The sequence below is a fragment of the Kiloniella antarctica genome (assembly GCF_042682825.1).
Lineage (GTDB): Bacteria > Pseudomonadota > Alphaproteobacteria > Kiloniellales > Kiloniellaceae > Kiloniella > Kiloniella antarctica.
Genome location: NZ_JBHUII010000001.1, coordinates 557,320 through 788,005, shown reverse-complemented (window position 1 = coordinate 788,005; position 230,686 = coordinate 557,320). Strand labels below are relative to the sequence as shown.

Annotated in this window: 213 protein-coding genes, 3 tRNA genes, 1 pseudogene and 3 riboswitches (2 of these 220 running past the window's edge); of the genes and pseudogenes, 110 read left to right on the top strand and 107 right to left on the bottom strand. The window is 45.4% G+C overall.

All coding sequences use genetic code 11. The features are described 5' to 3' along the window. From ACFSKO_RS03760 to ptsP, 6 genes are all read left to right on the top strand, one after another. A protein-coding gene (locus ACFSKO_RS03760) for a stimulus-sensing domain-containing protein (protein WP_380248558.1) crosses the window boundary here: on the top strand, positions 1-895 show its 3' portion. It extends 758 nt beyond the left edge of the window; 895 of the gene's 1,653 nt are visible here — the last part of the coding sequence; its start codon lies off the left edge, out of view; its stop codon occupies positions 893-895. After that, a complete protein-coding gene (locus tag ACFSKO_RS03755) occupies positions 896-1,348 on the top strand; it encodes an HPr kinase/phosphorylase (protein WP_380248556.1) in 453 nt (150 codons plus the stop codon). A 45-nt stretch (positions 1,349-1,393) separates the two neighbouring features. Beyond that, complete coding sequence (rapZ, locus tag ACFSKO_RS03750) at positions 1,394-2,293, top strand: RNase adapter RapZ (protein WP_380248554.1); 900 nt, start codon at positions 1,394-1,396, stop codon at positions 2,291-2,293. A 154-nt stretch (positions 2,294-2,447) separates the two neighbouring features. Continuing rightward, the gene (locus ACFSKO_RS03745) at positions 2,448-2,840 is read left to right on the top strand and encodes a PTS sugar transporter subunit IIA (protein WP_380248552.1); all 393 of its coding nucleotides are present in this window, start codon (positions 2,448-2,450) and stop codon (positions 2,838-2,840) included. A 63-nt stretch (positions 2,841-2,903) separates the two neighbouring features. Next, positions 2,904-3,170, top strand: coding sequence for an HPr family phosphocarrier protein (locus ACFSKO_RS03740; RefSeq protein ID WP_380248550.1), 267 nt, complete (start codon positions 2,904-2,906; stop codon positions 3,168-3,170). Between the two features lie 76 nt (positions 3,171-3,246). Beyond that, positions 3,247-5,013, top strand: coding sequence for a phosphoenolpyruvate--protein phosphotransferase (gene ptsP / locus ACFSKO_RS03735; protein ID WP_380248548.1), 1,767 nt, complete (start codon positions 3,247-3,249; stop codon positions 5,011-5,013). Between the two features lie 83 nt (positions 5,014-5,096). Here ptsP and ACFSKO_RS03730 read toward each other — a convergent pair whose 3' ends face one another. Then, entirely contained in the window at positions 5,097-5,777 is a 681-nt protein-coding gene (locus ACFSKO_RS03730) for an ureidoglycolate lyase (RefSeq protein ID WP_380248545.1), read from the bottom strand. 142 nt (positions 5,778-5,919) lie between these two features. Here ACFSKO_RS03730 and ACFSKO_RS03725 point away from each other — a divergent pair, with 142 nt between their 5' ends. The 8 genes from ACFSKO_RS03725 (at position 5,920) to trxA (ending at position 19,230) form a co-directional block, all read left to right on the top strand. Then, positions 5,920-6,777, top strand: a complete 858-nt coding sequence (locus ACFSKO_RS03725; RefSeq protein ID WP_380248543.1) for a LysR substrate-binding domain-containing protein — start codon at positions 5,920-5,922, stop codon at positions 6,775-6,777. 152 nt (positions 6,778-6,929) lie between these two features. Beyond that, positions 6,930-8,225, top strand: coding sequence for an adenosylhomocysteinase (gene ahcY, locus ACFSKO_RS03720; protein WP_380248541.1), 1,296 nt, complete (start codon positions 6,930-6,932; stop codon positions 8,223-8,225). A 198-nt stretch (positions 8,226-8,423) separates the two neighbouring features. Beyond that, the gene (locus ACFSKO_RS03715) at positions 8,424-11,012 is read left to right on the top strand and encodes a sensor histidine kinase (protein ID WP_380248539.1); all 2,589 of its coding nucleotides are present in this window, start codon (positions 8,424-8,426) and stop codon (positions 11,010-11,012) included. Between the two features lie 24 nt (positions 11,013-11,036). After that, positions 11,037-11,543, top strand: coding sequence for a tRNA (adenosine(37)-N6)-threonylcarbamoyltransferase complex ATPase subunit type 1 TsaE (gene tsaE, locus ACFSKO_RS03710; RefSeq protein ID WP_380248537.1), 507 nt, complete (start codon positions 11,037-11,039; stop codon positions 11,541-11,543). A gap of 24 nt (positions 11,544-11,567) precedes the next feature. Next, on the top strand, positions 11,568-12,296 hold the full coding sequence (locus ACFSKO_RS03705) for a nucleotidyltransferase family protein (protein ID WP_380248535.1): 729 nt from the start codon (positions 11,568-11,570) through the stop codon (positions 12,294-12,296). A gap of 15 nt (positions 12,297-12,311) precedes the next feature. Continuing rightward, positions 12,312-15,329: a double-strand break repair protein AddB gene (gene addB, locus ACFSKO_RS03700; RefSeq protein WP_380248533.1), complete on the top strand. Its 3,018-nt coding sequence runs from the start codon at positions 12,312-12,314 to the stop codon at positions 15,327-15,329. Beyond that, positions 15,326-18,805: a double-strand break repair helicase AddA gene (gene addA, locus ACFSKO_RS03695; RefSeq protein ID WP_380248530.1), complete on the top strand. Its 3,480-nt coding sequence runs from the start codon at positions 15,326-15,328 to the stop codon at positions 18,803-18,805. The genes addB and addA overlap by 4 nt, the downstream gene beginning before the upstream one ends. A gap of 101 nt (positions 18,806-18,906) precedes the next feature. Beyond that, positions 18,907-19,230: a thioredoxin TrxA gene (gene trxA / locus ACFSKO_RS03690; protein WP_380248528.1), complete on the top strand. Its 324-nt coding sequence runs from the start codon at positions 18,907-18,909 to the stop codon at positions 19,228-19,230. A 145-nt stretch (positions 19,231-19,375) separates the two neighbouring features. Here trxA and ACFSKO_RS03685 read toward each other — a convergent pair whose 3' ends face one another. The 16 genes from ACFSKO_RS03685 to aroA all read right to left on the bottom strand — a co-directional run bounded on the left by ACFSKO_RS03685 (position 19,376) and on the right by aroA (position 34,603). Then, positions 19,376-19,627, bottom strand: coding sequence for a 2-hydroxymuconate tautomerase (locus ACFSKO_RS03685; protein ID WP_380248526.1), 252 nt, complete (start codon positions 19,625-19,627; stop codon positions 19,376-19,378). A gap of 176 nt (positions 19,628-19,803) precedes the next feature. Further along, positions 19,804-21,093 carry a bifunctional folylpolyglutamate synthase/dihydrofolate synthase gene (locus tag ACFSKO_RS03680; RefSeq protein WP_380248524.1) on the bottom strand — a complete coding sequence of 430 codons (1,290 nt, stop codon included), beginning with the start codon at positions 21,091-21,093 and terminating at the stop codon, positions 19,804-19,806. A 53-nt stretch (positions 21,094-21,146) separates the two neighbouring features. After that, positions 21,147-22,082, bottom strand: a complete 936-nt coding sequence (gene accD, locus ACFSKO_RS03675; protein WP_380248522.1) for an acetyl-CoA carboxylase, carboxyltransferase subunit beta — start codon at positions 22,080-22,082, stop codon at positions 21,147-21,149. 26 nt (positions 22,083-22,108) lie between these two features. After that, positions 22,109-22,939 carry a tryptophan synthase subunit alpha gene (trpA, locus tag ACFSKO_RS03670; RefSeq protein ID WP_380248520.1) on the bottom strand — a complete coding sequence of 277 codons (831 nt, stop codon included), beginning with the start codon at positions 22,937-22,939 and terminating at the stop codon, positions 22,109-22,111. Positions 22,940-22,953: 14 nt separating this feature from the next. Then, a complete protein-coding gene (gene trpB / locus ACFSKO_RS03665; protein ID WP_380248518.1) occupies positions 22,954-24,165 on the bottom strand; it encodes a tryptophan synthase subunit beta in 1,212 nt (403 codons plus the stop codon). A gap of 100 nt (positions 24,166-24,265) precedes the next feature. Next, on the bottom strand, positions 24,266-25,171 hold the full coding sequence (locus ACFSKO_RS03660; protein ID WP_380248516.1) for a phosphatase PAP2 family protein: 906 nt from the start codon (positions 25,169-25,171) through the stop codon (positions 24,266-24,268). After that, positions 25,171-25,818, bottom strand: coding sequence for a phosphoribosylanthranilate isomerase (locus ACFSKO_RS03655; protein ID WP_380248514.1), 648 nt, complete (start codon positions 25,816-25,818; stop codon positions 25,171-25,173). Before ACFSKO_RS03655 ends, ACFSKO_RS03660 begins: the two co-directional genes overlap by 1 nt. Positions 25,819-25,894: 76 nt before the next feature. Next, a complete protein-coding gene (locus tag ACFSKO_RS03650) occupies positions 25,895-26,800 on the bottom strand; it encodes a hypothetical protein (protein ID WP_380248512.1) in 906 nt (301 codons plus the stop codon). Between the two features lie 151 nt (positions 26,801-26,951). After that, positions 26,952-27,842 carry a hypothetical protein gene (locus tag ACFSKO_RS03645; protein ID WP_380248510.1) on the bottom strand — a complete coding sequence of 297 codons (891 nt, stop codon included), beginning with the start codon at positions 27,840-27,842 and terminating at the stop codon, positions 26,952-26,954. Between the two features lie 25 nt (positions 27,843-27,867). Then, positions 27,868-28,578: an orotidine-5'-phosphate decarboxylase gene (gene pyrF / locus ACFSKO_RS03640; protein ID WP_380248508.1), complete on the bottom strand. Its 711-nt coding sequence runs from the start codon at positions 28,576-28,578 to the stop codon at positions 27,868-27,870. Positions 28,579-28,716: 138 nt separating this feature from the next. Further along, positions 28,717-29,676, bottom strand: coding sequence for a bifunctional Delta(1)-pyrroline-2-carboxylate/Delta(1)-piperideine-2-carboxylate reductase (lhpI, locus tag ACFSKO_RS03635; protein ID WP_380248506.1), 960 nt, complete (start codon positions 29,674-29,676; stop codon positions 28,717-28,719). Between the two features lie 139 nt (positions 29,677-29,815). Beyond that, positions 29,816-30,142, bottom strand: coding sequence for a LapA family protein (locus ACFSKO_RS03630; protein ID WP_380248504.1), 327 nt, complete (start codon positions 30,140-30,142; stop codon positions 29,816-29,818). Between the two features lie 19 nt (positions 30,143-30,161). Further along, positions 30,162-30,455, bottom strand: a complete 294-nt coding sequence (ihfB, locus tag ACFSKO_RS03625; protein ID WP_380248502.1) for an integration host factor subunit beta — start codon at positions 30,453-30,455, stop codon at positions 30,162-30,164. 259 nt (positions 30,456-30,714) lie between these two features. Continuing rightward, positions 30,715-32,406 (bottom strand): 30S ribosomal protein S1, encoded by a 1,692-nt coding sequence (rpsA, locus tag ACFSKO_RS03620; RefSeq protein WP_380248500.1) that lies wholly within the window; start codon positions 32,404-32,406, stop codon positions 30,715-30,717. Positions 32,407-32,548: 142 nt separating this feature from the next. After that, on the bottom strand, positions 32,549-33,190 hold the full coding sequence (cmk, locus tag ACFSKO_RS03615) for a (d)CMP kinase (protein ID WP_380248498.1): 642 nt from the start codon (positions 33,188-33,190) through the stop codon (positions 32,549-32,551). Positions 33,191-33,277: 87 nt separating this feature from the next. Next, positions 33,278-34,603 carry a 3-phosphoshikimate 1-carboxyvinyltransferase gene (gene aroA, locus ACFSKO_RS03610; protein WP_380248496.1) on the bottom strand — a complete coding sequence of 442 codons (1,326 nt, stop codon included), beginning with the start codon at positions 34,601-34,603 and terminating at the stop codon, positions 33,278-33,280. A gap of 347 nt (positions 34,604-34,950) precedes the next feature. Here aroA and ACFSKO_RS03605 point away from each other — a divergent pair, with 347 nt between their 5' ends. Together ACFSKO_RS03605 and ACFSKO_RS03600 are read left to right on the top strand one after the other, a co-directional pair. Continuing rightward, entirely contained in the window at positions 34,951-35,271 is a 321-nt protein-coding gene (locus tag ACFSKO_RS03605) for an FYDLN acid domain-containing protein (RefSeq protein WP_380248494.1), read from the top strand. 114 nt (positions 35,272-35,385) lie between these two features. Then, positions 35,386-35,461 (top strand) — tRNA-Ala (locus tag ACFSKO_RS03600). Between the two features lie 64 nt (positions 35,462-35,525). Here ACFSKO_RS03600 and ACFSKO_RS03595 read toward each other — a convergent pair. The 6 genes and pseudogenes from ACFSKO_RS03595 to ACFSKO_RS03570 all read right to left on the bottom strand — a co-directional run bounded on the left by ACFSKO_RS03595 (position 35,526) and on the right by ACFSKO_RS03570 (position 40,105). Then, on the bottom strand, positions 35,526-36,542 hold the full coding sequence (locus ACFSKO_RS03595) for a site-specific integrase (protein ID WP_380248492.1): 1,017 nt from the start codon (positions 36,540-36,542) through the stop codon (positions 35,526-35,528). Between the two features lie 17 nt (positions 36,543-36,559). Further along, positions 36,560-36,754, bottom strand: a pseudogene (locus tag ACFSKO_RS03590) (helix-turn-helix domain-containing protein); the annotation flags it as partial. Positions 36,755-36,832: 78 nt separating this feature from the next. Continuing rightward, positions 36,833-37,468, bottom strand: coding sequence for a helix-turn-helix domain-containing protein (locus ACFSKO_RS03585; protein WP_380248490.1), 636 nt, complete (start codon positions 37,466-37,468; stop codon positions 36,833-36,835). 135 nt (positions 37,469-37,603) lie between these two features. Then, positions 37,604-37,924: a hypothetical protein gene (locus tag ACFSKO_RS03580; RefSeq protein ID WP_380248488.1), complete on the bottom strand. Its 321-nt coding sequence runs from the start codon at positions 37,922-37,924 to the stop codon at positions 37,604-37,606. Positions 37,925-37,996: 72 nt separating this feature from the next. Continuing rightward, entirely contained in the window at positions 37,997-38,812 is an 816-nt protein-coding gene (locus ACFSKO_RS03575; RefSeq protein ID WP_380248486.1) for a helix-turn-helix domain-containing protein, read from the bottom strand. 51 nt (positions 38,813-38,863) lie between these two features. After that, positions 38,864-40,105, bottom strand: coding sequence for a protein rep (locus tag ACFSKO_RS03570; RefSeq protein WP_380248485.1), 1,242 nt, complete (start codon positions 40,103-40,105; stop codon positions 38,864-38,866). A gap of 38 nt (positions 40,106-40,143) precedes the next feature. On the opposite strand from ACFSKO_RS03570, the gene ACFSKO_RS03565 reads away from it, so the two are divergent. Then, positions 40,144-40,512: a hypothetical protein gene (locus ACFSKO_RS03565; protein ID WP_380248483.1), complete on the top strand. Its 369-nt coding sequence runs from the start codon at positions 40,144-40,146 to the stop codon at positions 40,510-40,512. Positions 40,513-40,697: 185 nt separating this feature from the next. On the opposite strand, the gene ACFSKO_RS03560 is transcribed toward ACFSKO_RS03565, so the two are convergent. Next, the gene (locus ACFSKO_RS03560) at positions 40,698-41,222 is read right to left on the bottom strand and encodes a hypothetical protein (protein WP_380248481.1); all 525 of its coding nucleotides are present in this window, start codon (positions 41,220-41,222) and stop codon (positions 40,698-40,700) included. Between the two features lie 360 nt (positions 41,223-41,582). On the opposite strand from ACFSKO_RS03560, the gene ACFSKO_RS03555 reads away from it, so the two are divergent. Further along, entirely contained in the window at positions 41,583-41,915 is a 333-nt protein-coding gene (locus ACFSKO_RS03555; protein ID WP_380248479.1) for a YnfA family protein, read from the top strand. A gap of 40 nt (positions 41,916-41,955) precedes the next feature. On the opposite strand, the gene ACFSKO_RS03550 is transcribed toward ACFSKO_RS03555, so the two are convergent. Next, positions 41,956-42,921, bottom strand: coding sequence for a LysR family transcriptional regulator (locus ACFSKO_RS03550; RefSeq protein WP_380248477.1), 966 nt, complete (start codon positions 42,919-42,921; stop codon positions 41,956-41,958). Positions 42,922-43,074: 153 nt separating this feature from the next. Between ACFSKO_RS03550 and ACFSKO_RS03545 the strand changes: the two genes are divergently transcribed. Continuing rightward, complete coding sequence (locus ACFSKO_RS03545; protein ID WP_380248475.1) at positions 43,075-44,067, top strand: MBL fold metallo-hydrolase; 993 nt, start codon at positions 43,075-43,077, stop codon at positions 44,065-44,067. Positions 44,068-44,153: 86 nt separating this feature from the next. Here ACFSKO_RS03545 and hutG read toward each other — a convergent pair whose 3' ends face one another. Continuing rightward, entirely contained in the window at positions 44,154-45,005 is an 852-nt protein-coding gene (gene hutG / locus ACFSKO_RS03540; protein ID WP_380248473.1) for an N-formylglutamate deformylase, read from the bottom strand. A gap of 95 nt (positions 45,006-45,100) precedes the next feature. Between hutG and ACFSKO_RS03535 the strand changes: the two genes are divergently transcribed. From ACFSKO_RS03535 to ACFSKO_RS03525, 3 genes are all read left to right on the top strand, one after another. Next, entirely contained in the window at positions 45,101-46,465 is a 1,365-nt protein-coding gene (locus ACFSKO_RS03535) for a formimidoylglutamate deiminase (protein WP_380248470.1), read from the top strand. Beyond that, a complete protein-coding gene (locus tag ACFSKO_RS03530; RefSeq protein ID WP_380248468.1) occupies positions 46,462-47,163 on the top strand; it encodes a GntR family transcriptional regulator in 702 nt (233 codons plus the stop codon). The genes ACFSKO_RS03535 and ACFSKO_RS03530 overlap by 4 nt, the downstream gene beginning before the upstream one ends. Before the next feature lie 94 nt (positions 47,164-47,257). Further along, positions 47,258-47,560 (top strand): hypothetical protein, encoded by a 303-nt coding sequence (locus tag ACFSKO_RS03525; RefSeq protein ID WP_380248466.1) that lies wholly within the window; start codon positions 47,258-47,260, stop codon positions 47,558-47,560. Between the two features lie 243 nt (positions 47,561-47,803). On the opposite strand, the gene ACFSKO_RS03520 is transcribed toward ACFSKO_RS03525, so the two are convergent. Continuing rightward, complete coding sequence (locus ACFSKO_RS03520) at positions 47,804-49,030, bottom strand: aminotransferase class V-fold PLP-dependent enzyme (RefSeq protein ID WP_380248464.1); 1,227 nt, start codon at positions 49,028-49,030, stop codon at positions 47,804-47,806. 288 nt (positions 49,031-49,318) lie between these two features. On the opposite strand from ACFSKO_RS03520, the gene ACFSKO_RS03515 reads away from it, so the two are divergent. Beyond that, positions 49,319-50,962 carry a sensor histidine kinase gene (locus ACFSKO_RS03515; RefSeq protein WP_380248462.1) on the top strand — a complete coding sequence of 548 codons (1,644 nt, stop codon included), beginning with the start codon at positions 49,319-49,321 and terminating at the stop codon, positions 50,960-50,962. 58 nt (positions 50,963-51,020) lie between these two features. On the opposite strand, the gene ACFSKO_RS03510 is transcribed toward ACFSKO_RS03515, so the two are convergent. Next, entirely contained in the window at positions 51,021-51,980 is a 960-nt protein-coding gene (locus ACFSKO_RS03510) for a carbon-nitrogen hydrolase family protein (protein WP_380248460.1), read from the bottom strand. A gap of 163 nt (positions 51,981-52,143) precedes the next feature. Further along, entirely contained in the window at positions 52,144-53,190 is a 1,047-nt protein-coding gene (locus ACFSKO_RS03505) for a putative transporter (protein WP_380248458.1), read from the bottom strand. A gap of 147 nt (positions 53,191-53,337) precedes the next feature. Here ACFSKO_RS03505 and ACFSKO_RS03500 point away from each other — a divergent pair, with 147 nt between their 5' ends. Further along, the gene (locus ACFSKO_RS03500; protein ID WP_380248456.1) at positions 53,338-54,138 is read left to right on the top strand and encodes a GNAT family N-acetyltransferase; all 801 of its coding nucleotides are present in this window, start codon (positions 53,338-53,340) and stop codon (positions 54,136-54,138) included. A gap of 64 nt (positions 54,139-54,202) precedes the next feature. Here ACFSKO_RS03500 and ACFSKO_RS03495 read toward each other — a convergent pair whose 3' ends face one another. From ACFSKO_RS03495 to ACFSKO_RS03435, 13 genes are all read right to left on the bottom strand, one after another. Further along, the gene (locus ACFSKO_RS03495; RefSeq protein WP_380249428.1) at positions 54,203-55,090 is read right to left on the bottom strand and encodes an NAD(P)-dependent oxidoreductase; all 888 of its coding nucleotides are present in this window, start codon (positions 55,088-55,090) and stop codon (positions 54,203-54,205) included. A gap of 199 nt (positions 55,091-55,289) precedes the next feature. Then, positions 55,290-57,680, bottom strand: coding sequence for an ATP-binding protein (locus ACFSKO_RS03490; RefSeq protein ID WP_380248454.1), 2,391 nt, complete (start codon positions 57,678-57,680; stop codon positions 55,290-55,292). A gap of 101 nt (positions 57,681-57,781) precedes the next feature. Further along, complete coding sequence (locus ACFSKO_RS03485; protein WP_380248452.1) at positions 57,782-58,267, bottom strand: iron-sulfur cluster assembly scaffold protein; 486 nt, start codon at positions 58,265-58,267, stop codon at positions 57,782-57,784. Continuing rightward, a complete protein-coding gene (locus ACFSKO_RS03480; RefSeq protein ID WP_380248450.1) occupies positions 58,260-59,876 on the bottom strand; it encodes an NTP transferase domain-containing protein in 1,617 nt (538 codons plus the stop codon). Before ACFSKO_RS03480 ends, ACFSKO_RS03485 begins: the two co-directional genes overlap by 8 nt. Next, on the bottom strand, positions 59,873-60,550 hold the full coding sequence (locus ACFSKO_RS03475; protein WP_380248448.1) for an XdhC family protein: 678 nt from the start codon (positions 60,548-60,550) through the stop codon (positions 59,873-59,875). The genes ACFSKO_RS03480 and ACFSKO_RS03475 overlap by 4 nt, the downstream gene beginning before the upstream one ends. After that, the gene (locus ACFSKO_RS03470; protein WP_380248446.1) at positions 60,547-60,894 is read right to left on the bottom strand and encodes an XdhC family protein; all 348 of its coding nucleotides are present in this window, start codon (positions 60,892-60,894) and stop codon (positions 60,547-60,549) included. The genes ACFSKO_RS03475 and ACFSKO_RS03470 overlap by 4 nt, the downstream gene beginning before the upstream one ends. Before the next feature lie 74 nt (positions 60,895-60,968). After that, on the bottom strand, positions 60,969-62,201 hold the full coding sequence (locus tag ACFSKO_RS03465; protein ID WP_380248444.1) for a vWA domain-containing protein: 1,233 nt from the start codon (positions 62,199-62,201) through the stop codon (positions 60,969-60,971). 4 nt (positions 62,202-62,205) lie between these two features. Further along, positions 62,206-63,135 (bottom strand): AAA family ATPase, encoded by a 930-nt coding sequence (locus tag ACFSKO_RS03460; protein WP_380248442.1) that lies wholly within the window; start codon positions 63,133-63,135, stop codon positions 62,206-62,208. A 74-nt stretch (positions 63,136-63,209) separates the two neighbouring features. Beyond that, positions 63,210-63,989, bottom strand: coding sequence for an FAD binding domain-containing protein (locus ACFSKO_RS03455; protein WP_380248440.1), 780 nt, complete (start codon positions 63,987-63,989; stop codon positions 63,210-63,212). Positions 63,990-64,003: 14 nt separating this feature from the next. Further along, positions 64,004-66,355, bottom strand: coding sequence for a xanthine dehydrogenase family protein molybdopterin-binding subunit (locus ACFSKO_RS03450; protein WP_380248438.1), 2,352 nt, complete (start codon positions 66,353-66,355; stop codon positions 64,004-64,006). A gap of 2 nt (positions 66,356-66,357) precedes the next feature. Further along, entirely contained in the window at positions 66,358-66,825 is a 468-nt protein-coding gene (locus tag ACFSKO_RS03445) for a (2Fe-2S)-binding protein (RefSeq protein WP_380248436.1), read from the bottom strand. A 243-nt stretch (positions 66,826-67,068) separates the two neighbouring features. Continuing rightward, entirely contained in the window at positions 67,069-67,662 is a 594-nt protein-coding gene (locus ACFSKO_RS03440; RefSeq protein WP_380248434.1) for an SRPBCC family protein, read from the bottom strand. Positions 67,663-68,446: 784 nt separating this feature from the next. Next, complete coding sequence (locus ACFSKO_RS03435; protein WP_380248432.1) at positions 68,447-68,638, bottom strand: hypothetical protein; 192 nt, start codon at positions 68,636-68,638, stop codon at positions 68,447-68,449. Between the two features lie 106 nt (positions 68,639-68,744). Here ACFSKO_RS03435 and ACFSKO_RS03430 point away from each other — a divergent pair, with 106 nt between their 5' ends. After that, positions 68,745-69,671, top strand: a complete 927-nt coding sequence (locus ACFSKO_RS03430) for a LysR family transcriptional regulator (protein ID WP_380248430.1) — start codon at positions 68,745-68,747, stop codon at positions 69,669-69,671. A 15-nt stretch (positions 69,672-69,686) separates the two neighbouring features. Here the strand turns inward: ACFSKO_RS03430 and ACFSKO_RS03425 are convergent, their stop codons facing one another. Next, positions 69,687-70,838, bottom strand: a complete 1,152-nt coding sequence (locus ACFSKO_RS03425) for a PQQ-dependent sugar dehydrogenase (protein WP_380248428.1) — start codon at positions 70,836-70,838, stop codon at positions 69,687-69,689. A 252-nt stretch (positions 70,839-71,090) separates the two neighbouring features. Here ACFSKO_RS03425 and ACFSKO_RS03420 point away from each other — a divergent pair, with 252 nt between their 5' ends. The 3 genes from ACFSKO_RS03420 (at position 71,091) to ACFSKO_RS03410 (ending at position 73,512) form a co-directional block, all read left to right on the top strand. Beyond that, entirely contained in the window at positions 71,091-72,389 is a 1,299-nt protein-coding gene (locus tag ACFSKO_RS03420) for an aspartate aminotransferase family protein (protein ID WP_380248426.1), read from the top strand. Positions 72,390-72,712: 323 nt separating this feature from the next. Further along, a complete protein-coding gene (locus ACFSKO_RS03415; RefSeq protein WP_380248424.1) occupies positions 72,713-72,931 on the top strand; it encodes a hypothetical protein in 219 nt (72 codons plus the stop codon). Positions 72,932-73,218: 287 nt separating this feature from the next. Beyond that, positions 73,219-73,512 carry a hypothetical protein gene (locus ACFSKO_RS03410; protein WP_380248422.1) on the top strand — a complete coding sequence of 98 codons (294 nt, stop codon included), beginning with the start codon at positions 73,219-73,221 and terminating at the stop codon, positions 73,510-73,512. 3 nt (positions 73,513-73,515) lie between these two features. Here ACFSKO_RS03410 and ACFSKO_RS03405 read toward each other — a convergent pair whose 3' ends face one another. The 3 genes from ACFSKO_RS03405 to ACFSKO_RS03395 all read right to left on the bottom strand — a co-directional run bounded on the left by ACFSKO_RS03405 (position 73,516) and on the right by ACFSKO_RS03395 (position 76,844). Continuing rightward, entirely contained in the window at positions 73,516-74,703 is a 1,188-nt protein-coding gene (locus tag ACFSKO_RS03405) for an NnrS family protein (protein ID WP_380248420.1), read from the bottom strand. 161 nt (positions 74,704-74,864) lie between these two features. After that, a complete protein-coding gene (hemN, locus tag ACFSKO_RS03400) occupies positions 74,865-76,214 on the bottom strand; it encodes an oxygen-independent coproporphyrinogen III oxidase (RefSeq protein WP_380248418.1) in 1,350 nt (449 codons plus the stop codon). A 96-nt stretch (positions 76,215-76,310) separates the two neighbouring features. Beyond that, complete coding sequence (locus ACFSKO_RS03395; protein ID WP_380248416.1) at positions 76,311-76,844, bottom strand: c-type cytochrome; 534 nt, start codon at positions 76,842-76,844, stop codon at positions 76,311-76,313. 295 nt (positions 76,845-77,139) lie between these two features. Here ACFSKO_RS03395 and acnA point away from each other — a divergent pair, with 295 nt between their 5' ends. The 4 genes from acnA to ACFSKO_RS03375 all read left to right on the top strand — a co-directional run bounded on the left by acnA (position 77,140) and on the right by ACFSKO_RS03375 (position 82,665). After that, positions 77,140-79,818 (top strand): aconitate hydratase AcnA, encoded by a 2,679-nt coding sequence (gene acnA, locus ACFSKO_RS03390; protein WP_380248414.1) that lies wholly within the window; start codon positions 77,140-77,142, stop codon positions 79,816-79,818. 188 nt (positions 79,819-80,006) lie between these two features. Continuing rightward, a complete protein-coding gene (locus ACFSKO_RS03385; protein WP_380248412.1) occupies positions 80,007-81,260 on the top strand; it encodes an RNA polymerase sigma factor in 1,254 nt (417 codons plus the stop codon). A gap of 107 nt (positions 81,261-81,367) precedes the next feature. After that, complete coding sequence (locus ACFSKO_RS03380; RefSeq protein WP_380248410.1) at positions 81,368-81,724, top strand: YciI family protein; 357 nt, start codon at positions 81,368-81,370, stop codon at positions 81,722-81,724. A 92-nt stretch (positions 81,725-81,816) separates the two neighbouring features. Continuing rightward, positions 81,817-82,665: a DUF1223 domain-containing protein gene (locus ACFSKO_RS03375; protein WP_380248408.1), complete on the top strand. Its 849-nt coding sequence runs from the start codon at positions 81,817-81,819 to the stop codon at positions 82,663-82,665. Positions 82,666-83,199: 534 nt separating this feature from the next. Here ACFSKO_RS03375 and ACFSKO_RS03370 read toward each other — a convergent pair. From ACFSKO_RS03370 to htpG, 3 genes are all read right to left on the bottom strand, one after another. Further along, positions 83,200-84,267, bottom strand: a complete 1,068-nt coding sequence (locus ACFSKO_RS03370) for a GSCFA domain-containing protein (RefSeq protein WP_380248406.1) — start codon at positions 84,265-84,267, stop codon at positions 83,200-83,202. Further along, positions 84,254-84,967 (bottom strand): hypothetical protein, encoded by a 714-nt coding sequence (locus tag ACFSKO_RS03365; protein WP_380248404.1) that lies wholly within the window; start codon positions 84,965-84,967, stop codon positions 84,254-84,256. Before ACFSKO_RS03365 ends, ACFSKO_RS03370 begins: the two co-directional genes overlap by 14 nt. Before the next feature lie 294 nt (positions 84,968-85,261). Then, entirely contained in the window at positions 85,262-87,163 is a 1,902-nt protein-coding gene (gene htpG, locus ACFSKO_RS03360) for a molecular chaperone HtpG (protein WP_380248402.1), read from the bottom strand. Positions 87,164-87,396: 233 nt separating this feature from the next. On the opposite strand from htpG, the gene ACFSKO_RS03355 reads away from it, so the two are divergent. Further along, entirely contained in the window at positions 87,397-88,044 is a 648-nt protein-coding gene (locus tag ACFSKO_RS03355; RefSeq protein WP_380248400.1) for a hypothetical protein, read from the top strand. Between the two features lie 13 nt (positions 88,045-88,057). Here the strand turns inward: ACFSKO_RS03355 and ACFSKO_RS03350 are convergent, their stop codons facing one another. Then, positions 88,058-88,876 (bottom strand): copper resistance D family protein, encoded by an 819-nt coding sequence (locus ACFSKO_RS03350; RefSeq protein WP_380248398.1) that lies wholly within the window; start codon positions 88,874-88,876, stop codon positions 88,058-88,060. Between the two features lie 90 nt (positions 88,877-88,966). Then, positions 88,967-89,323 (bottom strand): copper resistance CopC family protein, encoded by a 357-nt coding sequence (locus ACFSKO_RS03345; RefSeq protein WP_380248396.1) that lies wholly within the window; start codon positions 89,321-89,323, stop codon positions 88,967-88,969. 284 nt (positions 89,324-89,607) lie between these two features. Here ACFSKO_RS03345 and ACFSKO_RS03340 point away from each other — a divergent pair, with 284 nt between their 5' ends. The 6 genes from ACFSKO_RS03340 (at position 89,608) to ACFSKO_RS03315 (ending at position 97,756) form a co-directional block, all read left to right on the top strand. Continuing rightward, positions 89,608-91,368, top strand: a complete 1,761-nt coding sequence (locus ACFSKO_RS03340) for a putative bifunctional diguanylate cyclase/phosphodiesterase (RefSeq protein WP_380248395.1) — start codon at positions 89,608-89,610, stop codon at positions 91,366-91,368. Positions 91,369-91,430: 62 nt separating this feature from the next. Further along, positions 91,431-93,200, top strand: coding sequence for a CHASE domain-containing sensor histidine kinase (locus ACFSKO_RS03335; RefSeq protein ID WP_380248394.1), 1,770 nt, complete (start codon positions 91,431-91,433; stop codon positions 93,198-93,200). A 64-nt stretch (positions 93,201-93,264) separates the two neighbouring features. After that, positions 93,265-93,708 carry a response regulator gene (locus tag ACFSKO_RS03330; RefSeq protein WP_380248392.1) on the top strand — a complete coding sequence of 148 codons (444 nt, stop codon included), beginning with the start codon at positions 93,265-93,267 and terminating at the stop codon, positions 93,706-93,708. A 173-nt stretch (positions 93,709-93,881) separates the two neighbouring features. Beyond that, positions 93,882-96,677: a helicase-related protein gene (locus ACFSKO_RS03325; RefSeq protein WP_380248390.1), complete on the top strand. Its 2,796-nt coding sequence runs from the start codon at positions 93,882-93,884 to the stop codon at positions 96,675-96,677. A 12-nt stretch (positions 96,678-96,689) separates the two neighbouring features. Further along, on the top strand, positions 96,690-97,082 hold the full coding sequence (locus ACFSKO_RS03320) for an RNA-binding S4 domain-containing protein (RefSeq protein ID WP_380248388.1): 393 nt from the start codon (positions 96,690-96,692) through the stop codon (positions 97,080-97,082). A 14-nt stretch (positions 97,083-97,096) separates the two neighbouring features. Further along, complete coding sequence (locus ACFSKO_RS03315; RefSeq protein WP_380248386.1) at positions 97,097-97,756, top strand: hypothetical protein; 660 nt, start codon at positions 97,097-97,099, stop codon at positions 97,754-97,756. On the opposite strand, the gene ACFSKO_RS03310 is transcribed toward ACFSKO_RS03315, so the two are convergent. Continuing rightward, a complete protein-coding gene (locus ACFSKO_RS03310; RefSeq protein ID WP_380248384.1) occupies positions 97,742-98,440 on the bottom strand; it encodes a DUF938 domain-containing protein in 699 nt (232 codons plus the stop codon). The genes ACFSKO_RS03315 and ACFSKO_RS03310 overlap by 15 nt on opposite strands. Positions 98,441-98,553: 113 nt before the next feature. On the opposite strand from ACFSKO_RS03310, the gene ACFSKO_RS03305 reads away from it, so the two are divergent. From ACFSKO_RS03305 to ACFSKO_RS03285, 5 genes are all read left to right on the top strand, one after another. Further along, entirely contained in the window at positions 98,554-99,018 is a 465-nt protein-coding gene (locus ACFSKO_RS03305) for a tellurite resistance TerB family protein (RefSeq protein WP_380248382.1), read from the top strand. A gap of 82 nt (positions 99,019-99,100) precedes the next feature. Further along, positions 99,101-99,442 carry a ferredoxin FdxA gene (fdxA, locus tag ACFSKO_RS03300; protein ID WP_380248380.1) on the top strand — a complete coding sequence of 114 codons (342 nt, stop codon included), beginning with the start codon at positions 99,101-99,103 and terminating at the stop codon, positions 99,440-99,442. Between the two features lie 451 nt (positions 99,443-99,893). Next, entirely contained in the window at positions 99,894-100,391 is a 498-nt protein-coding gene (locus ACFSKO_RS03295) for a CarD family transcriptional regulator (protein ID WP_380248378.1), read from the top strand. Positions 100,392-100,670: 279 nt separating this feature from the next. Beyond that, positions 100,671-101,471 (top strand): hypothetical protein, encoded by an 801-nt coding sequence (locus ACFSKO_RS03290; protein ID WP_380248376.1) that lies wholly within the window; start codon positions 100,671-100,673, stop codon positions 101,469-101,471. Further along, a complete protein-coding gene (locus ACFSKO_RS03285) occupies positions 101,471-102,160 on the top strand; it encodes a helix-turn-helix transcriptional regulator (protein ID WP_380248374.1) in 690 nt (229 codons plus the stop codon). Before ACFSKO_RS03290 ends, ACFSKO_RS03285 begins: the two co-directional genes overlap by 1 nt. Positions 102,161-102,472: 312 nt before the next feature. Here the strand turns inward: ACFSKO_RS03285 and ACFSKO_RS03280 are convergent, their stop codons facing one another. The 4 genes from ACFSKO_RS03280 to ACFSKO_RS03265 all read right to left on the bottom strand — a co-directional run bounded on the left by ACFSKO_RS03280 (position 102,473) and on the right by ACFSKO_RS03265 (position 107,338). Then, positions 102,473-104,362, bottom strand: a complete 1,890-nt coding sequence (locus tag ACFSKO_RS03280; RefSeq protein WP_380248372.1) for an adenylate/guanylate cyclase domain-containing protein — start codon at positions 104,360-104,362, stop codon at positions 102,473-102,475. A gap of 72 nt (positions 104,363-104,434) precedes the next feature. Beyond that, positions 104,435-105,919 carry a M48 family metalloprotease gene (locus ACFSKO_RS03275; protein ID WP_380248370.1) on the bottom strand — a complete coding sequence of 495 codons (1,485 nt, stop codon included), beginning with the start codon at positions 105,917-105,919 and terminating at the stop codon, positions 104,435-104,437. A 138-nt stretch (positions 105,920-106,057) separates the two neighbouring features. Further along, positions 106,058-106,468: a rhodanese-like domain-containing protein gene (locus ACFSKO_RS03270; RefSeq protein WP_380248368.1), complete on the bottom strand. Its 411-nt coding sequence runs from the start codon at positions 106,466-106,468 to the stop codon at positions 106,058-106,060. 27 nt (positions 106,469-106,495) lie between these two features. Beyond that, the gene (locus ACFSKO_RS03265; RefSeq protein ID WP_380248366.1) at positions 106,496-107,338 is read right to left on the bottom strand and encodes a thermonuclease family protein; all 843 of its coding nucleotides are present in this window, start codon (positions 107,336-107,338) and stop codon (positions 106,496-106,498) included. A 64-nt stretch (positions 107,339-107,402) separates the two neighbouring features. On the opposite strand from ACFSKO_RS03265, the gene pip reads away from it, so the two are divergent. The 3 genes from pip to ACFSKO_RS03250 all read left to right on the top strand — a co-directional run bounded on the left by pip (position 107,403) and on the right by ACFSKO_RS03250 (position 111,187). After that, the gene (pip, locus tag ACFSKO_RS03260; protein WP_380248364.1) at positions 107,403-108,359 is read left to right on the top strand and encodes a prolyl aminopeptidase; all 957 of its coding nucleotides are present in this window, start codon (positions 107,403-107,405) and stop codon (positions 108,357-108,359) included. Positions 108,360-108,750: 391 nt separating this feature from the next. Continuing rightward, complete coding sequence (locus ACFSKO_RS03255) at positions 108,751-110,814, top strand: CAP domain-containing protein (RefSeq protein ID WP_380248362.1); 2,064 nt, start codon at positions 108,751-108,753, stop codon at positions 110,812-110,814. 296 nt (positions 110,815-111,110) lie between these two features. After that, a tRNA-Arg gene (locus ACFSKO_RS03250) sits at positions 111,111-111,187 on the top strand. Between the two features lie 473 nt (positions 111,188-111,660). Here the strand turns inward: ACFSKO_RS03250 and ACFSKO_RS03245 are convergent. The 6 genes from ACFSKO_RS03245 to ACFSKO_RS03220 form a co-directional block, all read right to left on the bottom strand. Continuing rightward, positions 111,661-112,788, bottom strand: a complete 1,128-nt coding sequence (locus ACFSKO_RS03245) for a hypothetical protein (RefSeq protein WP_380248360.1) — start codon at positions 112,786-112,788, stop codon at positions 111,661-111,663. After that, a complete protein-coding gene (locus tag ACFSKO_RS03240) occupies positions 112,785-114,626 on the bottom strand; it encodes a DNA cytosine methyltransferase (RefSeq protein ID WP_380248358.1) in 1,842 nt (613 codons plus the stop codon). Before ACFSKO_RS03240 ends, ACFSKO_RS03245 begins: the two co-directional genes overlap by 4 nt. Positions 114,627-115,132: 506 nt before the next feature. After that, positions 115,133-115,459 carry an SH3 domain-containing protein gene (locus tag ACFSKO_RS03235; protein WP_380248356.1) on the bottom strand — a complete coding sequence of 109 codons (327 nt, stop codon included), beginning with the start codon at positions 115,457-115,459 and terminating at the stop codon, positions 115,133-115,135. A gap of 84 nt (positions 115,460-115,543) precedes the next feature. Then, positions 115,544-116,221, bottom strand: coding sequence for a membrane protein YczE (yczE, locus tag ACFSKO_RS03230; RefSeq protein ID WP_380248354.1), 678 nt, complete (start codon positions 116,219-116,221; stop codon positions 115,544-115,546). Between the two features lie 56 nt (positions 116,222-116,277). Further along, positions 116,278-117,216 (bottom strand): radical SAM protein, encoded by a 939-nt coding sequence (locus ACFSKO_RS03225; protein WP_380248352.1) that lies wholly within the window; start codon positions 117,214-117,216, stop codon positions 116,278-116,280. 186 nt (positions 117,217-117,402) lie between these two features. Continuing rightward, the gene (locus ACFSKO_RS03220; RefSeq protein ID WP_380248350.1) at positions 117,403-117,879 is read right to left on the bottom strand and encodes a PAS domain-containing protein; all 477 of its coding nucleotides are present in this window, start codon (positions 117,877-117,879) and stop codon (positions 117,403-117,405) included. A gap of 239 nt (positions 117,880-118,118) precedes the next feature. Between ACFSKO_RS03220 and ACFSKO_RS03215 the strand changes: the two genes are divergently transcribed. Together ACFSKO_RS03215 and ACFSKO_RS03210 are read left to right on the top strand one after the other, a co-directional pair. After that, positions 118,119-118,757 (top strand): glutathione S-transferase family protein, encoded by a 639-nt coding sequence (locus ACFSKO_RS03215; RefSeq protein WP_380248348.1) that lies wholly within the window; start codon positions 118,119-118,121, stop codon positions 118,755-118,757. A 160-nt stretch (positions 118,758-118,917) separates the two neighbouring features. Continuing rightward, complete coding sequence (locus tag ACFSKO_RS03210) at positions 118,918-119,766, top strand: mechanosensitive ion channel family protein (protein WP_380248346.1); 849 nt, start codon at positions 118,918-118,920, stop codon at positions 119,764-119,766. 69 nt (positions 119,767-119,835) lie between these two features. On the opposite strand, the gene ACFSKO_RS03205 is transcribed toward ACFSKO_RS03210, so the two are convergent. Then, positions 119,836-120,687 (bottom strand): ion transporter, encoded by an 852-nt coding sequence (locus tag ACFSKO_RS03205; RefSeq protein WP_380248344.1) that lies wholly within the window; start codon positions 120,685-120,687, stop codon positions 119,836-119,838. Positions 120,688-121,102: 415 nt separating this feature from the next. On the opposite strand from ACFSKO_RS03205, the gene ACFSKO_RS03200 reads away from it, so the two are divergent. Beyond that, entirely contained in the window at positions 121,103-122,161 is a 1,059-nt protein-coding gene (locus ACFSKO_RS03200) for a diguanylate cyclase domain-containing protein (RefSeq protein WP_380248342.1), read from the top strand. 134 nt (positions 122,162-122,295) lie between these two features. On the opposite strand, the gene ACFSKO_RS03195 is transcribed toward ACFSKO_RS03200, so the two are convergent. Together ACFSKO_RS03195 and ACFSKO_RS03190 are read right to left on the bottom strand one after the other, a co-directional pair. After that, a complete protein-coding gene (locus ACFSKO_RS03195; RefSeq protein WP_380248339.1) occupies positions 122,296-124,239 on the bottom strand; it encodes a methyl-accepting chemotaxis protein in 1,944 nt (647 codons plus the stop codon). Between the two features lie 161 nt (positions 124,240-124,400). After that, entirely contained in the window at positions 124,401-124,868 is a 468-nt protein-coding gene (locus tag ACFSKO_RS03190; RefSeq protein ID WP_380248337.1) for a PAS domain-containing protein, read from the bottom strand. A gap of 269 nt (positions 124,869-125,137) precedes the next feature. Here ACFSKO_RS03190 and ACFSKO_RS03185 point away from each other — a divergent pair, with 269 nt between their 5' ends. After that, entirely contained in the window at positions 125,138-126,130 is a 993-nt protein-coding gene (locus tag ACFSKO_RS03185; RefSeq protein ID WP_380248335.1) for an MDR family oxidoreductase, read from the top strand. Further along, complete coding sequence (locus tag ACFSKO_RS03180; protein WP_380248333.1) at positions 126,117-127,013, top strand: GNAT family N-acetyltransferase; 897 nt, start codon at positions 126,117-126,119, stop codon at positions 127,011-127,013. Before ACFSKO_RS03185 ends, ACFSKO_RS03180 begins: the two co-directional genes overlap by 14 nt. Before the next feature lie 138 nt (positions 127,014-127,151). Here the strand turns inward: ACFSKO_RS03180 and ACFSKO_RS03175 are convergent, their stop codons facing one another. After that, complete coding sequence (locus tag ACFSKO_RS03175; RefSeq protein ID WP_380248331.1) at positions 127,152-127,376, bottom strand: ATP-binding protein; 225 nt, start codon at positions 127,374-127,376, stop codon at positions 127,152-127,154. 7 nt (positions 127,377-127,383) lie between these two features. Beyond that, positions 127,384-127,617, bottom strand: coding sequence for a hypothetical protein (locus ACFSKO_RS03170; RefSeq protein ID WP_380248329.1), 234 nt, complete (start codon positions 127,615-127,617; stop codon positions 127,384-127,386). 800 nt (positions 127,618-128,417) lie between these two features. On the opposite strand from ACFSKO_RS03170, the gene ACFSKO_RS03165 reads away from it, so the two are divergent. The 5 genes from ACFSKO_RS03165 (at position 128,418) to ACFSKO_RS03145 (ending at position 132,797) form a co-directional block, all read left to right on the top strand. Continuing rightward, complete coding sequence (locus ACFSKO_RS03165) at positions 128,418-129,350, top strand: carbohydrate kinase family protein (protein ID WP_380248327.1); 933 nt, start codon at positions 128,418-128,420, stop codon at positions 129,348-129,350. Between the two features lie 34 nt (positions 129,351-129,384). Continuing rightward, positions 129,385-130,317 (top strand): pseudouridine-5'-phosphate glycosidase, encoded by a 933-nt coding sequence (locus tag ACFSKO_RS03160; RefSeq protein WP_380248325.1) that lies wholly within the window; start codon positions 129,385-129,387, stop codon positions 130,315-130,317. 134 nt (positions 130,318-130,451) lie between these two features. Beyond that, on the top strand, positions 130,452-131,069 hold the full coding sequence (locus ACFSKO_RS03155) for a TetR/AcrR family transcriptional regulator (RefSeq protein WP_380248323.1): 618 nt from the start codon (positions 130,452-130,454) through the stop codon (positions 131,067-131,069). A 9-nt stretch (positions 131,070-131,078) separates the two neighbouring features. After that, on the top strand, positions 131,079-132,008 hold the full coding sequence (locus ACFSKO_RS03150) for an esterase/lipase family protein (RefSeq protein WP_380249426.1): 930 nt from the start codon (positions 131,079-131,081) through the stop codon (positions 132,006-132,008). 9 nt (positions 132,009-132,017) lie between these two features. Further along, positions 132,018-132,797, top strand: a complete 780-nt coding sequence (locus ACFSKO_RS03145) for a hypothetical protein (protein WP_380248321.1) — start codon at positions 132,018-132,020, stop codon at positions 132,795-132,797. 56 nt (positions 132,798-132,853) lie between these two features. Here the strand turns inward: ACFSKO_RS03145 and ACFSKO_RS03140 are convergent, their stop codons facing one another. Continuing rightward, entirely contained in the window at positions 132,854-134,305 is a 1,452-nt protein-coding gene (locus tag ACFSKO_RS03140) for an NAD-dependent succinate-semialdehyde dehydrogenase (RefSeq protein ID WP_380248319.1), read from the bottom strand. A 318-nt stretch (positions 134,306-134,623) separates the two neighbouring features. Between ACFSKO_RS03140 and queC the strand changes: the two genes are divergently transcribed. From queC to queF, 4 genes are all read left to right on the top strand, one after another. After that, on the top strand, positions 134,624-135,379 hold the full coding sequence (gene queC, locus ACFSKO_RS03135; RefSeq protein ID WP_380248317.1) for a 7-cyano-7-deazaguanine synthase QueC: 756 nt from the start codon (positions 134,624-134,626) through the stop codon (positions 135,377-135,379). 1 nt (position 135,380) lies between these two features. Next, complete coding sequence (queD, locus tag ACFSKO_RS03130; RefSeq protein WP_380248315.1) at positions 135,381-135,737, top strand: 6-carboxytetrahydropterin synthase QueD; 357 nt, start codon at positions 135,381-135,383, stop codon at positions 135,735-135,737. Beyond that, entirely contained in the window at positions 135,734-136,522 is a 789-nt protein-coding gene (queE, locus tag ACFSKO_RS03125) for a 7-carboxy-7-deazaguanine synthase QueE (RefSeq protein ID WP_380248313.1), read from the top strand. Before queD ends, queE begins: the two co-directional genes overlap by 4 nt. An 89-nt stretch (positions 136,523-136,611) precedes the next feature. After that, positions 136,612-137,079 carry a preQ(1) synthase gene (gene queF / locus ACFSKO_RS03120; protein WP_380248311.1) on the top strand — a complete coding sequence of 156 codons (468 nt, stop codon included), beginning with the start codon at positions 136,612-136,614 and terminating at the stop codon, positions 137,077-137,079. 51 nt (positions 137,080-137,130) lie between these two features. Here queF and ACFSKO_RS03115 read toward each other — a convergent pair whose 3' ends face one another. The 4 genes from ACFSKO_RS03115 to ACFSKO_RS03100 all read right to left on the bottom strand — a co-directional run bounded on the left by ACFSKO_RS03115 (position 137,131) and on the right by ACFSKO_RS03100 (position 141,356). Next, positions 137,131-137,661 carry a PAS domain-containing protein gene (locus ACFSKO_RS03115; RefSeq protein WP_380248309.1) on the bottom strand — a complete coding sequence of 177 codons (531 nt, stop codon included), beginning with the start codon at positions 137,659-137,661 and terminating at the stop codon, positions 137,131-137,133. Between the two features lie 184 nt (positions 137,662-137,845). Continuing rightward, positions 137,846-138,697, bottom strand: a complete 852-nt coding sequence (locus tag ACFSKO_RS03110) for a fumarylacetoacetate hydrolase family protein (protein ID WP_380248307.1) — start codon at positions 138,695-138,697, stop codon at positions 137,846-137,848. Positions 138,698-138,917: 220 nt separating this feature from the next. Further along, positions 138,918-140,006, bottom strand: a complete 1,089-nt coding sequence (locus ACFSKO_RS03105) for an FAD-binding oxidoreductase (RefSeq protein WP_380248305.1) — start codon at positions 140,004-140,006, stop codon at positions 138,918-138,920. 99 nt (positions 140,007-140,105) lie between these two features. After that, positions 140,106-141,356: an aromatic ring-hydroxylating oxygenase subunit alpha gene (locus tag ACFSKO_RS03100; protein ID WP_380248303.1), complete on the bottom strand. Its 1,251-nt coding sequence runs from the start codon at positions 141,354-141,356 to the stop codon at positions 140,106-140,108. 142 nt (positions 141,357-141,498) lie between these two features. Next, positions 141,499-141,731, bottom strand: a riboswitch (cobalamin riboswitch). A gap of 161 nt (positions 141,732-141,892) precedes the next feature. On the opposite strand from ACFSKO_RS03100, the gene ACFSKO_RS03095 reads away from it, so the two are divergent. After that, the gene (locus ACFSKO_RS03095; protein ID WP_380248301.1) at positions 141,893-142,549 is read left to right on the top strand and encodes an O-methyltransferase; all 657 of its coding nucleotides are present in this window, start codon (positions 141,893-141,895) and stop codon (positions 142,547-142,549) included. A 9-nt stretch (positions 142,550-142,558) separates the two neighbouring features. Here the strand turns inward: ACFSKO_RS03095 and ACFSKO_RS03090 are convergent, their stop codons facing one another. From ACFSKO_RS03090 to ACFSKO_RS03080, 3 genes are all read right to left on the bottom strand, one after another. Next, on the bottom strand, positions 142,559-143,515 hold the full coding sequence (locus tag ACFSKO_RS03090; RefSeq protein ID WP_380248299.1) for an alpha/beta hydrolase: 957 nt from the start codon (positions 143,513-143,515) through the stop codon (positions 142,559-142,561). A gap of 12 nt (positions 143,516-143,527) precedes the next feature. Next, on the bottom strand, positions 143,528-143,692 hold the full coding sequence (locus ACFSKO_RS03085) for a DUF3012 domain-containing protein (protein WP_380248297.1): 165 nt from the start codon (positions 143,690-143,692) through the stop codon (positions 143,528-143,530). Positions 143,693-143,855: 163 nt separating this feature from the next. Then, entirely contained in the window at positions 143,856-144,812 is a 957-nt protein-coding gene (locus tag ACFSKO_RS03080; protein WP_380248295.1) for a PDR/VanB family oxidoreductase, read from the bottom strand. A 227-nt stretch (positions 144,813-145,039) separates the two neighbouring features. Here ACFSKO_RS03080 and ACFSKO_RS03075 point away from each other — a divergent pair, with 227 nt between their 5' ends. The 3 genes from ACFSKO_RS03075 (at position 145,040) to ACFSKO_RS03065 (ending at position 148,820) form a co-directional block, all read left to right on the top strand. Next, on the top strand, positions 145,040-148,081 hold the full coding sequence (locus tag ACFSKO_RS03075; protein ID WP_380248293.1) for an intermembrane phospholipid transport protein YdbH family protein: 3,042 nt from the start codon (positions 145,040-145,042) through the stop codon (positions 148,079-148,081). A gap of 165 nt (positions 148,082-148,246) precedes the next feature. Beyond that, the gene (locus ACFSKO_RS03070; RefSeq protein ID WP_380248291.1) at positions 148,247-148,459 is read left to right on the top strand and encodes a YnbE family lipoprotein; all 213 of its coding nucleotides are present in this window, start codon (positions 148,247-148,249) and stop codon (positions 148,457-148,459) included. A gap of 25 nt (positions 148,460-148,484) precedes the next feature. Beyond that, positions 148,485-148,820: a YdbL family probable chaperone protein gene (locus ACFSKO_RS03065; RefSeq protein WP_380248289.1), complete on the top strand. Its 336-nt coding sequence runs from the start codon at positions 148,485-148,487 to the stop codon at positions 148,818-148,820. A gap of 146 nt (positions 148,821-148,966) precedes the next feature. Here ACFSKO_RS03065 and glpK read toward each other — a convergent pair whose 3' ends face one another. Next, positions 148,967-150,454 carry a glycerol kinase GlpK gene (gene glpK / locus ACFSKO_RS03060; RefSeq protein WP_380248287.1) on the bottom strand — a complete coding sequence of 496 codons (1,488 nt, stop codon included), beginning with the start codon at positions 150,452-150,454 and terminating at the stop codon, positions 148,967-148,969. Between the two features lie 161 nt (positions 150,455-150,615). On the opposite strand from glpK, the gene ACFSKO_RS03055 reads away from it, so the two are divergent. The 3 genes from ACFSKO_RS03055 (at position 150,616) to pyk (ending at position 154,427) form a co-directional block, all read left to right on the top strand. Next, positions 150,616-151,380, top strand: coding sequence for a DeoR/GlpR family DNA-binding transcription regulator (locus tag ACFSKO_RS03055; protein WP_380248285.1), 765 nt, complete (start codon positions 150,616-150,618; stop codon positions 151,378-151,380). A gap of 333 nt (positions 151,381-151,713) precedes the next feature. Next, the gene (gene gap / locus ACFSKO_RS03050; protein ID WP_380248283.1) at positions 151,714-152,721 is read left to right on the top strand and encodes a type I glyceraldehyde-3-phosphate dehydrogenase; all 1,008 of its coding nucleotides are present in this window, start codon (positions 151,714-151,716) and stop codon (positions 152,719-152,721) included. A 263-nt stretch (positions 152,722-152,984) separates the two neighbouring features. Continuing rightward, entirely contained in the window at positions 152,985-154,427 is a 1,443-nt protein-coding gene (gene pyk, locus ACFSKO_RS03045) for a pyruvate kinase (protein WP_380248281.1), read from the top strand. 63 nt (positions 154,428-154,490) lie between these two features. Here pyk and ACFSKO_RS03040 read toward each other — a convergent pair whose 3' ends face one another. Continuing rightward, positions 154,491-155,351, bottom strand: coding sequence for an MBL fold metallo-hydrolase (locus tag ACFSKO_RS03040; protein ID WP_380248279.1), 861 nt, complete (start codon positions 155,349-155,351; stop codon positions 154,491-154,493). Between the two features lie 79 nt (positions 155,352-155,430). Here ACFSKO_RS03040 and ACFSKO_RS03035 point away from each other — a divergent pair, with 79 nt between their 5' ends. The 5 genes from ACFSKO_RS03035 to ACFSKO_RS03015 all read left to right on the top strand — a co-directional run bounded on the left by ACFSKO_RS03035 (position 155,431) and on the right by ACFSKO_RS03015 (position 158,939). After that, a complete protein-coding gene (locus ACFSKO_RS03035) occupies positions 155,431-155,730 on the top strand; it encodes an ArsR/SmtB family transcription factor (protein ID WP_380248277.1) in 300 nt (99 codons plus the stop codon). Positions 155,731-155,765: 35 nt separating this feature from the next. After that, the gene (locus ACFSKO_RS03030) at positions 155,766-156,296 is read left to right on the top strand and encodes a rhodanese-like domain-containing protein (protein ID WP_380248274.1); all 531 of its coding nucleotides are present in this window, start codon (positions 155,766-155,768) and stop codon (positions 156,294-156,296) included. Positions 156,297-156,462: 166 nt separating this feature from the next. After that, positions 156,463-157,692: a sensor histidine kinase gene (locus ACFSKO_RS03025; RefSeq protein ID WP_380248272.1), complete on the top strand. Its 1,230-nt coding sequence runs from the start codon at positions 156,463-156,465 to the stop codon at positions 157,690-157,692. A gap of 472 nt (positions 157,693-158,164) precedes the next feature. After that, on the top strand, positions 158,165-158,611 hold the full coding sequence (locus tag ACFSKO_RS03020) for an Hsp20 family protein (RefSeq protein ID WP_380248270.1): 447 nt from the start codon (positions 158,165-158,167) through the stop codon (positions 158,609-158,611). A gap of 109 nt (positions 158,612-158,720) precedes the next feature. After that, the gene (locus ACFSKO_RS03015) at positions 158,721-158,939 is read left to right on the top strand and encodes a DUF1150 family protein (protein WP_380248268.1); all 219 of its coding nucleotides are present in this window, start codon (positions 158,721-158,723) and stop codon (positions 158,937-158,939) included. Between the two features lie 82 nt (positions 158,940-159,021). Here ACFSKO_RS03015 and ptsN read toward each other — a convergent pair whose 3' ends face one another. The 8 genes from ptsN to ACFSKO_RS02975 all read right to left on the bottom strand — a co-directional run bounded on the left by ptsN (position 159,022) and on the right by ACFSKO_RS02975 (position 166,079). After that, on the bottom strand, positions 159,022-159,486 hold the full coding sequence (gene ptsN / locus ACFSKO_RS03010; protein WP_380248266.1) for a PTS IIA-like nitrogen regulatory protein PtsN: 465 nt from the start codon (positions 159,484-159,486) through the stop codon (positions 159,022-159,024). A 27-nt stretch (positions 159,487-159,513) separates the two neighbouring features. Next, entirely contained in the window at positions 159,514-160,086 is a 573-nt protein-coding gene (gene hpf, locus ACFSKO_RS03005) for a ribosome hibernation-promoting factor, HPF/YfiA family (RefSeq protein ID WP_380248264.1), read from the bottom strand. Positions 160,087-160,291: 205 nt separating this feature from the next. Next, on the bottom strand, positions 160,292-161,821 hold the full coding sequence (rpoN, locus tag ACFSKO_RS03000) for an RNA polymerase factor sigma-54 (protein ID WP_380248261.1): 1,530 nt from the start codon (positions 161,819-161,821) through the stop codon (positions 160,292-160,294). 11 nt (positions 161,822-161,832) lie between these two features. After that, positions 161,833-162,621: an LPS export ABC transporter ATP-binding protein gene (lptB, locus tag ACFSKO_RS02995; protein WP_380248259.1), complete on the bottom strand. Its 789-nt coding sequence runs from the start codon at positions 162,619-162,621 to the stop codon at positions 161,833-161,835. 75 nt (positions 162,622-162,696) lie between these two features. Beyond that, positions 162,697-163,536 carry an LptA/OstA family protein gene (locus tag ACFSKO_RS02990; RefSeq protein ID WP_380248257.1) on the bottom strand — a complete coding sequence of 280 codons (840 nt, stop codon included), beginning with the start codon at positions 163,534-163,536 and terminating at the stop codon, positions 162,697-162,699. Then, positions 163,533-164,237, bottom strand: coding sequence for an LPS export ABC transporter periplasmic protein LptC (lptC, locus tag ACFSKO_RS02985; protein ID WP_380248255.1), 705 nt, complete (start codon positions 164,235-164,237; stop codon positions 163,533-163,535). The genes ACFSKO_RS02990 and lptC overlap by 4 nt, the downstream gene beginning before the upstream one ends. A gap of 25 nt (positions 164,238-164,262) precedes the next feature. After that, a complete protein-coding gene (locus tag ACFSKO_RS02980) occupies positions 164,263-165,267 on the bottom strand; it encodes a KpsF/GutQ family sugar-phosphate isomerase (protein WP_380248253.1) in 1,005 nt (334 codons plus the stop codon). 188 nt (positions 165,268-165,455) lie between these two features. Next, complete coding sequence (locus tag ACFSKO_RS02975) at positions 165,456-166,079, bottom strand: ribonuclease D (RefSeq protein ID WP_380248251.1); 624 nt, start codon at positions 166,077-166,079, stop codon at positions 165,456-165,458. A 217-nt stretch (positions 166,080-166,296) separates the two neighbouring features. Between ACFSKO_RS02975 and ACFSKO_RS02970 the strand changes: the two genes are divergently transcribed. From ACFSKO_RS02970 to gltB, 3 genes are all read left to right on the top strand, one after another. Further along, the gene (locus ACFSKO_RS02970; protein ID WP_380248249.1) at positions 166,297-167,238 is read left to right on the top strand and encodes a complex I NDUFA9 subunit family protein; all 942 of its coding nucleotides are present in this window, start codon (positions 166,297-166,299) and stop codon (positions 167,236-167,238) included. A gap of 240 nt (positions 167,239-167,478) precedes the next feature. Then, positions 167,479-168,906 (top strand): NAD(P)-dependent oxidoreductase, encoded by a 1,428-nt coding sequence (locus ACFSKO_RS02965; protein ID WP_380248247.1) that lies wholly within the window; start codon positions 167,479-167,481, stop codon positions 168,904-168,906. 11 nt (positions 168,907-168,917) lie between these two features. Beyond that, a complete protein-coding gene (gene gltB, locus ACFSKO_RS02960) occupies positions 168,918-173,447 on the top strand; it encodes a glutamate synthase large subunit (protein ID WP_380248245.1) in 4,530 nt (1,509 codons plus the stop codon). A 47-nt stretch (positions 173,448-173,494) separates the two neighbouring features. On the opposite strand, the gene ACFSKO_RS02955 is transcribed toward gltB, so the two are convergent. Beyond that, complete coding sequence (locus tag ACFSKO_RS02955; RefSeq protein WP_380248243.1) at positions 173,495-173,788, bottom strand: hypothetical protein; 294 nt, start codon at positions 173,786-173,788, stop codon at positions 173,495-173,497. A 90-nt stretch (positions 173,789-173,878) separates the two neighbouring features. Further along, the gene (locus ACFSKO_RS02950) at positions 173,879-174,532 is read right to left on the bottom strand and encodes an ArsR/SmtB family transcription factor (RefSeq protein WP_380248241.1); all 654 of its coding nucleotides are present in this window, start codon (positions 174,530-174,532) and stop codon (positions 173,879-173,881) included. A gap of 241 nt (positions 174,533-174,773) precedes the next feature. Here ACFSKO_RS02950 and ACFSKO_RS02945 point away from each other — a divergent pair, with 241 nt between their 5' ends. Next, on the top strand, positions 174,774-175,445 hold the full coding sequence (locus tag ACFSKO_RS02945) for a glutathione S-transferase family protein (protein ID WP_380248239.1): 672 nt from the start codon (positions 174,774-174,776) through the stop codon (positions 175,443-175,445). Positions 175,446-175,489: 44 nt separating this feature from the next. Here ACFSKO_RS02945 and ACFSKO_RS02940 read toward each other — a convergent pair whose 3' ends face one another. Next, positions 175,490-176,269, bottom strand: coding sequence for a tetratricopeptide repeat protein (locus ACFSKO_RS02940; RefSeq protein WP_380248237.1), 780 nt, complete (start codon positions 176,267-176,269; stop codon positions 175,490-175,492). A 102-nt stretch (positions 176,270-176,371) separates the two neighbouring features. Between ACFSKO_RS02940 and ACFSKO_RS02935 the strand changes: the two genes are divergently transcribed. After that, on the top strand, positions 176,372-177,259 hold the full coding sequence (locus ACFSKO_RS02935) for an SDR family oxidoreductase (RefSeq protein ID WP_380248235.1): 888 nt from the start codon (positions 176,372-176,374) through the stop codon (positions 177,257-177,259). Between the two features lie 78 nt (positions 177,260-177,337). On the opposite strand, the gene ACFSKO_RS02930 is transcribed toward ACFSKO_RS02935, so the two are convergent. The 5 genes from ACFSKO_RS02930 to ACFSKO_RS02910 form a co-directional block, all read right to left on the bottom strand. After that, positions 177,338-177,709, bottom strand: a complete 372-nt coding sequence (locus ACFSKO_RS02930; RefSeq protein ID WP_380248233.1) for a cupin domain-containing protein — start codon at positions 177,707-177,709, stop codon at positions 177,338-177,340. A 33-nt stretch (positions 177,710-177,742) separates the two neighbouring features. Continuing rightward, a complete protein-coding gene (locus ACFSKO_RS02925) occupies positions 177,743-178,060 on the bottom strand; it encodes an AzlD domain-containing protein (RefSeq protein ID WP_380248231.1) in 318 nt (105 codons plus the stop codon). Next, positions 178,057-178,857 carry an AzlC family ABC transporter permease gene (locus ACFSKO_RS02920; RefSeq protein ID WP_380248229.1) on the bottom strand — a complete coding sequence of 267 codons (801 nt, stop codon included), beginning with the start codon at positions 178,855-178,857 and terminating at the stop codon, positions 178,057-178,059. The genes ACFSKO_RS02925 and ACFSKO_RS02920 overlap by 4 nt, the downstream gene beginning before the upstream one ends. Before the next feature lie 8 nt (positions 178,858-178,865). Continuing rightward, positions 178,866-179,828, bottom strand: a complete 963-nt coding sequence (locus tag ACFSKO_RS02915) for a bifunctional helix-turn-helix transcriptional regulator/GNAT family N-acetyltransferase (RefSeq protein WP_380248227.1) — start codon at positions 179,826-179,828, stop codon at positions 178,866-178,868. Between the two features lie 134 nt (positions 179,829-179,962). Then, complete coding sequence (locus ACFSKO_RS02910; protein ID WP_380248225.1) at positions 179,963-180,742, bottom strand: alpha/beta fold hydrolase; 780 nt, start codon at positions 180,740-180,742, stop codon at positions 179,963-179,965. 31 nt (positions 180,743-180,773) lie between these two features. Here ACFSKO_RS02910 and ACFSKO_RS02905 point away from each other — a divergent pair, with 31 nt between their 5' ends. Then, complete coding sequence (locus tag ACFSKO_RS02905) at positions 180,774-181,997, top strand: glycosyltransferase family 4 protein (protein WP_380248223.1); 1,224 nt, start codon at positions 180,774-180,776, stop codon at positions 181,995-181,997. A 77-nt stretch (positions 181,998-182,074) separates the two neighbouring features. Here ACFSKO_RS02905 and ACFSKO_RS02900 read toward each other — a convergent pair whose 3' ends face one another. After that, positions 182,075-183,127 carry a D-cysteine desulfhydrase family protein gene (locus ACFSKO_RS02900; RefSeq protein WP_380248221.1) on the bottom strand — a complete coding sequence of 351 codons (1,053 nt, stop codon included), beginning with the start codon at positions 183,125-183,127 and terminating at the stop codon, positions 182,075-182,077. A 130-nt stretch (positions 183,128-183,257) separates the two neighbouring features. Between ACFSKO_RS02900 and ACFSKO_RS02895 the strand changes: the two genes are divergently transcribed. The 4 genes from ACFSKO_RS02895 to ACFSKO_RS02880 all read left to right on the top strand — a co-directional run bounded on the left by ACFSKO_RS02895 (position 183,258) and on the right by ACFSKO_RS02880 (position 188,274). After that, positions 183,258-184,160, top strand: a complete 903-nt coding sequence (locus tag ACFSKO_RS02895) for a LysR family transcriptional regulator (RefSeq protein WP_380248219.1) — start codon at positions 183,258-183,260, stop codon at positions 184,158-184,160. Between the two features lie 175 nt (positions 184,161-184,335). Beyond that, the gene (gene thrS, locus ACFSKO_RS02890; RefSeq protein ID WP_380248217.1) at positions 184,336-186,255 is read left to right on the top strand and encodes a threonine--tRNA ligase; all 1,920 of its coding nucleotides are present in this window, start codon (positions 184,336-184,338) and stop codon (positions 186,253-186,255) included. A gap of 189 nt (positions 186,256-186,444) precedes the next feature. Then, positions 186,445-186,966, top strand: a complete 522-nt coding sequence (gene infC, locus ACFSKO_RS02885; RefSeq protein WP_380248215.1) for a translation initiation factor IF-3 — start codon at positions 186,445-186,447, stop codon at positions 186,964-186,966. Positions 186,967-187,056: 90 nt separating this feature from the next. Continuing rightward, the gene (locus ACFSKO_RS02880; protein WP_380248213.1) at positions 187,057-188,274 is read left to right on the top strand and encodes an NAD(P)/FAD-dependent oxidoreductase; all 1,218 of its coding nucleotides are present in this window, start codon (positions 187,057-187,059) and stop codon (positions 188,272-188,274) included. Between the two features lie 62 nt (positions 188,275-188,336). Here ACFSKO_RS02880 and ACFSKO_RS02875 read toward each other — a convergent pair whose 3' ends face one another. Both ACFSKO_RS02875 and ACFSKO_RS02870 read right to left on the bottom strand, forming a co-directional pair. Then, positions 188,337-191,465 carry an efflux RND transporter permease subunit gene (locus ACFSKO_RS02875; protein WP_380248211.1) on the bottom strand — a complete coding sequence of 1,043 codons (3,129 nt, stop codon included), beginning with the start codon at positions 191,463-191,465 and terminating at the stop codon, positions 188,337-188,339. Between the two features lie 2 nt (positions 191,466-191,467). After that, positions 191,468-192,577: an efflux RND transporter periplasmic adaptor subunit gene (locus tag ACFSKO_RS02870; RefSeq protein WP_380248209.1), complete on the bottom strand. Its 1,110-nt coding sequence runs from the start codon at positions 192,575-192,577 to the stop codon at positions 191,468-191,470. A 398-nt stretch (positions 192,578-192,975) separates the two neighbouring features. On the opposite strand from ACFSKO_RS02870, the gene rpmI reads away from it, so the two are divergent. The 7 genes from rpmI to ACFSKO_RS02835 all read left to right on the top strand — a co-directional run bounded on the left by rpmI (position 192,976) and on the right by ACFSKO_RS02835 (position 199,410). After that, on the top strand, positions 192,976-193,176 hold the full coding sequence (gene rpmI / locus ACFSKO_RS02865) for a 50S ribosomal protein L35 (RefSeq protein ID WP_380248207.1): 201 nt from the start codon (positions 192,976-192,978) through the stop codon (positions 193,174-193,176). 18 nt (positions 193,177-193,194) lie between these two features. Continuing rightward, positions 193,195-193,551, top strand: coding sequence for a 50S ribosomal protein L20 (gene rplT, locus ACFSKO_RS02860; protein ID WP_380248205.1), 357 nt, complete (start codon positions 193,195-193,197; stop codon positions 193,549-193,551). A gap of 155 nt (positions 193,552-193,706) precedes the next feature. Beyond that, positions 193,707-194,138 carry a hypothetical protein gene (locus ACFSKO_RS02855; protein WP_380248203.1) on the top strand — a complete coding sequence of 144 codons (432 nt, stop codon included), beginning with the start codon at positions 193,707-193,709 and terminating at the stop codon, positions 194,136-194,138. A gap of 42 nt (positions 194,139-194,180) precedes the next feature. Further along, positions 194,181-195,251 (top strand): phenylalanine--tRNA ligase subunit alpha, encoded by a 1,071-nt coding sequence (pheS, locus tag ACFSKO_RS02850; protein WP_380248201.1) that lies wholly within the window; start codon positions 194,181-194,183, stop codon positions 195,249-195,251. Between the two features lie 14 nt (positions 195,252-195,265). After that, complete coding sequence (gene pheT, locus ACFSKO_RS02845) at positions 195,266-197,674, top strand: phenylalanine--tRNA ligase subunit beta (RefSeq protein ID WP_380248199.1); 2,409 nt, start codon at positions 195,266-195,268, stop codon at positions 197,672-197,674. 169 nt (positions 197,675-197,843) lie between these two features. Continuing rightward, complete coding sequence (locus ACFSKO_RS02840) at positions 197,844-198,488, top strand: hypothetical protein (protein WP_380248197.1); 645 nt, start codon at positions 197,844-197,846, stop codon at positions 198,486-198,488. A 193-nt stretch (positions 198,489-198,681) separates the two neighbouring features. Then, positions 198,682-199,410: a hypothetical protein gene (locus ACFSKO_RS02835; protein ID WP_380248196.1), complete on the top strand. Its 729-nt coding sequence runs from the start codon at positions 198,682-198,684 to the stop codon at positions 199,408-199,410. 51 nt (positions 199,411-199,461) lie between these two features. On the opposite strand, the gene ACFSKO_RS02830 is transcribed toward ACFSKO_RS02835, so the two are convergent. Further along, the gene (locus tag ACFSKO_RS02830) at positions 199,462-199,980 is read right to left on the bottom strand and encodes a nucleotidyltransferase family protein (RefSeq protein ID WP_380248195.1); all 519 of its coding nucleotides are present in this window, start codon (positions 199,978-199,980) and stop codon (positions 199,462-199,464) included. A 184-nt stretch (positions 199,981-200,164) separates the two neighbouring features. Next, positions 200,165-201,751, bottom strand: a complete 1,587-nt coding sequence (locus tag ACFSKO_RS02825; RefSeq protein WP_380248193.1) for an ATP-binding protein — start codon at positions 201,749-201,751, stop codon at positions 200,165-200,167. Positions 201,752-202,027: 276 nt separating this feature from the next. On the opposite strand from ACFSKO_RS02825, the gene lepA reads away from it, so the two are divergent. Beyond that, positions 202,028-203,830: a translation elongation factor 4 gene (gene lepA, locus ACFSKO_RS02820; RefSeq protein WP_380248191.1), complete on the top strand. Its 1,803-nt coding sequence runs from the start codon at positions 202,028-202,030 to the stop codon at positions 203,828-203,830. A 141-nt stretch (positions 203,831-203,971) separates the two neighbouring features. Here lepA and ACFSKO_RS02815 read toward each other — a convergent pair whose 3' ends face one another. Continuing rightward, positions 203,972-204,280, bottom strand: coding sequence for a hypothetical protein (locus ACFSKO_RS02815; RefSeq protein ID WP_380248189.1), 309 nt, complete (start codon positions 204,278-204,280; stop codon positions 203,972-203,974). 212 nt (positions 204,281-204,492) lie between these two features. On the opposite strand from ACFSKO_RS02815, the gene ACFSKO_RS02810 reads away from it, so the two are divergent. Further along, a tRNA-Ser gene (locus ACFSKO_RS02810) sits at positions 204,493-204,582 on the top strand. 212 nt (positions 204,583-204,794) lie between these two features. Here ACFSKO_RS02810 and ACFSKO_RS02805 read toward each other — a convergent pair. Further along, positions 204,795-205,280, bottom strand: a complete 486-nt coding sequence (locus ACFSKO_RS02805) for a YajQ family cyclic di-GMP-binding protein (protein ID WP_380248187.1) — start codon at positions 205,278-205,280, stop codon at positions 204,795-204,797. 238 nt (positions 205,281-205,518) lie between these two features. Continuing rightward, positions 205,519-205,998 (bottom strand): YHS domain-containing (seleno)protein, encoded by a 480-nt coding sequence (locus ACFSKO_RS02800; RefSeq protein ID WP_380248185.1) that lies wholly within the window; start codon positions 205,996-205,998, stop codon positions 205,519-205,521. 90 nt (positions 205,999-206,088) lie between these two features. Here ACFSKO_RS02800 and ACFSKO_RS02795 point away from each other — a divergent pair, with 90 nt between their 5' ends. Both ACFSKO_RS02795 and ACFSKO_RS02790 read left to right on the top strand, forming a co-directional pair. Further along, positions 206,089-207,273, top strand: coding sequence for a DmpA family aminopeptidase (locus ACFSKO_RS02795; protein ID WP_380248183.1), 1,185 nt, complete (start codon positions 206,089-206,091; stop codon positions 207,271-207,273). A gap of 150 nt (positions 207,274-207,423) precedes the next feature. Further along, positions 207,424-209,220, top strand: coding sequence for a methyl-accepting chemotaxis protein (locus tag ACFSKO_RS02790; protein ID WP_380248181.1), 1,797 nt, complete (start codon positions 207,424-207,426; stop codon positions 209,218-209,220). Between the two features lie 46 nt (positions 209,221-209,266). Here the strand turns inward: ACFSKO_RS02790 and ACFSKO_RS02785 are convergent, their stop codons facing one another. Continuing rightward, a complete protein-coding gene (locus tag ACFSKO_RS02785) occupies positions 209,267-209,713 on the bottom strand; it encodes a methylglyoxal synthase (protein WP_380248179.1) in 447 nt (148 codons plus the stop codon). 36 nt (positions 209,714-209,749) lie between these two features. Then, positions 209,750-210,673, bottom strand: coding sequence for a LysR substrate-binding domain-containing protein (locus ACFSKO_RS02780; protein ID WP_380248177.1), 924 nt, complete (start codon positions 210,671-210,673; stop codon positions 209,750-209,752). Positions 210,674-210,771: 98 nt separating this feature from the next. On the opposite strand from ACFSKO_RS02780, the gene ACFSKO_RS02775 reads away from it, so the two are divergent. From ACFSKO_RS02775 to ACFSKO_RS02765, 3 genes are all read left to right on the top strand, one after another. Beyond that, positions 210,772-212,409 (top strand): trimethylamine methyltransferase family protein, encoded by a 1,638-nt coding sequence (locus tag ACFSKO_RS02775; RefSeq protein WP_380248175.1) that lies wholly within the window; start codon positions 210,772-210,774, stop codon positions 212,407-212,409. 26 nt (positions 212,410-212,435) lie between these two features. Beyond that, entirely contained in the window at positions 212,436-213,620 is a 1,185-nt protein-coding gene (locus ACFSKO_RS02770; RefSeq protein WP_380248173.1) for a mandelate racemase/muconate lactonizing enzyme family protein, read from the top strand. Between the two features lie 108 nt (positions 213,621-213,728). Then, positions 213,729-215,768 carry an oxidoreductase gene (locus ACFSKO_RS02765; RefSeq protein ID WP_380248171.1) on the top strand — a complete coding sequence of 680 codons (2,040 nt, stop codon included), beginning with the start codon at positions 213,729-213,731 and terminating at the stop codon, positions 215,766-215,768. A 46-nt stretch (positions 215,769-215,814) separates the two neighbouring features. On the opposite strand, the gene ACFSKO_RS02760 is transcribed toward ACFSKO_RS02765, so the two are convergent. Both ACFSKO_RS02760 and ACFSKO_RS02755 read right to left on the bottom strand, forming a co-directional pair. Beyond that, a complete protein-coding gene (locus ACFSKO_RS02760; protein ID WP_380248169.1) occupies positions 215,815-216,531 on the bottom strand; it encodes a GntR family transcriptional regulator in 717 nt (238 codons plus the stop codon). 75 nt (positions 216,532-216,606) lie between these two features. Next, positions 216,607-217,515 (bottom strand): DMT family transporter, encoded by a 909-nt coding sequence (locus ACFSKO_RS02755; RefSeq protein WP_380248167.1) that lies wholly within the window; start codon positions 217,513-217,515, stop codon positions 216,607-216,609. A gap of 116 nt (positions 217,516-217,631) precedes the next feature. On the opposite strand from ACFSKO_RS02755, the gene ACFSKO_RS02750 reads away from it, so the two are divergent. The 4 genes from ACFSKO_RS02750 (at position 217,632) to ACFSKO_RS02735 (ending at position 220,909) form a co-directional block, all read left to right on the top strand. Further along, the gene (locus tag ACFSKO_RS02750) at positions 217,632-218,531 is read left to right on the top strand and encodes a LysR family transcriptional regulator (RefSeq protein WP_380248165.1); all 900 of its coding nucleotides are present in this window, start codon (positions 217,632-217,634) and stop codon (positions 218,529-218,531) included. Between the two features lie 92 nt (positions 218,532-218,623). After that, on the top strand, positions 218,624-219,193 hold the full coding sequence (locus ACFSKO_RS02745) for an arsenate reductase/protein-tyrosine-phosphatase family protein (RefSeq protein ID WP_380248163.1): 570 nt from the start codon (positions 218,624-218,626) through the stop codon (positions 219,191-219,193). A gap of 189 nt (positions 219,194-219,382) precedes the next feature. Continuing rightward, positions 219,383-220,192, top strand: coding sequence for a MipA/OmpV family protein (locus tag ACFSKO_RS02740; protein ID WP_380248161.1), 810 nt, complete (start codon positions 219,383-219,385; stop codon positions 220,190-220,192). Positions 220,193-220,387: 195 nt separating this feature from the next. After that, on the top strand, positions 220,388-220,909 hold the full coding sequence (locus tag ACFSKO_RS02735) for a CBS domain-containing protein (RefSeq protein WP_380248159.1): 522 nt from the start codon (positions 220,388-220,390) through the stop codon (positions 220,907-220,909). A gap of 85 nt (positions 220,910-220,994) precedes the next feature. Here ACFSKO_RS02735 and ACFSKO_RS02730 read toward each other — a convergent pair whose 3' ends face one another. Further along, on the bottom strand, positions 220,995-221,798 hold the full coding sequence (locus ACFSKO_RS02730) for a DUF4198 domain-containing protein (RefSeq protein ID WP_380248157.1): 804 nt from the start codon (positions 221,796-221,798) through the stop codon (positions 220,995-220,997). Between the two features lie 126 nt (positions 221,799-221,924). Further along, a riboswitch (cobalamin riboswitch) is annotated at positions 221,925-222,096 on the bottom strand. Positions 222,097-222,289: 193 nt separating this feature from the next. Continuing rightward, a riboswitch (cobalamin riboswitch) is annotated at positions 222,290-222,510 on the top strand. Positions 222,511-222,709: 199 nt separating this feature from the next. On the opposite strand from ACFSKO_RS02730, the gene ACFSKO_RS02725 reads away from it, so the two are divergent. The 9 genes from ACFSKO_RS02725 (at position 222,710) to ACFSKO_RS02685 (ending at position 230,498) form a co-directional block, all read left to right on the top strand. Continuing rightward, on the top strand, positions 222,710-223,498 hold the full coding sequence (locus ACFSKO_RS02725; RefSeq protein WP_380248155.1) for a DUF4198 domain-containing protein: 789 nt from the start codon (positions 222,710-222,712) through the stop codon (positions 223,496-223,498). Between the two features lie 14 nt (positions 223,499-223,512). Next, positions 223,513-224,310: a cobalt transporter CbiM gene (gene cbiM / locus ACFSKO_RS02720; protein WP_380248153.1), complete on the top strand. Its 798-nt coding sequence runs from the start codon at positions 223,513-223,515 to the stop codon at positions 224,308-224,310. Then, a complete protein-coding gene (locus tag ACFSKO_RS02715) occupies positions 224,297-224,953 on the top strand; it encodes a cobalt ABC transporter permease (RefSeq protein WP_380248151.1) in 657 nt (218 codons plus the stop codon). Before cbiM ends, ACFSKO_RS02715 begins: the two co-directional genes overlap by 14 nt. A gap of 1 nt (position 224,954) precedes the next feature. Then, positions 224,955-225,740 (top strand): cobalt ECF transporter T component CbiQ, encoded by a 786-nt coding sequence (gene cbiQ / locus ACFSKO_RS02710; protein WP_380248149.1) that lies wholly within the window; start codon positions 224,955-224,957, stop codon positions 225,738-225,740. Further along, positions 225,740-226,411, top strand: coding sequence for an energy-coupling factor ABC transporter ATP-binding protein (locus ACFSKO_RS02705; protein ID WP_380248147.1), 672 nt, complete (start codon positions 225,740-225,742; stop codon positions 226,409-226,411). Before cbiQ ends, ACFSKO_RS02705 begins: the two co-directional genes overlap by 1 nt. 339 nt (positions 226,412-226,750) lie before the next feature. Then, positions 226,751-227,866, top strand: a complete 1,116-nt coding sequence (locus tag ACFSKO_RS02700) for a TAXI family TRAP transporter solute-binding subunit (protein WP_380248145.1) — start codon at positions 226,751-226,753, stop codon at positions 227,864-227,866. 274 nt (positions 227,867-228,140) lie between these two features. Continuing rightward, complete coding sequence (locus ACFSKO_RS02695; protein ID WP_380248143.1) at positions 228,141-229,517, top strand: leucyl aminopeptidase family protein; 1,377 nt, start codon at positions 228,141-228,143, stop codon at positions 229,515-229,517. 121 nt (positions 229,518-229,638) lie between these two features. After that, complete coding sequence (locus ACFSKO_RS02690; RefSeq protein WP_380248141.1) at positions 229,639-230,085, top strand: universal stress protein; 447 nt, start codon at positions 229,639-229,641, stop codon at positions 230,083-230,085. A 74-nt stretch (positions 230,086-230,159) separates the two neighbouring features. Continuing rightward, the gene (locus tag ACFSKO_RS02685; protein ID WP_380248139.1) at positions 230,160-230,498 is read left to right on the top strand and encodes a MarR family winged helix-turn-helix transcriptional regulator; all 339 of its coding nucleotides are present in this window, start codon (positions 230,160-230,162) and stop codon (positions 230,496-230,498) included. 91 nt (positions 230,499-230,589) lie between these two features. On the opposite strand, the gene ACFSKO_RS02680 is transcribed toward ACFSKO_RS02685, so the two are convergent. After that, positions 230,590-230,686, bottom strand: partial view of a 2-hydroxyacid dehydrogenase gene (locus ACFSKO_RS02680; RefSeq protein ID WP_380248137.1) — the final stretch only. Its footprint extends 833 nt past the window's final position; the window shows 97 of its 930 coding nt (coding positions 834-930); its start codon lies beyond the right edge, outside the window; its stop codon occupies positions 230,590-230,592.

Sequence of the window (230,686 nt, the reverse complement as noted above, 5' to 3'; positions counted from 1 at the left end):
TCTTGGGGTTACTGTTTTACTATCCCTGTATCTTGCCGGGATTATTGGGCGTCCGCTTCGTCGTCTCGCCAATGCAGCAGATTATGTGCGTTATGGTAAGGGCCGACAGTACGAAATTCCTGATTTTACTCATCGTCGAGATGAAATTGGAGATTTATCAGGGGCCCTGCGCGCTATGACTGAAGCACTTTGGTCACGGATGGATGCGATTGAGGGTTTTGCTGCTGATGTGGCGCATGAAATCAAAAACCCTCTAACATCTTTGCGTTCAGCAGTTGAAACTGTCGCAAGAATCAGTGATCCAGACCAACAAAAACAGCTGATGTCTATTATCCTTGATGATGTTCAGCGGCTGGACCGTTTGATCAGTGATATATCAGATGCCTCTCGTTTGGACGCCGAACTTTCGCGCGCGGCGATGGAAGAAGTTGATGTTGGAAAACTATTGGAGACCTTGGTTGAAATTCAACGTGTGAGCGAAGGTGGACCGACCTTTGAAGTGCTGATTGATAAAACAGAAGCATATATTGTCCAGGGATTGGAGGGACGGTTAGGTCAAGTCTTTCGTAATCTCATGACAAATGCCAAAACGTTTAGTCCTGAAGGCGGGAAGATAAGTCTTGCTGCGATCAAAGAGAAGGAAGCGATCGTCATTACAATTGAGGATGAAGGTCCGGGCATAATTCCTGGTAAACTTGAGGCCATATTTGATCGCTTTTATACGGAGCGTCCGCAAGACGAAAAATTTGGAACCCATTCAGGATTGGGATTGAGTATTTCCAAGCAAATTATTGAAGCTCATAATGGGACGATCACTGCAGAAAACAGAGAAAATTCTAATGGTCAAATAGCTGGGGCGCGGTTTGTGATCTCCCTCCCTACTGGACAAAGCTAAATGACAAACAGTACGTTAATGCATTGCACCAGCATTGCTTTTCAAAAAGATGGTTGGCTAACGGTTGCTTTGTTGCGTGGTAGCTCTGGAAGCGGGAAGTCTGATTTAGCCCTGCGTGCAATTGACATGGGGTGCGCGGAACTGGTTTCTGATGATCAAACTCTTTTAACCCGACATGATCAGGAAATCCTGGCATCCCCCCCGCCAACGATTGCCGGAACACTGGAAGTTCGTGGCCTGGGGCTGGTTACTTTTCCGTGTTGTTCTGATGTGCCTGTTGGACTGATTGTTGATCTTGTGCCTCGCGATCAAATAGATAGACTTCCGATTCCTGAGTTTGAGGAAATACTTGGCCTTTCCGTTCCAAAATTAAAGTTGCATAGTTTTGATCATTCGACGTTAGCAAAGCTGTTACTTGCCATAACCCGTCCAGAAAGCGATATAGTTAGGTAACTATTTGTTCTTTTGTAATGTTATCGGGAACCAGGGCAATTATTCATGCAGAAAATTAAAGACGGTAAAGCCTCTGATCCACTGAGGGTCATTCTGGTTACTGGGATGTCCGGTGCAGGGCGTTCTACGGCGATGAAGGTACTTGAAGACCATGGATTTGAAGCCATTGATAACTTACCATTGGATTTGCTGGATATTGTAATTGGGGAAAAGCCACGTCGTCGTCCTTTGGCAATTGGCATTGATATCCGTTCACGAAATTTTTCGGCGCCGCCCCTCATTGAACATATTGCCATTTTGAATAAAAGGCCTGAGCTTGATGTCGCACTTATATTCCTTGATTGCTCTGTCGATGCACTTGAGCGAAGATTTAAAGAAACCCGCCGCCGTCATCCTTTGGCAGAGGATAGGCCCTTAAAAGACGGTATTCTTGCTGAACGAAGGTTGGTAGCTCCGCTTCAAGCGAGAGCGAACTTTGTTATTGATAGTTCTGATACAACTTCTGCAGATTTTCGACACAATCTAACCAGCTTACTTGGATTGGAAGAGAGCGGTATCATGACGCTTCAGGTGATGTCGTTCTCTTATCGTTTTGGTGTGCCGAGAGAGGCAGACTTGATGTTTGATGTGCGGTTCCTCAGAAACCCACATTACGATCCAGATCTGCGGAGCCTTACGGGACGCGATAAGGCCGTTGCGGATTACGTCGCCGAAGATCCGGGTTACGATGATTTTGTGAATAATCTTCAAAATCTGTTACTCCCTTTATTACCGAGATATCAGCAGGAGGGGAAGAATTACCTTACGATCGCTATCGGTTGTACAGGTGGGCGCCACCGTTCTGTTGCCTTGACAGAGTGGTTGGGCAAAAAACTTGAGAGCATTTGGCCGCAGATTATCATTGCACACAGAGACGTGGACAAAGAACCTGATCGTTATAAATAATCTGTTATCTCAGTTAGTTATCAGGTTCCTAAGTGTCGGCTTTGTAAAAGACTCTACAAAAAATGTGATGACAGTCGGCTTCACCTTGTAAGTAGCAGGGGAATGCTGGTAGTTTTCCCGTAACAAAAGGAAAGCGCCGGCGGAAAGGTAAGGCATGATAGGGATGGTTCTGGTTACCCATGGTAACCTGGCGATCGAATTCGTTTCGGCATTGGAACATGTCGTTGGCGAACAAAGCCACATTGCAACGGTTTGTATCGGTCCTGAGGATGATATGGAACAACGCCGTAAGGAAATCATAGCTTCTGTAAAGAAGGTTGATGATGGCAAAGGCGTTGTTATTTTGACGGATATGTTTGGGGGCACACCATCTAACTTGGCGATCTCTATTATGGATCAGGCTAATGTTGAGGTGGTGGCGGGTGTTAATCTTCCATTGCTGATTAAATTGGCTGGTTTGCGCGGATGCAATCCAATGAAAAAAGCCGTTTTAGAAGCGCAGGAAGCTGGACGTAAATACATACATGTCGCTTCAGAGTTACTGTGATTTCAGCCGGTAATTTTTTATTGAAAGGCTTTAGGCCACAGGAGAAATGCGGGGAATATAAAGTTGCTCACGAAGACAGTAACGATATTAAACCAAAGAGGATTACACGCTCGGGCCTCTGCTAAATTTGTTAAGCTAGCAGAAGTATTTGAGGCTGACATTACAGTTCGTAAGGACGATACGGTCGTTTCGGGTTGCTCGATTATGGGACTAATGATGTTGGCAGCGACAACGGGGAGCAAAGTTGAGCTTACGACATCAGGCCCCGCTGCAGACGATGCTATGGCTGCACTGGAAGAACTTGTCGCGAACAAGTTTGATGAAGACTAAAGGCGCTTTGTTCATCGAACGCAGGGCAATGTCTTAGCTGAGAGTATCACAACGTTAAACGAGAGTAGGAAACGCCGTGACAAAAGAGTTAGGCGAAAGGGTTTTTGAGGGTCTGGCTGTCTCGCCAGGGGTTGTAATTGGCCCTGCTTATTTGAGCGAGTCCAGTGATATTCAAATCCTCGAATACCGGGTGCCGACCTCTAAAGTTTCAAGCGAATTATCGCGTTTAACTGATGCTGTTGATAAGGCTCAAAAACAAGTCTTAAAGCTACACAGTCAATCACAGGATTTTCATGGCGCGGCTGGTGAAGAGCTTGGTTATCTGCTTGATGCGCATATGCAGATGCTTAAAAGTTCCAGCCTGATTGGTGGCATCGAAGCCCGGATCAAAACGGGTCAAAAGAATGCTGAAGCTGCTGTGATGGCAGAGGTTGGCCAGATTGCACGTAAGTTCTCTGCGATGGAGGACCCCTATCTTCGGACAAAATCACAAGAAGTTCGCGAGGTTGGCCACCGGATCGTACGTAATCTAACCAAAACAGTTACGGATTCTTATTCTGGGTTGGCACAAAACTCCGTGATCCTCTCTGATGAGATTACACCAGCTGATACAGCTATGATGGACCCTGCTCAAATTGGTGGTTTTGCTACCGTTCTTGGCGGGCCGGAAGGACATACTGCGATTATGGCAAGGTCTTTGGGCCTGCCAGCGGTGTTGGGGGTTCCAGGCCTTCTTTCGGGGGTGGAAACCGGCGAAATCATTATCGTCGATGGGACCAATGGTCGGGTTATTATTAACCCGAGTGAAGCCCGGCTCAAAGATTATAGACTCCGCCAAAAAGATATCGAACGTGAGGTCCACGCCCTTACTCGATTGCGAAATGTGGTTGCCATCACCAAAGATGATCAACGCGTTAGCTTGCAAGCAAATGTAGAGTTGCCACGTGAAACAGGCTTGGCCGTTGCTAATGGTGCTGAGGGAGTGGGGTTGCTTCGAACCGAGTTTCTGTTCATGAACAGGGAGCAACTACCGACTGAGCAAGAGCAATATGAGGCTTTGGCCGAAATTATTGATGGCATGTCTGGTCGCCCGGTCACAGTTCGGACACTTGATGCGGGAGGAGAGAAGCTGGTTTCTGCTTTGGGGACTTTACCTACTGATTGCCCCAATCCTGCTTTGGGATTACGGGCGATCAGGCTGTCTCTTAAACATCGGGATATTTTGGAAACCCAGTTGAGAGCCATCCTTAGGGCAAGTGCTCATGGTCCCCTTCGTATTCTTTTACCCATGGTGACAACGCCAGGGGAAGTTAGAGAAGTGCGTAAGGTCTTAACGGAAGTGGCAAAGGGCTTGAAAGAACAGGATGTTCGTATTGCCGATCCATTACCGCCTTTAGGCATCATGATCGAAGTGCCTGGTGCTGCATTAGCAGCAGATGGTTTGGCCAAGGTTGCAGATTTTTTTGCTATTGGGACCAACGATTTGACGATGTACACTTTGGCGATTGATCGTGCAGAAGAGCAGGTTGCTTATCTTTATAATCCACTTCATCCGGCGGTTTTAAAACTGATTTCTATGACTGTAGAAGCGGCGAGAAGGGCTCATATACCTGTGTCTGTCTGTGGAGAGGTCGCGGGGGATGTTAATTACCTGCCATTGCTTCTCGGGCTGGGAGTGCGAGATCTGTCGATGAGTTCAAACGCATTGCCGCGTGTTAAAAACCGTATTTTAAAGCTGAATATGGAGGAAGTAACGCGACGCGCCGAAGCTATTATGACGCAAAATGACCCGAGCAGAATTGCGACGATGCTTGAAGATTATAATGAACGCTATACCAATTAATCTCAAACCGTAGTCTTGAGTATAAACTCACAATCTCTCTCGATTATTTTACTGGTTTTTTAACCTGTTCGGTCGATTTGTTTTCACAAAGATGTCGGATCGAGAGGAATTTTGATAAAGATACCGAATTCTTTGGTGAAATCACAGCTGACCCGAGCATGTACTGCGCCTTGCTTGTCGTAGAATCGAGATTTTTCGGAAAGAGGTGTAATGGCTTCGTGCCAGATGTGGGAATCGATGCAAACCCCGAAGCTGCCATCACAATAAAAGGCGGTCCAGTCTTCTGGCTTCATATCATCCCCAGTCTTTGCAAGGGCGACAACAAAGGGCTTGTTGTCCAAAGGATAAAAGAGCTGTGCGCCATCCGGGTGGTAGTTTGCATGCCAGATATGTAAGTGAGTGCGATCTGGGTTCGGGGTGTCTTTCGAAGCTTGACCGGGTAGTTCAGACCAGCCGAGAATATAGCGATCGTTTACAGCCATGTTTTCGCCAAACAAAATATCCCCTTCCCACCAAAACTCGAAGATTCCTTCCAGATGTCCACCCTCATCCCCTGTACCTATGTCTATTGGGCGCCACCCCTGTGCGGGCCATTGGGTAATTTCCACAGGGTGGTTCATATAGTCAGTAACCACTGAGCCAAAACCTTCAAGGCTCTTTGTCGTTGCTCTTACCAAAGGAATTTCAAACACGGGAAGGTGAGCTGGAACAGAGGGCTTCATATAGTTAAAGCTTCTTTTCTCGATTGATTTGGAGCTCGTCATAGAATGTTCCTAAGAATAGTAAAGAGAATTGAAGCTTGCAAAATTGGGTATTCAAAAACAAATTAAATTCACTAAGGAATAAATTAAATAATATTTAAGGGTATGTGATGCCGGGGCTAAATATCTATGGGCTGGTAAATCTATGAGACATAGTCAACTTCGGGCTTTTGATGCTGTTGCAAGGGAGGGTAGTTTTTCAAGAGCTGCCTTATTGCTTAATCTGACGCCCCCTGCGGTTACAATTCAGGTGCGCAGTCTTGAAGATGCCTACGGGCTTACCCTGTTTATTCGGAGTGGTGGTAAGGCAACCTTAACTGAAGACGGGCAAGGTCTATACGATAAAACTAGGCGATTTTTTATCGAAGAAGAAGAGATCCGTGATCATTTATCTTCATCCTCAGCCTTGGATATTGGGCATTTGAAAATTTCTGCTGATGGACCGCATGTTGCTTTAAACATTATTTCGATGTTTAGAGAGAAGTATCCTGGAATTAAACTGTCAGTCAGTTTAGGAAATGCCGAATCTGTGCGTCAGGATATTTTGGCTCAACGTGCAGATGTGGCCATAACCGCTAATTGCCGTACGGATGATCGACTTGTCATTGATGAGCTTTCTGTACAGTCCATGATAGCCCTCGTTCATAGAGAACATTCACTGGCGGATCGCTCAGAAATCAGTTTGGTGGAACTTGTTGATGAGCAATTGATTTTGAGAGAACGAGGATCGAATACTCGTCGTGTTCTGGATAAAGAAATGAAAAGCCTTAACCTTAGGTATGGCAATGTTCTTGAACTGGGCAGCCGAGAAGCTGTGCGGGAAGCCGTTGCTGTTGGTCTGGGGATAGGGTTTTTATTTGAACATGAAATTCTGGGAGATGATCGGACCTGTGCGGCCTTTATCCAAGAGCTAAGAAATAGTAATCGAGATATGATTGTATGTCTTAAGAGCCAGTTAAAAAGACGTGTGGTGAAAGCTTTTGTTGAGATTGCCCGTAATTAATTCCATGACCAATTTGTGAATAGTTCAGTAATTACCAGAATAAATAACGTGAAAAATTGTTGCCATTTAGCCAGAAGACTGATATCTATCGGGCAAAATAAACACATAAAGATTTCTTTATGTCACTGATAATAAGCTAGAAAGTCACGCACATGACAGAATTTACAGATTATAAAGTTGCGGATATGTCGCTCGCAGAGTGGGGCCGTAAGGAAATTGTTATCGCTGAAACTGAGATGCCAGGCCTAATGGCATTGCGTGAAGAGTTCGGCGAAAGCAAACCCCTTGCTGGTGCCCGGATTGTTGGTTGTCTTCACATGACAATTCAGACAGCTGTTTTGATCGAAACCCTTACCGCACTGGGTGCATCGATCCGTTGGTCATCGTGCAACATTTTCTCTACACAGGATCAGGCCGCTGCAGCTATGGCCGCTGCGGGTATCCCTATTTTTGCCTGGAAAGGCGAAACGGAAGAAGAATTCATCTGGTGTATTGAGCAGACTGTTCAAGGACCTGACGGTTGGAAGCCAAACTTGATTCTTGATGATGGTGGCGACCTTACTGTTCTCATTCATGAAAACCACCCTGAACTGCTTGAAGACATTCGCGGTCTATCAGAGGAAACAACTACGGGTGTTCATCGTCTTTACGAGATGGCGAAAAAGGGAACTCTTAAAGTTCCTGCAATCAACGTGAATGATTCTGTGACGAAATCCAAATTCGATAACCTTTACGGTTGTCGAGAATCTTTGGTGGATGGCATCAAACGTGCTACCGACGTAATGGTTGCTGGTAAAGTTGCTGTTATTGGTGGCTTTGGTGATGTTGGTAAAGGCTCTGCTGCTTCTTTGCGTTCACAGGGCGCCCGTGTTCTTGTTACTGAAATCGATCCTATCTGTGCACTGCAGGCTGCAATGGAAGGTTACGAAGTAACCACTATGGAAGATGCAGCTCCATTGGGTGATATTTTTGTAACCACAACAGGTAACAAAGACATCATTACCATCGATCACATGCGTGATATGAAAGATCGTGCGATCGTTTGTAACATCGGTCACTTTGATTCTGAAATTCAGATTGCTGCATTGCGCAACTATCCTTGGCACAATGTTAAGGATCAGGTTGATGAAGTTGAATTCCCTGATGGTAAACGTTTGATCATTCTGGCTGAAGGTCGTTTGGTGAACCTTGGTTGTGCTACAGGTCACCCGAGCTTTGTGATGTCTGCTTCTTTCACTAATCAGGTGTTGGCTCAGATCGAACTTTGGGAGAATTCAGCAAACTACAAAAACGAAGTTTATGTCCTGCCAAAGTATCTTGATGAAAAAGTTGCGATGCTTCATCTTGAAAAGCTTGGCGTCAAATTGACTAAGCTAACGAAAGAACAGGCCGAATATATCGATGTCCCTGTTGAAGGTCCTTTCAAACAAAATCATTATCGTTACTAGAATTTTTCTAGGATTTTGTTCTGGGGGCTGATCTCTCAGTAAGTTATTATTACGGGGCGCAGATAATATCTGCGCCCCGTAATTTGTTACAACGCCTTGTTCCATCAAGACAAAATCATTACACTTGATTGTGATTTTCTACTCACATCCAAAATGGTCTATTTGGGATGTTATTCTGTACTTCTTGAGGGGAACGCAGTGTCGTCATTTTCGGCCTATATGCCGGGTCTGTTTCTTGCTCTGATTATCCTCATTGGTTCGGGGGTACTCGTTTTTGCTTATCGTTTGCGTTGGCGGATGGTGCAAAAAAAGCTGAACGACTTACAGGCTAAGTCATCCTTAGATCGTGCCGCGATTCTTGCTGCACCTCTGGGGTGTGTGACTTTTTCTCATCGAGATAAAAAAACGAGATCTAGCGTAGGTTTGGTTCGTGAATTCGGCCTAGATAAGGGCGAAATTGATTTCAATGCCATTTCGATTATCTTTCAGCGTGGAGGCACGAAGCCGAACATATTGATAGAGGCCGTGGAAACACTCAGAGAGTTGGGGAAATCCTTTACGGTTACCCTGACAGCTAAAGGTAGAACGTACCGTATTACAGGTGAACGCATTGTATTATCATCTGAGCTGCCTCCTGTTGCTGATGTTGTTTGGTTTCACGACGTCAGCGATATGGAAAAGCAAACAAGGAATGCTCTTGATGGATCTCGACATATAACTTGGCTACTTGACAACCTTCCGGTTCCAGTATGGATGCGAGACGAAAGATTAGCATTAACTTACTGCAATAAGGCCTATGCCAGTGCTGTCGAATCAAGTCAGGCGGAGGTCATTGAGCAAAGCATGGAGCTTATGGATCGTTCGAAAGTGATTCAGGCTCATAATCTGGCCAACAAGGCGCTTGAAACTGATGGTCTTGTTTGTGAAAAGCATCACGCGATCATAGCAGGAGAAAGACGCCTCCTTGAATTTTGTGAAAAGGCATTAGACGATAAAAATCTTTTGGGTTTTGCTGTTGATCAAACCCGTCTTGAAGATGCGGAACGTGAATTAAATAGCCATATTGAGGCGCATGCACAGGTTCTCGAGAATTTGGGGATTGCAATCTCCATTTTTGGTCCGGACGAGCGTTTGTCATTTTTCAATTCTTCATACGCAACCTTGTTTAAACTCAATGAAGATTTTCTGCGCTCTGAGCCGCACCTAAGTGAAATTCTTGACACGATGCGTGAAAACAGACGGCTACCCGAATATGCAAACTTCCCGGAGTTTAAGCAGCAACGCCTCAGGGAATATCGCTCAATTATTGAGCCTGTTGAAGAGCTACTACATCTGACCGACGGCACGACTTTACGCTCGGTTGCAACTGCGCACCCCTTTGGTGGTGTTATTGAGACTATAGAAGACGTTACTGATAGTCTTGCTCTCGAACGTTCCTATAACACTCTCACCGCAGTTCAAAGAGAGACCCTTAACAAACTATATGAGGCCGTCGTCGTTTATGGAGCGGATGGACGCTTGAAGCTGTTTAACCCAAATTTTGCTGAAATTTGGAAATTACCAGAAGAGTTTTTAAATACCGAACCGCATGTTCGTGATGTGGTTTCTCGTAGTCGAGATCTGTTTGATGTTGATGATGAAGAGTGGGAGCAACGTCGAGAGGTTATGGTTGCCAGGGTTTGCGAACCTGAAGGTCGCGCAGGCCGTATTGTCCGAGCTGATGGGGTGGTCCTCGATTGGGCACAGGTTATGTTACCTGATGGTGCCTCTCTTTTGACTTTCCTCGATGTTACAGATTCCTTCACTGTTGAACGTGCGTTGTTAGAAAAAAATGAAGCGTTGGAAACCGCAGATCGACTTAAAACAGCCTTTATTGCAAACGTGTCGTATGAGTTGAGAACACCATTGAACGCGATTGTAGGGTTTGCAGAAATACTGGAAAACCAGTTCTTTGGGGAACTTAACGAGCGCCAGATGGAATACAGTCAGGCGATTGTTGAATCATCCCATCGTCTGATGACCTTAATTAACGACATCCTCGACCTTGCAACTATTGAAGCCGGCTATCTCCACTTAGATCTGGGAGAAGTCAACGTTGATCAGATGTTACAACACCTTCATACGATTGGTCATGAAAGAGCGCGCCATCGGAATATCGAGGTGGATATACTCTGCGATGATGATATTGGCTTGGTTCTTGTTGATGAGCGTCGTTTAACACAGGCGCTTTATAATCTATTATTAAATGCTATGAAATTTTCCCCCGAAGGTGGAACCGTCACGGTTGAAGCCAGTAAGGATCACGAATTACGTATTTCAGTTTCTGATAATGGAGTTGGCATCAGTCAGGAAGATCAAGACCGGGTCTTTCTTAAGTTTGAGCGCGGTGAGGGGCATGCCAAACAAGCTGGTGCCGGTTTGGGATTGTCTTTGGTTAAAAGCCTGGTTGAGTTGCATGGTGGCTGGGTTGAAATTGAATCCGCTGTGAGTGATGGAACAAAGGTGACCTGTCATATCCCACTTTTGGATCAAGATGGCTTAAGCCAAGACAATGCCGTTCAAAATATATCTGATGGTGCAGATGAAATAAGCTTGCCAGACGAAACAAATGATATTCGAAGTGTTGTGACAGAGGTCATCAATCAGATTACAGAACAAAAATCGGATATGGATCAAGAGGAGGAAATCGTCTCCACAGACGGCACAGACGGCGTAGAAGGTTCAGGGAAGACAGAAGATATTTCCGAAGATGTACAGGGTACGCAATCTGATCGTGATAAAATTTAGGAAATAAAATTGTGAGGCCAGCCCGTGACAGATGAGAGATTTATCAGTGAGGTTTTAATTGCGGATGAAAAGGCGACAATTATGTTTGCTAACGCGTTTGCTCCTTATCTGAAAACTGGGGATGTTCTGGCCTTAGATGGGGATCTTGGGGCCGGTAAAACGGCTTTTTCTCGGGCCTTGATAAATGCGTTACCTTTTGACGCGAACCAACTTGAAAAAGAAGAAGTCCCCAGCCCGACTTTTACACTTGTGCAAATGTATGACCGTGCCGAGCTGCAAGTGTGGCATTTTGATTTGTATCGACTTGAAGATCCTGAAGAAGCTTATGAGCTTGGTATAGAGGATGCTTTTCTTGAAGGAGTGTCTTTGATTGAGTGGCCAGACAAGCTGGGATTTCTTATGCCTTCTGACCGTTTATTGGTGAGTTTACGATACGGGAGCACGGACACGGCGCGAGTAATTACATTTTTTGGTAATGAAAAATGGCAAGAACGCTTGTCTCCGCTCTTTGCTCAAGTCTCCACCTCTTAGATGGATATTTAAAAAGAAAAATTTATGAAAATTACGACGGCGATGGTCCTTGCGGCAGGTTTTGGCAAGCGGATGCGGCCCCTTACAGAGAAAATACCAAAACCATTGGTGCCAGTATGCGGTAAACCGATGTTGGCTTCTATTCTCGATAAGTTAAAAGAATCTGGTTTTGATAAAATCGTGGTTAATGCCTTTTATTTAAAAGACCATATTCGCGGATTTCTAGAGAACAGAGCAGACCCTTCACTTATTTATTCGGAAGAGAGTTGTGTTTTGGAAACCGGAGGCGGTGTCTTACTTGCGTTACCTAAACTTGGCGATAAACCCTTTGCTGTTGTGAACGGTGATGTGTGCTGGATTGATGGGGCAGAACCAGCTTTACAGCGGCTCACCGAACTCTGGGATGGTGAGAAGATGGATGGCCTGCTCTTGCTTCACCCCACTTCTCAAGCTATTGGCTATGAGGGTTCGGGAGACTTTACGATGAATTCGGAAGGTTGTTTAGCGCGCCGCGGAGAAAGTGATCACGCGCCTTATGTATATGCAGGAATTCAAATATTACACCCAAAACTGTTTAAGGATGCCCCGGATGGTGCTTTCTCTTTGAATCATGTCTTTGACAAGGCCTTGGTCGATGATCGGCTATGTGGTCTGGTTCATGATGGCGACTGGTTTCATGTCGGTACCCCAAAGGGTTTGAAAGAAGTTGAGGAGATTTTGCAAAGCAGGAACTCTGTTCCCCACAGCCACTGATTTCAGGGTTATTTAATGGCGAGACATATTTACACTGTTCCCTCGAATGCGTCTTTTGCAGATGCTTTAGCTCAGGGAATCCTCGATCAGTGGGGAGCAAATCCTTTAGAACTTTCGCGGGTAATGGTTTTGTTACCAACCCGCCGGGCTTGTCGATCATTACAACATGCCTTTTTACGGGCTTCAGAGGGCAAGGCCCTCATGTTGCCGAGATTGCTTCCACTTGGAGACCTCGATCCCGATGAGCTGTTGATCTCAGCGTCAGATGTGTCTGTTGGGCAGGGAATGGAACTTGATCTGCCACCCGTTTTGTCGTCGCTGAGGCGTCAACTATTGCTCAGTCAATTGGTTTTGAAATGGTCGGCAACTCAAGCCAAGCTTCATGGCAGTGAAATTATTCCTGAGGATCAGGCTGTACGTTTGGCTGGTGAACTTGGTCGTTTTCTGGATCAAGTGCAGACCGAAGGACTCAATTTTTCTGAACTCAGCACATTGGTGCCTGAGGATTATGCTGAGCATTGGCAAATTACTTTAGAATTTTTGGAAATTCTCACTAAAATTTGGCCGGTGGTAGAAGAAGCAACAGGTGGTATTGGTCCCGCAGAGCGCCGGCGTCGCTTGCTTGAGGGGCAGGCTGAGTTTTGGCGGAATTGCCCCCCTGAACATCCGGTTATTGTTGCTGGTTCTACGGGTTCCATCCCGGCGGCGGCTGAACTCATCGGTGTGATTTCGAATTTATCCTTGGGGCAGGTGGTTTTGCCTGGTGTGGATTTTCAAGCAGTTGATGAAGTTTGGAATGATTTTTTAAAGGACAGTTCGCATCCCCAACATGGCTTGGCGACTTTGTTATCGCGGTTGAATATTGGTCGGGACGAGATACAGATATGGCCTTGCACGCAGGAAGGTCGAGCACCGGATGAGCGCGTAGAGTTGATCCAAACTGCTATGCGTCCTGCGCAATCGACCACGGAATGGCAAGGGTATATTGCTAGAACTGGTCCTGACACTTTTAAAAAAGCCCTGAGTGGCGTCACGCGGATTGATTGTCCAGGACCTGGCGAAGAGGCGTTATCGATTGCGCTGATATTGAGGTCAGTTTTAGAAAATCCGGCTAAAACAGCTGCTCTGATTACGCCGGACAGGGATTTGGCGCGTAGGGTCACTGCAGAGATGGAACGATGGAGCGTAAAAATTGATGATTCAGCTGGCTCTCCTCTCCCAGAGGCTGCACCTGCTGTTTTTCTGCGTCTAACTGCCGAGATGATGGTATCTGGCTTGGCGCCGATCTCTTTGTTGTCAGCTCTAAAGCACCCTTTATGTGCTGGGGGAATGGCTCCGGGTGTTTTTAACCGCATCCTCCGGCGTTTGGAAATCACTATTTTACGCGGGGTAAGGCCTGCGCCAGGGTTTTCTGGATTACTTGCAGCACTAGATCTAGAGAAAGATAAAGATAAAGAACTTTGTCTCTTTGTTGAAAAGATTGCGGAGTCAGCCGAAAATTTCACTCGCGCAATAGATGAAGGAACAAAGTCATTTAAGGAGCTGTTGGAAGGGCATGTCGGTTTTGCTGAAACTCTTGCTGCAACGGATGAATTGGATGGATCGGAAAGGTTGTGGGCAGGGGATGATGGTTCTGCGACGGCCGAGTTCGTTGCCGATTTGCGTGAAGCTGTGGCCGATGCCCCCGAAGTTTCCGGGCGGCGTTATCCGGAATTAATCGCGGCTTTAATGGTTGGGCGCGCGGTTCGGGCGCCGTTTGGCGCACATCCTCGATTGAGTATTCTGGGCGCAATCGAGGCCCGGTTACAACATTCGGACGTGGTTATTCTGGGTGGACTTAACGAAGGTAGTTGGCCGGCAGAAGCAAAATCTGGTCCCTGGATGAGTCGTCCGATGCGTAAGGATTTTGGCTTGCCACAACCTGAGTTGCAGGTCGGTTTGTCTGCGCAGGACTTTGTTCAGGCTTTTTGTGCGCCGGAAGTTTACCTCACACGCTCTGAAAAGGTCGAGGGTGCACCGACGGTTCCTTCACGTTGGCTATTGCGCATAGAAGCATTACTTGAAGGTCGAGGACTAAAAGGTCTTATTCAAAATGATGCGGAGAAGTGGTTGTCGTGGGCCGAGGAAAAAGATCTTCCTGCGCAACGCATTTCTGTTAAACCTCCGGCGCCGACACCGCCCGTATCTGCGCGCCCACGCAATTTATCCGTAACGCGCATTGAAACCTGGATGCGTGATCCTTACGCATTATATGCACAAAAAATTCTAAATTTGAGAAAGCTGGACCCTTTGGATGCGGATCCTTCGGGCGCGGATAAGGGGAGTTTGATCCATGAAGCTCTTGAGATTTTTTTAAAACGCTACCCCGATTTTGTGCCAGAAGATGGCGAAAAGCAGTTGATCGCGATTGGAGAAGAGGTTTTTTCTGCGGTTCGGGATCGTCCCGGAATTTGGGCCTTTTGGTGGCCCCGGTTTCAACGCATCGCAAAGTGGTTTGTCGAGGAAGAGCGCACACGCCGAAAACGTGTTTCAAAATCACATGTTGAGGTGGTAGGAGAAATTGTTCTTAAAGGGCCGGCGGGTGACTTTACGCTGACGGCAAAAGCGGATCGGATCGACGAATTGGCGGCGGGAGGGCTGGCCATTTTAGACTATAAAACAGGAACTGTGCCGAGCGCAAAAAATGTCCTTCAGGGGATATCTCCTCAATTACCTCTTGAGGCTGTGATTGCTGTTGAAGGCGGGTTTGGTATTTTGCCTGACGAGGTCAAAGAGCTACTTTATTGGCGTCTGACTGGGGGAGAACCTGCGGGGGAAGAGAAAAATGCCCTTGGTCAACGCGGAGCAAAAGAAGGTGTAAGTGAAGTGTCTAAAGTTGCTCTGGAGGGAGTGCTGGATTTGATCACTGAGTTTGACTATCAGGAGACCCCATATTCACCTCGACCGCGTCCCAAACAGGCTTTGGTTTATAATGACTTTGAACACCTTGCACGTGTCAAGGAATGGGCAAGTAGTGGTGAGGGCGAAGCATGAGCACCACTATTGAAGATATCCTGAATAAAGCAACCAGAGAACAACGTCAGGCCGCGGATCCGAATACATCGGTATGGGTTGGTGCTTCGGCTGGAGCAGGTAAAACCAAAGTGCTTACAGACAGGATACTTAATCTCCTGTTGAGCGGCTCTGAGCCGGGAAAAATTTTGGCTTTGACCTTTACCAAAGCCGCAGCGGCAGAGATGGCTAATCGTCTTTCAGCTAAGTTGGCGCGGTGGTCTACGATCCCAGAAACTGAACTAAGTGAAGAATTGCAATACCTGCTTGGGCGCTGGCCCGAAGCGAATGAAGTCATTACTGCACGGCGGTTATTTGCTCGGGTTCTTGATACGCCCGGTGGCATGAAAATCCAGACCATCCACGCCTTTTGCCAGTCTTTACTGGGGCGCTTTCCTCTTGAAGCGGGTGTGGCCCCGAACTTTCAAATTTTGGATGATCGTTCTGCGGATGAACTGCTTTATCGTTCTCGCGAAGATGTTCTTGCTGCGCGTGGAGGATTAAGCGAATTTGAAGTGTCCAAAGCCTTAGATAATCTAACGGCCTACACTCAAGAGCAAACCTTTGCACCCTTGGTTCAAGAGATCATCAGAGAAAGAGGACGTATTGCTCTGTTGCTAAAAGAGTACGGTGACCTTGATGGTTTGAAAGCGGCAATTTATCATGTTCTTGACGCTCCGCTGGGGGCAAACCCCGGCTCTCTTCTTGAAGCAGCCTGTGAAGATAATGTCGTAGATATTTTAAATTTGAGGCATGCCGCCGATGCCTTGTTACAAGGGGCAAAATCCGATCAGGAACGAGGCAAAGTTCTAAAAAATTGGATTGAAGCCGATCCCAAGATTCGAGGCGAACTCTACACAACGTATCGAGGCGTTTTCTTTACTCAATCCGGTGATATTCGCAGTCGTCTGGCAACAAAGGGGGCTCTCTCCGTTTTACCTCAGTTACCTGATATTTTGGTTGGTGAAGCAGAGCGCCTTATCCGATTGAATGAAAAGCTCAATGCCATTGGAGTCGCAAAGTCGACTTCGGCTCTGCTGACACTGGGGGTCTCGATACTGGCCCGTTACCAAAGATACAAAGAAGCTCGTGCTTTTCTCGACTATGATGATCTTATTCTTAAAGCCCGTGATCTTCTCCGTGGTGAAAAAGCTGTCGCGTGGGTTCTTTTCAAACTTGATGGGGGTTTGAATCATGTCCTCATTGATGAAGCACAGGATACTAATCCAGAACAGTGGGAGGTGGTTGCTTCTCTGTGTAATGAATTCTTTGATGGCGAAGGGGCCAGAGAATATGTGCGAACGATCTTTGCGGTCGGAGATGTTAAACAGTCAATCTATTCCTTTCAACGTGCGGACCCGGCCAAATTTGAAGAAATGCGACGTCATTTCGAGGAGCGAGTCACTACGGCCAAACAAGCATGGCAGCGCATAAGTCTGGATGTTTCGTTTCGCTCTACGCCGTCGGTTCTCTCTGTCGTTGATCAAGTCTTTGCCTCTGCGGTTGCCGCAGATGGGGTCTCCTTTGAGGAGGGGCCTCTACAGCACCAACCTGTAAGACTTGGTCAAGCCGGTCGGGTAGAGCTTTGGCCTTTGATGGCCAGCGAAGGCCAGGCGGATGATACGCCTTGGACTTTACCACTGGCGCAAGAAGCTGAAATGGAATCGCGGTCTCGTCTGGCGACGGTCCTTGCGCGACGCATTTACTATTGGACCTTGTCTCCTGAAGGTGAGCAGGATCCTGTTTGTCAGCTAACCGCCAAGGGGCGACGGATTGATGCCGGTGATGTTCTTGTTTTGGTCCGTCGACGAAATGCCTTTGTTGAAGAATTGGTTCGGGAGCTAAAAACACTTGGGGTACCTGTTTCCGGTGTTGACCGTATGGTCCTTACTGATCAAATGGCGGTCATGGATCTTATTGCCTTAGGACGCTTTTTGTTGTTGCCTGATGATGATTTGACCTTAGCAACCATCCTTAAAGGCCCGCTGATCGGACTAGATGAAGATCAGTTGTTTGAACTGGCCTATAAACGCAAAGGAAGCCTTTGGTCGGTGCTGCGTGATAAGGCGCGTCATAATGAGGCTTTTGCCCTGGCAGCGGGATATCTCAATGGATTGCTGGCAAGGGCCGACTATACACCGCCTTTTGAACTTTTGTCCCATATTTTAGGTCCACTTGAAGGGCGTAAAAAACTCTTGGCGCGTTTAGGACCGGATGCGCGTGACCCAATCGAAGAGTTCCTTTCCCTTTCTCTGGTTTATGAGCGTGAAGAAACACCATCATTGGAAGGCTTTCTGCACTGGCTGGAAGCGGGAGATCAAGAGATCAAGCGTGACCTTGAACAAGGGGGCGGTGCGGTCAGGATCATGACAGTACATGGTTCCAAAGGTCTTCAGGCTCCTGTTGTTCTGCTCCCGGATACCACCCAGATACCTCAGGCTGACCGAGGCGTGGTTTGGCTAAAAGAGAACAACAGTATTCCGGTGTGGTCACCGCGAACGGCAATGAATACAGAGGTTATCTCGTCAGCGCGGGATCAATTGCGCAAAGATGCTCTCCGGGAGTATCGGCGACTTCTTTATGTGGCCATGACCCGCGCGGAAGATCGTTTGGTCATTTGCGGGTGGATGGGACAGAGAGAACCTTCTGAGGATAGCTGGTATGCTTTAGCAAGAGCTGCCTTGTCAGGATCGGCCAAAGAAATGGACTTTGCCTTTCCCGAAGATCCTGCTGGCCTTTGGAGTGCTGCAGGCTGGGTGCAAGAGAACCCGCAGACTGCTGAGATCAAGAGTTCTACTGAAGAGGTTGTGGAAACGGTTCTGGTTGAAAGTTTACCTGCGTGGGCAAGCTGCGATCCTGATAGTGAACCCGTTCCACCTAAACCTTTGGCTCCTTCACGCGCAAAAGACGACGAGCCCCCAGTTCGCTCTCCTCTTGGGAACGATGACAGCTCTCGTTATCGCAGGGGGCGTCTAATTCATAGATTACTTCAGAGCCTTCCTGATCAACCTGAGAGTAAGTGGTTTGATGTGGGGCGACGCTTTCTAACTTCTCCACTACACGAACTTAACTCTGAACAGGTGGAAGGATTACTTCAAGAAACACTCTCAGTTCTGAAACATCCAGATTACCGTGATTTATTTGGTGAAAGTAGCCAGGCTGAAGTGCCGATTGTTGGTCTTGTTAGAAGAGATGGTGGCGTTGAAGTTATTTCAGGGCAAGTTGATCGTTTGGTTATTTCTGATAAAAAAGTAAAAATAATTGATTACAAAACCAACCGACCACCGCCTCAATTTGTTAATAAAGTACATCGTGCTTATCTGAGGCAAATGGCGGCTTATCGGGTCGTTTTACGTCAAATTTACCCTGAGCATGAGATCGAGGCTCACTTACTTTGGACTGATGATGCACGTTTAATGTATCTGCCTGATGATATTCTTTCGCAATATGAACCTTGACGTTGGGGGACCTCAATCCCTACATTCATGCTGACGCTGTAATGTATATTTAGAAATCTTTTTAAAACATTGCACAAAAACAAAATGGCAAGAGGTACGATATGTCAACGATCGCAATCAGCGACGCTTCTTTTGAAGCAGATGTTCTTAAGGCAGAGACTCCTGTCCTCGTCGATTTCTGGGCTGAATGGTGTGGTCCTTGTAAAATGATTGCGCCTGCTCTTGATGAGCTCGCTGTTGAAATGGGCGGTTCACTTACTATTGCAAAACTGAACATTGACGAAAATTCAATGACACCACAGCAGTATGGCGTGCGGGGTATTCCGACGTTACTGCTTTTTAAAGGTGGTGAAGTTGTTGCAACTAAAGTTGGTGCAATCGCTAAGGGCCAATTGAAAGAGTGGATTAACACTGCACTTGCCTAGGTTAATTTTGCTTATGAAAAAGCCTCGCTGGTCAGCGGGGCTTTTTTATGTGTGTTCCTTTTATTCAAATCATGAGAGTGCGAAAAGTCACATTGGATAATGTGATTTAGTAAATTATTTTATGGTCACGAGCTGTATTCAAAAATTAGTGGTGTACCTTATCGGTACATAAGATGCCACCAGCACCCCAATTTTCCTTATTTACATCGTCAATGACGACATAGACAGCTTCCCTATTACAACCTGTGATTCTAGCCGTTTCCTCGGTCAATTTTTTGACGAGAGCACGTTTTTGCTCGAGGGAACGACCTTGGAACATCTCCACACGGATGATCGGCATGATCTGGTCCTCTTTCTGAGTGAGATAAGGATACCCGAAAGTTATCGAAAAATCCACTTTTTCCAACGTTTCGTCCAACAACTTGAAAAAAAACGGGTGCTTTGCAAATGTTAGGAATTATAACCTGAATCAAGTTTATATGAGGCGCTATAAATAGGGATATAAGCTTCTAGGTAAATTCCGTTAAAACGTCACATAATAGAAATATTTTAAAGGAGCAGGTTTCGGGTGTCTTAGAAGCTTTGAGAGAGAATATGTCCTGCTAAATAAAGTGACCCGCAGATCAAAATTCGACCTGGTTTTTCCTGTGTAATGATCTCAGCAACGGCTTGTTCTGCAGATGGACAGGCTTTGGCGTCAAACCCTGCTTCATTAGCGTGACCTGCGGCATCTTCTGCGCTTAGTGAAGCAGGCTCATACGGAATTTCGATCGCCCGCAAACTTGTTCCCAAAGAGGCTAAGGGGCGAAGATACTCTGAAGCTGCTTTGGTGTTGAGCATGCCATAGATAATGTGAACGGGTTTTTCTTGCCAAGTCTCCAAAATTTTAGCAAGGGCGAGACCCGCTGATTCGTTATGCCCGCCATCAAGCCAAAGCTCCCAAGGGTTGTTGTTGGGGAGTAAGTCAGGAAGCAAGCCAGAATGGAGCTGTTGCATGCGCCCCGGCCACGATGCATGGGTTAAGCCCAGTTTAACTTTATCTTCCTCAAGAGAGAACTGATTTGTGAGAAGGTCTGTTGCGGCGACTGCAAGAGCAGCATTTTCTACCTGATGGGCACCGAGCAGGTTAGGACGTGGATACCGTGTACTAGCGTTCCGCCCCGTAAAGAGAAAGCTGTTCTCCTCGATCATAATTGACCAGTCACGGCCTTCAATGTAAAGCTCTGAGCCAATTTCTTTTGCCCGGGCTTCAATAACGTCGAGTACTTCAGGTAACTGCTTACCAACAACACAGGCAACCCCTGGCTTGAGGATGCCCGCCTTCTCGCCAGCAATTTCTTCAATAGTATCGCCCAGAAACTGTGTGTGATCGATAGAAATGGGCGTAATTGCGGTCAAAGCAGGTTGGGCAACCATATTCGTGGCATCCAAACGTCCTCCAAGTCCGGTCTCAAGCAGGAGAGCGTCTGCAGGAGTACGGCTATAGGCAATAAAAGCGGCGACCGTCGTTACTTCGAAAAATGTTATAGATTCAGGTCCGTTGACCCTTTCGCATTCTTCGAGCAAGGAAACCAGATCATTTTCACTGATGAGTTCCCCGGCGAGGCGGATGCGCTCGTGGAATTTCACCAGATGAGGAGAGGTATAGAGATGAACCTTTTTATCGTGCGCTTCCAAAATGGCCCGAACATAGGCCAAAAAGGAGCCCTTGCCATTGGTTCCGGCAACATGGATCACCGGGGGCAATTTCTCTTCTGGATGGTTAAACAACGATAAAAGCCGTTCAACACGCCCGAGAGAAAGATCAATAATCTTTGGATGTAAAAGACTAAGGCGTTCAAGCACGACATCACTACGACGCATGGACATTTCTTACTACCCGGTTTCTTTAAGCGACAACGACAAACAGCGAAGCGTTAGGATTCAATAGGCGCACCTGATGTTTCAATCGTTACTTTTTCAGTTTTCTCTGTGGTTTCTGGCAGCGGTAATACCTCTGCAGCAGGACCTCTTTGAGTAAGAAGTTTAAATATACGTATCAGTGTTTCACGCATATCATGACGATGAACAACCATGTCCACCATGCCGTGTTCCAAGAGATACTCTGCGGTTTGGAAACCTTCAGGTAGTTTCTCGCGAATGGTTTCTTCAATCACACGCTTGCCTGCAAACCCAATATTGGCTTCGGGTTCCGCAATTGCGATATCCCCGAGCATAGCAAAGGACGCTGAAACACCCCCTGTTGTCGGGTCGGTCAGGAGAACTACGTAAGGAAGGCCAGCATCTTTGACCATATCAACTGCGATGATGGAGCGTGGCATCTGCATTAGAGACAAGATGCCTTCTTGCATACGTGCACCACCAGAGGCGGGAATTACAAGCAGAGGAGCTTTCTGGAGAACAGCTAGACGTGCGGCTGTAAGTAGCCCTTCACCAACAGCCGTACCCATAGAACCACCCATGTAGGAGAAGTTAAAGGCAGCAACAACCGTTTGCATGCCGCCCATGGTGCCGCGAGCGACGAGGATTGCTTCCTTGTCTTCGTTCTTGGCATTGGCGTCTTTGATGCGATCGGTATAGCGCTTTAAGTCTTTAAATTTGAGGGGATCAGCAATGGTTTTTGGGAGCTCTACTAAGGTGAACTCACCATCGTCAAACAAGGTCTCTAGGCGTTTACGTGCCGAAATTCTCATGTGATGGCCGCTATAAGGGCAAACCCATAGATTTTTCTCTAGCTCTTTTTTGAAAATCATTTGCCCTGTCGCGGGTGATTTTACCCAGAGATCGTCCGGCGTATCTTTCTGCACAAGAGCGCGGATTTTCGGGCGAACGTAGTTGGAGATCCAGTTCATTCTAATCTGCCTTATTGGTCAAATATCTACGTGCGGGCGCCACGTACACCTTCTGAAAGTGTACGTACGTATTCCAACACAGCTTGGCTGAGGCCCGGTTTTGGTCGGTTGTTCTCATCCAGATTTTCTTTTAGTTTATCAATAATTGCGGAACCGACAACAGCGGCATCTGCAACTTGGGCAACACTTGCTGCTTGATCTGGTGTCCGGATGCCAAATCCAACTGCAACAGGCAGATCGGTATCGGTTTTTATACGGGCAACAGATTCTCGAATATTGTCTTGAGATGCAGCGGCTGTTCCGGTGATTCCAAGAATGGACACGTAATATACAAATCCGCTGGTGTTGTTAAGTACTTTCGGTAATCTTTCACCAACTGTAGTTGGTGTGGTCAAGCGAATGAAATGTAGGCCTTGCTCTAACGCAGGGATACAGAACTCGTCGTCATGCTCTGGGGGAAGATCAACGATGATAAAGCCGTCAACACCAACTTCTTTTGCATCGATAAGGAAAGTCTCAACGCCATAAATATAGATGGGGTTGTAATAGCCCATAAGGATAATGGGCGTGTTTTGATTGTCTTCTCTAAAAGCTTTGACGAGTTCTAATGTCTTTTTTAACGTCATACCCTGACGCAACGCACGAAGACTTGAGGCTTGGATCGCCGGACCATCAGCCATGGGATCTGAAAAGGGCATCCCAAGTTCAATAACATCGGCGCCTGCTGCGGGCAGACCTTTAACGATTTCAAGACTTGTTTCAAAGTCGGGGTCACCTGCGGTTAAAAAGGTGACGAGACCGCCGCGACCTTGTTCTTGCAGGTCGGAAAAACGTTTTTCTAGTCTAGTTTGGCTCATATCCTGTTTCCCACTCAAATCGTCACGCCGAGAGCGTCGGCAACAGTAAAGATATCTTTATCACCACGACCACAAAGGTTCATAAGAAGGATTTTGTCTTTACCCATCCTTGGTGCGATTTTTGTAACGTGAGCCAGGGCATGAGCAGGCTCTAGAGCGGGAATGATACCCTCTATTTTTGAAAGCAATTGAAATGCTTCTAACGCTTCTACATCTGTGGCTGAGGCGTAATTTACACGACCAACGTCATGGAGCCAAGAATGTTCTGGCCCAATACCAGGATAGTCCAGCCCCGCAGATATGGAGTGTGCATCTGTAATTTGGCCGTCGTCATCTTGGAGTAGGAATGTACGGTTTCCATGAAGAACGCCAGGCTTTCCACCCGTTAAGGATGCCGCGTGTTTATCGGTAGATACACCATGGCCGGCAGCTTCTACACCGGTAATGGCAACATCTTTGTCATCCAAGAAAGGATAGAACAGTCCGATGGCGTTAGATCCGCCGCCAATACAGGCCACAAGTTGATCAGGAAGGCGTCCTTCTGCTTCGAGCATTTGTTCTTTTGCTTCGCGACCAATAATCGACTGAAAGTCGCGAACCATCATCGGGTAGGGGTGAGGTCCAGCAGCTGTTCCAATGATGTAGAAGGTTTCTTCGACGTTTGCGACCCAATCACGCAGGGCATCGTTCATGGCGTCTTTAAGAGTGCCTGTACCACTTTCAACCGCAATGACTTCCGCGCCGAGGAGTTTCATGCGAAAAACATTTGGTGCTTGGCGTGCGATATCGGTTGCCCCCATGTAGACAACGCAGGGTAGATCGAAAAGAGCACAGAAAGTTGCAGTTGCAACGCCGTGTTGGCCGGCACCTGTTTCAGCGATGATTCTCTTTTTCCCCATGCGCTTGGCTAATAGAATTTGGCCGAGAACATTGTTGGCTTTGTGAGATCCTGTGTGGTTGAGTTCATCACGTTTGAAATAGATTTTTGCACCACCGCATCGTTCAGTCAGACGTTCAGCAAAATAAAGCGGGCTTGGACGACCAACGTAATGTTTGGCGTAATAGTCATAATCTTTCTGAAAAGAGGGATCAGCTTTTGCTGCGTTGTAAGCCTTTTCAACCTCCAGAATAAGAGGCATAAGCGTTTCGGCGACAAAGCGTCCGCCAAAAATACCAAAATGCCCGCGTTCATCCGGACCGTTCATATAGGAATTGGGTGTTTTCATATCTACTCTACAACCTTATGCGAACACTGTGATCTGCCTTGGCGATCTATCTCGGGCGGACTTTGCCTGAAAACCTTTGTTCCTGCAAGGGATCGACAGCTTAGATCTTGAATATTTTGAAAAGCAACGGCGCACCATAGCTACACCACAGGCCAGCAACCACACCGACGATAAAGGTAAGAATAAGAACAAGGTCGAGCCCTTTTCCCGGGGCAATATCCAACAGTAAGAGGATAGGCGGAAGACCGATAAGTGGACGGAGAGCCAGTTTGAGTTTATTTACCGTTTTTGGGGGATGCTTTCCATCTAAAAGCGCAAGCCCTAGAAGCCAGCCGAACAAGAGAGCGGGTACGAGGATAATGTTATCAGCTTTAACAGGTTTAATAGGATGACCTGCATTGCGCAGCCATTCGTCGAGTACAGGTTGTCCGGCTGCAATCTGGACAGCAATAAGGCCGATAAGCATTAAAAAAAGCGAAAAGAAAAATGATCCTAAAATACGGAATTTTGTCGTACTGTTTTGCCACCACTTCATGGCAGGTTTTTCCAAGGATATGATGGCGATGAGCAAAATAATGCCTATCATCCATCCCGTGTATACCTGAGCGGAAGTGTGAACGTTCCCAACAATCCGGGTCCACCCCGTTATAACCACGATGAGGGCTGCCAGTCCATAAGCCCAATACCGTCGAGAGGACTTAGCAAGCAGGCCATAAAAAATTGGCGGCGTCTGGGCGTGGCCAGATGGCATACCATAAGAAGTACTTTTTTCAATGGCGACAAGTCCTGGTTCCACCCAATAGGGGCGAGGCTGAAAAATTGCCATTTTCAAAGTTTGTTGTACGGAACTAGACAGGCACAAAGCGAACCAAAGGCGTGTTCCCAAGCGCGGACAAATCACCCAGTAGATGCAGACGGTCGAGACCAGAAAGAGCTGAATTTCCCCTAAGTGAGAAAGGGCAGCGATTACTGTGGGGGAAAGCAGTTCTGTCAAAAAATCCGACATCACACTCTTTTCGCAAGCGCGGTGAAGCGTTCAATTTTTTCAGATGACTTTACACCGGGACTTTCTTCCACGCCCGAGGAAACATCCACGGCCTGTGCGCCGGATATCTTTAACGCTTCTTTGATATTGTCACAGTGAAGCCCACCAGCGAGCATCCACGGCCGTCTCCAGCTTCTCCCCGACAGAAGCCTCCAGTCAAAGGAGATCGCATTGCCGCCGGGCAGAGCATTTTTTAACCCTTTGGGTGGTTTGGCATCAAAAAGAAAACGATCAGCAACTTCTTCGAAAGGCGTAATGTTTTCGAAATCTTTTTTATCAGAGACTTTGAACACTTTCATGACTTCAAGACCAAAGGTGCGCTTGATTTCCGCTACGCGCTCAAGAGACTCCTCGCCATGAAGCTGCAAAATATCAAGCGGAATCTGGGTCAAAATTTGCCTGATCTCATCATCACTGACATCCACGAGCAAACCGACCTTTTTGATACCGGGTTTTACCTGTCGTGTAAGAGCGCTTGCCTGATCAAGGCTGACATGACGGGGACTCTTGGGGAAAAAGACAAACCCCAGGTAATCAGCGCCAGCTTGTTGTGCTGAATGGAGCGCTTCATTGCTGTTGATGCCGCATATTTTGACTTCTGTTTGCAAGGTGGTGCCTTTTAGTTTTCTTATTGGGGCGTAGAGAAAATCATGTTCAATATATTATGATTTTTTTACGATCGCACTATGCAAATGTTTCCGCAATATTTTCATGTTTTTGCCATCCAGAGTTTGTCTGAAAGCAATATAAATACATATTCATGTAAGGTGTATAAAACAAGAAACTGATGTATAGCGTTACCAAATTAAATACAAAATACATCCAGATGAAGTTGGGGTTTTGAAGAAAGCCACTAAGATCGCCTGCTGACAGTGCGCTGAGGATCGATATGTCAAATATGCCAGCAATTGCTGCAAAGGCCGCAGCCAGAATTAAAGCTGCAACAAAGTAGATGATGCTTAAAACAAAAAATGAGAGAAACAAAGGTAAACTCCGTGAACGCGTGTGTTTCCAGCTATCTTTTAAGCTGTAAGGCTCATCTAGTGTAGCCGCTGGCACGACATATGACAATCTGAGTATTAGGGTGAGCCAAGCAATGATTAAAGCGATGACGAATGGGGCGATAATGAAACCGCTATTGATTGTCATTGCAAGGAAGAAAAATATTAGTACGGCTAGTATCAGCACAATATAACTTACAACAAAGATGGCGAAGCCTTTTGCAAAGGCGATCAGTTGTCTTTTTGAAGGAAAAAGTAAAATTGTTGCCTTTAGATTGAACTCATCCTTGCTGATAAAACGTACCCATGAGGTGAAATATTGTATCATGATAAAAAAGGAAACGATCATAAGTAATATCTGTACAAGCCACAGATAAAGAGCATCCCCTATATCTTGAGACACTTCTTCAACAGGAGTGATGAAAACATCAAAAGTTGTGGTTCCTAAAATTGCCAGTGTTAGGGCGGGGAAAAAGGCGAGCTTTAGGGCTACAGGTAAGTTTCGGAATAATGGCAGAAAAGCCTGGCTTAAAGCTTCTGATATCGAAAGCTTCTCAACGGCTTGATGTGTATCTGATTGTATCGCCAATTTTTTCCCCCTGATATAAACACTGCAAATTGCGAGCTTGCGGCGTGATTGAAATCACTTTTTCAAGTGAAGAGGGTTTTTGCAACAAAATTATTTTACGTTATAGGCCGTACATAGCCCATATTTATGGTCTTAGCATTCGAGAGAAACATTACTCAGTAATATTATCATCGTGATTATCGCCTTCTTTTTCAATATCTTCGGGCACCCAGCCTGTACAAGCCTGAAAGGCAAAGGATAACAGGGTTATGATCGCGGCAATGGGGAAGTATGAAAGTGCCAGGAGGATAATTTGCGCAAAAGTGTATCCAACAGCGTTGATTTGTAGGTAGTTTATATAAGGTTGGAGTAAATCCATTATTGTGAGCTGTTCTGTAATTTCAGGCAGCTGTGGTTTTCCACTCATCAAGCCATCAAAAATCAGAGGGGAAATGAGTAAATACAGCAAGATGAATGGTAATGTCATCAAGAGGTAGGCGCTAATCAAGCGTACACCCTGGTTTTTGGTTTGTTGCCAGCTATTGTCTAGGGAGTAACTTTCTTCTACGGCTGTTGCAGGCAGCACAAACGATAACCTTGCTACGACATAACCCGCTCCCAGTAAGAGGGCCAAAATCAAAAATGGCGCCACAAGGGGCAGGATGGCGCTGAGAAAGCCGACAGGTATGCTGCCAAAAATTAAGATCCCATAGAAGATAATCAGCAGCAGAAAAGTTCGAAACAAGAACAGCCAGTGACGGCTTTGCCATGCCGGGACCGAAGGCGTGCTGATTTCCTCTGTTTGAAGAAGGGTTCTTCGGTGCCAAGCAACAGCAAAGAGCGTATGTGGTACATATGTCAGTAAGTAAAGTATAAGGTATAGTCCCGGGCTTGTAAGGGCCTGAACTGAAAGCACAGTTAGCAATGTAGAAAGCAGAAGCGGGAACATTGCTATGCGTGTCAGGGCGCTGAAATTGTTACTTGTGTAGCGCAAGGCTGCGAGGGTAACTTCCCTGATCGGCAAATTTCTGACGGCGTGTTCCGGAGGTCTGTGAGATACCATAACCTTACTTCTTTCTAGCGCGAACTTATGCTTCGAGTTCTTCAACAATGCGACGTGCGGCTGCGACGGGGTCCTCTGCGCCGGTAATCGGGCGGCCAATGACGAGGTAATCAGCACCTGCGGCGACGGCATCTTTGGGTGTCATGATACGTTTTTGATCGCCAACGGCGGCCCAGGTTGGACGGATACCTGGCACGACCAATTTAAAATCTGGGCCACAGGTTTCGCGCAAGAGAGTAATTTCACGAGAAGAGCAGACAACCCCGTCGATACCACTTTCCTGCGCAAGGAGTGCAAGGCGTTTGACCTGATCCGCTGCCGGACCTTTTTGACCGACATCTGAAAGATCAGTGTCATCCAGACTGGTCAGCACCGTAACGGCAAGTACGAGGGGGCGCGGAATACCAAGGTCTTCAGATGTTTCTCGTGCGGCTTCAACGGCTGCTTGCATCATGGCTTTGCCGCCTGAGGCGTGAACATTGACCATAAAGGGGCGCATGTGTAGTGAGGAACGGATAGCACCTGCAACAGTATTCGGAATATCGTGGAACTTGAGGTCGACAAACAGAGGTTCTCCGCCGACAGCACCTCTGACAGCATTAGGTCCTTGAGCTGTAAAAAGCTCCTTACCAATTTTGATGCCACCGACTTCACCAGAAAGTAGGCGCGCTAACTTTGTTGCCCGGTTAATATCTGGGGTATCAATTGCAACATAAATGCGTTCTTTGGGGGTCATAATGCCGATCTCCGGTCAGAGTTGTATCGGAGCTCATTCCTAACAGAGGTGATCGCATTGGTCACCCCTGTTTTTTTCGTTTACGACTAAACCAGTAATCTAATTTTCTTTTTACTAAATAGATCAGGATTTTACTGGTTATTCGTGAGGCTTTTTATTGTTGGTTCGCTGATCGACCAATTGGGCTGCCGCGAGATCTTCAAGCGCATGACCGACTGACTTAAATAGAGTGATTTCCAGTTCATTGGACCGCCCAGGATGTTGTCCTCTGGCGAGATCAAAGAGATCAGCTTTGATCTCGTTTATATCCAACACACCCGTAGAAATCGGGATGACTATGTCACCACCTTCTTTTGTTGCTCCGGCGCGTGTGTCGACAAAAATACTGGAGCTACGAATGGCATCGTCATCGGCTTCACGCATATCCGGGCGATAAGCTCCGACAAGATCTAGGTGCTGTCCTGATTGTAGCCACGTTCCTTTAATCAAAGGCTGTTGACTTAGAGTAGCGCAGGAAATGATATCCGCAGATTTTACCGCGGCTTCCAAGTTTTCTGTGGCCTGTGCAGGAACGCCCGAAGCTGTGATTTCAAGAGCCAAGGCCACGGCCTTGTCGTAATCTCTGCCCCAGATTGTTACTTGTTTTATTGGGCGGATGGCTGCATGTGCGTGAATGAGGCTCGGGGCCAGTACGCCAGTGCCAACCATGGTGAGTTTTTCACTATTGGATCGGGCAAGATAAGATGCGGCAAGGGCTGAGGCGGCGGCTGTTCTTCGTGCAGTTAAAGTTTTGGCCTCTATAAGCGCTTTGGGAGTACCGGTTTCACCGTCAAATAAAATATAAATGCCTTGGATGGCAGGAAGGTTTTTTTCACCATTTTCTGGGCTGACGGTTACAAGTTTCACACCGACAGCTTTTCCTGATTCCCATGCAGGCATTAAAAGAAGAGTGGATTCTCTTCTTCCGCCAGGCTGCTCCATGTCATGGTGGTGTCGCATTGGAACTGTGATGTTTCCGCGGAAGGCTTCTTTCAAAGCTTCAATGAGCGAGGGATAGTCCAGTGTTTGAGCTACTTGGTCTGCGGTGATATTTTGCACGAGTTGATCCTGTATCAATAAGCTTTATTGAATATTGTATACAATGCTATGCTCGGCAGAGCCAGCTAATATGACTTAAGTGCCAATTGGAGAGATTCTGTTTAGTGATATGTCGTATGATTTGGGTAGTTTAAGCGGGTTAGTTGGTGGTGACTTCTCGTGATTTGTTCTTTAATTGTTCTTTTTTGAGTTCGTCACGTTCAAAGCTGAGGTCTCTCTGTAAGTCCAATATCTTCCACTCTGCAGTTTTCGCACGTTTACGCGTGGCAGTACTGGATAGCCACGCAATAATGATGCCTGAAAAAATACCGACGCCAATGGAAAATAGGATGATTAAGTATAGAGGGTAGTCGAACTGAAGCCCGAAAGGCCATACTTCCAGTGTGACGTCCTGACGGTTGTTGACCGCCAAGACCAGTATAGCCAGCGTTATAGGTGCTGTAAGTACCCAGCTAAAACTTTTCACTTATTTTAACCAACTTTTGTTATTCAGAATCTACGCCATTATTGAGGCGTTCGCGGAGTTGTTTTCCAGTTTTGAAAAACGGAATGTGTTTCGAATCAACTTCTACTGATTCGCCTGTGCGTGGATTTCTGCCAACACGAGCGTCGCGATGCTTGACTGAAAAAGCTCCAAAGCCGCGGAGTTCAACCCGGTTGCCATCTGCTAACGCATTGGAAATTTCATCAAAGATCGTGGTAACGATTCTTTCTACATCCCGGTGATAGAGGTGGGGGTTTTGCTCTGCAATATGCTGAATGAGCTCTGACTTGGTCATGCCTTACGTCTCCCTGTAGCTGTTTCCGAGATTGTGAATACCCGTTCAATTAACTCGGTGTCCCCGGCTTATATTTGAAACTATATAGGTTTTGATGCCGTAATTTAAGTCCTGTTCTTCTAAAGGGTGCCAGAGCCCGAAAAATCCGTCAAGTCTAAGTCATTAAGAATAAAGCATTTCCATGAGAAAAGTTGAATATAAAACAAAAAAGGCCCGGTGAATGAACACCGAGCCTTCTTTTTGAACCGAAAATTTCGATTTATTTTTTGTCAGCAGAAGCCTTGGAAAGAGCTTCGCCGAGAATATCGCCGAGGCTAGCGCCGGAGTCTGTTGAACCGAATTCAGCCATTGCCTGTTTCTCTTCAGCAGCTTCATGCTGTTTAACAGACAATGTGATACGACGGGATTTGGCATCAATATTCGTGATACGGGCATCGATTTTTTCGCCAACAGCGAAACGATCTGTACGTTGCTCGCTACGCTCACGTGAAAGCTCAGTTTTACGGATTGTGCCACTGGCACCATCAGCGATTTGAACTTCGAGCGTGTTATCCGTAACAGATGTAATTGTACAAGTAACAACAACACCTTTTTTCAAGCCTTCAACAGAACCAGCGAATGGATCTGCGCTAAGCTGTTTGATACCAAGGCTAATACGTTCTTTGTCAACGTCAACGTCGAGAACTTTAACCTTAACCATGTCACCTTTAGTGTATTCTTTAACAGCTTCGTCACCGGAAAGTTCCCAGTTCAGATCTGAAAGGTGAACCATGCCGTCGATTTCGCCTGGGAGACCAACAAACAGACCAAATTCGGTGATGTTTTTGATTTCGCCATCAAGCTCAGTTTCAGCAGGGTGGTTTGCTTGGAATGACTCCCAAGGATTAGAAGAACATTGTTTCAGGCCGAGGCTGATACGACGTTTGGATTCGTCAACGTCAAGAACCATAACCGCAACTTCCTGACTGGTAGAAACAATTTTACCAGGGTGGATGTTTTTCTTAGTCCAAGACATTTCCGAAACGTGAACCAGACCTTCAATACCAGCTTCGAGCTCAACAAAGGCACCGTAATCAGTGATATTGGTAACGCGGCCTTCAAGCTTCGCACCAACTGGGTATTTAGCAGCAACGCCATCCCAAGGATCGGTTTCAAGCTGTTTCATGCCGAGGCTGATACGCTGAGTTTCTGCGTTGAAGCGGATAACCTGAACGTCGACCTGTTGGCCAATAGTCAGTTTTTCGCTTGGGTGGTTAATACGTTTCCATGAGATGTCGGTAACGTGCAACAGGCCGTCTACGCCGCCGAGATCAACGAAGGCACCGTAATCAGTGATGTTTTTAACAACACCCTGAAGAACTTGACCTTCAGTAAGGTTCTGGATCAACTCTGAACGCTGTTCTGCACGTGTCTCTTCGAGAACGGCACGACGTGAAACAACGATGTTGCCACGTGCGCGATCCATTTTCAGGATCTGGAACGGTTGAGGGTTGCCCATCAATGGAGAAACGTCACGTACAGGGCGGATGTCAACTTGGCTGCCCGGCAAGAATGCTACGGCGCCAGAAAGATCGACAGTGAAGCCACCTTTAACGCGACCAAAGATAACGCCGTTAACGCGCTCGTTGTCGCCAAAGGATTTTTCAAGCTGTGTCCAGGCTTCTTCACGCTTGGCTTTATCACGGGAGATCATAACATCCCCGGTTTTGCTTTCCATGCGTTCGAGGTAAACTTCTACCTCATCCCCAATTTTCATTTCGGGAGCCTGACCAGCGTCAGCAAATTCTCTAAGTGGAACGCGGCCTTCAGATTTGAGGCCTACATCAATAAGGGCAACGTCGCCTTCGATGGCAACGATTGTACCTTTAAGTACGTTACCTTCAAGACGATCGGATTGACCGAGGGACTCGTCTAGAAGATCGGCAAAGCTTTCAACAGCTGCTTCAGCCATGGTTAATAATTCCTTTCAAAAGGTTCGCACTATACAGGCCGGCCGGTTTTTCCGGCGGTCTACCCAGGACCATCCCGGGCTAGTCATAATATACTGTCAGAAAAGCGTCCAAATACGTGACGTTCAAGGATACTTACAAGAACTAGGCGGAAAGGCGCTCGTCTATGAGTTTCTTCGCTAGCGTAAACGCCTTGTCAGCATCCATATCACTTGTATCAAGAACTACTGCATCATCAGCTGCTCTAAGAGGAGCTGTGTCACGGTTACGATCACGTTCATCACGCTCACGCAAGTCTTCCAGTACGCGGGCGTATATAGACTGATCCCCGCGACCTAGCAACTCTTTATGCCGACGTTCAGCACGAACTTCAGGCGTTGCGGAAATGAAAAGTTTTATTTCTGCGCTTGGACAAACAACAGTTCCAATGTCTCTTCCATCCAAAACAGCACCTAAGTGGTTGTTTGGTGGTGTTTTTGCAAAGTTACGCTGGAACTCGAGAAGCGATTTTCTGACTTCTTGATTGGCGGCAACGATGGATGCTGCTTGTCCTACTTTTTCTTCACGTAAATCGTCTCGATCAATATCATCCGCAGTAAAGCTATCAGCAACCTTGGCTGCAAGTACGGAGTCGTTAGGGTCACTACCGCGTGCTAAAACGAGGGAAGCAACCGCTCTATACAAGGAACCTGTATCGAGATAAGCGAAATTGAGCGCTTTGGCCAGACGTCGAGCAAGGGTTCCCTTTCCGGATGCGACGGGGCCATCAATAGCGATTACGGGCAAGGTTTCTTCCTCTGGTATAAATTAGGGTCTTACTGCTTTCAAACATAGTTGGCGGGCGGCATTTATGCGCCGCCGATTGGCTGGTCATCAGCCAATATTGCCACCAAGGTCGTTCAGCAATTTGGCAAAATTCGGGAAGCTAGTGTCGATCGCTTCGGCGTCCAAGACTTTCACAGGTTGCTGGCTGGCCATACCCAGCACAAGAAAACTCATGGCAATACGGTGATCAAAATGGGTCGTAATGGTACCACCACCTTGTGGCGCGATGCTGGATCCTTCTACGATGAGAAAATCGTCGCCTTCTTCGCAGGTTACGCCACAGGCTTTCAGGCCATTTGCAACAGCCGATAGACGGTCGCTTTCTTTTACCCGAAGTTCGCCGAGGCCTTCCATAACTGTTTTCCCCTCGGCAAAAGAGGCTGCAATTGCCAGAATTGGGTATTCGTCAATCATGGAAGGGGCGCGTTCAGCTGGAACAGTGATGCCTTTAAGTTTACTGGCACGAATAACGAGATCGGCTACTGGTTCGCCTGCTTCTTCCCGCTCATTCGTCAAGATGATATCCGCGCCCATTTCCTTAAGGGTGATATAGATCCCATTACGGTGAGGGTTCATCCCTATTCCAGGCAAAGTAAGCTCTGACCCTGGCTTGATAAGGGCTGCAACTGTTGGAAATGCAGCAGATGACGGATCAGAAGGAACGTGCACGTCTGCGGCCTTCAATTCAGGCTGGCCAACGATGGTGGTTTCTCGACCTTCATCTGTTTGGATAACACGCACCTCAGCGCCAAAATGGCGGAGCATAAGCTCTGTATGATCTCGTGTGTGTTCAGTCTCAATAACCGTGGTTTCACCGGGAGTGTTAAGGCCAGCTAAAAGGACACAAGATTTTACCTGAGCTGAAGCCATCGGCAATTTATACCTTATAGGCATTGGTGTCTTTGCACCCTGCACTAAAAGGGGGAGCCTCTGTCCGGAACGACAATGAACCTGAGCGCCCATTTCTGTAATAGGGTTGGCAACACGGCCCATAGGACGTTTACGTAAGGAGGCATCGCCAGTCAGAAATGTGGTGATAGGGTGACTGCCGAGTATTCCCATCAAAAGACGCGCGGATGTTCCAGAGTTGCCCATGTCCAAGACATCTTCTGGTTCACACAGCCCACCAATACCACGACCTTCAATATACCAAACACCATCTTCGTCGCGTTCAATCTTGGCGCCGAGGGCGCGCATGGCTTTTGCTGTGGCCAGAACGTCTTCGCCTTCAAGCATCCCAAAAACGCTGGTTTTACCGATTGCGAGCGCACCAAACATAAGGGAGCGATGAGAAATCGATTTATCACCGGGAACTTTCATAGTTCCTTTGAGTGCACCACTGGGAGCGGAGGACAAAGATGTGTCGCTGGTCATTTTCTATTCCGTATTCTTGTTTGTTCAGATTCGCCCCATAATTCTTCAAGGAGCATAAACCTGATGCTAAGCAGGTTTTAATGAAGTCATTTAATTTCTGCTTAAGGGATGGTTACGATTTCTTTTACATAGGAAAAATTGCTTTTACCAGAGATTGATCTAGAGTTTCCTTGTCGAGAAGGCTGTGGTTGATAAAGATGATCTAAATTTTTTTTAAACAAATTTAAATTGTCATTCACCCTTTATTGACAGTCTGGGGGGATCATGGCATTTGCAGTTTTTTTTTTCGTGGTAGTATTCGAAACTATAATTGTACTCGATACAATTTCTGACTGGAGGAGCTGGCTGTGACTAAGCCGGAATGGGGCAGTAAACATATCTGTCAAAGCTGTAAGACAAAATATTATGACTTTTTGAAGTCCCCTATTACCTGTCCAAAGTGTGGGACAGCGTTAGATGCGGGTAATAGTCGTAAGAAAGTGGCTGCAGAATCTAACGTAGTTGATATTAAAGCTACTGAAGAAGAGGTTGATGATCTTGATGATGTTGCCGAGTTTCCCGATGAGGAAGAGTTGGTGCATATAGATGATTCAGATGATGATGATTCTGAAGATGATGAAGATTTGCAATCTGTTAGCGCTAGCGCAAGTGGCCGTCACAGCGAATAACTAAGTTGCCTTATGTTGACAGATCTTTTTCTTTTGAGCAGAGGATTTTTCTCTTGCCAATTAGGAAAAGACGTCATACTTTCCGCCGCATCCGCTAAACAGCGGCGGATTATTGGGGCCATAGCTCAGCTGGGAGAGCGCTTCGCTGGCAGCGAAGAGGTCAGGAGTTCGATCCTCCTTGGCTCCACCATCAAAACCTCTAGGAAAACCTAGAGGTTTTGCCATTTCTGGCGCACAGTTTTTAATGAAAATTTCTAGAGTTTTGCGAACAGGTTTGCGAAACCCTGTTTTGGAACAAGACTTTGTGCCATTGGTGCTAAGTAATCGGGTGAAAATTTCCGATAAACCTTGGACACTGTTTCTCGCGTTGTGGCTGTCATATCTGATATTTCGTCCACCGAAAAACGAGCTTCTGCTAACCACGAAATCACTGAATGCTTTAAGATGTGTGGTGACACGTCTCTTAGTTCTGCTTTGATACATGCTTTCTGGAATGATTTCTTTATGTCCGCGACTGGCTTTCCCATGTATTCGACAACAAAGGGTGTCTGAGCATATTTCCTGATGTCCTTCAAAACTTCGGTCACTTCTTCGTCGATTGGAACAACTGATCGTCGCTTCTTGGTTATTGCTAGCTGTGGGTCGCGAAAGTCGATCCTGTTGTGATGCAAGTCCACACGATCCCAAGTTAGTCCCAGAATAGCGCCTTTTCGGGCTGCTGTGGCCATTGCAATCAGGATGTAAGTTCTCAAGTGCATAGCACTCGCTGCTTCCAGTAATTTGTAGGCTTCTTCTTTGGTGATGAACCGTTCTCTTGGTGCGCTTCTGGGGGGCAGGGTGATTATAGGAGCGGATTCGATCCATTTGCTCTTCACTGCATGATTTAAGGTTGCTCGTAGCTCGATTAGTTCTTCGCGCAACATTCCTTGAACGTTGGCCCGTTTTTCCATGTAGGCATGAAGAAAGACGCTTGTGAGTTGGTCCGGCCTGAGATTTCCAAAGTGCTCTATCAGTGGAGGGTGAAAATAAGCTATGGAAGATGCTCGCCTCAGTTTCCTGAGTTGAACATCTTCCATCCGCTTTCCTAAAAGCTCTTTGATTGATGGGTTTTTGTCTGGAGCATTTTTTAATGCATTGTAGTCGATTAAGCACTGTTCCGCCTCCAGCTCGCTTGTAAAGAACGTACACGTTGTTTTTCGGCCATCGCGGATGTACCAATATTTACGGTCTTTGAGTTTGACGAGACGTGATTGTTTTCTTGGGCGGGCCATGTGTAACGCTCCAGATATTCATTTAAAGCAGATTGAAAGACACGAATTGAACAACCTGGACGGCGGTGTGATGATATCTCGCCACGCTTAACCAGTTTTCGGGCTGTTTCGTAACAAACATTGAGACGATCTGCGACTTGATGAAGAGTCAACAGGGGATCATCTACTTGCTTTAATATATTAGGAACGCTATTATTAGTGAAATTGCTCATGAATATTCCTTTTGGGTTTGTTCGAAACTGCTTCCAACAGTTTGAGTGGTTAAAGCGAATATGAACGGCTCAGATAAATTAATCTGAGCCGTTTTTCGTACCAGTGTAATCATTACTCATACTGGCGTAATCGAATGGATCTTTTTCAAAACCTTTTCTTGTGACCTTAGTTGGATCACCGGGGGTAGATAAGGTTCTTTGGGTCGGGCTGAATAATCCAAGATCAATCATTTTACTTTCGAATTTATCTTGTACTTCGATGACTTTCCTTGCTTCTTCCTTCATCCATTCAATATCGTCTTCGTGAAAGTTTTCTGCTGCTTTTTCTGGACAAAGAAATACTTTAAGCATTTCTCTGAGTAGTTGATTATCTCTCGTTAAAGCAAACCATTGCTCTGAAAGATAACTATGGGCTGGGTGAGACATAAGCCACTCCTGATCTGTTTCTCCGTAATACATCCAATAATCATCTCTTTCTAAACTGCTCAACAATGCTGTTAGAGGAGAAATTCCTAGGCAAAAACATAGGGCAGCTAATTTTTGGCTTGGTGGATATTGTCCATCTTTCTCCAAGCCTGCTTTTTCGTATCGGACAATCGAATTTTCACTGACGTTTGTCTCTTTCGCTAGCTGTGCCCGGCTTAAACCCTTTTCAAGACGAGCCATAGTTAGGAGCTCGCCTAGAGGGATTTGATCGTTCTTTTGCCGTGCCATGACGCTGCCTCAAAATAGTATAAAGTTTTTACCTTTTAGTAATATGCTGAATTTATGACGAAGTGTCAATTCTAATTTGATACTCACAGGGGAAAAAGTTATGGAGCACAACCTAGTCGTGCTCCACTTTGTTGATTAGGAGTTCTTTGCCACAGTATTTTCGGCCAGATACTCACCAGCAAAAAACATTAACGGCATTATGGCTTGATCAAAGTCGTCATGTGATAACCAACCATTTTTTACAAACTCTTCGGCTTTTCGAGTGAGAGCATCAATCAAAAAATCGGTTGGATCATCAGAATGTGGATGGCATATTTTTTGTGCCGCTTTTAAAATTGCTCTGCTGATAATGATGTAGTCGTGATTTGGCACATTATGAAATGCCAAGCCAGCTACGCCGAAACTTGAGCGTATACTTTTCATAGTCGGTGATGATACTGTGTGTAAACGGTTCATGGTATGTGATCCTTTTGAGAGTGAGCGGCGCAATGTGATCAGACATGCGCCGTTCTTAGTTTGAGTTCTTGATTACTGACGGGCTGGAAAACGCTCTTGGTCTTTGAAATCAATTGGTTTGCCAGTGAATGCCAATTGACGGAGTGGACCACGAATATTCGGTACAAAATCATTGTGTTTGCCCCAACCGAAAAAGACTTCTGATTCGATTTCAAAATCTTCGCTCAAATCGTCGATGAAACTTGCCAATGCATCCCGATCAATGGCGTGAAGGTCAACACCAAGAACTGCTGTATCAATAAGCCGCTCTCCAATATCGCAACACAATGATTGCCCCTCATCAATACTGGCTTCAAATACACCAAACAGTGTGTCTCTGTCTGGGCATTCATCAACAAATAACCCTCGCTCTGTTGCGAGTTGAAGAAGCTCATCAACTTCAAGATGTTTCATAATTTTTTGAAGGTCAGAAGTTTGCGCCAAGCTTTGCCGGGTAACTGCTTTGAAGTTAGTAGAATGATTGTCATCAAGTTGCTTGAGCATTTCTCTTACGACTGAAAGCATGTCCTCGGTAACTTCCTCGGGGCTTTCCTCGCTCAGTACCTCAGATGTACCGGGGATATTCACGAGGTCTTGATTTCCTGCCGTTTTTTCTTCTCCCAGCAATTCATGTAAAGGCAGGTCATAAAGCGCACAAAGAGTTTTCAAGCGACTTAAAGGAGGTTCTGATGAACCATCCTCATATTTCTCAAGAGACTTGGCTGAAATACCTGTTTCAGCTTGAACCTTTGCCCTCGAAAGGCTGGTATTATCTCTGGCAGTACGTAGTTTGTGGGCCAGAGTTTCTTCTGTGTTGATTTCCGGTAGATCGTTCATTTGCTTAACCATTATATTTTCCTAAAAGTATGATTTGAATTGTTCCCTTAACCTACGTTTACGTTACGTAGGCTTGGGGAATACCTCCGGGGAACATCCCCGGGAGGTTCTCGGGGACAGCATGGGGACAAAGGTTCCTTCCAATAATCCCGGCACTTCGGTGATTTTCCAAAGCACTCCCCTGTTGCTCAAAAGCGTGAGAACTTCATCAAGTCCACCACGTTCTTGAGCGCTCAAGACATCAGCCGTCATGGCCTTGCCTGAAATAGTTTTGAAAAGGTCTCGTGTGATGAAAGCGGTTTGAGTTTCTTTCATTGTCGGTTCTTCGGATAACTCTTGATCGCTTAACTCTTCACCTTCGAGATATCGTTTTCGGATGCTTGGTATTTCACTCAGGTTTCTACGCTTGAAAGCACGGCTCCAAGTGAGTTGACGTGCTCCTTTGAAGGCAATGGCATATTCCTGAAACAAACCTGCATCGCGTTCGTCACCTGTCTCGTTGTAATCGGTGAGAATTTGCCAAGGTGTACGACCATTTTTACTTCGCTTGACGTGTGCTTTGGTCATTTCCATAGCAACACCCCATTTGCCAACGTACTCGGCGGCACCTTTGGCATCGTTTACCCGGTCATAGCGAAAAGCGTTCCTACTACAGCGTCCGAAACCATTGCGCTCTACTGACTTGGCCCATGTTTCGAAAAGCCATTCGCCAAATTCCAGCATTTGTCCGTCTGTTGCATGGTGATCAAAGAAGACAAGAATGTGTAAATGAGGGTGCCAGCCATTATCACCGTGGGTAATTTCCAGAGCACGAATGTCACCAATCCAAAGATTGCTATCTCTTGCTGTCTGCCAGCCTTTTCCAGTTTTGACTTTGCGCCATGCATTGGCGACGGCTTGCTTTAACTCTGCACAAGATTGAAAACGATGATGTGGGATTGTCAGGGTCGCCATATAGGCATGGCCTGAAACCAATCTGTGAGAGTCTAGGAGAGCGTCTAGCTCAGTTAAGCGCCCCTGAGTGATCTTTGCAGCGCAAACAGGACACATCCATACAGAGCCGCATGTTTCGACACTACCAAAGTGGGATTGTCCCTGATGGTGATGAAGTGAAGCGAAACCGCCAATGGTCTTTTGACCGCAGCAAGATACCCGCTCTTGGCGCATAAGGGCGCTTGATGACCGTCGTAGAGCATGACGGCGGTATTTTTGATCCTTCTTTTCGGAGAGGTTTCCGACTTGGGAGTTCTGGTTTGAGACAGGGGGTGAAGCATTATTTGCGTGTATATCAAGGGAGACCGTCATAGGCTGCCTCCAATGATTGTATTTACTGGAGATGCCGTATGGTTACTTTGCGAAAATTTATCAGTCAGACACTGAGTGATATTTCTGGTGCAGTTGAAGACTTTAACCAGGAACGAGAGGATGGATCTGCTGTGGCTGTACCTGATTTTCCGAACATGATGGTGCAAGCAAATGTAGCTAGGTCGGGATCTGGCTTTATCGATTTTGGGACAGCAGGATACGGTATTCCTGTTGAATTTGATGTTGCTGTTACAGTTGAAGAGAAGACTGGAGCAAAAACTGGTGGCAAAATTGATATTAAAGTTATGGGAATTGGCGGCGATTACGAAACTGCTGGAACAAATAGCTCTATCAGCAGAACATCCTTTAAAATTCCACTTTGTTTTAATGATGCCAGAGTTCGTTAAGTGCCTTTCTCCTCGCCCTCCCGGGCGAGTAAGATATGGATTTTCTTTTTTAGAGGGGATTACATCCCCTAGAGCAGGGTGGAGAGGGCGGAGTTTCCTACCGCCCTCGTCCCCTCTAAAGGCTCGGGTTGCTTCCCAGCAGAGCCCGGCCAAAATCTCGGTAATCATTATAGAGAAGTGCTGCATTATTTTGCACCTCTCTTGTGTTTGATCTTTAGTCCCGCTTCCTTAACGATCTTCGTGACAGCGGTGTGAGAAACCTCAAAATCCTTGGCAATCTTTCGGTAACTTAAGCCTTCTTTGACTGCTTCAAGGATTGCTGGTTTTTGATTTTGGTTTTTTTGAATTCTGTAAAGTTGGAGGCAGGTTTTTAGATTAAAAACAGAAATACCAAATTCCGTAGCTGTTTTATTTTGTGCTGCCTTTGTTGATAAGCCTTCGTTTGTAAGCTCAATAATACGATGGTGTAGTTTGTGACCTTTTTCGCGTGCTATCCGAAATCGTTCGTTTGATTCGGCTTTGAGTTTGGCGTCTTCATTAGCTTTCTTTGTCGTTCGAGCATTTGCGATAGGTTCCAGCAATGGACCTAGTTGTTGGAATAATTGAATAATGTCATCAGTTTTAAGGTCAACTACGAGGCGATAACGGCCTGTTCCCGCAGGTTCCAAGCTGACTGATGAGATGACATGTTGAAGGGCAAGATCAGACATGTTGAAGCCCTCCTGCATTGAGTAAGTTTGCAGAGAGCGACAAAAAGGGGTTTCGCAAACAGGTTTGCAAAACTCCTTTGGTAGTAGTGATAAGTTGTTGAAAAATATAGAGAGGGTGTTCTAGGGAATTTCGCTCTTTTACCCGGCTTTGCTTGAGTTCCCCGTCTCTGGCAGCGAAGAGGTCAGGAGTTCGATCCTCCTTGGCTCCACCATCAAAACCCACTGCCTAAAGCGGTGGGTTTTGTACTTTTCCCCTACGAACTCTTAAATTTATCGAGACCCTCTTTGAGTGTTTTGTCGTGCTGTCCTCAATTCTATTGGGTACCATGGTCTCTCGTTAATAGGACCTGAGCAATAAAAATGCATTACCTAAGTCTTCTGATTTATACACTTGCGGCTCTTACTGAAATTGGAGGTTGTTTTGCATTTTGGGCTTGGTTACGGCTCGATAAAAGTCCCTATTGGCTTGTACCGGGTATGGCGAGTCTCGCTATTTTTGCTTTCCTGCTGACAAAAGTTGAGAGTGATTTTGCTGGCCGGTCCTATGCAGCTTATGGCGGGATTTACATTCTGTCGTCTCTTGGTTGGATGTGGATTGTCGAAGGTAATCGCCCCGATCGATGGGATCTAATTGGTGCGGCAATTTGTGTGGTTGGGGCGTTCATAATTCTCTTTGGCCCCAGACCCAATTAATAGAGCCTCTCGAATTAAAAAAAATAGACTAAAAGGGCCCTCAAGCCGCGTTGATAAGGCGCTTATTGGATTCGTTGATTGTTTCTCGCCATTTTCCACCACGTGCTGGCGTGACGCCATCAAGAGTTATAATAGTGGATAAAAGGTGTTCGATGAATACTTCTGCTCTTCTGGTGAGCGATTGTCGAGACGGATAAAGCAAATAAACAGGCTTTGATGGTACGGTATAGTCAGGAAGTATTTGTTCTAATTCGCCACTTTTCAATTGCTCTTTTACCAAAAGATAAGGGAACTTTGTATAGCCAATTCCTCTTGCTAAGGCATTGATAATGACGTCAGGATTGTCGAAGGTAAAAGCAGCTTGAATAGGGGTTGTACTTTGTTGACCGCCTTTGATTAAAACCTGTTGAGATTTCTTTTTATCGTCCCGATATTGGATCATTGGTAAGTTGGAAAGGTCATTAGGTTCTTTTGGGTGGCCGTGTTTATTTAAAAAATCAGGAGATGCAATAAGTACAAGTTCCAGATCACCTATTTTCCTGGCAAGTGCGTCTGATTTTCCAAGAGACCCAACACGTATCGCCAAGTCTATTCGGTCTTTAACGAGATCAGCCAGAAGATCACTGAGCTTAAGCGAAATATCAAGTTCCGGGTACTTACTTTGCATATCAAAAACGATTGGCGCGACGAGGTTTTGCCCAATAGCTAGAGGCGCAGTTAAACGAAGCGAGCCGGACAGGCTGTGATCTAGATTGTTCAAGTCTTCTTCGAGAGAGTTTACCTGATCCAGTATCTTGTGGGCACCCTGATAAACCAATAATCCAGCTTCGGTGGCCTGAACGCCACGTGATGTTCGAAAGAGGAGTTCTTTGCGGAGAATACTTTCCAGCAATGCTATTTGTTGGCTCACAGCAGGTTGACTGATGCCAAGTTCCTTGGCCGCGCCTGAGAGCGAGCCCTGATCAATGGCTGTGATAAAAGATTGAAAGAGTTGCAGTCTATCCATTGGTGTTCCCGATAAACTTTCATACAAACATTTAGATATAAGTGTTGCTTATATTGAGTATAGGTAAGAACCCTCTGCCTTTCCAGTAATTTATCCCGATATTGAGATAACGATTAAAGTAAATGTTCAAATAAACATATCAGGATAAGAGACATGACACTTTCAAGACGGGAACTATTACGCGGATCACTTCTTACTGGAGGGGCGGGGGTTATGGCTTCTTTGGCAGGACTCCCTTTTTCAGAGGCAGGTCTGGCTGCCGCACCTAAAGTTAGGATTCAAACACCTGGAATGTACCGATTTTCAGTAGGGAATTTTGAAGTCACTGCCTTGCTAGATGGTTATATTGATGCTGACCCAACCCTGATCCCTAGTTATGATGGTCTAAAAGCTACACAATTATATCAAGACCAGTTTCGCCCCCCTTTGGCCGAAAAAATTAGAATTCCAATCAACTCATTTGTTATAAATACAGGTGAGAAGGTTATTCTGATTGATTCTGGTACCGCGGATAATATGGGGCCAACACTGGGACAATTTACAGGAAATCTGAAAGCGGCAGGTATCGCGCCAGAATCTGTTGATGCGATATTGCTTACACATATGCATGTGGATCACATTTCGGGGATAACTTCTAAGGATGGTAAGGCATTATTTCCAAATGCAGAACTGATTGTACATAAAGCAGATTGGGATTATTGGAACGATGATGGTTTTATGTCTCAAGCGGGCGATTTCATGAAGAGCAACTTTGTTAATGCCCGGGCGATGTCAGCGCCTTATTTAAAACGCCTTACTCTGGTTGAAGAAGATATAGAGGTGCTGCCTGGTATTGAAGCCATTGCCATGCCGGGGCATACCCCCGGCCACACAGGTTTTATTCTGAGATCAGAGGGGCAAGAACTCTTGATTTGGGGTGATGTTGTCCACTTTACAGCACTTCAGTTTGCGTATCCTGAATGGAGTATTGTTTTCGATTCCGATATGGAGTTAGCTGAAAAGACGCGCCGAAAAATGTTGGATCGTGTCAGTGCAGATAAACTAGCGGTGTTGGGAAGTCACTTAGAGTTTCCGGGTCTTGGTCACGTCGCCCGTAATGGGGATCGTTATAGCTATCACCAGTCCAGTTGGCAGTATACTCTCTAGAGGTGAGGGCTGCTGAGACTAAGCATGCAACGAGCGGCAAGAGGGGTATTTCTTGCAGCTCGTTTGTTTGACGATCTTATCCAAATTTAAGATAAGAGAGATCCATTTAAACCCAGAGTACGAACTTCTTCTAAAAGATTTTTTAGATGGTTACGTAATTGATCTGCTCTTTCAGGATCGTATGAAAAAGGCAGTTCCTCGGTCGCTAAATAGGCAGATTGTGTAAGCTCCATCTGGATCGCATGGATTCCCGTTTCTGGTTGTCCGTAATGCCGTGTCGTCCAGCCGCCTTTGAAGCGACCATTTAGGACCGTACTATAACCCTCAGCAGTAAGGCACACGTTTTCGACAGCTTTTTCAATACTGGCCGCGCAGGTCTCTCCATTGTTCGTCCCGATGCTAAAGTCAGGAAGTTTGCCCTCAAATAGGAAGGAGATGTGAGAACGGATCGAGTGGCAGTCATAAAGAATGGCTATGCCGTGAATTTTTCGAACACGTTCAAGCTCTGCTTTAAGTGCTGCGTGATAGGGGGCATGAAAGGTCAGGCGACGTTGCTCTATCTCTACATCGTTTGGCTCGCAACCTTCGAGGTAAATTGGTGCGTTGTCAAAATCAATAAGTGGGCAGAGGCTCGTTGTGTTTTGACCGGGATATAAACTTATGCCGGATGGATCACGATTGGCGTCGATGGCGTAGCGATGAAAATTGGCCTTTACGATAGTCGCATCAGGTAAAAGGCCGTCATAAAGTTGGTCGATGTGCCAATCTGTGTCAGCAAGTTTTTGGCCATTCTTATTTAGCTTCTCAAAAATACCCATTGGCAGCCAGGTTCCTGTATGAGGCATGCCAAGAACGACAGGGCTGTTACCTGTTGTAATGGTGACTGGTGGCATGTCTGTTGGTAAGGAAGTTCCGTTGGGTGTCTTTGCTGATGGCATGACAGAATCGCTCTTTTCTTGTCTTGATTAGACCTGACTTTATTGTATTATGTCTGCACATAATATTTTGTCAAGCTATGGCTAGGAGAACAACGGTGAGACATTTGTGGGCAGAACAGGCACTAACATCAGTGGGTTGGCAAAAAAATGTTCTTGTTACAATAGGTGACGATGGACTGATCACAGATGTTGAAGCAGGCAGTAAAGCTCTGGGTGAAAAGCTTGGTATTTTGTTGCCATCTCCGACCAATTTACACAGCCATGCTTTTCAACGTGCCATGGCAGGGATGACAGAAACTCGTGGTGAAGATCCGCGCGATAGCTTCTGGACGTGGCGCAAGCTTATGTACAGTTTCTTGGATCATCTGACGCCAGATGATATCGAAGCCATTGCTGCTTTTATGCAAATGGAAATGCTCGAAGCAGGTTATTCCGCGGTTTGTGAATTTCACTATCTGCACCATCAACCCGGTGGTGCCAGCTATGACGACATCGGTGAGTTATCGAACCGCGTAATTGCTGCAGCAAATGAAACAGGTATTGGTCTGACTTTGTTGCCAGTTCTCTATGAGCATGGTGGTTGTGATGGCAGAACGCTTGGGCCGGGTCAGATCCGATTTGGGAACTCGCCTGATCGCTTTCAAAAACTGTTTGAGGCAGCTGATAAGGCGCTTAAAATTTTACCCGGGGATACAAGGCTTGGGGTTGCACCGCATTCTTTGCGTGCAGTTAGCCAAGAGGGCATGATCTTCGCGACCAAGCTTGCACCAAACGCACCGCTTCATTTGCACATCGCCGAACAGACCGCTGAGATCGAGGAGATTAAGGCGGCTTGGGGCAAGCGCCCTATGGAGTGGTTGCTTGAAAATCACAACGTAGATAGCCGCTGGTGTCTTATTCACTGTACCCATATGGAACCACATGAAACCAAAGGCTTGGCCAAATCAGGTGCCGTTGCGGGTTTGTGTCCTATTACAGAATCAAGTCTTGGTGATGGTATCTTTGATGGTGTGCGGTACCTGGAAGCAGGCGGAAAATTTGGTGTAGGATCTGATTCTAATATTCGCATTACGCTTTCAGAAGAACTCCGTACTTTGGAATATTCCCAGCGGTTGAGAGATCGCAGCCGTGCTGTTTTGGCAACCCGTGAGAAATCAACGGGTCGAGTTCTTATGGATGGCGTGGTCCAGGGCGGTGTTCAGGCTGGGCAACGTAATGCGGGTGCTATCGAAGTTGGCAGAATAGCTGATCTCTTTGCTCTGAATTCCAACGCAGTTGATCTTATGGGCAAAGAAGGTGACGCAGTTCTTGATAGCTATATCTTTACAGGGGATGACAAAATGATCACGGATGTCTGGTCTGCAGGCCGTCACCTGGTAAAAGATGGCAAGCACACCAAGCACGATACTATTGTCTCTCGCTATAAAAAAACCATGATGTCGCTGAAGGATAGAGTTTGACGGTACCGGAGATCAATAGTTGGCAATCTGTAAAAGCTGAAGTGATGCGCCGCATTGTCGAACGCACCTGGTTGCCAGGTGATCTCGTTCCCAATGAAGTTGATCTTGCCGAAGAGTTTGGTGTCGCGCGGGCGACTGTAAACCGGGCAATGCGCGATCTTGCTGATGCAGGATTGCTGGAACGTCGCCGCAAGGCGGGAACTCGGGTTGCCCTTAATCCTACACGTAAAGCCACCCTCGAAATACCGATTACCCGCCTTGAGGTGGAGCAACGCGGAGCTATTTGGCGTCATGCAATTCTGGAACGGAAAGAAACGGTCACACCTGTTGTGGTCGCGAGTAGATTAGGTCTTCCTACAAATACGCCCATGTTGCATGTGCGCAGTTTGCACTATGCCAATAATCACCCCTTTTTGTACGAAGACCGTTGGATAAATATCTCTGCCGTCAAAGGCATTTGTGATGTCAGCTTTCAAAGCATTGATGCTAACGAATGGTTGGTGCAAAACGCCACCTTCACGCGCGGTGATATTTCCTTTTCAGCAGCAAATACAACAAAACAGGAAGCTGAGTTGTTAGAGGCGGGTGTTGGAGCTGCCATCTTTGTGATCGATCGCACTACCTGGAATGGAGATATCCCGGTCACTGCAGTGCGTCTAGCCTACGCCCCAGGGTATCGAATGCATACCGAGATTTAACTCTTAGGCCTGTGACACTCTGTCACTTTGTAGTTTGAGGGCAGACGTCACATTTCTCTGAGGATAATACCAGAGTAAAATCCTAGGAAAATGTATGACTAATAACGTAGTGGATGCCTCATCAATTTCATCTGAAAATGAAATAAAAATTTTTCGCTTTTTTTATTCAATTCCAGTTATAGGATCTTTCTTTAAAGAGCTTTTAGATCCAAACTCTGACGCAACACTCTATTTTTTATTAAATATAATATTAATCTGGATCTTGGCTGGGTTCACTTGGGGCATTCAAGGTGTTTTTGCGATAGCTCTTTGCCTAGTTCCGGCTATGTTTATTGTGATTCTTTGCATAACGTTAGGTAAGATTTCTGTGCCATCACAGAGGAATGAGAAAATTTAAATTCCATAAATTGGTTAAATCCTCTGGCTTCAGTCGTAGGAGCTTTAGTTTTTAGGATTGAGTTTTTCGTTGAGGAAGGCTTCGATAAATAAGCTGAACAGTTAAGTGCAGATCAGCTGATACTGACTTTGTCTTATATTATTGAGCTTATAAAAAAAGCGGCCAATGGTGCTTAATGCTCATTGACCGCTAGATAATAGTTTTGTTTCTTTAATATAAGAAGCTGAGAACTGATTTTTTACCTTAAAGCACAGCGTCCATCGCTTTGAGAAGCTTTTGAATATCGGCTGGACTCGTGTAATGCACAAAAGATACGCGAAGAGCCCCGGCTTCAGGGTCGAGGTTTAAGCCCTGGAACAAACGGTGCGAATAAAAATGCCCCCCCGCGGCCATGATGCCGTGTTTGGATAGGTCTTCAGCAACAGAACGGCCATCACGGTTTGTGATCATAGAAATTGTCGGAGCACGCTCTTCAGGATTTTCTGGTCCGAGCAAGCGAACATCATTGCGACTTCTGATGTACTCCAACAATGGGGCCATCAAGACCTGTTCGTGAGCTTGAAAAAGATCATGTATGTCGGGGCCACGTTTACTGGCATCAGCCTGTGGTCCAAAATGATGGGCATGCACAGCATCAAAGTATTCAGTGACACCACTAGAGGCTGCTACCTGAGCATGATCGGGCCCTGCGGGAACTAACCTTTTGTGAACAAGGCCTTCGTTGAAAAAGTGCCCTTGAGAGCCCAAGGCCTCGCGTGTGTCTTTTCGTACAACCATGAGGCCTTGATGAGGGCCATAGGTCTTGTAAAGAGAAAACAGATAAACATCTGCGCCGAGGGCATCAACGTCAGGAAAACCGTGACCTGCATAGGAAACACCATCGACAACGACTTTGGCACCCACCGCATGGGCTTTCGCTGAAATCTCAGCAACGGGATTCACATGAGCCATGATGTTTGAGCAGTGAGGAAAGGTGACTAGACGAGTCTTGTCATTGAGAAGCTTATCAAGCTTAGCGATGTCTAGATACCCCGTTTCAGGATCAACCCGCCATTCGCGAACAATAATTCCTCTGTCTGTCAACCGCCGCCATGCACCGGAATTTGCTTCGTGATCCTGATTGGTGACAATAACTTCATCACCCGCCTGCATAATGGAGAGAAAAGCCTGTGCAAGAACGTAAGTGTTTTGACTGGTTGAGGGACCAAGATCGATCTCGTCTTCGTCAACGTTCAGATAGGCAGCAAGGTTGTTTATTGCGGCATCCATTTCACGTCCAGCTTGCTCTGACGCTGGGAAAGGATGGAAAGGTTGTAACTTTGTTTTCCGGTAGTAGTTGGTGAGCCGATCAATGACTTGATTACAGGCATAAGATCCTCCGGCATTTTCAAAAAAGGACCATCCCGCGAGGGAGGGCTCATTAAAGGCCGAAAAGTGAGAGCGCACGAAATCAAGGTCAAGTGTTGTCATGCTGTTGGCTTACCTGTTTGAATGGTCTGGATTAAATTTTGGGTACTCTTAGAAGATGTAGTTTAACGAGTGGCCTGTGTTCGAGGCGTGAGAATTATCCAGATGGTGAATCTGTATCCAAACGCAAAACATTATATTGTATAACATTTAACGATTTTTCGGGCAGCAAGGTCAAGTTTTGTCATTTTTGTTTAAGAATTTGGTGCAACCAATTTTTAAGGAGTTACGGCGTATTCTTTTCGACCAAGACTGGTGAACAAGCCGCTAAATAAACTTGAGGCCGAATGTATGGGGAAAACGAAGCAAATTATCGTGGGAGAGGACTGCCATTCGACGATCAGCCCACTTTATTTGCCTAAGCAAGCTGTTGCCTATTTTAGTGCGAACCAAAAGCTTATTACATGTGATACGGATTTCCAAAAATTTTTGGATTTATCAAATGATTTGGTTGAGTCAGATACATCATTAGCACGAATTTTATTATCCTGTGTTGAAGAAGATCTCAACAGCAAACCCGAAGATATCAAGTGTCAGACTTTGGACGAATGGCTGTACTTTCTTGGGCTTGGACAACCTGTTGTTTTTCAAAAAAATAATCAAAAACTGATACAGTTGCGGACAGCGTCGATGATCAACGGTGGCTTGTCTCTGATTGTCAGTGATGCTTCGTCCTGTCTGGCAGGCGGAATAACTGCAATTGCTGGGCAATTACAAACAGTCGTGGAAAGTATAACGCAAGGCATTACGTTATTTGATCGTAATTGTAATTTGGTTCTTTGCAACGATCGCTTTTTGGAATTGATGGATTTTCCGCGCGCGTTGGGGAAGCCCGGAACACCCCTGGCTGAACTCTTCCGTTATAATGCTAAGAAGGGAGAGTACGGACCGGGAAATGTGGATGAGCAAGTAAGAGAACGCATGGCACTTGCTTATAAATTTGAAGTACATCAAATTCAACGTAAGCGAAGTGATGGCAGCGTAGTTGAGGTTTGTGGAAATCCAATACAAGACGGATTTGTTACGACTTACACAGACGTTTCAGCGCAAAAAATGGCGGAAAGTGCTCTGAAAGAAGCTAACAGTAGCTTGGAGAAGCGGGTGAAATTACGAACAGTTGAGCTACAGGCGGAATTACTCAATAGAATAGAGACCGAAGAGCGTTTGATCGAAGCAATGGAAAAAGAACAACTCGCCAATCGCGCTAAAACAGAGTTTTTGGCGAATATGAGCCACGAGTTACGGACGCCACTAAATTGTATTATCGGATTTTCGGAGTTACTCAAAAATGAGGCGTTTGGGCCTCTTGGCCAAGAGCGGTATCGCGACTATTCTGTCGATATCTATCAAGCTGGGGTACATTTACTTGATGTACTGAACGACGTTCTTGATGTTTCGAAATTTGAATCAGGAGATGTGGATTTAAGAGAAAGTGAAATTGATCTCTATGATCTCATGAATTCCAGTTTCAAAATGATGGTGAATAGAGCACAAATCCAAGGGATATCTCTCACACTAGATTTGCCAAATGACCTGCCGTATCTTTATGGGGATCCACGTCGAGTTAAACAAATTTTATTAAATGTCTTATCTAACGCGGTAAAATTTTCAAAAGCTGGCGGAGAAGTGCGCGTGACGGCCAGTCTCTCGGCTGAAGGGAATATGTGCTTTGATATTACGGACCAAGGGATTGGAATCGGGCCAAAAGATTTGGAGCAAGTCATGGAACCTTTTCAGCAAACCGGAGATGCATTTACCCGAAGCCATGACGGCACAGGACTTGGCCTTCATATTGTGAAGTCTTTGATCGAACTACATGATGGACAAGTCAGGATAGAGAGTGAACTTGGAGAGGGGACTTCGGTTTATCTGCAGTTTCCAAATATACGGGTAAGGGACAAAAAAAACTTACTTAACAAACCCGCGAAAAAATAAAAGTGGTGGTGCAGGAACCAAACTGAATGCTCAGTCCCTACATTAGGATTAGTGATCCTTAATCGTTTAAAACCACGGTTGATTGACGAGTCCTGTTCACGTTAAGTTGGGTTACATCCGGACGGGAATAGTGCCCAGCAGGATCAAAATTTTGCCTTTCACGACGGACCAGCTTGTGGTCAATGGTCGCAACGGCAAGACGCTCTTTCCCAACGATTGGTTCAATAACCCACTTTCCGTCCGGCCCCATCAGGCAAGATCCCCCATTGGCGAGGAAGCCTGTAGTTTCCCCCGCTCTGATAAGATCTGCATAAGGAATATTGTCGGAAATATCTTCGATACGCATCAGGCCGCAGACGAACATGGTGTAAGATCTGGATTCCTTGGCGATAAAGCCGGGGAGGTCGTGGGTGTTGTGATCGCCACCGGGCCAACAGGAAAAGTGCAGATCTTCACCTTGCGCATAGAGCGAAGCCCGCGCCAACGGCATCCAATTTTCCCAACAATTCAGCCCACCGACAGTGAATTCTCCGATTGGATGGGTGCGAAGGCCGTGGCCATCGCCCGGTGCCCAGGCAAGACGTTCTTCGTATGTTGGCATTAACTTACGGTGGACCGATCCGATTTCTCCCTGCTTATTGATATAAACCAGTGTGCAATAGAGACTATGTCCCGCGCGATCCAGAGGACGTTCCATGATGCCGACATAAACCGCAATTGAGCGCGCCTTTGCCAATTCACAAATATCCTTGAGATCGCCACGTTCAATGCATACCCCTTCGTCGAGGTATTTGGCGTGAATCTCTTTTTGGATGTCGTTGTTAAATCGCGCACCGTCTGTTCTATCCAGCCAGAAAGGATAACCGGGGGCCAAAGCCTCGCCAAAGCCAACAAGGTCACAGCCCTGATCGGCGGCTTGATTTATATAGTCGGCAATCTTTAACAAGGTTGCTTCGCGGTCGAGCCAAATTGGGGTGATTTGGGCCAAACCAACGGTCAGGAGATCTTTATTTCTCATGATTAACTCCAGTGAATTTTTAAGTAAATAAATTTTCTCGGAGTTAATCATGAGAGATTTCTCAGCGCAAAGCTTGATGGTGGATTACCAATTGTTTACAGCAAGAATGTGATAAAGCCGCAGTAAAAACTGCGGTTTTAGTCATAATAAATAGATCACCTTATTATCTGAGAATTTCTTGAGGTGTTTCATGCTTACGAAGGTTCTCTTCGAACTCTGAAAGCCGAAGATGTATTGAACGTAATTCTGTGATAACTGTCCAGTTATCAATGAAAACAGAAAATCCATTATGAACTTTGCCAAATGCGTTTGATACTTGCACCATAACGCCAAGAGCAATAAGGCCACTGAACAAGCTAGGAGCAATTATAAGATAAGGTACGATAATCATAATCTGACCGTATAAATGTGCCCAAAGATCGAAGTAGCTGTAATGCAAATATAACTTATGATAATTAAATCTAATTCCTAAAAATAGTTCGACAATTGTTTCGGTCTGAGCGTAATCAACCTTATTGTCTTCTGCTAAAACGAGCTCTTTTCGAAAAGCTGCTTCAATTTTTTGATTATTGTATTCTAAACCAGGAAGCTTATAGCCAACAAACCATGAAATAATTAACCCACCTATCGAAACAATTAAGGCGACCCATACAAGCGATCCTTCAATATCCTTTAGATACGGAACATCTACCTTGCTACTTAGTCCCCATAACAAAGGAATAAAGGCAATTAAGGTTAGAAATGCATGTATTGTACGAACTCCAAGAAGTTCTAATATTCTTGCAAATCGAAAGCAGTCTTCTTGAATACGCTGTGATGCACCTTCGATTTCCACGGTGACAGATTGCCAACGTGGAAGGTATCCAAAGGTCATTGCTTCGCGCCAACGTAGTATAAAAATACGCGTGAACCAGTTAAGAAAAGCGCCAAGGAAAATCATTGGAAAGACAATGACTGCAAATGAGGGAGTCCCATCAAAATCATTAAACAAAAACTCTAAAGAAATTAATTTTAAATGGAATAATGCAAGGCCTTCATCAATTTTATCTGTGTAATTGTCTGACTTCTGTAACAGGTCATAAAAATCCCCGTACCAACTATTGAAAGCGACAGACAATTGTACTTGGAGGTATATCATTGCTAATATTAGAGCACTTCCTCCGTAAGCCCAAAGCGCCCACTTCTCTGATTTAAAAAAGCTGTGAAACATAGGGTTCTTTCTCTTCTGGTCACGAAATTAAAATTTGTGCCATCATGACGGTAGCTTAAGTCAGGAGCAAGGTTGCATTAGGCATTTACAGACCATCAAGGTTTCCTTCACAATCAGTTGATAGGATGTTCTTGCTACAGAGGTGTAATGGAACAATATTTCGGCACGGATATACAGATACGACTGCAACGGAGAGCCGACGAATACACCAAATGGATGTATTCGACGGCGGGTGCTTGTCATCCTGGGCGGTGTCTCGGTTGTGATGATCCTGATATACTTGGTTGGGATGTGATTTTTGAACATCTAAAACGAGATGGCAGATTTGGTTTTCGAATGATTCCGGCTAACACGATAGATGTCGTGCGTGGCAAACTCGAAAAAGAAGGGTTTGGGATTAGTTTTTGGAATGTCTTCACGGGAACTGCTACTCATATTTTGAAAGCGACAGAAAATCTCGGGAGCAAGGCTTTACCAGAAGACCTCTCGTTTATTCCTGAAACAGAACTTCATAATCCAGAGCTTATTAAAGAGGTTCAAATCTTTCTGTCAGATAACGGCATCCCCCCGGTATCTGGCTTGATGCTCTCTGGACAGTCTGTTAAATCCAGTACCAAGGTTCTTCGAAAATCTTGCGGTAAAATTGTTGCTATGGCTTATGGGTATTTTGCTCACAACGATCATAGCAGGCACAACAAGACTGGATGGGGCGGCCTGGTTGCGGTTGATGCCGATTACCGTGGTAAAGGCCTTGGTATCTTGGTTAACGCGTCAATGTTGCGAGAGTGTATTCGTAAACTCGGGGCCAAAGGTTTTTACGAACAGGTATCTGTTAAAAATAAAATATCGCAGCAGATGGTTGAGCGTTGCGGTCTTACAATAGATACCACGGTGCTTTGCGGAATTGCGACTTCGACTGAAGCAGGATTTAAGCTCTGGGGACAATAAGAGAGTGTCGTAACCGATCAGTAGCACAGCTTAAAGCTCTGCTACTGATCGTTGGTAGGGTTAACTAGTCATTCTGAAGCAGGTGAACAAGACTGGAGGTATCCCAACGTTTGCCACCTCGTCCTTGAACCTGAGCATAAAACTGATCAACTAGGTGTGTGACCGGGAGACGGGCGCCATTACGCTTTGATTCCTCAAAGCAAATACCTAGATCTTTGCGCATCCAATCCACGGCAAATCCGAATTCGAATTCTCCTTTACACATAGTTGGTCCTCGGTTTTCCATCTGCCAAGAACCTGCAGCGCCCTTGGAGATGACGTCGATCACCTTTTCCATATCCAGGTTTGCTTTTTGTCCAAAGTTCATGGCTTCACTCAGACCTTGAACGACCCCGGCGATGGCGATTTGATTGACCATTTTGGTGAGCTGTCCTGAACCAACAGGTCCCATAAGAGTTACGGCGCGTGAGAAACAATTTGCGACGGGTTTGATGCGATCAAAAGGTGCCTGTTCTCCCCCACACATAACCGTCAAAATTCCATTTTCAGCTCCAGCTTGACCACCGGATACTGGTGCATCAATAAAGTGCAGTCCTCTTTCTGTGGCAATATTGCCAAGTTCGCGTGCGACATCAGCCGATGCGGTTGTGTGGTCCACCAAAACAGCGTCAGTAGCCATCCCTGCGAAGATACCGTTATCACCGAGCACAACTGAACGTAAGTCATCGTCGTTACCAACACAGCAAAATACGATCTCGGCATTTTCGGAAGCTGCGCGCGGTGTGCTGGCTTTATTGCCGCCATGCTCTTTGACCCAGGCCTCAGATTTGGCGTCTGTACGGTTATAAACCGTAACGTCATGACCTTTGGCCGCCAGATGGCCTGCCATTGGGTAACCCATGACACCTAAACCAATAAATGCAACTTTTGCCATCTTTTGTTCCTTACTTATTGTGGAGTTGGTTTCGGGCTATTCCTGATCATTTTCAAGTTGTTCCAAGAAAATTTAGGATTAATTAGATTATGCTGAGCTTAGAAATTTGAGGAAGATGGTGCAAGGGCGTAGAGGAATTGTCCCCAGAAATGGGGGGACAATAGTATGAGGCTTTAATTTTTTTTGAGCAGATAGGGGAAATAAATTCAGGGCAAGATTAAGTTTTGCTGACTTTCTTTTTAGCCTCAGAGCTGCGGTTTGGAGCATAGAGGTTTATCACCTCTGTGAGTCTTTTGAAATCCACTGGTTTTGCGACATAATCGTTCATGCCTGCTGTGATATAGGTATCGCGATCGCCTTTCATCGCGTTTGCCGTTACGGCAATAATAGGCACCGTAGCTAAATCCCCTTCCATTGTACGAATGACTTTCGTTGCTTCAATTCCGTCCATCTCTGGCATCTGGATATCCATCAGGATGATGTCAGGAGAACTGGTCTCTAAATATTTCAAAGCTTCTATACCGTTGACGGTAATATCAACGTTGTGGCCCCGTTTTGTAAGGAATTTTAGCAATAACATTTGATTGATCTTATTGTCTTCTACAACCAAAATCTGGAGGGGATTTTCGCTCTTTTCTGGAACTGTTGGTTTTTCGGTTGTGTTCTTCTCTGACGACCCGATGGCTTGATCCGGTGCTGGAGCGGACTTCGCGACTTCCAAAGGAATTGTGAACCAGAATAGGCTACCGTTTTCTGGTGTACTCTCCAGGCCGATTTCACCGTCCATTTGCTTGCTCAACCTTTTGGCAATGGACAGGCCGAGGCCTACGCCGCCATGTTTTCTTGACGCTGAGCCGTCTGCTTGAGTAAAGCGCTCAAAAATTCGAGCTTGGTCTTCAGCACTGATCCCGATGCCGGTGTCTTCCACCGTACATTTTATCCATTGCGTGGTTCCTTCGCGGGGCATGAAGGGGGTTACTGATATTTTGATATGTCCCTGGTCTGTGAACTTGATGGCGTTGCCAATTAGATTGAAAAGAATTTGGCGTAACCGCGTTGGGTCACTGCGAACCCATTCGGGGAGTTCAGGGTCTATTTCAGTTTTGAGTTCAAGTCCTTTTGAATGTGCTTTGGGTTGTTGCACACCTGTGACGGAAGAAAGTAAATCTGGTAAGTTAAAGCTACTGATTTCAAGACGACTCATTCCAGATTCAAGTTTGGAAATGTCGAGGATATCGTTGATTAAAAGCAATAGGTGATCCGCAGAATTTCGGATGGACTGAGTGTAATCCAGTTGTTCGTCATCCAATGAGCTTTCAAGCAACAGGTTGGTCATGCCAACCACGCCGTTCATTGGTGTGCGGATCTCATGGCTGATTGTAGCTAGAAACTCTGACTTACTTTTACTGGCTTGTTCCGCTTCGACTTTTGCGGCCAAAAGGTTTTGTTCGGTGCGTTGTCTTTCTTCGACTTCTTTTTCGAGACGATCGTTGGTTTCCTGTAACCAATGTGTTCGATCACGGACCTTGTCTTCAAGTTCGCTTTGATGGTGGCGAATCTCTTCTTCCATGATATCGAAGCTTTCAAGAGCAAGCAGTAGCTCATTGGACTGGATTTGAGAGATTTTTTCCGCAGGAAGTGTGTCTCTTGAAGCGAGAGATGTGATTTTGTTTCGAAGGGTTGAGAGAGGCGTTACCACAATGCGGTGCAAAGACATGACGATAAATAAAAGGGCAATAGCAAAGAAGGCTACGAACAACTGCAACGCTGTTGTTATCGCAAATTGCCCTTTCTCAAGAATCGCCATTGGATGAGGATGCACCAATCTCATCAGGGTGACGCCGTTCATGGCGATAATATCTATGTAAGAATACATCATATCTTCATCTGGGGCATTATAAAGCCCAATGCCATTTTCGGGTAGAGTATCAATAATGACTTCATTCGGTATTATTGCGCTTTGTTTGCCGACTATTCTGCCGTCAACGATTGTATCAAAACTGGCGTTGAGGTCTTCTGCAATTTTACCCATCCGATCTTCGTCCATATATCGTCCGGTTAAGGCAAATCCTCTTGCAGGGCCGTCTTGATTACTTTTCAAAATAGGATATGCGGCAATCAGCATTGGACCCCGACTGGTCTGTACAAAACCGGAGAGAGATCCCTGGGTCACGATTGCTTCAGGAGACATTAAAGACCCAGTTTTTTCGTCGACAAATGAAATGTTTAAATCGGAATAGCTCTCGGTTTTCTTGTCGAGCCATCTACCCCAGACCAACTCCTTGTCCATGTTAAAGAAGGCCATGAGGTGGATATTTGTTATCTCAAAAGTGTCATCAGGCGCGCTTGAGGCAATAAACTCAGGATCTCGGCTTTCCATATAGGCATAGGTATCATCCCAAATCCCCCAGTCGCTGGAATAAACCACGAGGTCTTCAAGTTCGTCATGGAGGGTATTTTGAATCTGTTGCGCACGGTGGATTGTATTTTCACGATCAAGGTTTTCAAACTCTGGAATCACAATTGAATAGAGAATTCCAGCGCTGAAAATAATCAGCATTAGAAATAACGCGGCAACGAGCGAACCAATTTTCCCCTGAATGGACATCGTGTTGCTTTTCCCCTCTTGTTTGACGCAGTTTGTCCGATTTTGCAGACAAGACAAAGAAACTGCAATGACCGATCAGAGAGATTATAAACTCAATTGTTTTAATATTTTCTTTCTATTTTTACGAGTGCTTCAAAAGGCAGTAAAACGCAAGTATGTCGGTTTTTGATTGTGCCAACTGGTTGGAATATACCATAGGATTTCCAATCGTTCGGAAAGTTCAATGGGCGATTTTCTTTTAGATGAATTTTTAATTCTCCATAAAATTTTTGTAAATAATCCAAGTTGTGTCCAGGAGCGATTTCTTTTAAGAGTTGTGCCGAGGCTTTGCAAAGAGCACAAGATCGTGCTTTGTAACCAATACTTTTGATGACATCTTTTTCCATTACGAGATCGATTGTTATGCGATCACCGCAAAGCGGATTGTCATGGGTAATTGAAATATCTGGCTGCTCTAAGCTACAATCTCCCTTATTGGCAAGCTTCAAGAGTTCTTTGTTATACAGATCATCACTATCGCTTGATTGATTATTTCTGGAGTTACCTTTTCCGGAATTGGTCTTTTTGAGTGTTGTTCCATTAGTCATTGAGAGGGTCATTTCTGAGGGCTTGTAAAGCTTCGGGAGTGTCTATGTCCGATAATATGGCGGTATTGGACATGGGAACTTCGTAAACATCTCCTGCATAGATGCCAAGCAGATGTCTGGCTCCGCTGTCACCTTTTATAGTCATCATTTCAGGGATGAAATCTCTATTCCAAAGTACGGGATTGCCTCTTTTCCCTTCGAAGGTTGGGATACAGATGGCAGCAGCATTATCCGGATCGTAGGCATTGATGAGGGTATTGAGTTGTTTATTTGTGATTGATGGCATGTCGCCTAAACAAATCAGGACAGCATCGCTATCTGCTGGAACTGCCATGAGGCCCTTAATAAGGGATGTACTAAGGCCATCTTCAAAATCGGGATTGTGAACAAACTCAAGATCCAGTTCTGACAAACAATCTCGAACCTGATCGGCTTCATGTCCAGTGACAACGATGGTTTGATTGACAGAACTGTGCCCAAGACTATCCGCAACCCATTTCACTAATGGCTTGCCATTCCAATCCTGCAATAGTTTGTTTTTTGTACCCATACGGCGAGATTGTCCGGCTGCAAGGAGAAGGGCCGTTATTTTCGGTCGTTGTGGAATATGCTCAGATGTCATTTTTTCTCTCGGCTGAGGTCGAGTGGTGATCTCTGATAATAAACCACCACAGCCCATCGCAGTAATATCTTTTTTTGTTACGGGAATTTTAGCTAAAACCCGTTGCAGGACCCAATCGAAACCATTTAATTTTGGAGATCTTGCACATCCTGGCAGGCCAATGACGGCGGTTCCAGAATGCTCACCAAGCAGCAAGAGGTTTCCTGGGTCAACGGGCATGCCAAAGTGAGTTATGGCACCTCCAGCAAGGACAAGGCCGCTTGGTAAAGCGTCCTGTCTGTCAACAATCGCAGAAGCACCAAAAATTAAGACTAGATCATGATTTTCAGTTTTTAAGGTTTTAATTGCGTTGGCAATGGCGAGGTCTTTATGTCTGACTTTTAGTGTGGTGTGGACTTTGTTGCCGCAGTTCTTCAAACGTTGATTTACAACGTTTAAAGTTTTTTCAAGAACAGAGTCTTTAGTTTGAGGGAGCTGGGTTAAGATTAAACCAATCTTGTGTGGGACAAAGGGATGGGCGCAGAGGCGGCTTTTTTGTTGTGCAACAGCAAGGGTTTGCGCGGAAGCTGCCAAAGGGATTATTTTAACAGTGGCAACTAGTTGGCCGGGATAAACCACACTATAGGGTGCCAGCGTGGCGAGGGTAATCGCCTCATCAACACTGTTCAGTGCGTCTATTTCTCTTGGTATGACAGAGAGTAGTCCATGGATAGTGCTGTGAATGTTGCAGCGTCCAGTAAAGGCTTTACTTGGTGCAACCCCATGCCCTGATATTACATTACCCAGCTGTGCTGCTGCTTGATCTTCGTGGACATCTCCCTCTTCCATTCTGATAGAGGTGACCTGCTTGATATTTTCCGCGAGGAGGTCGTTGATGTCTTGAACTGTGATCTTATGCCCTTTCCCCAAGCGTCCGGAACGACTTTTTAGGGAGTGTGCAAGATAGGTACCTTCGGCTTGGCCTGTGGCAATTTCCTCGTAGATCACTTGCTGGACCCATTTCTTAAAGTATTGGTAATGGATGCAAGAATAGAGATGGCTATCTCGGCAGGGTTTTTAGATCCAATATTGAGGCCAATTGGTCCTTCGATACGTTCCAAGTTTTCCAAGCGTTCGAGCCTCTCCAGGCGTTTTGCATGAGTGCGGTTACTACCTAAAGTACCAATGTAAAAGGCATCGGATTTGAGGGTGGTCTCAATGGCAGGATCATCAAGTTTTGGATCATGTGTAAGAATAACCACGGCTGTTCGGTGATCTGGCTTAAGTTCCTGCATGGCATCATCGGGCCATTCGTTGTTAATGACGCAGCTTGGAAAACGGGCGGGGTTTCCAAAGGCACGGCGTGGATCAACAACTATGACTTCATATCCTGCGAGTTGAGCCATAGGGACCAGGAATTGAGAAATATGAACGGCGCCAACGATGACGAGTCTTAAAGGTGGATTAAATACTTGGATAAAGGTTTTTGATCCGTTTTCTTCATGGACATAAGATCGATCATCCCGGATGGATTTTTTTATATCTGAGAACAAGGGATGGTTCTGGTCTTGGTTAAGAGGAGTAATTAATTCTTGAGTACCATCGTTCAAGTTTGTGAGTAAAACGACCGTTTTTTTCTCAGAACGTGCTTGGTTGAGTTGATCTAGTAACAAGCGTTTCATGACACTTCCAATCGCTCAACATAAACTTGAATCGTTCCGCCACAGGCAAGACCAACGTCCCAAGCCTGTTCATCTCCAACACCAAATTCAAGGGTTTTGGCTTCTCCGTGATCCATGATTTCAAGCGCTTCTTGAATGACCGCACCTTCAATACAACCTCCACTGACAGACCCAAGCATCGTCATATCTTCATCGATAATCATGATACTGCCAGCTTGCCGAGGAGATGATCCCCAGGTTTGGATCACGGTTGCCAAGGCAACTTTTTTGCCGCTGTCTTGCCAACGCGCAGCGGTGATCAATAGATCACTGGCAGACAATTCTTGATGGATCGGTGTGGTCACGGTTTCTCTTTCATAAGAAGAACAGGTTTATGGTCTCAAAAAAATTGATGAGCTTATAAGAAGGACTGATGACGTTATTTCTTGTAGGCTTTAGTATGTTTAATGAGGGGATTGGATTGCAAGCTTTCAACCAGTCCTTCCAAACTTTCCAGATTATGCGCACTTCGAAATTCGTCAACATGCGGTAGCATGAGCTTAATGCCCTGTGCTTTTACTTCAAAAGCATCGTAGCGAAGTAGAGGGTTAAGCCAAATTAATTTTCGACAAGACCGGTGTAATCGATCCATCTCCAAAGACAGATCCTGATTACTTTCGCGCTCCAAGCCATCGGTTATCAAAAGAACATTTGCGCCTTGGCCAAGGACACGTCGTGACCAGTTTTTGTTGAAATCATGAAGCGCTGTAGCGATCCTTGTCCCCCCAGACCAGTCATTGACTTGTTTGCCGACGGCCTCCAAGGCCTCGTCGACATCAGTGCTACACATCTGGCGGGTAATATTGTGCAAACGTGTTCCAAAGACAAAACTGTGTATTCTATCTCGTGCTCCACTGAGAGTATGGATGAAATGGAGTAGCATTCTGCTGTAATGGCTCATTGATCCGGATATATCACAAAGGACGACGAGGGGGGCTCTCTTGTGCTGACGAGATTTGTGACGTAGATTGATAATATCCCCTCCGTTTCGCATTGATGCCTGCATGCTTCGTCTCATATCAATTTTGTGTCGATGGAGCGTGGGGGAAAAGCGTCTGGTTACGATATTTTCAGCGGGCAGCTTTAATCGTTTTATCAGCCGTAGGGCATTTTGTTGTTCTTGAGAGCTCATCTGTTCGAAATCTTTGTGCCTTAGAACTTCTTCATCCGAGATCGTCATGCGGGCGTCGAATTCTACTTCGTCCTTTTCTTCTTCGTCAGGTAGGGAGGATTTTTCTTGCTCAGGAGTAAATGCTTCACTAACCCGCTTTAGTGCTTTGTCTTTTTCATCTTGAGGCGCATTTTCCAAAAAAGTTGTGGGTAAAATCATAGAGATAGCGCGTTCTAACAGCTCTGGATTTCGCCAAAAAATATAAAAGCACTGATCAAAAATTTCTTGTTGATCTCTGCGTGTCACAAAGAGACAACCCAGTGTTGCGTGTAGCTCTTCTCTGCGGGCTAAGCCCGTTATCCCAATTGCATCAACAGCTTCTATAACACGTGAAGAAGGAACTTTCAGACCCGCCTTTCTCAACGTTCTGGCAAAGTGAAGAAGATTTTGCGAAAGAAAACCTTCGTTCGGAGATGCGCTCTTAGAGGGGGAGGATTTCACCAAGTTAAACCCCGACCTGATCCATTTCGCTTTGGATATTGTGGAGCATCTGCGAGGCTTCACTTCCTTTGATGCGCCCGATGTCATCTTGATATTTTAAAAGGACGCCAAGCGTGTCGCTAACGGCCTCTGGCGCGAGAGAGACACAGTCGAGTTGGGTTAGGGCGTTCGTCCAATCGATGGTTTCTGCGATCCCGGGTTGTTTGAATATTTCAGGGTTTTTTCGAAGCTCTTGAATAAAGAAAACAACTTCCTTACTTAGTTTCTCTGCCGCATCTGGAGCCTTGATTTTAAGGATCTCTAATTCTCTTAATGCATCAGGGTAATCAACCCAATGATAGAGGCATCGACGTTTCAAAGCATCGTGAATTTCGCGGGTTCGGTTGGACGTGATGATAACTATCGGGGGTTCTTGTGCCTTGATTGTTCCCAGTTCTGGAATGGTAATTTGATAGTCGGAGAGAACTTCTAAAAGGTAAGCTTCAAAAGCTTCATCTGCGCGATCCAACTCATCAATTAATAGAACCGGGCTTTTTCCGTCTTTTCCCTCAAGTGCTTCGAGCAAAGGTCGCTTGATCAAAAATTCAGACGTAAATATATCCTTTGTCAAACGGTTGCGGTCAATTTCGCCGGAGGCCTCGGCAATCCGTATTTCTACCATCTGTCTCGTGTAATTCCACTCGTAAACAGCGGTATTTACATCCAGACCTTCATAGCACTGAAGGCGGACAAGTGGCCGGTTCAAAGTTGTTGATAAAACCTTTGCAATCTCGGTCTTTCCGACACCGGCTTCTCCTTCAAGAAAAAGGGGCCGTTGCATTCTTAGGGCTAAAAAAATGACGGTTGCGAGAGATCTATCCGCTACGTATTTTCCATCTGAGAGACACTGAAGAACGTCATCAATTGATTGCGGGATTTGAGCTTGGTTGGGCATGACGCGCTCCGGGTTATGAGGCACTTATAAAAATGGCCACTTCCGGTGCTTGTGCACGAAAGTGGCCAGATAAATTAACCGTTGATTTGGGCAACGGCACGTTTGGCAAGAACCTTGATTAGGTTCGCACGATATTCTGCTGAGGCATGAATGTCGCTGTTAAGGCCATCCGCTGATACGGTTATGCTCTCAAGTGCCTGTGGCGAGAAGTTACGAGAAAGAGCAGCTTCCATCTCCGTTTGTCTAAAAACACATGGACCAGCTCCTGTAACGGCGACTCTGACGCCAGAAGATGTTTTTGCAACCATAACGCCAACTATCGCATAACGAGACGCTGGGTTATCAAATTTTACATAAGCAGCAGCCTCTGGTTTTGTGAAGGTGACATTGGTTATAATCTCTCCTTCACCTAGAGCGGTTTCGAATAGGTCCACGAAAAAATCATCCGCTGAGATTGCCCGCTTGTTGGTATTGACGATAGCATTTAATCCAACAACCGCTGCCGGGTAGTCTGCGGCAGGATCATTATTGGCGATGGAGCCGCCAATGGTTCCCCGATTCCGGACTTGTGGATCTCCAATGCCACCAGCAAGTGATGCAAGCGCCGGAATAGTGGCCTTGCGTGCAACTTCTGCGTGGGTGGTCATCGCACCGATGGCTAATAGGTCACCATCGGGGCAAACTCCGTGTAAGGAATCAATCGCGCTCAGATCAACCAAAGTTTCTGGTTGAGCCAGTCGTTGTTTGAGTGTTGGTAATAGCGTATGGCCACCGGCCAATAAAACAGAATCCTCATTTAAGAGAGTTGCTGCTTCATCCAGAGTACTTGGACGTTTGTAATCAAAATCATACATAATGCATTCCTCCCTTAAAGGCCCTGTGCCGCACGCCATACCTTTTCAGGTGTCGCAGGCATGTCAATTTCTTTGCCGAGTGCATTGGTGATGGCGTTCATTAATGCCGCAGGAGCAGAAATGGCGCCTGCTTCGCCACAACCTTTCACACCCAGTGGGTTGGTCGTACAAGGCGTGTTGATGGTTTCAACTCTGAAAGTAGGTAAGTCATCTGCGCGTGGCATACAGTAATCCATATAGGAACCTGTCAGAAGTTGCCCACTTTCTTTGTCATAAACACAGTTTTCAAGGAGAGCTTGTCCAATACCCTGAGCAAGCCCACCGTGTACCTGTCCTTCAACAATCATCGGATTGATAACATTCCCGAAGTCATCAACTGCTACCCAGTCGAGGATCTCTGTCGTTCCTGTTTCAGGGTCAATTTCGACTTCTGCAATATGGGTACCTGCGGGGAAGGTAAAATTAAGTGGATCATAGAAAGCTGTTTCATCCATGCCGGGCTCAACATCCGCCGGATAATTATGGGGAACATAAGCAGAGAAGGCGATTTCTGCCATGGTCATTTTTTTGTCAGTCCCGGCAACAGAGAACACACCGTGGGCGTGCTCGATGTCTTCAACTGATGCTTCCAGTGTATGTGCCGCAATCTTTTTACTTTTTTCTACGATTTTATCGATGGCTTTTACGATTGCGGAGCCTCCGACAGCAAGGGACCGAGAACCATAAGTGCCCATACCAAATGGAACTTTCCCTGTATCTCCGTGTGATATCTCAACCTGATCAATTGGAACTCCAAGTTGATCTGAGATAATTTGAGCAAAAGTGGTTTCATGACCCTGACCATGAGAATGGCTGCCCGTAAAGACAGTCACACTACCTGTTGGGTTGAACCGAACTTGCGCTGATTCCCAAAGACCAACACCAGCCCCAAGAGAGCCAACAGCAGCGGATGGGGCTATGCCACAAGCTTCGATAAAGGCAGAGTAGCCGATACCACGTAACTTACCACGTTGTGCTGATTCTGCTTTGCGCGCTTCAAAGCCTTTGTAGTCAATCGCTGCCTGTGCTTTATCCATAGCCAAGGCATAGTTCCCACTATCATAAGTCATGATAACTGGGGTTTCATAAGGATATGCATCTGGCGGGATGAAATTACGTTTTCGTATTTCTCCGGGATCAATCCCCATTTCACGTGCGCCAATCTCGATCATACGTTCAACAACATAAGTTGCTTCCGGGCGACCAGCACCCCGATAGGCATCTACGGGTGCAGTGTTCGTGAAACCTGCTTGGACCTCAACATATATGGCAGGCATAGTGTACTGGCCATTCAGCAAGGTGCCATAGAGATAGGTGGGAACAGCCGACGCAAAAGTAGAGAGGTAACAACCGACGTTGGCTTTTGTGGATACTTTAAAGCCTAAGATTTTACCTTGGGCATCAAAAGCCATTTCAGCATGGGTTTCATGATCCCGTCCGTGCGCATCACTGAGAAATGCTTCGGAACGTTCGGCGGTCCATTTAATCGGACGATTGAGCTTTTTTGTTGCCCAGGCGCAGACGGTTTCTTCAGAATAAATGAAGATCTTTGAGCCGAAGCCCCCCCCGACATCAGGTGCAATAACCCTGAGTTTATGTTCGGGAGCGACACCGTTAAAGGCTGACAGAACCAATCTGTGTACGTGAGGATTTTGGCTCGTCGTATAAAGCGTAATTTCATCCGTACCCATATCGTACTCGCTAAGAGCAGCGCGAGGCTCCATCGCATTGGGAATTACGCGGTTATTGCGTAAATCCATCCGGGTGACGTGATGGGCAGTTGATATTGCCTGCTCTGCGGCAGCTCTATCACCAAGTTCCCAGTCAAACGAAAGGTTGCCGGGTACATCAGCGTGAATTTGTGGAGCGCCTTCAGCCAGAGCATCACCGACTTCTACTACATGAGGAAGTTCTTCATAATCAACGTCAACCAATTCTGCCGCGTTCTTAGCTTCTTGCAGAGTTTCAGCAACAACGAGTGCGACTTGGTGGCCAACGTAGCGAACATGCCCAATTGCGAGAGCAGGATGGGCTGGCGCTTTATGAGGTGAGCCGTCTTTTGAGGTAATTGCCCAACCACAAATAATGGGGCCAATGCCGTCAGCTTCCATATCTGGGCCTGTGAGAACGGCGACAACGCCGGGTGCATTCAAGGCTTCAGTGGCATCAAATCCATTGATTTTAGCATGGGCGTGAGGGGATCTAATAAAATATCCGTAGGTTTGCCCTTGTTTGTTAATGTCATCAAGATAGCGGCCTTTTCCGATGATAAAGCGTTTATCTTCTTTACGACGAACCGATGCGCCAATTCCAGTTTCTGTGGTCATGATCAGCCCCCCATTTCTTGTGCAGCAGCTTTTACCGACTTGACAATATTTTGATATCCAGTGCAGCGACAGATATTACCTTCCAGGCCTTTACGAATTGATGCATCATCCAGATTGTTCTGCTTGTTGACCATATCAACCGCAGTCATAATCATGCCTGTGGTACAAAAACCGCATTGTAAGCCGTGATTTTCTTGAAAAGATTTTTGCATTGGATGAAGTTCTCCACCACTTGCAAGACCTTCGATTGTTGTTATCTCTGCACCTTCAGCTTGAACGGCGAGCATGGTGCAGGATTTGGCGCTATTACCGTCAACATGGACAACGCACGCTCCACATTGGCTGGTATCACAGCCGACATGGGTGCCTGTTAATTTTAAGTTTTCTCGAATAAAGGTCACAAGCAAGGTATTCGGCGCGACGTCTGCCGATACTTGTTTGCCATTTACTTTCATAGATACCGTTGGCATCGGTTTTCTCCTGTTCGTGGTGTCACAGCCCTTTTATTTTTTGCATTACTGCTTTTGGGTCTGCTTGCCCGGAAGGGCTAAATAGCATTGCTTTCGTGATAAAATAAGGAACAACGCAATTTGAAATTTACTCATTCTTTTTATAAGAATGTTGGTAGTTTTTACTATTTAAAGCAGGCTACAGACTTGGTCCTGCTGGGTACAATCCCGGAATCTTCCGGACTTGGTAATGACTGGCCGTTATTAATTAAAGGCGTATACGGCGAGTATGATAAGAAGTGAGGCCCCGCCTATATAGAGAAGCCAGTTCTTTGATGGCTCTCTGGGGATTACTGTATTTAAGTCGGCTGCATCCGTCATATCTAAAGGAGGCTCTTGTAAAGGTGTGTTTTGATCAGATGACGTCACGTTTTTAGAGAAAGCTTTGAAAAAGTCATCAGCCATCTTCTTTGCGGCGGCATCAACCAGTCTCGAGCCTATCTGAGCAAGCTTTCCACCTACTTTTGCATTAACAGAGTAGCTTAAAAGGGTTTGTCCTGCCTGTTCTTTAAGAGAAACTTTTGCCTCTCCTTTACCAAATCCTGCTGCGCCACCTTTGCCTTCACCAGTAAGGGTGTATCCATTTGGAGGGTCTAAATCAGAAAGAGTGACGTGCCCTTTGAATTTTGCTTTCACGGGGCCAAATTTTGCTGTCAGGCTGGCCCGAAATTCGGTGTCGGAACTTTTTTCTACAGTTTCGCAGCCAGGGATAGATTGCCTCAGGATTTCAGGATCGTTTAATGCTTCCCATACTTTAATCTGTGGTGCGGGGATAAGCTGTTGGCCTTCCATCTGCATAGTGTGCCTACCTGTCTAATCACAAAGTATCTCAGTTATCTTCTAGAAATGCTATCTGATTGTTCAGTTCTAAAAGGAGACTTGGAAGTATGGAGTAGGAAAGCCTTCTTTGTCACCTAAGCAAGAGCAATTAGATCCTGATAGTGTTTCAACTTTGCGACACAATGAGAAGTTAGATTCTGCGTGTCGTGTTTAGCCGTCACAGTAGATATTTTGGAAAATAAGTATGAGGAGGAGCTTTGATAATTGCAAGTTGAGAAATGAAGTCCGCGCATTAGGTGAAGTGGCGATTAGATAGAAAAATGCCAACCGGAGGAAAATCCGGTTGGCTAGTCGGATGCTGAGACTTTGGGGAAGATGCTAAGGTCGAATTGTTAGCGTCTCGGCACCCATGAGCATCGGGGTAAGATGCGCTTTTGTGAAGACTGAGTATGCAGCCAAGGCTTTTGCGTTGGGGGCGCAAGTATTTGTCTTCAAATTAGGTCGTAGTTATTAGGATCTAACCTTACACAAAATATTGTCTTCTATTGTTAAGTGCTCCTAAGTTTTGAGAGTGATCAGGAGGAAGGTTTTCAATCTAAGGATCGTTTATGTTATGTATTAATCAATTTATGATTGTATTAAATAGGAGTTCGCTTAAAGAAGGGTTAATTTTTGAATATGGCTAGTTATAGATAGCTTGGTTCTGAAAATGGCTATCTTGAACTTTTACATTCAAGTACGAGAACTCTGATGAAAAGAGGATGCGGTTTGGCATCCCCTTGGATATTGGTAACTGGATAATTTAAGCGGCTCTGGTAAGCGCGAGATAATAGTTGGTTTTGAAATTAGTAAAGGGAGAGGCTAGGCGTCGGAATAATTTTCCAAAGATGTTGTGGGCCTCGGCTGATCTCAGGCGACGGGCAGTTTGGAAGTGATAATCCATATCCGCAACTTGCAGATCAAAAATAGTTTTGTTGGCATCTTGGCGGTTCATGAGATCAATCCTTTATCTTTTATACTTGTCTCTAATATGCACTCTTTTTTAAAAATGATAATAGGGCTTGTTGTAGAAGGATTGTTTCGTTTATTTTGATAATACTATGGATGTAATTAATGACATGACCGTTTTTGTTGAGGTTGCCACGGCCGGAGGCATGACTGCTGCGGGGCGAAACCTCAATCTTTCGGCTGCGGTGGTAAGTAAGCGCATTGCCAATCTTGAAGAACGCCTTGATGTTCGGTTATTTAATCGCACGACGAGAAGGTTAAGTTTGACCGATGAAGGGTCGGGGTATTTTACGCGTTGTAAATCTATACTCGAGGACATTTTGGATGCAGAAGCGGCGCTTTCAGGCTTGGCCGGTAATGTAAAAGGAACTCTGAGAATAACAGCGCCTTCTTCTTTTGGTCGGAAGCATATTTCTCGACTTATCCCTGAGTTTTTAAAGCAATATCCCGACGTCTCCATTCAGGTGAGCTTAACTGATCAAATTGTTGATATGATTCAAGCCGGGTTTGATTTGGCTATTCGAACGGGGGAACTCCAAGATAGTAGTTTGATTGCACGAAAACTTAGCCCGGCACGACGGGTTGTCTGTGCTTCAAGGGAGTATTTAAGCAAAGCTGGTATACCGGAACATCCAAGCGATTTACTCCAGCACAACTGTTTGGTTCTTGGTTATCCGGGAGGTGTCCATGATCACTGGCACTTTAAAGGGGCGGAAGGACACATTGATGTCAAAGTGAAGGGCAATCTGGAAACCAACAACGGTGAAATTTTACGTGATGCCACCAAAGCTGGGATTGGAATTGCAATCAAATCGACCTGGGATATTGCCGACGAGCTTAAGGCGGGTGAACTAATCCCTATTCTTAGGGAATTTGAGCTTCCAGGTGCTGCGGTATATGTCCTTTACCCAAATCGAGAACATCTTCCGGCGAAAACGAGATCTTTTATAGAGTTTCTTGAAAGTAAATTTGGCAGAGAACCCTACTGGGATAAAGGTATCAGCCTCAAAGATATTTAGATAAATATCTTTGAGTTATAGAGGAGAAAGCCGATAGAGAGCTCCGTCGCTTTCATCGGAAATTAAATAAAGTAAGCCATCTGGTCCTTGGGTGACGGCTCTGATTCTTCCGACTTCACCTTCTAGTAATCGTTCCTCGAGAACCACCTTATTGTTTTTGATTTCCTGTCTAACCAGAAGTTTAAACTTTAAAGCGGAAGTGAATAGATTTCCTTGCCAGGATGGGAAAGCCTCTCCTGTATAAAAAGTAATGCCTGCTGGAGCTATTGAAGGGGTCCACTGGTGGATGGGTTGAGACATGTTCGGATGATGAGTTCCTTGTCCAATAGATCCGCCAATATACTCTTTGCCATAAGTAATAATGGGCCATCCATAGTTTTTACCAGATTGTATAATGTTGAGTTCATCGCCACCGCGAGGGCCGTGTTCACTTAGCCATATATCTCCGGTAGCGGGATTTAGGCTGAGGCCTTGAGGGTTTCTGTGACCAAAGGAATAAATTTCAGGTAAGGCGTTTGAGTGATTGACAAAGGGATTGCCAGGAGCAGGTTTACCGTTCTCTGTGAGGCGTAAGATTTTCCCGGCATGGAGGTCTAATCGTTGTGCGTTATGGCGTTGACCGCGATCTCCAACGGTCATGAAAAGAAAGCCCTGACGATCAAATTTGATCCGGGATCCATAGTGATGACTGGTGTCCGAACGGGTTTTGGCGATAAAGAGGATTTGGCTGTTTGATAGCACGTTGCCTTGAAGTTTTGCTTGGGCGAGTGCTGTGGTGGAGCCCGATGATAGTGGATGACTATAAGTAAAATAGATGAGGTTGTTTTCTGAGAAATTTGGATGGGGAGTAACATCCAGCAATCCTCCTTGTCCTCTGGTATAAATATCGGGAAAATCCGTCAAGGTTATTTCTTTGAGAGAACTCCCATCAAATATCTTTAACTTTCCATTTCTTTCTGTGATCAAAAGTCGATCATCCGGAAGGAAGGCCATTCCCCAAGGGTGGTCGAGATTTTTGGTAAGGCGATGCAATTTAAAAGTTATTTTTTCACTCGTGAATCGTTCGATGATTTCATTGGCCTTTGCAAAGCCAGTAAGGGGGGGAATGGAACATCCTAGAGCAAGGCTTATGATGGATAATAAGAACTTAATCTTATGAAGATGCATCTATGTTCTCCAAAGCCGATTGAATATTAAGTCGGTGCTTGTAAGTAAAAGCGCCTCTGAGAATTTTTAATGATAAATGAAAAAGAGTTATCCCAAAGCATTTTACGTTCAGATTGTTGTGAAGTTAATTTTTCTTGGAACAAATTCTAAGATTATTAAATTGTTGCTTCTCCGCCTTAGCCCTAAACCGAAACGATAAAACGACCAGCTGCTAAACTTGTTAAATACAATCCATAGGGTGAGGAAAACAACATGACAAAAGAAGACACCAATCACGTTCAGCAAAGAGCCTTGGGAGTATTTACCGCTGGAATTTCAAATGGTGAATTTGGCTTTCCTCCAGAAACATTGATTGCACTGGACCGAGGCAAAGGGGCCCGATTGTGGGATACCACCGGTAAAGAATATCTCGACTTTTCGATCGGCTGGGGATCCTGCTTGGTTGGGCATGCCAAAGATGAAGTGGTTGAGGCTGTCACGAAACAAGCCGAAAAAGGCTCCAATTTTTCTTATCTTAATTCGCATGCGTTGGAACTTGGGGAAGAAATAAAAAGGATTTCGCCTGCAATTGAACGTTTGAGGTTTTGTGCATCTGGAACCGAAGCGACGATGTACTGCCAACGTCTTGCCCGGGCTTTTACGGGTAAGACGAAGATTTTGAAGTTTGAAGGAGCTTATCACGGGGCTAATGAGGCAGGTGTTACGTCATTATTTCCAAATCAAAATTTGCCGTTCCCAACACCAGAGTTGACCTCTGCTGGAACACCGTTGGCGCGAGAGAACTTGCTTGTCGCTCCCTATAATGAATTAGAGATAACTGCAGAGATTATTGCCGCAAATAAAGGCGAGATCGCGGGTGTTCTCATGGAACCCCTTCAACGCTGCACACCACCGCTTCCCGGGTTTCTTGAAGGAGTAAGAGCTCTTTGCGATAAATATGATATCCCTCTTATTTTTGATGAAGTTGTTACAGGATTTCGACTTGCCTATGGCGGAGCGCAGGAAAAGTACGGGATTATTCCTGATCTGGTTGCTTATGGGAAAGCGTTGGGAGGTGGGTATCCCATCGGTGTCTTTGGGGGGCGTGCCGATATTATGGACCACGTAAACGAACATTATATTGGTCAGGAGAATTATGTATGGATGGCCTCTACTCTTGGGGGAAATCCGATATCGACTTGTGCGGCGAATGCTGCATTATCAGTTTATCGGCAAGAGGGGAGCTATTTGAAGTTATTTGATCTTGGGCAGTATTTACGAACCGGCCTACGTAGAATTATCGAAGCGCATGGAGAAATCGCTCAAGTAATTGGAGATGGTCCTCTGGCCCAAATCGTCTTCACAGATCAGCCCGTCTTCAACTATCGAACCACGGCGCAAGGTAACAAAAAGAAAGGCCGTGTACTCATGCTTGAGTTGTTTAAGCGCGGTATTTTTTTAAACCCCATGGGAACCAAACTTTATCTGTCACTGGCTCATGATCGCTCGATTTGTGATGACTTCCTCTCTCGGTTTGAAGATAGTTTGGTGCATGTAAGAGATATTGAATAAGGGCAGATGCTGTCTGTTCTCGTATCCTTACTTGAGTAGAAAGAGACAATTGGAGTCGACTTATTTGTGTCACTTTAAATTCATTCAATCAAAGGTGTCGCGGAATAACAAAAGATATAGTTAAACAGCTTGAAAGGGGCAGACGGGAGGCTTAAGTTCTTTTATATAATTTGTTCTTTCTTCCGATGGTGTCCAAGGAAAATTACACTCTCGGAAGATTGATTTCTATTTTTTTAGCTAAATGTGATCTATTCGATTGATTGAAAGCGGTCCTCGGAGTATCAAAACGATAGAAGTCCTGAGAGCTATATTGAGAGTGATTAATGAAAGAGTCAGAACGCATGCCTGAAATCGGTGATATTTTTTCGAAAAGGCACGCTTCATATCAGGATTGGGTCGTTGTTGAGGTTTATAAATCGACGATCGATGGTATTCAATATACCAGACTCCGCAATAAAGATATTGGTGATAAGTCAGTTAGTGCTGTTGAATTGACGCGCCGCGGATCGGATTGGTTGCGTAAAGCACCTGTTCAAAATTAAATTATCTAAAAGATGTGTATATAAACCCGTAGTTTAGCTGCGGGTTTTTATTTTGCCTTCATTTATTTTTTGACATTACATTTATGATTTTTTCCTGAAAGTTTGATTGGTAACGGTCTTTTCTTGATGGGTTGGAAAGCCATGTCGGGGCCGTTTTGTGTCAGCCAGATGATAAAAATATGTTAAGCCTCCTCTCGCCCTGAGAGAGCCTTGATGTAGCCTTTGAGACTCCATAATTTCAAATCAGTTTGAGTGATTATGAATTATGAATACAGAGGTAAATTTCAATGAAAGAAAATATCCCCGACAAGTTACCCGTTGTTGGAGAAGTCTATTCTAAAAGAACAAGGTTTTTGCAGGACTGGGTTGTGACGGATGTGTATAAATCCCATGTCGATGGGGTTACCTATGTACGACTACAAAATCCCTTGATGGGGGAAAAGAATGTAGGTGCTGCTGAACTTGTGCGTCGACGCTCTGACTGGTCGAGAAAAACCGTTGAAAGCCCTCAAGATGATTCCCTTTTGAAGTTTTCAAGAGAAAAGCAAAATATTGACTGTGTGTCCGCTCCCAAGAGCTAATGGCTAGCCTGGCTTCCCATCAAGCCGAGGTTTGAACATTATGGGTAAAAAATGGATGATGTATAGGCCAAAAGCGAGAGTCCAGAGTAAGCCCGAGGAGTGAAGAACCGGAACTGAAAGCGGTCCTTCTAATGCGCTTTGTACGACACGGGAAAGGGCAGCGAGAGTTATTGCGATAAGGGAGCAGGTTAGAAGGAAGCTGCTCTTTAGAGGGCTTCCTGAATGCCCAAGTCCGGCTCTTATCATCACGACCAAAACCATGGTGGCAATCGCGCCTGTCGTCAGGGCGTGCAATGCCCCTTCCCAAAAATATCCATATTCATAAAGACCATAGGATTTAAGCAGCAGGCCAATTGGGATCCAGAGGTAACCAAGGTGCATTGACCATAAAAGAGGATCGTTGAGGGTGAGCCAACCTTTCCAAAAGATAAGTCTGATAAAATGGGCCATAGCAAGAAGAAGACAAAATACTGCAAATGAATTTGGATAATCAGGGGATATGAATACGTCACCGAGAACCATAACAAAGGTCCCTATAATACAGGCAATGCTTAGTTTTGTTGGGGCGGAGATCTCAATAGTTATACCTTGTTGATGTAAGGCGTTCCGCGTAAAAGCCGGAACAATACGCCCGCCAATAATCGTAATTAACAGGATTAAAACGGAGATTGCTGCTTCCAGAATGGTTCTTGATGACAACTCGATTACGGACATTTCTGAAAGATAAAAGAGTAAGTTAAAAGTTCCGAGCAGTAAGAAAATGCCCGGTAACATAAGGTTCTTTTTATTGCCTGCTTTATAGAGTGTCCGTGCTGTCATTATTGCCAAGGTTGGCAAGAAAAGCATATCAACAGTGGCCAGCACAACAAAAGGAATGGATGTTCCCGCCCAAAGAGAAAGCCGCCCAGCAATCCAAAATGCGTATAGCCCCGCGAGAGGGAGCCCGGAAAGTGGAGGCGTGTTGGTCCAATTGGGCATGGCTGTGAGGATGAAGCCAGCAATAGCTGCAACACCAAACCCGTAAAGCATTTCGTGGCCGTGGATAAGAGGCGGTGCGACGTAAGTCTCATATTCCAGATACCCTGTAAGGCTTAATATCCACAAACACAGTACGAGAAGTGCGTAAAATGCTCCGGATAAGAAAAAGGGCCTAAATCCTGCACGCCAGAAGGCTGGAATATTTGAGTTCATTGTCGTTGCCTTATGTTTTTTATCCTAATATTCATCCATTAAGATGTATTGTAATTGCATCTTAATGGAAATGCGTCAGGTAAGCACAGGTAAAGTAGTTAAAGCCTAAACGCTGATAACGGGCATTTTTTTGAGAGCTGAGTCACTCATAAGTTTAGGAGTTAAACAGCCTGAGAGTAAATCAACTCACGTTGTCCATGATATTCGTCAAAGAGTGCGCTGAGGGCCCTGACCAATGCTCTGGCTTCGTGCTGGATTGTGATAACGCCTTGGTCATAAGTGGCAATACCATCTTCGATAAAGGCCTGAACAGCTTCAAGTTCATACTCAAAATCATTGAGAGATGCGCCATACTCTTTGCAAATTACGTTGAGGTCTACTCTGTGATAACACATGAGTTGCTCTATGATTGCTGCACGTAACTTGTCCTGCCCTTTGAAGGGAATGGATTTAGCAACGGCAAACTTTCCACTATCAATGGCTGCGCGATAGTTTCTGATCGGGACGATATTCTGGACATGTCCCTGGGGGAGTGAACCGATCGAAGACGCACCAAACCCGATCATGGCTTCGGCTTTGTCTGTTGTGTAACCTTGAAAATTCCGGCGAAGACTTCCGTTTATAAATGCGACTGCCATGGGATCGTCAGGTTTTGCAAAATGATCAAGACCAATGCGTACAAAGCCATAGGAACCAAGTAATTCTGCAGCTGCTTCTTGTTGCTCAAATCTCTCATTAAAATCCGGAAGGATCTCTTCAGGTAAGAGTCTCTGATGCGGTTTAAGGGATGGAATATGCGCGTACCCAAAAAGAGCTATCCGGTCAGGGGCCATTTCCATCACGCGACGAATAGTCTCCAATACGGATTCAACAGTTTGATAAGGTAATCCGTACATCAAATCCATATTTATTCCGTGAATGCCGCTTTCATGGAGCCAGTTGGCGACTTGTGCTGTTTCTTCAATGGATTGGATGCGGTTAATTGCGCGTTGCACTTTCTCTTGAACGTCCTGGACCCCAAGGCTTGCTCTGTTTACCCCGCCATCTGCCCAAGCGTGGATAGCCTCTTGGCTCATATCTCTGGGATCGATTTCAACAGCAATTTCAGCATCTGCAGTGAAATGAAAAACTTCCTCGAAAGTTTGGAATAAGTCGCGAACGTCTTCCGGTATGAGGATGGTAGGGCTTCCGCCCCCAAAGTGCATATGATTGACTGGTCGACCTTTTCCCATGACCTCGGCAGTCATGGTGATCTCTTTTCGAAGAGATGTAAGGTAATCTTGGATAGGTTTGTACTTTTGAGTGATCTTGGTGTGGCACCCACAAAACCAACAGAGACTATCGCAATAGGGTATGTGCGAATAGAGAGACAATGGCATGTCTTCAGGTACGGCCTTTAGCCAGTCACTATACATTTCTGGTGTGAAACCGGGTTTGAAAAGGTGCGCAGTAGGATAGCTCGTATAACGAGGAACCCCTTTGTCGTATTTTTGAATGGTCTCTGTTTTCATAAAGCCAGCAATACCCGACCGAAACACTCATGGCCTTGATTTATGTCAAGTGAAGTGAATGAAATGAGGTAAACAATCCTTTATAGAATCAGTTTGTTATTCACTAATTGCTTGATTTATTTTTGTTGTAATTCGTTGTTGCCGCATTCGAACTTCCTTGGGCCACCGACTTTTGATAAAAGCGAGCGTTGCTGAAATATCTTCATTGCTCAATGTACCCTCAAATGCAGGCATTCTGCTGGCAAACCCCTTAGGGGCTACGGATGCACCACCGTATTTTGTTATCTGAAGTAACACATCATCTGGATGGTGCCATGTGTGACCCGTTTCATTATGGGGTGGGGCGGGTAAACTACCGTCTTGCAGTTGTGAGCGCCAATTGGGCTCACCTTCTAGGTTAGAGCCGTGACAAGTGGCGCATTCATGCGCGTATAGTTGTTGGCCCAGCTGGACTTGTTGGGTATTGTCCGGATCAGGGTAGGGAAATAACAGCGCCAGATTTTCACGACTCTCTTTTTCAATACTTGATTCATTGTAATCAATTATAAAGTAAGTCGCGGCTAAGGTTGCGACTCCTGTTATCAGGAGTCCGGAAAGCACAATTTTTCGGATCCGTTTTATCTGTGTCATGTTATTCCTGCCTACTTGAGCGTTTTATGGCTTGTAGGTTAACATCATAATTCTTCCCGTTGGGGGAAGCTCAAGAAGTAAATGTGAACATTAAAATAAGTAATTGCTAATTGTAATGTTAAATATATCTAATTTTTGCAATGCAGCATATATTGATTTTTCTTATTAAAGGGGTATTTTAACCTCAAGAATTAGAGAGATGAGAAGGTCCGAACACCGTGGAAGCCGACAAAGTTTCTTTTATAATCGGTAAGGACCCATCTGGAGAGAAGCATACCAGTCAAAGGAGACTAAATTGGCTCTTGGTAAGGATACACTAAATACCCGCCGCCAGCTTACTGCAAATGGCAAGACTTACGACTACTACAGTCTTGTCGAAGCATCCAAAACGCTTGGTGATATTTCCCGTTTGCCGTTTTCCCTAAAAGTACTTTTGGAAAATCTGTTACGCTTTGAAGATGATAGAAGTGTTAAGGTTGATGACATCAAAGCGATGGCTGGCTGGTTGAAAAATCAGAAGTCAGACAGTGAAATTGCTTATCGTCCTGCCCGTGTTTTGATGCAGGATTTCACAGGCGTTCCGGCTGTGGTTGATCTTGCGGCCATGCGCGAAGCCATGGTGGAAATGGGTGGCGATCCAAAGAAAATTAATCCGCTCTCTCCTGTTGATCTCGTCATTGATCACTCTGTGATGGTTGATTCGTACGGCGGTCCTGACTCATTTCAGAAAAATGTCGATTTGGAATTTGAACGTAACGGAGAGCGCTATGCTTTCTTACGTTGGGGACAAACAGCCTTTGATAACTTCCGTGTTGTACCGCCGGGAACAGGTATCTGTCACCAGGTGAACGTTGAGAATTTGGCACAGGTTGTCTGGACCAAAGAAGAAAATGGTGTGACCACCGCTTATCCAGATACACTGGTTGGTACTGATTCCCACACAACTATGGTGAACGGACTTTCTGTTCTTGGTTGGGGTGTTGGCGGCATCGAAGCCGAAGCCGCTATGCTGGGTCAGCCTGTTTCCATGGTGATCCCGGAAGTTGTTGGCATGAAGCTGACCGGTAAAATGAGGGAAGGCACCACAGCAACTGATTTGGTTTTAACCATTACTGAAATCCTGCGTGCGCATGGTGTTGTTGGTAAATTCGTTGAATTTTACGGCGCTGGTCTGGATAACCTTACTCTTGCTGATCAAGCAACGATTGCGAACATGGCCCCAGAATATGGTGCGACATGTGGTTTCTTCCCAATCGATGCTGAAACTATTCGATATTTGACCTTCACCAGCCGTGATGCTGATCGTGTTGCCCTTGTTGAAGCTTATGCAAAAGCACAAGGTATGTGGCGTGACACTGATACGCCAGATCCTGTATTTACATCTTCGCTTGATCTTGATCTTTCGACTGTTGAGCCTAGTCTTGCTGGACCTAAACGTCCTCAGGACCGTATTTCTCTGAGCAATCTTGCGCCGAGATCAGCTGAGTTGATTAAAGAAGCTGTTGGCGACAAAGCAAATACAAGTGCTGCAGTTGAAGGTAAAGACTACGATTTGAGCCATGGTGATGTGATGATTGCAGCGATTACCAGCTGTACGAACACATCTAACCCGTCTGTTCTTATTGGTGCTGGTCTTGTTGCTAAAAAAGCTGTTGAACTTGGTCTTCAGGTCAAGCCCTGGGTCAAGACTTCCCTCGCACCAGGATCACAGGTTGTGACTGATTATCTTGAAAAAGCAGGTCTTCAAGAGCACCTGAATACTCTTGGCTTTGATCTTGTTGGTTACGGGTGTACCACGTGTATCGGGAACTCAGGCCCTCTGTCTGATGAACATATTGCAGCAATCGATAAAGAAGAGTTGCAAGTTGCGGCTGTTCTTTCCGGGAACCGTAACTTTGAAGGTCGTGTGAGCCCGCAAACGCGTTTGAACTATCTTGCATCACCGCCATTGGTTGTTGCTTACGCACTCGCTGGTAATGTGACGATAGATCTTCTCAATGATCCTATCGGGCAGGGTAAAGACGGCAAGGATGTTTACCTCAAAGATATTTGGCCATCTTCCCAAGAAATTGCTGAAATCTCTAACTATGCGGTGACGCCACAGATGTTCAAAGACCGTTATGAAAACGTCTTTGAAGGCCCTGAGGAATGGAAAAAGATCGAAACGGCTACAGGCTTAACTTACGACTGGAATGATCAGAGTACGTATGTTCAGTACCCTCCGTTCTTCCAGGGTATGAGCAGAGAAGCAGGTGAGCTTAGTGATGTTTCTGGTGCGCGTCCTCTCTTGGTTCTGGCAGATAACATTACCACTGACCACATTTCACCTGCCGGTGCGATCAAAGCTGATAGCCCCGCTGGAGATTACTTAACAAACCATCAGGTTCGCCCGGTGGATTTCAATTCCTACGGATCTCGTCGTGGTAACCACGAAGTTATGATGCGCGGTACTTTTGCTAACATTCGTATCAAGAACGAAATGGTTCCGGGTACAGAAGGTGGCTTGTCCAAGTACAAGGGCGAAGTAATGCCTGTCTATGATGCTGCGATGAAATACATCGATGATGGAACGCCGTTGGTGGTCTTTGGCGGTAAAGAGTACGGTATGGGTTCATCTCGTGACTGGGCTGCTAAAGGTACCCGTCTTCTTGGCGTTAAAGCCGTGATCGTTGAAAGCTTTGAGCGTATTCACCGTTCGAACTTAGTGTTTATGGGTGTTTTGCCTCTGGTGTTCAAAGAAGGTGTGACACGTGAAACGTTAGGTATTACGGGTGATGAAACCATCGACATCTCAGGTATCGAAAACGGTATTACACCGGGTATGGATGTTGATTGTCGTATCAGTCGTCCAGACGGATCAGTTGAAGAAATTAAATTAATGTGCCGTATCGATACTGCTGACGAGGTCGAGTACTTCCGTCACGGTGGTATCTTACATTACGTACTGCGTAATTTAATGAACGACGCTGCATAACGCAGGATTTCATTTTTGTAGGAAAGGCAGTCCGTAGAAGGGCTGCCTTTTTTCGTTGATGTGTCCTGCCCTGAAATAAGTTTAGGTAAAACTTGGTCTCAGGATAAATGGTTATACAATGAATACACATTCTTAATGCAATCCCCTTTTATATAATTCTCCTCTATAGTTTTTGTGCCAAAACTCGTATGCACCATTCATTAAAAAAAGAAATTGAGAAGATATTCAAATCAGAGTCTGGCCGTGTATTGGCCAGCTTGATAAGGATTTTGGGAGATCTTGACCTTGCAGAAGAGGCTTTGCAGGACGCTTTTTCTGTAGCTCTGGAAAAATGGCCCGCAGAAGGTTTGCCAAGGACCCCTTATGCTTGGCTGGTATCGGTAGGGAAATTCAAGGCAATTGATACGATAAGAAGATCCGTACGAGGAAAAGAATTAATAACCGAAAACTTCCTTTTTGAAACGATAGAACATACTCTGGGCTTTGATGAAGATCAGTATGTTGAAAAATACCTTATTGAAGACGACCAACTCCGCCTAATCTTTTATTGCTGTCATCCTATGTTACCATTAGATTCACGTACAACCTTGGCGCTTCGGGAGATCTGCGGACTGAGTACGAAAGAGATTTCACGCGCTTATTTAACATCTTATGAAAATACCAAGCGAAGAATCTCTAGAGCTAAAACACTTATCAAAGAACAGAACATTCCTTATGAAATACCGACAAAAAAAGAGTTGGGTCAACGTTTAGATTCTGTAATGCAAGTGATTTACTTGATTTATAACGAAGGCTATTCCGCCACTACGGGAGAGAATCATTTTCGTAGAGAGCTTTCAACTCAGGCCATATATCTGGGTAGGAAACTGGTAGAGTTACTTCCCAGTTCTGAAAGCTTTGGATTGTTAGCCCTTTTTCTCATTCAGGAATCCCGGAAATATGCACGGGTTTCTGCAGAGGGAACTATCCTTTCGCTTGATGAACAAGACCGGTCATTATGGGATCAGAAGCTAATAGCAGAAGGATTGCAGTTAATTCATCAAGCCGTGATGTCGGGTCGTTTGGGTAATTACAGTTTACAGGCTGCAATAGCCTCGGTTTATGCGGTGTCAGATTCAGTTGAGAATACCCAGTGGGAGTTGATCATCGGGTATTATGATATGCTTTTATCCGTCAATAATTCCCCAGTCATAGAGCTTAATCGTGCTATTGCTGTTGGAATGCATGAAGGTCCAAAAGCTGCTATAAAGCTCATAAAGCGTCTAGAAAAAAATCCAAAATTGTCTTCTTATCATATTCTTTATTCAACGTTGGCCGAGTTTTCAAAAAGGCAAGGTTTAAACGATGAGGCGGTTGAGGCCTATCAAAAGGCAATTGAATTTGCGTCGGAAGAGTTAGAAATAAATTATTTAAAGCAACAGCTTAAAAAAAATTTAAAGTAATTATTGTTTCTCATGTCCCCGTTGAGAAGAGCTATTCGACTATAAGGTGTTAAAGCAATTCATGGATGAGAGGTTTGATATACTTCTCATCAACTAAGGAGAAAAGTATGCAATTTTTTATTTATTTCACGATGTCTGAAGGAAAGCCCATGAACCCACCTTCTGCTGAAGGAATGGCTAAAATGGGAAAGTTTATGGAAAAGTCCTTTGAGTCAGGAATGATTGTTTCAACAGGGCGACTTCCAAGGCAAGTGACCGAAATCGAGTTAGACAAAGGAGAATTCTCTATTTCTGATGGACCCTTTATCGAGGGGAAAGAACTAATTCCAGGGTATACAGTTATCAGTGTCGATACTAAAGAAGAAGCGATTGAATGGGGAAAGGAGCTTCGAGAGTGTATGGGGGATGGTGTTCTTAAATTGGCTCAACTCTCAGCCACCAGTCAGGATGATATGAAGAAGTAGAGCAGGTTGTAATGACATTCCTGATAAGTGATCGCGCAAACTTGAAGGTGTCGTGACTGGAGATTTGGGAAGAGGAGGAATAGTCTCTATATATGAGAAACACATTTAAATTCCTCCGACTCCCTGTTGTGAAGATTGCAGCTGTCATTGTTGGTCTTTCATTTGGCTGGGCCTATATGGCGATAAGCGGTCCAGCATCTGAAGTTGTCGAGGCCGCAGAGAAAAGATTGGCCCAAGGGCAACTTGTTAAAGGGGCAGCAGAATTGGCTGGTTTATCAAAGTCGGCCCCAGTTGTGTTGGAGCTTTTCACTTCTCAGGGGTGTAGCTCTTGTCCACCAGCTGATGCGCTGTTGAGCGAATTGGCTGATCAGCCAGGTGTTATTGCCCTATCCTATCATGTTGATTACTGGGATTACATTGGCTGGAAAGATCCTTTTTCGAGCGAGGCATCGACCATAAGGCAACGTACTTATGGTAAGGAGTTAGCCCTTCGTTATGTTTATACGCCTCAGATTGTGATTGATGGACGTAGAGAGCTCGTAGGGTCTCGTCGAGGTGAAGTCTTAGTCGAGATTGAGGAGGCAGCCAAAGCTGGTAAGGCTGTAACGATAGCGATATCTGGGGATGTGGGAAATGCGCCTACAATAGATTTTAGTGGTGCATTACATCTTGGCGGAACAGCAACGCTTTGGGTTGCTGTTTTTGACGAACAACACGAAACCGAAATTCAACGCGGCGAAAACAAGGGTTTGTTTATGGTGAACAAACACGTTGTTCGTGAATTTGAACAAGCCGCACTTTGGAATGGTATTGATACTTCTCTTTCTTTTAACTTCAAGGACCTGAATATAACACCCGGGGATGGATATGCTCTGATCCTTCAGGATGGACTTGGTGGCACAGTCATTGGAGCTGTTATTCAAGATAAAGCTAATAACTAATACAATAGGCATACTACAATAAAAGAGGTAGTGAGAAGGAACAGGCTCTTTTATATGACGTCTTCTTAGGAATTAGGAAAACTCTTTACTCATTATCTGACAAATACACTCTTGATTTAATAAGAGCCAAATAAGGAGTTCAAACTCTGGTCGGGCCATCTTGTTTGATTAGATCAGAAAAGGAGTTGAATTGGTCGCGCTGTCGGCTAGCCGATGTACTCTTAGGCGCCGAGCTGATATTTTATCATTAATTGGTTTGAAAGAATCATTTTCCAGTGCTGATGAGGGGCAAAGACAGAATGAGTGTGGTTATTCAATGTCTTTGGGCGGTGCTAACAAGTGAATAAATATCCTTTTTGCGGGTTTATTCTTGATTGAGTGACGTAATTATGATATATGTAATGCTTTTAGGTAATCATATTTTGAATTGGTAACGATTGAATAACTTGTTTTCGCATGATGGGTCGGAAGGCGCTGTTTTAGAAGTTGCATCGTAAAAAGAATGGTGAAGTAGATATATTTCAAATAACTGGATCATAAAAAATCTTCATCACAAATCGCGGTTACGATTTTATCCATATCGGTTTCAAAAGCAGTCATTTTATTCTTTTCCAGGTCTTCTTTAAAATTATTCAGTGATGTGTAGGAACGCTCATCAACAGCATGTTTTGAGAATAATGACATTACATAACTAACACCAGATTCAAGTATAGACCTTGAATCACTGTCGAGGTATTTCCCTCGGTTATGTTGAGAGGTAATAATCTCGTATGAAGGAAAATAATATACGTTAGAGTTCTCTTGCTGGATTTGATCGGCTGCTGCACGGAGTATAGATTTTGAGACTGAATTTGATTCTATAATGTGCCTGTTTAATGCTGTTGCTTTAAGGGCGACAGGAGACACAGTTAATATAATTTGAGCCTTAGGATTTATTTTTGTTAACTCTGCTAAAAACAAATTCATATCTTCTATTACATCTTTGACCCCTAAATTTACGAATTCATGAGCTTCATGATTAAAAGTTCCTGCAATTACGCCGGGGCATACAGGATAAATGGCGCCGTCTATTTTATTTATCCATGTTTCAGTTAAGCCTAGTGTAAAGATAAATACATCGAGGCTTGAGAACATTTTGGCCACGGAATGTAAATGTTGTTGCCTGTCTCTTAATAATTCTTCTTTGGAAGCAAATCCATTTGGTTCTATGGAAGGGCGATAGGGATCATACCATCTATTTTGCTCTGTGACCCAAGCGCTGTCTGTAGGGGAGAATTTATTTTTTGCACGTAATAGGAGCTGTAGCAATTGTCTTGATGTATAAATATTTCCGTATCGGGCAGAAAAAACATTGTAATTATATTTTGTTAAAAGATCATCCGTTAGCAGTAAAGATCCTTTTTCTTCAATGTAGAGTTGAAGATTTAAATTCGGAAGATAGCGGGATATATGTTGTGCAAAACAGCTACCTGCAGTCGCTATTTTATCTTGAGGGTTTATTTTTAAATTAAAATTGCGAACAGGATCAACGTCTGAATTTATGGTTTCAGATAGAGCTTTTGTCCAATGTTGGTAGGGCTTTATATGTTTATACGGATGCATTATCACTTACTGTCGTATTAAAGTTTTCTAAAATGTCCTCGAGAACTTTTCTTCCGTACCAGGTGTTTCCATGTGTGGGATCTTCAAAGTAACCTTCTGGTTTTAGAAAACCATCAGAATCCATTGTGGAAACTGGCGCAGGTATAAATGTTATTCCATATTTTCTACAATATTCTCGAAATACATTAGAATGGGCTTTCCACAATTTGAGGCGTAACGTTTTGCTTGATAATTTTTTATTACTTGTCGTTGGTGCTAAATTTGAAGCTAAATACTTTAATATATGTTGATCACATGAAATTGGGGGTGGAGATTCTATGTGATATATGGGAACATTTATTTGTTCTCTAATTAAATCAAAAATTATAAACAATGTAGTTAATTTATTTTGTAAAATATCAAAAACTTGCTGATAAGTGATGAATAGAGCTTGTTCATTTTCGTGGTGAAGATTCGTTTTAGGTAAAAGAAAATCAATTGGTTGGGGGAGCTCCCATAACCCCAGAGTATTATGAGTGTTTCCACCGATTGACGTCATGATTATTGGATTATCAGCCTTGATTATTAAGGATTGTAATTTTAAGATAATATTAGGGTTTAGAATATTTAAAGTATCGTTTTTTGTAAATATTATTTCGTGGTCTAATATTAAAAAATCAAGTGTATTCAATGATTTAAAGTGTTTTTGAGCTGCAGACATCAGAGAGTATAAATGACTGTGACCGACGAAAATAAAGTTACGTTTGTTCGATGAAAAATTAGTTACCATAGCCATTCTGAACGTATATTTTTGATGGATTGAAATTTTTTTGGAGATTATAACTCTAAATCATAAGTTGTTGGAAGTGTTAAGGCTTATAGTAAAGAGATACAATGTTACCCAGAGAAATAAAATTATCGCCTGTAGGTAAAATCAAATAGGATCTAACTATCTCTATTTTTATCCCACTCCAGAAAAATGAATATTTAACTGGAGTGGGATAAAATGTTTTTTTTAAGAAAGACCCTTACCCATCACACGAGACATTCGTTGGGAGAATGTTGTGACGTCTGACGGCATTTGCCCTTCAAGGATTCTTGCTTGATCAAGCAGAAGCCAAGCGATGTCTTCCAGATCTGAAGCCGCACCATCTTGCTTGATGAGGTCTGATAGACGTTTTACCAGATCGTGCTTGGGATTTATTTCAAGAACACGCTTACTGACTTCATTTACCTGATTGTGACTGCGAAGAATACGTTCTAGGTGGATATCCATGTCACCTTCGTCAGCAACAAGACACACGGCTGAATCGGTTAGACGCTCTGAACTACGAATGTCTTTGACTTCATCTTCAAGTGTAAGTTTGAGATAGCCTAACAGAGCACCCATTTCAGCTTTATCGTCTTCTTTGTCTTCAGACTTTTCATCTGCTGTATCTGAGCCGTCGATCTTACCAAGATCTGCACCACCACGGGTTACAGATTTGAAGTCTTTGCCTTCAAACTCATTGATTGAAGTAACCCAGAATTCATCAACGGAATCGTTGAGGACAAGAACATCAACACCTTTGGCTTTGAAACCTTCGACCTGAGGACTGCGGCGGAGAGCTTTTTCATCTTCACCGGAAATGTAATAGATGTGCTCTTGGCCTTCTTTCATGTTCGCGATGTAATCAGCCAAACTGATCCAACCATCGTTGTTAATCGAACGGAACCGGCAGAGTTTTAGGATAGGATCTTTTTGAGGGAGGTCTTCATAGAGACCTTCTTTCAGCACAGGTCCAAAATTTTCCCAGAATTTGATGAATTCTTCAGGCTCATTTTCAGCCTTTTTGTCGAGAAGACCAAGAACGCGTTTAATTATTCCACTGCGAATTTTCCGAAGCATCGGGTTGTCTTGTAACATTTCCCGGCTGATGTTTAGTGGAAGATCTTCAGAATCAATGACGCCTTTGAGAAAGCGCATGTAAGCAGGCACCAGTTCCTGACAATCATCGGTAATAAAGACCCGACGTACATAAAGCTTCACGCCATGTTTGCGTTCTGGGTGGAACAAATCAAAAGGTTTGCTTCCTGGGATAAAGAGCAACCCAGAATATTCCAAAACGCCTTCTACACGGAAATGTTCCTGGAGCCATGGGTCGTCATAAGCATGGGCAACGTGGTGGTAAAACTCTTTGTATTGTTCATCGGAGACATCGGATTTACTACGTGTCCAAATCGCTGATGCTGAATTCAGTGTTTCCCATTCTCCCGCATTTTCAATTGTGCCGTCTTCATTTGTTGAAGCGGCTTTTTTAAAGCGGATTGGAATTGGAATATGATCAGAATAGGTTTTGATGATGGTGCGTAGGCGCAACTCTTCACCAAATTCTTTCTGTTCTTCTTTTAGGTGGAGCTCAATGCTGGTTCCGCGGGTATCTTTATCAGCTTCGCTAACGGTAAATGTACCCTTGCCGTCCGATACCCACTTCCAGCCTTGGTCTTCGCCTGCACGGCGACTGGTGACGGTTATTGTATCAGAAACCATATATGCAGAATAAAAACCAACCCCGAATTGACCGATGAGGTTGTTACCATCTTTATTGTTTTCCATCTGCGCCATAAAGGCATCCGTACCAGATCGGGCAATTGTTCCGAGATTGTCGATCAATTCCTGACGGTTCATGCCCACACCATTATCGCTAATGGTCAGGGTTTTTCCGTCTGGATCGATTTCAAGATCAATTCGAAATTCTGGATCATCCTTCATCAAATCGCCATCAGTAACGGCGAGATAACGGAGCTTGTCACAGGCATCAGATGCGTTGGAAATTAGCTCACGTAAGAAGATCTCTTTGTTGGAGTAGAGGGAATGCGCCACAATGTCCAAGAGTCGAGAAACCTCGGCCTGGAAGGAAAGTTGTTCCTCAGACATGATTACTATGTCCACCTTTTAATTAGTCGAGTTTATGTTGTTTAACCCTTGGGTGTTTATTTCCAAGAGCAGAAGAGATATGGCTCAACTACGGTTATTTTTCAAGGTATCTCCTCTGGGTTTCCGTACAGTTACGTTCGTGGGGGTTGTGAGATCTAAAGAATAATGTAGAAAAGATCCATAATTCTGTAGCACATACAATTAATAGGTACTGTTTCGAAAGGGCTTTTTTTGTGGTTGGGTTATCTGGACGGTTTTCAGTACTTCTTGTTATTTCATTATTGCTTGGCGCGTGTGCTGCAGGGCCGAATTCTTCGCCAAATATGGTTTTCGAACGTAAGGGTATTTCCAAACCAAAGATGACGTCGTACCAGTATTGTCATGGATATGGTTGCGCAAAGCAGTTGAGTTTGAAGCTCAGTGATCAAGAGAAATTTGGTCTGATCTCGGCCTTTGGGCAGGCTTCAACCGCGTACGAAGAAAGAGCGGCGATGGCTAAGGCCGTTGCGTATATGGAACAAACAAACGCACCAAAGGCGGGTACGGAAAGTGATATAGGAGGAACCTTCACGGGTTATGGGCAATCAGGACAACTAGATTGTGAAGATGAATCCGCGAATACGACGACAACTTTGATTTTCCTTCAGGAGTTGGGGTTGCTCAAACACCACAGGCTTCGCTCTCAGGTAACCAGAGGTTTTTTCATTGGAGGCTGGCCGCATACTTCTGCGGCTGTTGTAGATAGTGCATCAGGTAAGAGTTACGCGATTGATTCTTGGTTTGAGAGTAGCGGAGTAAAGCCCCATATTGTGCCATACGAGATGTGGTCATCTGGTTGGGATCCACAAAAAGATGGACCTGTCCCTGCAGCGCAACAATAAAGTCAGCCTAAAATTAACCTATTCTATGACCAAGGTCTGCAGGTGAAATTAAGGTGGTAAATATGGCGGTGGCGAGTAAAATTATCAAAACCAGAATGATTTCAAACCGGATAGATCGACGTAGTTTTCTGGTTGCGTTATTATGATAGTCGTTTCCGCTCTCTACCTTGCTCAAATTGGGAACAAGTCTAAATTTGTTTAAGGCGGCGAGACTCAAAACTAAGAGAACGATCCCGAACTTTCCCAGTATCATCCATCCATAACTGGTCGTCGTAAGGCCATGGTATCCGCCTGCGATAAACCAGGACATGATGACTCCTGATACGAGAAGCAAGGGAATGGCCCAGGCCGCGGTCCGTCCAAAATGCTCCAAAGTCGGCGCGGCCAGTTCTTCATGCTCTTTTAGTAGAGTCAATAAAGGTACAAAGCTGCCGGCCCAAAAGCAGGCGATAAGCAGATGAACCAGTATAAGAGGTTTGAGCAAGAGTGTTGGTTCGTACGCTCCTGTGTGACCGCTGAGGACGTAAGACGCGAGCACGCTCCCAATACCAAGTAATGTAAATAACCAATTTCGTTTTAAAGTGGCGACCAGAATAAGTACGAAGCCCAGAACAAGAAGGCCCTGGAGTTTTCCGCTGGATGATAAGAGGACAAGTGAAATCATATCTGGGTCAATTAAGGCTTCGAATTCACTTCCTGAAAGCCAGAGGATATTTGTACCGAGATTTATTAGAACAAGAACGATTCCGACAAAACAAAGCTTTTTTATATGCCGGTATAAATCGTCCTGAATAAGAATAATGTCGGATTTGTAGAGGTGACTGAACATCATAGAGCCACATGCAAAAAGACTGGCCGCGTAAATCCCTGCTTTGATGAGGGTTAGTAATAATTCAACTAAGTCAATATGTATCAAGAGAAATTAAGGGGTTATGGTGAAATTAAAATGACCTTTTGTCGGATGCCCGTCCGAAGATAATCCTCGCCAATTTACATAATAAGTTCCTTGTTGAAGCGTGGGTGGCTTGGCATTGATTTGTTTGGTGGGGCTTATGCTTTTTCCACCTTCCACGTCCAATTTTTCCCCTTTGTCATTTTCTAGTTTGAAAGTTGTAACTTGTACTGGTTCAGGAAAGGTCAATGTTATTTTTTTTGGAGAAATCTGTAATACGGCGTTATTTTTTGGGAATGTTTTTACGATTTTGGCATGGGAAAAGCTCAGAGTTGGGAGGGCTGTGGTGAACAGGAAAATCAACAAGACCAAAGTTTTATTAAACATAATCATCTCCAAATTTTTTAAAATTGTAAACGTTACAGGTGGGGGAAGGTCAATGGTGATTATTGTGCTTAATTCTCTTTTGTCGAACGAAATAGATTGATCGAGACTTTTGATCGAGAACTGCAGTACGTCTAATTGTAATCCTTCGAGAGAAGATACTGATACATGTATGCAGTTTATTAAGTCTTAAATTTATTTTCCCTCATAGGGTGTTTGTTAGGGTTTTTTAATGCCTTTGGTTTATGGTGAGCACCGAGATCAGGTGTTCAATAAATTTTTCATCTTTGAAACCCGTTTGCACAGACTTGATAAGGAACACATGCAATTTGAATTTATTACTAATCGATGACGATAATATTGACCGAGAGAATTCGATTAGAGCCCTAGATAGATCCGGGCATTTAATGAATATAACTGAAGCGTCTTCTGCTGAAGAGGGGCTGCAGTATCATGAGAATAAGCCTTTTGATATTATATTGTTGGACTACAAATTACCGACAATGACGGGGTTAGATTTTCTTCAATCGCTGAACGAATCCGAGCGCGCAAATATTGCAATAGTTATGCTTAGTAATATCGAAGATGAAGATTTAGCGATTAAGTGCATAGAAGCGGGCGCTCAGGATTTTATCGTTAAAAATGAAGTGACCGCTCCTCGATTGCTCCGCGCGATTTTACATGCAAAAGAGCGTTACAAAATAGAGCAGGAGCTCCGAGAAAGTCGTAAGGAATTACAATATTTAGCAGAAAAAGATCCTCTCACAGGCCTATCTAACCGCTATGTTTTCAAGACGAGTTTAGAAACGGCAATCCCCTATGCTAAGAGACTTTCTCGTGGATTGGCTCTTCTAATGTTGGATCTGGATAATTTTAAAAATATAAATGACACACTTGGCCATAGTATTGGTGATAAGCTGTTAATCGAAGTTTCGAAGCGTCTGACTTCCCTTGTTAGAGACGGGGATATTCTATGTCGTATTGGTGGTGATGAATTCGCGATTTTGGTTCATAATGTTGATGACCCTCTTTTATTGCAGTACCTCACTCGACGCATTTTATCCGTACTTACAAAGCCATTTATTATTGATGATTCTGAACTCATTATTACAACGAGTATAGGGGTTGCTAATTACCCTGATTGTGCGGCTGACGCTGCACAACTTTTTAAATGTGCTGATGTTGCGATGTATCGATCCAAGGAGATGGGGAAAAATCAAACACATTTTTATTCAAAAGTAATCCATGATGCTATTCATAGAAAAGTTGAGCTTGAGCGGGAATTACATAATGCCGTCACAAAAGATGAATTCGTAGTTTATTATCAGCCGCAAATCGATTGTTCTACAGAGAAAATTATTGGGGCCGAAGCATTGGTACGTTGGAAACACCCTACCAAAGGTTTGATTGGTCCTTATGAGTTTATCCCAATTGCGGAAGAAATTGGCCTTATCGATAAAATTGGTGAATATGTTCTGGAAACAACGTGTGAACGATTAGGCTATTGGAATGAAAAGTACAAAATCTTGGGAACAAGGTTTTCTGTTGCGGTTAATTTATCGCCGTTACAGCTAAGTTTACATGGGTTTGTTGAGACGGTTCAGCGGATTTTAAAGAAACATAAAGTTAATCCCGAACAGTTGGAGCTAGAGGTTACCGAAAGTACGCTTATCAAGGGGACAGATGCGAGCTCTCAGGTTCTGTTCGATCTCGCTAATCTTGGTATCCCTTTGGCGTTGGATGACTTTGGCACGGGTCATTCGTCCCTTTTGCAGTTACAAAAATATCCGTTCCAAATCTTAAAGATTGATAGGTCCTTTGTTCAATCCATAGAAGACAACCCTGATGATATTGTGTTCTTGGAAGCAATAAATGCCTTTTCGAAGACCCTTGGTATTTTGACCGTTGTTGAGGGCGTCGAGACCAAGGCGCAGAAAGAATGGTGTCAAAAATTGTCGTTTGATCGCATCCAAGGGTTCTATTTTGCAAAGCCAATGCCTGTAAATGAATTTGAGGACCTTTTATTAAAAATGGATCTTCAACATTAAAATCTGAATTAACGTCGCTAACGAAGCCTCTATCTGATTAAATTTCCTGGGAAATAGAATATATGACCGAGATCGATCAAGTTGATTCTATTGACCAGGAACAAAGGATTCGATTGGTTCGCAGAGGATCGTTAGGCTGGGTCCATTGGCTTGTTGTTTTCTTGTCTCTTATCTTAACATTTGGTGCCTGGTACATCTCAAGCGAGCAAGCTGTTCAAAAGAATGAGGAGAAATTTCTTCGACAGGTTGAGCAGGTGATAGGGTTGGTAGAAGAGAGAATGCATCTTTACGAAAACGCACTTTGGAGTGGCGTGGCTTTTATTGATGCAAACGGGGGAGGGACGAATTACACGCAATGGCTATCTTATGCAAACAGCCTTCGAATTGATCAGGTATATCCCGGAATTAATGGAATTGGCGTGATATATAATGTTCAACCGCCAGAACTTACGTCTTACCTTTCTCGCGAAAGAGTCTTGCGCTCAGATTACAAGCTACATCCAGAACATAAGGAAAATGAATATTGGCCTATAACCTATATTGAACCTTTAAGTTCTAATGCCAGAGCTGTTGGTTTGGATGTGGCTTATGAAAATAATCGTTATACCACCATTAAAAAAGCACGAGATAGTGGTATTGCGCAAATGACAGGTCCTATTACACTTGTTCAAGACGCCCAAAAAACGCCGGGTTTTTTACTGTACACTCCTTTTTATCAAGCTGGGGATCGTCCAAAAACTATAGAAGAACGTAGAGCGAAGATTACCGGGGTGACTTATGCCCCCTTTATCATGAGCAAGCTTATGCTAGGAACTCTGGCCAGTGAAAGCCGTCAAATTCGGATAAGAATCAGCGACGAAGATACCCTTTTATATGCTGATAACGATCAAAAAGATGGAATGAAAAATATACGTGATAGCAGTCCATTGTTTTCAAAAAAAGTGAATGTTGAATTGTATGGTCGAACATGGCTTTTTGGTCTTGAGACAAGTCTGAGTTTTCGAGACAGCACGTCTAACAACCAACCTTATTGGATTTTAATAGGAGGTTTAATTATTGATAGTCTTCTTTTGGGATTATTTGTTTTTTTAACGAGAGCAAATAGAAGTGCTCTTGCTTATGCCGATCAAATGACATTGGCGCTTAAGGAAAAATCTAAGCATTTAGTTAAGTCGAACCACGACCTTGAGCAGTTTTCCTACGTAGCATCTCACGATCTCAAGGCGCCTCTTAATTCGATAAATCAAGTTATAAGCTGGATAGAGGAAGATTGCCATCATCTTCTCCCAGAAAAATCCAAAGAACATATAGGCATGTTAAAAAACCGCAGCCAACGTATGATGAAGTTATTGAAGGATTTACTGGAATATTCTCAAGTTCGGCGATTTGAATATTTAAATGAACCCGTGTCTCTCCAGAAAATGACTTTGGATATATTGTTCTTACATGGTGCAGATAAAAACTTCTCCTGTGAAGTGCCTGATATTGAAATAAAGTTACCGCATACTCCGTTAGAAATAGTTTTGCGTAATTTGATATCCAACACAATTAAACATCATGATAAAAAAACGGGTGTAATTACAATCAGCTACCAGGAGCAAGAGGCTGGACATCTTTTGCGCTTTGAAGATGATGGGCCGGGAATTCCAGATAATTTACACCATAAAGCGTTAGAAATGTTTCAAACGCTGAAACCCCGGGATAAGGTGGAAGGAAGTGGGATGGGTCTTGCCATGGTAAAGAAAATTATTGAGCATCATGGCGGGACATTTCAAATTGAAACTGGGCGAACAGTTGGAACTTGTTGTGTGATTTTTTGGCCATTTGAATAAATTGTATATTTCACGTAATAGATTGTATATTTCACGTAATAGATAGATGTTTGGAGCCTCGTGCATGAAAGCTGACACAAAAGAAGTAACTTTGTTATTGGTAGAAGACGATGACATTGATGCTGCATCTATTGAGCGAAGCTTTCTTAAACAGAGAATTGGAAACTTGATTGTAAGGGCGCATGATGGTGTTGAGGCATTTGAGCTATTAAGAAACGGTGCCGTAACTCATCCTTTTATGATCTTACTGGATCTTCAGATGCCACGTATGAACGGTTTGGAGTTTTTAGAAAAATTACGAAAAGATCCTGACTTCCATGATACGGTTGTTTTTGTTCTGACGACCTCAAAATCTGATCAGGATATTATAGAAAGCTACAACAAAAAAATTGCAGGCTATTTTGTTAAAGAAGAAGCTGGGGTTAATTTTATCGATGTGGTGCGGATGTTTGAAAATTATTGGAAAATACTTCACGTACCCACTGAGACAAAGTCTCAAGGGCATTGATATTTTTAGTGAATAGGTACTATCCAGTATAATGGATACTCAAATCCTGCTTTGCGAATTGCATTTTATTCCTCTGGTCTTTTGTGTATAAAATTTCAACATAATTTAAAGAATTTTGATTTGGATATTTACGGATATAGCTGTCATGGCACTTTTCAGTGCGGGAGAGCTCGATGAATTTTCTTGCATCAGCTAAAATTACAGCTGTTCTAGGCCCTACCAATACTGGGAAAACCTATTTGGCTATGGAACGCCTGCTGGCATACAACTCAGGTATGATCGGTTTTCCGCTTCGGCTGCTTGCGCGTGAAAACTACGACAAGGCGGTGGCAATCAAGGGTTCTGCGAAATGCGCATTGGTGACGGGCGAAGAGAAAATTTTGCCCAAAGGGGCGAGGTATTTTTTCTGTACTGTTGAATCCATGCCTGTGGACAAGCTGGTTGAATTCCTTGCTATTGATGAAATTCAGTTGGCTGCTGATGAGGAAAGAGGGCATGTCTTTACGGATCGCTTGCTGAATGCGCGGGGGACAGCTGAGACCATGTTTATGGGATCAAGTACGATTGCCCCGATCTTGAGAAGGCTTATCAAGGACATTGAGTTTGTCGAGCGTCCTAGGTTTTCCAACCTTTCTTTTTCCGGCAGTAAAAAGATTATCCGGCTGCCCCCGCGATCAGCGGTAGTCGCTTTCTCCGCGACGGATGTTTATGCCATTGCCGAAACCATGCGCCGCCACCGTGGTGGTACTGCCGTGGTTTTGGGAGCGCTTAGTCCAAGGACACGAAATGCTCAGGTCGAACTTTTTGAAAATGGAGATGTGGATTATCTGGTCGCAACTGATGCAATTGGCATGGGGCTCAATCTTAATGTCAATCACGTTGCCTTTTCTCGGATGGAAAAATTTGACGGTAGAATTTCCCGTTACTTACGTGCAGCGGAGATTGGTCAGATTGCAGGCCGGGCAGGGCGCCATACCACAGATGGAACTTTTGGAACGACAAATAACATCGGGCCTCTCGATGAAGATTTAATAGCACGGGTTGAAAATCACGAATACGAGGCTCTTCGAGTTCTTTATTGGCGAAATAGTGATCTGGATTATCGGTCGCCACAAACCCTTTTGAAATCATTAGAGCGTCGACCCGAGGATAAAATTCTGATGCGTGTTCGGGATGCTGAGGATCATCAGGCTTTGATGGCGTTGGCTCAGGAAACGACCATACAAGATAATGCAACAACACAGGCTTCTGTAAAGTTACTTTGGGAAGTTTGTCAGGTGCCAGATTTCAGAAAAATTCTAACAGATCAACATATTCGGTTGCTTTCTCAGATGTATCATTATTTGATAAGCAACCGTAGGCTGTTGCCAGAAGACTGGGTGGCGGCTCAAATCAGAAGAATTGATCGCATAGATGGGGATATTGATACCCTTGTATCCCGTATCGCTCATATCCGTACCTGGACGTATATAAGTCATAGGGGAGACTGGATTGAAGATAATGAGCATTGGCAAGGCGTAAGTCGTGCGATAGAAGATCGGTTATCAGATGCATTACATGATCGTCTTACTCAGCGTTTTGTTGATAGACGTGCAGCGAAATTGGTACGAAGCCTCCAGGCGGGAGATAATATAGTGTCGGCGATAAAAGCAAATGGTGACGTGATCGTCGAAGGTGAACTCCTTGGGCGGATCGTTGGATTCTCCTTTGACCTGGATGAAAGTCTGGAGGGAACGGATGTTAAGCCGGCCCTGACTGCAGCGCGTAAAACGCTGTTGAGCGAAATGCCTGCTCGGGTAAGCGTTCTTGAAGAAGATAATGATGGATCATTTCTTCTGAATGATTCAGGAGAACTAACTTGGCGGGGGATTCCCATTGCTAAGTTAATCAAAGGTGACGCGCCTTTGAACCCTGTCGTTGATGTTTATTCTACCGAGTTTATCGATAGCGCTATGCGTGAGAAAATTCGCCTGCGCTTGGTTGCGTGGCTCGAACGTCATCTTCGTGCACAGTTGAAACCGTTGTTCTATCTCGCTGATGCGACCTTGGATGGAACAGCCCGCGGGATTGCCTTTCAGGTTCTTGAAGGGCTTGGGCTTGTACCACGATACATCGTGCGTGATCAGATCAATGGTTTGAGTAAAACTGATCGTAAGGCACTTGCTGACCTTGGATTGCGTCTTGGCCGAGAGAGTGTATTCTTGCCGAATCTTAACCGTCCGCGCCCTAGCCGTATTAGAGCTTTACTATGGGCAGCCTGGAATGAAGTTGCTGTTCCTGTAATGCCGGAGTTCGATGTTAATAGTTTTGAGCCCGCAGCCTCACAAACAGATGGTTTCTGTGCTTCTGTAGGTTATCGCCACCTATCTGACCGCAAGGGGCGTGAACTGGTCCTGCGTGCTGATGCTCTTGAGCGCGTGTCGCATGAAGCCTACAAATTACTTCGCTTAAGCAAAGATAGCGGCGAAGAAAAAATGATAAAAAAATCTGTAACAACGACACCAAAAGTTACAGAAATAGAGACCCCTTCCGTGGAAGCGCCGATCGTTGAAGACACCGTGATTGCAGAGATAACAACGCCAAATGATAACGATACAAGCGGCGTTGTTGCTGATGTCGAAGCCACATCTATCGAAGAAGTTTCTGTTGAAAAAGACTTTGTAGAAAAAAATCCTGCAGAAAAAGACAAAGATGAAAGCGCGTTACAATTACCCGCAGGATCTTTTGCCATTAACGATGAGATGCGCAAAGTATCGGGACTGGATGATCATGCTATTGGGTTTGTACTCAAGTCCTTACGCTTTCATCCAAGTCGCTTAAAAGGTGGAGTTACAGCCTTCAGTCAACGCGCCCCGAGAAAACAAGATCCCAAGAAAAAAGAAGCACGGAAAAAGCAGGTCGAGGCTGAAAAGGCCCGGATGGCTGATTCTCCCTTTGCTGTACTTCAGGACATGTCTTTCAAACGCTAAGGGCTATTGTCGATGGCAGCAGATACCAACGAAACACTGCGCATTGATAAATGGCTTTGGTATGCACGGTTCTTTAAAACCCGTACATTAGCGAGCGTTGTCTGTAATGGAGGCCGTGTTCGGGTTGGCGGGGCAACGGTCCGTAAACCGAGCCACCTTATTCGGATTGAGGATGTTTTGACCTTTTCGCAAGGACCCAACATTCGTATTGTTCGTATCCTTGCTTTAGGGGCCCGTCGTGGGCCTGCTTCCGAAGCGCAACTGTTGTACGAAGACCTTGCGCCTGTGGAAAGAAGTGCTACGGGCTCAAAAGCGGTTGTGGGTGGTGGCGTTATCAGAGATTTGGGTGCCGGGCGTCCTACCAAAAAAGAGCGTCGGGATACTGATAAGTTACGAGGGGAATAATAATTTCTAGCAGCTTGGGTGTTGGAATTAGCAAGGATTATCAAAATTTCTTACATAGAATTCTGTCTGCTTTGAGCGATAGAAGCTACGTAGGAATTTATCACCACGTTAGAGAAATTTCTTATGGTGGGGTTGGGCAAAGAAACCCCAGGCTGGTTTCCGAGAGAAATTGTGGTACGTGTTCAGGCAAGCATATTTTATTGCGGGATTTATTGCGTGCCGCCAGCTATAAAGCTGATGTCCTTACTCTTTTTACTCATTTCAATAAAAATATTCCTGTGCATTCATCAATGCCTGATGAACTCATTGAGTTGATTGAAAAAGGAGAAATTTTTGATTACCACAACGTCGTCTTGCTTCACCCAATAGTTCGTCCTGATGAAGCTGAACAAACTGATGAGTTTGAGCGCAATGCGGATGGATTCTTCTTAGATGCAACGTGGCCCGATGCGATGGGTTGTTTTGGCTTTCTAGTGAACAACCAATGGCTTGGTAAAGAAAATACAATCCTTGCTGGGCCGTTAATCAAGAGGGAACCTGTTGCAGATTGTGTGGTGACGCAAAAAAAGAATCTTTTAGAGAATCTGAGCAAATTGCAGCTCGAAAGAAGGGCTTTGTTTTTAAAACTTCTGACGTCCTGGATCGCGGAGCAGGGGCTATTATGCCAAGGATGAAGTTTGTGTTTTGGAAAGAGATGTTTTTCGAAATATCAAAGATAGATTGTTTGCTGGCATTGGGATGACTTTTTCAAGGGTTAGATCGTTGTTTTTTGCTATTTGTTGAACGTCTTCGAGCTTCCTTATTCCCCAGGCACTGTTTCTTTGCCTTAAAGATATATCAAACTGTATATTACTGAATGCAGTCTCGATTTGGTTCTGAATAAAAGGTCCGTAGAGGTAAAGAACACCATTCTTTTTTAAAAAGTCGGCTGCGCCGGACATGAGCCCAAGAGTTGCTGTCCATGGTGATATGTGGACCATATTTACACAGGTAATGAGGTCGATGTTATTGTCGAATTCTTGTTGTTTATCTTCGTTCAGGTTCCATCCTTTTTGAGTGACATCGACATGGTGAGGGCTGCGCAGATTACCTGAGTTTGTATAAGAAATATGGCTGTTAATGCTGGGAAACATTTCGGGACTATATTCGCTCGTTTGCCAAATAAGGGGGGCAAGCTGAGGTCCAATCCAAGAGGCGTGATCTCCTGTACCGCTTGCGACTTCAAATAAGAGGCCTTCTGCAGGAACAAGATCCTTAATAACGTCATAAATATGTACACGGTTTCTCTCGGCAGAAGGAGAAAAGCGTCTCTCATCCCTTTGTTGTGATAGGATGTTCGGCGTTTTATTTGCAGGCATAATGTTTAATTGCTGGAGTTGTTTGCAGGGCAAGGTGACATTAAGTTAAGTATGAAACGTGATTTAACAATCATCAAGGTTACTTTTTTATACATGAGTGTGAGGTAAAAGCTTTGTTTGGTCGAATTAAAGAATTGTTGTCAGAACTCACCAAACAGCCTGAAGGCAGTCTGGTGAGCCATAGTGACAAAAAAGTAGCTGCTGCAGCTCTGATGGTTGAAGCTGCGCGTATGGACGAAGACTTTGGTTCACAAGAACGCGAAAAGATTATAGAGCTGATTGAAAATAGGCTTGGACTAAGCGCAGATGATAGCCAGGAACTACTCGCTCTTGCTGAAGAGAAGTCAGGAGAATCCAGTCAGTTGTTTGGATTTACGCGGGTTATTAAAAGCAGCTATAGCCCTGAAGAACGTCTGGATTTTATGGAAATGATGTGGGAAGTGGTTTATGCGGATGGAGAGTTACATCACTTTGAAGGTAGCTTGATGCGTCGAATTGCCGGCTTGCTCTATGTTTCAGATCACGATAACGGTACTGCTCGGAAAAAAGCTCTTGCTCGTTTAGGGCTGACAGGGTAGGCCCTTTGCAACAATTCTGGAGAACCAGAAGTGGGGGCGATGCTCTCGAATAATTGGTCAGGTACCAAATGGAGATTAGACGATGACTTATGTCGTCCTGGAAAATTGCATTAAGTGCAAATACATGGATTGCGTGGAAGTTTGCCCGGTAGACTGTTTCTACGAAGGTGAAAACATGCTCGTCATTCATCCGGATGAATGTATTGATTGCGGTGTGTGTGAGCCTGAGTGTCCTGCAGAGGCAATATTACCAGATACTGACCCTGCGTCAGAAGCTGTAATGGAGCTGAATAAAAAATGGGCTGATATTTGGCCCAACATCACGCGTATGGGTGAGAAGCCAGCTGATGCAGACGAATGGAATGGTGTGTCGGATAAATTGGCAAAGCATTTCAGTGAGAAGCCCGGTGATACCGACGGCTAAAAGATAAAGTTGAGCACTTGTGACAGGGGTGCTCATCAGCTTTGCGTGGTTTAAGTTAAATAATTAAGCATAATCATGATCTTAGTGATTGTTTGCGGAGCGTTTTATCCAATTTAAATATTTTATCTGAACAGGTCTATGCTGTTTTTGCGCAGCAGGCATGTTCTACGTGAATATTGAAATTTTGTTACTTTTCCTGTATAAAGAAATAGTGATGGACAGATGTTGAGAACCTGATGAGTGTACCATTACACTCACAGATAGGTAGTTTGACATTTATGGATAGATACTTTCCCCGCCAATTCTGGTAGTTGAGTGGGGATGTTGTGTCTGTGCACGTATGCATCGTGTAAACCAAAAGCGGTATTAATGGGTTGGTTAATCCATAAATGTGCCTATATGAATATACAGCCTGTAAAAACAGGTGGTGAAAACGGAGAGACGAGATCCTATGGGTAAACAGTCAGAATACAGTGCCGGCGATTACGTGGTCTATCCAACGCACGGTGTAGGCCGTGTTCAAGGCATTGAAACCCAGGAGATTTCTGGTGTTACTCTTGAGCTCCTTATTGTGACCTTTGAGCAAGACAGAATGACCTTGCGAGTTCCTATGGCACGTGCAGAAAGCTCTGGTCTTCGTAAACTGTCCAGCAGAAAACTTATGGAAGATGCTCTTACCACTTTGAAGGGCCGTTCTCGTGCCAAGCGTACAATGTGGAGCCGTCGTGCACAGGAGTATGAATTGAAAATTAATTCTGGTGATCCTGTAATGATCGCAGAAGTTGTTCGTGATCTTCATCGCGGGCCTGAGCAGCCGGAGCAATCCTTCAGTGAACGTCAAATGTACCAAGCAGCCTTAGAGCGCCTAGCGCGTGAATTTGCTGCTGTTGAGGAAATTGATGAAGATTCTGCCTCGATTAAACTAGAAGAAATGCTTGCAGCAGCCTAGTTTTCCGGAGAACATGTATCGCGCGGTGCCGTTCTCGTGGCGCCGCGTTTGATTCTTCTTCGCTTTAACCGCCCGTAAGATTGGGCAAAAGAGCTGGGAATTTGTTGATTGTGGTCTGGGTGTGTGCTGGCTGGAAACGGTCGGAAGATATCGACCGTTTGATGGTTACCGATTAGATCACGGGGATAGGGGAGCCTAGAGAAAAATTGGCTTCAACATATTTTTGTTTATCAACACGTTTTCTCGCTCTAGCTGTAGACAGGGGTACCGTCCTTTCACATGGACGACCGACAAAAATTTGCAGTATTAACCGCGACGCACCGTATTTGGGCAGTTAGTGCCATTCACGGTGAGGTCGAACAGTTGCGTCATATTCATGCAGCTTTAGAATCACGTCTCAAGCGTGGTGATAGAATTATTTACTTGGGGAATTTTATGGGTCAGGGTCTTCGTACTTGCGAGACTCTGGATGAACTGATTTCCTTTAGACGGTTTTTTCTTGCACGGTTTCAAAACTTTCCTCGAGATATTGTTTATCTCCGTGGCTCGCAAGAAGAAATGTGGCAGAAGCTGTTACAGCTTCAATTTGCAACAGATCCCCGAGGTGTTTTGCAGTGGATGATTGATCAGGGTGTTGGGGCATCACTTCAAGCTTATGGTTTTGATCCGAAAGATGGCTTTAGAGAAGCTGCTGCAGGTGCAATGCAATTGACACGATGGACGAACAAAGTGCGTCGTGCAATGCAAGAACGCCCAGGGCATTATCAAATTCTCGGTGAGTTAAAGCGTGCGGCCTACCCCAATAACGGCACAACCTTATTTGTTAATAGTGGTATCAACCCAAGCCGCCCTCTTGAAACGCAAAAAGATAGTTTTTGGTGGGCCAATAAAGGCTTTATGCGCCTAAAGGAAAATTTTGGCCCCTTTACTCGACTGTTTCGTGGGTATGATCCAAATCACGAAGGAATTGTCTATACCAAACACGCAGTTACCTTGGATAGTGGGTGTGGTTTTGGGGGCAAGTTAGCTGCGGCCTGTATTGATCTAGACGGCCAAGTTATCGAACTTTTGGAAAGCTAATGCGTCGGGGAGATCGGTTGTTCCGACTGGTGCAAATACTCAGACGCGGAAAGCTGATTACAGCTGCTCAATTAGCTGAAGAGTTGGAAATTTCCACCAGAACCGTTTATCGCGACATCAAAGACTTGATCGGATCTGGTGTTCCGGTTGAAGGCGAAGCTGGTGTTGGGTATCTGCTTTATGAAGGCTACGACCTTCCACCCCTTATGTTCGACCCTGAAGAACTTGAGGCCCTTGCCTTTGGGATGACAATGGTTCAGGCATGGGCCGATCCTAAATTGGCACATGCGGCGACAGATGTTTTACAAAAAATAGAGAGTGTTCTTCCAGATCCATTACGTCCTCGATTAGCAAAACCCAGTCTTGTTGCCTATGGAGATGCCCTGCCAGAACCTATTGTTATCGACGTCGGGGATCTGCGTTTTGCTATTCGTAGCCAAAACAAGGTTATGATTAAGTACCGGGATGGCAAAGGTGATAAAAGCCAACGTACACTCTGGCCGCTTGGGTTGCAGCTCTATCGTGCGATTTGGATGCTTGGTGCGTGGTGTGAGCTTCGACAAGGGTTTCGTGTATTCCGTTTGGATCGTATTGAACAGATGTTTGTTCTCGAAGATGAGTTTCCAAAAGAGCGGGGAAAAACTCATGATGATTTTTTGCGTCACTTAGAGTGTGAAAGCTCGGAGTGAAAGCTTTGCGTGACTCATGCTTGTTTTGATAACTGCCCAGCTGTAGATTCTCTCAATTGAACTCAAACCTTGGGGCCAATTGAGCATAAAATACTTACGTTGAAAGCCCTTTTGGGGGGAGGTTTCCTGATAATAGCGCGGTAGAAACTCCTCCGTTGCGATCATGGCGGTGCCTGGAAAGAAGATCAGCGTACACAGTGCTATGAACCAGTAAGAGTCCCATTTCTACTCACTCTGGATATTAATGATATAATGCCTGCGTATTGAGTGTCTCAGAAATGTTTAAACAAAAATGAAATCAGTGATCTTAAGTTATGATATCAAACTCTGTTCAGGGGCTGTTAGTTCATAAACTTCGGTCTCGGTTTCTCTTCCGCGTAAGGCAAAGTTCCCCTTATGTATGGTTACCATACCAGTTTCGCTCTTGATGTATGCTTGGGTCGTTGCTGAAATAAGTGTCTTTGCGGTTTGGGTGCTTTTTGTGAGTGCTTCTTTGCCTAAGCTTTCCAAGCGTTGGGCAGTATTGACGGTATCTCCAATAAGGGTGTAGTTGACGCGTCCTTTAGCACCTATATTTCCAGCGATAGCAAGTCCACTGTGAATGCCAATACGAATATTAATTGGGTCGAGACCTTTTTCTTTTCGTACTCTATTGTCATTCGTTAGGGCCTTCTCTATGGCAAGGGCTGCCCGACAGGCGCGCTGAGCATGATCTTCTTGAAGGGATGGTGCCCCCCAAAAGGCCATAATCGAATCACCGATGTATTTGTCTATTGTGCCTTCCTGCTCGTCGATCTTTACTCCTAAGAGGTCAAAATGATGATTTAGCAGGTCAGCAAGTTCGCTGGCTGGCATGCTTTCACTAAGGCTTGTAAAGTTGACAATATCGGTGAACATAACAGTGATTTCACGCTCTTCAGATGCGATGCCTTCGCCATTAGTATCCATAAGTTGTTTGACCAGCTTCTTCGGAACATAGTTCTCAAACCATTTCAATCCGCTGAGCATGGAATTATAGGCGTTAGCAGCAGTATCCAGCTCTTTGAATATTGATCCGGGAAGGCGTTTAGCGTGGGCAAGATCAAGTTGTCCTACTTGTTGGGAAGCCTCGGAAAGTCTTTGTAGGGGAATGGCAATAAATTTGCCGGCAAGGAAAATGGTGATCACTGTAATAAAGGCAATACCCATTGCCAATATAGCTGTAAACCAGAGGCGTTCGTAGTACCCCTCAAGCTCACCTTCCATGAAATAGATACCAAGGGTGAGATCTTTAAAGCCATAATCGGAAAAGCTTGTGTGCAAGAATGTAAGCTCTCCGGCAAAAGAATCAACGGTGTGACCCTTGATATTGCCCTTTCCTAGCATCTCGTTGAATTCGAAGAGTGGCTCATCCCAAATGCGGCGTAAGTTTCCATCAATAACCTGATTGAGTGACGGTAGCGGGTTTTCTGCTGATAGTCCTGATCTGCTCATATCGATTAGGGAAGGGTGGGCGAGTACCTTGTTACGATCCATAAGAAGGTAGGTGTGGTTGCCGGTCTCTTTATCCAGTTTGTTCAGATATTCTGAAAGGGAACTGATTGAAATAATTGCTCCCATTGCACCAATATATTCGTCGTCTCTATAGACTGGATGAAATACAGAAATATGCGGTTCTTTAACTTCTTCTATCCAGATGACGCCTCCCCAATAGACGTCATCTCTTTTGCTTAATTCTTGTAATAAAGCAGCAAAGCGGTACTCATTATCCCCTTTTTTATTCCTGCTAAAGAAGGATGTTTCATCGAACCAACCTGCCTGTACAACTGACCCATTTGTTCGCATCAAGCTCATCCCCCGAACTTGTGGAGTTGCAGCCAAGGCCCCTTTGATGGTTTGGGTTATAGCATTTTCATCATTGGGATCCAGCAAGCCGTTTTCTATGAGATCGGCCATATAGGTGACTTGGCGTGCCGCGGCTGTCAACTTATTGTCAATATGCTCGCGAATTGATCCAAAACTGATTTCGGTTACTTCTTGCGTCAGGGCGAAGGTGTTATCTCTGGCAGTATCAAAAGATAACCAGATCACGATTGCTAGGGCGACCATAGACATGCCACCAAAGCCAAAGGACAACGCAATGGCCAGGGAGGGGCGCCAATGTTGCTTTACGGCACAGTCAGTTCTTTTTTGAGGGGAAAGGGGCGCAGAGACTCTAGCCAAAATTGGGTCCTATTTATTCCGTAAGAAGTTATCAGGTGATGCATTGCAGGTTAGAAATTGCTGGTTGGTTTATCACTCAGTGATAAGTTTGACTTTTTGACCACGTTGCAATGGGCTGTTTTCTTTGAGGCCGTTCAACACGAGTAATCTTTCAAGTTTGTAATCTGAAAAAGGCATTTTTTTTGCCAAACTGGCCAGAGTCTCGCCAGAACGTACAGTGTGTATTTTTATACGGTAGGGCTTTAGTTTTGCAGCTTCAGATTTCGAGATTCTTTTGAACGAGTATGTTGTGCGGCGGAAGTCTTCGGACAAGCGATTTGTTTGATTTGGATTGGTAACAAAGGTGAACCGATAAACTTTGTCGCCGTCGAACCTGATTGCAATCAGCCTGAAATCGCGCTGCCCGTTTCTCTGTTTGATACTTATGCTGCCTGTCACGGCTTCCATACCATTGATGGTGATGTTCTCAACGCCTTTGATTGGTGCTTTTTCTGCCCAGGTATTTACGAGATAACTTTTGAGGCTGCCACTGACTTTGCCTTTGGCCCCGTCAAAAATTATTATGGAATCATCTGGCCCGACGGCTGCAACTTTTGTTTTTGAGTTGATCAACCGAAATCCTTCAGGAGCGGTAAAGGTCAGTTTGAGTTCCGGGTGAGAAAAGGTTTGCCCCCGAATGTAACCCTGACTTGGATCATCCCCGTAGAGCATGCCATCAATTTTTTTCAAATAGACATCTCTGCCAATAATCGGATTTTTAACAGCCGTTGTGCCGGCCTGTTTAATCGCACGCTCAATCCGGTCAGCTGTGCGCGGGTGGGTTTGCATGATGTTAAATTTATCAGCACGGCCAGGATCGCCAGCGATTGTGGCGTCAAGACGGCTACTCGCTTGTAGTTGGGTCAAGAATTCACCCATACCGTTTGGATCAAAACCACCACGGGTAAGGTAACGTACTCCGAGAAGGTCAGCTTCAAATTCTTGTTCGCGAGAAAACCCGGTAACAGCAAGATTGCCGACCGCGCTTGCCGCTTGAGCAGCTTCGCCACTGCCTGTCAGAATGCCAACACCCGCGGCGAGGAGGCCTGCGGTTAAGGTGGAGCCATAACGTTCGGCAGAATGTTTTGCTGTCACATGACCAATCTCGTGGGCGATGACGCCTGCAAGTTCAGCTTCGTCATTAGCAAGCGCGAGAAGACCACGGGTAGTGTACACATACCCGCCTGGAAGGGCGAAAGCATTTACCACAGGACTGTCGAGTAAGGTAAAGGTGAATTTTTGATCAGGGGTTTCGGATGTCTTGCCTAGAAAGGTACCGAGCTTGGTAATGTAGTTGGTAAGCGCTGGATCTTCGTTGTAAACTCCACCAAATTCCTTGACGATTTTGGCGTGTTCAGTGCGCCCGACTTCCTGTTCCTGATCGGGAGACATGCCACCGTTAAAAAATGTCCGTCCCGTTGCTTCTGATGTTGAGCAGGCTGAGAGCAGTGGTCCGATTGCAATAAGAGCGAGGGCCAGAAGAGGTTTTCTAAAAGATGATAATTTTAAATCTGTCATGTGTCTCAGGCCTGTTTCTCTTATGTTAGCTAGGTATGCGTCGCTGGGGATACTGTTTTGCATCTCTCTTGTCGAGACTTCTCTTGGGTAAAAAATTCTTGAAGTCAACGCGGCAATCTTGTGAAATTTAAGAGAGAATTATGGCTTTTCTTCGACCTCTAAGCCACATTCTTTCCATGCATTAAAGCCGCCCTTCATGTGGCTGACTCTTTTCACGCCCATATCTTGCAGGGTTTTAGCCGCGAGGGCAGAGCGCCAACCCGAGGCACAGTGTAGGATGAAATGCTGATCTGGAGAAAGAGCTTCTTTGAAATATGGACTGTCGGGAGCAATCCAAAACTCCAGCATACCGCGTGGACAGTGATATGATCCGGGAATACGGCCTTCGCGGGTGAGTTCGCGTATATCCCTGATATCGAGAAGCTTTGCGTCGCCGCCAGAAAGCAGTTCTTTTATTTCTTGTGGTTCATGTTCTGTTATCTCTGATTTGGCAATTTCTAACAAGGCATTCAAACTGATCTCAGAGGAGGTATTTTGATTTTGTGGCATGCTCTCTCCACCCTTGTTTTTATAATTTTATTGTGGGGTCAAAATTTCCAGTTGTTCTGGATGATACAACGATATCATAGGGCCGTTTTCCCAAAACAACCAGCCCCGTATGCGAATACGGTGATCTTTTAATCCCAATAATGACTGTCCCTTATCAACAAATTTTCGGCGGATGTCTGCAGGTAGCTTTATGGTAAAATCTTCACGCCAGTTGTCGCCAAAATTCAGATAGATAACACCTTTTACGTCGGCAGTTTCTTGTATGGTGCCTTCAATGATCTGAAAACGGTCCATTTTACTTTTTGGAATATCGACTGAAAGAGGCTCAAAGGCTTTAAGAGACCAAATCCCTACTTTCTGTTCACGTGCGGTGGCTTCAGCAGCGAGTAGAAATGGAGTGGTGAGTGGTGAGGGGTGCAGTGTTTCTACTCTTGCTAAACCAAGGCTTAACAGGGTGTATTGGAGCCAATTCTCACCGGAAATTTGGATATGAGCGTGTAATCTGTTGTAACGATCACTAAAAATGGTGCTTTGATCTATCATGACCGTTCGCCCAACAAGGTTTTGTGTGTAGTAGTCGCGAATTTTTTTAGTAATACTGCATACTTGGGCTAGTCGATCACAGTCCTGGGTACTTGGTAAATTAAGCTCGGCAGACCTTAATGTTTGACCCGACTTTAGAATGAAATCACCATCCTTATTAATAGCAAAAATTTCAACGGGTTGAGAGAAATCAAGTTTTTTAATAAGTTCGCTTTGGGATTGAGCCTGTACGGGGAGGTTTATCATCAAGCTTAAAATCAGACAGGAAATATATAGGATGGCCTGTCGAGCAGAAGAAAAAGGGATCTGGGCTTTTAAAAAAGACATAGTCCCGTCATAGTGTGGGAAATTTAAAACTGCAACCGTTAATAGTATAGATGGATTTTCTTTGATGAGCCGCCAAGAACTTTATCCTGAAATTGAACCCTACGATTCCGGATCTCTTTCTGTTGGGGATGACCATGAAATTTATTGGGAAATATCCGGTAATCCAGACGGTAAGCCTGTTATTTTTGTCCATGGTGGCCCAGGCGGCGGAACGACACCAAAACAACGCCAGTTTTTTGATCCCGCGCACTATCGCATTGTGTTGTTTGATCAGCGCGGCTGTGGAAAATCCCTTCCGCTGGGATCATTGGTCAATAATGACACGCAACACCTGATTTCCGATATGGAGGCGTTGCGCGAACTGCTTGCCATTGAAAGCTGGCTGGTATTTGGTGGTTCTTGGGGATCGACACTCTCCCTTGCCTATGCACAGGCACATCCCGATCGGACCGAGGCACTTATTCTCAGGGGGATATTCCTGTCTCGCCAATCCGAGCTGGATTGGTTTATGTCCAAGGAGGGTATGGGGGCAATTTTCCCGGAGGCTTATGACGATTTTATTGCAAGCCTGCCCGAAGACGAACATGACGACATATTCAATTCGTTTTATACGAGATTAACCGACCCGGACCCGGCGATACATATGCCGGTTGCAAAGGCGTGGAGTGGTTATGAAGGATCTTGCGTCTGTTTGGTGCCTGACCCCGAAGTTATCGCCGCTTCACGGATGGATAGCAAAGCCCTCAGCACCGCGAGGATCGAGGCGCATTATTTCAAACATGGTAGCTTCCTGCCTGAAGAAGGCCTGTTGGGACACGTGGATAAAATCAGACACATTCCGGCTGTAATTGTCCACGGACGGTATGATATCGTTTGTCCGATTACGACGGCCTATACCCTTTCAAAAGCGTGGCCCGAGGCTGAGTTTCGGGTGATTGATGATGCTGGACATTCTGCCAATGAGCCCGGGATTGCGAAAGCACTGGTTGAAGCCATGGAAAAATTTAAGGCGTTGCCTTAGTTTTTCTAACCTTTCGTCCTTTCTTTTTTCCTTTCTGGGGACCTTAATTTTTTGTGCCTTATGTTTTTTGAGCAGAGGCGTGTTCGAATCGTACACGCGCCCGGCATAGTTGTGGCTGAAAGACTCGCGCCAAAAGTGGCAGAGAAAAGGCAGAGAGAAGGCCATCCGGTTTTAGACACAGCCTCTATAAAATTCAGATCCGCATAGGTTCAGGGTGAGCGCCATTTTGCGGCACTTATTTTTTTCATCGTAATATTTTAGAGTCTGAAATGTGATGACATAAAGGCGGAAAAATCCTGTTTAAGTCACAGATATATCTAGCTTTTCTCACAACACTTTTGACGCTGTTCAGGTCATGGTTTGCACCTTCGAAACCCGAAAGGACAAACAAATGGCGAAACCGAGTGATCTTGAACAATACCAACTAGAACTTATAAACCGTGCACGTCTTGACCCAGAGGCCGAAGCAGCCAGACTTGGCCTCGATCTCAATCAGGGCCTGCCGCCCGGACAGATCTCTGGCGACAGCAAACAACCTCTTGCTTTTAACGAACAGCTTATTGATTCCGCACGGGATCATTCTGATTGGATGTTATCCACCAATACCTTTAGCCACACTGGAAGCGGCGGAAGTGATCCGGGAGAGCGGATGCGTGCGGCGGGCTATAGCACACGTAACTGGGGCGAGAACATCGCATGGCAAGGATCAACAGGACAGATTGATCAAGCCGCGACAACCCTGAGCGAGCATGAAGGTCTGTTTAAAAGTTCCGGCCACCGCACAAACTTGATGAGCGATAATTTCACCGAAGTTGGCCTTGGCGTCCGCGATGGTGAGTTTACAGCTGGCAACGGCGTTTCATATAACGCCCTGATGACAAGTCAGAATTTCTCTGATCAAGGCGGTGATAAATTCCTCACAGGTGTTGCGTATAAAGATGCCGATGGGGATGGCTTCTATTCCGTTGGTGAGGGCCGTGAAGGCATTACGGTAAGCGCGACCCCCACCCCAACTTCAGCGGGTGGCGACGCAAAAACAACTGAAACCTATCAAAGTGGTGGTTATCAAAAGCAACTGGCAGACGGTGATTACAATGTCCGCTTCTCAGGTGGTGATCTTTCCAAGCCTGTTGCTGTCGCGGTTGCGCTGGCAGGTGAAAATGCCAAGATCGATCTGATCGGGGATGATGTTGTGGAAACATCCGTTACCGCAACGGCAGGCGAAAATCTGATGGGGATCAATCTACTGGGTCTTGATAACATTAATGCAACCGGGAACGAGTTGGATAATGTTCTTCAAGGAAACAAAGGGGATAATACCCTTTCCGGGATGGCGGGTGCCGATACACTGACAGGTGGTGCCGGGAATGACATGCTTGATGGTGGTGACGGCGGTGACGTTGCGGTTTACGATGGTAATGCCAGCGATTTTGAGATCACTGAAACTGCTGATGGTCACCAGATCCGCGATCTGCGTGGTACAGAGGGCATGGATACACTAACCAATATTGAGTCGCTGAAATTCAACGACCAGACCGTTCAGTTGTCCCAAACGACACCTACGCCAACACCAACCCCTGAACCTACACCGGAACCAACTCCAGAGCCTACACCGGAGCCAACTCCAGAACCTACACCGGAACCAACTCCAGAGCCTACACCGGAGCCAACTCCAGAACCTACACCGGAACCAACTCCAGAGCCAACACCGGAGCCAACTCCAGAGCCTACACCGGAGCCAACTCCAGAACCTACACCGGAGCCAACTCCAGAACCCACACCGGAGCCAACTCCAGAACCTACACCGGAACCAACTCCAGAACCTATACCAGAGCCTACACCAGAGCCTACACCAGAACCAACACCCGTACCGATTAACCCTGTCACGGGCACAATGCAGAACGATTACCTGATGGGTGAAGACGGTAATGATGCAATCACTGGCCTACGGGGCAATGATGTTCTTTGGGGCCGTGGTGGAGATGACAATCTGTCAGGTGGCAGAGGTCGTGATTTCCTTCTTGGGGGTGAAGGAGACGATACGCTGGACGGCGGACGTGGTCTTGATCTTCTGATTGGCGGCGAAGGCGATGATATCCTGATTGGCGGCGCGGGCAGTGACTTCCTGCTTGGTGGTGCTGGTGCGGATACCTTTATGGTTACTTCTGATCGTGGGGTTGATCGTATCTTTGACTTTAACGCTGACGAAGGGGATGTGATTAACGTTGCTGATCTCTTGGGCGATGTTGGTTATGAAGCAGGCGTAGAAGGCGACGCCCTTGATAACTATCTGCGTGTTGAGGGGAATGATCTTCTGATCCAGAACGATGACGGCCCGTCATGCAATGGCGCAGACAGCGGTTGGGACCGTGTTGCCACCGCAGATTTTGGCGGACAAAGCCTTCAGGATCTGTTGGATAACAATAGCATCATCACAGAAACCGCGAGTGTTTAACGCGGTCAATGTGTTGATTTAAAAAAACATAGTTATTTCAGTTTGCTTTTAGATAAGGCGCAAAGTGAGATAGCTAGAGAACTCTCCCAAAGGCACCCTGTCAGTAACGTGCCTTAACTCAAGACCCCGGTGGTATTCATACTGCCGGGGTTCTTTTTGTCTTGAAGTTCATGGTTGGATAAAGAGCCAGATTAGATACCAGATTAAAAGTCTGATTATGGATGCGCGAAATCGATAAATTCACACACCTTCCCCCCTTGGCAGAAAAGAAACTCTCGACTATACAGAACAATAGTGGTCCCGTAGCTCAGCAGGATAGAGCATCAGATTCCTAATCTGAGGGTCACGCGTTCGAATCGCGTCGGGATCACCATTTGTATAGGGCGTCAAAGAAGCTGTCATCGAAATCGATGCTAAGTTATTGATTTCGTTTGAGCGGGGAACTCATAAGCTGTCTTATGTGAAATAAATCTTACAAAATTTGTTAAATGGCACTATTTGAGTTCAAAGCTTTGGCCGATGACATCTTATGCGTCATTCTCAAGCATGGCGGACACGCTCGAAATCTTCTAAAAGCCTTAAACTGCGTTATTTACGGTGACAGCTTATGTGCCGCCCTACAATTGTTTGAAGCGAATCACTTAATCATAATACAGAATTATCCTCATATATTATACATGAGGTGCCCCCAAACTATTAAAGGTAATTTTTCCAGTTCTTCTAGTATTGGTCAATATTTACACGAGTTTTTTATACGGAATATATAAAATACCGAGGAACACTAAGGGGTGTAATCGGCAACTTGTTATTGGAAATAATTTTTTGCGCTAATGCCTTTGATAAGTATCAGTGTGGCAAAACGATGTCGTTCCATTTTACCCTATGTTCATGCGAAATAGCAGGTTCAACTTTGAGCAAAGAAGTGTAGTGCGGAAATATATCAGCGGGGTTTTGCGCCAGACGAAGGTAATATCGCATGGTTGGTATCACACCATTTGCTATAACCTGACAGCCAGTGCGTTCTCTCACTTCTTTGATCTTTGCAGCCACTTCATCAGTCTGTCCGCAATTTTTATGGGTTGTAAGAACGTAAAAACGATCAACACGACGGGTTATCAGTTTTTTTGCCGCGTCCGTCACGAGGTCAAGCGAAACTGGGATGCCGTGTTTAACCTCAATTGCTTCAAAAACGGTGCCATCATTTTTCTTAATCTCGATGTCGCCTGTAGCGCCGGTCTGCGAGTCGGCGGCGCTGTGAAGTTCAAGGTTTGCCAAGTCCAGCCCCTCAAAGCGCTTAAGCTCTGGCATAATGAGCTTGTAAAGACTGTGCAGTGCTAGAACGGGTAACCTTGATTGACCCCGAGATTTATATTTAGCAAAAAAATGTGCCTCAAAATGCCCCATGATAGTACTGATGTCGTCTATCCGTGGTTCTATTAGATCAATTCTCTTGGCGTTCCGACGAACCACTTGCCCGAGAAACAGATAATTGAGCATGTGCTTAGCATCAACTCCACCTTCTTCAAGTGCGTGATAACAAGCTAAAAATTCATCCTTGACCGCTCTTATATTCTCATCATAGGTAAGAATATATGGCTTGGGACGCTCCAACGTCCGAGTTTGCCATCCGGATTTAGCACCATCAAAATCCTGGTCTCGAAGGAAAGGATAGACGACATTTTCACTGACCCCACGATGGTTAAAGTGCTGGGGGTTTTGTATTTGAATTTGGTGAAAGCGAACATCTACTTCTGGGTATGCAATCTTAATTGCAATTCCGGTAACCAGGTTAGTGAAAGCTGCCGTAGCCGAGCTATCCGCTTTATCGTTCATGGTATCCAAGCTTGCTCTAAGGCCACCAGGAAGACCAAAGGTTTTATCTACGGTATCGTTGCGGTCCATTTCATCCCCAACAATAAGAGCTTTGTTTAGTGTTTCTAGGATCAGGTTATTGTGGTCTGTGTAATCGCTCAAAGGGAAGCTCGTTTCTTTGTAATGTATGAGGTAGCAATTTTTGAATTAGTACGTTGTTTGACAGAAAAGTTCATCTGCTTGCTTTGAGGTAACGTGAACGGGTACGCAATCATGTATTTACCATGCGGAATGGCAATATTTGTCTCGCGTGTCCTAACGTCGTACCGCATTTCTCTTAGCCGCGTTGCTAATTCATCAAATGTTGACACCTGAAAGGCATCTGCCAGTTCCGCCATAAGGTCACTTTTGTTTAAATATTTGGAACAATGTTGAAAATCAGAGGCATACCTAGCAAATTGAAGAATTGCATCCCTCTTCGTCGCTGTAAATTGTGAAATCTGAAAGAATGGATATGGCTCGGTAAAATGCCCATACAGTTCGAATAAAGAACCAAATGAACTGACTGATCGCACCCACTCATCAACAGCATTCCACAGAAGCTGTGGGGCGCTAAGCCCGCTCCCATAAAGTGATAAGTTCAATGTAGCAGTTGGTGTGCCTGAAAAGTCGCGGGCTGTGGACCACACATCAATCACTACTTCTGCAGTTAACTTACCTCGAGCTGCGAAAAAAACATCCAGATGATGCTTATCGTCTCTCGCAGTACCCATCACATTCACTTTGGGCGCTAAAGCTCCACGAGGTGAAAGCGAAAATTGAAAATCTTTCTCACCTTTCGCAATAATTACGCTTCTATTGCGCTTTTTCTGTATTTGCCCGTGAAGTTTTCGCGTCTTTGCAGCCTTCACCCCTTTTCTTTTGTCGAAGGTTAGGTGTTCTTCAGCGCCCAGTAGATCCAATTTCTGTGATGCTTCGAATATCTGATGCGCTACGGCCTGGGCTAAACAAAAAGCGATTTTTGGGGAAACGGAATTGCCAATTTGCTTTATGACAGATGCCCGCTCACCATAAAAACGATAGTCCAGAGGAAAGCCTTGGATCGCTTTATATTCGTTAATCGAAAAGTAACGATTGTCCCAATGAAGCGGCCCCGTATACTTTCCTGGGCTAGCTATAATGGTTTTCATCGGATACTCGGGATGAGCCTTATAGAGAAAATCGGAAAACCGTGATCTGTATGCAAAGATTGGGTTAGGATGTCCGCGCTTGGCCGTAAAGAATAGGTAATTTTGGCCTTCGGGTACCTCTGGCAAAAGATGTGAGTATTTGCCGCCCTCAAATTTCAGTGTATCGGCTTCTGAATTTCTTACTCTCAAGCCTCTGAATGCATCCTTGGGAGAAACGTGCTGAGTGTCATCGCAAGAGTCAGGCCCAAACAACGGACGTGGGAACAAAAAGGGTCCTTCAGAGAGATGCCCTACTAAGAATACTCGTTCGCGATGTTGCGGTACACCATAATCAGCGGCATCTAACAGCCGATAATTCACTGAGTAGCCAAGTTCGTTGAAAGCGGCGACTATCGCGACCCAATCTTGGCCTTTGTTGGTTGCTAAAATGCCTCGTACGTTTTCAAAAACAAACGCCTTAGGCTTAAGATGTCTAATGATGTCACGGTATGTTTCAAAGAGATTGCCTCGGTCGTCCAACCGTCCAGCGGCCCCCCCAGCTCTTCGCCCAGAAGCTGAAAAACTTTGACATGGGGGGCCTCCAACAACGAGGTCAATATTGTCTGGAAGAGTATTAAAGTCGATTGTTCTAATGTCGCCGCAGTGAATATTTGAGCTATCAGAAGTAGAAGAGCCACGGTTGATTCTGAGAGTTTCACAACAATCGCTCTCGATGTCAGAGGCATAGACTATATCGAAGCCTGCTTGTTTGAAGCCTATGTCGAGGCCACCTGCACCGGCAAAAAAACTTGCTACACGAGTTGACTTCACGTCTGATCTTCCGAACACTGCATTTTTAGTTTAATTCCTCATAATCTGGTAGATGACCCTAGCAGATCTAGTTATTCTAAGGTGACGTTGGTTCGTGATACGAGTGAAAAGTTGTAATTTGAGTTTGCGGTCGTTTCCATCACAGTACTATTCTTAGTAGGTGTATCTTTCTGATGCTAGGGTTATCAAATATTTTTACACTAATCCTACGATATTATTGCTATATGTTCCAACACCCAGATAAAAAGAAAATGGCAGACAGAAATATAGTCTTGCTCTAAGTGTCCATAAGTTAATATTCCATGAGATTTACTATTTTAAGCTTTTCAATAACAGCATAAATCTACCATTTAAACATCATAAATTTTCTATCAAGGTATCTTTAATATTAATTTTGGCAATGACGTAGATTGCAAATTGAAACTCGCTCATCAGGTGATCTCTCTGGTCGGCGGCTTTTAAATTTTTAGCAGTGGCTATGGTGTCTTAATCACCTTGGCAGTTAACTACCCACAGTTTTCTGAAATGTTCTCAGGCTTCATCCATCCGTAAATTCCGCTATTCCAAATTTCTTCTTGAGTAATGTCATGTCGCACCCAAACCCAATCATTGGTTTGCACGGGTGCTAATTCCTGAGCGGGATATAACACGATGTCACCCTGTGGAATTTCCCGGATTGTTTCTGATGTGTTATCGGGGGCATTATAGAGATTGGCGCTTTCTGCTCCAGCTGTATTGGATTTAACCATGCAGCCAACCGTCGCATGTGCTGGCGATGTTATGGCGAGAAAGATACTAACTCTCGCCGCATAATGAAGGCACTGTCCTATCAATATACTCTCCATATAGATTTGGAGCGCTTATCATTCCATCGAGAGTGCAATGCTGCAACCGGTCTTTGTGTGACCCTTGCTTTTTTATTTCTCCCGACCAAACATCTTGTTCAACATAAACAAACTGCAAGCGACAGAGGGGCCGATTAGGAAGGCGAACAATATTGTGCCAAGGCCGACGACACCGCCCAAGGCCCACCCGGCAATAACAGCCGTTAGCTCTATACCGCTTCTAACCCATGCAATCGGAAAGTTCGTCTGTTGCTGTATCCCCGTCATCAAGCCATCTCTTGGTCCAGGGCCTAGATTAGCGATCAAGTAAATACCGCCCCCTAATCCGGTAACAAGAATACCTAATATGGCGAGTAAGACCTGAAATATAAACGTGTCAGGTCTTGGAATGTAGGGGAGCACAAATTCGAAGACGAGGGCAATAATAATGGCATTAAGGATTGTTCCGATACCCGGCACTTGTTTGAGCGGCCACCACAATAAAAGCACAGTTATACTGACGATAAAAGTCGATAGACCAATACTCCACCCCGCTATGTTGCTCACACCCTGAGCAAGGACAGTCCAAGGGCTTACGCCTGTTCCCGCAGCGATAAGAAGGGCTTCACCAAGACCAAATATTATAAGGCCAAATACCAAAAAGAGTACGGTGATAAGGTTGGGTCGTAAGTTTAGGGGTTTTGGGGAACTCCAGGCCAAGGAAGGTACACCCTTAACCGAGAGAAATGAGAGACTGGGAAATAGTTTCATTATGGGTTACCCATCATATATCTCGCATTATTAGGCCATCCATTACAGGCCATCTATCAGAGGCCGCGCATCTGGGGCGAACGGAGCAAGTGGGTTTGGTTTTTTGCGAGAGCAATAACGTCCAATAACTTATCCCGATCCTTTGGTAGATTACCAGCCAGCGGCAAACAGTTCGAGGCATGGTTGGAGCGGAAAATGACCGGCTTTGGCGGGTTAAGAAGCTTGAGCAAGTGTTCTTGCTCAATGAGGATTGCATCGTCATCTTGAAACTGAAAACCCTCTTCTTGTCCTGCCATGAACTCATCAACTACGCCCTCATCAAGCGTGAGTTGAAGTGTTGAAAGGTAGGTCGGTGGATGTTCATTGATAAGCTTTGCTGTCCCCGCAATGTGGTCTTCCCATCCGGCCTGTCCTGCTAGTCCGAGGATTACAGTTGCCGACACTTTCAATCCAGCTGCGTTCGCATTGTCCAATGCCATGCCATGGGTCTTTTGCGAGGCCCCTTTGATGACACGTTTGAGGACGTCCGTTGATCCTGATTCTATCCCCATATATACGAGGTTAAGCTTCATACTTTTAAGCTCACGCAATTCATCAACAGATTTATCGATTAGGTTCTTGGGCGTTGCATAGGCCGATACGCGTGTAAGTGCGGGGAAGGTTTCGTGGAGCTTGTTTAAAATCGCGCGCAGATTATCCATCGACAGGGTGAGGGCATCCCCATCGGCAAGGAACACACGACTTGCCGTGGGCCATTCACGTGCTGCGCTGTCTATATCTGCGAATACCTGCGCAAGCGGTCTGGCGGTGTATGATTTGGTCTTATACATAGAGCAAAAGGTGCAATAGTTTGCTGAACATCCAAGAGTGGCTTGAATAATCAGGTTATTGCCTTCACTCGGAGGGCGATAAAGGGGCATATCGTAATAAATTGTCGTAATCCTCCAAGGTGGGCAAAGTGGCAAAGTGGGGTATGCCCCAAAGTCGGGAAACATAGAAAGACGAGTGATACCCGAAAAATTCAAACTCATCTTTAGTATGTTACGGTTCTTATGTTGATTATAAAGTATAAACCACAAAACTCTCGGGATTAAGTAACATATTAAGATCCAGTATCTAAATTTCGGGAAAGTTCACTTCGCGATGCTTGATTGTACAATGGGGATTTAAAGCTGGAAAACTTATCGAGATACTCTTCGCTGAATACTATACAGCATAACAATATTCACGTGCTCGCCGTCGGGTGATAGAGGCACAAATATTGTTTCGTCGCCGACCATAACGCCATTTGAATTGGGAATATCTGAATCATCGTAGGCTATGCCTTGGGTCATTATGACGTGACCATAGTTTCCCCAAGCATCTTCCCAGGTATTCGCATGAAAATTATCTTTTACACTTTCACCTGTGGGGTCTTTTCCACGGACGGCAACTTCGTTGGTGCCAACCAATCGATAGGTTAGCTCAAGGGTTTCTATGTCGACATCAACCAAAGTTATTCCCGGTAAAAATTCGATCATCTCAATGGGATCAAAATCACTTCGTGAAGGAGTAGAGTTGTTCTTACACTTTGATTTCCATAATTGATAGAATGCGGCGATGCGTTCATCGCAACGATCCAAAAAACTTTCATCAAAAACCCGTGCATTAAATTTCATAGGCTTTGTCATTGAATGGAGCTTTCAAAAATGAAACGACGTGAATTTATAAGAGACTAAAGTTGAGTCTAATTTCTAGAGAGCAGGTACAAATAGATTGATAGTGTATATCCCAAAAAAACTAAACAATTTTTGTGAGATATAAATAATTGTTGATGCTTTCTTCTCTTCACTTCTTGATGAGTGTTATTGATGAAGATAATGAAATCACGGGGTAACGAAGAAACAAGGGGAAATCGGTGGGGTACAAACTGTATTATGCATCAGGAAGTGCCGCGATGGGAACGCGCGTGCTGCTGGAAGAAATTAGTGTGTCGTATGAGTTAATACCCACGAAAATTTCCAGTGATAAGACGCGATCGCCAGAATTATTGGCACTAAACCCGAACGGTTGGGTGCCGGTGCTCATTTGTGATGATATTACAATGTACGAAGGTGCCGCCATTGCTATGTTCTTGTGCGCTCGTCATCCAGAGGTAAGGTTGGCTCCAAAGATTGATGATCCTGAATATGGCTTGTATTTACAGACGTTGGTGTATTTCTCTAGCTCTGTTCAAAATGCATTTCAGCTCAACTATTACCCTGAACGGTTTGCGAATACGTCGGCTGATGAACCAAGCGCGCAAAGGCGTGGTATCCGTCGTTTGAGAGAAACTTGGAAGGTTATTGATGATCAAATTGGAAGTAATGAATGGGTGTTGGGTGATCAATTCAGTGCCGTCGATATCTACCTTTTCATGTTGACTACTTGGTTAGATCCACTGCGTGGACATCCGTCAACGGACGCGTTCCCGAATGTTAAGCGCATTGCCAATACCGTCATGGCACGACCAAGTGTTCAGCTTGTCTATGATCAATGGATTACAGAGAATAAATAAAACTCTGATATTAGTCATGCAGGTGGATGAATAAGTGTTCACTATTGTTCTGAACGGAAATAATTGTTGATGCTTTCTTTACTTCGCGGTTTGATGGGGACAAGGAATTTTAACCCATAAAATAAATAACGGTTAAACAATGTTTGGTGGTGATTAGGCAATGAATGAAGAACTGAAAACAGCGGAAGCACTTTTGGAACAACTGATCCAATTCGGAGTAACCTATGGTTTCCAGATTCTGGGTGCCATTATTGTTCTGGTTATTGGTCTTAAAATTGCCAGTTGGATCGGGGGCAAGGTCAGTGGCATTTGCATCAAAAAAGAATTTGATCAGACTCTTTCATTGTTCATTGGAAGTATTGTTAAGGTCGTTATCGTTGTCTTTGTCATTATTATTACGCTTGGTAATTTCGGGATCAGCACGGCCCCGCTTATTGCCCTGGCAGGTGCGGGAGCCTTTGGTGCGACGTTGGCTATTCAAGGGCCCTTGTCCAACTATGGTGCAGGACTTTCCATCATCCTGACTCGACCCTTTACCATTGGTGATACGATTATCGTAAAAGGCGGTAGCGGCGTGGTGCATGAGGTCAAACTGGCCTATACCCAGCTGATCGGTGAGGATAAAGAGCTGATCACAATCCCCAATAAGAGAATTGTCGGCGAAGTTATCACCAATTCGCACAGTAGCTCGATTGTGGAAACGAGGATCCCGGTGCCTCATCATGAGGATGTTGATAAAGTCATTGGGGTATTACGTAAAGTTCTGGAAAATGATCCGGATATTCCTGATGAACCAAGTCCTCAAATTGGTGTACATGACTTTACTTATGGCGGCGTGATTCTTGGTTTACGCTATTGGGTGCCAAGTCAGCAATATTTCCAAAAAAGATACCGTATAAATACCGCGTTGCTCACAGCTCTCAAAAAAGAGGGCGTTGCCCTTTTGAACGTAAGCCATGGCGCTGTATCACTTGAGGCGACCAGTGCCGATTTAGAAGAGCAAGCTTAGGCTTAGGGCAATATGCAATCGACGCAAATATTTACGTGTCATTGAGAAGCTGAAACCAAAAAGCTAACATTATTTAGGTGTTTTTGGCGCCAGCTTCTCAATTTTTTCGTCTAATTTATCAAACCGATGGATTAGGGCGCGCAGGTCATCATGCGTGAGCGCCGCCATTTCGGTTATCTTGTCGTCAGTATCGTTTTCGTGTGAAGTCTGCATGGCATCCACTATAATACCGATAAATAGGTTCAGAACGGCAAAACTGGTGATGATAATAAAGGGAATAAAGAAAATCCAAGAGTGTGGAAAGATCTCCATTGTTGGGCGAACGATCCCCATAGACCAGCTTTCAAGTGTCATGATCTGAAACAGGGTGTAGGCAGACGCAGAAATGGTGCCGAACCATTCTTGCATGTTGGGGTCGGGATGTTGGCCAAACAACTTGGTTGTCAGAACGGCCGCGACATAAAAGACAATACACAACACTCCGATGACGGAGAGCATGCCGGGGATGGAATGGACAATGGCGCCGATAACCCGTCGCATTTGCGGGATGACAGAGATCAGTCTCAGCACACGCAAAATACGGAATGCCCGTAGAACGGCAAAGGCACCACTTGCCGGAATCCAGGCAACAGTGATGATAAGCAGATCAAATAGATTCCAACCGTCCTTAAAAAAGTTCATGCGATAAGCAAAAAGCTTTAAAGAGAGCTCGATGGAAAAAATAACCAAAATTACTTTATCTACCCAAAAAAGGAGTTCGGTGTTTTCAGGGCTTAGGTTCGGGTTGGTTTCGAGACCTAAAGTAATGGCATTTACGACAATCAATGCTGCAATAGCGAAGGCGAATTTGTCCCCCTTCAATAGCTTTTTGAGTTTGTCAGTAAGGGAAAGAGATGCTCCCTGAATAAGTGATTTTGTCATAAATACAACCAGAGCTGATTATTGTGCCGATGTTCTACATGCTTTTAACGCAGAAATGTATTTGGTCAATCTTCTTGGAATTTAAAGGTGTAGAAGTAAAGCGTTGTAAAATTGGAAAACAGGGAGGTATCAACTCATAATGATAAAAATAGTTTCACATGTTTGAAGTTATTATCGTGGGAAAGTTAGGTTACTCTGGGTGATGTTGGTGAGGAAACGTTGATGTACGTGGCGCATATACACCTTTTGTGGTCGGTTATGGTATTTTGGTTATGATTTTTCAGTTAAGGTGTGTTAAAACGCCTGACTAAAAAAATCAAAAACTGTTTCGCATTTTTAAATTATCAAAAGAGAAGGAAGAGACGGACTTCTGAAGTCATTATCAGGAGATTTTGTTTCGGGGGCTACTTCTATTATGTTGGAACTTAACGACCCGGCGCCAGTTCTTGGCTACGATGATTTTATTTATGGAAAAGGGGAAAGTGGGGAGTGTTATATCACCCATATTAAAGTTCCCCGTTTTGTGGCTTTAATTTCAGTAAGTGATCTTAAGCCGTGTTTGCAGGAAATCACTTGGTGGGATGAGCGCCCTTTTGGTGTGGCTTTCGATCACCTGTTAACACGTGCGATTACGGTTGTTGAGACGATCGTTGCCGAGGGCGAAAATGATCTGACTCAAAAAATAAAACAAGCTGTCGACCTACTTGAAGAGCGTTTTAATATTGAACTTCATACTTTGCGTGACAGTGAAGAGCGTATGGAAGCGCAGGCACAGGAAATGGTGGGCCTGGCAGAAGAGCAGCAATTTAATATTGAAAAACGCAAAGCGGCCGAGCTGGCCTTAATCTTGTCTGAAGAGCAACTGAAAATTCAGATTTCCGAACTAAGAGATAGCGAGGAGCGTATGGAGTTGCAGGCTCAGGAACTTGTGGCGCTTGCTGAAGATCTTCAGGCCGCGGAACAGGAAATGAAGTTTCTGGCATTGCACGACGCTTTGACCAAATTACCTAGTCGACGTTTGTGCATGGATCGGCTTGAACAGGCTATGATGAATGATCGCCGAAACAAGACTAAAACCGCTGTTTTGTTTATTGATCTGGATGGTTTTAAAGTCGTGAATGATAGTCTGGGGCATGAGGCGGGTGATGCTGTATTGATTGGTGTTGGGCAGAGGTTGAAAGCTCTTATTCGGGAAAATGATACTGTTGCTCGTATCGGTGGAGACGAATTTGTTGTGTTGTTGAACGAGGCCGGACAACGCGAGGATGTGGCCTTGATCGCACAGGAAATTGTTGCAGAACTCTCTGTCCCGTTTTTAATTAAGAATGATAAAATCAAGGTTGGAGCAAGTATCGGTATTGCGATTTCTCCTGACGATGGCGGATCAGCCAAAGCGGTTATACGAAATGCAGACCAGTCGATGTATTTGATCAAACGTCAGGGGAAAAATAATTATGGGTTCTTTTCTAAATAATCCTGTCTCCCGGTAATTCCGGGTAATTTTGACCTTTGAGTCTTTTCGTTGAATATCCGCAGTTGATTAACGCTGATAAGGACAAAGGCCCTGTATCAATGACAGGGCCTTTGTTCTGTTTCTACCTTCAACTACTAGCTATTTCGCACTGTATTGAGGAAGTCCTGGACCTCTGATCGTAGATTTTCGGCCATGGTCTGCATTTCACTGGAGGACTGCAGTAGATTATTTGCTTCAGCACTTACCTGTGAGGAAGCTTCTGTCACGACAGCGACGTTACTGGAGACTTCTTGTGTACCGGAAGCGGCTCTTTGTACACTGTTGGATATTTCTTGAGTTGCCGCTCCTTGCTCTTCGATTGCAGCAGCGATAGCATTGGCAAATTCGTTCATTTTTTCAATCGTGGTACTAATATTTTTGATTTCTTGAACGGATTGAGTACTCGCACCTTGAATACCATCGACCTGGGTTTGGATATCACCTGTGGCCTGGTCGGTTTGGTTTGCCAAGGTTTTTACTTCCGATGCCACGACAGCAAAGCCTTTTCCGGCATCACCCGCGCGGGCAGCTTCGATGGTTGCATTAAGGGCAAGAAGATTGGTCTGACCTGCTACATCTGAGATCAGACTCACAACTTCGCCAATACGTTGGGCGGCTTCAGCAAGCTCTGTAACAGTGCCATTGGTACGGTTCACACCTTCTACGGCCTCTCCGGTCACTTTAATAGATTGAGTAACCTGAACGCCGATCTCACGTATGGCTGCGGATAGTTCTTCTGTTGCCGCAGCGACGGTCTGGACACTCAAACTGGTTTCTTCGGCCGCATTGGAAACGGCAAGAGCACGGGCGTTTGACTCTTCCGCACTGGAGGTCAGTTGGCTTGCAACATTTTGCGTTTTACTCGAGGCCTGAACAACGGCTTCAACAATAGATAAAACGGACTGTTCAAAAGAATCAGCCATTTGATGAAGAGTGTTCCGGCGCTCTTCGGCTAGACGTTCTGTGGCCTGCTCGTTTTCTCTGGCAAGGCGGCCCATTTCAATGGCATTCGTTTTAAACACATTCACGGCTGCGGCCATTGAGCCGATTTCGTCGGTCTGTTCTTGACCGGGAATATCGACTTCAAGGTTACCGCTGGCCAAATTTGTCATGGCACCTGTCATGGCGAGGACAGGTTTTGATACCCATAATCGTACCAGAATGCCAAGAAGTCCCATGATAGCCAATACGGCGACAACTGCTGTTATAATGGCGGTTATCCTGAAGTCTGTGAGCGACTGAAAGGCGGCATCGCGATCAATTGCGAGACCCAAATACCAGTTAACAGTCGGCAGGCCTTCGACTTGAAAAAAGGCAAACATCTGGTCGTTTGAGCTCTCGGCAAAAGATGCCATATCGGGACTGACTGTAGGAGGGGAATCAGGAAAGGCGTCATTGATTGATTTGAGCGTCCATTGTTTGTCGGGATGGATTAGTATTGTTCCCTTGTCATTGACGAGAAAGGCATACCCGATGCCGCCGAGATCGACACTGCGAATAAGATCACCCAACACGGTAATTTCAATATCACCGCCAGCAACGCCCAGCACTTTATCGCCGTCGATGACGGGTGTTGTTACCGTAACAATTAAATTTCCAGTTGAGGCATCTTCATAGGGTTCGGTTAATGTGCTGGAACGAGCGGCAACGGCATCTTTGTACCAAGGTCGTGCCCTAGGGTCATATCCATCAGGTAAAGCATCGTTGGGAAACATCGTCATGACGCCTTGGTCACTACCAAAATAGGTAAACATGAAAGTGTCACTAAGAACTTTTCGATCGACATAGGTCGCAACCTTCTCAGAGCTGGGATCTGTAACGATATTCTGTCCTACATTTTCGATTAAAAATTGGCGACCGCTAATCCAGTTGGCAATGCCTGTCGTCGCGAGGTTTCCTGTTTCGATCACATTTGATTTCAGTGATGCACGGATTTCTGCTTTTTGATTGATATCAAAATATAAAATAAAGGCAGAAAAAGTAACCACAACAATCAAAGCCGCAGCTGCTAAGATACGGCTACCAATGTTAAAGGACATTGCACGAGACTCCTTGTTACCACACTTGGTTGATCAGGATTAGTTGAATAACTCCGTCTATTATTTCTCCAATTTATAAAGAAAGCATAAAAGTGTAATAATTTAAAATCGAGTTTGAATTGCCAAAATATGTGTCGGGACGCATGGAGGGGAGGTGACGATCAGGTGTAAACCGATAATCCGAGAATAATTTGACAGTTGTTATCTCTGTCTACCAGCGGCATGAGCAATCGTTCGATTGTTTTGTATTCTGGAACAATATATTGCGGCGTACCTTTACGATAGAGGGCCTTTTGGGTTCGTACGACGTAATGATAGTCGTCATAAGCACCGCTATTGAGCGCGTCTGGGAAAGCTTCATCCAGCCACTGCCCTGTTGGTTCTTTTCCCAGGATTGGGGTTAGGGCTGTGCCGAGTAATCGAAATTTATATCGAAGAGGGTCGTTGTGGATATCCAGCATCCATACAAGGGGAAGGAGGTCGACAATATCCATTGGATCGAAGTCTTGTCGTCTAGGTAGTTCGTTACTTTTAGGATGAATTGATAACCAGTAGTTATAAATCTTACTAATCTTTGAATTCCATTCACTTTGTGTGAAAGGAATATCTGTGTTTGTTGGTCCAACCATATAGGGCATTCACTTGCTATTCGTTTTCTTATTCTATCTTGTCTAAAGTTAGAAAGCTCTTAATAAAGGACAAGATTGCAGGAAATGTTTACCTGATCATAATTCAGGGAACCTGTGGCCAAACGTTGCTTTTTGATTAAGCATGATTTTTTAATATACCGGTTTTCAGGACAGTGAAGTACCGATTAAGATAATATTACCCGATCCTTAATCTGCCAGTATCGATTTGCGATACGAATAACGCATAAATAATCTACTGAGGAGCAGCTATGTTCAAGGCCCTTGTTGTCGATAAATCTGAAGACGGTGTCGTAACTTCTGCAATTCAGGAGCTGGATGACAGTCGTTTGCCACTTGATGGTAACGTTACCGTTGCGATTGAGTATTCAACCGTTAATTACAAAGATGGTCTTTGCCTTACGGGGAGTGGTGGCTTGGTTCGCAACTATCCTCATATTCCTGGAATTGACTTTGCGGGTGTGGTCGAACAGTCAGATGATGCGCGTTATAACCCAGGGGATAAAGTTATTCTCACAGGATGGCGGGTTGGTGAAGCTTGGTGGGGGGGATATGCACAAAAAGCCCGTGTTAAAGCCGACTGGCTTGTTCCTTTGCCTAAGAGATTGAGCACACAACAAGCAATGGCGGTTGGTACGGCAGGGTTCACGGCGATGCTTGCTGTTATGGCGCTGGAAGATCATGGATTGTCTTCTGAAAAAGGGGAAGTGTTGGTCACGGGTGCTGCGGGAGGGGTTGGTTCTGTGGCAACGTCGATTCTTGCAAAACTCGGATATGATGTTGCAGGGGTGACTGGTCGGCCTGAAACAGCTGATTATCTTAAATCGATTGGAGCAAGTCGCGTTGTGGCGCGAGAAGAGTTAAATGAAACAGTTAAGCGTCCGCTTGAAAGTGAAACCTGGGCTGGGTGTATTGATGCTGTTGGCGGGAACATGCTTGCGCGTGTTTTAGGGCAAATGAAATACGGCGGATCTGTTGCTGCTGTCGGATTGGCTGGGGGCGCAAATTTACCAGCAACCGTGATCCCGTTTTTGTTGCGGGGGGTTAATCTATTAGGGATAGATTCGGTGATGCAACCCTTTGAAAATCGTCAACGGGCATGGCAACGTGTGGTTTCTGATCTCCCGTTGGATAAACTCGAAGCTATCGTTCAGCCAGCCAAGTTAAGTGATTTACCAGAACTTGGGGCTGCTATCTTAAAAGGATCTGTTCAGGGGAGAGTTGTTGTTGATGTCAATGCCTGACCAAGCTCACCCTTTTGTTCAAGAACTGACACGAGAAGATATTTCTGAAATTTTGAGATTGGTCGAGGCCTTAAATTGGACGCATGTCGAAGCTGATCTTGAAGTGATGCTTCGCGTTGGGTTATTTTTAGGATTACGCGACGATCGTGGAGAGATCATCGCGACGGGAGCACTTTTCCCTTATGGTGAAACGTTGGCATCTGTTGGTATGATCATGGTGAACCCTAACCATCGCAGGAAAGGATATGGCAAGGCGATAATGCTGGCTTTGCACAGGAGCGATGTCGCACGCGGGAGACACTTGTGCTTGGTTGCAACTGATGAAGGTGAACCGCTTTATCGAAAGCTTGGTTATCACACTGCGAGCCGTATCCGGAAATTTTTCGCTGATCCAAAGGAGGTCAGAGAGAAAACACAAAGTTTACGCTTTCCAGAGTTCAAACTAAGGACTGTTGTAAAGAGCGATTTGGCGGCCTTAATCCAACTGGATACCTGTTCGGTAGGTGGTGAGCGTGAAAACCTATTAAGACTGAGACTCGCACAATCAGATATTGGTTATGTGATGGAAAGCTCTCAGGATAAAATTGAAGCTTTTGCGCTTTCTTGCCAACAGCGTGCACAACGGCATATCGGACCGATTACGGCACCTCATCGAGACGTGTCTCTTGCTATGATCTTGGCATTGGCGGAAAAAGAGAGTCGTGAATTGCGGATTGATGTTCCGGAAGAACAAAGTGAGTTACATGAGATTCTACCTGATCTTGGGTTTCGTCTCATCGCAAACCCTCCGGCTATGTTACGGTCTGACCCGGTAGCGAATGTACATTCGTATCCGGAGAGGCGTCGGGATTATTGGGCGATAACAAGCCAGGCCTATGGTTAAGTTTTTGCCTGTCGGTAACTGATCTTTTTATTCTCTCGCTCAAGGATTCTTTCTTAAGGAAAGCAAACCTCGATCGTCGTGCCGACATCAAGTGTGCTATTTAGGAGTAACGTACTATTATGACACCACGTAAGGGCCTTAATTATCGTTAAACCCAATCCTGTGCCGAGGTGTTTTTTTGGTAAAGGCGTTTTCCGCCTGAGCAAAAGGCTCTTGAACTCTTAATAGATCTTCTTTGTTTATACCAACGCCAGTATCTCTAACTGAAATAATCATTCTCTTTGTTAGAGTGTGGCGAGCTTGCATACTCACTGTGCCGCCAGCTGGTGTGAATTTAATTGCGTTTGTCAGGAGGTTAATCAAAATTTGTTTAAGGTGTCTTTAGATCACCGAGAAGAAAAGGGAAGTTATCGGGTATTTCACTTTCAAGTGTCAGGTTGGAATTTTCAGCTTGGGTCTTCATCATTCTGGTGCACTTTGAAAAGAGATCTTTAATATCTATGGGGTCTTCACGAATACCCATTTCACCGATTTCGACACGCGCGACATCAAGGATATCGTTGATGAATTTTGCGTCTGGGGGCGATCCAATAAACAATTCCAAAGAGAAAATCTAGATGAGCGAGATCAATAAACAACCTAAAGTAATCTATGGGCCTTAAAGTTTTGTCGATGAATCAGAGGTGAAACTGTTGTTGATAAATAAAGTCGACGATCAAAAATTAAAGATCGCAGATGGCTATCCGAGATCTTTAATTTTTTAGGACTATTTTTTGTATTCTGAGCGAGTGGACTTCTGGTGGGCCCCTGGCAGGAAGAGGGGCCGTTGAAACGGTAATAGTTGGGTGAGAATGGACAAACCAAGTAGCTGTGTTTAGGGCATCGTATCGCCGCGAGATGGGAACGCTGACAGGTAGAGGAGCTATGGTTACCGACGTCAGCGAGCAAGCGGGACATGATAAATCCAAACTGCTTTCTATTGGTTGACCGTCATCTTCAGAATTTAAGGAGAGAACTCTTAATCCTCTTGGCGTGCAAATGATAAAGACATCATCTGCTTCCAGATCGAATTTTAAAGATGAGTGCGCCCAACTTTGGTCCAACGGTACAAGAAGTTGAAATAATAAAGAAAAAGCAGCGAAAAAAGCAAACAGCGAGCGTCGCAAATTATGGCGTGGTGAGACATCGCCTTTTTGCTGTGCACAGATGTTTTTTTGTAATCGCAACTTTGAACCTTAAAAATGTCAACTTTTGGGATGGAGCCTAAGCTAATTGTATCAACGTACGAAGCTTAAAGGAGGTTTGTTTGCGTAGCATTGATATTGATCAATGATGTCTTCCTATTATGGTGACTAATGGATAGAAGAGTGGGAAGACTATTTCAGATTAATAAGAGTATAAAATTTGCTAGATTTGAAACATTCGCCTGTCCTTTGTATCGGAGCGGCCCATTGGGATGTGCGCTCACAAAGCCAGGAACCTGTTCGAAGGGGAACCTCTAATCCTGTTTCTGTTTCTCGCTATCCAGGTGGTGTGGCTCACAATGTTGCTGTGAACGTATGCCGGCTCGGCAGTAAAACGGGGCTGGTGAGCCGATGGGGAAATGATTCTGCCGGGGATGCCATACAATCTCTTTTAACGGACAAGGGTTTAACTGTTATTCCATTGCCGCGTTCCATGATTTATCCGACCGCGACCTACACTGCGGTTCTGGAACCCAATGGAGAACTGGCTTTTGGTTTAGCAGACATGGCAATATACGATGATTTTACAGAGGATATTCTTGCCGCGTTAAAGAGTGACTTTAAATCGTTTCCTATTTGGTTTGTTGATACCAACTTACCCATCGAGACTCTTGACGTGTTGACCCGTTGGCAACAAGGCAATGGATTTATTGCTGCAGATGCGGTTTCCGTTGCCAAGTCATCAAAACTGTTGAGCGTTATCAATCGCCTGGATTTATTGTTTTGTAATAGAGATGAAGCCGCTGAATTAACGGGAACAAGTTTAAAAGTTGAAAGTGATATTGTCGCAGCAGGTAAAGAATTGATTTTACAAGGCGCTCGGGCAGTTATCATCACGATGGGATCCCTGGGTGTTCATTTGTTTGACGGGGAAGGGCACCGATATTTTCAAGCGAAAACAGTTGACGTTGTGGATGTCACAGGGGCCGGAGATTCTTTAATCGCTGGTACTTTAAGTGGAATATCCAGAGGGTATGACCTTGAACACTCGCTTCAACTCGGTTTGGCAACAGCCGCCTTCACCCTCAAAAAGCAAGGGGCCACGACTGAAGACTTGCGAGAATTGAGCGTTGACGCTATTGGCACCGTTTAAAATAAAATCAACTTTCCAATAATTGGCTAAAATAATGAATTCAAAAATTACAGATTACCTTGATATAACACCGGAAGTCACAGCAGCTTTGGCTCAAGGACGCGCTGTTGTCGCGCTTGAATCTACAATTATCGCTCACGGCATGCCCTACCCAAAAAACGTTGAAACTGCGCGTGAGGTTGAAGAAATCATTCGTAATCGAGGCGCCGTTCCGGCGACAATTGCTGTTCTTGATGGTCGGATACGAATTGGCCTAGATGATTCTGATCTTGAGCGGCTGGGACAAGCAAAGAACGTTGCCAAACTGTCTCGTAGAGATTTGCCGATGATTGTTGCACGTAAGGGTGACGGAGCAACAACGGTTGCTGCAACAATGATTTGTGCGGCATTTGCTGGGATTTCAATTTTTGCTACAGGCGGTATTGGGGGGGTGCATCGGGGCGCAGAAGGAAATTTTGATATATCTGCTGATCTTGATGAGCTTTCCAAGACGTCTGTTGCTGTTGTTTGTGCCGGGGCAAAGTCGATTTTGGATTTACCAAAAACGCTAGAGTATTTGGAAACAAGAGGTGTTCCTGTAGTTGGTTATCAAACAGACCAGTTTCCTGCGTTTTATTGTCGAGAAAGCGGTCTGAGTGCCCCTTTGACGGCACAAGATCCTGAAACGATTGCCGCGATGTTGAAAGTTCAAAGGGATCTTGGTTATGAAAGTGGGGCGGTGATCGCGAACCCGATCCCTCAATCTCACGCGATGGACGCTACCGAGATGAATCTTGTGATTTCATCGGCCCTTTCAGATGCACAAAATGATGGTGTGGTTGGTAAGGCTATTACACCTTATCTACTTACCAAAATTGTTGAGTTAACTGATGGTCGAAGTCTTGAAGCCAATATTGCATTAGTGAAAAACAATGCGGTTCTTGCTGCGAATATTGCTGTAAAATTGAGTGCTTTAGCTAAGGTTTGAGTACAGGATCTCAGGCTTTAAAGCCATGTTTTAAAAATAGATGTCATCTGAAGATTATTTGGTGGCATTTATTTTTTTTGTATTTTGAACGGTGTTCACTATTGTGCTGTTAAGCACATAATTGGGGAACTATAATGGCACGGCGTGTTGATCATAATCACGAAGAACTTAAAGAAATGATTTTGGAAGCTGCGCGTCATCTTGTTGAACAAGAGGGTTATTCATCCTTGAGTATGAGGAAGATCGGTACTGCTATCGGTTATTCTCCAGGTACAATCTACAATATATTTTCGAATCTGGATGATCTAGTGTTGCAACTTAATGCGAGAACGCTTGATGAATTGTATTTGGCATTGGCTAATATCAATAAAGATGGGTCTGTTGAAGATAACTTTGACATGCTCTTACGTGGATATCTTGAGTTTGTAGAAGCAAAGAGAAACTTATGGCGTACCCTCTTTGATCATAGAGCAATAATGGGTTGTGATTTACCTGATTGGTATGGTGCGCGTGTTGAAAAGTTACTCGCTTTACTGGACGATACTTTAAGGCCGTACTTCAAAGGCAGAGATCCGGTTAGTTTAAGGAAATCCTCAGCAACCCTATGGGCAGGACTGCATGGGATTGTGTCTCTTACTGACAGCAACAAACTGAATGTTATCTCAGACGCTAACCCGTTAGAACTTTGTCGACTGCTTGTAAGTCAATTTTTAAATGGTCTCAAACTTTCTCCTTCAGTGGGGAGGGGCTGAATAGTGGATATGGTAAAATACTTTAGACAAGGCATGTCTTACGCCACTGAAAATCTTCGATTTGAACAAAGTGCGCCTCTTAATTTCCAGATGCCAACCTTGGGTGGGAAACAGCTTTGGCGTGATGATTTTGTATATGCGGGATGGCGTATACAATCAAATCTCTTCAGCGGTCATTCCCGGTTATTGGCCCCCGATGATATGCGTTATGCTTGGGGAGGTTATGAAGATTGTTTGGGCGTTTTTAAAAAAATTAAAGCTGAGGAACAAATAAACGCACCTATCGATCCCAAAGAGGGGGGGATTCATCTCGTCCTTATGGTTCATGGGATTACCCGTTCTGGAGACACATTTACCAGAATGAAGCCTATATTTGCTGCACAGGGATTGGAAGTTGCTGCCATAACTTACCCTTCGACGCGCGCTTACATCCAAGATCATGCGAATCAGTTGGATCAACTTCTTAACAGAAGACCTGATGTCAGAAAGGTGTCGTTTGTTACCCACTCCATGGGAGGCTTGATTGTGCGTGAATTACTCAGCCTTGAAAATAAATGGAAGACACATACAGCATTGGGTCGGATCGTGATGATTGCGCCACCGAATCAAGGTTCGATTGTCGCCGAATATATAAAACAAAGAATGCTATATCAGCTTATCTATGGGAAATCGGGGCAGGAGTTGGTACCGGATATCGCACAGACTCTTCCCGTGCCTTTATGCGAGTTGGGGATCATTGCCGGTGGTAAATCTGATGGCCGGGGCTATAACCCGTTGTTAGTGGGAGATGATGATGGCGTTGTAACTGTTGCGGAAGCTAAGCTTTCTGGATGTGACGACTTTATTGTATTACCAGGTTTACACTCTTCCATGTGTAACCAAACAGAGGTTATTTCTGCTGCTTTGAATTACATTCAAGTAGGAAATCTTGGGCTTTAAGTAAGTCATATGTTGGAAAAACGAAGTCTGATGCTGGTTGTGAGTTTGGTCGTGCTTTCGGCGGCGTTATTGCTTGCCTCACCTATTCCTCAGGATCCTGCCTATCATATTTTTGCCGATACGCGTAGTTGTTTGGGGGTGGCAAATTTTGGAGATGTTATTTCAAACGGTGGATTTCTGCTGGTCGGATTGATTGGTTTGGTCAAATTGAAAGCTCTGTGGCAGGGAGGACGGTTTGATAATTTCTGGCAGATGAGCCCATTTTTACTGTTCTTTATTGCAGTGGCTTTTGTTGCCCCAGGCTCTGCGTATTATCATGAAGTTCCAGATAATGATCGCCTGTTTTGGGATCGTTTGCCAATGACAATTGCCTTTATGTCACTTTTTGCCGGAATACTTGCCGATCGTGTGCATGTTCTATTCTCAGGTAAGGCATTGTGGGTAATGGTGTTATTCGGCGTTGTGTCTTTACTTTATTGGCGGCAGACCGAAATTCAAGGTGTTGGGGATCTGCGTCCATACGTTTTGGTTCAGTTTTATCCTTTGGTGGTTTTGCCTTTGATTTGCTGGTTATATCCAAGATTTAACTTAACACCGGTGAGGTATCTGATTTGGATGTATGTTTGGTATACTACCGCCAAGGGATTGGAGTTTTTCGACGCAGAGGTTTATCAATTTTTTGAAACAGCTTTAAGTGGGCATAGTCTTAAACATTTGGTTGCTGCCCTGGCGGTCTATATGGTTGTGAAAATGCTTTCCGATAAAACGGTACTTGTATTAAAGCTATAGCAAAAAGGAGCCCGTTAAGGCTCCTTTTTGATTAATAAGTAATGTTCTAAGGGGAGTTAAATTCCGCCCATACAGAGGTATTTGATTTCAAGGAAATCTTCCATACCGTACTTTGAGCCTTCGCGACCGACTCCACTTTCCTTAACGCCGCCGAACGGAGCAACTTCGTTGGAGATAATGCCTTCATTGATACCAACAATACCATATTCAAGTGCGCGAGAAACACGCCATACTCTTCCGATATCACGGCTATAGAAGTATGCAGCAAGGCCAAATGGTGTGTCATTTGCCATCTTCACTGCTTCTTCTTCAGTTTTGAATTTGTAGAGCGGAGCAACGGGACCAAAAATTTCCTCGCTGAACACGCGCATCTCATCGGTGACACCGGTAATTACCGTTGGTTCAAAGAAGGTACCGCCAAGATCATGGGGATTTCCGCCAATAATGGTTTTTGCACCCTTGCTAACGGCGTCGTTTATCAACTCGCTTACTTTGCTGGAGGCTGCTGCGTTAATGAGCGGGCCTTGTTGAGCACCTTCTTCAGTGCCGGGAGCAACCTTAAGAGCTGCAACCTTTTCAACGAGTTTCTTGGCAAAGGCATCATAAACACCTTCTTGTACGAGAATACGGTTAGAGCACACACAGGTTTGACCTGCATTACGGAATTTGCTCATCATTGCGCCCTCGACGGCGGCATCAAGATCGGCATCTTCGAAAACGATAAAGGGCGCATTACCACCAAGTTCCATCGAAGTTTTTTTAACGGTATCAGCACATTGCTTCATCAAGAGTTTTCCAACAGGAGTGGACCCTGTGAAAGTAAGTTTACGGACAATTTTACTCTCGGTCAGGGCTTTGCCGATTTGCTGGGGAATGCCAGAGACGATATTCATGACCCCTTTTGGAATACCTGCCCGTTCGGCAAGTTCCGCTAGTGCAAAGGCGCTGAGAGGGGTGTCTTCAGCAGGTTTGATTACCACCGTACAGCCCGCCGCAATTGCTGGCGCGCATTTGCGTGTGATCATGGCAATGGGAAAATTCCAAGGGGTAATAGCTGCAACTACACCAATGGGTTCTTTGTTTACGATAAGGCGACGTCCGGGAAGATGTTCAGGGATGGTGTCGCCATAGATACGTTTACATTCTTCTGCAAACCATTCGACAAAACTGGCCCCGTAGGCCACTTCACCCATGGCTTCAGCTAAAGGTTTCCCTTGTTCCAAGGTCATGAGCAAAGCCAGATCTTCCTGATTGGCCATAATCAACTCAAACCATTTACGCATGATTTGAGAACGCTCTTTTGCGGTTCTATCTTTCCAGGGGCCAAAAGCTGTCTGTGCGGCATCAATTGCACGTTTGGTCTCTGATTCACCCATTTTGGGGACAGAGGTAATGATGTCGCCATTTGCAGGATTAGTAACAGCAAAGGTTTCTCCACTGTCTGCATCCGCCCATGTGCCATCAATATAGCATTTATTCCGCAACAACGAAGGGTCTTTAAGTTCCATAGTGGCCTCACGAGAAAGAAGGGGAAGAAAGGCATCATAGGCACAGCCTATTGCCGAGGACAACGGCCCAGTATGATTATTTAGTGCTCGTAATTGTGATAGCAAGCTCTGAAAAGAGAGGCAATCAAACTATTTTATTGCATGTTAAGGCATGATTTTTAACCGTGATAAGAGGAATAGTTCATCAATGATTATAAATTTGAGGCATAAATGCATAGGTGCCTTTCCTTTATGGAATTACGAGAGCGCTTTGCTTTTGTGTTACACTAGGCTATATCAAACTCGCGCTACCTAAGTGAAACTGGAGCCATCAGCGCAATGTCGGGCTCCCCGGTCGCAGCCTACCCGGTAGAAAAACAAGGATTGGAATGTATGAAAACACTCGTCATCTGTTCAGGTGGCTTAGACTCAGTTACGCTTGCGCACAAGGTTGCTGCGGAAGCTGAGTTAACACGCCTGATATCTTTCGACTACGGACAACGTCATAAGAAAGAACTCGATTATGCCCGTCTTTGCGCCGAGCGCTTGGGGGTTCCACATAACATTATAGACATTGCCAACGTTGGTGCTTTGCTTTCTGGGTCTGCCTTAACTGATGATCTCGATGTCCCTGATGGACATTACGCGGAAGAGACTATGAAAGTGACTGTTGTTCCTAATCGTAACGCGATTATGCTCGCGATAGCTTTCGGTGCGGCTGCTGCTGAACAAGCTGATGCTGTCGCCGCTGCAGTACACGGTGGGGATCATTTTATTTATCCGGATTGTCGGCCAACGTTCATTGATTCTTTTGAAGAGATGCAGCGTCATGCCCTTGACGGATATGCTGCCGTAAAACTTTACACGCCTTTCGTACACATCCCCAAAAGTGATATTGCAGCTGAAGGTGCACGCCTTAAGGTTCCTTTTGAGGAGACTTGGTCTTGCTATAAGGGTCACGAACACCATTGTGGTCGTTGTGGAACGTGTGTGGAGCGCCGCGAAGCTTTCCATATCTCTGGTGTTGAGGATCCAACGGTTTATGAAGATCCGGATTATTGGCTCGAAGCTGTCGAAAAAGCAAAGGAGGGATAGTATGTATCGGATTTCCAAACAATTTGCATTCTCTGCCTCTCACCAGCTTATGGGCGTACCCGAAGGGCATCCTTGTTCCCGGCTCCATGGTCATAACTATATCGTTGAGATTGAGCTTTCCGGTGAAACTCTAAATGAAGCTGGGTTTGTTCGTGATTATCTCGAACTTGGCGATTTGAAAAAGTACATTGATAACGTTCTTGATCATCGTCATCTAAACGAAGTTCTAGGTGATGAGATGGTTACGGCAGAACGATTGGCCAAACATCTCTTTGATTGGTCGTTTGTGCGTTGGCCAGAAGTAACAGCGATGCGCATTAGTGAGACGCCCAAGACATGGGCAGAGTATAGGCCATGATTAAGGGTGCCTCTAACGACAACGCATCTGGGATGAAGCGCTTTAGCAACGAATTACCGAATGCACGAACTATTCGGGTGAGTGAAATTTTCGGACCCACCATTCAAGGAGAGGGAGCGCTCACAGGTGTTCCGACAGTCTTTGTTCGCATGGGGGGCTGTGATTATCGTTGTACGTGGTGCGACACACTCTATGCCGTTGATTCAAGTTTTCGTGATAAATGGAAACCGATGTCTGCATCGGCGATCATGGATGAAGTTGCGGATTTATCCGGTGGGAAGCCTCTCTTGGTTTCTCTCTCAGGTGGGAATCCTGCGATACAACCCTTAGGTTGTCTTATTGATATGGGGCATGAACAGGGATTCAAGTTCGCGCTTGAGACACAGGGTTCTGTGGCAAAAGACTGGTTTTCAAAATTAGATAATTTAACGCTGAGCCCGAAACCACCATCCTCGGAGATGGAAACCAACTGGGAAATTCTTTCTGAATGTGTTGCCGCCGCTGGACCTGACACTGAAACAATTATGAAAATTGTGATTTTCGATGATGAAGACTATGCCTATGCAAAAAAGGTTCATCAACGTCATCCGCAATTGAAAATGTTCTTGCAGCCAGGAAATCATACTCCAGGAACTGTCGAAGAAGAAGAGCCTGTGATTGATATCAAAGGGGTCATGGATCGTATGCGGTGGTTGATCGACAAGGTTGTTGATGATGGATGGTTTGAGGTTACGGTTCTTCCTCAGCTTCATGTGTTGATCTGGGGAAATGAACGCGGTGTTTGATCGCGAAAAGATTAATCTAAATGATGTAATTGATAATTCAGCCATCTGATTAAGCAGATGGCTGCTCTTAATAACGGAGCTTGGTCGATATGACTGAAGAAAATATTTATGCAAACCTGACCCAATTGGGTGGGGACAGTAAATTACCTTTAACGCCGGAAGAGGCCGTTATGGAACGCGTGCCTAATCCACAAAAAGGATCTGGTTACGTAGTGCGCTTTACGGCACCAGAATTTACATCCCTCTGTCCGATTACTGGCCAACCTGATTTTGCTCACCTCATGATCGACTATGTTCCCGGTGATTGGCTGGTTGAGAGTAAGTCGCTGAAGCTTTTCCTTGGTTCTTTCCGTAATCACGGTGCTTTCCATGAAGATTGCACTGTTTCTATTGGCAAACGAATTGAAGAGCTTCTTGATCCAAAGTGGCTTCGTATTGGAGGTTATTGGTATCCTCGGGGTGGTATTCCGATTGATGTTTTTTATCAATCTGGCCCAACACCGGAAGGTATTTGGATTCCGGATCAGGGTGTGCCACCCTACCGTGGCCGTGGTTAATTTTTTGAAGTGATTAAAACAAAAAACTTTGTTCTTCCAGAGGCTTTTGTTTTAACACTCAAGTTGGTTGAGTAGTTGGTTTTGGGCCCAGCCCTGATACGGCCAGGTTGGGTGCTGATTAAGTCGTTCTGTACGGTTGGGAATGAGCTTTTCTTCGGCTACTTTTTCACGACAACACAATAACATGTCAATGTTATCTCCGTCACTGGACAGCGGCCATATACAACAGATGTAAGCCTCCTTTTTTTCACCTATCGTGAATAAGCTGGGATAGGCAACAGGCTCTTTGGTTCTAAGGACATTCTGGTAGGCAATCTTCATTTTATTGAGTGAGTCCTGTTCAGGAAACTCTTCGATGTTCTTGTTGATTAAAGCGCTACCTACTCTCGTTTGAATATTACTGCCGAGAAGCCTAACATTGAATCGTGGAGTTTTGTGTTCTTCGTTTTGTATAACATCAATCAAAGAAACGTCTCCGAGCACATATGAGAAATCAAGGGGGTCAATATCTTTCCTGGAAGGGAAAGCATTGAGTTCCTTTTTTGCGCACCAGTAGGAGTGGAGCAGCTTTAGTTTTGTCATGCTGTCTAGGCCACAATTCTTTTACCTGCCCATGAATTGGGCTGTTAATCTATAGATTAAATCTTGAAGTCCAGACGATCTTTAATGATTTAGTGCCAAAACGGAAGTGTATTATGCGTGAATTGTGCATTTTACATCCACTGATTGATAAATAGAGCGACCATGGAAGTGTATTCAACAGTAACTAGTAATCAGATGAAATTGTCATTTGTTTTTGAATTCCAAGTCCTTCAACGCCGAGTTCCATTATCATTCCTGGCTTTAGAAAGATTGGTTCAGGCTTAATACCCATGCCGACCCCTGCGGGCGTACCAGTTAAAATAAGGTCGCCAGGAACGAGTGTCATAAAGTGACTTAGGTGACTGACAATTGTTGGGATCTTATGAACGAGGTTGCCAGTGGTTCCATTTTGATGTCGTACACCGTCGACTTCTAACCAAATTTTGAGGTTGTGTGGGTCTTTAATTTCGTCTTTTGTTACTAACCAGGGGCCAATGGGGCAGAAGGTGTCATGACTCTTCCCTTTTACCCATTGTCCCGACCTGTGCATTTGATAGTCCCTTTCAGAAACATCATTTGCCAGGCAGTACCCTGCGATATGGTCAATAGCAGAGGTTTCATCAACATACTTTGCTTTTTTGCCAATCACGATGGCCAGCTCAACTTCCCAATCAGTTTTCTGGGAGCCACGTGGAATTTCTACGTTATCATTTGGACCACAGATGGACGAATTAGCTTTCATAAAAATGCGTGGTTCAGGTGTTGGTTTAGCACCAACTTCTGTGGCGTGATCGTGATAGTTTAAGCCGATACAAATGATTTTGTTTACGCCGTTAATGCAGGGACCAATTCTGGGCACGCCCTTAACAAGGGGGAGCCGTTGTGGATCATGAGAACGTAGTCGTGTGAGTGTGGCATCATCGATGGTCGATCCGTTGATGTCTGAAATGATAAGAGAGAGATCTCGGATGTTATTTTCTGAATCAAGTAGTCCAGGTTTTTCCTGTCCAACTGGGCCATAACGCAGTAATTTCATCTGTTTCAAATCCCAATGTTTTTAAAATAAAGCCTATTATTGCCAGTGTCTGTTATTTCCAGATTCTGAAATATTTTAGCCAGTAATAGGGTTTTTGGCGACAAGAAGGATGTTTTGTGTCTGACAAATACCTGTGACGTATAGGAACTAAAGAGTAGAGCAGGGGTTGGAGATATTACCCCCTGCTCTAATAAACTGCCTTTATGGGGGGCTTACCGCTTTAAAAGTCAATGACAACATCTCCAAGAGGATTAGAACAACAGGCAAGGACGTAGCCATCGTCGATTTGCTCCTGAGTGATTCCACCGTTGTGCATCATATGAACGTCACCGGAGATCTTTTTGACCTTACAGGTCCCGCAAACACCGAACTGACAGGCACTTGGAATATGCAGGCCTGTTTTTTTGGCGGCGGTTAAGATGGTGTCGGATTCTTTGACCCGGGTATCTTTTTTTGACTTGCTAAACGTCACAGAAGACTTGGCGTCATCATCAATAATAACGTCATCGTGGTCTGGGCGATCTTCCTCTTCGATAATCGGAGAATCAAAACTTTCCTCGTGGTAATGATCCATGTCGAAGCCAGCAGTATTTAGGATGTCGCGTACGGCTTGCATAAAAGGTGCAGGGCCACAGCAGAAAATTTCACGTTCTTGATAATCGGATGAAATCAGCTCTAACATCAACTGGTTGACTCGACCTGTATAGCCCGTCCAGCTGCCATAAGGATCAGGCTCTTCGCAGACAAATGCGACCTTAATGTCACCAACCCGTGCACTCATACTCTCCAGCTCCTGACGGGCAATGATGTCCGATGGTGTCCGGGCGCAATGGATGAAATGGACATCGGTGTGGTTGCCGTAATCGAAAAGCCAACGCGTCATTGAAAGGGTCGGGGTGATGCCTGCACCGCCAGAAATGAAAAGGTATTTTTCAGCCATATAGTCATGCAAGGTAAAGAGACCCGCAGGACCATGAGCCTTGATTTTATCGCCTTCTTTAAGGTTTGCATGAAGCCAGTTGGAGACGTAACCACCTTTTGTCGCTTTAACGGTAATTGAAATGGAAAGCGGACGAGAAGGGCTTGAGGATAGTGTATAGGTTCTCAACACGGGCTTGCCATCAATCTCCAGCTCAAGAGTAATAAACTGCCCTGGCAGATAACGGAACCAGCTGCTGTCATTCGTTTGAAAGCAGAATGTCTTCACATCGTGAGTATCTTGCAGGATCATCACGCATTCAAGCATCTGTGAGTGACTATCCCATTGTGTTGTTGTGTTAAGTTCTCTGATTGCCTGTTTGACAGCCATTTGTTGAATTCCCAATTCATGCCTTTTCGGCATACTCATGCGGTCGCACTTAAGTGCGACCTTGTTATTAACGGTTTGTGTGTTTGAGTGCAGAAGCTACTACTGGCTGGCGATGGCTTTTAATCTTTCGGGATCAAACAGCTTGCCCAACATGTCGGAGCTGTACCAATTGATGAAATTGATTACACCAAACTCTGCACTCTCTGCGTAAGGACCTGGTTGGTAAGCTTTTGAATTAATGCCCAATTGATTATTTTCTGCCAACTCTCGATCCTGATGATTAGTCGCGTTCCAGACTGCGACCATTTTTTCGATGTCGTAGTCTTCACCTTCGACCGCTTCTTCGTGTACGATCCACTTGGTCGTGACGAGTGTTTCTTGTGGCCCAACAGGCATCACGCGGAAGATTACAGAGTGATCCCCCATAAAATGATTCCAGGTGTTGGGAAGGTGTAGTAGTCGCATGGAACCCATATCAGGGTCTTCCAAGTCACCCATAAGTTTTTGGCAAACCTGGGTGCCATCGATTGTCATTGAGACTGAACCTTCAGCAAGAGGCATACGAACAGCACGATACTCTAGATTGTGAGGGGTGCTTTCGTGAGTAATGCCCTGAGCGTCCCAGTCACGGGTTTTCTTGGCCACGAGTTTTTTAAATTCAGGTGTTGCGCGAGGATCATCGGTATTATCAAACTCGAGAAGCGTGTTAAGTAATTCGGGATGGGAGCCGTTGCAGTGGTAGCACTCACGATTATTTTCTATCACCAATTTCCAGTTGGCTTGCTCGCGAATGGTGACTTCGTGCGCAACCTTTGCCTTTTCCAAGCCGTGAGGTTTCAGAAATGGTTCAACGGCTTTTTTAAAATGATCAAAAGGAGGAGGGCTTTCTGCAAGACTGACAAAAATCATGCCGCCCGCAATGCCAATATGTGCTTTTTTAAGCGGAAAATCGGCTGGCTTAAAACCTTCATCCATGTTGCCGGCAAAAAGAAGATTGCCGTCGAGGTTGTAAGTCCATTGGTGATAGGGGCAGACAAGTTTAGCGGTATGACCTTTTTCTTCGAGACAAACCTTTGAGCCCCTGTGTCGGCAGGTATTATAGATGGCATGAACTTCTTTGTTATCGTCTCTGACAATAACCAGTGGATCATCACCAATGGAAAGAGTAAAAAAATTACCTGGCTTTGGGATGTCGCAAACCAAGCCTACAAAAACCCAGGATTTACCAAAGATGTGCTTCATGTCGAGTTTAAAAAACTCTGGATCGTTATAAAACTCTCTGGGAAGACTATAGTTCTGCTTTTTGTCCCGGAGCTGATCGAACATCTTGTCGTGGGTTGATATACTCATCTCTTGGTCCTATTCACCATTCTTGGCTCCCCTTGTTAGGGGTTATGCTTGCAGCTTACGGTGAGATAAAGAAACGCTACTTGGCGATAGCAGTGCTTAAGCACAGACTATTGCTTTAATATCGTTCCAATCGCCCTCCGCGATTATCGACTTACCTCAGGCTGGTTTCCGGACTCGAGAGGAGGCTTATCACCGCAATTCGCATCCTTCCCAGGGGGAGCCCCAGTGGTTTTTTGCGAATCTAATCCTCTCCTACCGTTGCGGGGGCAGTGTCGGATTTGCGCTATAGATTTGATCGCGCTTACCGACTTCCCAATTATTCACCTCAAATTAATATTTTGATTTTTGGGTGACACCTGGAGGAGTTGTCATTTTATGTTATCGACAGGAGAAGTTTTATTAAAATACACAGTTGATTCGCCTTAAAAAGCGACTGGCAGAACGACGTTTGCGACACTACTGTTTATGGCTGTAATTATTGGTCGTTGCTATGGTAAAAGTGGTCGTGATTTGTTTGATTGATTTGGATTATTTGTATGAATTCTCGACATGTTGGTATCACAGATGAATTGCAGGAGTATCTTTACAATTTTGGAGTTCGAGAAGACCAATTGTTGGAACGCTTGAGAAACGAAACTCTGGCAATGCGTTTTGGACATATGCAGGTCAGTCCAGAACAGGGGCAACTCCTTGCGTTTTTGATCAAGCTTCTTGGGGTTACATCGGTTTTAGAGATTGGTGTTTTTACTGGATACAGTAGTTTATGTATGGCGCGGGCACTCTCGAATGATGGTGTCTTGATGGCTTTAGATAATCAAAAACGTTTTACGGATATTGCCGAAGCTTACTGGTTAGAAGCCGGCGTGCTGGATAAAATTGAATTGCGGCTCTGCGATGCATTGGCCGAAATAGAGCGCTTGCGTCAAAAGGCTGCCCGGTTTGATATGATATTTTTAGATGCCGACAAAGAGCGTTATCCTGATTATTACGAAGCCTGTCTGGGGCTTTTATCGTCGGGCGGGCTTTTAATCGTTGATAACGTGCTTTGGTATGGAAATGTTGCGAAAGCTTCTGTAACAGAGCCTATTACTAAGGCCATTCGTGCCTTAAATAAAATCATCGTAGAAGACGAAAGGGTTGAGATGACAATGCTGCCCTTTTCTGACGGCATGACTTTAGTGCGAAAAAAATAGGAATGATTGCTAGGCGGCTAGATCCTTAAGAGCTTGCACGATTCGCGCAAAAGCTTGCTCTGCCCTGGAGCTAACATGACGCGCACGAAGCCAACCATGCATGAGGCCGGGCTCAATCACAGATCTTGCTGTACTGCCAGTTGATTTGAGTTTGTCGACAAAGTCAGGGCCATCATCAGAAAGTGGATCAAGCTCAGCCGAAGAGATGTAAGCAGGAGGCAGGTTGGAAAAATCATCAGCTTGTGCTGGAAAGATCTTAAAATCCTGTTTGTTTTGCTCGGTTGCAGGGTGACCAAGATAATAATCGATAAAAAGATTAAGATCAGGCGTACTAAAAAGGGGGGCATCTGCTTGTTGAACGCGAGAAGGCAATACTTCGCTTGAGAGCGCAGGGTAAATAAGAAGTTGTCCCTTTATCCAGGGAGCATTAAAGCCAAGTAAGTGGATATCACGGGCGATCATCGTGATTACCGCAGCTAAGGTTCCACCTGCTGAATCCCCACCAATCACCAAGCGATTGATATCTATGTCGAAAATTTTTGGAGCCTCTGTGACGGCTTGGTACACAGCCCAACAATCATCGACTGCTGCAGGATATGGATGTTCTGGGGCTAAGCGATAATCAACGGCGATCACCTGGACATTCGCTTGCTCAGCAAGATCGGCTGTGATGGAATCGTGGCTATCAAGGTCGCCAAGAACCCATCCCCCACCGTGGAAATATATCAAGGTTGGATGAAGGCCTATACGATTTTTTGGGCGATAAACCCGGATCGGAATATCACCATCCGGCCCTTCGATCGCGCCCTCTAGTATTTTTAAATTATCTGGGTGAGAGGACTGGAAGTGTAAACACATCTGGTTGTAACTATGCCTGATATCGTCAAGATCAGTTACGCCCGGCGTCGAGAAGCTTTCTGTTGCGGCAACAAAATCTTGAAGCTCTAAATCCAGCCCATCACTCATTTTTGATTCCTGTTAAAGAATACAGTGCTTGGCGAAATCTGTTGCTTCATTAGCAGACCAGTCGCCTTTTGGTTTTTCTTTCAAACCATCACACCATTCTTTGCTACCAACTTCTGGCGAGCAAGCTGTAAGTGCTGAAATGAAAAGTGCCGCTAGGGCTAGCTTGATATAGGTCATATTTCCCCCTGCCTCGAATGGGCTAAGTAAACATAATTGTACATTAATATTCCGTTATACTAAGTCAGATTTTTCAATCTGGCCACCACGGGATATTACCTAGTTACAAAAATTCTTGTTTTTTTACAGGCTGATCTCCTCAAAGGGGTGAATTTCAGGATACTTAGAGGTCAAGTGTCAGACTTGCACTTTTTGCTCTTGAGCAGCAAACCATCAATACTTGATTTTCCTTTTTTTCATCGTCGGTCAGGATCATGTCCCGATGGTCGGCGTCACCTTCAAGAAGACCAGTTTCGCAAGTGCCGCACACGCCTTCACAACAGGCGTGATCAACGAAAATACCATTATCTTCGAGGATTGTGAGAATACTTTTGTCTGCAGGGACATGAAGCACTTTACCGGTGCTCTGAATGATAATTTCAAAGCTGCCATCGTCTTCTTTCGGACCAGTACTGTCGTCTGCAGAAAAATGTTCAAAATGTACGGTATTGTTCGGCCAAGTTATGGTTGCACATTTTACGGCGTCCATAAGTCCCGTGGGGCCACAGCAGTATATTTGAACTTCTGGCTCGACAGGGCCAAATAAAGTTTGGGTTTTCAAGGGCCCATGTACATCGTCGTAAGACACTACCACGTGGGGGGAGAGCTCGCTTGATTTTAGTTCTTCCATAAAGGCCGCACGGCCTTCGTTTCGGCATGCGTAATAAAGTTGAAAAGGTTTGCCTAAGCTTTTTAAGCGGCGTGCCATGGACAGAATGGGAGTAATACCGATGCCGCCGCCAATGAGATTGTATTTCTGAGCACTTTCATCGAGTTCAAAATGATTGCGCGGCACAGAGATCTCTATTTCATCTCCAATATTCACGGTGTCGTGCAGATACTTTGATCCCCCGCGCCCGTTCTCTTCTTTCTGGACGCCAATGACATATCGAAGTTGTTCCTCGGGGGCATTTGACAGTGAATACTGTCTAATCAATCCGTTCGCCAGAAAGACATCAATGTGTGATCCGGCAGTAAAGGGAGGAAGTGTCTCCCCGCTGGGACTAACCAGTTCGTAAGTACGAATGTTTTGGGCCTGGTCCTTCATAGCGTTAACTAGGACGGTGATCCTTTGGGTCATTGCTTCTAATTTCTCCGCACGTTATCGCTTTTATATTATATCGTATTCATGCTGGTTTTATACTCCAGCTTATTTAACAGACTGGTACTTTTGTTTGAATATGACAACTGTTTGTGTGCTTCTTCTATAATGTTAACAGAGGTAAGTATTTGTTCTTTCCATCGATAAAATACTGTCCTTTAAGCTTCTTGTCTTTTGTCGAGTTTTGCTTGTGTTAGTGTTGAGAAATGGTTTTTGAAAAAAAATATTGGCAAAAATTGAGTACGGTTGCCTCTCTGGTTTTTGGGAGAGTTTTTACTGGAAAATTACTTAAGATAATTTTGGGGCTTGGGTTGACGTTATTCCTTCTCGGGAGCGCATTGATCTTTTATCGAATCCCGATTGCCCAGTACCTTGTTGAATACGTTGCGCAACAAACAAGAATTCCAAACTTTAAAATTAAAGTTACAAATGTTTCGTACGATACATTTGCTCTAGAAGATCTTACCGCAGGAGATGCCGCAGAATTTTCATTGGAAAGCTTGCAGCTAAATTTTGATCTTTTTGATCTTTGGCGCGGGGGAGTTCTAAAGGTAAATATTGATCGCTTGAAATTATCACTTGATGTAACAGGAAAGCGACCTTTACTCGGATCGTTGGATATTTTGTTCTCCGATGGCGAAGGTGCAGAGCCTACTGTTTTATCTGTGTTGCCGTTTCGACCTGAACTTCACCTGACCAATAGCGAGGTGAATATTAAAGGGGAGCAAGGGCTAATCTATCTGCCATTAGCAGCTGAAATTATTGGCACGTCGGAAGATGACGTTCAGGGGTGGCTTAGTTTTGAAGGCGGAAAGCTTGGTGATCGTGAGCCTGAGGAATTTTACTTAGGGGCGATTTTTTCATCATCGGATCTGCAGTTGGATTGGGATGTAAACTGGCGTGAGCTTGGTTTCGAAGGTGAAGGTGCGGCCTCGTTGTTTTTGGATGGCCCGGGGTTAAGTTGGAATGTCTTTGGCGGCATCAAAGGGAGTGTACCTGCCGTCTTCCTTGGCGATCATGCGGCTGATGTGAAAATGCTTGAGGGGGAAGTTAAATTAGACGGTGTTGGTGAAATTAACATTGTTGATAAATCCCCAAAAAAGTGGCGTACAGCAATTGGCCCTCTATTGGAAAACTTGAACAGGTCCACGGCTGATTTATCCTTAGAAATACAGACGCGGGCTCTTTTGCACTCGGGTGTCTCTCTAGAGAGTAATCTGCCCCTAAGAATCAAACAAGCTGGGTTGGACACGCATCTTGGATTTAATCGAGATGTTAGATATGAAATCTCTGGGCTACAAGGCGATCAATCACTCCCTTCAGAGCTAGGTGATTTACTCGGAAATGGCGTATCTGGACAATTTTTTAAAGATCAGAGTGAACTTTCCCTTCAATTAAGCGCTGGGCGGCCTTATTCCCTAAAATTAAATGGCAAAGCAAAAGGACAGGAAGGTATTGATCTCTCTTACCAAGGGGATGTTTCTGGTGAGGTTGGCTTGGGAGAAAACCTTTTAAATGGACTACAAGGAAACTTCGAACTTACCGCCTCAGAAATTACCATGTCAGGGGTTAAGGCAGATAAAGCCCAGCTCCAACTCAATACTATACATAACGGTTCCAATGGTTGGGTCGGAAAATGGCAGGGCGAAGTTAAAGGTGCACGGGTAGAGCAAAAAAATAATGGCACAATAAATGTTTTAAAAGTTTCTTCCGGTTTGCTTGATGGGGCTTACCAACTGGATAGCAATAGCCTGATGGTCGAGGCCCGAAAAGGGAACGCTTTGCTGTCGTCTTTGTCTCTACCTGGGCAAATGGAAATCTCATCCGCGGTTTCTCTTTTGGTGCAAAAGTTCAATACAACGTTGCTTTTACCCTCTCCGACAGTTGAAGCAGCCTCCTTAAAGAAAATAGATACCAAAATTACAGTAAAGGATTTAAGCGCACAGCTTGGAAAGGCTAACAAAAGAATTTCGTTGGCAGCAATTGAATTAGAGCTAAACGGGAATGATAAGGCAGGATGGCGGATGAAGTCGACGATAGGAGAGGCCTTAATTCCAGATGTGAAAATCAGGATGGAGAACTTTTCGTCAATCATCACAACGCCCTTTACGCCGCAAGGAACGCCGGACGATTTTGGCGAGATGCCATTTGAGGTCACTGTTAGTGGGCATTTAAAATCGGAAGATCATGATCTGGCGTTACCAGCGGGGAAATTTTCAGCAAATGGTAAAGGCACGCTGCAAGAGTTAAAATTGCAAGCAGAGTTCAGTCTTCTTAAAGGGGCAACTCTGCTGAGTATTGGGGGGCAGCTTGACCCTGAAGACCTCAATGGGACCTTTGATGTTGTTATTCCAAAGATTTTATTTTTAGAGGGAGGCGTGCAGCCGGCGACGTTCTCTCCTCTATTGTCTGATGTTAAAGTCCAAAACGGTACTTTTTCGGGGCATGCAGAAGTTATCTTGGCAAAGGGGGTTCCTGACGGGCACGGATACATCAATGTTGATATCAATGACGCCGTTATCAGCGACTTGCCTGTTAAAGATCTGGCCGGTCGTTTCTTCTTTCAGGGTATAACCGAGCCCGCCTTACCTCCAGGTCAAAGCTTAAAAATTGGTAACCTTGATGCAGGTGTACCTATTACGGATATTGAGTTGTTATTTGGAGCCTTTCTGGAAAAGGGTGAGCCCGTTATAGAGCTTCGGACTGCGGGCGTGAATATCACTGGAGGTCTGATCAGCTTAAAGCCCGATAAGTTCTTTGTTCTTGAAGAGGATCAGAGTATTGAAGTCTTGGTTGATAAGCTGGATGTTAAAGAGCTTTTTGCTTTGATTGGCCGAGAAGATTTAAGCGGTACAGGTATGCTTTCCGGGCAAGTCCCGATCAGGATTGTCGGCGACCAAGTTATCATCAAAGGCGGACATCTGGCGACAGGTGGCCCGGGGATTTTGCAAATTAGATCACAAGTCATAGCTGATGCATTAGCCTCTGGTGGCGAACAAGTTGAGCTATTGGTTAAAGCACTACAGAATTTTTCTTATACAGAATTGACTTTAGATATTGAAAAACCGATTAACGGAGCTGCTCAGGTCAAGCTGGGAATAAGTGGTGCCAATAAAGATGTTCTGGACGGTCATCCTTTTCGACTTAACATTAACTTGGAAACACGGGTGGAACCTCTACTTGAGGTGTTTTTACAAGGACAGAAAATTTCTCAAGGACTGGTTTCTGGTTTTATTAAGAAGCGATAATTTTCAAACTTAAATTTTTTTATCTCAAAACAATGGTAGAAAGTCTTTATCTTAAAGCCTTGATGTCCGCGAAAATATCGACGTTTCCAATTGCGCCTTTCCTTTGCCTTATTTTGACGGCTATTGTTATCTTGAATAAAATTACTTTTACAAAAGGATCGTGCCTTGCTTGGCCTTCTAAACGATGATTTTTATCGACGTCTAGTGATATTGACCGCAGTGACTGTCGGTCTTCAGGCTTGTGCTCCGACTGTTAAAGTCGAAGCCCCTAAAGAGCCGATCACCATAAACCTGAATATTAAACTGGACGCCGAAGTTCGTGTGCGTTTGGAAGATCAGGCAAAAGACGATATTAACAATAACCCGGCTCTCTTTTAGGTAGTTGGTAGAGGAAACTGAAACAATGGTTCTACAAAGCATGAAAATGTTAAGAGTTCTGTTCATAGCATTCGCTGTCTTGTCGGTTGTCCCATCTGCGTGGTCGGCGGATCTTGATAGTTTGAGAGGTTCTGGTGCTGTCGGAGAAAGATATGACGGCCTCGCTGTTGCCAGAGACAACTCCGTTGCGGAGTTTGTTTCATCGGTTAATGCTGAGCGCTCTAAGATCTATCAACAACGTGCCACGAAAGAAGGGGTACCTGTTCTTCAGGTTGGGCAGGTTTATGCACAACAAATTATGAGTAAGGCGCCTGCAGGTACATGGTTTCTGCTTAAGGATGGATCTTGGGCTCAAAAATAGTTGTGATGTAATCGTTCGGTATGTTTTGATGATGTAAGGCCCTGCTGAAAAGCAGGGCCTTTTGTTTGGCATTTAGACTAAAGTAGGGAGCAAGCCTGTGATTATGCTAAGGGTATAATTTTGGTGTTTCTCAAATGCAGCCGAACTTACTGCAAGCAAGTCCGTTTGATAGCTTGATCCCATCCTTGAAGGTTTTTGTCTCGGGTTTCAGCAGGCATTTGGGGCTCAAAACAATGATCGAGAGACCAGTTTTTCTTGATATCATCTAACGAAGCGTAAATTCCATGCTGCAGGCCTGCGAGATAAGCGGCCCCCAAGGCTGTTGTCTCAGCAACCGCTGGACGGTTAACTTCAAGATTTAGAGTATCGGACAGAAATTGCATAACCCAGTTGTTGGCGACCATACCGCCATCGACACGTAGTGCGTTTGGCGTCATGCCGTCATCTGTCATAGCTTGAAACAGGTCACGGGTTTGATAGCAAACAGCTTCGAGTGTTGCGCGCGTTATTTCTGCGGGTCCACTGTCCCGGGTCAGACCGTATATGGCGCCACGTGCGTGAGGGTTCCAATAGGGAGCGCCTAGCCCTGTGAACGCGGGGACAAGATAAACACCTTTATTGTCAGGAATGCTTTTGGCGAGAGCTTCGGTTTCACTTGCCGATTGGATAATTTTGAGTCCATCACGTAGCCATTGGACTGCTGCGCCAGACATAAAAATTGCTCCCTCAATCGCGTAGGCAGTTTTTCCGTTTACACGGTACCCAATAGTGGTGAGCAAACGGTTCTTGGAGGTCAGAGGTTTTTCCCCAGTGTTTAAAAGGACAAAACAACCTGTGCCGTAGGTGCTTTTTATGTCTCCAGGTTCAAAGCATGTTTGTCCAAAGCTCGCAGCTTGTTGGTCTCCTGCAATGCCTTGTACGGGGATACTGGATCCAAAAACGCTAGGATCGGTTAGCCCAAACTCAGCAGCACACTCTTTTACTTGTGGAAGCATAGAGGCTGGAATATTAAAAATTTTAAGAAGCTCTTCATCCCAACTCAATTTGTGGATGTCGAAGATCATTGTACGTGACGCATTGGTGACATCAGTTGCGTGTTCCTTCCCACCAGTAAGTCGCCAAAGCAGGAATGAATCTATTGTGCCGAAAGCTAGCTCTCCGCGCTCAGCTTTTACCCGCGCACCTTCGACGTTATCGAGAATCCAGGAAATCTTAGTTGCAGAGAAATAGGGGTCGAGCAGTAAACCTGTTTTAGCCGTGACCTGTTTTTCGAGCCCATCGCTTTTTAATTGTGCGCAAAAATCGGCTGTTCGACGATCTTGCCACACTATTGCATTGTAGATAGGTTTTCCCGTTGATTTGTCCCAAACCACGGTGGTTTCACGCTGATTTGTTATGCCAATAGTGGCAACTCTAATGCCTTGTTTTTTTGCATCTTTTAAAGCACGAGTACAGACGTTGAGAGTCGAGGACCATATAGTTTCTGGGTCATGTTCAACCCATCCGTCATTTGGAAAAATTTGAGGGAATTCTTCTTGGGAAACAGCAAGGCTTGTTCCCTTCGAGTCAAAGACAATTGCTCGGCTACTTGTTGTGCCTTGGTCGATGGAAAGAATAAATTTTTTATCACTCATGCCGGATTCCCTATGTACTCCCCTTGGATTTTCATCTTTACTTTCGTATGTTCGTTTATGAAAGTAAAGTGAACATAGGGTCCTTTCGTAAAGGAACTCTGAGAAAAGTAAGGCCAAATAGCCGGGAAAACGGTGAAAAGGTGTGTCGAAGGGATGGTTATATGAATTTAAATAGTTTGAGTCGTCGCCAAAGGCAGATACTTGAATTGGCAAAGGAGCAGGGCTTCGTTTCAATAGAAACGCTAGCACAGGATTTTTCAGTTACGACACAAACCATCCGAAGAGACATCAATGAACTTTGTGATTCAAAGTTTTTAAATCGCTTCCATGGCGGGGCCAGTTTCAGTTCTTCTGTTTTGAACCTTGATTACACGCAACGTCAAGGTATCAACACGCAGGAAAAAGAAGGGATCGCTTTGCTTGTTGCCAAGGAGATTCCAAACAATGCTTCCATATTTATCAACATGGGGACAACCAACGAAAGTGTGGCCCACGCCTTGATGGGGCATATCGGGTTACGAGTGATTACCAACAGTCTCAGTGTCGCTCATATTATGAGCCCAAACCCAAGTTTTGAGATCATCGTTGCCGGGGGAGTGGTGCGCAGTCTTGATCGTAGTATCATAGGGGAAGCAACGGTTGATTTTTTCCGTCAATTTCGCGCAGACTACGGGATCATTGCTGTTGGGGGCATTGATGAAGATGGTAGTTTGCTGGACTACGACTATGGTGGAGTCCGGGTGTCGCAGACTATTATTGAAAATGCTCGCCAAACTCTTTTAGTTGCTGATAGCAGTAAATACGGTCGCAATGCTCTGGTTCGATTAGGTCACCTTTCTCAGATTGATACCTTGGTCACCGACAGTATGCCAAAGGAACCACTTGCTTCGATTATTGAGTCATTGGATATCGAAGTCCTTTGTTAATAAGTCAGATTGATGAGCCGGATTCTTTTCGATCGGGCCTAATTCTAACTGTCTTGTTGTAACTGAACGTTCATACTTTAGCTTTATTTCAGTTGTTCTCTTTCCCGGAATACTTTTCCTGAGGGGTTTTTAAGATTTTAACGAGTTTAAAATTGTTTAAAAACAATAATTTAAGTTTTTTTAAGATGTTTTAAGTGTTTTTCTTCTAACCTTATAGAACGAATATTTGGTGTCATAAAATATTCATTTTAGAAAAATATCACTTGCGTTTATGTTCGAAAATGAACATTTATTAAAGCTAAGAATACTTATTTATTCCCTGAGGAGCATATTATGGCGGTTCGTGTTGCAATTAATGGTTTTGGCCGGATTGGTCGGCTTGTTCTGCGTGCGATTATAGAGTCTGGCCGTGATGATGTTGAAGTTGTTGCCATTAACGATCTGGCGTCGGCTCAGTCAAATGCGCATCTACTCAAATACGATTCTGTTCATGGTACGCTTCGTAAAAGCATCACCGCTGAAGATGGTGTGCTCATTGTTGAGGGCAAACGTATTGCGGTTTTATCCGAACGTAACCCTGCGGACCTTCCTTGGGGAGAGTTGAAAATCGATGTTGCTCTTGAATGTACGGGCCTTTTTACCGCTCGGGAAAAAGCGGCTCTTCATCTAGAAGCGGGTGCCAAGAAGGTGTTGATTTCTGCGCCGGGTAATAATGCTGATCTAACGGTTGTTTACGGCGTAAACCACGACAAAATTACGCCTGAACACAAAATCGTTTCTAATGCTTCTTGTACAACAAACTGTCTTGCACCAGTTGCTCATGTTCTTAACCAGCTGGTTGGCTTGGAAGAAGGCTTTGTAACAACCGTTCACGCCTACACCGGGGACCAGAACACGGTTGATACAATGCATTCTGATCTTCGTCGTGCGAGGGCTGCTGCGCTTTCCATGATCCCGACCTCAACGGGTGCTGCTCGTGCTGTCGGCCTTGTGTTACCTGAATTGTCAGGGAAGTTAGATGGAACTGCTGTCCGGGTTCCAACGGCAAATGTTTCCATGATTGACCTTGTCTTTACTGCGGGACGTAAAACCAGCGCAGAAGAAATTAATCAAGCTATGCGCGCGGCTTCTGAGGGTACATTGAAAGGTGTTCTTGATGTAAATGATGAGCCGCTGGTTTCTATAGACTTTAACCACTCACCTGCAAGCTCGACTTTTGATCTGACGCAAACCCAACTCGTTGGGGATCGTCTGGTTCGTGTCTTGAGCTGGTATGACAATGAGTGGGGGTTCTCCAACCGTATGGTTGACACTGCTGTCGCCCTGGGGCTTAGCCTCTAGGTCTACTTGATCAGGAGGAGGTAGAGGGCCTCCTCCTGATCTTTTTTTGCAGTGCTGTTTAACAGAAATGTTTTACGGGAATGTTTTGAGAAATACATTTTGTTAGACCGTCGGCACGGATAGACGTGCCTTTTGTGTGTTTAAAGGTTTCGCGGGTTGCGACAAAACTGTCGTCGTTAAGCCAAGCATTTGTAACAAAAAAGTGTTATGAGATTAATGCAGGTTATCGTCCTGTAATGAAATAAAATGAAAAGGTTTCAGGAATGAAGCGTAAGCGCCTTTGTAAGATTGTTGCGACTCTCGGCCCAGCGAGCTCTGAAAAAGAGACTATTGCTGCTCTTTTTGAGGCGGGAGTCGATACTTTCCGTATGAATTTCAGTCACGGTACTCATGAAGATCATAAGAAGCGTTACGATCTCATCCGTGAAGTGGAACAAGAGGTGGGCCGTCCGATTGCTGTGCTTATGGACCTTCAGGGGCCAAAACTACGTGTTGGGCGCTTTGTGAATGATTCTGTCGAATTGGTGAATGGCAGTACTTTCCGATTGGACATGAAAGATGAACTTGGTGATGCGACCAGAGCAACTCTTCCGCATAAAGAGATTTTTCAAGCGATTGAGACCGGTACAGAGCTTTTGCTTGATGACGGGAGAATTTGTCTTCGGGTAACAGCCGTAACGGATGTGGAGGCAACGACAGAAGTGATTGTTGGCGGTATCTTGTCTAATAATAAAGGGGTAAATGTCCCCGGTGTTATTCTGCCTCTATCAGCACTTACAGAAAAAGATCTGCTGGATATGGAATTCGGTTTGGAGCTTGGCTGTGATTGGTGCGCGCTCTCTTTTGTACAGCGGCCTGAAGATATTATTGAAGCCAAGCGTCTGGTCAAAGGCCGCGCGGGCGTGATGGCGAAACTTGAAAAGCCTTCTGCGATTGAGCAGCTTGAGGAAATTGTTAAACTGACAGACGCTGTGATGGTTGCCCGTGGTGATCTGGGCGTTGAACTTCCCCCTGAAAATGTACCCGTCCTTCAAAAGCGTATTATTCGTATATGCCGTGAGTATGGAAAGCCTGTTGTTGTCGCGACCCAAATGCTTGAAACGATGGTTTCGGCTCCTACACCAACGCGAGCAGAAGCTTCTGATGTTGCGACGGCGGTATATGACGGTGCAGATGCTGTTATGCTGTCTGCTGAATCTGCGAGCGGTGCTTATCCGCTTGAGGCAGTCACGATGATGAACCGTATTATTGAAACCATTGAGCGGGATCCACTTTATCTTAAATTGGTACACGCAGATGCCTTGGTACCAAACCCTACCGAAGGGGACGCGATAAGTGATGCCGCGCGCCAAGTAGCTGATCTCATTGGTGCCAAAGCAATTGTGACTTTCACGACAACGGGGAGTACGGCCTTTCGTGCCGCGCGAGGTCGCCCAAATACGCCGCTGCTTGGTTTGACACCAGATTTAAGAGTTGCCCGCAAGATGGCGCTTATCTGGGGTGTGCATTCGGTTAACACGCGTGACGTCAAAAGCTTTGGTGAAATGGTGGGGAAATCAACCCGGATCGCCCGACGTGAAGGTTTTTGTGTCGACGGCGATAAGATCGTGGTTACAGCGGGTGTTCCTTTTGGAACGCCAGGTTCAACAAATAACCTACGTATTGCAACGGTTGGTCAGCACGAAAAACCTGATCCGATCGCCTAACTGTTTGAACAGATTTTTCAGTGGGTTTTATAAAAGAAGGTGGCCATTTGGCTGCCTTTTTTTTTACAACTTATTAATGGGAATCTTTAGGTAATGCTCACCATCACTTTCGACTGGGGGGAGCGATCCGGCACGCATGTTAACCTGAATAGAAGGGATTAATAGTGCGGGCATCGCGAGTTGCTTATCGCGTTCTGTGCGCATTTTTATGAACGCCTCTCTGCTGATCCCGTTACGAGTATGCAAGTTATTTTCTCTTTGTGCTTGTACGGTTGTTTCCCAAGCAACTTCCCTACCATTGGGGGCGTAATCATGACAGGTGAAAAGACGCGTTGTGTCCGGTAGGTTAAGGATTTTATGGATTGAATCGTAAAGCTGTCCTGCATCACCACCCGGAAAATCTGCGCGCGCGGTGCCAAAGTCAGGCATAAAAAGTGTGTCGCCGACAAAAGCAAGGTCTTCAACTAAATAAGTCAAGCAGGCAGGTGTGTGTCCTGGAGTGTGAATGGCTCGACAATTAATCTTTCCAATAGAAAATTCTGCGCCATCAGAAAACAAATAATCGAATTGCTGACCGCTAGTATTGAAAGATGGCTCTGCATTGTAGATGGTTTTAAATGTCTGTTGAATTTCAGGTGTATGATCGCCAACAGCTGTCGTGCCCCCGAGCTCTTTTTTGATGAAGGGTGCAGCACTAAGGTGATCTGCATGAATATGTGTTTCGAGAACCCATTGGCAACTAAGTTCAAGCTCTTTAAAGCGCGTAACGAGGATCTTGGCGCTGGTCGTTGATGTGTGGCCGGAATTAGCATCAAAATCCAATACAGAATCAATAATGGCAGCCTGCTTTGTTTGGGAGTCCCAAGCTATGTATGAGATCGTGTTGCTGGCTTTGTGAAAAAAGGCTTCAACTTGTGCTGGCATGGTTTTCTCCAGAATACGATTCGTTGATTAGTAGTATAGCTGTTGACTGATATATATCAATATTGATATATATCAAATTATGAATATGAATGATATGGAAGCTTCTGTTAGTAAAGCAAGCGCACTTTTAAAGGCTTTAGCAAATGAACGTAGGCTTATGATTTTGTGCCAGCTTGTTGAGGGAGAAAAATCCGTAGGGGCTTTAATCGATAAATTAGGAATAGCTCAAGCTATGGTTTCCCAGCAATTATCGGTGCTAAAGAAAGAAGGCCTGGTGAGCTCAAGACGTGAAGGTCAGAATGTTATTTATGGATTGGAAAATCCTGCTGCATTCAAAATTTTAGAAGTACTTTATGATGCATATTGCCCTAAACTTTGAGGCCGTATTTTTGTATAGTGAAGTGGAATTAAAAAATGGTAGGGCAAGTAAAGAAAATTTCACCGTCTGATCTTTTCGAACGCATGAAGGCGGATAATTTTGTTCTTATTGATATTCGGAGCGTACAGGAATATCAGGAAGAGTATTTAAGAGGCTCGAAAAACATTCCAATTGAAGAGTTTGGTAGCTATGACTTTTCAAAAGATTATAATAAGGCGGCAATTTTTTACTGCCGAAGAGGGCGCCGAACTTCGCAAGCAGCTGACTTTCTCAATAAGTACCCTTTTAAGGAAGTTTTGATTCTTGAGGGTGGAATTATGGCATGGAAGGCAAAGAATTTGTCGACAGTAAAATCCACAAAATCTCCTATAGACCTCATGCGGCAAGTTCAAATTATTGCCGGCGGGTTGGTTAGTATTGGTGCTATTTTGGGCTTTTTTGTTAACTCCAACTATATCGCAATTTCAGGCTTTGTTGGTGTGGGGTTGCTTTTAGCAGGCATTTCAGGGGTTTGTGGTCTGGCGAGAGTCTTACGTCTTATGCCGTGGAATAAAAGTATAAATTGAAAGTGCAATTGATTGGGTAGTTAAATAAAAAGCGACTGATATTTAACAGTTTTATAACCCTCATAGTATAATTTGACAGCTTGGTTGTAGTGGCGTCCAATTCAATTGGTCACTGGTATTAATTGGTGGTTCAGGTTTTCCTTTGTTAGTAAATGAAGAATATAAATTGGCGAATATTGTTGTCGTTAGTGGCGATAATAATTTTCGATCAGATTTTGTTACGAGTTTACGTGACGTTGGGTTTTCCAATATCACGTGTTCGACTGATTACGAATTTTTGGATAAGTTATTCCCAGAACTTCTGTTTTTAGATGTGGGGTCCTTTGGCACTAGTTTAAAAGGTGTTTTGGCACAAATCCGACATTTACAACAACAGGAAACTTGCCCCGTAGTTTGTGTTGAAAAATCAAACCAGAAAGCCCTTGATGACGAAAGTATGGCTCTGTTTGACGATATGATTTCATTTCCTCGAGATCTGAATCGTTTGAGTCTGTGCTGTTCTTCTTTGCTTAATTTGTCATATGCCCGCCGTGCTTGGTTTCTTGAGCGTGAGAAATTCGAAAATGAAATCGCAAAAAAAACAGAAAAAGCCGACTTAGCTTTGGTGTTGTTGAAGCAAGCGGAGAGAAAAATACTGGAAAATAACCCGGATTTGCCACTGCAAAGACGTAATAATAGTAACATTATTGCCGACATGAGCCATGAATTACGTACACCATTAAATGCGATACTCGGATTCTCTGAGATAATGAAAGAAGAGCGTCTGGGGACTTTAGGGCACGAAAAGTACCGTGGGTATGTCGGGGATATTCATAACGCGAGTAAACATCTATTAGGAATCGTAAATGATGTTCTAGATTTGGCAAAAGCGGATGCGGAGGAAAACAGTTTACAGATAACAGAAGTGTCGATTCTGGATGCGGTGAATGATACGATGAGAATGTTATCTTTACTGGCTGAAGAGTCCGGCATAGAACTCTCGGTGAATATAGCTGATGATTTTCCCAGTTTAAAAACCGATGAGCGACGTTTCAAGCAAGTCTTAACAAACTTGGTAACCAACGCAATTAAGTTCACCCGCCGAGGTGGCCGTGTTGGCATTGAGGGCCAGTTTGATTTGAAAGATGGTGCGATACTCATGATTATCAGGGACAACGGAGTTGGTATGTCAGCTGAAGAGCTTGCTCTTGCTTTAACGCCATATGGGCAGATTCAAAGAGCGCAGGCACAGACACATGTTAGAGGGACGGGGTTAGGTCTTCCTGTTTCTAAAAGATCGGTTGAGGCTCTGGGGGGAGAGTTACTGATTACAAGTGAGCCTGGGTTGGGGACTGCGGTTACTTTGAGATTTCCGTTGGATTTGACAATAGGTAACAGCTCAGAAGGATTATTTTAATGTGTTTTTTCTTTTCTGTTTTGCACTGATTTTTTGTGACGTGCGTTTCTCTCTGCCTCTTGCCGATATTTTTTTTCCTCTTGAGCAGCTTGTACTTGCTCAATCGTACGTAAGGGCCTTGTTAAATAGGGGCTAGATCTTACTGTCAGTGAAGTTTTCATCAACTTATCCACAGAGTTGTCCACAATATATGGTGTAGTACGCACCTATATATACACAATTAGGAGTGATTTGGAAATAATATAAATCATAGGTTGGTGAGTTACGCATAGATACACTTATAGGGTATGCAGTAGTAAGACATAATTCGTGAATATTTAAAGGTCAGCACGAACTGAGCCTTGACCTATGCTCATACAGACCCCAAATTCAAACAGTATTGTGATGCTGATTTGTAGATCATGAATAATGGAACGGTTGCCTTAATGGAGCCTATATAAAGAATGAGCCTTGCTCTATCGAGGAGGTATTGGTGTCAAGATTGTCTCTATTTAATAGTCCCCTAATGTTGGGTTTTGAGCAGTTTGAACAAGCGATTGATATGATTACGAAGACAGCCGCTGACGGTTATCCGCCGTATAATGTGGAAAAGGTTAGCGAGAATAAAATTCGTATAACGCTTGCTGTTGCAGGATTCTCTCCCGAGGATATGCAGGTACAAATTGAGAACAACCAGCTTGTTATACGTGGTAAGGCTAAATCCGACGATGAAAAAGAATTTCTTCATCGGGGAATTGCGACGCGTCAATTCAGACGCGCATTTGTGTTAGCAGAAGGCATTGAAGTTCTGAATGCAAATCTAGATAACGGGTTATTGCACGTAGATTTAGAGCAGCCTTTACAAAACGTCTCTGTGCGAAGTATTGAAATCCAAACGAGTAAGAGTGACGTCAGAACGACAGTGATTGAAGAGAATTAAAATCAATAATAAATGAATCTGATTGATGGTTCTTTAAGAATAAAGAACTATTGTTGGTACATGGCTGTTCGATAGGCTAAAATGTCGATGCCGAAGTGGGAAAAGAGTAATGATGATAAAGCAAGTTATTTCAGAGTTGATGACGGATCAGGATATGACAGCATTGGGCCTTGAGGTTGTGGCCTATGTTAAACCTGTTGATGTTGAGGGTGATGCTTGCTTTGGTATTTATGCTGCTGATGGGACTGAGATAACAGTCGTTGGCGATCGCGATGTTGCTTTCGCCGCTGTTCGGCAACAAGATCTTGAGCCGTTAAGCGTTCATTAGAATAAAATCTTGTATATAGAGATTTAAAAAGGCCCCCGTTTGGGAGCCTTTTCCTTTTTGTATGAAACGAACTTAACCTGACTTAAGCAGCATGACTTGTCGTTGTTGCGCTTAGGAGTGCGTAAATGCCATCGTCACTATTCGTTCCCCTAAGCTTTTCACAAGTCGTCGCGTTACGTAAAAAACGTGACACTCGTGCGAGTGCTTTGAGGTGATCTGCGCCTGCAGTTTCAGGTGCAAGCAACAGGCAGATCAGGTCAACCGGTTGTTCATCAATTGAATCAAAGTCTATAGGACGCTCTAGTTTAAAAAAGAATCCATAAAGTTTGTCGAGATTTGGAAGTTTACCATGAGGAATGGCTATGCCTTGTCCTATTCCGGTTGTTCCAAGCTTTTCACGTTCAATGAGAACGTCAAAAATATCTCGTTCTTCTGATCCAGTGATGGTCGCAGCCCGTTTTGCAATTTCTTGAAGAAATTGCTTTTTACTGTTAGCGCGCAAATCTGCGGCCACGGCATTTGGGCCGATTAGGTCGGTTAATTCCATTACATACGTCTTTAGCTGTTATTTGCTTTAGCTTTTTGAAGGGTCAACCCAGCCAATATTTCCATCAGAACGGCGGTAGATCATATTTAATCCTCCGTGTTTACTGTTGCGAAACATCATGGCGGGAAGGTCTTCGAGATCCATGCGCATAACGGCAAGGCCTGTGGTTAGAGTCGGAATTTCTGCTGCCATTTCTGCCACGATTAAGGGGCTATCTTCAGCATCAATTTCGGTTGGTTCTTCTTTTTCTTGCTCACCAGATAAAATGTAGTGCTGAGCATGGGTTGCTTCTTTGCCACCTTCGGCATGGTCATCGCGCAATCTACGCTTATGACGTCGCAACCGTTTTGACAGTCTTTCTGCGGCTAAATCAAAAGCAGGATATGGTTCTCCTGCTTCACCATTTGCTTCAAGTCTTATGTTTTTACCGACATGCGCCACCACCGTAGTACGGTAGAGGTACGCATTCTTGGATATCGTGACGTTTACATCAATTGCATCGCCAAAATACTTATCCAGTGTTGCGGTAAGGTTTGCTTCGATATGAGTGCGCAGCGCGTCGCCAACGTCGAGCTGCTTGCCTTTAACGGTAAGCTGCATGTGAACAAATTCTCTGAATTGTTAAGGGGGTTAGCGTAATAGCCATATGTGCCAATCAAGCCCCGCTATCTGGGGCGGCACCATAGTGTCGTCGTTTCGGTGAGTCAAGGACAGTAGGTATAACCATGTTTTCCTCTCGTTAAAGTAAACGACAGATGTAGTATACACAGTCTTTTTAAGAGAGTCGATTTTGTTAAGCGAAAAATTACAAAGTAAGTTTCTTTTCTCGACGTCGCTGTACGGAGGATGGAATACCCAAAGCTTCGCGATACTTGGCAATTGTACGCCGGGCAATATCTATGCCCTCGGCTTTTAGTTTTGTGACGAGTGCATCATCAGAAAGGATTTTTTTATGATCCTCTTCATCAATAAGTCTTTTAATTCGATCTCTAACAGCTTCAGAGGAGTGCGTATTTCCATTGTCGCCTCCAATTGAAGAGGTAAAGAAGTATTTCATTTCGAAAGTACCTCTTGGGGTTACCATATATTTGTTTGATGTCACCCTGCTTACAGTAGATTCGTGCATCTCTATGACTTCGGCGATGTCTTTCAGCGTGAGAGGTTTTAGAGCCTGAACCCCTTTTTTTAAAAAGCCGTCCTGTTGACGGACAATTTCTGTGGCGACCTTAAGAACGGTTGTTGCTCGTTGGTGGAGGGCTTTGATAAGCCAATTGGCAGACTGTAACTGTTCAGAAATATATGATTTATCTTCTTTGGTGCGGGCCAGGTCAGTGATACTGCCATGATACTTGTTATTGAGGAGAACTTTGGGTAAGGCATCGTTGTTCAACTCAATATTCCATCCGTCTTTACCGTCGGATTTGATAATAACTTCTGGAATTAAGGTTTCGACGTCACTGGTATCAAAGGCGGCTGCGGGCCTGGGGTTAAGGCCGCGAATTTCAGCAATCATATCGGTGATGTCTTCGTCATCAACACCGCAAACGCTTCGCAGGCCTTTTATGTCGCGCTTGGCTAAGAGATCTAGATTATCTAGTAGTGCCTGTATGGCGGGATCGAGTCGGTTTTTTTCCCGGAGTTGGATCGCGAGACACTCAGCAAGGTCACGTGCGCAAATGCCGGCGGGATCGAACTCTTGAAGAGTTGCAAGAACGGAAAGCAGTAGATCGATAGGGCAGCCCAGTTGAGCAGCGAGCTCTTCCAAGTCAGCTCTGATATATCCGGTCTCATCAACCTGATCGATGAGATGAATGCCGATTATACGCTCAGCAGGTGAGCTGATCTCCATGTTAAGTTGCTCGCGCAGATGGTCGCGCAGTGTCTTTGTTTCTTCTAGACTATTTTCGAGGGAATAGGATGCGTCCTCAAAGCGGGTGTTGCCGCCAGGCCCCCAATTAGAAAAGGAGGTGTTGTCCTCACTCCATTGGTTGTCAGGGCTACTGTCGTAATAATTATCAAAGTCGTTATCTAGAGGCGCTTGATTGCTGTCTGGTAATGTTTCAGCATTTGTGAGTTCTAAAGAATCTGGTTGTGATTTTTCATTTTCTGAAGGAGAAGCGGCGGCTGAGTGTAGATCGGTATTGTCTGTTTCTGGGAGAGAGGAATTTCCTGTGCCGTCATCCCTGTCGAGCAAAGGATTTTGTTCTATTTCCTGTTGGACATAATCAACTAAATCCATGTTCGACAATTGCAAAAGCTTAATCGCCTGCTGTAACTGCGGGGTCATCACGAGGCTTTGACTTTGCCTCAGCTCTAGTCTTTGCGATATTGCCATAGGTATAACCCTTAGAGGCTAAACCTTTCGCCTAAGTAAACACGACGTACATCGTCGTTGTTCACAATTTCACTAGGGGTGCCTTCCATAAGCACGGTTCCATCATGAATGATATAGGCTCTATCAACAATATCCAAGGTTTCTCGTACATTGTGATCTGTAATTAGGACGCCAATTCCACGATCTTTAAGGTGCATTACAAGATCTCGAATATCACCAACCGCGATGGGATCAATCCCCGCAAGGGGCTCATCAAGCAGAATAAAGCTTGGGTCAGAGGCGAGAGCGCGGGCAATTTCTACACGGCGACGTTCTCCCCCTGAGAGGGCAATTGCCGGGGTATTTCGCAGGTGGGTGATAGAAAACTCTGCAAGCAGACTATCTAATTTAGCCACTCTCTTGCTTCTCACAGGCTCGACGACTTCGAGAACACCGCGAATATTCTCCTCAACCGACAGCCCGCGGAAAATAGAGGCTTCTTGGGGGAGATACCCAATACCCATGCGTGAGCGGCGGTACATAGGAAGGTCTGTGATGTCCTGGTTATCGAGAGTAACCCAACCTGAATCCGGAGAGAGTAACCCCGTTATGATGTAAAAGCTGGTAGTCTTCCCCGCGCCATTTGGTCCAAGAAGACCAACAACTTCGCCGCGTTGTACGCGCATGGAAACGGCTCTCAGTACAGGTCTCTTTTTGAAACTTTTACCAATATTAGTGACCATTAGCCCCTGATTATCAGCAATAAGAGAAGGCACTGATTTCTTGTCCTGACTTGCTGCTGGGTGCTGCTTGTTTGTCATTCAGCTCTGCCGTTAAAAATCGATGCGTGTAAAACGCGGTGGATACTATTTGAGTTGATCTGTCCAGATAACATGCTATTTCTTTTTACTTGAAGGAAGTATGAGGCCGGTAACAGGCGCGCCACTACTGCTTTTCAGCTTGCTAACGCCAGTAGCGAGGTTAAATTCTGCTTCATCACCATTCATTTGGTTTTCCCCCTGGGTTATTTTTACATTCCCAATGAGGTTCGCCAACTCCTTCTTTACATAATAGATGCCTTGATTACCGGTGGCGTACTCAGTTTTTGTTGCTACTCGTACATCGCCGTGGGCATCAATGCGTTCCAATTCGAGCTTATTCTCGGCATCTCGAACAAAGTATGCTGTGAGAACGTTGCCGTGAACTCTTTTGTCTTCACGAATGGCAACGGCGTTGCCTCGGGCCACGGCAAGTTGTTTTTGTTCCCAGTATTCAAGGCTATCGCGTGCGGTTATCGTATCAGCTCCGCTGACCATACGGAGGTTTTGACCTGTGAGAACCATTACCTGTTTGTCGATATCGTAAACACCATTGTCTCCATAAGCCGTCTCACCAGGTGAGACAATCTTAACGTCACCAATAGCATCAACCCGGTAAATTTCAGTGCCGCCTTCAACGCCTTCACGGTAGTGAGCTATCAGCTGGTTACCAAATACTTCGAGCTCGCCTTGGGCGGCACGCGCATTGCCACTGGCAACGTATTGTTTTTGATCCCGGCGCCATTCAATACCTTCGTCAGCATTGATTTCGAGGGGAACATTACTGCTTCCCAACCCTTCGGTCAAAGCTTGTGCGTAAACAATGGAGGAAGAGCTAGATATAAGAATTGTCGCGACGATAACTAAAGCAAATGCCAAGTGTATTGTTTTATTTGGAGTCATATTTTCACGGGTCATTTTTTTAAGGCCTCCTGAGCCCCGGGAAGAATAATCAAGTGGCTCTTTCCTGTAAAAGTAATGCGTTGACCCCGGTCTGTTATGATAAATCCTTCAGAGTTGATTGTCCCTGAAGGGCCGTGGCCTTGGACGGGTAGTTGTCCAAAGGCAGACCCGGATTTCGCATCCAACATGGCTTCCTCAGTCACAATTTGAAAGCCTTGATCTTGAAATATGTTCACATTTCCATTCAGGTTAAGGTATTTTTCATCACGGTCATAGACGCCTGATTGAGCTGATAAGGCGAGCCAGGTGCCATCCTCTAATGTAATGTCAGCTTTGGGTAGAGTAAGGAATATCTCACTCTCTCTCTCGCTGGATTGTTCGGCGAGATCCGCAATGATCGTGAAGGGTTGGTCTTTTTCATCAAGGCCAAGATATTTAGGGTTTAGAGCGCTGAGTGTATCTGGGGTCGATGTTTCAAGAATACTGTTGCCGATCGCGGTACCTTCGGAAATAACCTGTTTTTCAAGTTGAGGCCAGACGATGACAAGTAGAATCAAAACGATTGCAAAAAATGGAAGTGTAACCTTCGCAATACTAACAAAAACACTGTAAGCATTACCACCTGAAAATCTCGGCGGCTTTACGGGTGTCGTGTCCTCGGGTCCTGTCAGGGCGAGGTTTGTAGCGTTGTCCGTTGATCTTTGCGAGGTACTCATTCTTTTATGTAATCTCAGGTTTTTTTTAGGCGATGCCTGCGCGCAGGCAGTCATGAATGTGTATTATGCCAACAGGTAAGCTGTTATCAGTGACAAATAGGCTGGTGATGGAGCCTTCGTTCATCTGGCCTAGAGCTTCTGCGGCCAAAGCGTCGGGGCGAGTGGTTTTTGGGGCTGCAGTCATTACCGCTTCGGCAGTCATGGAAAGCAGGTCAGAGTTCATATGTCTACGTAAATCCCCATCGGTTATAATGCCCTCCAACTCTCCTTTTGCGTTGGTAACGCCGATGCACCCAAAGGCACGGTTCGTCATGATAAGGATTGTTTCTGTCATCGATGTCTTCAGAGGGCAAATGGGAAGCTGTTCAGCATGCATGATGTCTGAAACCTTGAGGAGCTTGTTGCCTAGAGAGCCGCCTGGGTGGAAGACTTTGAAATCATTCGGCTGAAAGTTTTTTTGCTCCATTAGGGCTATTGCTAGAGCATCCCCTAAAGCAAGTGACATTGTCGTTGACGTTGTTGGTGCGAGACCATGGGGACAGGCTTCTGGAAGTGACGGCAAGATAAGTGCTACATCAGCGGCTTCTGCCAGAGCTGAAACCCGTTTGCTGGTCATGGCAATCAAGGGGATACCAAAGCGCCGAGTATAGGTGATCAAGTCGCTAAGTTCAGAGGTGTTTCCTGAGTTAGACATGGCGAGCACGGCGTCATTTTTGGTAATCATGCCGAGGTCGCCATGACTGGCTTCGCCGGGATGCACGCAATAAGCGGGAGTACCGGTTGATGCTAGGGATGCGGCTATTTTTTTAGCAATATGTCCGCTCTTCCCCATGCCTGAGATAATCACACGTCCGGTGACGGCAAGTAATAAGTTCAATGCTTCAATAAAGTTTCCATCAAGCTCTTTACTTAACATTTGAATGCCTCGGGCTTCCAAATCCAAGACCCGCCGTGCTGTTTCCAAGGCTTTAGAAGTGTCTGTCACAGACTGTGTCATGTCGGGCTCGGTATTACGAACTTGATTGGCCATTTGTTATACTTGAATCCAAGGCAAAATATAAAGCTGGCACCAAAGGTGCATGTCTTAACTAATTGGTACACTTAAAACGCTGGTAAGTAAAACCAGCGTTGCTGAAATTCGTATGAAAATGGACATAAATAATGTCGAGATAATGGCTGACAGTTAACTTTAAGTATCAGCCATTATTTTTTTACGGTTTAGGAGTGAGCAAAAATATCTGTTTCGTCCCATCCTGCGATATCAAGTTTGGCGCGCCAAGGCAGGAAGTCAAAGCAGGATTTAGCCATCTGGGTACGGCCTTCTCTTTCGAGGCGCTCTTCAAGAATGGCCATCATTTTGTGGAGATAAAGGACGTCGGAAGCGGCGTATTTAAGTTGATCTTCTGAAAGTTCTGGAGAGCCCCAGTCGGATGACTGTTGCTGCTTGGAGATGTCAACTTTCAATAACTCTTTGCAGAGTTCTTTGAGGCCATGACGGTCTGTATAGGTTCTGATCAGTTTAGAGGCAATTTTAGTACAGAAAACGGGAGTGCAGGTGACACCGAGATAACGTTCAATTGCTGCAAGGTCGAAGCGGGCAAAGTGAAATATTTTGGTAATGTCCTGGTTGGTAAAGAGCGCACGAAGGTTCGGTGCATCAAAGTTACCATCCTTGAACTGTACGAGATGACAAACACCATCTCCTGCTGAAAGCTGTATCAGGCAAAGTCGATCCCGGGATAAATTTAATCCCATGGTTTCTGAATCAACTGCAACGGCGTTCCCGAAATCTACGTCATTTGGAAGGTCTGTTTGGTGGAGGTGGATTTTTACGTCGCTCACTTTGGGCTCCTGGAGTGGGTTGGTCGCGCTAAGAGCATATCAGCAAAGCGTCGATGTAACGTTAATGTGGCTGCATTCTCGCTGGCGGTAAAATTCTGTCAAGGTTCTTGCGGCTTTTAGTGTATATTATTTGTACGTATGTGCGCCATTCCTGTTTCGTAAATGGAATGATTGATTGGAGTTCAATTGTACCGAGGGTATGCAAGTGAGAGGTCGAATGAAAAGCTCAACTAAAGTCGTGACTGTATTTGGCGGATCAGGGTTTGTCGGTCGTTACGTTGTCTCGCTATTGGCGAAAGATGGGTGGCAAGTACGTGTGCCTGTAAGAGACCCGCATCATGCCAAATTTTTGTGTCCCTGTGGTGATGTGGGACAGGTTGTGCCTCTGGTTATTGATGTCTTTGATGAGGAAGCCGTTTCGCATGTGATTGCTGGAAGTGATGCGGTCGTTAATCTTATTGGAATTCTTTTTGAAGGGGGGAGGCAGCGGTTCGATTATTTGCAGGCTTCATTGCCGGGGGTAATCGGGCTGGCTGCGAAACATGCGGGGGTGAGGGCTTTGATCCAAATGTCAGCTATTGGCGCTGATGTGCGGTCTTTTTCAGCTTATGGTCGAAGTAAGGCAGAAGGGGAGTTGGCGGCGAAGTCGAGCTTTCCAGGAGTAACGATCATGCGGCCGAGTATAATTTTTGGTCCAGAGGATGATTTTTTTAATCGCTTCGCTCGCATGTCAGTGATCAGTCCTTTTTTGCCTTTAATCGACGGTGGTCGGGTGAAATTTCAACCTGTTTATGTAGGGGACGTCGCGCATGCAATTCTTAAAGCTGTAAATAACCCGAAAGATTATGGGGGGAGTGTTTATGAGCTTGGCGGCCCCAGGGTTCTGTCTTTTCGAAGGTGTTTAGAGGTTATGTTGAGGCAAATTAGGCGAGACAGACTATTTGTATCTCTGCCCATGTGGATTGCTAAAGTTCAGGCTTTCTTTTTCGGGGTGCTACCGAACCCGCCACTCACTTTGGATCAGCTTAAGATGTTACAAAATGATAATGTGGTCTCAAGCCATGCATTGGGTGTTGGTGCATTCGGTATTGATCCGGTTGATGTTGAATTGATTTTGCCGACTTATCTGTCTCGATATCGTTCGGGTGGGGGTAAGTAGTCGGGTTTGATAAAAATACTCCGCAATAGTACCAAATCGAGACTATTGTGAGTTGCTTCTTGATATTTTTTTGATTTTTCGAGAATTTTCTCTCTGTAATTTGACATATAGGTCAAATATAGTTACCTATATGTACTATTGATTGTTGCTATAGCGGAGACTCGCAGATTGCTTGTGCGTGGGAAATTCCACATTGCATTAAAAATAATAAAAAAAGCGCACTGCTTCAGGAGAGAGAAAATGTCAGACAAGATGCTTCAATTCGTTCGGCAAGAGCGAAAGATGCCAGAAAAACGTACTCCGAAGCAGCGGAGTGAGGATTTTCGGGAAATATATGATTCTTTCACAGAGGGCGCGGCTCAAATTCAAGCAAGTCGCTGTTCTCAGTGTGGTGTCCCATTTTGTCAGATCCACTGCCCACTTGCCAACAACATCCCGGACTGGTTAATGCTGACGGCAAATGGTCGCTTGGAAGAAGCTTACGAGCTTTCGCAGGCAACCAATAATTTTCCGGAAATTTGCGGAAGAATTTGTCCTCAGGATAGGTTATGTGAAGGTTCCTGCGTTATTCAGCAATCAGGGCATGAGACGGTTACCATTGGAGCTGTAGAGAAATTCCTTACCGACACTGCGTGGGAAAATGGTTGGGTGAAACCTGTTGTTCCGGTTCGAGAGCGCGCAGAAACCGTCGCTATTATTGGTGCCGGTCCCGGAGGGTTAGCTGCGGGTGAGCAGCTACGGCGCAGGGGGTATCAGGTTCATATTTATGATCGTTATGACCGTGCTGGCGGCCTGCTTAGTTATGGAATACCGGGTTTTAAACTTGAAAAAGATGTTGTTGATCGGCGGATCAAACTGCTGGAAGAAGCCGGGATCAAGTTTCATCTTGGCCAGGATATTGGCGGGACACTTCCTTTTTCTGAATTACGTGAAAAGCATAATGCAATTTTGGTTGCGACGGGTGTATACCAAGCGCGTGATCTTAGTCTGCCAGGTAGTGAACTCGGGAATATTTTACCAGCACTCTATTATTTGACGGAAGCAAATCGCCGTGATTTAGGCCTTGGGTCTGACCATATGAGTGAAGACCTGGATGCCAAGGGCAAGAACGTTGTTGTTATTGGCGGTGGAGACACGGCTATGGATTGTGTTCGTACTGCCGTTCGTCAGGGAGCAAAATCCGTTAAATGCCTTTATCGCCGAGATAAAGAAAATATGCCCGGGTCAGAGAGAGAAGTTAAAAACGCCGAGGAGGAAGGTGTTGAATTTGTTTGGCTGTCCGCTCCTGATGCTTTTGTTGGTACGGAGAACGTAAGCGAAGTCCTTGTTTCCAAAGTTCATTTGGGTGTTCCTGATGCTTCAGGGCGTCAAGTGCCGCAAATTGTACCTGATTCTCGTGAAGCCATTCCTGCTGACCTTGTTATCAAAGCGTTAGGGTTTTCACCGGAAAACTTACCGAAACTCTTTAATGAGCAAGCTCTTGAGGTGAGTAGTTACGGCACGTTACAGGTTAATAATTCAACGATGATGACGGCCTTGGATGGTGTTTTTGCCGCTGGTGATATTGTTCGTGGTGCGTCCCTTGTTGTTTGGGCAATCAAGGATGCTCGGGATGCTGCTGATCAAATACATTCATATATCGAGCGCAGAAAAACTGCAGCCGCTTAAGGAGAGAGCCCATGGAAAGTAAAAACCCAATTGAAAAATGGGAAGAGCAGGCTGCGCATTATCAAAAGCATGGTCTTTATAATCCCGAAGACGAACACTCTGCCTGTGGTGTTGGTCTTGTTGCCGCAGTTGATGGAAATCCTCGGCGTTCTGTTGTTGAAGCGGGTATTGAAGCTCTCAAAGCGGTCTGGCACCGTGGCGCTGTAGATGCTGATGGGAAAACTGGTGACGGATGTGGAATTCACGTCGAGATTCCAAAAGAATTTTTCCGCGAACACATTGAGCATATCGGTCATGCGAAAAAGCAGGAAGACCTCGCCATTGGTATGGTGTTTTTACCAAGGACAGACTTCGGTTCGCAAGAACGCTGCCGTGTTATTGTTGAGCGAGAAATTCTTAATTTTGGTTATTCTATCTATGGCTGGCGTCAAGTTCCGGTCAACACATCGATTTGCGGGGAAAAGGCAAGCCTGAACCGCCCTGAAATTGAACAGATTATGATTGCCAACAGCAAGGGTGTTGACGCTGAGCGTTTTGAAACTGACCTTTATATTATTCGGCGCAGGATTGAAGCCGCAACTGAGCGTGATTCTATAAAAGACTTCTATATTTGTTCCTTCAGTTGTCGCTCAATAATCTATAAAGGCATGGTCCTTGCTGAGAATTTGGCTGATTTTTACCCTGACCTTCAGGATGAGCGCTTCGTTTCTTGCTTTGCGATCTTCCATCAACGCTTTTCGACCAATACTTTCCCGACGTGGCATTTGGCGCAGCCCTTCCGAGTAATTGCCCATAATGGAGAGATCAATACGCTTCGGGGTAATGTGAATTGGATGAAGTCACATGAATGTCGAATTGATCATCCAAAATTTGGATCAAACGTTGAAGATCTAAAGCCTGTAATTCGACCGGGAAGTTCTGATTCTGCTGCTTTGGATTCTGTGTTTGAGTTAATGATCCGGTCAGACCGTAGTCTTCCGATGGCGAAGACGCTGCTGGTGCCTGAGTCATGGAGTAAGAACGACGCCGTTCCACAAGAGCACAAAGAGCTCTATGCCTATTGTAATGCTGTGATGGAGCCGTGGGATGGTCCCGCTGCTGTCTGTGGTTTTTCTGGTCCTTGGGCATTGGCGGGAACGGATCGCAACGGCCTGAGACCGATGCGCTATGCGATCACAGATGACGGTTTGCTCTTTGCTGGGTCAGAGACCGGGATGGTTCATATTGATGTGAGCCGTATTGTTGAGAAAGGCCGATTGGGTCCAGGACAAATGATCGCGGTCAATTTCGAAGAAGGTAAGATCTACAAGGATAAAGCTTTAAAGGATCGTTTGGCAGCGCAACAGCCTTATGGGGATTGGCTGAAAAATATTCTGGTCATCGACGACCTTGTCAAAAAGCACAAATACAGCCGTAAACCTCTCTCTCGTGATGAGTTAAGGCGGCGCCAGTTGGATTTCGGTCTCACAGTTGAAGATATGGAACTTATCCTCCATCCAATGGTGGAGGGTGCCAAAGAAGCGATAGGGTCAATGGGGGATGATACGCCACTTGCGGTTCTCTCTGACAACGTGCGGCCGATGCATCATTTCTTCCGTCAAAACTTTAGCCAGGTGACAAACCCACCAATCGACAGCTTGCGTGAAAAACAGGTGATGTCATTGATTACGCGTTTGGGTAATCTTGGCAATGTGCTGGATGAAGAAGAAGGTCAGGTGACCATTCTTCAATTAGACTCTCCAGTTTTGACTAATTCTGAATTTGTCGCTCTATCTAAACATATGGGCCGTTCGGTCGGCGTCGTTGACTGTACTTTTGAGGCAAGCGGCAAGCCGGGATCTTTGCGAAATGCCCTAAATCGGGTGCGTCGTGAGGCTGAAGAGTTTGTGCGCGAAGGGTTTGAGCACGTTGTTTTGACCGATGAAGCGCAAAGTGCTGAGCGCGTTGCCATTCCAATGATCTTGGCAACAGGTGCTGTTCATACACATCTTGTCGAACACAAGCTTCGGTCTTTTTGTTCTATTAATGTGCGCAGTGCTGAATGTCTGGATGTTCATTATTTTGCAGTTCTCATTGGTGTTGGTGCAACAACTGTAAATGCCTATTTGGCGGAAGAGGCGATTGCTGATCGCCATCGTCGTGGCTTGTTTGGCGATATGAGCTTTGATGTTTGTATGGAGCGTTTCACAACGGCTGTGGACGATGGGTTGCTTAAAATCATGGGTAAGATGGGAATCTCCGTTATCTCATCTTATCGGGGGGGGTATAACTTCGAAGCTCTGGGGCTCTCCCGTACTTTGGTTGATGAATTCTTCCCGGGAATGCCAAGCCGGATTTCAGGTATTGGTATGAACGGACTTGAAGAGAAGGCGCTCGAACTTCACGAAAAAGCGTGGCAGTCAGACTCGACCGCTCTCCCTGTTGGGGGGTTTTATCGCTATCGCGCAGGGGGGGAAGAGCATGCGTGGGAAGGTCAGCTGATTCACACCATGCAAACGGCGGTTACTAAGGGATCTTATTCTCTTTTCAAGAAATACACTCAGGGGCTTCATGAGCGCCCGCCGATCAATTTACGTGATTTACTCGACTTTAAGCGCGATCCCGAAGGTGGACTTGACGTTGAAGATACAGAGTCAATCACATCATTGAGAAAACGCTTTATCACTCCAGCAATGTCGTTGGGGGCTTTAAGCCCGGAAGCCCACGGTACGCTTAATATTGCCATGAACCGTATTGGCGCCAAGTCTGATTCCGGGGAGGGTGGTGAAGTGCCCGAACGTTATGTGCCACACCCGAACGGTGACAACGAAAACTCTGCTATTAAGCAAGTGGCTTCTGGTCGTTTTGGCGTGACGGCTGAATATCTGAATAAGTGCCGTGAGATCGAAATTAAGGTCGCGCAGGGGGCAAAACCGGGTGAAGGCGGGCAGCTTCCAGGCTTCAAGGTGACGAAACTGATTGCACGGTTACGTCATTCTACCCCGGGCGTAACCCTGATTTCCCCGCCGCCACATCACGATATCTACTCGATTGAAGATTTGGCTCAGCTTATTTACGATCTCAAGCAGATCAATCCGATAGCAAAGGTCTGTGTGAAGCTTGTCGCACGTTCCGGGATAGGAACTGTTGCTGCTGGTGTGGCCAAGGCAAAGGCGGATGTGATCCTTATTTCAGGTAATGTCGGCGGAACCGGAGCATCACCACTAACATCCTTGAAATTTGCGGGTGTTCCCTGGGAAATTGGGTTGAGTGAAGTTCAGCAGGTTTTGACGTTGAACGGTTTGCGAAACAATGTCACGCTTCGCACCGATGGTGGCCTCAAGACAGGTCGCGATATCGTCATTGCGGCAATGCTTGGCGCCGAAGAGTATGGTGTTGGGACTGCGTCTTTGGTGGCTATGGGCTGCATTATGGTGCGCCAGTGTCATTCAAACACTTGCCCTGTGGGTGTTTGTACGCAAGACGAAGATCTACGTGCGCGCTTTGGCGGGACGCCAGAAAAAGTTGTTAATCTGTTTAGCTTTATTGCCGAAGAGGTTCGTGAAATTTTGGCCTCTCTTGGTTATAAAACTTTAAATGAAATTATTGGACGTACTGACCTGCTAAAACAAGTGAGTAGGGGGGCGCCGCATCTTGATGATCTCGATCTCAACCCATTACTTGCACTTGCTGATAGCGGGGATGCAAAGCGTTATTGCACTCTTGAAGGACGTAATGCGGTTCCTGATACTTTGGATGCTCAGATCATTAAAGATGCGAACCCCTTCTTTGAAGTCGGGGAGAAGATGCAGTTACAGTACAATGTGCGAAATACCCACCGTGCTGTCGGGACACGTTTGGCCTCTAAAATAACCCGCCGTTTCGGCATGAAAGAACTACAGCCGGGTCATATTACAGTGCGTTTACGCGGTTCTGCAGGGCAATCTCTTGGTGCTTTTGCAGTGCAGGGGATGAAGTTGGAAGTTTTTGGGGATGCCAATGATTACGTAGGTAAAGGCTTGTCCGGAGGCGTGATTGCCGTGCGTCCATTAGCTTCAAGTAAGCTTGCAACTCAACATAATACGATTATCGGCAATACTGTGCTCTATGGGGCAACGGCTGGGAAACTTTTTGCTGCTGGACAGGCTGGTGAGCGTTTTGCTGTGCGTAATTCAGGAGCTGAAGTGGTGGTTGAGGGGTGTGGTTCGAATGGCTGTGAGTATATGACAGGTGGAACTGCGGTCATTCTTGGAGATGTCGGAATGAACTTTGGGGCTGGAATGTCTGGAGGCATGGCGTTTATTTATGATCCTAATCGCTTGCTCCCAAGTCGAATTAACAATGAAACTGTGATTTATCAAAAAGTTAAAACGGATCATTGGGAACAAGTGTTACTTGATTTGATAAAAGAGCATCGGGCTGAAACTCAGTCGGTGTATGCAGAGCTTCTTCTTAATGACTGGCACCAGATCAAAGGTGACTTTTGGCAAGTCGTTCCAAAAGAAATGCTCAACCTTTTGGAACACCCAGTTACCGACGAAGCTGAGTTAAAAACAGCTTAACCGTTTTTTGGGGAGTTAATGGTGATTAGCTCCCCTAAACGGTTTTCCTAAGGCAGATAATTTTCTACTCTTTGAATCAAATTTATATTGAGATCTGGCGGATTAATAACGTCAAATTTGTATGATTTCCCAGATTCTATTGGCGTGTATTTCCCTACTGTGTCGTTGAAGGTCAACTGCCCTTCCTTGAAATTTCTAAATTGGGTTTCTTTGTGATCTGACATATTCATATAAGTCAGGCGCTCTGGCGCGATTTCTTTTCTGATGAGAAGCCAATAGAACAGGAGGGATTTATCGCTACCTGAAGGTAAATTCAAAAGCTTAATTTCAATAATATCCATATCATCATTAGACAGATGAAAAAGGGTTTTAAATTGTGAAGTCCGCACTGGAAATGTCCAATCGAGGGCCGAATTTAGAATGTTGAAAACTTATAGGGGGAAATGAGCCGTAAACTCCAGCTCACCTTTTGGGGAAAACTCAACAACGCGAACCTCGTTCAATCGTCGAGCCCAACCTTTAGCGTAAATATGATCGAGCAAAGCAGTTCCAAGCGATCCGGCAAGGTGGCTTCTGCGCGCACTCCAGTCCAGGCAAGATTTACACAGAGGCCGGCGAGAGCTTTTCAGGGTATCAATCTCTATGCCGAGGGTTGAAATAAAGTCTTTACCAGCCTTGGTCAGAGTAACTTCATCCTCATTTTCATGCAGATATTTCCGGGAAATGAGACTGTCGTACATCTGAACGCCGAGTTCTCCTGCCAGATGGTTATAACAAACACGGGCTTTTCTCAGTTCAGGCGCTTTTGGTCCGGTCCTGGTTCTGATGTGGCCTTTTTTTGCAGCGAGCCCCATCATACTTTCGATCAGCCCGGCGACATCTTCATCAGCAAGATTGAAATAGCGATGCCGCCCTTGTTTGCGTTGTCGAATAAGGCCGCCAGCTTCCATTTTTTTAAGATGGGCGCTGGTTGTCTGCAGTGTGATATTGGCGATTTCAGCAAGCTCACTTGGTGTGAGGGCTTTCCCACTGATTAGCGCAGACAGCATGTTTGCGCGTGCAGGGTCGCCTATGAGAGAGCCCAATAAGGCTATATCTGGTCCTTCTTTCATAATTAAATGGTAGACGAAGTGTTGTCGGTTTGCAATTAAATTTAAGAAGTGACGATAAAAGTTATAAGCATCTTTTTGCAGCCACTTTTATCAGGCAAATGAGATCCTCTTTATAAAACAAATGTTTTGGTGTTTATGTCGTGATTTGTGTTCTTTTTAACATCCGTATTTTCCGAGGTTTTCTCGTTTGGCAAGCGAGAGTATAGTCGCGGTAATGAGAAAACTTCATCATCTTCCACTCGATTCTGGTTGCCGCAAAATCCGCATGTTGTTGCGAGAAAAAAAGCTGGAATGCGAGCTTTACGCTGAAAAAGTTTGGGAACGCCGAGATGCGTTTCTAAAGCTTAATCCTGCTGGTGAAGTGCCTGTGCTTGTCGAGGGTGATGGCACGAGCATTACGGGGGGGGCGCAGGTCATCTCTGAATACTTGGAGGAGGTTTATCCTGAAAACACTCTCCTGGGTGAAGATCCATTAACGCGAGCTGAGGTTCGTCGAATCGTTGCGTGGTTCGATGATAAATTTCGGCGCGAGGTCACAACAAACCTTGTCGAAGAGAAAATGCTTAAACGCTTCTTGGGGTTGGGAGAGCCAAATTCTCAGGCCATACGAGCGGGCCATGCCAATATCCACTATCACCTGGAATACATCGCCTGGCTAACCGACCGTCGTACCTGGCTTGCGGGGGATGATTTTTCGCTCGCCGATATTACAGCTGCGTCGCACATTTCGTCGCTGGACTATATGGGCGATGTGCCTTGGAAAGACCATCTCGGGGCCAAAGACTGGTATGCTCGAATCAAGTCACGTCCGTGTATGCGCGGAGTGCTCACGGATTTGGTTCCGGGTGTGCCGCCGCCTAAGCACTACGCAGATCTTGATTTTTAAAAATGATTTAGGTTTCTAGAGGTAGAGAAAAGTCGTTTTTCGGCTTATTCCACCTTTACGTCCAGCTTTTCGAGATTGCGCTGGGCGGCATCAGCGGCGGGAGTGCCTAGTGCCATATTTACGATTCGCAGCCAGTCTTCACGGGCGCCAGTGTCGTCACCTTTAATGCGTTTGAGGATACCTCTTTCCAGTAGGGCTTCCTGATTATCTGGATTTATTTCAAGCGCGCGATCGATATCTGTTTTTGCACCGATATCGTCGCCGAGATAACGTTTGGCGGTTGCCCGTAAGGTGATGATGTCGTCACGTTCAGGATCAAGGCTGTGTGCGACTTCCAGATCGATCAGAGCTTCGTTAAATCGACCGAGTTCGGCTAAAATTTCCGCCCTGTCGATATAATAATCTGTGCCATCTGGATAGAGAGTTATGGCCGTACTTTGAACGGCGAAGGCGCGCTCTAGGTCGCCGTGGTCGTACCAGGCGCGTCCGGCTTGATGAAGCAGTTGCGAGCGAAGCTCTGCATTGTCCGTCTTCATCGCATCGGCGAGTTTCTCCAGGCGGGTTGCTGCGGCATCGTAAATTTTTAATGCATAAAGCGCCTGAGTGGCGCAGTGTTCTGCGGGGAATCCACCACCTTGTGAGGCCCAGGAAAGAGCGGCCTCAAAAGCAGCATCCGGTCGGCGTTCAACCAGCTTTATACAGGCCGTATATTGGTCTTCGTGATTAATCGGTGGCTTTTTCCCTGCAGCCTCAACACTGTTAGAAAGGTTGAGTACGGTAAAGAGGGAAAATAAGGCTACAGATGCAATTTTTTTCTTAATCATAAGGGCATTTGGACCATAAATTGTGTTCTTGGCAAGCTTTGCTTTTTTGTTGTGTTGCGGAGCCTATATAAGGAATTAGGCAATTTCGAGACTGAGGGACCTATGTCACAAAATTCTAATCATCTTTTCTGTTTTGGTTTGGGGTATTCTGCTCTGGTTTTAGCGCGCAGGCTAAAAGCCCAGGGCTGGACTGTATCGGGTACAGTGAGACCCGATACGGAGAAAGATCATGGTAAGAGAGAGGCGCTTCAAGCTGAGAACTTCCATGTTTATGACTTTGATCGAGATGTCCCGCTTGTGAATCCTGGTGAGATTTTGAAAGACGTTACTCATGTTATTACTTCTGTTCCTCCGGGAAAAGAGGGAGATGTGGTTCTTGATCACCATGCTGCTGATATTGTGGCATGCAATAACCTGAAATGGTTGGGCTATCTTTCCACAACGGGCGTTTATGGCAACAGGGATGGGGCGTTGGTTCATGAGGATGACAAGCTCAATCCTTCGAGTGTGAGAAGTACTCAAAGAGCGCTGGCGGAGAAAAGGTGGCAGGTTCTATGGGAAAAATTCGATATCCCGGTACAAGTTTTTAGATTGGCAGGTATTTATGGGCCCGGGCGTAGCCCTTTGGATGCTCTCCGTTCTGGGCGAGTAAAGCAGCGAATTTCTAAACCGGGACATATCTTTAGTCGTATTCACGTTGAGGATATTGCAAATGTCTTAATTGCTTCTATGACAAAACCAAACCCCGGTAGAATTTATAACGTTTGCGATAATGCTCCAGAGGAACCATGGAAAGTTACCACTCTGGCCAGTCAGCTATTGGGCATTATTCCTCCTCCGCTAGTACCGTTTGCTGAAGCCGAGATGAGCGCTATGGCGAGAACTTTTTGGCTCGATAATAAAAGAGTTGATAACAGTCGTATTCTTAAAGAGTTGGATGTGGAGTTGGCGTACCCGGATTATGAGACAGGATTAAAAAGTCTTTTGTAAATAATCCGTAACCCGTGGTATTCAGAAGTCTCTGGGTACAGCCATTGGATGTTTATTCTCAACTGCCATAGTTCAATGTTAGCTCAATTGCTCTTCCAGGCTGCGGGTACGATCGGTCACAATGTCGCCTGTATGGGCGGTTGCGACGGGTTCCACCAACATGATCCAGCACTCTTGCTTTGCAACAGGATTGTGCATAACACCTTTGGGGACGACATGCATGTCGCCTTCATTGAGCACAATGGTTTCATCTTCGTACTGCATCTGAAGGCTACCTTTTATGATATAAAAGAGCTCGTCTTCATTGTCGTGTTTGTGCCAGACAAATTCGTTCTCGATCTTGGCAATCTTGACGTATTGGTCATTAACTTTGGCAAGAATCTTCGGGGACCATTGCTCGTTAATCTGGCTGAGCGCTTCGGGTAGATTAACAACGTTTCTTTCAGGCATTTTTGTTCCATCTAAGTTTCGTGTGAGGTTGGATTAGAGCAGCCACTTAAAAATACCAAAGGCAACCATGCCGACTACGATGGTCGTCAGAAGATCCTTACGGATCAAGCCGACGACCACAGTAACGCAGGCCGCGAGCAGGTACGCGTTCTGCAGATGGAATTCAATGCCTGCCCCATTGGGAATAAGGACCGCTGGCACAATAATGGCTGTCAAAACGGCCGGAGGCACAAAGTTGAGGCCCGTTTTTGCCCAGTTTGGAAAGGTGAAGTGTCCTGCGGAAGCCAATAAGACGTAGCGAATGCCAAAGGTTACAAAAGCCATTCCGGCGATCATGAAGACTTCAGTCATTTTATTGTTCTCCGATTGGTCAAGTTTTTCCGGCTGGCGAGATGATAGGAGAGGCCAACCGCAACGGCGGACAGTGCTGATACCATGAGACCAAGTTTGTGGGGCAGATCTGCTGTGCCAAGAGACATGGCGGCAGCAACCAAGACACATGCCATCATTGGACGGGTGTTGAGGTATGGCAGGACCATGCCGATAAAGGTAGCAGACATGGCAAAGTCCAGTCCCCAACCACTCATGCCCGGGACAAGCTCACCCAAGGTGATGCCTATTATGGTGCAGAGGATCCAGTTCGCATACATGGTGCCAAAGGACCCGAGATAGAACCACTGGACATATTTTAAGCGCCATGTGTCATCAGATTTGCGAATTTTATCAACAACCGTGGCAAAAGCTTCGTCCGTAAGGCCAAAAGCGATGAGCGCGCGCCACGGCCCGGAAAGGTGTTTGACGTCATCGACAATTGCAGCCGAGTAAAGAAGGTGTCGCAGGTTCACAATGAAGGTAGTTGCAATGATGATCAGAGGACCTGTTCCCGCAGCAAGCAATCCGAGTGCAATAAACTGGGACGAGCCTGCAAAGACGAATATCGACATGGCGATCGCAGCAATAGGCGATAGGCCGCTCTGGTCTGCGAGAGTGCCAAAAATAATGCCAAAAGGAATAGCACCGACAACCATTGGTAAGGTTGCGCGTGATCCTGCAAGGATTTCAATAAGGATTTCACTCCGAGAAGCCTTTTGAGTATCCTCGTGTGTCTCTCCGATACAGTGATTGTTGGAGGTATGTGCTTCACTCATCGTTTTACTCATAGTGTTACAATCATATAAATATTAGACCGTCGGTATGCTGACGTCCCAGTGGGATGAGGAATGTCGCAAAAACCAAGTTTTCGATAGATTTTTTGGGCGTTTACAAGTTTTCTATTACTTTCGAGAAAGACTTGTTTTGCGCCAAGTCTTCTTGCTTCATTCAAAGCTGCGACGACCAATTTTCGCCCGATGCCTCGAGATTGTGCCGCAGGAGTGACCCCAACTTTTGAAATTTCATAAAGATCGTCACTTTCTCGGGCGAGGGCACAAGCACCAACGGGTTGTCCGCCAGTAAGAGCAAAGAAAATTGTTCCACCCCGGGCGAGGTAATAACCGCCTGGATTATCAAGCGATTCCTTGTCCCGTTCTTCTTGAAGATTGGGAAAGTAATGGTCTAACCATTCTTTACTTAGCTGCTTGAAGGTGTCTGCATACTTGGCGTCCCAGCCCACAATTTCGATGTCGCCTGATAAATAAGGATCGGCTAAATTGTCGAGGACTTTTTTGCTGAGTGAGATTGTGGCGTTTTCTTTTTCCATGGCTATGAGCTGTTCAATAAGATTTTCGCCTCGAGCTTCTTCAAGCATTCGATCCAGAGACCTTTTGATTTCATCCCAAATTGGAACCAGTTTAGGTAAAGCGTGTCTCGATTGGTCGGAAAGGGTTAGGAGTTGTGTTCGTTCATCTTTGGGTGATGGAGTTTTGATAACCCAGCCATCTTCGATCATTTTCCGTGACATCTTGCTTACGGCAGGATGGCTAACCCCAAGGGCGGTAGCGCAATCGGTTACCGAGACCGAATTTTCTTTGTAAAGCAGATAGAACAGGGGGAAGTAGCCCGCTTGCAGCGCAACGCCTGTTTTTTCATAGATGATATTGACCTCGTTAAAAAGGGTGTCGCTCAAGCGTTTGAGGCGACTGCCGAGGGTTAAGCTGCCAAGGGATGTTAGATAGTTCATGATCACTGTATAGTAGTTACGTAACTGGTTACGTAACTACTATACTAAATTGTGCTGTTGGAAAAAAGCAAAAAAGCAGCGAAGGGAATATTCGCTGCTTTTTTGTCTTAGGTTACAAGAACCTGAATAGGGGCTTAAAGGCTGATCTCGCTAACAATATGGCACAGTCGTGCAAGGTCTTCAGGTTCGGAAAGGCGATGGTCGCCGTTCTTCACCAATGTAAGCTCTACGTCTTTTGAGCGCACCGACTCCAATATTTGAGGTGCGACTTCCCAAGGGACATCGAGGTCTTTGACTCCTTGGATAAGTCGGACAGGGCAATCAATAGGCTGTTCACTGCCCAGCAGGAGGTGTTTTCGACCCTCTTCGATTAAATTTAACGTGATCGCGTAAGATTCATCGCCGTATTCACTCGGTTCGTAATACACGCCATCATTCAGGAGAGTGTCTTTGATTTTAGGAGAGAATTTATCCCACATAAGATCTTCGGTGAAGTCTGGAGCGGCTGCGATTCCAACAAGAGCTTTAGTTCGATTTGGACGTTTGATCGCGGCATTGAGCATGATCCATCCGCCCATGGATGAACCAACCAGAACTTGCGGTCCTGTGGTTAGGTCATCAATCACGGCGAGGGCATCTTCGGTCCAACGCCCTATTGTGCCATCAGTAAACTTGCCAGATGACTGTCCATGCCCCATATAATCAAAACGAACAAAATTTTGACTATTTTTAACAGCAAACTCTTCCAAAGCAGTCGCCTTTGACCCTGTCATGTCGGACATGTAGCCGCCAAGAAAGACAATGCCAGGTAAATCCTTGTCGCCTTCTGTCTTGATATAGGCTATACGCTCTCCATCGGGGCGTTCTATGAATTGGGGACGTAGAGTAGGCTGCTTTGTATCGCTTTTAGACATAAAAATATAGGACTCCTGAAGTAACCGACATATGACTGATGGCACATATCTTAACACCACGTTATCCGAAGCCGCTACCCCTGTGCTTCCTTCTCTTGTAAAAGCGGACGGGACGCCAATAACGGTTCTCCAAGTCGTTCCCGCTATGGATTCTGGCGGTGTCGAACGCGGGACGCTGGATATGGCAAAAGCGGTGATTGAAGCTGGCGGCAAAGCCATTGTTGCTTCTAAGGGCGGTCAGTTAGTCGCGCGTCTTAAAATTGCGGGCGCTGAGCACGTAGAGCTGCCTGTTCACTCCAAAAACCCTTGGACAATGTGGCGGAACACTGGACGTTTGGCTCGCCTGATTAAAGAGCGCGGCGTTGATATCGTGCATGCGCGATCACGCGCTCCGGCGCGTCCGGCGCACCGTGCTGCGCGAAAAACAGGTGTTCCCTTCGTGACAACGGTGCATGCGCCTTACAATATTCACAACGGTTTGAAGCGTTACTACAATTCGATCATGACCAAAGGTGATGTTGTCATTTCCATCTCTGAGTTTGTTTCGGATTATATTCGGACAAATTATCAAGTTGATGAGAGTAAGATTCGTGTGATCCATCGTGGCATGGATACGGATAGTTTTAGCCCTCATGCAGTGAGTGCTGTCCGGGTTATTCAGCTTTCTACCAACTGGCGCCTGCCGGATGGTGTGCCGTTGATTATGCTGCCCGGACGTCTTACCCGTTGGAAGGGGCAGGCGGTTTTGCTGGAAGCGCTGACTCATCTTAGAGATTTGGATCTCTGTTGTGCGTTGGTTGGCTCTGACCAAGGGCGTACAGCCTATCGGGATGAGCTGGAAAAAATGATACTGGATAAGGATCTGGTCGGTCGGGCCTTTATTATGGACGATTGCAACGATATGCCGTCAGCTTACATGCTGTCGGATGTTGTGGTGTCTGCTTCTACGGATCCAGAAGGCTTTGGTCGTGTTGTTAGCGAAGGGCAGGCCATGGGTCGTCCTGTCGTGGCAAGCGACCATGGCGGTGCTAAAGAGCAATTGGTTCCCAACGAAACAGGGTTTCTTTTTGAAAATGGGGATGCTGAGAGTTGTGCTCGCGCAATTCGCCGAGCTTTGGGGCTTAATGCGCGTGAGCGGGAAATTCTTTCTTTAAAAGGTCAGGAGCGGGTGCAGCAGTTTTTCACGAAAAAACTCATGTGTGCCAAGACTGTTGGCGTTTATCACGAGTTGGTAACGGCGTCTAAGTCGAACTAATACTCACCCTATTACGCCGTATCGTTTTGTGACGCGTAATAGGGTGTCGGTTGTTTTTTTCAAATCCGGTTTTAAACTTACTTAAAGTCGGTGATTGCATTCTGATAAGCAAATATTGCGGGATTTCCTCCCGTATGAACGAAAAGAACTTTTGCACCCAGTGGAATGCGGTTCTCTCTGACCTGATCAAATAGTCCGGCCATCGTCCTGCCGCTATAAACAGGGTCAAGGATCAGTGCTTCCATATGGGCAGATTTTTCGATGGCTTCTTGTACGGCTTTGTTCATTTGACCATAACCGGGAGCGAGAACCCGGTCAGAAATCTCGATATCACTTTCTTTTATGAGGTTTGGGCGAGCAATCATCTTCTGGATTTCTTTGGCGCGCTGGTTGATTCTTGTGATTTGAGAGGCGCGGTCCCGCCGGACACAAATACCGATAATCGGCACGTTCCAACCAATTGCCCGTGCCCCAACCAGAAAACCTGCGTGGGTCAGTCCTGAACCGGATGGAATGACGACAAAGTCAGGTTCGTTTCCGGATTGTTTGATCTGTATCCAGGTTTCTGCGGCGGCTCTGACATATCCCAGGCCTCCAAGAGGTTGAGAATTTAAACCCAGATGGATGACATAAGGGGTGCGACCCGCTTTCTTAAGTTTTTCTGCGCGTTCATCAAGGGTGTTATCTGCACCGGCTTCGTCTTCTCCTTCGGGAAAATATGAAATCTCGGCACCAAGGAGATTGTTCAGGAAAATATTTCCTGATGTACGGTAGAAAGTATCGTCGCTGGGGACTCGCTCTTCGAGTTGTACATGCGCTTGCCAGCCAAGTTTACAGGCGGCAGCTGCGGTCAAACGGACAAAGTTCGACTGTAAGGCACCGGTAATCAAAACGGTGTCGGCTTTTTGCTGTTCGCCGGGGCCGAGGTAGTATTCCAATTGTCTGACTTTGTTGCCACCAAAGGCGAGACCATTACAGTCATCCCTTTTTGCCCAAACTTCTATGCCAAGCTCTTTCCCTAGGTGGGGCAGGGCGTCGATTGGTGTGGGGCTATGGCCAAGAAGAACTCTTCTGTGGATATTCAGTTCGGGGATAAGGTTTTCGGGAGAGTGCAAAGCATTTTCGATCATGTGCTTGGACCTTATAAAAGGGAGCTTGGTTCCATGTCATAAAAGATAAAATAATTTATAAATAAGAAAAATTGAGAAATAGTTGGTTTTAGATAAAATAAACTAATGATTAACTTTGAGAGATTAAAGAATGTCTGCACGGATCAGTCTAAAGCAGCTTGAAGCATTTCACACCATTGTCGATTTGGGGTCTGTGAAGTCAGCGGCTGAATTTTTAAATGTATCCCAACCTGCGATCAGCCATTTGCTTCGAACTCTTGAAGAGGGTGTTGGCTTTAAGCTCTTTGAGCGTTCAGGACGAGCATTAGCATTGACGTCAAATGGGCATCGTTTTTTTGAGGAAGCCAGACTCTCGATTAAGGCGGTGTCAGATATTGAGCAAAAAGCTCAGGCAATCCGGCAAGGAAAGTTAGGCCATCTCCGTATTGCAGCGCTACCGGCTTATGCAGATGGAATTGTCAGTACTGTCATTGGTTCCTTCTTGGCGCAACGTAAAGGAATTTTCGTTGAAATTGAATCCTTTGGCATGACCCAGGTAATTGATCTGGTGACCTCGGGGCAATTTGATCTTGGGGTCGTGGCGTTACCCCTAAGTAATCCTGCTCTTCAGGTGTATCCGTGGAAGAGTTCTTCGGTTGTTTGTACGGTGCCTGCAGGGCATGAGTATGCTTCTTGCGATAAAATTTCTTTGATAAAGCTAAGTGGGCAGGACTTTATTTCCATTGGTTCAGGAAGCCCCTTTCGGTATCAAACGATGGAGCTTTTCAGAAAACTTGCTGTTGAACCAAACTTTGTTGCCGAAGTGAGGACGCAAAGGATCGCGTTGCGTCTTGTCGAGCAGGGGGTTGGTTTGGCATTGATGGATCAGGACATTGCCCGAGAAAATCTTAATCCTGATGTTAAAGTCATCCCGATTGTTCCTGAAATGAAGTGGGAGTTTTGCTTCGTAACCGCACGTTATCGTAAAGAATCTCCCCTACTGCCTGACCTCATTGAATATTTTCGTATGATGGAAGGTAAAACCGGGACTTAAAAAAGTAAATTCAAAGAACAGGATGCGATTAAGTTGGATTAGGGGTGATTTATAGAAATTATTGGCTGAATCCTTGGTGTTACGCTTGACAGGGCAAGGAATCCTTTTACATTGCAGAAACTCTAGAAGATTTAATTTCCCTTGTTGATAGAACTGAAACTGAGAACGATTTCCAATGGTCACAATTACATTGCCTGACGAAAGTCAGCGCAAATATGATGGTCCTGTAACAGGACATGAGGTAGCAGAATCTATTGGCCCGCGTTTGGCCAAAGATGCTTTAGCTGTGGTTGTAAATGGGGAGTTGAAAGATACGACCTATAGCATCGCCACGGACGCGACCTTGGAAATTGTAACCCGCAAGCATCCTGCGGCACTCGATTTGTTGCGCCATGACTGTGCGCATGTGATGGCTGAGGCGGTACAGGAACTCTATCCGGAAACACAGGTTACTTTCGGTCCTTCTACGGATGTTGGTTTTTACTATGATTTTGCCCGCGATGAGCCGTTTTCATCGACGGACCTCGAAAAAATCGAAACCAAAATGCATGAAATCATCGCCCGTGATGAAACTTTCGTCTGTGAAATCTGGGATCGGGAAAAAGCCAAAGAGCTTTTTACGGCAAAGGGTGAAAAGTACAAAGCAGAGCACGTTGACAATATTCCTGGTGATGAAAACCTGACAATTTATCGTCAGGGCGATTGGCTTGATCTCTGTCGTGGGCCACACGCACCTTCTACAGGACGTATTGGCAAGGGCTTTAAATTGATGAAGGTCTCTGGAGCCTATTGGCGTGGAGACAAGGATAATGATCAGCTTCAGCGTATTTACGGTACCTGTTGGTCTGATGAAAAAGAGCTTAAAAAATATCTTCAAATGCTTGAAGAAGCCGAGAAGCGCGATCATCGCCGCCTTGGCAAAGAGCTTGGTCTTTTCCATCTCCAAGAAGAAGCTGCTGGTTCTGTCTTCTGGCATCCTAAAGGATGGGCGCTTTATCGCTCGCTCGAAGATTACATGCGTAAACGCCTTGAGGCTGGCGGATATCAAGAAGTGAAAACTCCTCAGCTGATTGACCGGTCTCTCTGGGAAGCATCTGGGCACTGGGAAAAATTCCGCGAAGGCATGTTTATCGCGTCTTCCGAAGATGACCGGACTCTTGCTGTTAAACCCATGAACTGTCCTGGGCATGTTCAGATCTTTAAGCAAGGGCAGACGAGTTATCGAGATCTTCCATTACGGATGGCGGAATTTGGCGCTTGCCATCGTAACGAACCTTCTGGTGCGCTACATGGTTTGATGCGCGTCCGGGCCTTTACGCAAGATGATGCACATATTTTCTGTACCGAAGATCAGATTAACAGTGAAACAGTCATTTTCTGTGATCTGCTGAAAACTGTGTATAAAGATCTTGGCTTTGAAGAGATTGTTGTAAAGTTCTCTGATCGCCCGGAAAAACGTGCTGGTACGGATGAAGCTTGGGATAAATCTGAGGCAGCTTTAAGAGAAGCCGTTGAAGAGGCCGGTCTTGAATACTCTCCGAACCCCGGAGAAGGGGCTTTTTATGGTCCTAAGCTTGAGTTCGTTCTTAAGGATGCGATTGGCCGTGACTGGCAGTGTGGAACGTTGCAGGTTGACGTTATCCTTCCTGAGCGACTGGACGCGTCATATGTCGGCGAAGATGATAAGCGTCATCGTCCGGTCATGCTGCACCGTGCAATTTTAGGATCGTTCGAACGATTCCTTGCGATTTTGATTGAACAACATGCTGGAAAATTCCCGCTGTGGATGTCTCCGCAACAAGTTGTTGTGGCGTCTATTACGACAGATGCAAATGATTACGCTGAGGAAGTTCGTGATAAGCTGAAAGCAGCGGGACTCCGAGTGCAAGCTGATTTGCGTAATGAGAAAATTAACTATAAGATCCGCGAACATAGCCTTAGTAAAACACCTGTTATTGCTGTGGTTGGTCGCCGCGAGGCAGAGGAAGGGAAAGTTGCTCTGCGTCGTTTGGGTGGAAAGAACCAGGAAATTATGTCTTTGGAAGAAGCACTTAGCTCTTTGACTAAAGAAGCAAAATCGCCTGTTGATGAGTAAGTGATAAAAATTATTTTTCGGGTTGCCGACTGGTACGGGTTATTGGCATTATGCGCCACACGAAAGTGGTAGGCGTAAACGCAAAATAAACGGTTGGTATTTTAAGATAACAGCCTATTACGGACAAAGAATTGTCTGTGATTTTGGGATAACAGAAATAACGGGAGCACGACAATAGCACGCGCACCAATGACGACACCCCCGCGCATCGACGGTCCGCGGGTAAACGAACGAATTACGGTAAACTCTGTACGTCTTGTAGACGCAGACGGCGAACAGGTTGGCGTAGTGCCAACACGGGATGCTCAAAAACGTGCATTCGACGCTGGACTAGATCTTGTTGAGGTTTCTCCGAATGCGGAGCCGCCAGTATGTAAGATTATGGATTATGGCCGTTTTCGTTTTGAAACGCAGAAAAAGAAAAATGAAGCTCGCAAGAAACAAAAAATTGTTGAGCTCAAAGAACTCAAAGTTCGCCCGAATATCGACACGCATGATTATGACGTGAAGATGCGGGCAGCTGAGAAGTTTATTTCTGCTGGTGACAAGGTGAAAGTGACTATGCGCTTTCGCGGACGTGAAATTACTCACCAAGAAGTTGGTCTTGAGGTCCTTAAACGGATTGAGACTGATCTTGTTGAGTTGGCTAAGCTTGAACTCCGTCCTAAGATGGAAGGTCGCCAAATGATTATGATCTTGGCGCCGAAATAACTCCTAACGGATTTTTTAAAAGCCGCTCTGATTCAGAGCGGCTTTTTTTGTATCTAAATTTCATTAGTTTACCCTATGGGAAGTATAGGTATGGAGAGTACCTCTGTTGTTATCATTGGTGGCGGCGTTCTGGGAGCATCTGTCGCATATCACTTGGCGAGTATGGGCCAGAAAGATGTTCTTTTATTAGAGCGTAACAATCTGGCGACAGCTTCTTCTTCCCAGGCAGCAGGTTTGATGTTTCAGGTTTCCTCTAAACCTGCTGTTGATCAACTTAGTCGTCGTACTTTTGAAGTGCTTTCTACTCTTGAGAAAATTACCGATGAAGAATTGGACTTTAAATCTGCTGGTACACTCCGAATTGCTGAGGCTGTGGGCGAGAAAAATAATCTTAATGCGCTTTATAAAAGGGCTCAGAATGAAGGTGTATCGGCCGAACAAGTATCTGAAAAGTGGCGTTTGGAGCAGTTACCGTGGTTGAAGTCTGGTTCTGATGCTCTCGCGGTTTATTTTCAAGACGAGGGGTATATTGATCCCTACCGCCTAACCAATGCTTATGCCAAAGCGGCCCGGCATTATGGGGCAAAGATCAAAACAGGTGTGTCTGTTTTATCTCTAAATACGTGTAATGGTAAGATCTCAGGGGTTGAGACTGATACTGGGCAGATATCGTGTGACAGTGTTGTCGTGGCTGGAGGATCTTGGTCAAATCAGCTTACTGCTCCACTTGGTGTGCCCTTGCCAATGATACCAACAAGAAGCCATTTCTGGATAGCTGCTCCTGATGAAAATTTTGGGCCTGACCAGCCGATGGTTGTTCATGCAGATGCTGGCGCTTATACGCGGCCAGAAGTTGGTGGCCTCTTACTTGGTGTGCAAGAGGCGCAATCCCGAACTTTTGACTATAGAAAACTCCCCGATGATATTCTTTCTTTCGCTGTGACGGAAGAGGGGAGTGAATGGGACGCTCTTATTGAGGCGGAGATAAGAATTAAGAGCTTCTTCCCTGGGCTTGAAAATGCGGGGTTTGAAAGTTATATGGCCGGACTTTCAGCCTACACTCCTGATGGGCATTTTATTTTAGGGCCAGTAGATAAAGTCACAGGGCTTCATGTTGCTACAGGATGTTGTGGTTCTGGGGTAATGGCTTCTGGCGGCATTGGGGAAGCGTTGGCTGAAATCATCATCGGTGGAACCTCTAAATATGATCTTTGCGCGTTTAATCCTGAACGTTTTGGTGCGATTGATCCAACTTCGGCAGAGTTTCAGATGTTATGTGCAGAGGCACGGGCTCGAAAATCGAAATGATATATCAAGAGAAATAGAAGTCGAGAAATGACAAGGGCCGGAAAATCCGACCCTTGTCATTTTTAACTTTCGTTGGATTTCCAAATCCGTTTGTTGACGGCTTCCCGCATGGTTTGGAAACTGACGTAGAGAGTCGGGATGAAGAGTATCCCGATCGACGTTGCTGCAACCATCCCCCCAAAGACGACAAAGCCAACGGCAACACGACTGGCTGCGCCTGCTCCGCTTGCGAAAATTAAGGGTAATACGCCTAAGATGAACGAGAGTGCTGTCATCATAACGGCTCTAAACCGCAGAGTAGCAGCTTCAAGAGCGGCATCTTTGATGCTGAGGCCCGCTTCTCGGCGTTCTTTGGCAAACTCAACAATGAGAATGGCACTTTTACTTGCAAGGCCAATGAGCATAACCATCCCGATCTGGGCATAGAGATTGTTGTCAAGAAAAGGCAACAATGCCATGGGAACAAGAGCGCCGAACACTGCGATGGCCACAGAAGTGATAACAGATAGCGGGACGCTCCAGCTTTCATACTGTGCAACAAGGAAAAGATAGGCAAAGATCAAAGCAAGAGAGAAGATGATGAGGATATAGCCCCCCGCATCCTGTTCTTGTTTTGAGGTGCCCGTCCATTCAATCCCATATCCTTCGGGCAGCGCTTGTTTGGCGGCACGTTCCAGAGCGGCGATTGCATCGCCTGTGCTATAGCCACTTGCAGGTGAGGCAGTAATCGAAGCCGTTTTGAATTGATTGTACCGCGTGAGAGAAAGTGGTCCGAGAATGGGTTTGATTTCTATGAGGGTGCGTAAGGGAACCATGTCGCCGTTTGCGTTCCTCACGTGAAGGCGCTCAATATCTTTAATACTTTCTCTATATTTAGCCTCGGCTTGAATTTGAACTCGGTAAACCTTACCGAATAGATTGAAATCATTGATATATGAAGAACCAAGGTTGGCTTGCAGGGTCGAAAAAATATCCGAAATTTGAATGCCTAGAACTTGAGCCTTTTCTCTGTCTACTTCGAGAAATAGTTGCGGAATATTGGCCGAATAGGTGCTAAAGGCATTGGCAAGCGCTGGTTGTTGGTTCGCCGCAAAAGAAAGACTTCGAACGGCCGCGGCAAGCTCCTGTGGTGTGCGACCAAGATAATCCTGGATCTGGGCTTCAACGCCCCCGCTCGTGCCCAGCCCGGATATGGGTGGAAGTGGGAAAGCGAAAGATTCTGCAGAAGCAAGGCCCGCCAGCTGGCGATTTAAGCGTCCGAGAATGTTGTACCACTTGAGGTCTTCGCTGGTGCGGTTGTCCCAACTGCTTAGGATTGGAATAAGGAGCGATGAATTTGAGGCTGTCCCGGAAAGGATGCTGAAGCCTGAAACGGAGATAACATCTGTTACGCCTTCTTCTTCTAACAACATGTCGGTCACTTGTGCCGTGACTTTATTGGTTCTGCCTAATGACGCACCATCTGGGAGTTGGACGTTTACAAAGAAAACGCCCTTGTCTTCCATCGGTATAAAGCCAGTTGGTACGGTTGTGAACATATAGCCCGTCGCGGCAACAAAAATACCAAACACGGCCATAGACAATAGGGTGCGGCGTATCATCAAGGCTGCGATGCGACTGTAGCCATTACGGGTTTTGTCGACCATGTTGGCAAAAAACTTAAGGGGGCCACGTGGTTCAGCCGAGCCCGACTTTAAGAGCAGGCCACAAAGCGCAGGCGAAAGGGTCAAGGCGTTGATGGAGGAAAGAACAACAGCGGCGCAAATGGTGATGGAAAACTGTTTGTAGAGTTCACCGGTAATGCCGGGCATAAAGGACACTGGGACAAAAATCGCCACGAGAACCAGGGTTGTAGCGACAACAGGGCCTGTGACTTCTTTCATAGCCTGACGTGTTGAATCTTTAGCGCTTTTACCTGTTTCTTTCATGATGCGTTGAACGTTTTCAACCACGATAATACTGTCGTCAACGACAATCCCGATTGCCAGAATAATGGCAAAGAGCGTGATCATGTTAATGCTGAAACCCACGAGGTAGAGAATACCAAAAGTACCAATAAGAGAGACTGGTATTGCGAGGGTTGGTATGAGTGTTGATCTCCAATCGCTCAAGAAGAAGAACGTAACGGCAACCACAAGAGCAAAGGTGATCATCAAGGTTTCGACAACTTCTTTCACAGAAGCACGTACCGAATTGGTTGTGTCGTAAAGGATTTTATATTCTACGCCTTGAGGGAAACTTTCGGATAAACGATCAAGTTCTGCATAGATACCATCGGCGACATCAAGCGCGTTTGCGCCTGGCGACTGGTAAACGGCGATGGCTGCGGAAGGCTTGTTGTTAAGTTTTGATGCCGATGAGTAATTCTGAGATCCAAGCTCGATACGCGCGACATCTCTCAAGCGAACAAACGAGCCATCCCTGTTGGCGCGGATGACGATTTGCTCAAATTCTGCAACTGAGGTCAGGCGTCCTTTGGCTTGCAGAGTGTATTGAAATTGTGGGGTGCCATCAAACGGCGGTGCGCCAAGTTGTCCTGCTGTGGCCTGAATATTCTGACTTTCAATGGCGTTGGATATATCTTTGGTGGTGAGTTCTAAGGCCGTTAACTTGTTGGGGTCGAGCCAAATGCGCATGCCATAATCAAGAGCACCAAACTGAGAGACACTTCCAACACCATTAATTCTGGCAAGGGCATCTTGAATGTTAATAGAGGCATAGTTGCTGAGAAATAGGGAATCTTTACTCTCATCCGGTGAAACCAAATTGACGACCAATAGCATTGACGTGGATTGTTTTTGGGTGATGACGCCTTGTCGAATGACATCTTGAGGCAAGGATGAGTTTGCCGTTGCTACGCGGTTTTGCACGTTTACTGCGGCGATGTCGGGGTCTGTGCCAACAGCAAAGGTAATGGTGAGTTCGTAACTGCCATCGTTGCCGCTGGTTGATGACATATAAAGCATATTCTCGACGCCATTGACCTTGGCTTCGATTGGGGCCGCAACGGATTGTTCCACTACGGTGGCATTAGCGCCTGGATAGCTTGTGGAGACTTTAACCTGTGGTGGGGCGATATCAGGGTATTCGGCAACGGGTAGAGCGTTAAGCGCAATGAGACCCGCAAGCGAGATTACAATGGAGATGACCAAGGCAAACTTGGGGCGGTTGATGAAAAAAGCTGAGAACACGATCAGGCTCCTTCTTCAACCGGGTTCACCAGCATGTCAGGTTTCACCTTTTGTATGCCCTGAACAATCAGTCGTTCTCCTTTTAGTAGACCATTTGTGACGACCCAGTTGGTGCCGACAGGCTCACCTACTTCAACACGGCGCACTTCAACCTTGTTGGATCTATTGACCACAAGGGCGAAATAACCTTGCTGGTCCTTTTGAACGGAAGCTTGGGGAATCACGAGTGCCCGTTGGGTTTCTTTGCCGCGAACAACAACGTTTACAAATTGGCCGGGCACCAGAATGCGGTTGGGGTTTGCAAAAACAGCCCGTGTTAAGATTGAGTTAGTGTCTTGGTTGACCTTGGTATTGATGAAATCAAAACGCCCTTCAAAGGGATAAGCTTCTCCGTCGGACAGGATGAGGCTGGGAATAACTGGTGCTTCATCGCTCATACCTTTGCGGCGCTCTTGGAGAATGATCTTATCACTGACCGGAACACTGACATAAATGGGGTCCATACTTGTAATCGTGGCGAGAGGATCGCTGCTGGAATTTACAAGGTTTCCGACACTATAATTTGATCGGCTGATCTGTCCATTTATCGGGCTGTATATTTCTGTGTAACTTAAATCAAGTTCGGAACGTCTCAGGGATGCTTTGGCTTGTAGCACACTTGCAAGGGCTGTGGATTCACTGGCTTCAGAGGTGTCGAGTGAGGCTTCTGAGACGACTCTCTTTTGTTGAAGATCTTTTTTTCTTTTTAAGTCGGATCGGGCATTTTTTAAGGTTGCTTCAGCTCCAACCAAATCGGCCTTACTTTGGGCGACAGCTATTTCATAAGATGCTTTTTCGAGAATATAAAGGAGGTCACCTTTTTTGACTTCTGCGCCTTCCTTAAAAAGGCGTTGTTCGAGAAAACCTTCTACGCGAGCTCGCAATTCAACTGTTTCGACGGGTTCAACACGGCCAACAAAAGTGAGCTGTGGGGTAATGTCCTGTTCTTCTACTGTCGTGACAATCACACTTGGTGCTGGGACGGTTTTGTCTTGGGCGAGAGTAAAATGGGGGACAAAGGTTGAGGAGATTAGGATAAGGGCGTTAAGTCCCCACTTTGAGAAATTGTGCATGCGCTCACTTCTTTTGTTTTATTCTTTTATTTTGATCTTTTGTCACCACAGGATTTGTAGGCAGTCCCTGATGTGGTGAAGTCCTAGTTAAATGCGTGTACTTTTACTGCTGCCTAGGTGGGGCTTTAAGAATGTCAGTTCAATACCCTAGAATATGCTCGGGTGAGGTCAAGAGTTTAATATACTATGAGTAGGGTGGTTTTGTTAATTTTCGGTGACGTGTAGGCTGCTGAGACTCCCTTCGCAGCCCTGAATAAATATCCCTTGCAGATCCTGATCGCGTGATTACTCTTGCATTCCTCGGGAAGGGGATCTATAACCCCGCCATTGTCGGGTGGCATGTGCCATAGGGTATGCCTAGTCACTCTGAAAAAGAACTTTAGTTATAAGGAAAGAAAATGCCCAAACTTAAGACGAAATCTGGCGCGAAGAAACGCTTCCGCCTAACCGGTACCGGTAAAGTCGTTGCAGCTCAAGCAGGCAAACGTCACGGTATGCGTAAACGCTCACAGACAATGATTCGTAACGCTCGCGGTACGACTACTCTATGTGATTCGGATGCTCGTGTAATCAAACGTAATTTCCTAGTTAACGCTTAAGGTTAAGGTAGTAGCAAAATGGCTCGTGTAAAACGGGGCGTCACAGCGCGTGCACGCCACAAAAAAATCTCAAAACTTGCTAAAGGCTATCGCAGCCGGGGCAAAAACGTCTTCCGCGTTGCCGTACAGCGCCTTGAAAAAGGCTGGCAGTACGCTTATCGCGATCGTCGTGTTAAAAAACGTACATTCCGTGGTCTGTGGATTCAGCGTATCAACGCTGGTGCACGTATGCACGGTATTACCTACTCTCAGTTCATGAACGGTGTTAAAAAAGCTGAAATTGGTCTGGACCGTAAGGTTCTTGCTGATTTGGCAGTTCGTGAGCCAGCTGCATTTACTGCTGTTGTTGAAAAAGCAAAAGCAGCTCTGGCTTAACGCACATACGTTTAGCTTTATGACAGGGCAGCATCCGGTTTCGGGTGCTGCCCGTTTGTCATTAAAGCCATAAAAATTGAGAAACAAAACTGAATTGCGTTGTTGCGCAATGTTGTTTTATCGTCCTGCCTTGAGCAGGGGGTAATATTTAACTCATGTATCTACGTAACCAACAAGAACGATTGACCATGATTTCTCCTCTGAGGATCCTGCAAACTGTTCTATTATGCCTCTTGCTTACAGGTTGTTTTGAAGCCGGGAACTCTTCGGGGTCTGATGCCATAGAAGCGGTTCAAGACGAAGTTCTCGATGGTCAAAGTAATAACGATCTTGTTAATAGCCTTGCCGGCCGTCATGGAAAAGTCACTTGGCTCTCGGCTGCTTGGGGTGATAAACAGTCTGATCAATTAACGCGTGTAAGCGCAACTATTCAAAAAAACTTGAACGGTACCGAACACGTACTTGTACTTGAATATCGTTACGATCATACCTCAAAAAGGGTGGTTTTGGATAAAGTACTACTTGATGACCAGGTACAAAGTGTCATTAGTGGTGCTGTCGCAATGCTGGCAATGAAGCTCGAATAGGGAAACATTATTGAGTGCATCTCAATAACGGGAAGTAGTGGAATGGATAATCTGGAAGAACTTCGCAGCGCCTTGCTGCAAAGAGTAGAAGAAGCCTCGGATCTTGAGGCGTTGGATACTGTGCGTATACAGGCTTTGGGTAAAAAGGGTGAAATTACTCAACGTATGAAAACGCTCGGTGGGCTTGCCCCGGAAGAACGTAAAGAAGCTGGCCAAGCCTTTAATGTTATTAAGCAAGCTGTTGCTGAAGCAATCGAAGTTCGAAAGAAGACCTTGCATGGCGCGGCGTTAGAAGCGCGCCTTGCTGAAGAAAGAGTTGATGTATCTTTACCAGCGCGTCCGACCACCATCGGAAAGATGCACCCAATAAGTCAGACCTTGGAAGAGTTGGTTGCGATTTTTGGGGAGATGGGATTTTCCGTTGCCGAAGGCCACCATATCGAAGATGACTTTCATAACTTCACGGCGCTGAATATTCCGCCAGAGCATCCTGCGCGTCAGGAACTCGATACTTTTTATATGCCTGAAAAGGAAGATGGAAGTCGCCCTGTCCTTCGTACACATACTTCTCCTGTTCAAATTCGGGCGATGCAGAACACGACTCCGCCAATCCGGATCATTGCACCAGGGCGGACTTTCCGTGCGGATCATGATGCCACGCACTCCCCGATGTTTCATCAGGTTGAGGGACTGGTTATCGATGAGAAAACCAACATGGGTCATCTCAAGGGTGTGTTGATTGAATTTTGTCGGGCCTATTTTGGCGTGAAAGATCTGCCGATGCGTTTTCGCCCAAGTTACTTCCCCTTTACCGAGCCTTCTGCTGAAGTTGACATCGGCTGTACCCGTTCTGACGGCCAGCTTAAAATCGGTGCTGGTGACGACTGGCTGGAGATCTTGGGCAGTGGTATGGTTCACCCGAAAGTTCTTGAGAACTGTGGTATTGATTCTAATAAATATCAGGGCTTTGCTTTTGGTATCGGGATTGAGCGTCTCGCCATGCTCAAATACGGCATACCAGATTTAAGAACCTTCTATGAAACTGATCTTCGCTGGATGAAACACTATGGCTTCTTGCCAATGGAAATGCCCAGCATGGTCCGTGGTCTGTAAGGAGGTTTGAGAAAATGAAATTCACATTGAACTGGTTGAAAGATCACCTCGATACAGATGCTTCTCTTGAAGCAATTGTCGAAAAACTTTCCCTTATCGGCCTCGAGGTTGAAGGCGTTGAAAACAAAGCTGACGAACTAAAGGCCTTTAAAACGGCCAAAGTTATCGAAGCTGTTCAGCATCCCAATGCTGATCGTTTGCGCGTTTGTCAGGTGCAGTCCGCAGAAGGTGTTAGTCAGGTGGTCTGTGGGGCGCCTAACGCACGCACAGGCATGGTAGGTGTCTTTGCTCCTGTGGGTTCTTATGTCCCGGGTATTGATCTGACGCTAAAGGCCGGAAACCTTCGCGGAGAAGACTCCAACGGTATGTTGGTATCTGAGCGCGAAATGGGACTTTCCGACGAGCATGACGGTATTATTGATCTTCCTGAAGGCACCGAGATTGGTGTGCCGATTGCCGAAGTTCTTGGACTCGATGATCCGATTATCGAAATTGCGATCACGCCAAACCGTGGTGATTGCCTTGGAGTGCGTGGTGTTGCACGTGATCTCGCGGCTGCGGGCCTTGGAAAACTAAAGCCCCTAAAGGTTGAAAAATTCGAAGGCTCTTTTGATAGTCCGATTAAGTGGTTGGCCGATTCTGCCGTCGCTGAAAAGGTTCCCTATGTTGCGGGGCGCTATTTTCGGAATATTAAAAACGGCCCTAGCCCTAAATGGCTGCAAGAACGACTACTTGCTATTGGACTGCGTCCGATTTCAACGCTTGTTGATATTACCAACTATGTATCATTTGATCTCGGGCGTCCGCTGCATGTTTTCGACGCAGATAAGATTAGTGGTAATCTGACCATGCGCCCTGCTGAGAACGGTGAAGAGTTTTTGGCTTTGGATGAAGAGACTTACAAGCTTGATGATACCATGGTTGTTATTGGGGATGATAACGGCGTTCAAGGTATTGGTGGAGTTATGGGCGGCTTGAATTCCGGCTGTAGTGACAAGACCACCAACATGTTTTTAGAAGTTGCGCTGTTCGACCCGATTTCTGTGGCAATAACAGGCCGTAAGTCTGGTATTCTTTCTGATGCACGTTATCGCTTTGAACGCACCGTTGATAGCCAGTCCGCGGATTGGGGTGTTGATGTTGCAACGCAAATGGTTCTCGATCTTTGCGGTGGCGAAGTAAGCCAAATCACTACTGCCGGCTCAATCCCGTCTGAAAAGCGTGTCATTGAACTTCGTCCAAATCGTATTGAAGATTTATGTTGTGTTGCAGTCGCCAAAGATAAACAGATCGAAATTCTCTCAATTCTTGGCTTTGAAGTCAGTGAAAAGGACGATTTGATTTCTGTCGTGGTTCCAACATGGCGCCCCGATGTTGAGTTGGAAGCCTGCTTGGTTGAGGAAATTCTACGTATTTACGGTTATGAAAATATCCCTGAATTACAGATGGAGACGGCAAACTATCTGCCACAAGGTGTTTTAACGCTCGATCAACGTCGGGTTTCCAATGCACGAACATCTTTGTGTTGGCGTGGTCTTGATGAGGCGGTGACTTTCTCGTTTGTTTCTTATGCCGAAGCCGAGCTTTTTGGTGGTGTCCCAGACAGTCTTCGTGTTGCAAACCCAATCTCGACAGATCTAGATACCATGCGCCCATCTATTCTGCCGACTTTGCTATCTGCAGCTGTCAGAAATACGGATCGTGGTTATCCTGATAATGCACTATTTGAAGTGGGACCTCAGTACGTAGATGATACGGCTAAGGGGCAACAGAAAATGGCGTCGGGATTGCGGTCAGGTTCCATTGCTGGACGTCATTGGGAAAGCGCTAATCGGTCTGTTGATGTGTTTGATGCCAAGGGCGATGCTCTGGCTGCTCTTGAGGCAGCAGGTGCCCCTGTGGATAACTTACAAGTCTTTACGACGGCACCGTCCTATTATCACCCAGGACGCTCTGGTGTGATGGGGCTTGGACCAAAGAACGTACTTGCGGTCTTTGGTGAACTCCACCCGCGGGTTCTTGAAGCCATGGATATCAAGGGGCCTGTCGTAGCTTTTGAAGTTTTCTTGGATAATATCCCTCAGCCTAAGGTGAAAAAGGGAGAAACTGGAAAGATTAAACCTGCTCTCGACCTTTCGCCATTCCAACCGGTTGAACGTGATTTTGCCTTTCTCGTCGACGAGAGCGTTGAAGCAGGTAAGTTGATCCGCTCGGCAAAAGGGGCTGACAAAGCCTTGATTTCAGATGCTGTTCTTTTTGACGTCTATACAGGAAAAGGCGTTGAAGAAGGTAAAAAGTCCTTGGCAATTACCGTCACTCTTCAACCGAGAGACCATACCTTAACAGATGAAGAGATTGACGTTGTTTCTCAAAAGGTTGTTGCGCAAGCAATGAAAGCCACCGGAGCAACGCTTCGTAGTTAAAAAGAGTTTGTTTTATTTATAAAAAGCCCGACAGCTTCTGTCGGGCTTTTTTTGTGCCGTAATCAAAAGGTTTTTATGAGAGCGGTGACCTGAAATTCTCTAAAAAAAGTGTGATATACTTTAGGTATCGGGGGAAATGATCTGGGGGTATGACCAATAGGAGACGTTCATGTCTGTACCCACGGAACAACACAAAGTATCGAAGGAAACTGTACGGGAAGCTGTAGGTGTTTTCCATACGGCACAAGAGCTTGAGAGCGCAATCGATGTCTTATTGAACACAGGGTTTGATCGTTCTGAGATAAGCTTACTTGCGAGTGAAGAGACGGTGGATGAAAAGCTTGGACATAGATATGATTCTGTTCATGAACTTGAAGACGACGCGGATGTTCCCCGTACTGCCTATGTCGAAAGGGATTCTGTAGTCGAAGGCAAAATGGCTCTCATTGGTGGTTTTGCCTATATAGGTGCGGTCGTTGCCGCCGCTCCTATTGTTGCATCAGGAGGACCTTTAGCGGTTGCTATAATTGGTGCGGTACTCGCGGGTGGTTCAGCAGGTGTTTTTGGATCATTTGTAGCGGAGTGGATTGGGCATAAGAGTGCCGAGAATATCGAAAGCCAACTAAAACATGGCGGGTTGCTTTTGTGGGTGACACTCCGTGACCAGAATCATGAAGAAATGGCAATGTCGATTTTAACCGAACAGGGAGCTGATGATGTGCACTGTCATGATATTCCTGTGTCGGGCGATCCGGCTACAAATCCGGTACATGGTCGTGAAACTGATCCTTTTTTAGCGGGCGCGATTATTTAATTAAAAGATAGAGTGCAAATTTGGGGGGACTTTTTTACCCCACTGGAACTAAGAGGGAAATTTATGCTTATTGTCCTCTATTTCGAGATCATTTTAGATTTTTTAAATCTGCTTAGTTGTTGATATCAATACATAAAATAAGTGGCCTGAATTTTGCTTTATAAAACGAAAGAGTTTTGTGAGGTGGGTCGACGTGAGTTTAAGTCTTGATACGGTTTCTTTAAGTACAGGTTCTGGTTATGGGCTCCCGAATACTGTTGCACCTGTTCCTGCGGAAGATATGGCTGGGCAGCAAAAACGAGTTGCAAAAGAAGGTAATCAAACTTCAGCAGCCTATGAGATTACGCTGTCTGAAGAAGCTAAAGCCCTCATCGCAAGAATGGAAGGAACTGTTCGTCAGGCAAGCGACGTACGCTTTCAAGATCTCTCCCCAGAGGAACAGGGCCGTATACGCGGTTTGGAAAAACAACTGGATGAAATCTTTGGTTACGCACCAAATAAAATTCTAAATAAGGAAGAAAAAGAACAAATTGCGGTACTTTATAGCCGCATGGATGATGTCTTGGGATATCAGCCTAAAACTATCGATCCGATGCACCATCACCTTGCTCGACGTCTGGAAGAGGAAGCCGATCGGTTGCTTTCAGACCCTAAGAAACTTCTCAATGAAACTGAAGAGCGTCAGTTGGCCGTTATTTTTTCCCACCTAGAAAGCCTTCAGGGGGTGTCCTCTGTTAGTTACCAAGTTCCAGGCGAGCTAAAGGGACACATTGCTGGTTTGCAAACAGAAGTCGATCAGATTTCCGGTGCCGCTGATGTAAAAACACCTAGTGCTAATGATATGAAGCAGGCGACCCAAATCTTTCAGGATCTGGCCGGAATTTACGATGGCGCTTTCCGTCGTATGATGAAGATCAACTAGTACCACTGATTACTTAAGCCTTGCTCCATCCAGATAAAATAAGGAGAGAGCTTAAGTTTTAAAGTTCAGATTAGCCCAGCGATCTACCCATTTTTTTTTATCTTGTCGAACCTTGAATTCAAACAACTTGTGTTGTCTGAAGTGAGGACTAGGTTGCACCGTTTTTTGATAGAGGTCTTCCAAACCAAAAGGTGCAAGAATCTCTAATTCGTGTTCTGGATTTAGCCTTATGGCAATGGCCGTCACTGTTTCAGGCCAATGCTTCATTGCGTCCGCACAGTCTTGATAAGGACGATCCCGATTAACGTGATGCATACGGGCCTGGTTTTTGACAGACCAACATCCTAATTTATTTGAGCAACCAGAATAGTTTGATTGTAGGAATTTTTCGATTTCCTGCTCGGTTTTTTGGCGTGTATCCTTGGGATCAAAATAGATAACGTCGATATCATTCATCACCGGGGATAATTTAATGCTGGATAGTCGATCCCAAATAAAATTTCGAATAAACCCTGCTGCAACCCAACAATCGGGAAGATTGAGATTCTTAACTGCTTCTAGAGCCGTCATTCGCAGGCTGTCCGATGTAATTGTTGTTATGAGTTGTTCTTGGTTTTTCAAACTTTTCAGACTTTCGAAATTTAAGTGTTGGGCAGAAAAAAATGTAGAAAAATACCTCTCTGGTGCACCTCGATTATTCTTCGTCTAGGACACTGTTGCTTGAAGGTAAAGGTTTTGAGTGGGAAAGTGAGTGTTATGATTCCCGGGTTTGTGTTCGCCAGCGTTTAAGGGAATAGTTGATGTGATTGGCATCAAATCGATCTTCTGCCCAATTAGCGGCAAAGCTTGCGGTGTTACTTTCAGGTAGTTCATCCGCTGATAATTCATGAAACCTGATACGGGTTGGAAAATTTACCCCTTCTCCCACAACAATGGCTTCCTGATTACGAAGTGAGGGTAAGGACTTTAAGAGGCTGGAAGAACTTTGTGGTAGCGTTCTCTGGACAAACATTTGATCGCGTTCGTTGCTCATACGCAGAGAGAACATCGTATTACATTGGGATAATATTGTTTCCGACAACTCAGACGGACGTTGGGTGATCAATCCTAATGAAACGCCGTATTTACGACCTTCTTTTGCGATTTGTTCAAGTGCTTTACGCGTCGGTGCAAAACCAGAATTTTTATCGTACGGGACGTAGCGGTGCGCTTCTTCACAAACAATGAGAATAGGAATCGGATCGTGGCGATGCCCCCAAACAGCGAGATCAAAAATTGTTCTGCAAAGTAAGGATACCATAACGTCGACAACTTCTGAAGGTACGCCGGAGAGATCAAATATGGAAACGGGCTTACCATCGTTGGGGATACGCATGAGTTGGCTGAGGATATAGCTCATGTTATCTCTGAGAGCTACATTGCCAAACATAAAGGCGTAACGTCGATCATTACGTAAATTTTCAATTCTGTTCTTGAGGCGTTGGAAGGGCGCGAGCTGTTCTGGTTTGCCGAGCTGACCCATCATTTGATCTATACGATGAAGCATGTCTGAGATTTTATAGGGTAAAGGTGTGTCGACAGTCAGTGTCGCTGCATCGGCTTGGTCGCCGCTCCAAGCGAGCTTTGCTGTCAGGATCGCATCCTTGAGAATATTAGATTCAACGTTTCTAGCTGCGGGTTCTTGGCTACAGTAAATCTCAACCGTTTCTTCGAAGTTTAGCAACCAGTAAGGCAGGCGTAAAGATTCTGGACTGAGGCACTCTGCTCTGTGTTTGAAGGCGGCAGAATATTCATTGTGTGGGTCGATAAGGATAATATGTCCGCAAGGATGACTGTCGAGGATTGACTTGAGGATAACTGTCAGAGAACAAGATTTTCCGCTACCTGTTGTGCCCAAAATGGCAAAGTGTTTACCAAGGAGTGCATCGGTCATGATGTAGGCAGGTAATTTTTGTTCTTGCGATAATGCCCCTACAACGAAGCAGGGCTTGTCGGGGCGGGCATAAATTTCGGCAAGTTCTTCTGTTTGTACAGGTTCAACAATTGAGCCGAGAACAGGGAAGCGTGATACGCCACGTTGAAAGCCGGGAAGCTCTCCCTTGCCGGGATCCAATAGCTTTTCACCAAGGAGGTCAATGGACATGATCTTGATGTCTTCAGGACTTGGGGGCATCGAGGGATTGGGAATTGCCATGTCGCTTATCAGACCAAAGGCAACAGCAGTTTTGGATTGTATCCTGATCATCTCACCAATGGATGGTAGGTCAATGTTGGGCGCCAGGCTCGCGTTTAAGCTGTCACCACTGATAGAGGTTACAAATCCGATTGTGTTTGAAGTCACCTGATAATCCCTTAAGTACAGTATTCATTTATTAAATTATATCTCCGAAAAGTTTACAGGGGATTTAATATCCATGAATATAATGCGATGAGAGATCTCCTTGTGAATAGACCTTATTTTGCAGAGAATAGAGTGTGAATTTTAACAAGTTGGAAGGTGTTTTTCATCTTTAAAAGCTGATTTTTTTACTTGTTATTTCCTCATATGAAGACAGAGATTGCGCAATCGAAGTTAAGGGCTTATCTTCCGCAGCATTATTGATAGGCATATGATGTAATGGCTGACCTGAAACATATCCGAAATTTTTCTATTGTTGCCCATATTGACCATGGGAAATCTACGCTTGCAGATCGTTTGATCCAACATTGCGGGGGGTTAACCAACCGTGAAATGCAAGATCAGGTTCTCGATAATATGGAGCTTGAGCGCGAGCGCGGTATTACTATTAAAGCCCAAACAGTTCGCTTGGACTACAAGGCTAAAGATGGTGAACTGTATCAACTCAACCTGATTGACACACCGGGCCACGTTGACTTCACTTATGAGGTCAGTCGTTCGCTTGCCGCGTGTGAGGGATCAATCTTGCTTGTTGATGCTTCTCAGGGTGTTGAAGCGCAAACTCTGGCCAATGTGTATCTGGCCATTGAGAATGATCACGAGATTATCCCGGTACTGAACAAGATCGATTTGCCAGCTGCCGAGCCTGAGCGTATTCGCCAGCAAATTGAGGATGTCATTGGTATTGATGCCTCTGAAGCTTTGAGTGTCTCTGGTAAAACCGGGGCAGGTGTCGATGAGGTTCTTGAGGCTATTGTTGCAAAGCTGCCCGCGCCCCAAGGCGATCCGGAAGGCAAGCTAACGGCCCTTTTAGTTGATAGTTGGTATGACAGCTATCTTGGGGTGATCACGCTTGTACGTGTGGTCGATGGGGTTATTAAGCCGGGTATGAAAATCCGTATGATGGGGACAGGAACTACTCACCTTGTCGATGCTGTCGGTGCTTTCACGCCAAAGCTGACCAAGTTAAAAGAACTCCGCGCGGGTGAAATCGGGTATATTACTGCAGGTATCAAACAGATTACGGACACTAAGGTCGGCGATACGATCACGGATGAAAAGAACTTGGCCGAAAAGCCATTGGCTGGTTTTAAGCCTTCTGTTCCGGTTGTGTTTTGTGGTCTGTTTCCAATTGACGCCAATGACTATGAGATGTTGAGAGATAGTCTTGGTAAACTGGCGCTTAACGATGCTTCTTTCCACTTTGAACCTGAATCATCAGCGGCGCTTGGATTTGGCTTCCGTTGCGGGTTTTTGGGACTCTTGCACCTGGAGATCATTCAAGAGCGATTGGAACGTGAGTTCAATCTGGATTTGATTACAACTGCCCCAAGTGTTGTTTATAAAATACATATGAACAACGGTTCGATGATGGAGCTGCACAATCCGGCTGATTTCCCGGATGTGGTGAAGATTGATCACATCGAAGAGCCTTGGATTAAAGCCAATATTTTGGTGCCAGATGATTATCTTGGTCAGGTGCTAAAGCTCTGTGAAGACCGGCGCGGTATTCAGGTTGAACTGACCTACGTCGGCAGCCGGGCGATGATTGTTTACAAGTTGCCTCTTAACGAAGTTGTCTTTGATTTTTACGATCGCTTGAAATCGATCTCTCGTGGATACGCATCTTTTGATTATTCAATCGAAGGTTACGAACGCAACGAGTTGGTGAAGGTTTCAATTCTGGTTAACTCCGAGCCCGTAGATTCTCTTTCCATCATCGTGCACCGCTCACAGGCTGAACCACGTGGGCGTATGCTGTGTGAACGTCTTAAAAGTTTGATCCCTCGCCAGCTTTTCAAGATTGCTGTTCAGGCGGCAATTGGTGGAAAAATTGTGGCGCGGGAGACGATTTCTGCAATGCGCAAAGATGTTACCGCCAAGTGTTATGGTGGGGATGTTTCTCGTAAGAAGAAACTTCTTGATAAGCAGAAGGCTGGTAAGAAACGCATGCGGCAAGTTGGTAATGTGGAAATTCCGCAATCTGCTTTCCTTGCCGCACTTAAAATGGGTGACGATTAACCTTCTCTAGTCGCGCACTAAACCAAACTAAAAAACTCCAGAGAACTTTGTAACCAAGTTCTCTGGAGTTTTTTATATTTAGAATAGGCGACTGACTATCCGTGATCCTCGCAAGTCTTGCGTTCTATTGAAGTTTTAATTTCAATGACGCCTTTTTTTCGAGGAGTTACTGCTGAAAAGAGTGAGTAGGCCACCGATCACTGTCATCACGACAAGGGTTGGAAGGAAAAGAAGCTGAGAAAAACCATAATCCCAAGCGTAGGGAGATATATATCTTTCAGTTATGGCCTGCAGGAGATTTAAGGATCCTGCGTGTAAGCTGTACCAGTTCTCACCCAACTGAGAAAAGTTCAAATTGCCTGTTTGGAAAAAAGCCCAGACGTCTGAAACAAACGACAAAAAAGCAATCGCGAGAAAAAACCACCCGAGAAGTCGAAAAAACTTAGCCATGTATTTGGCTCCAATGTTCTGCAGATATATGACAAATCATTATCTTCGATAGTACTATAGCACTAATTAAGGGTTTTTATGAATGAAATTCAAGACTTAAGGCTTTGTTGAACCGTTCAAGAATTGGTGTGTAAACCGAGTAAAAAAACGGTTGCATCCCATGGCTATACCCAGTAAGTTCCGCCTCGCACCCAAGGGTGCCTTATAATGCGGGAGAGGTGGCCGAGTGGCTGAAGGCGCACGCCTGGAAAGTGTGTATACGTTAACGCGTATCGAGGGTTCGAATCCCTCTCTCTCCGCCATTATACTTTCCCCCTGATAAATGATTTAAAAAATTAAAAATTCCATTGGCTTAAACTCTTCATATGTTGCGAGGGCTTATCTTTGTGTCGGATGGTTCTGCTATACATTAAAAAACAAATGGCACCGAAAGGATAACTCCATCGATGCCATTATTGTTATGCCAATCCAGCTGTATTAGGAGAACATATCTGCTTAAAACTTAAAAGTTCAACTAATCGCGGAAGTTTTCGTATTGCAGCGGTTGGTCGAGATTCAATTCCTTAATCATGGACATTGCGCCCTGCAAATCATCTCTTTTTTTACCAGTGATACGCACTTCGTCACCTTGTACCGCGGCTTGAACCTTTAGTTTTGATTGCTTTACTGCAGTTGTGATTTTTTTGGCGAGCTCACGGTCAATGCCCTGCTTTAGGGTAACGACCTGACGGACCATGTTGCCGGATGCGGCTTCTTCTTTACCAAAGTCGAGAGCCGCAGGGTCGATGTTTCGACGGGTGGTGTGAACTTTGAGAAGCTCGTGCATTTGCTTTAGTTTAAGATCGTCATCAGCAAGAATAGTGATGAGTTCATCTTCCAGTGTGATCTCGCATTTTGAGCCTTTGAAGTCATAGCGTTGAGTGACTTCACGGCGTACGCCATCGAGCGCGTTGTTTAGTTCTGGCATGTCTGTTTTTGAAACGATATCAAATGATGGCATATCGATGATCCTTTTATATCTTCGTTCGCTAATTTGTGGCTTGGGACAAGCAGTCGTGATCTTAAGTCACTGCCACTGATATTTAAGTGGGGAGAATAACGGATCATTAGGGCGGACAAAACGTAAAATTGAAAAATAGGATTATCATGTAGTTAAAAGACAGAAGATTACTCGATTTAAAATCTGCTTTTGAACAACTTTAACTATACGAGATGTAACCTAAAAATTAATTAGCTCTCTAGTCCAATACGTGGGGCCAATTCTTATCACCGCGTTTTATGTTGTTTGAGATATCCTTTTCCCAACGACGTTGAATGTCAGAACTGTAGTTGAGATAAAGTTTGTTGTTCACGATTTTCCAGGCGGTAGGATCTGAAGAGGCGGTATTGCCCTGTGCAACAGCCCAAGCACAATAACCGCCATACTGTGGTGCATAGAAATCTGGTGCGGCTTTGAAGATTTCGAGGTTTTCAGCGCTAGAAAAGAGCCAAGTTACGCCTTTCCATTGATGTTGAAACTGTTTTGAACCTTCGACGGGTTTGCCTTGTTTGAAATAGGCAACTGGATCGTGGCCATCGATAGCAACAGATGAAAAGTAGCTTGTATAAATTTGATTTTGAGCTGCGTGAGAGGGCGCAGGGGCTATAGACAGAGCTGCACCGGAGGCGAAAATTACGGCGAAAAAGGCGAGAATTAAGCGTCGAGGTTGGTTGAACATAAGGCATCTTTATTTGTTGATAATCACCTAACATAAGAGAAAATCGAATAAACTGCATATCACGATCACTTGAAAGCGAGTTTGTTTTTTGTGGATTTAATTGATTGTGAAATTTTTGATAATCTTGCTTTTGATATTGAGAACAAGGCATTGTCTTTGTTGGTGCTTATTGATGGAATAATGGTAAAAATCATGGTTGAAAAGAGACGTCGCTTTCGGGACTTAGGTGTTGAAATTGGTACGCTACCAACGGGACAATATAATGCCATCACGGATGTTTCTGGGGTAGAAGTTGGGCACTGTACAGTGATTCAGGATAACCCAAACACTTTAAGGACGGGGGTGACTGCGATTTTACCATTAGGACGTAACAAAGTATGGAGCCATGGTCTCTTCGCGGGATGCAGTGTTTTTAATGGTTATGGTGAGATGACGGGTCGGGGGTGGTTGGAAGAGGCAGGGCAATTGTCCTCGCCGATTTTATTGACATCTTATTATGGGGTTGGCGCTGTTCATCGAGGTATCAATCAGCTGTGCGATGATATTGATATTCATAGTGGAACTCATCCAATTGTAGCTGAAACCTGGGATGGTTGGCTTAGTGACCCCAATGCTTTTGCGTTGACAACAGAGCATGTTGAGAAAGCTTTGAACGACGCTGACAGTGGCCCCGTTGAGGAAGGTTGTGTCGGCGGAGGCACAGGTATGGTCTGCCATGACTTCAAAGCGGGAATAGGGACATCGTCACGTAAGGTCGAGATCGAGGGAGAGACCTATACTCTCGGGGTTTTAGTTCAGGCAAACTACGGGGACCGATCAGACTTTCGGGTGAATGGCGTTTCTGTTGGCGCGAAAATTCCTGCTTCGGAGGTTCCTGTTCCTGACCGAAAGAAAGTGCCACATACTGAAGACGGGTCAATTATTATTGTCGTGGCAACGGATGCTCCGCTTCTCTCTAAACAATGTGATCGTCTCGCCAAAAGAGCAGTGCTCGGGCTGGGGCGTGCCGGCGGCTTTGGGCACAATGGTAGCGGGGATTATGTTGTTGCTTTTTCTACGGGTAATATTCTCAATCTTAGGGAAGAAGGGCTGCATCAAGACATAAAGGCCTTACCCGAAAAAGATATCAACTTATTGTTTCACGCTGTTGTTGAAGCTACTGAAGAGGCGATTGTAAACTCGGTGTGTCAAGCGACGACCACCGAGGGGTATAAAGGTCGCGTCGTGTACGAACTCCCTTTGGAAGTGCTTAAATCAATTATGTCCTCAGAGTAATTTAGACCAAAGTATTCAAAAATATTTAAAATTGAATCTTCATTTAGAAACACCTTCATGAAAGAGTCTCTAAATCGTAATGCGATGCCGTTACCGATCTTGCTGTGAAAAAAGATATTTGTTCGCGTTAGTCACAGTAGTGAGGTTTATATGTTTACGACGCTTAGATCCCGGATCGACTTCAAGCTTATTCTTGCATTGATTTCTGTTCTTATTCCCTTGATGGCAGGGCTGTTAATCGCATTTGATTTTCTTTTGCGAGAGATTATGACAAAGCAGGATGACCGTACTCAATTGCTTAGAGAAATGAATCAAATTTTACGGGTCGAGATTTCCGAACTTCAAACCCAGTATCTCTCGATTGGTACTCACTTAGAGGTCGATGCTATCAAGGACGTTGAGAATTGGGCGCTCTCCCAGGGTGGGAATGTGGTCATTCATGATGGCCGTGCTGGAATTAAAGCAAGATATAGGCAAAGAAGCCAACGCCGGGATTTGTCAAAACGTGGTGTCTTTGTCGTTGATGATGGGGCGGGAAAAGCTGCTATTTCCTTAGGTGTTTTTGATGGTATTGAATTTAAAGGCCAAGTTAAAGAAATCAGATTTGAGAATAAAAATATAGTAGATTTGAAGCAATCTGTTTTCCAAATCAGCACTGAAAATACAGGGCCGGATGCTTTGGGATATAAAGTGGCTTCACTTAAAGCAATGCTCGTAGATGCTAGCCTTGAAGCAGAACGTAAACGCATAGCGATTTTAAATTATGTCGACGAGATCAAGCAAAAAGATGAAGAAGTTCATGCTTTTGCTGAACAGATTTTTTTAATTAATGGGGCATTGGGACTGGGTGCCGTCTTTCTTATTATTACGGTTGTTTTTGGGGTTAGCCGTGGTTTGGTGACGCGGTCGATCGTTCGATTACAAAGCGCGACACGGGAAGTTGCTGACGGTGGATATGTTGTTCTGAAAGAAGTTGCGAGGTTAGATGAAATTGGATCGTTGGCACGGGGTATTGAACGGTTTCAACAAGCGCGGGATGAAGCGGATACCCTACGCGATGAAAACGAAAAAGAGCGATTGCGTAATCAAAAGGCTGTCGAAAATCGTTTGTCTTCGGTTGCAAGCCAATTGGAATGCGGTATGAACTCGAGTGTTAGGGATGTCTCTGAACACGCTGATCTGCTCGCTCGGATGTCGGATCAACTGCAAGATTTTGCGTCGAACACCAATACTCAGGCGGGTGAAACAATTGAACTGGCCGACATTAACGCGAACATGGCAAAAGAAATCAAAGAGCTTTCAGAAAATTTGGTTTCTTGTAGCGCAGAAATGACAGCGGCGGTGGATCAACAGATAAAACTGACGTCTCTGGCTGGAGCCGATAGTAAAAAAGCTCACAAAACGGTTGGACATTTGTATGAAACGGCTGATCAAGTCGGTGAGATCATTGAGATGATCCAAAAAATCGCGGGGCAAACCCATTTGCTAGCTTTGAACGCGACTATTGAAGCGTCACGTGCGGGAGCTGCTGGGGCTGGTTTTGCTGTCGTTGCAGAGGAGGTGAAGAAGCTTTCTGGGGAAACAGCTGAAGCTGCCGATGCAATTGCCAATCGAGTTAAGTCCATACGCGAAGTCTCTGAAGATGCCGCTCAGGACATTACATCTATCGAAGGGCGCATTGATGAAGTAGATCAATCAATGAGAGGATTGGTGCAACTCTTTGAAGTCCAGGTTCAAGCATCCCATAGTATTGCTAATTTTGTTGAAAGTTCGGTTGAAAACGCGAGTAAGGTTTCAGGCAGTAGCGCCGCTATGAGAGAAGCATCAAAAACGACGGGGAATGCAACAGACCAGTTGATGAAAACTTCGGACCGTATCAAATCGGCGCTGGTTCACATGCAGGAGGAACTCTTGATGATCTTAAAGTCAGCTTCAACACCAGTTTAAGGGGTGGGTCAAGAGTTCCTGAAGATTTATTTTGTCGTAAAGGGGACTATACGGAACGCTGGACGTATTCTTCGATCATGGGGTGAGCCGCACGCTTTGTATAACCGGGTGCGGTGATCCCTCTGAGGACAAAATCGGCCGTGGTTCTGTTGCAGGCAACAGGTGTTTCGTAAAGTGTTGAGATGCGGATTAGGGCTTTAACGTCAACATCGTGTGGTTGAGGTGTCATGGGGTCAACGAGGAAAAATAGAGCCTCAAGTTCATCGTTGGAGATCAAGGCCCCAATTTGAAGGTCGCCACCAAGAGGGCCGCTTTTGTAAGAAACAATACTGTGTTCGGGAAGGTTTTCAGCAAGAATCCGTCCGGTTGTTCCGGTCGCAACAATATTGAATTTTTTGAGGGCTTCTTTGTTTTCTAAGGCCCATTCCAGAAGAACGGGTTTCATTTTATCGTGTGCAACCATTGCAATTGTGCGTTTGGGGCTCTGGCTCATAAAGTATCTCCCTGTTTTACGAACGCTATCATTGCCTTAATATTGCGCCCTGTCCAAGGGTTCTTGATGTGAAATCAACCAGTCGCGTACTTTTTGTGTCTGCGGACTCAAGGGCTTATGCGTGGGCCAGAGGACCCAGAAGTCGCCACCAAAGTGAACAGGCTCTTCATCGAGGAGCTCAAGTAAACCGTGATGAACAAGATGATCAACCAGATGCCACCACCCCAGGGCAATACCTCCGCCAGCAAGTGCCGCCTGAATGACAAGGGCATAATCGTTGAGCCGAAGGCCGTCCCCGTTATCCTTCCATTCCAAATTTTTTGCCTTGAACCAGTTGTGCCAATTGGGGCGATCCCGATAGGGTTCTTCGAGATGGAGCAGGCGGCGTTTTGATAATTCCAAAGGCGTATTTGGCTTACCAAAATCGGCTAGATATTTGGGGCTAGCTACGGGATAAACCACTTCTTTCGCGATTTGGATTGCTTCGTGCTCTGGCCAGTTTCCGTTACCTCGTCTGATGCCTAAGGGAATGCCTTCGGCAGCAGGATCAACGTCTTTATCCGTGGTTTGTAGCCTGATATCAATTTCTGGGTAGTGTTGACTGAAAGCGGTTAGGCGCGGAACTACCCAGTAATTGGCAAAGGCAGTAGAGCACGACAAGGTGACGTGGCTGTCTGGTTCTGATCTTGATAGCTCCTGGGCGGATCTGTGGATATGTCCAAGCCCCATTGTAACGTCGTTATGAAAGCGTACCCCCGCCTCTGTAAGCTGAACGGATCGGTGCCCACGATAGAACAGTTGGATGTTTAATGCCATTTCTAACTGTTTGATGGCATAACTCACAGCAGCTTGGCTGACGTTTAGTTCTTCTGCTGCTCGGGCAAACGATAAGTGCCTTCCAGCGGCTTCAAAAGAGAAAAGGGCCGTTGGGGATTGAATCAGATTTTTTAATTTTCGCATCAGTTAAACTTAGTCAAAGAGTAAGAATTATAAGAAGTCACAAGTCTATTGCATAAGTATACCATTTGCCTATCCCAATTTCAGAAGGATGTAGGTACATGGTCAGGGAACTTGAACCGGGAAGAGCAGATAGCGATCAGTCCACAGTTAAATTACATGGGGTTAAATCACGTGGGGTTAAACCACTTGGGACCAAACCACGCGGACGCGCGGCAAGACGGGCAAGTCGCGAGGGGGGAGCCGAACAGAATAAAAGCCTTAAGACGCCCTTTATCACACGTAATATTCCTCCCTATGATTTGTTGAACGAACAAAGTTTGATCAAGATTGAACAGGCCGCAGATACAATTCTTGCTGAACTTGGGATTGAATTTCGCGACGATCCTGAGACTGTTGCTCTGTTCAAAAAAGCTGGGGGCGATGTAACGCCAATCTCTGAAGCTGTATGGAACATAAAATTTGAACCCGGAATGATCCGTGAGATTTTAAAGACGGCTCCGGAACGCTTCACCCAACATGCCAGAAACTCTCTTAACTCTGTAGATATTGGCGGCGATGCAATGGTCTTCGCCCCGGCCTACGGATCTCCTTTTGTTATGGATATGGATAGAGGGCGGCGTTATGGGACGCTTGATGATTTTGAGAACTTTGTGAAGCTGGCCCAATCCAGTCCTTGGCTCCATCATTCGGGTGGAACCATTTGTGAACCGACGGATATCCCGGTGAATAAGCGTCATCTCGATATGGTGCTGGCTCATATGCGCTATTCTGATCGCGCCTTTCTTGGTTCCGTTACGGCTCCTGAACGCGCGTTAGATAGTATAGAAATGTGCCGGGTTCTATTTGGATCCGAGTTTGTCGATCAGAATTGTGTGATTATGGGCAACTTTAATTCCACATCACCTTTGGTTTGGGATGGAGTCTCAACCCAAGGCATTAGGGCCTATGCGCAGGCGGGGCAGGGATCAATCCTTTTGCCTTTCTTGCTTGGAGGAGCCGTTTCTCCGGTAACGATGCCTGGAGCTGTGGCACAAGGGTTGGCCGAATCCATGGTTGGTTGTGCTTTAACCCAACTGGTGCGTCCGGGTGCGCCAGTAATCCTGGCCTCGTTTTTGTCTTCCTTGTCATTGCGGTCGGGGAGTCCCACCTTTGGTACGCCGGAACCTGCCCTTGGTAGTCTGGTCATGGGGCAGCTGGCGCGGCGTTTAAAATTACCTCTTAGGTGTGCGGGTAACTTCCCAACTTCTAAATTACCCGATGCGCAGGCAGCTACGCAGGGCATGATGTCGATGATGTCTGCCGTACAAGGGGGGGCGAACTATATCCTTCATTCAGCAGGGTTTCTCGATGGATTACTGTCGATGTCCTACGAAAAATTCATTATGGATACGGATATTTGTGGCGCGCTTCATGCTTATCTCAAAGGATTTGAAGTCAATGACGAGACCTTGGGCATTGATTCTCTGCGCGAAGGCGGCCCCGGACAGCACATGTTTGGTACCGCGCATACCCTGAGACACTATGAAAGTGCCTATTGGGATACCGACTTTAATGATGATCAGCCGTTTGAAAGCTGGATTGAGCAAGGCGGCGATGATGCGGCGATCAGGGCCAATCGCAAGTGGAAAAAAATTCTTGCTGATTATCAGGCTCCGCATATGGACGCGGATAAAGAAGATGCTTTGCTGGAGTTTGTCGCACGCCGCAAAGCTGAGATGACAGACGCTTGGTATTGATTCCTTGAGCTCGATGGGAGGGTGTTATGAAGATTACCGATATTAAAGTAACTCATGTAAATGTTCCTTTTGATGCGCCGTTTTGGTGGACCGCAGGGCTTTATCCCGGTGCTTCAAAGTCGATCATTGAGGTCTATACGGACGAAGGTGTCGTTGGGCTTGGGGAAGCGCCTTGGTGGCACTTTGGGGAGGTCATCAAAAAGGATATTGCGCCGCTTCTGATTGGGGCGGATCCTCTTGATCTTGCTGATTGTGAAGCGCGGTGCGTCCCTCCGTGGCAAATAACCGCCAACACTGGAGAAAATGCGATCTCTATTGCCTTTGGGGCGCTGGAACTTGCGCTTTGGGATATTCGCGGCAAGGTCATGAATATGCCGCTTTATAAGGTTTTGGGCGGGGCGGTGAGAAAGGATATTCCTTTTACGGAGTACTTTGCCTTTCGCCCGGAAAATAATGGTGCGGGCGGAGAGATGACGCCGGAAGCCATTGTCGATTATTGCCTGAAAGTGAAAGAAGAGCACGGCTCGACTTATTTTGAAGGCAAATTGATCCAAGGCGACCCTCAACTGGAAATTCGAACCGTTCGTTTGCTCCGTGAAGCTCTTGGTGCCGATACAATGTTGCGTCTTGATTCTAACATGCAGTGGTCACTCACGACGGCGCGTTGGGTTTTGCGAGAGCTGGAGCAATACAACATTCGAAATTACGAAGACCCGGTTGCGACTTTTGAGGAAATGGCCGAGTTGCGCAAGCATTCGATCATTCCTTTTTCCACGCATGTTCCAGACTTGCGGCGCGCGGTTGCGCTCGGGGCACCGGATTATTTTGTCTGTAATTTTGCCGCACTTGGCGGCATCGCCAAGACAATGAAGTTTGTTGCGGCTTGTGAGGCTATGGGCAAGGGATTTTGGTGCTACTCAAACGATCTCGGGATCATGACGGCGGCTTACTTGCACGTTGTTGCCGCAACGCCATGGATAACGGAGCCTTCGCAATCTCTGTTCCGCTGGCAAGTGGGAGACGTCATTCAAAATGGACCTTTCCGCCAGACGAACAACACTGTGCGGGTTCCCGAACAGCCCGGCCTGGGCGTCGAGCTGGATCAAGTTTCTATGGCGCGCTGGTATCAACATTTTGTCGATCACGGCCCTATGAGCCATTTCAATGATCCCCAAAATCCAGGACGTTTTCGACAGTTGCCCCTGAATTAAAGGGCACGAATTGAGAGCCTGTGAGCAGGCTTATGTTGTATCGTTAATGAAAGACCCGAGCGAGAGCTATTTCGTAACGGGCGTTTAAGTAAAACAGGAGAGAATAAAATGGCCAGCAATGATCCTTTGTTGCAGCCCTACAAGCTGAAACATCTGACGATAAAAAACCGGATCATGACCACAAGCCATGAACCAGCGTACCCCGAAGATGGCATGCCCAAAGATCGTTATCGGGTCTATCATGAAGAACGCGCGAAAGCGGGGGTCGGCATGACGATGACAGCTGGCTCTGCGGCCGTTTCCCGGGATAGCCCCCCGGTTTTTAACAATGTCCTTGCCTACAAAGACGAGGTTGTGCCCTGGATGGCGAAGGTCGCAGATGCCTGTCACGCGCACGGCTGCGCGGTCATGATCCAGTTGACCCACCTTGGACGTCGGACGGGCTGGAACAAGGGAGATTGGCTTCCGGCGGTTTCTCCCTCTCACCATAGAGAAGCGTCACACAGGGCCTTTCCCAAGAAAATGGAAGACTGGGATATCGAGCGCATCATCAAGGATTACGCCGATGCCGCCGAGCGTATGCAAGCCGCAGGTCTGGATGGTATCGAGCTGGAAGCCTATGGTCATTTGATGGATCAGTTCTGGTCACCCCGGACCAACACTTTAGATGGCGCTTACGGTGGTTCACTGGAAAATCGGATGCGGTTTTCACTGGATGTTCTGGCGGCCATTCGAAAACGCGTAGGCGAAGAGTTTATCGTTGGTATTCGCTATACTGCTGATGAAGCAGATAAGGATGGCATTTCTGAAGACGATGGCATTGAAATTTCTAAACGCCTGCAAAAATCAGGTCTGGTTGACTTTTTAAACGTCATTCGGGGCCATATCGATACCGATCCTGGATTAACCGACGTTATCCCGGTACAAGGAATGAAATCCGCCCCGCACCTTGATTTTGCGGGCCGGGTAAAAGAAGCCACGGGAATGCCGACGTTTCATGCCGCGCGTATTCCCGATGTGGCGACGGCACGTTACGCTGTATCAGCCGGGCTTATCGATATGGTTGGGATGACACGTGCGCACATGGCCGATCCGCATATCGTCCGCAAGATTATCGAAGGGCGTGAACACGATATTCGTCCCTGTGTTGGCGCAACCTATTGCCTGGATAGGATCTATCAGGGCGGTGATGCCCTTTGTATACATAACGCGGCGACAGGACGGGAACTTACAATGCCGCATGATATCCCGCTTGCGGAATCAAAAAAGAAAGTCGTTATCGTTGGATCTGGTCCCGCAGGTTTGGAAGCGGCGCGTGTTGCAGCCGAACGCGGACATTCTGTAACGGTTTTCGAAGCAGCATCTGAACCCGGTGGGCAAATCCGGTTGACTGCGCAAAGCCCAAGGCGGGCGGAGATGATATCGATCATTGATTGGCGCATGGCGCAGTGCGCGGCAAGAGATGTCGAGTTTCGTTTTAACACTTGGGCTGAAACGGGTGATATCCTGCCCGAAAAACCTGATGTGGTGATTATCGCCACGGGGGGATTGCCTCACACAGATGTTCTGGAATTTGGTAACGAATTGGTCGTCTCAAGTTGGGATATTATCTCAGGCGATGTGAAGCCGGGCCAAGATGTTCTGGTGTATGATGACGCCGGGGATCATGCGGGTTTACAGGCCGCAGAGTTGATCGCAGCGACGGGCGCAAAAGTTGAAATTATGACACCGGATAGGAGCTTTGCCCCTGAGGTTATGGCCATGAATCTTGTTCCCTATATGAGATCAATGCAGGACAAAGACGTGACCTTTACTGTGACCTATCGCCTTAGAGCTGCTGCGCACGAGGGCAACCATCTTTCGGCTGTTATTGGCAGTGATTATAGTAATCTGACAAAAACGCGAGATTACGACCAGATCGTTGTAAACCACGGTACGATACCCATGGACGACATTTATTTCGATCTCAAGCCCTTGTCCTCCAATCTGGGAGAGTTGGACCAAGCGGCCTTTATTGCGGGAGACCCTCAGAACGTTGTCTCTAACGGGGAAGGAAAATTTCAACTCTTTCGGATCGGGGATGCTGTTTCCGCACGTAATACCCATGCGGCGATTTATGATGCGTTACGGTTGATGAAAGAGGTTTAGATTGAGCTCTAACGTGCTTCGATACCCAATGTGTCGGAGCACGTTTTTATGGATCGACCGACTTATCCAGTTGAAGTTTTTCATGGATAACGGCCTGAGCTGATTCCAAGTGTTTAATCAGCAAATTTGCTGCAAGTCCTTGGTCTTTGGTCATGCAAGCTTTAAGCAATTGTTGGTGCTCGTAATTACTTCTGGTTTGTGACTGGGGTTCTTTCAAGCTGATGCGTAAGTACCTTTCAGAAGCGGTGAAAAGAATGGATTGGAAACGATAACCAATAGTTTCTCTTGCACCGGAAAGGATGACTTCATGGAATTGTCGATTTAATTGCCCGAGTTCTTTTTGATTTGTACTGAATGTTTCTTTTTGTACAAGGGATTGGGCAAGTAGTAGGTCTTCTTCGCTTAAATTGGGCACGGACAAGCTTAAGAGATGGGGCTCGATGATTTTTCTAAGCTCAAAAATTTCCATCATTTCCGTGATCGACCCCGGAAGGACTCTGGCGCCTCTGTTGCGCTCAAAGCTAATGAGGTTTTCCCCCTCTAGCGTACGCAGGGCTTCTCTTACCGGAATTTTACTAACACCCATTGAATCGGCTGCGGTGTCCTGACGTACAAGACTATGGGCGGGCAAGGTGCCTGAAATTATTGCCTCTCGAAGGACGTTGGCGACAAAAACAGGGGTCGAAACTTGCTCGTCGGTAAAGCGGGAAACAATTGCTTTTAGATCGTCGGTCTCATTCGAGGCTTTTGGAGGATGTGCCATGGCACTTCAGATCTCTCTCTAAAGGTTAGTGATTGTAATTTATCGAGTATCCGACGCTGACCCAAGCGAATTCGATTATGACGCGGTCGCAGCGAGTTTTATCCTTCGCACTCCCAAGCCCAGTAAGCACCCAAGGATGATAATGCAGGCACCTGTCGTGGTGGTCCAACGCAAGCCTTCCCCAAACAGAAGGAAGCCAATAATCGCAGAGAAAACAATTGAGCTATATGTTAAGGGCGTAAGCAGAACGACATCTGCTTTTCTAAATCCATAGAGGTTGAGAGATTGCCCCAAAATTGCAATTGGCCCCATAAGGAGAACGGGCCACCAGCTCGTAAGATCGCCCCATTGTCCCCATATCAGGGAAGGGATTGCCAGAAGTAAAGTGGCAAGAGAATTCACATAAAACAACGTGACGGGAATAGCTTCGCGCTGGCTGACAAATTTAATGACAATGATTTCAACAGCCATACAACAGGCCCCGAGAAGTGCGATTAACGATGCCGGGTGAAAAAGATTGCTTCCAGCTTCTCCTCGGCTTCCGTAGGCGACAAAAACAGCCCCAGTAATGCTTAGAATAACGGCAAGCCAATGACGCGGAAGAACACGCTCGCCAAGAATAATTCCTGCCAGTATCAGGACTATAGCGCCATTGGAAAAGCTGATAGTGACGACATCGACCAAGGGAATTTGCAAGGCCGCGATGACGACACATGCTACCGATCCGATACCCGCAATTGAACGACCAATATGCATCAACCCAAACTCACTTTTCAAAGAGTTCCCGCGCACTTTCCAGTTAAAAGCTATTGGTAATAAAAATATTAACCCGCCGAGATAACGTATAAATACGATCTGGTACCAAGGAAGAGTAATCGCAGCTGTTTTCGGTAAAGCAAACATTACTGAAAAAAGAAAAGCCGCGAACAAAACAGCAAGCATAGCCTTGAATGTCGTGCTCTCAAGTAAGTCAGAAAATCGCATGGCTCGGTCTTTCAGTCGATCGTTGGGTGGTGATTTTACAATAGAATATGCCTGTTCAAATATGAATGATATAAATATAACTGTATTTTTGATGTTCATAAATGAATGGATCTTGCATGCTGAAATCTGCCTATGACTGGGATGATATTCGCGTCTTTCTAGCCGTCTATGAAACCAGATCTTTTTCTGGTGCGGCACGGGGCCTTGGTTTAAGCCAACCCACCGTGGGGCGCCGGGTCAAATCTTTGGAAGAGGCGCTGAACAATCGTTTGTTTGAACGGCTTTCGGAAGGGTTGTCGCCGACAGAATCCGGAGTAATGTTAGCTTCCAAAGCCTTTCCTATGGCTGAGGCGGCTGAAGTTTTAAACCGACAAAGTGCTTTGTTGTCAGCTGAATCTGTTGGGACAGTACGGATTTCGATGAACGAGCAGGCAGGGATGTTGCTATCTGGGCATGTCGCTAAAATCAGGGAAACCTTGCCAGGGATCGAACTGGAATTAATAACCACTCATGTCGAGGCTAGTCTGTCTCGGAGAGAAGCTGATTTGCTCATTCGATTCTGCAAACCGAAGCAAGGTAATCTTTATGCACAAAAGCTGACAGAAATGCCTTTTGCTGTTTTTGCTTCGATCGATAGTAATGTTGCGACGATGAAGGAGAAGGAAGAACTAGACGATTGGTTGTCGCGAAAAGATCATCCTTGGATTGGCTGGGACGAAGAGCATTCGTATCAACCTGATGCCGCTTGGATGAAAGCGATGCTAAAATCTGTAACGCCTGTGATACGGATAAATCACGCAATGATGATGCAGACATTACTGCAAAAGAATCTTGGCATTGGATTACTCCCCTCACAGGCGGGGGATACGGATCCGTTGTTGAAACGCTTAACGCCTGATATCCAAGGCCTTCTCGCAAATTTATATTTGATTGTTCACGGTGATCTACGATTTGTACCTGCAATCAGGTCGGTTATGGGGGAGATGCTGGACGCTCTTTCAAAATCAAATTCATAAATCCATCATTTAGTTTTAATCTAGGTGCGATCTATATGAGAGATACTTGGCAGCGGATTGTTGATCTTCGTCGCTAACCTATGGAGCCTCTCATGGTATCGCAACCTCTTCATGTTTTATTTTTAAGCACAGCCAATACTGCTCGAAGTCTTATGAGTGAAGTCTTGTTGCGTGATCTTGCTGGAGGAAGAGCACATTGTTTTAGCGCAGGAACCACTCCTGTTGGTACGATCTGCCCGGATGTGGAAAGGTACTTAAGTAAGAAAGGTTATGAAACCGCAGGACTGTTTTCTAAAACGCTTCAATTATTTCTGGAAGACGGGGCGCCACATATTGATTTGGTCGTGACAGTAAGTGCATGCGACGAGCGCATGCCCGTCCTTGGGCCGCTTGGGGCACTGCGTGTACACTGGGAAATGCCGAGCATTATTGATATCTCTTCCTCTGCAGAGAGGAAATCCATGGTTAAAGCATCTTATAAAGCACTAGAGGATTGCATTTTTCAGGTATTACAACCTTCTTGGGATGGGCTAACGGCACGGGAAGTGCAAAAATTGTTCGAGCGTGTTCAACCCAAAAATACTTCTCTCATGTCAAACAACATCGCAATTCCTGAAAGTTTGTTGTTTGAACTTGGAGCCGAAAAAATCGTTTATGCCTGATGCCTTCAATTAATGTTTCATCTGTCAGATTACGGTCAGCTCCTCCTTATAAAACATTGTATATCAAGAGTGTTATAGGCGAGGAAGTTAATGCCAGAATATCAGGGAAATGTTAAATTGAGAATGCCTTTTATAAGACTTTGTCAGAGATTTTTTCAATGTTGTCAGTTTTCTCTGAGGCTATTGAAAATGACGATGTTGGTATCTGTAGGTATGTTTTTTTTACCTATGACCGAGGTATTAGCCGAAGAAAAAGTGCCAAGACCCTTGGGTGTGCAAAATAATGATTTAATCGATGACGTTTTGAGTGATTGGAACTTTACTCTTGGTGCTGGAGCAGGGATCAGCCCGGACTATGAAGGTTCTGATGATTATGAAGTAGGGGGATTGCCGATCATTGAGGCTTCCTGGCGAGACGATACTTTTTTTGTCTCTTCTGTAAATGGCATCGGGGCCACTTTGTTACGGTCGGAGCATTTTAGCTCAGGAGTTTCCTTCAATTATGATGGTGGTCGTGATGATGGGGATAATAGTGCCTTGCGGGGACTAGGTGATGTTGACGACGGTATCAATATCACAGCTTTTGCGGGACTGGATTTTGGGAAATATGCCTTTGGTGTTGATGTTACTCAGGATTTGAGTGGCAATGACAAAGGTGCTGTTGTCTCTCTCGGTGCAGATTACCGCTTTACCTATTTGGATGACAGGCTGATGTTCGAGGTTGGCCCGGACGCAAGCTGGGCATCCGGCGATTATATGAGCACCTATTTTGGGGTGGATGGGAAACAGGCTTCCCGAAGTAAATATAATCAGTTTGATGCAGATGCAGGATTTAAGGATCTGGGACTTCATTTGAACGCAATGTATGCACTTGATGAAGACTGGACCATGGTGGGTGGCGTTAATTATACGCGTCTTCTCGGTGATGCCGCTGATAGCCCCTTTGTGGAAAGTGAAAATCAATTCTCTAGTTTTCTCTCTGTTACTTATTCCTTTTAGCTCCTGAAATTTTCTTTACTTGGAATAACGGTTTACCCGTTTAGATCCGCCAACTATCCCGGGAAACAATGAGTAAAATCTTATTTCCCGGGAGATTTTCTCAATCGAATTTAAGTGTTTTGTTAATCGAGAGTTAATGCGTAGAATTATTGTGCTATAGTTACTGTTCATAGCAGAACACGAGGAGGTACGAGCATGATATTTTCCAGTGATTTCGGCACCGCACTTTACCAAGGTGACAGCGGTTCTGGCTCAGGAGAGGCTGGGAATACAGTAGGGTCTTCTGGCGGGATGGTTAAAGATGTTCTTGCTGAAAAAGGCGGGGATATTCATACCATCGACACTAGCCATACTGTATTGGATGTAGTGGGGATGCTTAATTCATTTAAAATTGGTGCCCTTGTTATTGCAGATGCAGATAAACGCCCAATTGGCATTGTCTCAGAACGCGATGTGGTTGTTGGTGTTGGTAAAGATGGCTTAGCGATATTTGATAAAAACATCACTGAGATTATGACAGCAGACCCAATTTGTTGTGGTCCAGAAGCCCGAGTTCACGAAGTCATGCAGAAGATGACGAACGGGCGATTCCGACATATGCCAGTGGTTGAGAATGGGAAGTTGTGTGGCATGATTTCCATTGGTGACGTGGTACGAAAACGCCTTATGGAGCTCGAATTCGAAAATGAACAGATGATGGCTTATATGGCAGGTTAAATAAACTTGTTGAAGAATTTGGTATTTATCTGATTGGTGTAACGACGGATCATTTTGTTCCATCGTTACACTCTCTAAGTATGTTCTATTTTGGCATGTTCTGAGTGTGAACCCAGAGTAAGCCACCTTCTTCGACCTGTGCATTGGTACCGTCTGGTGCAATGAGCGTTTTACCATTATCAACCAGAGCCGCGAAACCCCACCAGCCAGCTTTTGGCATAGCGTAGTGAAAGATGCCATTTACATCTGCGCGGACAACTTGGGTTATGAAAGGGGTGGCGGGGATCTTAACATTTCCCTGACCTCTATACTCAATTTCAACCAGTGCATTGGCTTCTGGCTGACCATTGTTGAGGACTTGCCCTGAGAAAAGATTGTTTGTCCACAATCCGTAAGGGCGGCTGAGAGGCATGATTTCTACGGGCAAACCTACAGGCGTTTCCCACCCGTTCTCAAGGCCATAGGCATTCACGATAACTTTTGTATAGTGAATAATCATTGCTTGTTCTTCCGCTTCCCAATAGGGGGCGGGGGTCAGGAAGAAGGTATAATCTCCCGCACGTTTAATCTTATGCTGAGCTTTGAAAGACGATACGTTCGCCGGGTTCAATTTTCCTTTTAGTCGGGTGGATTCAAGTTCTGACGTTAGGTCATGTTTTACACCCGCAATCTGAACACCAAACTGTTCGGGAGTTTGCATGTCCATCAAGGGAGCCCCCTCCATTGGATGGGTAAATCTGATGTCAAAGGTTAGGGTGCTGTGCTTACTTTTTGAGATAAAAGGCTGAGAGGGAATTAATTCTAAAAAGTGGGCATTGGCAAAAGATGTTGTTAGAGCCAATGGTGGTAAGCTCATGACAAGCATGAGAGATAATCGTATCAAAAACATGGTACGCGCCTTGTCAAAATAGTTATGACAATGTTCAAAAGCTCATATGTTGTGAGATTTCGACCATCATCGACAGGCACGCCACACGACGGAAAACCGCCCTAATGAATGACCTCGTTCATTAGAATAGGTGACGTTACGGCGGCAGGTCTTCTGGCTATAGGTTCCGGTGAAAAAGAACCGACACAGTTGCGAGGACAGCTACGGCTCAAGATCCCCTGATGGGCAGATCATTCCGTATTCCCTATTATTCCCAAGTCAAATTTACACTTGGAAAACCGACACGGGCGCAGTCTGTCAATCTTGAGTGAGAAGGTCAATCAGTAAAACCATCTCGGATGGCATTCTTTTCAGACATCAAAATTACAAGCATTTCACCTTGTGTTCTAAAATCTTCTACGGTTCTAATTTGGATTAAAACAGACTCATTAGCATGACGGGGTAAAATTCCAGGACGTCGTTAATCTCGCTTGCACTTTTTTTTTGTCTGCATAAACTGCGGCTATGCATGGTTCCCCAAGAGTGAAGTCGCTCGGGGATTAAAAGGGAACACGGATTAATTTACCCATCAGGGAATTTCAAGCCGTGGCTGCCCCCGCAACTGTGAACGGTGAGTTCTTACCAATTATGATCACTGGCAAAGAGCCGGGAAGGTCTGGTGATAGAGCTACGATCCGTGAGCCAGGAGACCTGCCGGCATAATGTCACTAAACCGTAGGGCGGGGAGCACCATCGGTGACGGACATCCGTTTGTGGCGTGCCTTTGAGCCGAGCTACTGGATCATGAATAATCAGGTTTAACCTGAGGATTTATGTCGATGGGATGTCTAAAATCTCTCTTTAATCCACTATGCTTCAATAGGAACGTTGCCGTTGACTAATAAGTTGACGGCTGGGAGATATTAAACGAGATGAAAAAAGTTCTCTTTTGTAGTGTTATCGCCGCTGGCCTGACAGCTTTTATTACTGGTGCACAAGCGCACTTCCAATTGATTTATACACCTGAAACCATGCTTGAAAAAGGTGGAAAACTCACTCTTAAAATGCCGTTTACACATCCCGCAGAATCGGGTCACGTTATGGATATGGGCATACCAGAAGAATTCTATTCTATCCGTAAAGGTAAAAAGACGGACTTGATGGATAAGCTTAAAATCATTGAGTGGACCAGTAATGAAAACACTGGAAAAGCCTATGAAGCAGAAGTGAAATTACGTGGTCTTGGCGACAATGTGTTCGTGCTTAAACCGACGCCATTTTATGAAGCAAGTGAAGACATCTATATTCAGCAAATTACAAAGTCTTATGTAAATGTTGGTGACCTTCCAACTGATTGGTCAGAAGTTCAAGGGTTGAAAGCTGAAATTCGCCCGCTTACCAAACCTTATAACGTCATTGCTGGGGGTACTTTTACAGGGGTGGTTCTCTCCGAAGGTAAGCCTGTTCCTTTTGCTGAAATCGAAATCGAATACATTAATTTCCCGGCTGATATTGAAAACAATAAATTTGCTGATGTAGGGATGATTTCCTCGCCGTCTCATGCCATTCGTTCTGATGCTTCAGGTACGTTTACATTTGGAGTTCCAAAAGCAGGGTTTTGGGGAATTGCAGCTCTTGGTGCCGGACCGGATACGGAGCATGAAGGCAAAGAGCTTTCACAAGATGCTGTTATTTGGATTCAAGCTCGTGATGTCGATTAAAGATTGGACGAGCGATGCATATCGTTGATGGTGCTTTATCAAATCCGGTGTTGATTGGTGGCGGCATTCTTGCCGCCGCTGGTGTCGCCTATAGTTTGAAAAAACTAGAACCTGAAGATCTTCCGCGTGTAGGGGTTCTCTCGGCAGTATTTTTTGTGGTTTCACTTATTCATGTTCCTCTTGGGTTTTCCTCCGTGCATTTGATCCTGAACGGATTGCTCGGAATTATTCTTGGGTGGGCTGCGTTTCCTGCACTTGCAGTTGCACTGCTATTACAAGCTATCTTCTTTGGCTTTGGCGGATTAACCGTTCTTGGTGTTAATGCCGTTAATATTGCTTTCCCGGCAGTTATGGTTTTTTATCTTTGTCGGTGGGGGTTGAATGCAGAACGTTATAAACTTGCAAAGCTGGTTGCTGATGGGTTGTTTGCGGTCTTCTTTGTTACCTCGGTATGGGCTGGTTTTGCACTGTTTGAAGCCTATCAGGTTGAGGGCGCAACATGGCGAGTTTCCATAAATGGAATCTCTTTGATGTTGTTTGCCTTGGTTATGATCGGCGGATACGTGCTGTATCGTCGGGGAATCCTGTCTGTCGCTGGGTTCTGGGGGTTTCTCGGAGGTTCGCTTTCTATTTTCTTTACCGCAATTATGGTTGCAATTTCTTTAGCGCTTTCCGGCGATGAATTTGCAAAAGCAGCAGAGTTTGTCGTTGTCGCGCATTTCCCGGTTATGGCTGTTGAAGGCATCTTAACCGCCGCGACCATACAGTTGATTACTAAAGTAAAACCGGAGCTCATTTATGCCGTACGGTAAATCGATATTATCCGGGTTGGTTGTTGCTGCTGTTCTTACCATTGGAACCACAACAAATGCCTGGGCACACAAAGTTATTGCGGCCGCTTATCCGGATGGCAATCTCATCGAGGGTGAGATCGGTTTTTCCAGTGGGGATATGGCGGTCAATCTTCTCGTTATGATTACGGACCCTGACGGAAATAAATTAGGGGAAGTCACCACTGATGAAGAGGGTCTTTTTGCTTTTACTGCGACCAAGAAAGTCGATCATATATTTCGTGCAGATTTAAGTGCTGGTCACGTTGCGACTTTTTCTGTACTCGCAGAGGAGCTACCAGATGATCTTGCTGGAGAGGGGGGCGTTGTTACGAAGACAATAAGCGTGGCCCAATCCAAGACAGTTTCTGATCCAACTACCTCAGATACTCTTATGGCAGTAGCTCTTGCAGAGAGTTCAAACCTTATCGTTATTGATCAAGCGGCTTTGGAACAGCTAATTTCGAAAGCAAGTAAGGAAACCCGTTCTTTGCGTAAAGATTTGGTGCAATACAAAGAAGAACGTCGCCTGCAGGATATTCTTGGAGGGATTGGGTATATTCTTGGGATTTTTGGTATTGCATCCTTTCTCCTTGGTCGCCGAAAATCTGTAAAGGAAGCTTAAAGTGACGCAAGTGTTGGGCGAAGTTTCTCAGTCATGGGCTACGAATAATCCGCAAAGTCAATCTGAGACTTTTCTAAACAAACTTGACCCGCGTGTCCGGTTTGTTTCTTGTGTTCTTTTTGCCTTTCTTATTTCGGCAATGCATGAGTTAGGAGCCCTGACACTTGCTCTGGGTATCGGTGTCGGGCTTTCGTTATCAGCGCGACTCCCGCTTTGGACGACGGTGCGTAAGGTTGTTGTTGTTGATTCGTTTATCGTCGTTCTGCTTTTAACCTTACCTTTTACAATGCCTGGAGAGACCGTGTTTACTCTCTGGGGCTTGGAGGCCAGTCGTGAAGGATTTTATCGAGCTGCAGAAGTTGGGCTTAAAGCAAATGCGATTCTCTTTTCCCTGATGGGGTTACTTGGCATCATGGAGCCGTCAGTTCTTGGGCATGCTTTATATCGGCTTAAAGTACCAGCTAAATTGGTTCACCTGTTTCTTTTTACTGTGCGTTACATTGATGTTTTTTATAAAGAATATAAAACGATGCGTATGGCTATGAAGGCACGTGGATTTTTCCCGAGAACTGATTTACATACCTTACGATCTATCGGGTACCTCATTGGCATGATGTTGGTCCGTAGTTTGGAACGATCTGATCGTATTATGGAAGCAATGAAATGTCGGGGCTTTGATGGACGATTTCATATTCTCAATGACATGAAAACAAGCCAAAGGGATGTCTTTTTTGGTATTGCGGCATCTATAATTATGGTTGGCCTTTTGGTCGTGGAGTATCTTTGATGTCCTCTTTAATTACTCCTTTGATTACGGTACGTGACCTACACTTTTCTTATACCAGCGGGTTAGACGTTCTCAGCGGCGTTGATTTTGAACTTAGGGCAGGAGAGCGCGTAGCGTTGACAGGGAGTAATGGTGCGGGGAAAAGCACTCTTTTACGCCTAATAAATGGCTTGGAAACAGCCAAAAGCGGTGAAATTTACGCTTTTGGCGCGGTCCGCCAGCAAGAAAAAGATTTCCGAGAAGTTCGTGTTCGCGCTGGTCTGGTTTTCCAAGACCCTGATGATCAATTGTTCTGCCCAACTGTTGCAGAAGACCTCGCCTTTGGGCCGTTAAACATTGGTAAGTCGAGGCAAGAGGTTGTTTCTATCGTTGAGAAGACCCTCAAGATGCTAAAGCTTGAACATCTTGCTGATCGTATTACGCACAAGCTTTCTGGGGGGCAGAAACGTCTGGTTGCTCTTGCGACGGTGATGGCATTAGAACCAGATGTCCTTTTACTGGATGAGCCAACAAACGATCTTGACCGTGATACCAAGCAACACCTGATAACGTTGCTCTCTGAATTACCGCAAGCGATGATCATCGTATCTCATAATCATCATTTTTTGAATAAAGTAGCCACCCGACAAGTAGAGCTATCTAACGGCCGTTTACTCGAACAGGTGGCCTAACTTTTTCTGCGGCGGCTTAAGAGACAAAATAATATATGTCTCTTCATTGGCGTATCTAACGACTCTGGTCCTACTTATCTACGGCTGTTTAATTCTCTGTAAAATTTTGCCCACGCCATTTTTAAGTCATGTAATAGCCATGTTTTATGGTGAAGATAAGGGACTGAAAGATTAACTCTCAGAATGCAAAGAGGGTTGTTAGAGGGGGTAAAATTCTCATTTTCTTTGAAATAAAAAATATTTCTGAAGGTCAAAGTTATAATTAACTTTTAACTTATTATAACGTAGAATAAGAAAAGCTTCCCAGAGACCATTCTGTGATAAGAGAAAGGTAGTCGGTTGTTCACGACGTCCTCAGTATTTCGTACCCTTGTAAAAAAGCCCTTTTTTATCATCGCAAGTCTAATTGTATTTGGTTTTTCAGGGGCGTTATTTGCGCAAGATACACCTATCTTTCGAATAGGAACTGGTGCAACCATTGGGAACTATTTCCCAATAGGTGGGATAATTGCGAGTTCTATCAGTAAACCTGTTGGATCACGAGATTGCAACAAGGGTGGAAGTTGCGGGGTTGATGGGCTTTTATCTGTCAGTGTTTCCACGCAAGGCTCTGTTGAAAATATACTTGGTATTGCGAACGGAACACTGGAAGGCGGTTTTGCTCAGGCGGATGTGGTCTATTGGGCTCTTCGGGGCGAACACATTTTTAGGACTCGAGGGGCCATCGGTAACTTGAGAAGTGTCGCCAACTTATATCCCGAAGCCATGCATTTGGTGGTCAGCTTTCATAGTGGAATTAGAACACTCGAAGATCTTGTTGGAAAAAAAATATCGATTGGGCCAGAAGGATCAGGGTCCAATGCTGGGGCTCAACTGGTTTTGGAAACCAGGAATATCCGCATACCGAACAAAAACATGCTGACCTTATCTAATAGTGAAGCTTATGAAGCTATTCTGAATGGCGAAATTGATGCTTTTTTTGCCATCGCAGGGACGCCAGCGCGGCTTGTCACTGCCCTTACAGATCAGCACAAAGTTTCTCTTCTTTCCCTTAGCCAAGCTGATGTCGATGTTTTGCACGATATCTATCCCTTCTTTACAGGTGGGACGATTCCAGTTGGCACCTATAATACTGTACCCGATACGCTTGCATTGATGGTTCCTGCTCAATTTCTGGTACGTGATGATATGGATGAGAAGTTGATATATGGGATTACCAAGGCTCTTTGGCATAAAACCACGGCACAAAATCTTGCCAAAGGTCATACTTTGGGCCGTTTTATAAAGCTTGATACTGCTCTTGATGGTTTAATTATGCCCCTCCATCCTGGCGCGGAAAGGTTTTATCGTGAAATCGGATTGATTGGGGATCACGTCATAATAGATGAAGATGATGAGTCCTATGAGATGCCGTTAGAAAGTATCCCTGAAAGCATTTCACAAAATAGTTTATAACCGGGAATGGTTACTGAAGTTCTTTCTGAAGCAAAGGTCAAATAAACCTTCCCTTAAGGCGAGAGTGACCATATTTATTTCGATAAAGTGATATCTAACTGTGGATAATTAAATTGATTGCGGGGTCTCCTTTTCGACACAACTTAAGCGGCCTAAATTTTATAAAATTCTGCGCAGTTACAATCTCAGGCCATATAATTGGTTCTGTTTTTCTTAATAGGGATTAAGCCTCCCTTTTTGCCAATACATCTAAATTAGAAATAGAAGGTAAGTTATGAGCTTCCAGTTGATCGAAGATTCATCAGAACAAGCAATCCCCCTGATTTTTATAAATAAAACGCAGCTTAGCGAGACCCTCCAGGAAAGTGGTCCTTCTGCGGTTTGGATGACGGCAAATAGTTTCAAGGCTGGAGAAGGAGATATTTGTACAGTTCCAGACAGCAAGGGTGGTATTGATTTCGTTGTGGTTGGGTTGGGCGATAGGGATGCACCCGGTATTTGGACTGTGGCTGGTCTAAGCCACTCTCTCCCTTCAGGCAGGTATTGCTTAAAGGATAAAGTGAGTTCAGTGGTTGCAACGGAAATAGCTCTTGGTTGGGCGATTGGAAGTTATCGCTTTACCCGTTACAAACAATCAGATCGGGCTTTAGCGTCTTTGGTGTGGCCGGATAATGCCGATCAACAACAAGTATCTTCGTTGGCTGGAGGTGTTCATCTTACCCGTGATTTGATCAACACCCCTAGTAATGATATGGGGCCTGAAGAACTGGCAACAGCGGCGTCACAATTGGCTGGTGAGTACGAAGCTGACTGTAATGTCATCATTGGAGATGACCTTTTACAGGCAAACTATCCCGCAATCTATGAGGTTGGGAAGGCCTCTGATCGTGCGCCGCGCCTTATCGATTTTAGATGGGGTGATAAGGGACCTAAAATTACTTTGGTGGGTAAGGGCGTCTGTTTCGACACAGGGGGACTAGATCTGAAATCACCAGCAGGTATGCTCCTGATGAAGAAAGATATGGGGGGAGCGGCTCATGTGCTGGGTATTGCTGCTGCGATCATGGAAAGTAATCTTGCCTGTCAGTTGCGGGTTTTGATCCCTGCCGTGGAAAATGCTGTATCAGGCAATGCCTTCCGTCCATCAGATGTTATAAAGACCAGAAAAGGCCTAACAGTAGAAGTGGGTAATACTGACGCAGAAGGGCGTTTGGTGCTTTGTGATGCGTTGGCAGAGGCAGTGCGAACTAAGCCAGACCTTATTATGGATTTTGCCACACTAACCGGGGCAGCACGTGTGGCCTTGGGAGCGGAACTTCCCGCACTGTTTTGTAATGATGATAAGATTGCAGAAAATATTCGTAAACATTCTGTTGTTTGTGAAGATGAAGTGTGGCGGATGCCCTTACACAAGCCTTATCGTAAAATGCTGGATAGCCAGATCGCTGATTTAAATAATATATCCAGCGGTCCTTATGGAGGGGCGATTACTGCGGCTCTTTATCTGGAGGAATTCGTAGGAACAGAAACCTCTTGGGCTCACTTTGATGTAATGGCCTATAACACTTCTGCTCGCCCAGGACGGCCTGAAGGTGGTGAAGCTATGGGGTTGAGGGCTGTTTATTCCATGATTAAGGAAATGGTGAGCTAGAACCTTGATTTTTTTGCATTTCTGGGTTGCCAATAGAGATTGGGAAAATTCTCTTATTATGTGTTATTCTATCTAAGAATTCTGACTATTACCTTATCTGTCTTACATATGGAGTATGACAATGTTTGATAAAATCCTTTGTGCTGTTGATGGCTCTGACCACAGTATGCGTGCTGTTGAAAAAGCTTCTGCTTTAGCAATGAAATTTGAGGGAGAATTGATTTTTCTCACCGTTGCCAAAGCTGTGAAAATGAACGAAGGATTGCGTCGTTTCATGGAAGTTGAGCATGTTTCAGGACAGGATGCTCAATATGTTTTGGACTCCTTTAGCCAGGAAGTTTTGACAGAAGCCAAAGAAATCGCAAAGAAAATGGGTGTGAAACGTATCCGAACGGAAGTCAAAGTCGGCCCACCTGCTCGTACAATTGTTGAATTCGCTGATAAAGAAAAAGTAAATGCGGTTGTGATGGGAAGCCGAGGTCATGGTGATCTTGAATCGCTCTTGCTGGGTTCTGTGTCTCATAAAGTTGCCAGTTTGAGTAAAGTGACCTGTGTTACTGTAAGATAAAATCAGGAATACCTTGAGCTGGAGCTTATTTTCGTTCTAGAATCATTGCGAATGCGGAATGTTCGGGAACGATTGTGGATATACCAGCAAAACAGGCTCTGGAATTATGGCGAGGCGTAATGGTTGGTGCTCTTCAAAAGGGGCTACCGGATTTGACGTCTCGCCAATTTACATTACTGCTACACGTTTATCTAAAGGATCAAGCACATACAGTGCGTGGTCTTGCGGGTGAGCTTAATATGTCTAAGCCTGCGGTTACCCGGGCGCTGGATAGACTTGGAAAACTAGATTTTATCCGACGGAAGACGGATGAAAGCGACCGTAGATCCATTCTTGTTCAGCGAACGATCAAGGGGTCTGTATTTCTCCGCGAGTTTGGCGACATGGTTGAAAATTATGCAGAAGATGTTTAACGAGTATCCGCTATCTCTCATCGGATAGTACACGTAAGAAAAGCTGAACCCGTAATTTTTTATCTGGCCAGCCTAACTTTGTAGCTCAGCATTAATAACCGCGTTTCATATCGACAACATTGAGAAGTGGTTCGTCGTTTTCAAAACGTCTCATGCCCTCGGCGATCAAACGTACACTGGAACTTGGA

Bases quoted from the DNA above. Each gene is read 5' to 3' on its own strand.
- ACFSKO_RS03105 (WP_380248305.1), bottom strand. From the start codon at position 140,006: ATGGCTGTCAAACAGGCAATCAGAGAACTTAACACAACAACACAATGG.
- ACFSKO_RS03205 (WP_380248344.1), bottom strand. From the start codon at position 120,687: ATGACAAAATCACTTATTCAGGGAGCATCTCTTTCCCTTACTGACAAA.
- ACFSKO_RS03255 (WP_380248362.1), top strand. From the start codon at position 108,751: ATGGCGAAACCGAGTGATCTTGAACAATACCAACTAGAACTTATAAAC.
- ACFSKO_RS03180 (WP_380248333.1), top strand. From the start codon at position 126,117: ATGTCAATGCCTGACCAAGCTCACCCTTTTGTTCAAGAACTGACACGA.
- ACFSKO_RS03485 (WP_380248452.1), bottom strand. From the start codon at position 58,267: ATGACTAATGGAACAACACTCAAAAAGACCAATTCCGGAAAAGGTAAC.
- ACFSKO_RS03065 (WP_380248289.1), top strand. From the start codon at position 148,485: ATGGTTCTACAAAGCATGAAAATGTTAAGAGTTCTGTTCATAGCATTC.
- ACFSKO_RS03730 (WP_380248545.1), bottom strand. From the start codon at position 5,777: ATGACGAGCTCCAAATCAATCGAGAAAAGAAGCTTTAACTATATGAAG.
- ACFSKO_RS03520 (WP_380248464.1), bottom strand. From the start codon at position 49,030: ATGACAACACTTGACCTTGATTTCGTGCGCTCTCACTTTTCGGCCTTT.
- ACFSKO_RS03115 (WP_380248309.1), bottom strand. From the start codon at position 137,661: ATGACAAAACTAAAGCTGCTCCACTCCTACTGGTGCGCAAAAAAGGAA.
- ACFSKO_RS02855 (WP_380248203.1), top strand. From the start codon at position 193,707: ATGTATCTACGTAACCAACAAGAACGATTGACCATGATTTCTCCTCTG.
- ACFSKO_RS03085 (WP_380248297.1), bottom strand. From the start codon at position 143,692: ATGACCTATATCAAGCTAGCCCTAGCGGCACTTTTCATTTCAGCACTT.
- ACFSKO_RS02955 (WP_380248243.1), bottom strand. From the start codon at position 173,788: ATGGATATTATTGAAATTAAGCTTTTGAATTTACCTTCAGGTAGCGAT.
- ACFSKO_RS02705 (WP_380248147.1), top strand. From the start codon at position 225,740: ATGTCCTCTTTAATTACTCCTTTGATTACGGTACGTGACCTACACTTT.
- ACFSKO_RS03585 (WP_380248490.1), bottom strand. From the start codon at position 37,468: ATGGCACGGCAAAAGAACGATCAAATCCCTCTAGGCGAGCTCCTAACT.
- ACFSKO_RS03100 (WP_380248303.1), bottom strand. From the start codon at position 141,356: ATGAGTATATCAACCCACGACAAGATGTTCGATCAGCTCCGGGACAAA.
- ACFSKO_RS03210 (WP_380248346.1), top strand. From the start codon at position 118,918: ATGAATGAAGAACTGAAAACAGCGGAAGCACTTTTGGAACAACTGATC.
- ACFSKO_RS03145 (WP_380248321.1), top strand. From the start codon at position 132,018: ATGTTGGAAAAACGAAGTCTGATGCTGGTTGTGAGTTTGGTCGTGCTT.
- ACFSKO_RS03270 (WP_380248368.1), bottom strand. From the start codon at position 106,468: ATGCCACAAAATCAAAATACCTCCTCTGAGATCAGTTTGAATGCCTTG.
- ACFSKO_RS02920 (WP_380248229.1), bottom strand. From the start codon at position 178,857: ATGAGTGAAGCACATACCTCCAACAATCACTGTATCGGAGAGACACAC.
- ACFSKO_RS02750 (WP_380248165.1), top strand. From the start codon at position 217,632: ATGCTGAAATCTGCCTATGACTGGGATGATATTCGCGTCTTTCTAGCC.
- ACFSKO_RS03415 (WP_380248424.1), top strand. From the start codon at position 72,713: ATGAAAGAGTCAGAACGCATGCCTGAAATCGGTGATATTTTTTCGAAA.
- queC (WP_380248317.1), top strand. From the start codon at position 134,624: ATGTCGGGCTCCCCGGTCGCAGCCTACCCGGTAGAAAAACAAGGATTG.
- ACFSKO_RS03325 (WP_380248390.1), top strand. From the start codon at position 93,882: ATGAATTTTCTTGCATCAGCTAAAATTACAGCTGTTCTAGGCCCTACC.
- lepA (WP_380248191.1), top strand. From the start codon at position 202,028: ATGGCTGACCTGAAACATATCCGAAATTTTTCTATTGTTGCCCATATT.
- pip (WP_380248364.1), top strand. From the start codon at position 107,403: ATGAGCCGCCAAGAACTTTATCCTGAAATTGAACCCTACGATTCCGGA.
- accD (WP_380248522.1), bottom strand. From the start codon at position 22,082: ATGAACTGGATCTCCAACTACGTTCGCCCGAAAATCCGCGCTCTTGTG.
- ACFSKO_RS03095 (WP_380248301.1), top strand. From the start codon at position 141,893: ATGAATTCTCGACATGTTGGTATCACAGATGAATTGCAGGAGTATCTT.
- ACFSKO_RS02765 (WP_380248171.1), top strand. From the start codon at position 213,729: ATGGCCAGCAATGATCCTTTGTTGCAGCCCTACAAGCTGAAACATCTG.
- cbiM (WP_380248153.1), top strand. From the start codon at position 223,513: ATGCATATCGTTGATGGTGCTTTATCAAATCCGGTGTTGATTGGTGGC.
- ACFSKO_RS02690 (WP_380248141.1), top strand. From the start codon at position 229,639: ATGTTTGATAAAATCCTTTGTGCTGTTGATGGCTCTGACCACAGTATG.
- ACFSKO_RS03420 (WP_380248426.1), top strand. From the start codon at position 71,091: ATGACAAAAGAAGACACCAATCACGTTCAGCAAAGAGCCTTGGGAGTA.
- ACFSKO_RS03570 (WP_380248485.1), bottom strand. From the start codon at position 40,105: ATGACGGTCTCCCTTGATATACACGCAAATAATGCTTCACCCCCTGTC.
- queD (WP_380248315.1), top strand. From the start codon at position 135,381: ATGTATCGGATTTCCAAACAATTTGCATTCTCTGCCTCTCACCAGCTT.
- ACFSKO_RS02735 (WP_380248159.1), top strand. From the start codon at position 220,388: ATGATATTTTCCAGTGATTTCGGCACCGCACTTTACCAAGGTGACAGC.
- pheT (WP_380248199.1), top strand. From the start codon at position 195,266: ATGAAATTCACATTGAACTGGTTGAAAGATCACCTCGATACAGATGCT.
- lptB (WP_380248259.1), bottom strand. From the start codon at position 162,621: ATGACAAACAAGCAGCACCCAGCAGCAAGTCAGGACAAGAAATCAGTG.
- ACFSKO_RS03725 (WP_380248543.1), top strand. From the start codon at position 5,920: ATGAGACATAGTCAACTTCGGGCTTTTGATGCTGTTGCAAGGGAGGGT.
- ACFSKO_RS02785 (WP_380248179.1), bottom strand. From the start codon at position 209,713: ATGAGCCAGAGCCCCAAACGCACAATTGCAATGGTTGCACACGATAAA.
- rapZ (WP_380248554.1), top strand. From the start codon at position 1,394: ATGCAGAAAATTAAAGACGGTAAAGCCTCTGATCCACTGAGGGTCATT.
- ACFSKO_RS03490 (WP_380248454.1), bottom strand. From the start codon at position 57,680: ATGTCCATTCAGGGGAAAATTGGTTCGCTCGTTGCCGCGTTATTTCTA.
- ACFSKO_RS03365 (WP_380248404.1), bottom strand. From the start codon at position 84,967: ATGTCTGCAGCTCAAAAACACTTTAAATCATTGAATACACTTGATTTT.
- ACFSKO_RS03275 (WP_380248370.1), bottom strand. From the start codon at position 105,919: ATGACAGATTTAAAATTATCATCTTTTAGAAAACCTCTTCTGGCCCTC.
- rpoN (WP_380248261.1), bottom strand. From the start codon at position 161,821: ATGGCAATATCGCAAAGACTAGAGCTGAGGCAAAGTCAAAGCCTCGTG.
- ACFSKO_RS02775 (WP_380248175.1), top strand. From the start codon at position 210,772: ATGGTCAGGGAACTTGAACCGGGAAGAGCAGATAGCGATCAGTCCACA.
- ACFSKO_RS03705 (WP_380248535.1), top strand. From the start codon at position 11,568: ATGAAAATTACGACGGCGATGGTCCTTGCGGCAGGTTTTGGCAAGCGG.
- pyrF (WP_380248508.1), bottom strand. From the start codon at position 28,578: ATGACCCCCAAAGAACGCATTTATGTTGCAATTGATACCCCAGATATT.
- ACFSKO_RS03680 (WP_380248524.1), bottom strand. From the start codon at position 21,093: ATGCGTCGTAGTGATGTCGTGCTTGAACGCCTTAGTCTTTTACATCCA.
- ACFSKO_RS02695 (WP_380248143.1), top strand. From the start codon at position 228,141: ATGAGCTTCCAGTTGATCGAAGATTCATCAGAACAAGCAATCCCCCTG.
- ACFSKO_RS03220 (WP_380248350.1), bottom strand. From the start codon at position 117,879: ATGAAATTTAATGCACGGGTTTTTGATGAAAGTTTTTTGGATCGTTGC.
- ACFSKO_RS03660 (WP_380248516.1), bottom strand. From the start codon at position 25,171: ATGTCGGATTTTTTGACAGAACTGCTTTCCCCCACAGTAATCGCTGCC.
- hutG (WP_380248473.1), bottom strand. From the start codon at position 45,005: ATGCCATCAGCAAAGACACCCAACGGAACTTCCTTACCAACAGACATG.
- rplT (WP_380248205.1), top strand. From the start codon at position 193,195: ATGGCTCGTGTAAAACGGGGCGTCACAGCGCGTGCACGCCACAAAAAA.
- ACFSKO_RS03385 (WP_380248412.1), top strand. From the start codon at position 80,007: ATGCACCATTCATTAAAAAAAGAAATTGAGAAGATATTCAAATCAGAG.
- ACFSKO_RS02780 (WP_380248177.1), bottom strand. From the start codon at position 210,673: ATGCGAAAATTAAAAAATCTGATTCAATCCCCAACGGCCCTTTTCTCT.
- ACFSKO_RS03510 (WP_380248460.1), bottom strand. From the start codon at position 51,980: ATGAGAAATAAAGATCTCCTGACCGTTGGTTTGGCCCAAATCACCCCA.
- ACFSKO_RS02715 (WP_380248151.1), top strand. From the start codon at position 224,297: ATGCCGTACGGTAAATCGATATTATCCGGGTTGGTTGTTGCTGCTGTT.
- trpA (WP_380248520.1), bottom strand. From the start codon at position 22,939: ATGAGCCAAACTAGACTAGAAAAACGTTTTTCCGACCTGCAAGAACAA.
- ACFSKO_RS02760 (WP_380248169.1), bottom strand. From the start codon at position 216,531: ATGGCACATCCTCCAAAAGCCTCGAATGAGACCGACGATCTAAAAGCA.
- ACFSKO_RS03150 (WP_380249426.1), top strand. From the start codon at position 131,079: ATGGTAAAATACTTTAGACAAGGCATGTCTTACGCCACTGAAAATCTT.
- ACFSKO_RS03015 (WP_380248268.1), top strand. From the start codon at position 158,721: ATGATGATAAAGCAAGTTATTTCAGAGTTGATGACGGATCAGGATATG.
- ACFSKO_RS03375 (WP_380248408.1), top strand. From the start codon at position 81,817: ATGAGAAACACATTTAAATTCCTCCGACTCCCTGTTGTGAAGATTGCA.
- ACFSKO_RS03080 (WP_380248295.1), bottom strand. From the start codon at position 144,812: ATGACCCAAAGGATCACCGTCCTAGTTAACGCTATGAAGGACCAGGCC.
- ACFSKO_RS03140 (WP_380248319.1), bottom strand. From the start codon at position 134,305: ATGGAACTTAAAGACCCTTCGTTGTTGCGGAATAAATGCTATATTGAT.
- ACFSKO_RS03565 (WP_380248483.1), top strand. From the start codon at position 40,144: ATGGTTACTTTGCGAAAATTTATCAGTCAGACACTGAGTGATATTTCT.
- ACFSKO_RS03295 (WP_380248378.1), top strand. From the start codon at position 99,894: ATGGGTAAACAGTCAGAATACAGTGCCGGCGATTACGTGGTCTATCCA.
- ACFSKO_RS03555 (WP_380248479.1), top strand. From the start codon at position 41,583: ATGCATTACCTAAGTCTTCTGATTTATACACTTGCGGCTCTTACTGAA.
- ACFSKO_RS02915 (WP_380248227.1), bottom strand. From the start codon at position 179,828: ATGAACTATCTAACATCCCTTGGCAGCTTAACCCTCGGCAGTCGCCTC.
- ACFSKO_RS02965 (WP_380248247.1), top strand. From the start codon at position 167,479: ATGTCAGACAAGATGCTTCAATTCGTTCGGCAAGAGCGAAAGATGCCA.
- ACFSKO_RS03290 (WP_380248376.1), top strand. From the start codon at position 100,671: ATGGACGACCGACAAAAATTTGCAGTATTAACCGCGACGCACCGTATT.
- ACFSKO_RS02870 (WP_380248209.1), bottom strand. From the start codon at position 192,577: ATGCACAATTTCTCAAAGTGGGGACTTAACGCCCTTATCCTAATCTCC.
- ACFSKO_RS03445 (WP_380248436.1), bottom strand. From the start codon at position 66,825: ATGCCAACGGTATCTATGAAAGTAAATGGCAAACAAGTATCGGCAGAC.
- ACFSKO_RS03455 (WP_380248440.1), bottom strand. From the start codon at position 63,989: ATGTATGATTTTGATTACAAACGTCCAAGTACTCTGGATGAAGCAGCA.
- gltB (WP_380248245.1), top strand. From the start codon at position 168,918: ATGGAAAGTAAAAACCCAATTGAAAAATGGGAAGAGCAGGCTGCGCAT.
- ACFSKO_RS02790 (WP_380248181.1), top strand. From the start codon at position 207,424: ATGTTTACGACGCTTAGATCCCGGATCGACTTCAAGCTTATTCTTGCA.
- ACFSKO_RS03225 (WP_380248352.1), bottom strand. From the start codon at position 117,216: ATGTTTCCCGACTTTGGGGCATACCCCACTTTGCCACTTTGCCCACCT.
- ACFSKO_RS03745 (WP_380248552.1), top strand. From the start codon at position 2,448: ATGATAGGGATGGTTCTGGTTACCCATGGTAACCTGGCGATCGAATTC.
- ACFSKO_RS02770 (WP_380248173.1), top strand. From the start codon at position 212,436: ATGAAGATTACCGATATTAAAGTAACTCATGTAAATGTTCCTTTTGAT.
- ACFSKO_RS02930 (WP_380248233.1), bottom strand. From the start codon at position 177,709: ATGCCTGAAAGAAACGTTGTTAATCTACCCGAAGCGCTCAGCCAGATT.
- htpG (WP_380248402.1), bottom strand. From the start codon at position 87,163: ATGTCTGAGGAACAACTTTCCTTCCAGGCCGAGGTTTCTCGACTCTTG.
- ACFSKO_RS03090 (WP_380248299.1), bottom strand. From the start codon at position 143,515: ATGAGTGATGGGCTGGATTTAGAGCTTCAAGATTTTGTTGCCGCAACA.
- ACFSKO_RS02970 (WP_380248249.1), top strand. From the start codon at position 166,297: ATGAAAAGCTCAACTAAAGTCGTGACTGTATTTGGCGGATCAGGGTTT.
- ACFSKO_RS03440 (WP_380248434.1), bottom strand. From the start codon at position 67,662: ATGCAGATGGAAGGCCAACAGCTTATCCCCGCACCACAGATTAAAGTA.
- ACFSKO_RS03040 (WP_380248279.1), bottom strand. From the start codon at position 155,351: ATGCCAGCACAAGTTGAAGCCTTTTTTCACAAAGCCAGCAACACGATC.
- ACFSKO_RS03525 (WP_380248466.1), top strand. From the start codon at position 47,258: ATGACTAATAACGTAGTGGATGCCTCATCAATTTCATCTGAAAATGAA.
- ACFSKO_RS03395 (WP_380248416.1), bottom strand. From the start codon at position 76,844: ATGACACAGATAAAACGGATCCGAAAAATTGTGCTTTCCGGACTCCTG.
- ACFSKO_RS03200 (WP_380248342.1), top strand. From the start codon at position 121,103: ATGTTGGAACTTAACGACCCGGCGCCAGTTCTTGGCTACGATGATTTT.
- ACFSKO_RS02725 (WP_380248155.1), top strand. From the start codon at position 222,710: ATGAAAAAAGTTCTCTTTTGTAGTGTTATCGCCGCTGGCCTGACAGCT.
- ACFSKO_RS03505 (WP_380248458.1), bottom strand. From the start codon at position 53,190: ATGTTTCACAGCTTTTTTAAATCAGAGAAGTGGGCGCTTTGGGCTTAC.
- ACFSKO_RS02805 (WP_380248187.1), bottom strand. From the start codon at position 205,280: ATGCCATCATTTGATATCGTTTCAAAAACAGACATGCCAGAACTAAAC.
- ACFSKO_RS02945 (WP_380248239.1), top strand. From the start codon at position 174,774: ATGAGAAAACTTCATCATCTTCCACTCGATTCTGGTTGCCGCAAAATC.
- ACFSKO_RS03285 (WP_380248374.1), top strand. From the start codon at position 101,471: ATGCGTCGGGGAGATCGGTTGTTCCGACTGGTGCAAATACTCAGACGC.
- ACFSKO_RS03435 (WP_380248432.1), bottom strand. From the start codon at position 68,638: ATGAACCGCCAAGATGCCAACAAAACTATTTTTGATCTGCAAGTTGCG.
- ACFSKO_RS03075 (WP_380248293.1), top strand. From the start codon at position 145,040: ATGGTTTTTGAAAAAAAATATTGGCAAAAATTGAGTACGGTTGCCTCT.
- ACFSKO_RS03550 (WP_380248477.1), bottom strand. From the start codon at position 42,921: ATGGATAGACTGCAACTCTTTCAATCTTTTATCACAGCCATTGATCAG.
- pyk (WP_380248281.1), top strand. From the start codon at position 152,985: ATGAAGCGTAAGCGCCTTTGTAAGATTGTTGCGACTCTCGGCCCAGCG.
- ACFSKO_RS03580 (WP_380248488.1), bottom strand. From the start codon at position 37,924: ATGAACCGTTTACACACAGTATCATCACCGACTATGAAAAGTATACGC.
- rpmI (WP_380248207.1), top strand. From the start codon at position 192,976: ATGCCCAAACTTAAGACGAAATCTGGCGCGAAGAAACGCTTCCGCCTA.
- ACFSKO_RS02980 (WP_380248253.1), bottom strand. From the start codon at position 165,267: ATGGCCAATCAAGTTCGTAATACCGAGCCCGACATGACACAGTCTGTG.
- ACFSKO_RS03545 (WP_380248475.1), top strand. From the start codon at position 43,075: ATGACACTTTCAAGACGGGAACTATTACGCGGATCACTTCTTACTGGA.
- rpsA (WP_380248500.1), bottom strand. From the start codon at position 32,406: ATGGCTGAAGCAGCTGTTGAAAGCTTTGCCGATCTTCTAGACGAGTCC.
- ACFSKO_RS02895 (WP_380248219.1), top strand. From the start codon at position 183,258: ATGTCTGCACGGATCAGTCTAAAGCAGCTTGAAGCATTTCACACCATT.
- ACFSKO_RS03330 (WP_380248392.1), top strand. From the start codon at position 93,265: ATGAAAGCTGACACAAAAGAAGTAACTTTGTTATTGGTAGAAGACGAT.
- ACFSKO_RS02910 (WP_380248225.1), bottom strand. From the start codon at position 180,742: ATGTCTAAAAGCGATACAAAGCAGCCTACTCTACGTCCCCAATTCATA.
- ACFSKO_RS03575 (WP_380248486.1), bottom strand. From the start codon at position 38,812: ATGGTTAAGCAAATGAACGATCTACCGGAAATCAACACAGAAGAAACT.
- queE (WP_380248313.1), top strand. From the start codon at position 135,734: ATGATTAAGGGTGCCTCTAACGACAACGCATCTGGGATGAAGCGCTTT.
- aroA (WP_380248496.1), bottom strand. From the start codon at position 34,603: ATGACCAGCGACACATCTTTGTCCTCCGCTCCCAGTGGTGCACTCAAA.
- ACFSKO_RS03430 (WP_380248430.1), top strand. From the start codon at position 68,745: ATGGATGTAATTAATGACATGACCGTTTTTGTTGAGGTTGCCACGGCC.
- glpK (WP_380248287.1), bottom strand. From the start codon at position 150,454: ATGAGTGATAAAAAATTTATTCTTTCCATCGACCAAGGCACAACAAGT.
- ihfB (WP_380248502.1), bottom strand. From the start codon at position 30,455: ATGACCAAGTCAGAGCTCATTCAGCATATTGCAGAGCAAAACCCCCAC.
- yczE (WP_380248354.1), bottom strand. From the start codon at position 116,221: ATGAAACTATTTCCCAGTCTCTCATTTCTCTCGGTTAAGGGTGTACCT.
- thrS (WP_380248217.1), top strand. From the start codon at position 184,336: ATGGTCACAATTACATTGCCTGACGAAAGTCAGCGCAAATATGATGGT.
- ACFSKO_RS03500 (WP_380248456.1), top strand. From the start codon at position 53,338: ATGGAACAATATTTCGGCACGGATATACAGATACGACTGCAACGGAGA.
- lptC (WP_380248255.1), bottom strand. From the start codon at position 164,237: ATGAGTACCTCGCAAAGATCAACGGACAACGCTACAAACCTCGCCCTG.
- infC (WP_380248215.1), top strand. From the start codon at position 186,445: ATGACGACACCCCCGCGCATCGACGGTCCGCGGGTAAACGAACGAATT.
- ACFSKO_RS02815 (WP_380248189.1), bottom strand. From the start codon at position 204,280: ATGGCTAAGTTTTTTCGACTTCTCGGGTGGTTTTTTCTCGCGATTGCT.
- ACFSKO_RS02745 (WP_380248163.1), top strand. From the start codon at position 218,624: ATGGTATCGCAACCTCTTCATGTTTTATTTTTAAGCACAGCCAATACT.
- ACFSKO_RS03310 (WP_380248384.1), bottom strand. From the start codon at position 98,440: ATGCCTGCAAATAAAACGCCGAACATCCTATCACAACAAAGGGATGAG.
- ACFSKO_RS02940 (WP_380248237.1), bottom strand. From the start codon at position 176,269: ATGATTAAGAAAAAAATTGCATCTGTAGCCTTATTTTCCCTCTTTACC.
- ACFSKO_RS02935 (WP_380248235.1), top strand. From the start codon at position 176,372: ATGTCACAAAATTCTAATCATCTTTTCTGTTTTGGTTTGGGGTATTCT.
- hemN (WP_380248418.1), bottom strand. From the start codon at position 76,214: ATGAAAACAGAGACCATTCAAAAATACGACAAAGGGGTTCCTCGTTAT.
- ACFSKO_RS03410 (WP_380248422.1), top strand. From the start codon at position 73,219: ATGAAAGAAAATATCCCCGACAAGTTACCCGTTGTTGGAGAAGTCTAT.
- ACFSKO_RS03380 (WP_380248410.1), top strand. From the start codon at position 81,368: ATGCAATTTTTTATTTATTTCACGATGTCTGAAGGAAAGCCCATGAAC.
- ACFSKO_RS02730 (WP_380248157.1), bottom strand. From the start codon at position 221,798: ATGTTTTTGATACGATTATCTCTCATGCTTGTCATGAGCTTACCACCA.
- ACFSKO_RS03370 (WP_380248406.1), bottom strand. From the start codon at position 84,267: ATGCATCCGTATAAACATATAAAGCCCTACCAACATTGGACAAAAGCT.
- ACFSKO_RS03755 (WP_380248556.1), top strand. From the start codon at position 896: ATGACAAACAGTACGTTAATGCATTGCACCAGCATTGCTTTTCAAAAA.
- ACFSKO_RS03035 (WP_380248277.1), top strand. From the start codon at position 155,431: ATGAATATGAATGATATGGAAGCTTCTGTTAGTAAAGCAAGCGCACTT.
- ACFSKO_RS02800 (WP_380248185.1), bottom strand. From the start codon at position 205,998: ATGTTCAACCAACCTCGACGCTTAATTCTCGCCTTTTTCGCCGTAATT.
- ACFSKO_RS03320 (WP_380248388.1), top strand. From the start codon at position 96,690: ATGGCAGCAGATACCAACGAAACACTGCGCATTGATAAATGGCTTTGG.
- ACFSKO_RS03560 (WP_380248481.1), bottom strand. From the start codon at position 41,222: ATGTCTGATCTTGCCCTTCAACATGTCATCTCATCAGTCAGCTTGGAA.
- ACFSKO_RS03155 (WP_380248323.1), top strand. From the start codon at position 130,452: ATGGCACGGCGTGTTGATCATAATCACGAAGAACTTAAAGAAATGATT.
- pheS (WP_380248201.1), top strand. From the start codon at position 194,181: ATGGATAATCTGGAAGAACTTCGCAGCGCCTTGCTGCAAAGAGTAGAA.
- ACFSKO_RS03595 (WP_380248492.1), bottom strand. From the start codon at position 36,542: ATGGCCCGCCCAAGAAAACAATCACGTCTCGTCAAACTCAAAGACCGT.
- ACFSKO_RS03405 (WP_380248420.1), bottom strand. From the start codon at position 74,703: ATGAACTCAAATATTCCAGCCTTCTGGCGTGCAGGATTTAGGCCCTTT.
- ACFSKO_RS03030 (WP_380248274.1), top strand. From the start codon at position 155,766: ATGGTAGGGCAAGTAAAGAAAATTTCACCGTCTGATCTTTTCGAACGC.
- ACFSKO_RS03345 (WP_380248396.1), bottom strand. From the start codon at position 89,323: ATGTTTAATAAAACTTTGGTCTTGTTGATTTTCCTGTTCACCACAGCC.
- ACFSKO_RS03265 (WP_380248366.1), bottom strand. From the start codon at position 107,338: ATGTCTTTTTTAAAAGCCCAGATCCCTTTTTCTTCTGCTCGACAGGCC.
- trxA (WP_380248528.1), top strand. From the start codon at position 18,907: ATGTCAACGATCGCAATCAGCGACGCTTCTTTTGAAGCAGATGTTCTT.
- ptsN (WP_380248266.1), bottom strand. From the start codon at position 159,486: ATGGAATTAACCGACCTAATCGGCCCAAATGCCGTGGCCGCAGATTTG.
- ACFSKO_RS03190 (WP_380248337.1), bottom strand. From the start codon at position 124,868: ATGGTTGGACCAACAAACACAGATATTCCTTTCACACAAAGTGAATGG.
- ACFSKO_RS03195 (WP_380248339.1), bottom strand. From the start codon at position 124,239: ATGTCCTTTAACATTGGTAGCCGTATCTTAGCAGCTGCGGCTTTGATT.
- ACFSKO_RS03515 (WP_380248462.1), top strand. From the start codon at position 49,319: ATGGGGAAAACGAAGCAAATTATCGTGGGAGAGGACTGCCATTCGACG.
- queF (WP_380248311.1), top strand. From the start codon at position 136,612: ATGACTGAAGAAAATATTTATGCAAACCTGACCCAATTGGGTGGGGAC.
- ACFSKO_RS02740 (WP_380248161.1), top strand. From the start codon at position 219,383: ATGACGATGTTGGTATCTGTAGGTATGTTTTTTTTACCTATGACCGAG.
- ACFSKO_RS03160 (WP_380248325.1), top strand. From the start codon at position 129,385: ATGAATTCAAAAATTACAGATTACCTTGATATAACACCGGAAGTCACA.
- gap (WP_380248283.1), top strand. From the start codon at position 151,714: ATGGCGGTTCGTGTTGCAATTAATGGTTTTGGCCGGATTGGTCGGCTT.
- ahcY (WP_380248541.1), top strand. From the start codon at position 6,930: ATGACAGAATTTACAGATTATAAAGTTGCGGATATGTCGCTCGCAGAG.
- ACFSKO_RS02900 (WP_380248221.1), bottom strand. From the start codon at position 183,127: ATGATCGAAAATGCTTTGCACTCTCCCGAAAACCTTATCCCCGAACTG.
- ACFSKO_RS03450 (WP_380248438.1), bottom strand. From the start codon at position 66,355: ATGACCACAGAAACTGGAATTGGCGCATCGGTTCGTCGTAAAGAAGAT.
- ACFSKO_RS03185 (WP_380248335.1), top strand. From the start codon at position 125,138: ATGTTCAAGGCCCTTGTTGTCGATAAATCTGAAGACGGTGTCGTAACT.
- ACFSKO_RS03475 (WP_380248448.1), bottom strand. From the start codon at position 60,550: ATGAAACGCTTGTTACTAGATCAACTCAACCAAGCACGTTCTGAGAAA.
- ACFSKO_RS02830 (WP_380248195.1), bottom strand. From the start codon at position 199,980: ATGACGGCTCTAGAAGCAGTTAAGAATCTCAATCTTCCCGATTGTTGG.
- ACFSKO_RS03460 (WP_380248442.1), bottom strand. From the start codon at position 63,135: ATGCCCAACCAAGCTCAAATCCCGCAATCAATTGATGACGTTCTTCAG.
- hpf (WP_380248264.1), bottom strand. From the start codon at position 160,086: ATGCAGCTTACCGTTAAAGGCAAGCAGCTCGACGTTGGCGACGCGCTG.
- ACFSKO_RS02755 (WP_380248167.1), bottom strand. From the start codon at position 217,515: ATGCGATTTTCTGACTTACTTGAGAGCACGACATTCAAGGCTATGCTT.
- ACFSKO_RS02905 (WP_380248223.1), top strand. From the start codon at position 180,774: ATGACTGATGGCACATATCTTAACACCACGTTATCCGAAGCCGCTACC.
- addA (WP_380248530.1), top strand. From the start codon at position 15,326: ATGAGCACCACTATTGAAGATATCCTGAATAAAGCAACCAGAGAACAA.
- ACFSKO_RS02880 (WP_380248213.1), top strand. From the start codon at position 187,057: ATGGAGAGTACCTCTGTTGTTATCATTGGTGGCGGCGTTCTGGGAGCA.
- ACFSKO_RS03055 (WP_380248285.1), top strand. From the start codon at position 150,616: ATGAATTTAAATAGTTTGAGTCGTCGCCAAAGGCAGATACTTGAATTG.
- ACFSKO_RS03350 (WP_380248398.1), bottom strand. From the start codon at position 88,876: ATGATGTTCAGTCACCTCTACAAATCCGACATTATTCTTATTCAGGAC.
- ACFSKO_RS03110 (WP_380248307.1), bottom strand. From the start codon at position 138,697: ATGAAATTACTGCGTTATGGCCCAGTTGGACAGGAAAAACCTGGACTA.
- ACFSKO_RS03335 (WP_380248394.1), top strand. From the start codon at position 91,431: ATGACCGAGATCGATCAAGTTGATTCTATTGACCAGGAACAAAGGATT.
- ACFSKO_RS02990 (WP_380248257.1), bottom strand. From the start codon at position 163,536: ATGACCCGTGAAAATATGACTCCAAATAAAACAATACACTTGGCATTT.
- fdxA (WP_380248380.1), top strand. From the start codon at position 99,101: ATGACTTATGTCGTCCTGGAAAATTGCATTAAGTGCAAATACATGGAT.
- addB (WP_380248533.1), top strand. From the start codon at position 12,312: ATGGCGAGACATATTTACACTGTTCCCTCGAATGCGTCTTTTGCAGAT.
- ACFSKO_RS03425 (WP_380248428.1), bottom strand. From the start codon at position 70,838: ATGCATCTTCATAAGATTAAGTTCTTATTATCCATCATAAGCCTTGCT.
- ACFSKO_RS03645 (WP_380248510.1), bottom strand. From the start codon at position 27,842: ATGGTATCTCACAGACCTCCGGAACACGCCGTCAGAAATTTGCCGATC.
- trpB (WP_380248518.1), bottom strand. From the start codon at position 24,165: ATGAAAACACCCAATTCCTATATGAACGGTCCGGATGAACGCGGGCAT.
- ACFSKO_RS02925 (WP_380248231.1), bottom strand. From the start codon at position 178,060: ATGACTGAAGTCTTCATGATCGCCGGAATGGCTTTTGTAACCTTTGGC.
- ACFSKO_RS02840 (WP_380248197.1), top strand. From the start codon at position 197,844: ATGTCTGTACCCACGGAACAACACAAAGTATCGAAGGAAACTGTACGG.